A 212,898-nucleotide genomic window follows, 5' to 3' on the forward strand; every position below is an offset into this window, starting at 1 on the left:
CTACGACGTCCACTCGACGAGCCCCAGCGAGGAAGAAGCGTTCGACGAGGCGAAGGCACTCGCGCACCGGATCCTCGGCGAGATCGAGCTGTAGCGCGCGTCGCCGATTCGGCGCGGCTCAGAGCAGCCGCGCCACCATCGATAGCAGCATCGTCAGTACCAGCGTCGACATGAACGGGAACGGGTAGCGCCGCCCGCCGAACGTCAGCGTGACGTCGCCCGGCATCCGCCCGATGCCGAGCTTGCCGAGCCACGGCCAGCAGCGCGTCAGGATCATCACCGCGACGAACGATGTCATCAGCCAGCGCAGCATGTCCAGTTCCCTTCAGAGCGCGTGCGAGCGGTCGCCGCGCGCGAACGCGTCGAGCGTGCCGTCGATGCCGCGCGAGAACGCGATCACCTTGAACAGCTCGCCCATCTCGGCTTCGGAGATCAGCTTCTGCACCGCGTTCGCGGCCGGCAGGAACTGCCGGATCTCGGACGGATCGATCGCGGCCAGCGCGTCGGTGATGCCCGCGTTCAGCAGGAAGCGCGCCTGCGACGTGTAGCCGAGCAGGTCGGCGCCGGTGGCGACGGCCGCGTCGTAGATGCCGGTGAATTCGACGTGCGCGGTGATGTCCTGCAGCCCCGGGTACAGGAACGGGTCGTCGTGCGCGTGGTGGCGGTAGTGGCACATCAGCGTGCCTCGGTCGCGCTGCGGATGGTAGTACTCGTGCGCGGGAAAACCGTAGTCGACCAGCAGCACCGCGCCGCGCGCGAGCATCGTGCAGACGGTGCGCGTGAACGCCAGCGCGGCCTCGTGCGTCTCGGTCACATAGCCATCGGCGACCTCGGCGGCGAGCCCCGCGAGCACCGGCGGCTGGCTGGCCGGCGCGGCCGGCCGGTCCTCGAACACGAACGCCTGCCGCGCGTCGAGCGCGACGCCGCGCTCGTGCCATGCGCCGTCCGCCTTCGCGAACAACCGCACCGGCATCGCATCGAGCACCTCGTTGCCGACCACGACGCCCTCGAACCGCTCGGGCAGCGCGTCGAGCCAGCGCACCTTCGCCGCGAGTGCCGGCGCGGCCGTCGAAATCGTGTCGCGCTGCCGTTCGCGCAACTCGCCGGACAGGTCGACGATCAGGTATTCGTCGAGTTCGGCGCCCAGTGCGTCGAGCGCCATGAGCAGCCCGGCCGCGAGCTTGCCCGTGCCGGCGCCGAATTCCATCACGCGGCGCGTGCCGCTCGCCGCGAGCGCTTCCGCGACCGGTTGCGCGAGGGTCTGCGCGAACAGCGGCGACAGCTCGGGTGCGGTGACGAAGTCGCTGCCGTCGTCGGCGCGGCGCCCGAACTTGCGCGCGCCGCCGCTGTAATAACCGAGGCCCGGCGCATACAGCGCGCGTTCCATGAAGCGGTCGAACGGCAGCCAGCCGCCGGCCGCCGCGATCTCGTCGCGCAGTTGCGCGGCGAGGGTTTCGGACTGCGCGAGCGCGTCAGGGCCGGGAGCAGGTAAACTAGCGGGTTCGTGAGCTTTCGGGTTCATCCCGGCATTGTAAATGACCGTTTCAGCCGATACGTCGACCCTGCGCGTGGTGCTCGTCGCGGGTGCCCTGGGCAGCGCGGCCGACGCCGCGTCGATCGGCCGTGCGCTCGCGACCGGATTCGCGCGGTGCGGCTGGGACGTCGCGCTGCAGCGCAGCCAGGGCGCGCCGCGCGCGGCCGCCGACGCGATCGTCGCCGAAGTCGCGGCGCTCGGCCGCCGCGCCGCCGTTCTCGACGCCGATCTGGCCCTGGAAGCCGACGCCGCCGCGCTCGTCGCCGCATGCGGCGCGGCGCTCGGCCGGCCCGCGTGCGCAGTGTTCGTGAGCGCCAGCGCGGGCGCCGACGACGCGCTCACGGTGGACGGCGCGTCGCTCGCCGGCGCGCTCGCGCGCAACGTGACGGCGCCGCTCGCGCTGGCCCGCGCGCTCGCCGACGCGACGCCCGACGCCGCGCGCGAGCACGAAGCGCTGCGCGCGTGCGCGATCCACGTGCTGGACCAGGCGCTGTTTCACCCGGCGCCGGAACAGCTGTCGCACGCGCTGATGCAGGCCGCGCTGAACCGCGCGACGGCGGCGCTGGCGGTCGCGCTCGCGCCGAAGGTGCGGGTCGCGGCGCTGGTGCGCGGCCACGCGCCGCACGCGGACGACATCGCGGCGGCCGCCTGCTATCTCGCGAGCGCGCCCGGCGTCACGGGCGCGACGCTGACCGTCGACGGCGGCGAGCACCTCGTGCCGCCCGCCGCCGGCCCGAATGAATGAACTGCGCGGATCGCGCGGCCTTGACCGCCGCCGCCCGCGCCGCTTTGCGTGCGCGCACGCCAATTTGACTGGGACGACCATGTTTTCCGCTCTCCTGCACCCCCGCCTCGCGGATTGCCGCAGGCTCTACCTGCGCGATTACGAGGTGCACATCAACATCGGTGCCTTCGAACACGAGAAGCGCGGCGAGCAGCGCGTCGTCATCAACGTCGACCTGTTCGTGCCGCTCGCGCTGTCCACCCCCGTCGACGACCGGCTGCATGAAGTCGTCGACTACGACCTGATGAAGCAGAGCGTCGCGCAATGCGTGGCGCGCGGCCACATCCACCTGCAGGAAACGCTGTGCGACTCGATCGCCGCGCACCTGCTGGCGCACGATGCCGTGCGCGCGGTACGCGTCTGTACCGAGAAACCGGACGCTTATCCGGACTGCGACGCCGTCGGCGTCGAAGTCTTTCGCATCAAGGACGAGGAGCGCGCATGAACGCCCCCCACATGAATGACACGGCGGCCGATGCCGCCACCCTCGACGCGGCCGCCGCCCCGGCCGGCCGCCAGGTGCTGACGCGCCGCGAGCAGAAGGAAGCGTACGAGAACAACAAGCTGTTCAAGCGGATCGTGCGCCAGGTCGGCCAGGCCATCGGCGACTACAACATGATCGAGCACGGCGACAAGGTGATGGTCTGCCTGTCGGGCGGCAAGGACAGCTACGCGATGCTCGACGTGCTGCTGCGCCTGCGCGAGCGCGCGCCGATCGACTTCGACATCGTCGCGGTGAACCTCGACCAGAAGCAGCCGGGCTTCCCCGAGCACGTGCTGCCCGAATACCTGAAGCAGGTCGGCGTGCCGTTCCACATCGAGAACCAGGACACCTACAGCATCGTCAAGCGGCTCGTGCCCGAGGGCAAGACCACCTGCTCGCTGTGCTCGCGGCTGCGCCGCGGGATCCTGTACCGCGTGGCCGGCGAGCTCGGCGCGACCAAGATCGCGCTCGGCCACCACCGCGACGACATCGTGCAGACGCTGCTGCTCAACATGTTCTACGGCGGCAAGCTGAAGGGGATGCCGCCGAAGCTGCAGTCGGACGACGGCAAGAACATCGTGATCCGCCCGCTCGCGTACGTGAAGGAAACCGATCTCGAGAAATACGCGGAGCTGCGCGAATTCCCGATCATCCCGTGCAACCTGTGCGGCAGCCAGCCGAACCTGAAGCGCGCGGAAATGAAGGCGCTGATCCGCGAATGGGACAAGCGCTTCCCGGGCCGCGTCGAGAACATGTTCAACGCGCTCGCGAAGGTCGTGCCGTCGCACCTGATGGACGCGACGCTGTTCCCGTTCGCGTCGCTGCGCGCGACCGGCGAAGCCGATCCGCACGGCGACATCGCGTTCGACGAGGAACCGTGCGCGTCGGGCGACGACACCGCGGCGCCGGGCGCCGCCAGACCGATCTCGATCGTCCAGTTCGACGATCTGTAAGCGGGGCCGGAACACCCGCCGGAACGGGGCGCCGGCCGCCGTTTCCGGCGCGGCCGCACCGGCGCGGCGGCCCCGGAACGGCGGGGGCCGCATGCTAAAATGGACGGCTTCGAACTCCTCTGACAAGCTGGCGCCATGAATATCGTGATTTTGGCGGCAGGCACCGGCAAGCGCATGCGTTCCGCGCTGCCGAAAGTGCTTCACCCCCTGGCCGGCAGGCCGCTCCTCTCCCACGTCATCGACACCGCGCGCACGCTGCAGCCGTCCCGGCTGGTCGTCGTCGTCGGTCACGGCGCCGAGCAGGTCCAGGCCGCCGTCGCCGCACCCGACGTCCAGTTCGCAGTGCAGGCCGAACAGCTCGGCACCGGCCACGCGGTGCGCCAGGCGCTGCCGCTCCTCGATCCCGCGCAACCGACGCTCGTGCTGTACGGCGACGTGCCGCTCACCCGTGCGTCGACGCTGCAGCGTCTCGTCGAAGCCGCGCGCGAAGGCCGCTACGGGATTCTGACCGTCACGCTCGACGATCCGACCGGTTACGGCCGCATCGTGCGCGACGTGTCCGGCTTCGTCACGCGCATCGTCGAGCAGAAGGACGCATCGCCGGAACAGCTGAAGATCGCCGAGATCAACACGGGCATCATCGTCACGCCCACGGCCCAGCTGTCGATGTGGCTCGGTGCGTTGAAGAACGAAAACGCGCAAGGCGAGTACTACCTGACCGACGTCGTCGAACTCGCGATCGAGGCCGGCTTCGAGGTCGTCACGTCGCAGCCCGACGAGGAATGGGAAACGCTCGGCGTGAACAGCAAGGCGCAGCTCGCCGAACTCGAGCGCATTCATCAGCGCAATGTCGCGGAAACACTGCTCGTCGACGGCGTCACGCTCGCCGATCCGGCGCGCCTCGACGTGCGCGGCACGCTGCGCTGCGGCCGCGACGTGTCGATCGACGTGAACTGCGTGTTCGAAGGCAACGTGACGCTCGCCGACAACGTGACGATCGGCGCGAACTGCGTGATCCGCAATGCGTCGGTCGGCGCCGGCACGCGCATCGACGCATTCACGCACATCGACGGCGCCGAGCTCGGCGCGAACACCGTGATCGGCCCGTACGCACGGCTGCGCCCCGGCGCGCAGCTCGCGGACGAAGCGCACGTCGGCAACTTCGTCGAGGTGAAGAACGCGGTGATCGGCCACGGCTCGAAGGCGAACCACCTCACGTACATCGGCGACGCCGACATCGGCGCGCGCGTGAACATCGGCGCGGGCACGATCACCTGCAACTACGACGGCGCGAACAAGTTCCGCACCGTGATCGAGGACGACGTGTTCGTCGGCTCCGACACGCAGCTCGTCGCGCCCGTGCGCGTCGGCCGCGGCGTGACGATCGCCGCCGGCACGACGATCTGGAAGGACGTTGCCGACGGTCTTCTCGCGTTGAACGACAAGACCCAGACCACGAAGAGCGGCTACGTCCGCCCGGTCAAGAAGAAAAGCTGAACCTTTTGCGGGCGCCCGGGCGGCGCCCGCATCGACTTACAGGACTGATCCTCATGTGTGGCATTGTCGGCGCAGTTGCGCAACGTAATATCGTTCCGGTGCTGATCGAAGGTTTGCGGCGCCTCGAATACCGTGGCTACGACTCGTGCGGCGTCGCCGTGCTCGAGCCGGGCGCACCGAAGCGCGCGCGCAGCGTCGCACGTGTCGCCGATCTCGACGCGCAGGTGCGCGAGTCGCACCTCGAAGGCACGACGGGCGTCGCGCATACGCGCTGGGCCACGCACGGCGCGCCGGTCACGCACAACGCGCACCCGATCTTCTCGTCGGACGCGCTCGCGCTCGTCCACAACGGCATCATCGAGAACTTCGAGCCGCTGCGCGAAGCGCTGCGCGCGAAGGGTTACGAATTCGTGTCGCAGACCGACACCGAAGTGATCGCGCACCTCGTGCACAGCCTGTATCGCGGCAACCTGTTCGACGCCGTGCGCGAAGCCGTGCTGCAGTTGCACGGCGCGTATGCGATCGCCGTGATCCACAAGGACCAGCCGCACACCGTCGTCGGCGCGCGCCAGGGTTCGCCGCTCGTCGTCGGTCACGGCGACGGCGAGAACTTCCTCGCGTCCGATGCGCTCGCGCTCGCGGGCAGCACCGACCGCTTCACGTTCCTCGAGGAAGGCGACGTGTGCGAGCTGTCGCTCGACGGCGTGAAGATCCTCGACCGCAACGGCGCGCTCGCGCAGCGCGAAGTGCGCGTCGTCAGCGCATACGGCGGCGCGGTCGAGCTGGGCCCGTATCGCCACTTCATGCAGAAGGAAATCTTCGAGCAGCCGCGCGCGATCAGCGACACCGTGCCGCAGACCGACGCGTTCGACGCGACGCTGTTCGGCGACGCCGCGCCCGCCGCGTTCGCGGACATCGACAGCCTGCTGATCCTCGCGTGCGGCACGAGCTACTACTCGGGCCTCACCGCGAAGTACTGGCTCGAATCGATCGCGAAGATCCCGACGCAGGTCGAGATCGCGAGCGAATACCGGTACCGCGAATCGGTGCCGAACCCGCGCCAGCTCGTGCTCGTGATCTCGCAGTCGGGCGAGACGGCCGATACGCTCGCGGCACTCAAGCATGCGCAGTCGCTCGGCCACACGCATACGCTCGCGGTCTGCAACGTCGCGACGAGCGCGATGGTGCGCCTGACCGAAATGCAGTTCCTGACGCACGCGGGCACCGAGATCGGCGTCGCGTCGACGAAGGCATTCACGACGCAGCTCGTTGCACTGTTCGTGCTGGCCGCGACGCTCGGCAAGCTGCGCGGGCACGTCGACGCCGCGCAGGAAGCCGAATTCCTGAAGCAGCTGCGCCACCTGCCGGCCGCGCTGAACAGCGTGCTCGTGCTCGAGCCGCAGATCATCGCGTGGTCGGAGGAGTTCGCACGCAAGGAAAACGCGCTGTTCCTCGGCCGCGGGCTGCACTACCCGATCGCGCTCGAAGGCGCGCTGAAGCTGAAGGAAATCTCGTACATCCACGCCGAGGCCTATCCGGCCGGCGAACTGAAGCACGGGCCGCTCGCGCTCGTCACGGAAGCGATGCCGGTCGTCACGGTCGCGCCGAACGACACGCTGCTCGAGAAGCTGAAGTCGAACATGCAGGAAGTGCGCGCGCGCGGCGGCGAGCTGTACGTGTTCGCGGATGCCGATACGCAGATCGTCAACGACGACGGCCTGCACGTGATCCGGATGCCGGAACACTACGGGCAGCTGTCGCCGATCCTGCACGTGGTGCCGCTGCAGCTGCTCGCGTATCACACCGCGTGTGCACGTGGCACCGACGTCGACAAGCCGCGGAACCTCGCGAAATCGGTGACGGTGGAGTAACGCCGGTCGACCGGGACGGCCCCCTCGAGGTCGTCCCGACCCCTTATCGGCGCGAAGCAGGCCATTCGGCCAGGTCGAAATATGTACCACGTAGTGGTATATAATCCTGTGCTAATTCGATCGGCCCGACATGCCTGCTTCCGTACGACGCGTCTTCAAGACGAAGTGGTTTCACAAGGCAGCCAGAAAAGCAGGCATCGCCGATGCCGAACTCTGCCGCGCCGCGCGGGAACTGGCGCGCGGCCAGGGCATCGAGCTCGGCGGCAACGTCTGGAAAAAGCGCCTGGACGGTAATCGGCAGCGCGGGATCGTGCTGAGCAAGGTCGGGCAGGCGTGGGTTTTCGTGTTTCTGTTCGCGAAACGCGACCGGGACGACATCGACGAACACGAACTGCGTGCGTTCAGAAAGCTCGCCGCGGATGTCGGGCGCCGCACCGACGCCGATATCGCGACGCTGATCGCACTGAAAGAGCTGGTGGAGATTTGCAATGGCTAAGAGTCGATTCAAGAGCGACGCAACGGAGGCGATCCACAGCGCCGCATCGGGTCTCTATCGTGCCGCGCTGATCGACAAGAAGACGATGCGCGAATACGACGATCTCTGCATCGAAGCCGCCCCGCAGTTCGATCCGGAAGCGATCGCCCGCATCCGCAAGTCCGTCAACGTCAGCCAGAGCGTGTTCGCGCTCTACCTGAACACGACAACGTCGACGATCCGCCAATGGGAACAGGGCGACAAGCGGCCGAGCGGCATCGCCGCACGGATGCTCCAGATCGTCGAGAAACACGGGCTCGAGGTGTTCTCCTGAACCGGCCCCTCCCCGAATGCGCATGCACGGCCGCCCCCGCACCGGATAGCGCGACCCGCAAGGAATATGACGGAGACACAATGGCAGTAAGACTGTTTGGATGCGGATTGCTGGCGCTGACGTTCGCGTCGACCGGCTGGGCCGCCGAGCACTACGTCGAAGTCTGGAACCCGCCCGAGGCGCGGCAGCCGGCAGCACATGCGCCGGCCGCGCATGCGGGCGCCGATGCGCACGCCGGCAAGAGCGCGGAGAAACACGCGAGCGCAACGCCGAAAACCGCCGTGAAGGCACACAAGCGCCGCGTCGCGCAAACCGTGAAAGCCGGTTCGCACCGTCCCGCCGCCACGGCCGTGGCGCCCGCCGCACCGCGCCCCGTCGCACAGCCCGCGCCGGGCCGCCTCACGGTGATGCAGCCTGCCGATCCCGACGCAACGCACACGCTCACGTTCTCCAACATCCCGCGGCAATACACGCCGGACGGCAACGTGCTGCGGGTCGGCACGCACAACCGCTCCGCGGAGGTGACTCGATAATGGAAGCGCAAACCTACCTCGGCTACCAGATCTGGGGCCACGCGATCCTGCAGCAGGACGAAATCCTGCAACCCGAACGCTTCGCGGCGAGCGGCACGATCACGCAGAACAACCGGCTCGTCGAAGCGTCGGGCGTGCTCGGCGTATTCGACACCGAGGACGACGCACGCGAGGCCGGACTCGAATGGGCCCGCGCGTGGATCGACAGCCACCGCTGACCGGCACGGCCGCGTCTATCCGGCACGCCGCCGTACACGGGCCGGCCGCGAACCGCAAATGAAAAAAGGGGCGTCCATGACGCCCCTTCTTTCGTGCTGACCCGGAACCCTCACGCGGCAGGCCGTGGCGGCCTCACCGCCGCGCGCGGACGGCCAACAAGCCGCGTCAGCACGACGATCGTCACCAGGGTCGCGACGTACGCGGCGATCTGGATGCCCGCCGGACGCGCGGTATAGCCGATCAGCGTATGCAGCGCCTTGCCGACGATGCTCGTCTCCTTCAGCAGCCACGACGTATCCCAGATCATGTCGCCCCACGACGGTACGAGGCCGGCCGCCAGCAGGAAACCGACACACTGGCTCGCCATCCCGGCCGCCAGCAGCACGATCAGCGCGTTGGTGACGGAGAACAGGCGCTTCAGCGGAATCTGCAGCAGGCCCGCATACATCGCATAACCCAGCCCGGCCCCGCCGAGCACGCCGAGCAGCCCGCCGGCAATCATCTGCGGCGTCTGGCCCGGATCGCCCGCGGCGATGCCGTACAGGAACAGCACGGCCTCGGAGCCTTCGCGCAGCACCGCGACGCCAACCACGATCGCCAGCCCCGTCAGCGGCCGGCTGCCGGCCGCGACGGCCCGGCCGACTTCGCCCATGTGCAGCGCCATCTCACGGCCGTGCCGGCTCATCCAGATGCAGTGCCAGGCCAGCATCAGCGTCGCGACGAACATCACGCCCGCATTGAAGACCTCCTGCCCCATGCCGGACGCCCACTGCGAGATCACGTCGGCGAACGCCGCGATCAGGCCCGCGCCGATCACGCCGCCGACGAGCCCGCCGCCGACCCACCAGCCGCGCCGCGGCACGCCCTTCGTGGCGGCCATCACGATCGAGACCACCAGCGCGGCCTCGAGCACTTCACGAAAGACAATCAGCGCGGTAGACAGCATGGCGGGATTCGCTTATTTGACGGTCAGGTGGGTCTTCGACTGCGCTTCGTGATACTCGTCGTGAAACTCGTAGGTGCCGGCCTTCAGCGGTCCGACCAGGATCTCGGCCGACTTGCCGGCAGGAATGACCTTCTCGGCCTTGAAGTCGTCGCTCTCGAATTCCGCGGGCGTCGCATCGAGGTTCTTCACGACGAACTTCACTTTCTTGCCGGCCGGAATCGTCACGCCATCGGGCGAAAACTTGTGGTCCTTCAGCGTCAGGTTGACGACGTCGTCGGCGGCGAATGCGGTGGCGGCAGACGCGCCCAGCAGGACAGCGGCGAAACCCAGTGCGAAACGGTTCATGTGCGTAACGAAATGAAATATCGAAGGGCATTGATACTAAGATCGATTCGCATTTTCATATCGCGCGCCCTTACTGGCAATATGGAGATAGCGTTTCACAAGATCGCACCGTGCGTTGCCTGGCAAGGCTCTCGTCGCATGGCGCCGGTGGCGCATCGGCGTCAATCGGGAAAGATCCGGCTGACTCGTGCGGCTGCCTTCCGATTCGTCTGACTTCACGCCGGCGAGCGGTCTCGCCGCGCGGGGTGACCACGCCTGTGCCATGCTGCATGAATGCGCTTGACCTTCCCACCATGGCAAGCTTCATGCTGACCCTACTCGTCAATCGTCAACTCAGGAGAACACGATGGAATTCGAAGTCCAGGACATGACCTGCGGCGGCTGCGCCAATGCGATCACGCGCGCGGTGACGGCCGCCGATCCCGCCGCGAAGCTCGACATCGACGTCGCGGCGAAGCGCGTCACGGTCGAATCGGCGCAAGGCGCCGAGCGCGTGCAGTCGATCATCGAAGCCGCGGGCTTCCACCCCGCGCTGCGCAGCGCGTAACGCGTAACGCGGGCTGCGGGCGCACCGCCGAACGGCGATGCGCCCCCGGCAGCGTGTCAGCGCAGCCGGATGAGCGTCGACTTCAGCTCGGTGTACTTCTCGAGCGCGTGCAGCGACTTGTCGCGGCCGTTGCCCGACTGCTTGTAGCCGCCGAACGGGAAGTTCATGTCGCCGCCCTCGTCGTAGCAATTCACCCACACCGTACCCGCGCGCAAGCGGCGCGACACGTCATGCGCGGTCGTCAGGTTCGACGTCCACACCGCCGCGGCGAGCCCGTATTCGGTGTCGTTCGCGATCCGCACGGCCTCGTCGACATCGTCGAACACGATCACCGACAACACGGGCCCGAAGATCTCCTCGCGCGCGATCTTCGCATCGTGCTTCACCTCGAACACCGTCGGCTCGACGTAGAAGCCGCCCGTTTCCTCCTTCACGCGCGCACCGCCCGTGACGAGCTTGCCTTCGCCGCGCCCTGCCTCGATGTAGCCGAGCACGCGCTCGAGCTGGATACCGTCGACGATCGCGCCCATCGACACCGACGGATCGAGCGGATTGCCGGGCACGTAAGCGCGCGCGGCCGCCACGAGCTTCTCGATGAACGCGTCCTTGATGTCGCGATGCACGAGCAGCCGCGAACCGGCCGTGCACATCTCGCCCATGTTGTAGAAGATCGCGCCGGCCGCTGTCTGCGCGGCGCGGTCGAGATCGGGGCAATCGGGCAGCACGATGTTCGGCGACTTGCCGCCGAGTTCGAGCCACGCGCGCTTCAGGTTCGATTGCGCGGCGTACTGCATGATCAGCTTGCCGACCGCCGTCGATCCCGTGAACGCGATGCAGTCGACGTCGCGATGCAGCGCGAGCAGCTTGCCGGGTTCGCCCGCGCCCGGCACGACGTTGAACACGCCGGCCGGGATGCCGGCTTCATATGCGAGTTGCGCGACGCGGATCGCGGTCAGCGGCGATTTCTCCGACGGCTTCAGCACGACGCTGTTGCCGGCCGCCAGCGCGGGACCGAACTTCCACGCGGCCATCAGGATCGGGAAGTTCCACGGCACGACGGCTGCCACCACGCCGACCGGCTCGCGCGTGACGAGACCGACGAGATGATGATCGGCCGGCGCGACCTCGCCGCCGACCTTGTCGATGGCTTCCGCGAACCATTCGACGCAGTACGCGGCGCCCGGCACGTCGACCGTCGTCGTGTCGCCGATCGGCTTGCCCGCGTCGAGCGTCTCGAGCAGCGACAGCTCGTCGAGATGCTCGCGCATCAGCGCGGCCCAGCGCAGCAGCACCGCTTTGCGCGCACGCGGATTCAGGCCGGCCCACACGCCCGCGTCGAACGCGCGGCGCGCGGCCGCGACGGCCGCGTTCACATCGGCTTCGCCGCAATCGGCGACCTTCGTCAACACGCGGCCGTCGATCGGGCTCACGCAGTCGAACGTCTTGCCGCCGTGCGCGTCGCGCGACGCGCCGTCGATGAATGCGCGCCCTTCGATCTTGAGCGACGCCGCCTTGTCCTGCCAGTCAGCCAAAGTCAACTTGTTCATCAGGATGCCTCAATGTTGTGACATTCGCGATGCGACACGCCGCGCGCCCGATGCGCGGCCGGCCGTCAGCGAATGCGGTGGTGCGCGGTCAGAAGGTCGCCGGCGAATTGGCCGAGACGACCTCGCAGATCAGTTCCGCGCTGGGATTGCGAAAACGGTGCGGTAAACGGCTCTCGAAGTAGTAGCCGTCTCCAGGGTCGAGCAGCCACGTCGCGCCGTCGACGGTCAGCTCGAGCCGACCCGACACGACGACGCCGCCCTCGTGCCCCGCGTGCACGAGCATCTCGGGCCCCGTATCGGCGTGCGGCTGGTAGATCTCGCGCAGGATGCACATGTTGCGGTCCTTCACGCTCGCGCCGACCAGATGAAACGCGAGCGTGTCGTTGCCGAGGTTCGGCATGTCGTCGCGACGCGACACGACCGAGCGCGATTCGACGAGCTCGAACGTGAAGAACTCCGCGAGACTCATTGGTATGCATTCGAGCAACTTCTTCAGCGAGCCGACCGACGGGCTCACGCGGCCCTGTTCGATCAGCGAGATCGTGCCGTTGGTCACGCCGGCCCGCTTCGCGAGTTCACGTTGCGACAGGCCATGCTTGTTGCGCACGTAACGCAGGCGCTCGGCGACTTCGGTGGACATCGATTCGGTTTCGGACACGATAAGTGCGATGACAAAGTGAAACGACGCAGTGGACAGCCGTTGAATATTCTAATCACTTTATGCCGCGTATTAACGGGGAAAACCCTGAAAGGCGTTCGAAATAATGAACACGCCGCGGATCATTCCAGTTGCGAATCTTTTGTTCGCACTGCTCGGGAAACCCCTGATGCAGGACCGTTAAAAAACATTTGACGCCGTTTTTGGCTCGTATATGCTGGCTCTCAGGTCAGCGTCATTTAGTTTTCATAGGCAGCAAAACGCGTTACTGCAACGCAAAAATTGATGCCCATCAATGTAAATGACGCGTAACCGGCGCCTTGATTATTTTAAACGCCCAGCGCGTCGAGAAGGTCGGGTGTTCAATACTTTCAACAACCCAGTCGAGTGTAATCGTGAGAGTCCGTGGCCCTCTGGTGAGGTGGGATCGAAGCGTGGCGCGAAGTTCGCGCAGCGCGGCATCCCCTTCCGATGGCAGTTGCGGCTGGCATAGTCCTCGCCTGCAGCATCTGTCGATCTACACCATCCTGTCCCGTCGTTCCGTTCGGCGTCACAACGCCGTATCCGCACGCGCATTCGTCGCCGTCGATACCGACGAAGTGGCGTCGCTGCTGCCGTAGCGCCTCTCCTTTCTTTACGTCGTTCGTTTTGTCTGCTGATTCGCCAACCGCAAGGTCCATGCGGTGACGGAACGCGTTCGCGCATTCGTTGCCGCGTCGCGTATCGCAACCCAACGAACGACGGCCTGATCGTCGCGCGCAGCGCGGATCGCCACGTCATCCCGCTGCGCCCATTCACCAGCGGCCTTGCGCTGTTCGCCAGGCTGCGGGGCGGCTGCGCGCCTGCGTTTTGTCGAATCAGGCAACGTGCATGCAGCAGTCCTCTGGATAACTGATTGACGTCATGGAAAGGAAACCCCTCGTCGGCATCACCGCCGACCTCACGCAAATCGGCGCACACGCGTCGCATACGGTCGGCGACAAATACGTCGCCGCGATCGTCGACGGTGCGCAGGCGCTCGCGATGGTGCTGCCCGCGCTCGGCGAGCGCCAGTCGGTCGACGACATCCTCGACACGGTCGACGGCCTGCTGTTTACCGGCAGCTACTCGAACGTCGAGCCGCACCTGTACGGCGGCGAGCCGAGCGCGCCCGGCACGAAACACGACCCGGCCCGCGATGCGACGACGCTGCCGCTGCTGCGCGCGGCGATCGCCGCGGGCGTGCCGGTACTCGCCGTCTGCCGCGGCTTCCAGGAGCTGAACGTCGTCTGCGGCGGCACGCTGCACCAGCGTGTGCATGAAGTGCCGGGCCTCGCCGATCACCGCGAGGACGACGCCGCGCCGATGGACACGCAATACGGCCCCGCGCACGTCGTGCACCTGACGCCCGGCGGCAAGCTGCATGCGCTCGCCGGCGGCCGCGACGAAGTGAACGTGAACTCGCTGCACAAGCAAGGCATCGCGCAGCTCGGCTCCGGCCTCGCCGTCGAGGCGGTCGCGCCGGACGGCCTGATCGAGGCCGTGAGCGTCGTCGATGCCCCCGCTTTCGCACTCGCCGTGCAATGGCATCCGGAATGGCGGCATGCGCATGACCCGCTGTCGAGCGCGATCTTCCGCGCCTTCGGCGACGCATGCCGCGCCCGCCGGAATGCCCGCACGCGAACCCTGGCCGCCGCCGCGCTCGCCTGAGCGCGCCGACCAAACAACGAGAACAGACATGCAAGATATCGAAAGTTTTCTGAAACAGCACCGGATCACCGAAGTCGAGGCGATCATTCCCGACATGGCCGGTATCGCGCGCGGCAAGATCACGCCGCGCAACAAGTTCACGTCCGGCGAATCGATGCGCCTGCCGCAGGCCGTGATGGTGCAGACCGTCACCGGCGAATATCCGGAAGACGGCTCGCTGACCGGCGTGACCGACCCCGACATGGTGTGCGTGCCCGACGAATCGACGATCCGCCTGATCCCGTGGGCCACCGACCCGACCGCGCAGGTGATCCACGACTGCGTGCACTTCGACGGCTCGCCGGTCGAGATCTCGCCGCGCTACGTGCTGCGCCGCGTGCTCGACCTGTACAAGGCCAAGGGCTGGAAACCCGTGGTCGCACCGGAGCTCGAGTTCTACCTGGTCGACATGAACAAGGACCCGGACCTGCCCCTGCGTCCGCCGGTCGGCCGCACGGGCCGCCCCGAAACGGGCCGCCAGTCGTATTCGATCGAAGCCGTCAACGAGTTCGATCCGCTGTTCGAGGACATCTACGAGTACTGCGAAGCGCAGAATCTCGACATCGACACGCTGATCCACGAAGTCGGCGCCGCACAGATGGAGATCAACTTCATGCACGGCGACGCGCTGTCGCTGGCCGACCAGGTGTTCCTGTTCAAGCGCACGGTGCGCGAGGCCGCGCTGCGTCACAACATGTACGCGACGTTCATGGCCAAGCCGATGGAAGACGAGCCGGGTTCGGCGATGCACGTGCACCAGAGCATCGTCGACGAGGAAACGGGCCAGAACCTGTTCACGTCGCAGGAGACGGGCGGCGCGACGTCGATGTTCTACAACTACCTCGCGGGGCTGCAGAAGTACACGCCGGCACTGATGCCGATCTTCGCGCCTTACATCAACTCGTACCGCCGGCTGTCGCGCTTCATGGCCGCGCCGATCAACGTGCAGTGGGGTTACGACAACCGCACGGTCGGCTTCCGCATCCCGCACTCGGGCCCGTCGGCACGCCGTATCGAGAACCGCATCCCGGGCGTCGACTGCAACCCGTACCTCGCGCTCGCCGCGACGCTCGCGGCCGGCTACCTCGGCATGACGCAGCGCCTGGAGCCGACCGAGCCGCTCGTGAGCGACGGCTACGACCTGCCGTACCAGTTGCCGCGCAACCTCGAGGAAGGGCTGACGCTGATGGCCGCATGCGAGCCGCTCGGCGAGATCCTCGGCCACAAGTTCCTGAAGGCGTATTTCGCGCTGAAGGAAACCGAATATGAAGCGTTCTTCCGCGTGATCAGCTCGTGGGAACGCCGCCATCTGCTGCTGCACGTCTAAGCGCGCACAACCGCATACGGAATCACGGAGGAAACATGACTTACCGCAACGAATCTGCCTGGATCCAGCCGGCCGCGCCGGCTGCCGCGCCGCGCGCGACGCAGGCACGCTCGACCGCCGAATACCGCGCGCTCGACGCCGCGCACCACATCCACCCGTTCTCGGACATGGGCGCGCTGAACCGCGCGGGCAGCCGCGTGATCGTGAAGGCCGACGGCGTCTACCTGTGGGACTCGGACGGCAACAAGGTCATCGACGGGATGGCCGGCCTCTGGTGCGTGAACGTCGGCTACGGCCGCAAGGAACTCGCCGATGCCGCGTATCGCCAGCTGCAGGAACTGCCGTTCTACAACACGTTCTTCAAGACGACGCACCCGCCGGTGATCGAACTGTCGGCCATGCTCGCGGAAGTGACGCCTGCCGGCTTCAACCACTTCTTCTATTGCAACAGCGGCTCGGAAGGCAACGACACCGTGCTGCGCCTCGTGCACCAGTACTGGCGCGTGCAGGGCAAGCCGCAGAAGAAGTATGTGATCTCGCGCAAGAACGGTTACCACGGCTCGACGATCGCGGGCGGCACGCTCGGCGGGATGGGCTACATGCACGAGCAGATGCCGTCGAAGGTCGAGCACATCGTGCATATCGATCAACCGTATTTCTTCGGCGAAGCACAGTCGGGCGACACGCCGGAAGCGTTCGGTCTCGCACGGGCGCAGCAGCTCGAAGCGAAGATTCTCGAACTCGGCGCGGAGAACGTCGCGGCGTTCATCGGCGAGCCGTTCCAGGGCGCGGGCGGAGTGATCTTCCCGCCGTCGACGTACTGGCCGGAAATCCAGCGGATCTGCCGCAAGTACGACATCCTGCTCGTCGCCGACGAAGTGATCGGCGGCTTCGGCCGCACCGGCGAATGGTTCGCACACCAGCACTTCGGTTTCGAGCCGGATCTGATCACGATGGCGAAGGGCCTCACGTCGGGTTATGTGCCGATGGGAGCGGTCGGCATTCACGAGCGCGTTGCGCGCCCGATCATCGACAACGGCGAATTCAACCACGGCCTCACGTACTCGGGTCACCCGGTCGCGGCGGCCGTTGCCGTTGCAAACCTGAAGCTGCTGCGCGACGAAGGGATCGTCGAGCGCGTGAAGAACGATACCGGCCCGTACTTCCAGTGCGCGAAACCTTCGCGCGTCACCCGATCATCGGCGAAGTGCATGGCCATGGCCTCGTCGCGAGCCTGCAGTTGTCCGAAGCGCCGGCCGAACGCCGCCGCTTCGCGAACGGCGGCGACGTCGGCACGATCTGCCGCGACTTCTGCTTCAACGGCAACCTGATCATGCGTGCGACCGGCGACCGGATGCTGCTGTCGCCGCCGCTCGTGATTTCGCGTCCGGAAATCGATGAACTCGTGTCGAAGGCGAAGAAGGCCGTCGATGCAACCGCCCAGCAACTGGGTATTTCGTAACGGCTTTGCCTACAAGCGTGCGGCGGGCGCCGCACGCCGCCATAACCAGGGGAATTCCACCATGCGTGCCTGCTTTCTTCGCCAAGCCTGTTCTGTTGCCGCCCTCGCCGCCGCGGCAGCGTTCACGTCAGTCGCCAGCCCATCGGCGCATGCCGAGGACCTGAATGTCTACAACTGGTCCGACTACATCGCGCCGGACACGATCCCGAACTTCCAGAAGCAGACGGGCATCCACGTCAAGTACGACAACTACGACAGCGACGACACGCTTCAGGCGAAGCTGCTTGCCGGCAGTTCGGGTTACGACATCGTCGTGCCGACGTCGAACTACATGGCCAAGCAGATCCAGGCCGGCGTGTACCAGAAGCTCGACAAGTCGAAGCTGCCGAACCTCGCGAACCTCGATCCGCTGCTGATGAAGATGATCTCGGATGCCGATCCAGGTAACCAGTACGGTGTCCCCTGGGCCTACGGCACGGACGGCATCGGCTACAACGCGCAGGCAGTGAAGAAGGCACTCGGCGACAAGGCGCCCGTCGACAGCTGGGCACTGGTGTTCGACCCGGCCAACATGGAGAAGCTGAAGGGCTGCGGCGTGTCGTTCCTCGACCAGGCCGTCGACGTGTTCGCCGCCACGCTGCAATACATGGGCAAGGATCCGAACAGCAAGAACCCCGGCGATTACCAGGCTGCATTCGAAGTCCTGAAGAAAGTCCGCCCCTACATCACCCAATTCAACTCGTCCGGCTACATCAACGACCTCGCGAACAACGACGTGTGCGTCGCGCTCGGCTGGTCGGGCGACGTCGGCATCGCGCATCGCCGCTCGTCCGAAGCGAAGCGCTCGTACGACATCAAGTTCTCGAACCCGAAGGAAGGCGGCCTGCTGTGGTTCGACGTGATGGTGATCCCGAAGGATGCGCCGCACCCCGAGGCTGCACTGAAGTGGATCAACTACATTTCCGATCCGAAGGTCAACGCGGCGATCACCAACACGGTGTTCTACCCGACCGCGAACAAGGCCGCGCACCAGTTCGTCACGCCGGGCGTCGCGCAGGACCCGACCGTCTACCCGCCTGAAGACGTGCTGAAGAAGATGGTGCTGATGAAGCCGATGCCGGCCGACATCCTGCGTCTCCAGAACCGCCTGTGGGCGCAGCTGAAGACCGGCCACTGATCGCCAGGCATCACGGCGGCGCAGGCATCGTTCCACGCCTGCCCGCCTGAGATTCGCGGACCTCCGTCCGCCCGCGCGCGCCGCGCGCACTGTTCCATCCGGCACGAGCCGTTGTCCGCGAGTCGCGTTGCGCGCCTCGCGCGGGGACGCTCACGCCTGCAATCCGTGAAGAACGAATGGTGACTCCCATGCAATCGATACCCTCTTCCGCTGCTGCACGACAGACCCAACCGGCCGCCGCGCCCCGTACGCAAAACGACGCCTTCGTGCGCATCGAGAACGTCGTGAAGAAATTCGGCGACAGCACGGCCGTCGACAACGTGAACCTGACGATCGCGAAAAACGAGCTGTTCGCGCTGCTCGGCAGCTCGGGCTGCGGCAAGTCCACGCTGCTGCGCATGCTCGCCGGGCTGGAAACGGCCACCTCCGGCAAGATCTTCGTCGACGGCGAAGATCTTGCCGCGCTGCCGCCGTACCGCCGCCCGGTCAACATGATGTTCCAGTCGTACGCGCTGTTCCCGCACATGTCGGTCGAATCAAACGTTGCGTTCGGCCTGAAGCAGGAAGGCACGCCGAAGAACGAGATCAAGGAACGCGTGGCCGACGCGCTCGCGCTCGTGCAGATGAGCAAGTACGCGCAACGCAAGCCGCATCAGCTTTCCGGCGGCCAGCAGCAGCGCGTCGCGCTGGCCCGCTCGCTGGTCAAGCGCCCGAAGCTGCTGCTGCTCGACGAGCCGATGTCCGCGCTCGACAAGAAGATCCGTCAGAAGACCCAGCTCGAACTCGTGAACATCATCGACAAGGTCGACGTGACCTGCGTGATGGTCACGCACGACCAGGAAGAGGCGATGACGATGGCGAGCCGCCTCGCGGTGATGAGCGAAGGCAAGATCGTGCAGATCGGCGCGCCGGGCGAAGTGTACGAGTTTCCGAACAGCCGCTTCTCGGCCGAATTCATCGGCTCGACCAACCTGTTCGAGGGCCGCGTCGTCGAGGACGAGCCCGATCACATCTTCGTCGAGAGCGACGACCTCGAGGCACGCATGTACGTGAGCCACGGCATCACGGGCCCGCTCGGGATGCCGGTCGGCATCTCGGTGCGCCCCGAACGCGTGCACGTGTCGCGCGAGAAGCCGGGCTCGAAGCACAACTGGGCGCGCGGTGTCGTGACCGACATCGCGTACATGGGCAGCTATTCGCTGTATCACGTGCGCCTGCCGAGCGGGAAGACGGTCGTGTCGAACCTGTCGAGCTCGCACCTGATGAGCGACACGGCCCCGGCGTGGAACGACGACGTGTTCGTGTCGTGGTCGCCGGCCAGCGGCGTCGTGCTGACGCAATGAGGACGACACGATGAGAACCTCTGCTTCCACTCCGTCCACGCCGGTGTCGCCAGGCGCCGCGAGCACCGGCGCCGGCCGGGCCCGCCCGGGCCGTTTCGCCGCGCTGTCGCGCTTGCTGCCGTCGGGCCGCAGCGTCGCGATCGGCGTGCCGTTCCTGTGGCTCGCGGTCTTCTTCGCGCTGCCGTTCGTGCTGGTGCTGAAGATCAGCTTCGCCGACCAGGTGATGGGCATCCCGCCGTACACGTCGCTCGTCGAGTTCAAGGACGGCGTCGTGCACTTCGCGCTGCAGCTGTCGCACTACGCGTTCCTGCTGCAGGACGACCTGTACATCGCGACCTACCTCAGCTCGCTGAAGATGGCCGCCGTGTCGACCGTGCTGTGCCTGCTGATCGGCTACCCGATGGCGTACTACATCGCCCGCTCGGAACCGAACCGCCGCAACGTGCTGATGATGGCCGTGATGCTGCCGTTCTGGACCTCGTTCCTGATCCGCGTGTACGCCTGGATCGGCATCCTGAAGGACGACGGCCTGCTGAACCACACGCTGATCGCGCTCGGCATCATCCACACGCCGCTGCGCCTGTATCACAGCGATGCGGGCGTCTACATCGGGATGGTCTATTCGTACCTGCCGTTCATGGTGATGCCGCTGTACGCGCACCTGGTGAAGATGGACCTCACGCTGCTCGAAGCCGCGTACGACCTGGGCGCGAAGCCGTGGGTCGCGTTCACGCGGATCACGCTGCCGCTGTCGAAGAACGGGATCATCGCCGGCAGCCTGCTGGTGTTCATCCCGGCGGTGGGCGAGTACGTGATTCCGGAACTGCTCGGCGGTGCCGACACGCTGATGATCGGGCGCGTGATGTGGGATGAGTTCTTCAACAACATGGACTGGCCGATGGCGTCCGCGGTGACGGTCGCGATGGTGATGCTGCTGCTGGTGCCGATGGCGCTGTTCCAGTACTACCAGGTCAAGGAACTGGAGGAAGCGAAATGATCAAGCCGAGCAAACCGCTGTCGACGGGCGTCCTCGCCTTCGGCTTCCTGTTCCTGTACATCCCGATCATCAGCCTGGTCGTGTACTCGTTCAACGAGTCGAAGCTGGTGACGGTGTGGTCGGGCTTCTCGCTGAAGTGGTACGCGGCGCTGCTGGAGGACGACGAGCTGCTGACCGCCGCGTGGCTGTCGCTGAAGATCGGTCTCCTGACGGCCACCGCGTCGGTCGTGATCGGCACGTGGGCGGGTTTCGTGCTCGCGCGCTTCGGCCGCTTCAAGGGCTTCACGCTGTACACGGGGATGATCAACGCGCCGCTGGTGATTCCGGAAGTGATCCAGGGCATCTCGCTGCTGCTGCTGTTCGTGGCGCTGGAGCAGATGTTCGGCTGGCCGAAGGGCCGCGGGATGCTGACGATCTGGATCGGTCACGTGATGCTGTGCGTGTCGTACGTGGCGATCATCGTGCAGTCGCGCGTGAAGGAGATGAACAAGTCGCTGGAGGAGGCGGCGCTCGATCTGGGCGCGACGCCGCTGAAGGTGTTCTTCGTGGTGACGCTGCCGCTGATCTCGCAGGCGCTGCTGTCGGGTTGGCTGCTGTCGTTCACGCTGTCGATCGACGACCTGGTGCTGTCGGCGTTCCTGTCGGGGCCGGGGTCGACGACGCTGCCGCTGGTGGTGTTCTCGCGCGTGCGGCTCGGGCTGAACCCGGAGATGAACGCACTGGCGACGCTGTTCATCACGGCCGTGACGATCGGCGTGATCGTCGTGAACCGGATGATGATCGCGCGCGAACGGCGCCGGGTGGCCGACATGAAGGCGGCGTTCGCGGTGGCGTGACCCTCCCCTTTCCCTTTCATCGATAACAAGACCCGCGCGCCGCGTGATGCGGCGCGCAAACCGATCGCACTTTGACAGGCGCACGACAAGGAGAATCCGCAATGAAGAAGAAACTGATCTGCCTGCTGGTGGCCGGCGCGTTGCCGGGCATCGCGCTGGCCGACTCGACATCAGCCGAGATCAAGGCGCTGCAGGCGCAGGTCGCGGCGCTGCAGAAACAGATGAAGGCCATGCAGGCGCAGCTCACCGCGAAGCCGGGCGGCGGCGCCGTCGCGCAGGCCGGTGCGAAGGCCGGCGCGGCGCCGGTTGCGGTGGCCGTCGATCCGGGCTCGCCGGATTACGGCAAGGCGCAGGCCACGCTGACCAACGACGAGGTCGGCGAAATGAAGCAGCAAATCGCGAACCAGCAGCTGAAGGTCGACTCGCTGACGGACGCGGCCAACACGGGCCCGCTCGCCGGCCTGTCGGTGACGGGCTACATCGATCCGACCTACATCTACAACCGCGCGGCCGGCACGTCGTCGTTCCTGTTCGCGAACCACGAGAGCGCGTACAACTACTTCAACAGCACGTTCGGCGATCTCTACCTCGACATCAAGAAGACGTTCGGCGTCGGCCCGATGGCGCCGTCGGCCGAAATCACGCTGATGCCGAACCGCGGCAACGGCATCACGCTGCTGCAGAACTCGCGCGGCAACATCGGCAACAACATCCTGAACACGGCGGTCGTCAACGTGCCGATCACGGCCGAGACGACACTCGTGGCCGGCTTGATCCCGAGCTTCGGCGGCTACGAGGTGCAGCAGTCGAACCAGATGCTCACGCTCACGCACAACCTGCTGTACGACTTCTCGGATCCGGGCAGCTACATCGGTGCCGGTGCGAACTACACGAAGGGCAACTGGGCGTGGAAGTTCTTCGTCGGCAACGAGCAGTACCGCACTTACGGCTCGGTCACGCAGACCGGCACCAATGCGCTCGGCGACCCGATCACGACCAGCAACAAGGTGCCGACCTTCACCGCGCGTGCGGACTACACGTGGTCGAGCGCGCTCGACATCGGCGGATCGTTCAACGTCGGCCGCCAGACGCTGTCGAGCGCGATCGATTCGAACGGCGTCGTGCACTACGGCCCGGGCGGCAACGCGCCGAGCGCGTATGGCTCGTTCTTCTTCGGCGAGCTTGACGCGACCTACACGCTCGCCGACATCCAGTACAACGCCGAAGTCGACTACGGCCGGCAGGATCATGCGGCGTTCAACGGCGGGCTTGCTCAGTGGTACGGGCTGTCGCTGCTCGCGCACCGCAAGTTCAACGCGCCGGTGGTCGGCCGCATGGGCGTCACGCTGCGCTACGATGCACTCGTGAACAGCAAGAACGGCGGCGGCGGCGGCGGCATCGCGCTGAACGGCAACGGGATGGATCCGAACAACGGCTTCGGCGTCGATTCGGATTGCCTCGCGACGTCGAAGGCCGGCGGTGGCCTCGGCTTCGAGTGCAAGGGCGCGATCCGTCAGGACGTTGCGCTCGACCTGCTGTTCTATCCGACCCAGCAGATCACCGTGAAGGTCGAATACCGGCACGACTGGGCGAACAACAAGGTGTTCCTGCGCAACGACGGTTCGTACAGCAAGTCCAACGACCTGCTCGCGACGCAGTTCATCTATTCGTTCTGACGCAGCACACGCGGGACGCCGTGCCGCGCGCACGGCGTCCCGCGCCATTTTCAAGGGCGGCTGCCCGCAGGTCGCGTACCGTGGCAGCCTTTTCGAGGGAGTCGGTTTCATGACGCAGTCTTTCACCCGCCGCGCCGATGCGCTCGCGCGCGACTCGTACTACGAAGCGACGGTGACGCGGCCCGTGGTTGACGACCCGGTGCTCGACGACACGATCGACGTCGACGTCTGCGTGATCGGTGCCGGCTTCGCGGGCCTGTCGACCGCGCTCGACTGCCGCGCGCGCGGGCTGTCCGTCGCGGTCATCGATGCACACCGGCCCGGCTGGGGTGCGTCGGGCCGCAACGGCGGGCAGGCGATCACCGGCTTCGCGAAGGACGAGGAGATCGAGCGGCAGCTCGGCGCCGACGGCGCGCGCGCCGCGTGGTCGCTATCGCTCGACGGCGTCGCGCTGATCGCCGAGCGGATCGCGCACTACGGGATCGACTGCGACTTCACGCGCGGCTACCTGACGGTCGCGACGAAGCCGCGCCGCATCGACGACCTGCGCGCATGGATGGACGCCGCGACGTCGCGCTGGGGCCATCCGTCGCTCGCGTGGCTCGATACCGGCGAGATCCGCGCGCGCATCGCATCAACACGTTACCTGGCCGGCGTGCACGATCCGCTGTCGGGCCACCTGCATCCGCTCAAGTACTGCCTCGGCCTCGCCGATGCGGCGCGCCGCGAAGGCGTCGCGCTGTATGCGCACACGCCCGCGCTCGATGTCGTGCGCGGCGCGCGGCCCGTCGTACGCACGCCGTCGGGCGAGGTACGCTGCCGCTTCGTCGTGTCGTGCTGCAACGCGGGCCCGGGCAGCGTGCTGCCCGCCGCGACCGCCGCCCGCATCGCGCCGATCGCGTCGTACATCATCGCGACCGAGCCGCTCGGCCAGGCGCGCGCCGATGCGCTGATCGCCCAGCGCGAAGCCGTGTGCGACAACAACTTCTTCCTCGACTACTTCCGGCTGTCGGCCGACCACCGGATGCTGTTCGGCGGCCGCGCGAACTCGGCCGGCGCGTCGCCCGCCACGCTCGCCGAAACGATCCGGCAGCGCATGGTCGGCGTGTTTCCGCAGCTCGGCGACGTGCGCGTCGAGCATGCATGGGGCGGCTTCGTCGACGTCACGCGCAACCGCGCACCCGACTTCGGCACGCTCGATCCGAACTTCTTCTACGTCCAGGGCTTCAGCGGGCACGGCGTCGCGCTCACCGGCATCGCCGGACGTGCGGTCGCCGGCGCGATCGCGGGCGACACGCGCGCGTTCGACCTGTTCGCGCGCATGCGCCACCGGCGCTTCCCCGGCGGCGACGCATGGCGGCAACCCGCGCTCGAACTCGGGATGCTGTACCACCGCGTGCGCGAGCTGTTCTGAGCCCTCTTTCTCCGTTCTCCTGACTATGCAGACATTCGCCAACCAGCCGCACGTCGCGTCCTACTACGCGGCGACCGCCAACGATACGACCCGCCATGCGCCGCTCGCCGGCACGATCGACGCCGACGTGTGCGTGATCGGCGCGGGCCTCACGGGCCTGTCCGCCGCGCTCAACCTCGCCGAGCGCGGCCATTCGGTGACCGTGCTCGAAGCGTCGCGGGTCGGATGGGCAGCGAGCGGCCGCAACGGCGGCCAGTTGATCGGCGGCTTCGCGTGCGACATCGACACGTTCGGGCAATTCATGCCGGAAGGCGACGTGAAGCGCATCTGGGACATGGGGCTCGAAACGCTGTCGCTCGTGAAGTCGCGGATCGCGCAGCACGACATCGATTGCGCGCTGGTGCCCGGCTACCTGACCGCCGCGAACACCGAGCGCGACGCCGATGCGCTGAAGCGCTGGCGCGACGAAGCCGCGAAGCGCTTCGGCTATGACCGTTTCCACTTCGTCGAAGCCGACGAGCTCGGCGACTACGTGCAGTCCGCGCGCTATTGCGGCGGCCTGTACGACCCCGACAGCGGCCACCTCCATCCGCTCAACTACACGCTCGGCCTGGCACGCGCGGCGACCGGCGCGGGCGTGCGCATTCACGAGGACAGCTGCGTGACGCGCGTGCGCGACGTCGCGGGCGGCCACGTCGTCGAAACAAGCGGCGGCAACGTCCGCGCGCGCTTCGTCGTGCTCGCGTGCAATACCTACGTCGGTACGCTCGCGCCCGCGCTGTCGAAGAAGATCATGCCGGTCGGCACCTACGTGATCGCGACCGAGCCGCTCGGCGAAGCGCGCGCCGCCGCGCTGATGCCCGCGCGTGCGGCGATCTGCGACAGCCGCTTCGTACTCGACTATTTCCGGCCGGCCCCCGACACGCGGCTCGTGTGGGGCGGCAAGGTCAGCTATTCGACGCGCGAACCGCGCGATCTCGCGGAAGCGATGCGCCAGGACATGCTGAAGACGTTCCCGCAGCTCGCGGATGTGAAGGTCGACTACGCATGGGGCGGCTTCGTCGACATCACGATGAACCGCGCGCCGCACTTCGGCCGCGTCGCGCCGACGATGTACTTCGCGCAGGGCTTTTCCGGGCACGGCGTCAACACGACCGCGCTCGCGGGCAAGCTGATCGCCGAGGCGATCGACGGGCAGGCAAGCCGCTTCGACCTGTTCGACAAGATCCGGCATCGCGACTTCCCGGGCGGCGCGGCGCTGCGCACCCCGGCGCTGGTGCTCGCGATGAGCTGGTACCGGCTGCTCGATGCATTCGGCGTGCATTGAGCGTCATGAAGCGGCGCCGCGATGCAGGCGGCAAACGCACGCGGCGCGACCATGCAAAACGGCCGCGCGTTCGCGCGGCCGTTCGATCGGATGGCGGGGCTTCGATGCGGCGCCCGCGCCGTTCAGTCGGTGCCGTACTTCGGCGAGTGCGGACCGTACAGCAGGCCGCTTGGCGGCCCTGCCATCAGCAGCCGTCCGCTCGTAAACGCGGCGACATCGTGGCTCTGGTCCATCAGCGTGTTCGCGATCTGCTTGACCGCTGCCGTCACGAGCATCCCGATCAGGCCGCCACCGCCGCTGTTACCGCCTTCGTCACTGGCCGCGCTGGCGCTGCCTTGCCACAGCACGTCGCCCGTGCGCAGGTCGACGAGCTTCGCCGACGCGGACACGACCGTCGCGCTCGCGAGGATCCGGTACACGGTGCCGTATTTCGAAACCTTCGAATACAGCGCGGCGTCCGCGCCGAAGATCTCGCGCAGCTTCGCGGGCGGCGTCTCCTGGATCTCGGCCGCGTTGGTCAGGCCGTTCTGCTTGAAGGTCTCGTCCATCACCGCGACCGGCACGACGTAATAGCCGGACTCGGCGAGCGGCAGCGTCATCTGCGACAGCATCCCGTAGGTCGCGCCGACGTCGGAGGTCTCGTTGACGGGCGGCAGCACGAGAATCGAGCGCGGCTGGCTCTTCTTGAACGCCGTGTAATCGGGCCGTTTCACCGGCTGCGCGCACGCGCTCAGCAGCGCGACGATCGACAGCACGGACATCAGCTTGAATGAAAGTGTCTTGAACATGGCGGGCGCGTCACTGTTTGGCGGGGTTCGAATCGGCGTTCTTCTGCCCGGCGATCGTCTGGTCGGCCCCCTTCTGGCCGGCAGCCTTCTGATCCGCGGGTTTCGCCGCGCCGGTCTTCTTCTTCAGCAGAAAATCCATGTAGGTCGACGATTCCGGGAACAACTGCTTCTCGGCCTGCAGTTCCTGCTCGGCCTGCTGCTCGTTGCCGACGCTCGCGTACAGCATCCCGAGATGCGCATGGAAGCCCGGCGGCGGCGTATGGCCCTTCCCGCGGATGTCCTGCAACGCTTTTTCGAGCGCGTCGATCTGCTCCTGCGGCGACTTCTGCCCCTTGAAGTATTCGTACACCTGCGGCTGATAGCCCGTCCACTGATAGAGCGGCGGCGGCGAGCTCGCGCAGCCGACGAGCAGCAATGCGGCGGCCGTCGCCGGCAGCCAGATACCCCGTTTCATGGTCTTTTCTCTTTTGATGTCGTGGTGAATCGATCGAGCGCGACGCCGGCCCCGGCGCCCGCTGCGGCACGTCCTTCGATACTCGCTGCGGTACTTACTGCGGCACCTTCAGCGCCCCGGCGTCAACCTGCTCGGCCAGATGGTTCACGGCTTCCTGGATCGCGAGGTCCAGCACCTTGCCGTTCAGCGTCGAGTCGTATCCCGCCGTGCCGCCGAAGCCGATCACCTCGCGATTCGACAGGCTGAACTCGCCGGCGCCCTGGCTCGATGCCACGACTTCCGACGTCGTCGTGTCGACGATGTTCAGGTTGACCTTCGCGTACGCGACCTGCGTCTTGCCGCGGCCGAGGATGCCGAACAGCTGGTGATCGCCGACGTCCTTGCGGCCGAACTCGGTCACGTCGCCCGTCACCACGTAGTTCGCGCCCTTCACGGCCTGGGCCTTCTTCATGAAGCCGGCTTCCTGCTTGATCTCGTCGAGGTTCTCGCGATCGAGCACGTTGAAGCGCCGGCTCTGCTGCAGGCGCGTGACGAGGATCGTCTTCGCCTGTCCGCCGAGGCGGTCGATGCCGTCCGAGAAGATGCCGCGCATGTAGCTCGAGCGGTTGTCGAACTTGCCGACCGCGATCGCGACGGGCTTGCCTGCATAAGGCTTCTGCGCGCTGCTCACGGCCGGCACGTCGAGCGTGCGCGACGATTCGGTCGCGCAGCCGGACAGCGCTGCGACAACCGCTGCCACCACGAGAACGGTGCGTCGTGTCTGAATGTTCACTGCTGGTCTCCTTGCGTGGAAAGATTGCCCGGAACGGGTGCGCGTGCATCGGCGTGATGCGCGCGCACGCGAACTCATCGCCGGGCCGGCGATAGCTAGATGTGAAGAAGTGGAATGCGCAACCGATGTGTTGCGGCAAAAAGCGGATGGACGACGCAGTGCGCGACAGGCTCGCGCGCGCCGGTTACATCGTGACGCTGGTTACTGCGCTGTTGATCGCGCATGATCGGCCCCGTATATGATTTTTCGCGATCATATCAAGCCTGATTATTGAGACGGGCAATCTTGATAATAGTTGACGATTTTCGTATCTATATGAAATGCACGGTCGAATCAGGCGGAATGCCTTGCAGATAAGGGCTTCGCCTGTATATGACCGGAGTGCGGCGATTTTCTTTGGTTGCGGCGGCGAACGGGGCGCCGATCCGTCAATATCGAGACATATTGCCCGCGCAGTCAGCCTGGATTACCAATATCTCGAAAATAATCGCCGAATATCGTCGGGCCCTGCCACGCAAAAAGCAGTATCCCGGCCAATACGCAATCCGGCCGCACGCGCGCGTGCAGACGCGCGCGCCCCTTCCGCTAGTCGGCCACCTTCTGCCGCATCGTCACGAACTCCTCGGCCGCGGTCGGATGGATGCCGATCGTGTCGTCGAACTGCGCCTTCGTCGCGCCCGCGCGAATCGCGATCGCGATGCCCTGGATGATCTCGCCCGCGTCGCGGCCGACCATGTGTGCGCCGATCACGCGCTGGCTGTCGCGCGCGACGACGAGCTTCATCATCGTGCGTTCGTCGCGGCCCGACAGCGTATGGCGCAGCGCCTTGAACGACGTGCGGTAAATGTCGACGTCGCCGTGCGCGCGACGCGCATCCGCTTCGGTGAGGCCGACCGTCGCGACCTCGGGCTGGCTGAACACGGCCGACGGCACCCATGCGTGATCGGCCGCGACGCGTGACCCGCCGAACAGCGTCCGCGCAAGCAGCCCGCCGTCGCGCGTCGCCACCGGCGTGAGCTGCGGCCGCGACGTGACGTCGCCGATCGCATGGATCGACGCGACCGAGGTCGCCGAATACGCATCGACGGCGATCGCGCCGCGTGCATCGAGCATGACGCCCGCCTGCTCGAGCCCGAGCCCGTCGACGTTCGGCACGCGGCCGGTCGCATAGAGCACCGCATCGTACGGCCCGTGCCGCGCATCGCCGACGCGCACGCTCAGCGTGCCGTCGTCGGCGCGGGAAATCGACTCGACCACCGCGCGCGAATGGATCGTGACGCCCTGCTTCGTCATCTCGTCGGTCAGGAACTGACGCACGTCGTCATCGAAGCCGCGCAGGATTTTCTCGCCACGATAGAACAGGTCGACGTGGCTGCCGAAGCCGTTGAAGATGCCCGCGAATTCGACCGCGATATAACCGCCGCCGACCACCGCGATGCGCCTGGGCAGCGTCGCGAGCGACAGCGCCTCGCGCGACGTGATCGCATGCTCGATGCCGGGCCGCGGCGGCAGCGACGGACGCGAGCCGGTGGCGATCGCGATGTGGCGCGCACGAATCGTGCGCTCGCCGATGGCGACCGTGTGCGCATCGACGAGCGTCGCGCGCCCCGCGTGCATGTCGACGCCCGATTGCCGCAGCAGGCTGATGTAGATGTCGCTGAGCCGATTGATCTCGCGATCCTTCGCGGCGATCAGCGCGGACCAGTCGAGCGTGCCGGCGCCGAAGGTCCAGCCGAAGCCCTTCGCGTCCTCGACTTCGTGCGGGTAGTGCGATGCGTAGACGAGCAGCTTCTTCGGAATGCAGCCGCGCAGCACGCAGGTGCCGCCGATCTGCTCCTGTTCCGCTATGCCGACGCGCGCGCCGTATGACGCCGACATCCGCGCGAGCCTCACGCCGCCCGAGCCGGCCCCGATGACGAACAGGTCGTAGTCGAAATCCATCGCATTGCCTCATCGCAGTTCGGATGACGGCACGATAGCAAGATTCCGGAATTCTTGCGGGCCGCGGCTAGCGCCCAATAAAAAACGGCGAGAGACATTGCCTCTCGCCGGTCAACCCAGCTGCCGGGTGTGTCATGCGTCACCGATCGACCGCATGCCCGACCTGCCGGCCGCGCGGCACCGGTCCGCCCGAGCGCGCGAAGTGCGCACCCGCGGCCGGACCAGCCGCCATGCTCATGCCTGCGACGTGTCGCTGCCGTCCGTCGCCTGCGTATCGTCTGCCTGCTGCTCGGGCTGGTCTTCCTTCTTCTTCTCGAGCAGGCCTTCGACTGCCTCGGCGCCCTTGAAGCCGGCGACGGCCGCGGCCGCCTTGGTCAGCAGACCCGCATCCGGATCCAGCTTTTCCGCGCCTTCGACAGCCGCCACTGCGCCAGCGATTTCACCTACCGTGTTCAGGATACCCATCGTCATCCCCTTTCAAGAAAATCGTGAGCGCATCGTCCCACGAAAAAAACCGGCGCACCGCGATTGTCATCACCGGATACACAAGTTACGCACCAGGCCGGCCGCGCTCGCCGAGCGCCTGCCGGAACAGCGCACGCGCGCGCACGACGGCACGCAACGGGCGATGCACGCAGCGTAGCGGAAAGCCTACGCGCGTACTGTAAAAGTATGTTCTGGATTGCCGACGGATGGCTTACGGCGCGGGCATTGCGTGATGGAGCGATCGCTGAATAGTCGTGCGCGGATATGAAGGCCGCGTGACGAAAAAAAAGAGGCCCCTTTCGGAGCCTCTTCGATGCGTGCCGGACAGATGCCGGCGCACGTGTCCCGACATTCGTCAGAAGATATTGCGCAGGCCGATCGCGATGCCGGTCTGGTTGCTGCGACCCGGCAGCTCGACGTTCGCCGCGCCGTTCGTCTTGTTGAAGTCGACGGTGCCGTAGACTTCGGTGCGCTTGCTCAGCGCGTACTCGGCAATGCCGACGACCGCATAGCGGTTGCCGCTCGCGAGCGTGCCGTTCGCGGTCATCGCATTGCGCATGTGGTCGTAGTAGAACGCGCCCGTCAGCGTCAGCGGCGTGCTGACCTGCCAGCTCACGCCCGCGAACGGACCGTCGTCGATCCGGCCGGTGCCCTTCGCGACCGGAATCGTCTGCTGTGCGAGCAGGCTGTCGACGAAGCCCGTGTCGTCCTTCGAGCGCAGGTAGCCGGCGTAGACCTTCGCCTTGCTGAACGCGTACACGACGTTCGCGTGGTAGATCGTCTGCTTGCGCGCCGAGTTGTCGCTGTTCTGCTGCGCGCCGGCCGCGATGCTGAGCGGGCCCATCACGTACGACAGCGACACGCCCCATGCGTTGCCCTTGCCGAGCGAACCCGGAATCTGGCCCGAGAAGCCGCCGGCGCCGGTCGATTCGTAGTTGGTGCCGGTCGAGTACATCGCCTTCGCGGTCAGGCCCGCGAACTTGCCCGTGTACTTGATCTGGTTGTCCGCATACAGGCCGCCGCCGAGTGCGACCGGCAGCCATGCGTTCTCGAGGTAGTTGCCGACCGTCAGCGGATCGTAGGTATCCGACAGCAGGTCGAACAGCGGCGTCTTCTGGCGGCCGAGGGTCACCGTGCCGTACGGACTCTGCAGGCCGACGTATGCCGCACGGTTGAACAGGCGGCCGCTGTCGGCGAATGCGCCGTTCTGCATGTTCACGCCGCTTTCGAGGTTGAACACGGCCTTCAGGCCGCTGCCGAGGTCTTCCGTGCCGTAGATGCCGAAGCGGCTGTTGGTGATCGCGCCGTTGGTCATCGACAGCAGGCCGTCGTTCTTGGCGTTCGCGTTGGTCAGGTAACGGACGCTGACGTCGGCGACGCCCCACAGCGTGACCGAGCTTTGTGCCGCCGCGTACTGGCTGGCGAATGCGAGCGCGGCGCCCCCTGCGATGGCTGCGAGTCGGGTGGTCTGCTTCATGAGCTTTCCTTTTTGTAGGTGTCTCCGTTCATTGCCGGCTGCGTGCGCAGCCGGGTGGCGATCGCGCACGTTCATGGCGCACGCGATGTGGCCTGAATCATATGACGAGTGCCTTCGCTGAAAGAAATTGAAACGCGCCGCAATGGCGCGACTGTCGCCCGGGAACAACGTTTCCCGCGCCGGGCTTGCCTGACGCGGCGACGCCACGGGTCGCGAGGCCATCGGAATTTGCGTGCCGCGCTGTAAGGATCGGCGATGGTGCGGCGCGGTGAAAGCGGTATCGCGGCAGGCCGGCTCGCACGATCGACGCAACCGGAAGATGCCGCGCATACCGACAACGGGCGCGGCCAGTGCGACCGGCCCGCGTCGGGGTGCGCCGGTGGGTCGGAGAATCGATGAATCGGTGAAGACGGAACGCGGCGCCAACGGCTGCCGCGCGAAGCGTGCGGTCAGGCCGTCTGCGCGGCCTCGCCGTCGCCATCGCCGCCGTTCCCCGCGCGACGCCACGCACGCCGCACGATCTCCGCGAATGCGCCGACGAGCAGCAGCACGGCACCCCACAGCGCGATGTCCGGCACGAGCCGCGTGACGAGGCCGCCGGCCACCGCGCCGGCCAGGAAGCAGAAGCTGATCGTCGCCAGCAACGCCGAGTCGTGCAGCGCGCCGGCGTCGTAGCGCGGGATCAGCCCGACGAACAGCTTCTGCGCGGCGCGCCGCAGGTTGCCGGTCGTCATCACCGACGTGTACGACAGTTCCTCGAGATGGGTGAACGACAGCGTCTGCAGCGTCGCGACGAACGAGATGCCCGGAATCAGCCAGGCGCTCGACGCGCCGACGAGGCCGCTCGCCGCGACGCAGAGAAACGCGATCTCGACGATCAGGCACGCGAACGCCGTGTGCCGCATCCAGCCGCGCTGCGCGGCGAGGCCGAGCAGGTGCGCGACGAACACCGCGATCACGAAGCCGACGAGCGGCGGCACGTGATGCAGCGCGGCGGCCCATTCGCCGGCCGACAGGTTGATGCCGAGCAGCGCGACGTTGCCGGTCATCGTGTTCGCGAACACGTGGCCGTGGCCGACGTACGTGTACGCGTCGAGGTAACCGCCGGACAGCGTCAGCAACGCGGCGACAGTGAGATTGCGGCTGGCGCCGTCGAGATCCATCGATCCTCCCGTGGTGCGCGCCGCGCGCGGCGGGCGGTGCGAAATTCAGTCCCGCCGGCCGGCGCGGGATGCCGTCGGCGCTGCGCGGCCGGGCCTCGCCGCGTACCGCGCGCCAATATAATGCTCGCCGTCAGGGTGCGGATTGCCGCCGCGTATCGCCCGGCGGGAACGTGTTGCCCCGGCGGGTTTCGCCGCCGAAGGACCGGCCGAGTATACCGGGCCGGTTGCGGGCCGCCTGGACCCGCTCGCCGCCCCGCGCCTCTTCATCGAGCCTTCGAATGACACTCGCGAAGTTCTTCCTGCGCTTTACCGTCATCCCGCTCGCCGCGATCGTGCTGGTGGCCGTCTGGGCGTTCAGCCGCGAATCGGGCGAAATCGATGCGCGCCAGTATGCGGCGCTGGTGGCGGCCTATCCATCGTTCACGCCGAAGCTGAAGCACGAGGTGGCCGACGCGTTGCGCGGCGGCAGGCTCGCGAAAGCCGATTACGGCACGATCATGCGCGATGCGCTCGAGGCGGGATACGTGGTCGACTGGCCGGCTGCGACGGACGACGTCTACAGCGAGCGCGGCCGGCTGCTCGGGATGGTGAACAGCGACCTGCCGGCGCCGCAGTAGCCGGCCATAGCCGGCGATCGCAACCGGCAACGGCCGGCTGCACGGCGGCTTACTGCCCGATGCCCGTGAGCCCGATCAGCGCGCCGCCCGCGAGCAGCCACAGCGGATGGATGCGCGTGCGCCATGCGAGCACCGCGCACGCGGCCGTGATGCCCCACTGGATCGCCGTACGGTTCGACGCCTCGGAGATCAGCACCGCGCTCGCCGCGACGAGCCCGGCCGTGACGGGCATCATCCCCTGCTGCACGTAACGACGCCACGGCCGGTCGCGAAAGCGTTCCCACGCATGCAGCGCGAGCACGGTGACGATCGACGACGGCCCGAACTTCGCGAGCGACGCGACCAGCAGCCCAGCCCAGCCGGCCACGTGCCAGCCGACCAGCGACACGATCATCATGTTCGGCCCGGGCGCCGCCTGCGCCAGCGCGAACAGCGCGGTGAACTCGTGCGCGCTCATCCAGTGATGCACGTCGACCACCTGCCGCTGCATCTCCGGCAGGATCGTGTTGCCGCCGCCGAACGCCAGCAGCGACAGCTGGCTGAAAATCGTCGCGATCGCGACCAGCGTGTCGTTCATCACTGGCCTCCGTGCTGCGCGTCGCGCGCGGCAGCCGGCGCCGGCCGGCGCGTGCCCGCATCGCGACGCCGCGACGCGAACCACACGCTGACGGGCGTCAGCACCAGCATCGTGGTCAGCAGCGGCATGCGCAGCACCGCGATCGCGACGAACGCGAGTGCCGCGATACCGGCCGCCGCACGCGCATGCCGCAGCGGCTTCGCAACCTTCACGGCCATCGCGACGAGCAGCCCGGCGGCCGCGGCGGCGAGCCCCGCGAACAGGTGCTGCACGTGCGGATCGTTCTGCGTCTTCGCGTACAGCACGCCGAGCGCGACGACGACGAGCGTCGGGCCCGCGATCAGCCCGAGAATGCCGGCGAACGCACCGGCGACACCGCGAAAGCGCATGCCGACGGCGACCGACAGGTTGATCACGTTGCCGCCCGGCAGGAACTGGCACAGGCCGAGCAGATCGGTGAATTCGTCGGCGGAGAGCCACTTGCGCTCGTCGACGATCGTACGGCGCGCGAACGGCAGCGCACCGCCGAACGACATGAGGCCGAGCGACAGGAAGCCGGTGAACAGCTCGGCGAGGCCGACGCTGCGGGGTGACGCGGCAGGCGGCGGGGAAACGGATTGCATGGGGCTCCTCATCAAACGGTCAGCCGAGGTTACCGCCGTTCAGGATTCCGGCAAAACGATTTTATCGGCGCGTCCTTGTGATCTAGAATCACAAGCATGGCACGCGATCTCCCGCCCTTTTCCGCGCTTCGGGCCTTTGAAGCCGCGGCACGACATGAAAGCTTCAGCGCCGCCGGCGACGAGCTGCATGTGACTCACGGTGCCATCAGCCGGCAGATCGCCGGGTTCGAGGCCTGGCTCGGCAAGCCGGTGTTCCACCGTTACGGCAAACGCGTGAAGCTCACCGACGAAGGCCGCCGTTACCTGGACACCGTGCGCGCCGCGTTCGACAGCATCGCGCACGCGACCGAGCAGTTGCGCAACACCGGCGCGGCGCGCGTGCTGCGCATCAACGCGCTGCCGACCTTCGCGATGAAATGGCTGCTGCCGCGCCTGTCGCGGTTCCAGCGCGACGTGCCGAACGTCGAGCTGAAGCTGTCGACGTCGAACGCGCCGCTCGACGCGCTCGACGGCTTCGATGTCGCGATCCGCCGCGGCCCCGGCCACTGGCCGAACTGCACGAGCGGCCACTTCCTCGACGAAAGCGTGATTCCGGTCTGCAGCCCCGCGCTGCTCAAGCGCACGCCGATCGCGCGCGCGGACGACCTCGCACGGCACGTGCTGCTGCATTCGGACACACGGCCGGAAGGCTGGCGCGACTGGTTCGCGGCGGCCGGCGTGACGATGAAGGGGCGCAAGCGCCAGTCGTTCGACCACTTCTACCTGGCGCTGCAGGCGGCCGTCGACGGGCTCGGCGTCGCGCTCGGCCCGTTGCCGCTGATCGACGACGAACTCGCGAGCGGCCGGCTCGTGATGCCGCTCGACGGGCCGCGCATCGCGACCCGCAGCTATTGGTGGATCGCGCCGCGCGCGCCGGCCGACGATCCGCTCGTCGCGCAGTTCTGCGCGTGGCTGCAGGCGCAGTCCAATACCGGCGCGTGAGTGCGCGCCGGCGGGCGGCGTTGCGCCGCCCGTGTTTCGCTCAGACCACCGGGCCCGGTTCCTTTTCCTTGCGCAGGATCGCGTACAGGATGATCGCGCCGAACGTCGCGGTGCCGATCCCGCCGAGCCCGAAGCCGCCGACCTTCAGCGAGAAGTCGCCGGCGCCGAGCACGAGCGTGACGGCCGCGACGATCAGGTTGCGGTTGTCGGAGAAGTCGACCTTGTTGACGACCCAGATCCGCGCGCCCGTCACCGCGATCAGCCCGAACACGACGATCGACACGCCGCCGAGCACCGGGCCCGGGATCGTCTGGATCACCGCGCCGAACTTCGGCGAGAAGCCGAGCACGATCGCGATCAGCGCGGCGACCGCGAACACGAGCGTCGAATAGATCCGCGTGACGGCCATCACGCCGATGTTCTCCGCGTAGGTCGTGACGCCCGTGCCGCCGACGCTGCCCGACACGATCGTCGCGAGGCCGTCGCCGATGAACGCGCGGCCGACGTAGCGGTCGAGGTTGTGCCCCGTCATCGCGCTGACGGCCTTGATGTGGCCGAGGTTCTCGGCAACCAGGATCACCGCGATCGGCGCGAGCATCAGCATCGCGTGCGGGTCGAACACCGGCGTACGGAAGGCCGGCACGCCGAACCACGCGGCATGCCCGACGATCGCGAAGTCGATCGGCTTGCCGAGGCCCATCCCGTTGGTCGCGATCGCGTAGATCGCATACGCGATCATCAGCCCGACGAGGATCAGCAGGCGCTGCATCATCCCGCGCGCGAACACCGCGACCAGGCCGACGCAGAGCACCGTGACGAGCGCCATCACCGAGTCGAAGGTCGACGCCGACACGCCCTTCACCGCGATCGGCGCGAGGTTCAGCCCGATCACCGCGACCACCGCGCCGGTGACGACGGGCGGCATCAGCGTCTCGATCCAGCGCGTGCCGATCGCCTGCACCAGCGCGCCGAGCGCGACGTACACGACGCCGCACGCGACGATCCCGCCGAGCGCGACCGGGATGTTCGGGTTCGGGCCGCTGCCGCCGTAGCCCGTCACCGCGATCACGAGGCCGATGAACGCGAAGCTCGAGCCGAGGTAGCTCGGCACGCGGCCGCCGACCAGCGCGAAGAACAGCAGCGTGCCGATGCCCGACATGAAGATGCACAGGTTCGGGTCGAAGCCCATCAGCAGCGGCGCGAGCACGGTCGAGCCGAACATCGCGACGACGTGCTGCACGCCCATCGCGACCATCTGCGGCCACGGCAGGCGCTCGTCGGGGCCGACCACGCGCGACGCCGCGCCGGTCGATTGCACCCGCCAGCGCGGGAAGTAGGAATCGGACATGGGGAAAGGGCTCCTGTCGGTCGCCGGCTGCGGAGGGTGCGCCGGTCTGGAATCTGGCGCGAGTTTACGGAGCGGGAATGGGGCTGGCAAGCGCGGCGCGCGGCATGCCGCGTGCGCGAACCGGGGCGCGGCCGCGCGGCCCGGAGAAGCGGCCATCCGCGCAGGGCGCGCGGGCGGTAGCACGCGCCGGCGGCGACGTAAGCGTGCGCTCACATCGCCGCCGGCGCGCCGTGCATCAAGGGTTGATGTACTGGAACAGCGACAGGTTCTGCAGCTGCGAGTAGGCCTTCTGCGAGCCCGTCAGCGCGTTCTGCATCTGCAGGAACTGGCTGATCGTCGACACCATGTCGGTGCTCGTCAGGTCGGCCAGGTTGCTGGTGACCTGCAGCGTGTTGGTCTGGTTCACCGTCTGCATCGCCTTGACTTCCTGCTCGCGGCCGCCGACCGACGCCTGCACGGTGAGCACGTTCGTCATCATGTTGTTCAGCTTCGTCGTGCCGGTGGTCATCGCGTTCTGGAGCGCGGCGGCGGCCGTCGTGTTGCTGCTGACCGGCACCTTCAGCGCGGCAATCATCGTGTCGAGCGCCGCGAACACGTCGGTGCCGGCCTTCGGCGCGGGCGTGACCGTGAACGAGTCGCCGGGCGCGGGCGAACCCGACACCGGCACCGACAGGCCGTTGCCGAGCGCGATCCCGGCGCCGGCCGAATACGGCTGCGCGGCGGTCGTGGTCGGCGGCACGACGGAGTTGTCGGTCACCGTATAGGTCGGCGCGGCCGCCGTGCCGCCGAACGTGATCTTGAACTGGTCCGCATTGGTCGCGGCCGACGGGCTCGTGATCGATACCGCGCCGATCGTGCCCGTCCCCGTGTTGGTTGCGGTGGCGACCGGCACCGGCTGGCTGCCGAGCATCGGCACCGACAGGAACACGTTCGCACCGTTGTCGCCCTGCGAGATCGCACGCGTGTCGGCAATCTGCACCTGCCGCGTACCCGCGTCGCCGCTGTAGGTCACGCCGCCGCCCGGTGCGTTCGAGAACGGCGCCGTGGTCGACTGGAAGCCCGAGAACAGGTAGTTGCCCGAGCCGTCGGTCGAGTTCGCGAGCGTCAGCAGCTGGTCGCGATAGCCCTGCAGCTGCGTCGACAGCGCCGAGCGATCGCTGTCGGACAGCGAGCCGGCGCCGGCCTGGATCACGACCGTATGAATGCTGTTCAGCAGGTTGTTGACGCTGATCAGCGTCTGGTCTTCCTTCTGCAGCGACGACAGCGCGGTGTTCTGGTTCGACGCGTACTGCGACAGCGTCGCCGACGTCATCGACAGCTGCACGGCCTGCGCGGCGCCGAGCGGGTTGTCGCCCGGCGTCGCCAGGCTCACGCCGCTCGAGATCTGCTGGTACAGCTGCGCGAGCTGCGCCTGCTGGTCGCTCATCTGAGCGACGTTCATCTGGTAGAACTGGGTGGTGGAAATCCGCATCGCTTCGATCCCCGAAATCAGTTGAACAGGCCGAGCACGGTCTGGAACAGCGTCGACGCGGTCTGAATCACCTTCGCGTTCGCCTGGTAGAGCTGCTGGTACTGCATCAGGTTGGCCGCTTCCTCGTTCTGGTTCACGCCCGACGTCGACTGCTGCGCTTGCGTGATCTGGCCGACCAGCGCGGTCTGCGCGGCGCTCGACGACTTCAGCTGGCTCGTCGTGTTGCCGATGCTGTTCACGTAGCTCGCGTACGCGCCGGTCAGCGTGGTCGAGCCGTTGCCGAACGTCTTCGAGTTGACGAGCTTCGACAGCGCGAGCGCGTTGCTGCCGTCGTTCGTGCCGCCCGTGTTCGGTGTGACCTTGAAGGTATCGCCGACCGCCGGCGACCCCGACACCGTCACCGTGACGCCGGCCGTCAGCGTGATCGGCGTGCCGGCCTGGTAATTCTGCGGCGCGCTCGTGGTTACCGGGTTGGCGGAGTTGTCGGTGACCGTGTACTGCAGATTGCCGGCCGTGCCGGTCATCGTGATCGTGTAGTTGTGCGCGTTGGCCGCGGCCGCCGCGCTCGTGACCGACAGCCCGCCGATCGTGCCGGTGCCCGTGTTCGTCGTGGTGGCCGACGGCACGTACGGCGCGGCCGCCGCGATCGCGGAGCCGTTCGACGTCGCGAGGCCGAAGCCGTTCAGGGCGCCGCGCGTCGGCTGCACGGTGAACTTGTCGCCGGCGCTCATCGAGCCGGACGAGAACGAGAAGTTCAGCCCGCCGATCGAGGCCGGCATCGAGGTCGACGTGCCGACCACCGTGCCGCTCGCGCGGTCGGTCAGCGTGTAGTTCGTGCCGTCGTACGACAGCGTGTAGTCGCTCGCGGTCGGTTGCGATGCGTTCGCGAACGACACGGACAGCGCCGCGTTGCCGGTATTGCCCTGGTTCGCGTAGGTGACCGGCGCGCCGGTCGTGAACAGGTTGCCGCCGGGCTTGCCCGACAGGTCGATGCCGAGCGCGTTCTGCGCGTTGACCTGCGCGGCGAAGCTGGTCGCGATCGCGCCGAGCTGGGCTTCGGCCGGGTCGAGCGTCTGGCTGCGGAACGCGAGCAGGCCGCCGAGCGTGCCGCCCGACAGCGACGCATCGGACAGGAACTGGTTCGGCCCCTGCGGGTTCGCACCGGCGATCCCCTGCGACACGACGGTCAGCTCGCTCGGATCGGACTGCGACGTGACGGTCGCGAGCTGGTAGCTCTTGTTCGCGACGACGAGCGGCGTGCCGCCCGCGAGAAACACGCTGTAGCCGTCGCTGTTGCGCACGACCTGCACGCCCGCGAGGTTCGACAGGTTCGACACCGCGAGGTCGCGCTGGTCCATCAGCTGGTTCGGCGGCTGGCCCTGGCTGCTGGCCGATGCGATCTGCTGGTTCAGCTGCGCGATCTGCGCGGTGTACGCGTTGATCTGCGTCACGGTGCTCGTGAGCTGCGTGTTCACGCTCTGGCGCAACGCGTCGTACTGCTGGCCGGCCGCCGTGATCTGGTTCGCGAGCGTCTGCGCGTTGCTCATCGCGGTCTGCCGCACCGACGCGTCGGACGCGCTGTTCGCGACGTTCTGCAGCCCGGTGAAGTAGCTCGTGATCGCGGTCGAGATCCCCGCCGTCGGGCTGCCGACGTAGTTGTTCAGCTGCGTGACGAGCGAATACCACGTCGACAGCGCGCCGCCCTGCGTCTGCGCGCCGTTCAGCTGGTCGCTCAGGTACTGGCTGTACTGCCGCTGCACGGTGACGGTGTTGACGCCTTGCGGCATGTAGCCGCTGCTCGTGTACTGGCCGCTCGCCTCGGCATAGACGGGTCGTTCGACCGAATAGCCTGGCGTCGCGGCGTTGCTGATGTTCTGGCCGGTCGTCGTGAGGCCCCAGAGCGCGGCATTCAGGCCGCTGACGCCGAGGTTCATGAGTGAGTTGGACATGCGCGATCCTGATGAGCCGGCCGCGCTGCGGCCGCCGGGTTGCGTGACTCCCGGTATAACGGCCGCCGATTGAAAAAATTGAGGAAAAAATGCACGCGCGACGCGCACTCGCGCATCGCCGGTCAAGGCGCCCGGCAACCGGTGCCGGCGAAGGGGCGCGGGGCGGCCCGTGCGGGGCCGGGTCACGCGTGCGCGTCAGGCCCGCGCGAGCGAGCGGCGCTTCATTTCGAGCTGCGTGATCAGGCGCTGCAGCGTGTTCTCCGCGCTGCCCGGCAGCGACATGTAGCGAAAACCGAGCTGGTAGCGCCGCGACCCGTTCGGCATCTGCGTCGAACGCTGCGACACGAGCTGCAGGTCGAGCGACAGCTTGCCGTGGCCGGTCAGCTCGAGCTCGACGTCGGGCAGCAGCGTGCCGACCTCGAGCGCCTCGACGCGTTCGTCGGCCGTGCGCAGCCCCACGCCGCCGAGCGACAGGTTATGCACCTCGAACAGGAAGCTCTCGCCGTCCGGCAGCTTGCCGCGGCACAGGAACGGATCGACGATCGGCGCGTCGACGCGGAAATATTCGCGACGCTGGATGCAGACCAGCACGTCGGGGAAATCGGCGACGAACGCGGGCAGCCCCTCGTAGCGCGTCTCGCGCGGCGTGCCCGTGGTGAATTCGACGCGCACGCCCTCCGGCGAGGCCGCGAACGTGCAATGCGACGCGCCGAGGATGCCGGCGTTCTGCTCGGACAGCGCGCCCCAGTCGAACGTGAACGTCCGCGCGCCGACGTCGACCTCGAGCAGGCGCGTGACGAGCTGGCCGCCCGGATACTGGACGGTCAGGAAATCGCCGCGATTCACCAGGTTGCGCAGCTGCACGCCGATTTCCAGCGGATTGCGGCGGGCGAAGTCGGGCCCGGAGTGGCCTGCATCCAGGCTGGGGTCGGTCGACGTTTCGATATTCATGGCTAGCCGGTCTTTCTTGTCATGGGCGCCCGGACAACCGGTGCGCAGTAAAACCGGGCCAGAACGGGGGCCCGGTCGCAGGTCTCTCACACTTAGCGGCAGTGCTGACCGAAAGTTTAGATCGAATTGGCGATTTTTTTCGCGCAAACGTTGAAACCGCGCGCGGCGGGCTGCCGGGCGCGGTCCGAAGGGGGGCTGCAGGCGGCCGGCGGGCTCGTCAGCCGATCTGCTGCATGATCGAGATCAATTTTTTGGCGTAGTTCGGGTCGGTCGCGTAACCGGCCTTCTGCATCCCGTGCGCGAAGCCTTCGACGCTGCGGCTGGCGCTCAGCACGCCCGAGTAGCGCGGATTGTTCTTCAGCAGGCTCGCGTAATCGGTCATTGCGTGCTCGTACGAGTCATACGCGCGGAATTTTGCCACCACGCGGCGCGGCGTGCCGTTCACGTATTCGGTCGTCAGCGCCGACACGGTGCGCCCGGTCCAGCCCTTGTTCGCCTTGATGCCGAACACGTTGTAGCTGGTCGAGCCGTCGGCGGCGCGGATCTCGCGCTTGCCCCAGCCCGATTCGAGCGCGGCCTGGCCGACAATGAAACGCGCCGGAATGCCGGTCGACGCGCTGGCCGCCTGCGCGGGGCCCGCGAGCCGGTCGACGAACGCGTCGGCGTCCGGCGCGCCGCTCGCGCCCTTCAGCGGCGGCGTCAGCGCGCTGCCGGCCGAGTAGCCGCGCGCGCCGGCCAGCCCGCCGTTGTTCGACGCGTTCGCGTAGGCCTTCGCCATCGCGTTCATCGCGGCGAGGCTGCCTTCGTTGCCGCCCGTGCCGAGGCCACCCGCGCCGACATCGGCCGCCGTGTCGCTGCCCGCGCCCTGCCCCGCGTTGCGCAGCAGCTGCTTCATCAGCGCGTCGGCGACGCCGATCCCGCGCGTCGACATCTGCTGCGCGAGCTGCTGGTCGAGCATCGACGTGTACATCTTCGACGTATGCGAATCGAACAGCCCGCCGTCGGGCGACGCGTCGCGCATGCTCTTGAGCATCATCTGCGTGAACATCGCGTCGAACTGGCCCGCGACGGCCTTCGCGCCGGCCTGCGGCGACTGCTTCGCCTGCGCGCGCAGCGCGTCGAAACCCTGCACGTCGAGCGCGAAGCGCTGCGTGAGGTCGTTTGCGTTCGGAAGGTTCGCAGCCATTTAGATGACCTCCAGGTCGGCGCGCAACGCGCCGGCCGCCTTCATCGCCTGCAGGATCGACATCAGGTCCGCGGGCGTCGCGCCGAGCGTGTTCAGCGCCTTCACGACGTCGGCGAGGTTCGCGCCGGCCGTCACCATCTTCAGCGCGCCGTTGTCCTGCTTGAGCTGGATCTGCGACTGCTGCGCCACCACCGTCTGCCCGTTCGAGAACGGCCCCGGCTGCGACACGACCGGCTGCGTGTTGACGACCACCGACAGGTTGCCGTGCGCGACCGCGCAGCTCTGCAGCGTGACCATCTGGTTCATCACGATCGAGCCGGTGCGCGCGTTCAGGATCACCTTCGCCGCGGCCTTGTCCGGGCTCACGTCGAGGTTCTGCAGCCGCGCCATGAACGCGACCTGCTGCGCCGAATCGGCCGGCGCGGCGAGCTGGATCGTGCGACCGTCGAGCGCCGTCGCGGTGCCCGGGCCGAAGCTCGAGTTGACCGCGGACACGATCCGCTGCGCGGTGCCGTAATCCATGTCGTTCAGCTGCAGCTGCAGCATGCCGTTCATCTGCGCGATCGCGTTCGGCACCCCGCGCTCCACGATCGCGCCGCCGACGATCCGGCCGGCCGCGAGCTGGTTCACCTGCACGCGGCTGCCGTTCGCGCTGGCCCCCGCGCCGCCGACCGCCATGTTGCCCTGCGCAAGCGCGTACACCTGCCCGTCCGCGCCTTTCAGCGGCGTCAGCAGCAGCGTGCCGCCGCGCAGGCTCTTCGCGTTGCCGAGCGACGACACGGTGACGTCGAGCGCCTCGCCGGGCCGCGCGAACGGCGGCAGCGTGGCGGTCACCATCACGGCCGCGACGTTCTTCAGCTGCATGTTGCTCAGCGACGACGGGCCGCCGTTGGCCGAACCGTTGTTGATCGAGATGCCGAGGTTCGCGAGCATGTTCGCGAGCGTCTGCGTCGTGAACGGCGTCTGCATCGTCTGGTCGCCGGTGCCGTCGAGACCGACGACGAGGCCATAACCGATCAGCGGGTTGTCGCGCACGCCCTGGATCTGCGCGAGATCCTTCAGGCGTTCCGCGTGCGCGGGCACCGCGCCGAACACGCAGGCGGCGGCCACGGCCGCGAACGCGACGGCGAGCCGCGCGGCGGCGTGCGCGCGGGCGGACAGGCGGTTGAACAGGGTCGTCTGCATCGTCATCACCACGGCGCGATGTTGAGGAAGAAGCGCTGCAGCCAGCCCATCGTCTCGGCTTCGTTGATGTAGCCCTTCGCCGAATATTCGATCTTCGCGTCGGCGACCTGCGTCGAGTAGACCGAGTTCGCGCCCGAGATCGTGTTCGGGTTCACGACGCCCGAGAAGCGCACGAATTCGTTGCCCTGGTTGATCAGCATCTGCTTCTCGCCGCTGACCACGAGGTTGCCGTTCGGCAGCACGTTGGTGACGGTCACCGTGATCGTGCCGTTGAACGTGTTCGCCGCGCTCGCGCCGCCCGTCGACGCGAACTTGTTGTTGCCGGTCGCCGACAGGTTCGCCTTCGCGAACAGCCCGCCGAGGAAACCGGCGGTCGGCACGTTGAAATCGGTGTTGCCCTGCCGGTTCGTGTTCGCGCCCGACGATTTGGTCGCGTTGATGTTCTCCGCGATCATGATCGTCAGGATGTCGCCGACGTTGCGCGGCCGCTGATCCTCGAACAGCGGCCGGCCCGCGTAGCCGGGGTTGTAGATCGAGCCGGGCGCCTGCATCGACATCGGCACCGGCGGCTGCGCGGTCATCGGCTGCTGGATGATCGGATCGCGCGGGATCTGCGCGCAACCGGCGAGCGCCGCCACCGCGAACGCGCCGAGGGCGCGGACGGTGGCTGACGGGAGGAGGCGAACCTGCTTCATGGCGACGACGGGTATTCCGGTTAGCTCTTCATCTGCGTGACGGTCTGCAGCATCTGGTCGGACGTCGTCACGGCCTTGCTGTTGATCTCGTAGGCACGCTGCGTCTGGATCATGTTGACGAGCTCCTGCACGACGTTCACGTTCGACGCCTCGACGTAGTTCTGGTTGAGCACGCCCGCGCCGTTCAGGCCCGGCTGCGACACGTTCGGCGCGCCCGACGACGTCGTCTCGGAGAACAGGTTCTCGCCGCGCGCCTCGAGGCCGGCCGGATTGATGAAGGTCGCGATCTGCAGCGAGCCGATCTGCACCGAATTGGTCGAGCCCGCCTGCGTGACCGACACGACGCCGTCCTTGCCGATCGTCAGCGACGTCGCGTTCTGCGGGATCGTGATCGCGGGCAGGATCTGGTAGCCGCTCGACGTGACGAGCTGGCCCTGCGCGTTGGTCTGGAACGAGCCGTCGCGCGTGTACGCGTTCGTGCCGTCCGGCATCAGCACCTGGAAGAAGCCCGCGCCGTTGATCGCGACGTCCTTCGAGTTGCCGGTCTGCGTGAGGCCGCCCTGCGTGTACAGGCGCTCGGTCGCGACCTGCTGCACGCCGGTGCCGAGCTGCAGGCCCGACGGCAGCTCGGTCTGCTGCGTCGAGTTCGCGCCCGGCTGGCGGATCGTCTGGTAAAGCAGATCCTCGAACACCGCGCGCGACGCCTTGAAGCCGTTCGTGCTGGTATTCGCGAGGTTGTTCGAGATCACGTCCATCTGCGCCTGCTGCGCATTCATGCCGGTGGCGGCGATGTAGAGCGAACGGTTCACTTGTCGATTCTCCTGCGTAAGCTGGCGCGGGCGCTCAGCTGAAGTTGAGCAGCTGGTTCGCCGACTGCTCGTTCTGGTCGGCCGTCTGGATCAGCTTCGACTGAAGCTGGAACGCGCGTGCGTTGTCGATCATCGCGACCATCGCGGTCACCGGGTTGACGTTGCTGCCTTCGAGCGAATTCGGCGTGACGACCACGTTCGCATCGGCGTCGGCCGGATTGCCGTCGGCGGTGCGGAACAAGCCGTCGTTGCCGCGCGTGAGCGTGGCCGGATCGGGATTGACGAGCTTCATCTGGTCGACGATCGCGACCGCCGTCGGCGGGTCGCCCGGCATCAGCGCGGACACCGTGCCGTCCTTGCCGATCGTCACTTCCGCATTCGGCGGCACCGAGATCGGGCCGCCGTTGCCGATCACCGGCAGGTTGCTCGCGTTCACGAGCTGGCCGTTCTCGTCGACGTGCAGGTTGCCGGCGCGCGTGTACGCCTCGCTGCCGTCGGCCGTCTGCACCGACAGCCAGCCCGCGCCCTGCACGGCGACGTCGAGCGGATTGCCGGTGCGCGTGATCGGACCCGGCGCGAAATCCGCGCCGGGCGTCGACGCGAGCACGTAGGTGCGCGTCGTCGTCGGGTCGCTCGTGCTGCCGTCGCCGAAATTCATCGGCACCGCGCGATACGTCGCGAGCTGCGCGCGAAAACCCGTCGTCGACGCGTTCGCGAGGTTGTTCGCGACGGTCGCCTGCTGGTCGAGCGACTGCGACGCGCCCGTCATCGCCGTGTAGATCAGTCGGTCCATGGCTGCCCGTTATCCCTGGAGTTACAGGTTGATGAGCGTCTGGTCGACGGTCTGCTGCGTCTTGATCGTCTGCGCGTTCGCCTGGTAGTTGCGTTGCGCGGTGATCAGGTTCACGAGCTGCGACGTGAGGTCGACGTTCGAGTTCTCCAGCGCGCTGCCCTGCAGCGTGCCGTGGTTCGTGCTGCCCGGCGCGGAGACCTGCGGCACGCCCGATGACGCGGACTCCGCATACTGGTTGCCGCCGAGGTTCACCAGCCCGTTCGGGTTGTTGAAGTTCGCGAGCGCGATCTGGCCGAGCACGGCGGTCTGGCCGTTCGAGTAGTTGCCGGTCAGCTTGCCGTCGGTGCCGATCGTGTAGGTCGTCAGCGTGCCGCTCGCGTAGCCGTCCTGCGCGAGGTTGTTCACGCCGTCCTTGCCGCCGTACTGCGTCGTGCCGGTCAGGTCGAGCGTGAGGCCCTGCGGCGTCGCCGAGCCGTCGGTGTTCGGCACGGTGAACTGGAACTGGCCGAGCGACGCGGTCGGTGTCGCCGGCGTGCCCGTCGTCGTGCTCTGGATCGCGCCCGACGAATTGAACGTGACGGTGCCGAGATCGGTCGTCGCGCCGCCCTGGACGCCCGCGTAGGTTTCCCACGTGCCGGCCGCCGACTTCACGAAGTACATGTTGACCGCCTGCGAACCGCCGAGCGAGTCGTACACCTGGATCGACGTCGAGTAGTTGTACGTCGTGTTGTCGGTCGCGCTGAACGGCGTCTTGGCCGGCACCGTGTCCTGCGAGTTCAGGTTGAACTGACCGGTGATCTTGGTCGTCGCGGTCGGCGCGATGTTGTTGGTCGGCGCCTGCAGCGGCACGGTCTGCGCGGTGTTGATCACGCCTGCCCCGTTGGCCGCGTAGCCCATCAGGTTGCGGCCTTGCGAGTCGATGATGTAGCCGTTCTTGTCGCGCTGGAACGTGCCGTCGCGCGAGTACGTCGTCACGCCGTTGTTCGACATCTGGAAGAAGCCGTTGCCGTTGATCGCGACGTCGAGCGACGAGCTCGTCGTATTGATCGTGCCCTGGCCGAAGTTCTGCTCCACCGAGTTCAGCGCCGTGCCGATGCCGATCTGCGTGTTGACCGACGTCGCGACCGAGTTCGCGTACATGTCGGCGAACTGCGCGGTGCTCGACTTGAAGCCGACCGTGTTCGCGTTCGCGATGTTGTTGCCGATCACGTCGAGCGCGTTCGATGCGCCGGCGAGGCCGCTCAGACCCTGTTGATAACCCATTTCGGTCTCCGTTTCGAGAAAGCTCGATCAGTTGGTGGCGGTGCCGCCGGACGAGGAAGAGGACGACGCGGACGACGTCGTGTTCGGGAAAATCGACGCGACCTGGCTGAGCCCCACCGTCGTGCCGTTCGACAGCACGAGCCCCGCGGTGCCGTCCGCCTGCTTGATCACGCTCTGCACCGTCGAGGCCGCGAGCGTCGTGGCGGGCTGCGGCGTGCCGTTGCTGTCGGTGTACGACGCGCTGACGGTGTACTTGCCGTCCGGCAGCGCGTTGCCGGCCGCGTCGGTCGGCGTCCAGTTGAACGGCACGGTGCCGGCCGACTGCGCGCCCGCGTTGATCGTGTTCACGACGGTGCCCGCCGAGTTCTTCACGGTGATCGTCAGGTTCGACACCGAGCTCGCCAGCGACACGCCGAACGGCGACGCCGCGCCGCTCTTCACCGCGACGGCGTTGCCCGGCGCGAGCACGTTCGTGCCGATCAGCATCGCGGCCTGCGTCTGCTGGCCGGCCGTGAGCTGCGTCGACAGCGACGTGAGCGACGTGTTCAGCTGCGCGATGCCGCTCACCGTGTTGATCTGCGCGAGCTGCGAGGTCATCTGCGAGCTGTCGACCGGGCTGGTCGGATCCTGGTTCTGCAGCTGCGTGACCAGCAGCTTCAGGAACGTCGCCTGCAGGTCGCTCGCGGACGTGCCGTTGGTCGACGACACGTTGTTGGTGTTCATCGTGTCGGTCGGCAAGGTCGACACGTTCGTGCCGTTGCTGCCGATCGTCGTGTTGGAGGAGGTCATCCTGGCTAGCCTTCTGTCGGAACTATCGGAACTGTCGGGTCGGTAAGATCGGGCGGCGCGCGGCTTACGAGCCGATCGTCAGCGTCTTGAGCATCAGCGTCTTCGCGGTGTTCAGCGTCTCGACGTTGGCCTGGTACGAGCGCGACGCCGAGATCATGTTCACCATCTCCTGCACCGGATCGACGTTCGGCATCTGCACGTAGCCGTTCGCGTCGGCGGCCGGGTTCGCCGGGTCGTAGGTCGACTTCATCGGCGACGGGTCGTCCATCACCTTCGTCACGCGCACGCCGCCCACGCCCTGGCCGGACGCGGTGCGCGCGCCGCCCATCGGGTCGGTCGCGAACACGACCTGCTTGGCCTTGTACGGCTTGCCGTCGGGGCCGGTGGCGCTGTCGGCGTTCGCGAGGTTCGACGCGGTGACGTTCAGGCGCTGCGATTGCGCGGACAGCGCCGAACCGGCGACGCCGTAGATGTTCATCAACGAAGGCATGGAGGCTCCTGGTGCGTGTGCTTGTGCTCGGGTTCGGAAGCGGCGCGCTTACGAGTTGGTCGTGATCGCGGCGATCATCGCCTTGATCTGCTGGGTCATCACGGTCATCCCGGTCTCGTAGTGCAGCGCGTTGTTCGCGAACTGCACGCGCTCGACGTCGAGATCGACCGTGTTGCCGTCGAGCGACGGCTGCAGCGGCATCCGGTACTGCGCGCGGCCGTAGTCGTCGGCCGGGCCGCCGGTCGGGATCAGCTTCGCCGTGCCGGCCATGTGGCCCTGCGCCGTCGACACCATCGACATGCCGCTCGTCACGCCGGCCGGCTGCGTCATCGGCAGTTGCCCGGCGTTGCTCGGCGCGAGGCCGCCGTTCGTCTGCTTCAGCGAGCGCGCGAGCGTCGACGCGAAATCGACGTCGCGGGCCTGGTAGCCCGGCGTGTCGGCGTTCGCGATGTTCGACGACAGCAGTTCCTGCCGGTAGGCGCGCACGTCGAGCGCCTGTCGGCCGAACGCGAATTCCGCATCGAGTTTGTCCAGCATGTGTGCGTCTCTCCGTATGAAGCGCTGCACGCCCCTCGCGCCGGATGGCGACCCGAGAGGCTTTTTTCCATGACAGCGATGGTAGGCGCCGCACGCAACCGGCAATCGGGCGAATAACGCGGCAAAGCCCCCCTCTATTCATCGTTTGCGCGACGGCCCCGCTCCCTAGAATGCGAAGCGGAGCAACAGATCGAGGACACGGCGATGACTGGCAGCGCACTTCGCGGCAGCAACGGGCGGCTCACGCACGTCCGGCGTGCGTTTGCGCTCGCCGCGGCGCTGTGGATCGCCGTGCCGGCCGCGCACGCGGACGACGGGATGATCGTGATTCCCGGACGCGGCGAGACGGCCGAAACGGCGCTCGCGCACGCCAACGCGGCGAGCGGCGGGCAGTTCGGCGGGAATGCGGGGATGGGTTCGGGTCCGGGCATCGCGCCGGATGCCGGGCGCGCGGCAGCGGGCGCCGGTGGGTCGGCTGGTGTGGCCGGTGCTGCCGCGGCCGGCTACGCGACGCAACCGTCCGGCGCGATGGTCGTGACGACCGTCCCGCCGCCGGCTTCCGTGCCGGCTCCCGTCTACGCAGCCGCTCGCACGACTCCCGCCTACGGCGCGCCGCGCGCCACCGATCCCAACGCCATCGCGACGGTCGTCGCCGGTACGGCCGAGCCCGCATCGAATCCCGCGCGGCCGATGCCGCAGGCAAGCACCGCGCGCATGGCGGCGGCCCGCGCCGCGTCAGCCGCGCCGGCGCCGCGCACGGCGGCGGTGGCCGCCAACCCGGCCCAGGCGGCCCCCGCTGCCCAGCCCGCGACGCCGCCCGGCCAGCAGGACCCCGACGCGCTCCGCCGCGCGGCCCTCACGTTCCTGCAGCAGCAGATCGCCGGCCTGCCCGGCAAGACCACCGCGACGGTCACGACCGCCTTCCCGCGCGGGCTCGCCGCCTGCACGACGCTCGAACCGTTCATGCCGACCGGCGCGCGCCTGTGGGGCCGCACGACGGTCGGCGTGCGCTGCGCGGGCGAGCGGCCGTGGACCGTCTACCTGCAGGCGAAGGTCACCGTACAGGCCACCTATTACGTCGCCGCGCGCCAGATCGCGCCCGGCGAGCCGCTGAGCGCGGCCGACCTGGTCGCGCGCGACGGCGACCTGACGGTGCTGCCGCTCGCGGTGATCACCGATCCGGCGCAGGCGATCGGCTCGACCGCACTCGCGCGCATCTCGGCCGGGCTGCCGCTGCGGCAGGACATGCTGAAGAGCGCGGCGTCGGTGTCGGCCGGCCAGACGGTGCGGGTCGTCGCGGCCGGGCCCGGTTTCACGATTTCGGCCGAAGGCAGCGTGCTCGCGAATGCGGCGCCCGGCCAGTCGGTGCGGGTGCGGATGGCGGCGGGCCAGATCGTCACGGCGATCGTCAAGGACGCCGGCACCGTGGAAATTCCGCTATAGGGACGGATATCGCCGCAAGATTGCAAAGAATTGTTTATTCGGAGAATTTCGGGCTCACGATGCTAAAGTTCGGGCCGACCCGGCCGTTATCTGGGTCATACCGTACAGGAACCCCATCGTGAAGATCGATTCCACTCCGAAACCGAGCCCTCTCGCGCCGACCGGCAACGGCGCGACCCGTGCGCAATCCGGCGCGGCCCCGTCGTCCGCGCAGGCGGCCGACGCAGGCACGACCGGCGGCGACACGAACGTGAATCTGTCGGGGCTGTCCGGCCAGTTGCGCTCGGTATCCGCGTCCGGCGGCGCCGATATCGACACGGGCCTGGTCCAGTCGATCAAGGACGCGCTGAACAACGGCACGCTGACGATCGACGCGAACAAGATTGCCGACGGTGTATTGAATACCGCCCGCGAGTTGCTGCAGCAGCAGCGCCCGGGCAGCTGAGCCGGCCGCCTCGCGGCCGGTCCCCCGGTTTGCCGGCGCGCCGCACCCCGCGCACCGGCGCGACGAGCATGACGCGATGAGAGAAGAGCTGCTGGCCACGGTCAACGACGAACACGCGACGGTCGAGGCGTTCGCGTCCCTGCTCGTCTACGAGGAAAAGGCGCTGACGACGGCCGAGCCGCTCGAGATGCTGCCCGGGATCGTCGAGAAGAAAAGCGCGCTGATCGACCGGCTCGCACAGCTCGAACGTACGCGCGACACGCAGCTTTCCGCGCTCGGCTTTCCGTCCGGCAAGAAAGGGATGGACCAGGCCGCCGAGCGCGATGCGCGCCTCGCCGGCCGCTGGCAACTGCTGCAACAGGCCGCCGAACGCGCGCGCCAGGCCAACGCGAACAACGGCATGCTGATCCGGATCCGGATGGACTACAACGAGCGCGCCCTCGCGGTGCTGCGCTCGGCGCCCGCGCCGGCCGGCGTCTACGGCCCCGACGGGCGCGTGTCGGCGCTGACGCGCTGACGCCCCGCGGCGGCCCGCAGCCCGGTCCGGCGCTTCACCCGCCTCACCCGCTTCACCCCGAATTCCGCTTCGACAGACCGGGCTCCAGCCCGGCGCAACCGTCCCCCCGATACGCGGCAGCGCAGCCGCGCTGCCTGATCCAACAACAACCGATCGGAGGGCATCGATGCATCATTCCCGTTTTGAATCCGCACGCCGTCAGGCCGCCGTCGCCACGCTCGGCGCCGCACTGACCTTCACCGCGTCGCTCGTGCTGGGCGCCCCGGCCCCGGCCCCGCTGCCGACGCCGACCGGCGACATGTCGCTGTCGCCGGCCGGCCCGCTCGCGGCGCCGGCCTCCGCACCGCCCGGCAGGGCGCCGCGCGCCACATCGCGCGGCAGCGACACCTACACCTACCTGCGCTGCTGGTACCGGATCAGCGACGATCCGCTCAAGCCCGAGGCGACCTACGAGTGGGCGCGCGATCCGTCGGGCGGCGACTGGTATCGCGTGCCCGGCTACTGGTGGGCGGACGGCATCACGCAGTGGAAGAACATGTTCTACAGCGCGACGACGCAGGACACGCTCGCCGACGTCTGCCGCCAGACACTCGCCGCGCGCGGCATCCGCGCGAACCTGACGCAGGCGGTCGCGGCCAACAACGCGCTGTCGTTCAACTACACGGTCTGGACGATCGACGCCGCGCAGCAGGACGCGCGGGTCAACAAGCTGATCGTGTTCGGCGACAGCCTGTCCGACACGCAGAACATGTTCAACGCGAGCCAGTGGAAGCTGCCGAACGGAACGAGCTGGCACGCCGGACGCTTCAGCAACGGGCCGGTGTGGGCCGAATACGTCGCGAACACGCTGCGGCTGCCGTTCTACAACTGGGCAATCGGCGGCGCGGCGACCGACCAGCACGTCGTCGTGCCGGGCCTGGTGCAGGAGGTCGACTCGTGGCGCGAATACATGGATCGCGCGCCGAACTACCGGCCCGCCAATACGCTGTTCGTGGTGTTCGCGGGCGGCAACGATCTGGTGAACTACGGCCGCACGCCCGAGCAGGCGGCGAACGCGGTGCGCGACAGTCTCGAGCGGCTCGCCGCGGCTGGTGCGACGCGCATCCTGCTCATCACGCTGCCGGACGTGTCGCGCGCGCCGGTGTTCTCGACGCGCACCGACACCGCCAGCGTCGCCGCGCAGGTCAAGGACTACAACCAGCGGCTCGCCGACGCGGCCGCCGCCGTCCGGGCCCGCTACGGCGCAACGCTGCGGCTCGAGGTGTTCGATGCGTACGCGCCGTTCGACGATCTGCTGAGCCGCCCCGCGCAATACGGCTTCGACGATTCGAAGCGCTCGTGCCTCGACATCCCGAAGCCGTCGTCGTTCACCTATATGGCCGCGCAGACGCCGCGCGCGGACTGCCGCGACCCGGCGCGCTTCGTGTTCTGGGACACGCTGCACCCGACGACGCGCACGCACGCGTGGCTCGCCGAGCGGATCACGCCGTTCGTGCGCGCGCGGTTGCTGGACTGAAATGGAGCCGGATCCTGATCCGGCTCTGATGACCGGTCATCGATGACCGGGGGCAAGCGGGCGGCCGACGCCGCCCGCGCCGGCGCCGCTTACAGCAGCGGGCACGCCGTCACCTGCGTGCCGCACTCCGCACACAGCCGCTCGTAGTCGCGCAGGTACGCGCGCTCGTCGTCGTTCAGCAGGTCGAGATCGATCAGGTCCCAGTCGTAGCCGACCGTCACGATGTTCTCGAACGTCACCGTGTCCGGCTGCGTTTCGTCCGGCCGGATGATCACGATGTTCTCGATCCGCACGCCGCCCTTGCCCTGCACGTAGATGCCCGGCTCGACTGAAATCACCGCGTTCGGCACCAGCCCGTACTTCGCGCCCGGCGCGAACCGCACGCCGCCCTCGTGCACGTGAATGCCGACGCCGTGACCGGTGCCGTGACCGAAATCGTGGCCATGGTCGAGGCACACCTGCCGCACGACCGCATCGACGTCGCCGCCCGTCGCCGTGCTCGGAAAGCGCGTGACGAGCCCCTTGATGCAGGCCTTCAGCGCGACCGTGTAGATCTCGCGCTGCCACGGCTGCGCAACCGTATCCGCATGCGTCCGGCGCAGCACGACGCGCGTGCAGTCCGTCGCGAAGCCGGCTTCGTAGTACGCGCCGCTATCGAGCAGCACGAGCTCGCCTTCCGTCAGCTCGACGTCGGCGCTCGCCGCCGTGTAATGCGCGAACGCGCTGTTCGCGCCGTTCGCCGCGATCGACGGAAACGTCAGTGCCACCGCCGAGCGCGCGCCGTACGCATCGTTGATCGTGCGCGCCAGGTCGTATTCGGTGTGGCGTGCGCCCGGCTCGCCGGTCTTCGCCCAGCGCATCGTCTCGGCGATCGCCGCGGAACTGCGCGCGAACGCGTCGCGGAACCGGTCGAGCACCACCGGCGTCTTGGCGGCCCGCATCGCCTCGACCGGGTTGAAGTCCGTGTGCCGCGCCTGCGGCCACACGCGGCTCACCGCGTCGACGAGCGCGCAGTTCACCGATTCGAAGCCGTAGCACACGTGATCGACCGCGAACTGCGCGAGAAAGCGCTCGAGCGCCGCGACATCGCGCCGGATCACGTGCAGCGCCGGATACGACGCGAGCGTGACGTCGCAGCGGTCGCAGCCTTCCGGCAGGAACAGCGCGACCTGCCCGCCGACCGCGAACAGGAAACCGAGGTGCGACGACGCGTTCGGGATGTGATAACCGCGGCTGTTCAGCAGATACGCGAGATCGTCCGACGCGCACGAGAAGAACGCGGTCTTGCCGTCGGCCGCGCCGGTATGCGCGGCGAGCCTGCGGCTCAGCGTGTCGAGGTTCTGCGCGACGCTCAGGCCCGTCATCGATTCCGGCAACTCGAAAATCGGCCGCTCGACGACCCAGCCCGGCAGCGCGATCGCGCGGTCGATCTCGCGCTCGGCAAAGCTCGTCCAGTCCAGCCCCGCGGCCTGCGCCTGCTCGAACAGCCGGTCGCGCTGCGCGACGCTGACCCGCAGCGCGTCGTAGCCGACCCGCGCGAGCCGGCTCGCGTGCGCGACCAGCCAGTCGGCCAGCGCCTGCCAGATCGTCACGCCCATCCCGAGCTTCTCGATGCGCACGCGCGCCGGATCGCACTGCTGGTCGGCCTGAAAGTGATAACGGCCGTCGACGAACAGCACGAACGGCGGCACGCCGAGCGCCTGCGCGGTCGCCGCGCTCAGGAAGATCCCGCAGCCGGCCGAGCCGTCGAAACCCGACAGCGCGTAGCGCGGGTTGTTGCTGCGCGGCAGGTACTCGGTGACGTATTCGTCCTGCGACGTGACCACCACCGCGTCGAGCCGCGCGGCGTCGAGCAGGCGCGCCAGGCCGGCCTGCGTGTCGGCGACGGACGCGTCGTACGGGGGAAGGCCGGAGAAGTTGTATTGCAGTCGATCGATCATCGGATCCCCACGTTATTCATTGTTGTCGGCGGTCGGCGGTGCGACGCGGCGGGGCGCACGCCTGAAACAGGCGTGACGCGACACGGCGCCGCTGCACGGACGACGCGCGGCACTGCACGTCGCCGGGCCACTGGGCTATGCCAGCGGCAGGTCCGCGGAAATTTTTGTCTCACTTAACTTTTTTTGATGCGCGCGACAGAATCTAGAGCAGGCGGAAATTGAGGTCAAGCTAAAATTTTCGTAGGACTAAAATCGGCGACACGGTGCCGCAGGCCCGCGCAACGCGACTTCGCGCGCCCGAACCGCGCGGTACAATGCGCCGGCATCGGCGTCCCGACGGCCGTGCTTCGTGCGATTCGCGGAACCCAGCTTCCCGGCGACTGCACCGCCCCTCCGCTCGCCTCCCGACTCGTTGCCACGAAAGAGATTCATGGATTCAGACATCATGCGTATCGGCCAGCGCATTCGCCGCCTGCGCCGGGAAGCAAAGAAGACGCTGCTGGAAGTCGCGACCGAAGCGAAGCTGTCGGTCGGGTTCCTGTCCCAGGTCGAGCGCCATCTCACGGGCATCTCCCTGTCGTCGCTCGTCAACGTCGCGAAGGCGCTGGACGTGCCGCTCGGCGCGCTGATCGACCAGCCGCGCCAGGCGCAGCCCGATTCGCACGCGGGCAGCCGCGAGCCGTACGCGGTCGACAGCACGTCGCAGTGGTACGAACGGCTCTCCACCACGTTCGACGGCAGCCTGATCAACGCGGTGAAGGTGCGGATGATGGAAGGCTATCGCTCGGAATGGGTGTCGCACGGCGGCGACGAGTTCGTGTACGTGCTGACCGGCCGCATCTGCTACACGGTCGGCAAGAAGGATTACCCGCTGTCGCCCGGCGACTCGCTGCACTTCGACGCACGCAAGCGGCATCGCGTCGCCAACGTGGGCGACGGGCCCGCCGAGCTGATCGCGGTCGGCACGCTGCCGCTGTTCGACGACAGCTGCGCCGAATTCGTCTCCGCGACGATGGAAATCAGGCAGCCCGCGCCGGGCGAGCCGCGCGTGAGCCGCCGCGAGCCGGCGCCGAAACGCGAGCGCGACGCCGACGCGGCACGGCCGGCCAGCACGGTGGAAAAAGAAGGCATCGGCGAAGCCGCGCGCCGCCGCCGGCAAACGCCCGGCCGCCGCCACCCCGGCCCGCAAGGCGGCCGCGCGCAAGAAGTCGTAACGGCGGCTTGCGGGCGCGCGCCGCCCGTCCTTATTCGCCGATCTCGAGCGCCTGCGCGACGGCCTGGATCCGCGCGCGATGCACGGCATCCTTGATCTTCTCCGTATCGGCGCCGATCCCGCGCGCGATCGCGCCGGCATCGACGCTGCGCGCGGCCGCGAGCGCCACGCGCAGCCGCTCGGCCTGCGGATACGGCTGCGTGTCGAGCCCGAGCCGCCCGCGCGCATCCGATTCGCAGGCCTGCAGCATCTCGGCGAAACGCGCGGGCTTGCGCAGCGCGTCGCTGCGCTCGAACAGCCGCACCAGCGCGGCCGCGCCCATCTCCATCACGCGATGCAGGTTGCCGTGCTCGCGCGCGACCACCAGCGCGAGATCACGGCATTCGTTCGGCACGCGCAGCCGCTCGCACAACGGCTTGAGCAGGTCGACGCTGCGGCCTTCGTGGCCGACGTGGCGCGGCAGCACGTCGGCGGGCGTCGTCGCCTTGCCGAGATCGTGCGTGAGCGCCGCGAAGCGCACCGGCAGCGAATAACCCTGCTTCGCCGCATAGTCGACGACCATCATCACGTGCACGCCCGTGTCGACTTCCGGGTGGTAGTCGGCGCGCTGCGGCACGCCCCACAACGCATCGACTTCGGGCAGGATGCGCGCGAGCGCGCCGCACTCGCGCAGCACCGCGAACATCCGCGACGGCTTCGCCTCCATCAGCCCGCGCGCGATTTCCTGCCACACGCGTTCCGGCACCAGCGCGTCGACCTCGCCCGCGTCGACCATCCGGCGCATCAGCGCGAGCGTTTCGTCCGCGACCGTGAAATCCGCGAACCGCGCGGCGAAGCGCGCAATGCGCAGGATCCGCACCGGATCCTCGACGAACGCGTCGCTCACGTGCCGGAACACGCGCGCACGCAGGTCGGCCTGCCCGTCGAACGGATCGATCACGGGCCCGACCAGCGCACCCTCCGGGCTCACCTCGCGCGCCATCGCGTTAATCGTCAGGTCGCGCCGCGCGAGATCCTCGTCGAGCGTCACGTCCGGCGCGTAATGGAACTGGAAACCGTGATAACCGGCCGCCGTCTTGCGCTCGGTGCGCGCCAGCGCGTACTCCTCCTGCGTCTGCGGATGCAGGAACACCGGGAAATCCTTGCCGACCGGCCGGAAACCCTGCGCGGCCATCTGCTCGGGCGTCGCGCCCACCACCACGTAGTCGCGGTCCTGCACGGGCACGCCGAGCAATTCGTCGCGGATCGCACCGCCTACCGCATAGATGTTCATCGCGTCGGCTCGTAGTCGGCGATCACGGTCGTTTCGCGGCGCGCCGCGTCGATCCAGCGCTGGACGGCCGGCAGCGCCGTCACGCGCGCCGCGTAGCCGGCCGCTTCCGGCGACAGGCCCGGCGCGTACGTGTTGAAGCGCATCACGACGGGCGCGTACATCGCATCGGCGATCCCGAATTCGCCGAACAGGAACGGCCCGCCCGACGCTTCGAGGCATGCGCTCCACAGCGCATCGATGCGCGCGACATCGGCGAGCGCGTCGGGCGTCGCGCCGCGCCCCGGCATCGACGCGCGCACGTTCATCCCCATCTGCGTGCGCAGCGCCGCGAAGCCCGCATGCATCTCGGCCGCGACGCAGCGCGCATGCGCGCGCTCGAGCGGGTCGGCCGGCCACATCGGGAACTGCGGATAGCGTTCGGCGAGCGTCTCGGCGATCGCGAGCGAATCCCAGATCGCGACGCCGTGGTCGTCGACCAGGCACGGCACCTTGCCGGACGGCGAATACTCGAGGATGCGCGCGGTCGTGTCGTCGCGGCGCAGCTCGACCGCGATCTCGTCGAACGGGATGCCGAAATGCGTGAGCAGCAGCCACGGACGCATCGACCACGACGAGTAGTTCTTGTCTCCAATGACGAGTTTCATGACGGTGTTCCGGAAAACGCGAAGGTGAAAAAAGCGGTGCCGAACAACGGCGCCGGGCGGGCCTAGTGGCGACGCGAGCGGAACCAGTCGAACCGGGACCGCTGCGTGGCGTTGCCGAGATAGGCGGGCGCGATGCTTTCGAGACTCGCGGGCGAGATCCCGAGTTCCGGCGCGAGCGGCCCCGACAGCACGTTCGGCACCGACATCGACGCGAGATTGTCGCGCGTGATCACGGGCTCGCCGGGCAGGCATTCGAACACGCTGGCCTGCAGCCGCGCGAGCGCGTCGGGCAACCGTACGATGCGCGCCTGCCGGCCGACCAGCGTGCCGCAATAACGCACCAGTTGCTCGAGCGTATAGACGGTCGGGCCGCCGAGCTCGTAGGACTTGCCGTGCGCGGCCGCGAGATCGAGCGTGTTGACGAACGCGCGCACGACGTCGCCGACGAACACGGGCTGAAATTGCGCATCGGGAATCGCGAGCGGCAGCACGGGCACCGTGCGCTGCAGCTTCGCGAACGTATTGAGGAACGCGTCGCCGGGGCCGAACACGACCGACGGACGGAAGATCGTCAGCGCGAGCGAATCGGTCGCCGCGATCGCATGCAGCGCCGCTTCGCCGTCGCCCTTCGAGCGCTGGTACATGCTCGCGCCGCGCGAATCGGCGCCGAGCGCGCTCATGTGCAGCAGGCGCCGCACGCCGACCTCGGTGCAGGCGCTCGCGAGCGCGGCCGGCAGCGCGACGTGCGCGCGCTCGAAGCCGGGCCCGTACGGCGTGCCACGGCCGCCGTGCAGCACGCCGACGAGATTGATCGCCGCGTGCGCACCGGCGACGAAGCGGGCGAGCGTGCGCGTGTCGAGCGCCTCGAGCTCGACGATCTCGACCGGCAGCATCTGCAGGTGGCGCGCGTGGTCGCGCCGCCGCGTGCCGATCCGTACCTGCTTGCCGGCGTCGATCAGCGCATTGACGAGCCGGCTGCCGATGAAGCCGGTGCCGCCCAACAGCGCGACGGTCTGGCGATCCATATGTTCGGGACTCCTAGGGCCTGTTCACGCTAATAACGGACTTGCGCTGGCCGCCAGAAGGGCCGAGCGCAAGGACTGCGACGAAGCGAATACTCGACGTATTCGCAAGGAGCATGACGCCGCGATCGGCCCTTCTGGCGGCCAGCCCCATTTATGACTTTTTCCCGGTCAGGGGAACGTGCCTTGCCGGCCGCATTGCGGCGTCGCGCGTCGCTTGTTTGGCTCGGCCAAACGGCGCTCCTTGCTTCTTGCACTGCGACCGGCAAGGCACGTTCGCAAGTCCGTTATTAGCGTGAACAGGCCCTTAAGAACACTGCCGCGTCTCGCGCGGCAGTGTGAAGATTGCGGATCAGGGCGAGATCATGCCTAGACGTTTCTTCAACGACTGCGGTTTGCCCTCGAAGAGCGCCGCGTAGTAGACGGTATTCGACAGCACGTTCTTCACGTAGTCGCGCGTCTCGTTGAACGGAATCGTCTCCGCGAAGATCGCGCCTTCGACCGGCTGCGTCAACACCTGGCGCCACTGGCGCGGCCGGCCCGGGCCCGCGTTGTAGCCGGCGGTGGCCAGCACCGGCGAGCTGTCGAAGTTATTGTAGATGTCCGACAGATACCAGGTGCCGAGCTGGATGTTGGTATCGATGTCGTGCATCTGCGCGCGCGTGATCGCGCCCATGCCGAGCTTCTTCGCGACCATCTGGGCCGTCGCCGGCATCAGCTGCATCAGGCCGCCCGCGCCCACCGACGAACGCGCGCTCGTGATGAAGCGCGATTCCTGGCGGATCAGCCCGTACGCCCATTCGACGTCGAGGCCCGTCGATTGCGCATAGCGCTCGACGATGTTGCGGTACGGCGACGGGTAGCGCAGCGTGAAGTCGTGCTCGGCCTTCGTGCGGTCGGCCGTGTTGACCGTGCGGTCGAGCAGCTCGACGCGCTTGCCGTACTCGGCGGCCGCGAGCAGCTGATGATCGGTCATCCCGCGCAGCGGCCAGTTCCATTCGCGGTTGCCTTCGAGACGCAGGTTCAGCGCGTAGAAGCGCTGCGCGAGCGCGAAGCCCGGAATTTTGCTCATCGCGTCGATCTCGGCGTCGCTCACCTTCGTGCGCGGCGGGATCGTCGTGCGCTGGCCGAGTTCTTCGCCGGCGAGCTGCCCGTAGAAGTTGAACTGGCCCGCGACCTGCTCGAATTCCTGGTTCGCCTGCAGCGTGTCGCCGCTCTGCTTGAGCGCGCGCGCATGCCAGTAGATCCATGCCGGATCGTCGCGCAGCGACGGCGGCATCTGCTCGATCGACCAGCGCACCATCGGCCAGTTGCCGGCGAGCAGCGCGGCGCGCGTGCGCCATTCGTAGCCCGGGTTCGACAGCGGCGCATTCGCGGATTTCGCATACCAGACCGACGCGAGCGGCGAGCGCTTGATCGCGCCCTGGTAGCCGATCGCACCCCACGCGATCGCCTGTTCCTGCTTCGTGAGCGAGCCGGCGACCGACGTCAGCATCCCGGCGGCCGCGTCCGGATCGTTGCGCGCCATGCGGCCGAGCGCGATCAGCGCGAGCTGGTGCGACGCCGCGTCGGGGCCGACGCCGCGCGCGAGGTACAGCGGCGGCGCGCTCGTCGCCTGGTCGAAACCGACCGGGCGCGGGCCGAGCGCGTCGACGATCTTGCCGCCGAGCGTCGTGTAGTTCTGCTCGTACGCGAGGCGCGCCTGCTGCCACACGTCGTCGTTCGTGAACTGCTGGTTGACCGTGAGCGCGGTGATCAGGTCGACGCACGCATCGCCGTAGTTCTTCGGCTCGACGAGCAGCGCGCGCGCCGCCTCGGCGACGTTCTCGCCGCGCGCCGCGCGCGATTCGAGCGCGTAGCACTTGACCTGCGTGTCGTCGTCGAGCACGAAGCGCTTGTATTGATCGTCGAAGCTGCGCCAGTCGTGGCGCGCGCCGAGCACGAGCAGGTAATCGTTGCGCAGGCGGTCGGCGATCGCCTGGCCGTCGTAGCGCTGCAGGAACGACTGCACGGGCGCGTCCGGCGCATCGACGCGCGCGCGGCCCGTCGAATCGAACAGCTGCGGCTTGATCTGGAAATACTCGACGTAGGACGGTACCGGATAGTTCGGGATCATCGACGCGAGCTGCGCGGCTTTCGCGGCGTCGTTGCGGCGCGCGGCTTCGCGAAGCTGCACGAAGGTCTGGTCATCCCCGGCGACCGTGTCGTCGCCCGGTGCCGCGCACGCGGTCGTGCCCGCGACGAGCGCGGCGGCGGAAAGCGTCAGCGCGACCGCGCGATATACTCGAAAAAGGCTGTTCGACATCGTTTTGAATGGAGCACGAATTGAGCGAAAGCATAGCACGCAACCCTGTGCCGAACCCGAAGGTTGCGCTGCGCAAAACGCTGTCCGGCGCGCGCCGCGACGCCGCGTCGCAACCCGCCGCGAACGCCGCGCTCGACGCACGGCTGCGCACGCTGCTCGAACGGCTCGCGCCGCGCACGGTGGGGTTCTACTGGCCGCTGCCGGGCGAATTCGATGCGCGCGACGCGGTGCTCGCGTGGTGCGCGGCAGGCGCGGGCCGGCGCGCCGCGCTGCCGGTGATCGGCGAGCGGCACGCGCCGCTCGCGTTCCATGCATGGGATGCGCACACGCCGATGCGCGAAGGTCATCACCGGATTCCGGAACCGGCGTCGGGAATCGACGTCGTGCCCGACCTGTTGCTGATTCCCTGTGTGGGATTCGATCCGCAGCGCTACCGGCTCGGCTACGGCGGCGGTTACTACGACCGCACGCTCGCCCAGTGGCCGGGCGACGCGCTGCCCGTGACGGTCGGCATCGCCTATGAAGCGTGCCGCGTCGATGCGCTGCCGGCCGAAGCGCACGATCTCGCGCTGCGCTGGATCGTGACCGACGGCGCGCTCTACCCGGCCGCCGGATGACGCGCCGCGGCGCGCCACGGTCGTCGCCGCACGCCCGTCAGCGCCTGGCCGCGCGCAATTGTTTCCGCAATCGTTTACAGCGACGCCGCCGCGCGCGCGGCCGTGTCGTACAGGCCCGATGCGTGGCGCAGCAACTGCGCCGCGTCGCCGATCTGCGCGTTGGTGAGCCCGCTGTCCTTCAGCGTCTCGATCAGGCAGTGCTCTCGCACCTCGCGATACTTCAGGCACAGTTCGCGGCCCGCGTCGGTCGCGAAGAAGAACACTTCCTTGCCGCTCTTCTCGCTCTTCACATAGCCGCGGGCGATCAGTTTTTTCAGCGCATAGGTCGCGACGTGCGTATCCTCGATATTGAGCACGAAGCAGATGTCGGCGAGCTTCTTCTTGCGTTCGCGATGGCTGACGTGGTGCAGCAGCGATACCTCGACCGCCGTCATGTCCTTCGCGCCGGCTGCCGACATGCAGCGCACCATCCAGCGGTTGAACGCGTTGCCGGCCATGATGAGCCCGTATTCGAGCTCCGACAGCTCCGCGCTCGAATCGGAAACGAGGTGTTCGGATGACACGATCTTGGTCGGAGGACGCTTCATGGAAGGGCGGCGCAAGCAGGATGTCAGGGTTTGCCGAGTGTACGTCAGAAGCCCGGGTATACGGGCTAGGCGAAAACGCTTATTGGGAAGTTATCGATATCTTATTGACAATGTGCGCTAACATTGCCGTCCGAACCGTGCCAGTCCGATGACGCAACCCCGCATTTATCCGCTCGGCGATGCCGCCCTCGTCTGTGAGGTGCCGCCGCCCGCCACGCTCGATTGCCAGCGCCGCGTCTGGGCCGTTGCCGAGGCCGCGCGCGCGTGGCCCGACGTGATCGACGTCGTGCCGGGCATGAACAACCTGACCATCGTATTCGACCCGCTCGCCGCGACGGCCGCGTCGCTCACGCCGGCGCTGCGCGACGCGTGGGAAACCGCCGACGTCGAGCACGCCGACGGCCGCGACGTCGAGATCCCGGTCGAGTACGGCGGCGCAGCCGGGCCCGACCTGCCGGCCGTCGCCGCGCACACGGGCCTGTCGGCCGACGAGGTCGTCGCGCGCCATGTTGCCGGCGAATACGTCGTGTTCTTCGTCGGCTTCCAGCCGGGCTTCGCGTATCTGGGCGGCCTCGACGCATCGCTGCACACGCCGCGCCGCGCGGCGCCGCGTCTCGAGGTGCCGGCCGGCTCGGTCGGCATCGGCGGCGCGCAGACGGGCATCTACCCGGCCACGTCGCCCGGCGGCTGGCAACTGATCGGCCGCACGTCGCACGTGCTGTTCGATCCGACGCGACCGCAGCCGACGCTGCTGCTGCCCGGCGACCGTGTCCGCTTCACCATTGCGGGAGTCGACGCACGATGACCCAGAGCAACGCACCGGGCACCATCGAAGTGTTGCGGGCCGGCCCGCTGTCGACCGTGCAGGATCTCGGGCGCCGCGGCGCGCGCCATCTCGGCGTCGCGCAGGGCGGCGCGCTCGACGGCCTCGCGCTCGAGGTCGGCAACCGGCTCGTCGGCAACCGCCCCGACGCGGCGGCCGTCGAGATCACGATCGGCCCGGCCGCCTTCCGCTTCACGCGGGCCACCCGCATCGCGATCACCGGCACCGAGTTCGGCGCGACGCTCGACGGCGAACGCGTGTATTCGTGGTGGAGCCTGCCGGTCGACGCCGGTCAGACGCTCGTGCTGCCGGCCGCGAAACGCGGGATGCGCGGTTATCTGTGCATCGCGGGCGGCATCGACGTGCTGCCGATGCTCGGCTCGCGCAGCACCGATCTCGCGTCGCGCTTCGGCGGCCTCGGCGGCCGCACGCTGCGCGACGGCGATCGGCTCCCGGTCGGTGTGCCGCCGGCCGGCGCGGGCTGCCTCGCGGCCGATGCGCCCGAATTCGGCGTGAAGGCGCCCGCGTGGTGCGCGTTCGTGCGCATCGACGAGCCGCCGCGCCGGCACCGCCCCGCACATGCGCCGTGGGCGATGCCCGTGCGTGTGCTGCCGGGCCCCGACTACGCATCGTTCGCAGCCGATTCGCAGCAGGCGTTCTGGGACGAGGAGTGGCTCGTCACCGCGAACAGCAACCGGATGGGCTATCGCCTCGCCGGCGCGGAGCTCGTGCGCGAGCGGCCGGTCGAGCTGCTGTCGCACGCAGTGCTGCCCGGCACGATCCAGGTGCCGCCGAACGGCCAGCCGATCGTGCTGATGCACGACGCGCAGACTACCGGCGGCTACCCGAAGATCGGCACGGTGATCCGCGCCGATCTGTGGAAGCTTGCGCAGGCGCGGCTCAACCTGCCGATCCGCTTCGTGCGCACGACACCCGACGCCGCGCGCGCCGCCCTCGCCGCAGAACGTGCCTATCTGCGGCAGATCGACGTCGCGATCGACATGCGCGAGGAAGCGCGCCGCCGCGCGCAATCGCGCGCAGCGTGACAATGGCGGAAGCAGTACGAAAGACGCGCCACGCAATCAGTGGACGAGGAACATCATGGAAATCGATCTGAATGCCGATCTCGGCGAAGGATGCGGATCTGACGAGGCGCTGCTCGACCTCGTCACGTCGGCGAACATCGCATGCGGCTGGCATGCAGGCGGCGCGAATGCGATGCGCGACTGCGTGCGCTGGGCCGTGCAGAAGGGCGTGTCGATCGGCGCGCACCCGAGCTTTCACGATCCGGAGAATTTCGGCCGCAAGGAAATGCAGCTGCCGGCTGGCGACATCTATGCCGGCGTGCTGTACCAGCTCGGCGCGCTGTCGGCGATCGCGCAGGCCGAAGGCGGGCGCATCGCGCACGTGAAGCCGCACGGCGCGCTGTACAACCAGGCCGCGCGCGACCCGATGATCGCCGATGCGGTGGTGTCCGCGATCCACGATTTCGATCCGTCGCTCGCGGTGTTCGGGCTCGCGAACAGCGTGTTCGTCGCGGCCGCGCGGCATGCGGGGCTCGCTGCGGTGGAGGAAGTGTTCGCCGATCGCGGCTACCGGGCGGACGGCTCGCTCGTACCGCGCAGCCAGCCCGGCGCGCTGATCGACGATGAAGACGCGGTGCTCGCGCGCACGCTCGACATGGTACGCAACCGGCAGGTGCGGGCACTGAGCGGTGAATGGGTGCCGCTGAATGCGCAGACCGTCTGCCTGCACGGCGACGGGCCGCATGCGCTCGCGTTCGCGAAGCGGATTCGGGCGGCGCTGGAGGCCGCCGGTGTCGATGTGGTGGCGCCGGGTGCGCTGCAGGCGGACGAAGGCGCGTAGCGCGATCGTGGCCGTGAGCCGCTGCCACGTCAAACCGACGGATCATCGAAGCGGCTGCGCGCCGCGTTGTTTTCGTCGAATCGTCGGTTTGGCCCCAAAACCGTGAGAAATTCCATATTTCCTGAGGAAAGGGCCGGTGATAAGTTAGGTGCCTGAGCAGGTCGATCGGATGGATCGGTCGCTTGCCTCAAATTTATAGGATACCTAACTCACTCGTACTTTGACGAAGAACGAACTCGATCAGGCCAGCGGCGCAACTACGTGCACGCTGAATCCGGAGCCGATCGCCCCTTCCTCGCGTGCCATGTCGATAGCGACAGGCACATTGGCCAGACGACAGATGGCCATCATTACCGGCGGGCGAACGACAATTCCCAAAGCTGGATTTATCGGTTCTGTTCCAGAGTGAAGGCACGCGTTGCCATGGCGGAACGATTTGTCGTTCCCGCTGGTAACACCTGACCGGGAGAATCCAGTCAATGAAATTCCGTGCTGTCGCAAACATATTGAAACGATACTGGGCTTACAACATTTTCCCTGCACCGCTTGCCCCTCGCTTCGGAGACGGATGGATCGGCATCCTGACGGGCGGTGCCGTCAGGAGTCTCGTCGTTTCCGTCCCATACGCGCTCTTGTTGTACCTGCTGGGCACATGGGACCTGTTCAAATGGAGCCTGACGGCCGTTGGTTTTCTCGTCTACTCGGTCTTGCTCGAAATCGACCTGAGCCGGCAACGACGACGCTGACTGCTCATCGACGCACTCGTTCACGCCGACATCGCACCGCGCCTGCGAGCGACAGCTTCGCCCGGTTCGCCTCCCCATCCCCCGCCCTCGCATGCATCGATCATCCCGAGCGCGAGTGCCCGCGTAATGGCGTGCGTGCGATTCCTCACGCCCAGTATCCGCATCGCACTCGCAATGTGATTGTCGACCGTGCCGACGGCCAGACTCAGCATCACCGCAATTTCCTTCGTCGAATACCCCACGCAAAGCAACTGCAGAACATCCTGCTGGCGCCCCGTCAATCGCATGCCCGTCGCGATTTCCGGAAACGCGGAGCGCCCGTCGAGTATCGACTGCAATGCGCCGGAGAACACGCCGAGCGGCGCATCCTTGACGACGTACGCGATCATGCCGAGACGCTTCGCCTCGGCGATCCACGACGGCCGCGCGCCGGCCGTGACGATCGCGCATCGATCGGCAATACCCGACGCGTGAAACTGTCGTGCCAGCGCCAGCCCGCCGCAGGGCATCTCGAGATCCACAAGAATCCGGAACCACGTGGGCACCCGACGAAAAGCGTCGATCGCACCGACTGCACTGTGACAAACCGTCACGTCGAGCCGGCTGTCGAGGTCAACGAGCACCCCGCCGATCGCATCCGCGACGATCGGGTGCCCATCGACCACCAGCACCGGCAGGCGCTCGCGTCCTTCTCGTTGCATCCGTCCACTCCTGTTCGCACCTGGGGCAGAACGTCGACGGTGCCATCGCGGGCATCTCGAAACAATCGCATACCGTCCAATCCGCCAATCCGTGGAGCGTGGTGCACGCCTGACGTGCGTACAGGGTGCGATTCGACGATGGAACAGATGCGCCCGCAGGCGGTGTATGGATCATGCCGGCGTGCCCGGCAAGCGGGGGGGCGATGCGCAGCAGCGCATCACGACGCGCGCGATCGCAATCGGAACGGATCGGCGGCCCAAAAGAAAAAAGCGCCCTCGTGGCGCTTTTCCGTTGGTGCAATCGGTGCGGCTTCGCCGTCTGTCGATTCACCCCCCGAAACCGTCTTTCGACGGTGACCGGAAAAATCTTCCGGATTAAAAAACGTCCGCCGCCGCCCGATTCACTGCTTACCCCGGTTGGACGACGGAGCGTTGCTTATTCGCAAGTCGGCCTGCATGCCTTGTTGTTGTCCGACGATGATTGGCCCCGCCGTACATGCAGACACTTTCCGCGGCCGGCACGTGTGCACCACGTGCCGGCAACGCGCTCACCCCGCGCTTTCTTTTCTGCTACCCCGTAGAACTTTTTCTATTCTTTTCATTTTTTCAACTTGTGGATCGAAGAATAGATATTGGCAGAACGGGATGTCAATCGTTTGAAACGCTATTTTCCGACGAATCGAGGGTTTTCCTTATCGAATGGCACGCCCATACAGGCGTTTGACGCGATCCGGACGGCGTCGATCAAACAGGGGAGGATCGGTTCGGGCGCGACGGCGACGTTCAGTTCGCGTCGACGCTGTAACCTTGTTGACGCAACAATTCGAGCACGCCGCGCGGGCCGCCCAGATGCAGCGCGCCGATCGCAACGAACAGCGGCCGGTTCGGCGCGGCGATTGCGGTCATCCGTGCAACGAAGCGCCGGTTGCGCTCGTACACGATCTTGTTGTCGATCGACGCCGACAACGCCTTCGAACGCGCGAGCCGCTCGGTCTTCGCGACCGCCCACGCGGAGATTGCATCGGCGTCGCCAATTCGCCACAGCCGATGCAGCGACTTGATGTCGTCGGCGTTCTGCGCGGGTGTCTGCACCATGTCCTGCGCGAGCATCTCGCGCTGCTCGGCCAGCGTGAGCCCGGTGAACGCGCGCATCTGTTCGGCGAGCGTCTCGAGCCCGATCACGCGGCCGCCCTTCTTCTTCAGGAACACGTTCTGCAGTTGCGCCTCGGTGCCGTATTCGGTCTGCAGGCCGGCCGACAGCGAATCGTAGGTCTCGACGACGAGCGCCGCGAGCCACGGCCGCATCTTGCGGATCTCGGCGAGCGCGGCCGGGTTGCCGTGCAGGCGCGCCGCGAGCCGCAGCCACAGCGGCTCCGGCAGCAGGCGCTGCAGGCACGGGTAGCGACAGATGCCGTACTTCGACACGTCGTCCTGCGATTCGAGCAGATCGTCCGGCGACAGCTCGAGCGCGAGCGTCGGCGACGCGGCGAGCGCCGCGAGGATACGCGGCCGGAACGGTTGCGCACTCGGGTAGTCGGACGGATCGCCCGTGTGCAGCGTGCCGAGCACGTAGAGCGTGACCTTGCCCTTGGTCGCGACGTAGAACGGCATGCGCGCGGGCTGCACGCGCACCGTGCCGCGCGCGACCGTGCCGTCCGACACGGCAGGCGCGTGGAAGCCCGGCAGGCTCATGCCGGGCGGCGGGACTTGCGACGGATGAATCGGCGAGGTGGCCGGCGCGCGCCCTTCGGCGCGCGCGGACTCGACGGGAACCACGAAGCTGGCCGCCACGCACGCGCCGGCCAGCGCCGCGCCCGTGACGGTACGCACGCCCCAGCGGCGCGCGTGGCGGTACGCGCGCGTGATGCGCGCACTGCCAGCCCCCGAACGGCGCACGCCGGACGCGCGCGCCGCCAACGCTTCAGGCATTCGCCTCCCCCACCTCCTCGGCGCGATGGCAGGCCACGCGCCGGCCGTCGACGTCGCGCAATTGCGGTTCCTCGGCGCGGCAGCGCTCGACCGCGTACGGGCAGCGCTGATGGAACGCGCAGCCCGACGGCGGGTTGAGCGGCGACGGCAGCTCGCCCTGCAGCTTGATCTGCACGCGGCGGTCTTCCTCGAAGATCGCCGGCGTCGCCGACATCAGCGCACGCGTGTACGGATGGCGCGGCCGCGCGTAGATCGTCGCCTTGTCGCCGAGCTCGGCGACGCTGCCGAAGTACATCACCATCACGTCGTCCGCGACGTGCTCGACCACCGACAGGTTGTGCGAGATGAACACGTAGCTCGTCTTGAACTGCTCCTGCAGATCCATGAACAGGTTCAGGATCTGAGCCTGGATCGACACGTCGAGCGCGGACACCGGCTCGTCGGCGACGACGATCCGCGGATCGAGGATCATCGCGCGCGCGATCGCGACACGCTGCCGCTGGCCGCCCGAGAACATGTGCGGATAGCGCTTCGCGTGCTCGGGCCGCAGGCCGACCGTGCGCATGATCTGCGCGACGCGCTGCGCGCGCTCGGCGGCCGTCAGGTTCGCGTTGATCTCGAGCGGCTCGGCGAGCGTCTGCTCGACGGTCTTGCGCGGGTTGAGCGACGCGAACGGGTTCTGGAACACCATCTGCACGCGACGGCGCAGGTCGGCGACCCGGTGGCGGTCCGCGCCCGCGACGTCCTTGCCGTCGATCGACAGGTGGCCGGACGTCGGCGTCTCGATCATCGTCAGCTGCCGCGCGAGCGTCGACTTCCCGCAACCGGATTCGCCGACGACGGCGAGCGTCTTGCCGCGCTTGAGCGAAAACGACACGCCGTTGAGCGCCTTCACCGTGCCCTGGCCGAACATGCCGCGTTTCACCGAGTAGTGTTTCGCGAGCTGGTCGGCGACCAGGACGACATCCTCGTCGTGCGGCGCGCTCGTTTCGTGGACTGCGTTCATCGCGCGCCTCCCGTCAGGTCGAGGTTGGAAACATTGAGCGGCTTGATGCAGCGCGCGCGCATCGCATCGTTGCCGGACACCAGCGTGTCGAGCGCCGGCCGCGCCTTGCGGCAATCGTCGACGACATACTTGCAGCGCGGCGCGAACAGGCACCCGGACGGGCGATCATCGCGGCCGGGCACCATGCCGGGCAATGCGGCAAGGCGACGCGCCCCCTTATTGTGCTCGGGAATCGCCGCGAGCAGCGCTTCCGTGTACGGATGATGCGGCGCGCGGAAGATCTCGGGCACGCTGTTGGTCTCGATGATCTCGCCGGCGTACATCACCGCGACGCGCTGCGCGACCTCCGACACCACGGCCAGGTCGTGCGAGATCAGCACGAGCGCCATCCCGCGCTCCTTCTGCAGCTTCACGAGCAGATCCATGATCTGCGCCTGGATCGTCACGTCGAGCGCGGTGGTCGGCTCGTCGGCGATCAGCAGCTTCGGGTTGCACGCGACGGCCATCGCGATCATCACGCGCTGGTTCATCCCGCCCGACATCTGGTGCGGGAACGACGTGATGCGGTTCTTCGCATCGGGAATGCCGACCTGGTCGAGCAGTTCGAGCGCGCGCCGGTTCAGCGCGTCGCCGCGCAGGCCTTCGTGCAGCTTCAGCACTTCCTTGATCTGGTAGCCGACCGTATAGCTCGGGTTCAGGCTCGTCAGCGCGTCCTGGAACACCATCGCGATGTCCTTGCCGACGATCTTGCGGCGCGCCTTCGGCGATGCCTTCAGCAGGTCGACGCCGTCGAACGTGACCTCGTCGGCCGTCACCTTGCCCGGCGCGTCGATCAGGCCCATCAGCGCCATCATCGTCACGCTCTTGCCCGAGCCCGATTCGCCGACGACGCCCACCACCTCGCCCGGCGCGATCGACATGTTGATCCGGTCGACGGCGGGCAGGCCGTTGAAGTTCACCGCGAGATTGCGGATGGTCAGAAGATTCTGGGTCATGTCACGCCATCCGTTTCAGTTTGGGATCGAGCGCGTCGCGCAGCCCGTCGCCGAGCAGGTTGATCGCAAGCACCGAAATCAGGATCGACAGGCCGGGCATCGTCACGATCCACCATGCGTTGTCGATGTAGTCGCGTGCGGACGCCAGCATCGCGCCCCACTCGGCGGTCGGCGGCTGAACGCCGAGACCGAGGAAGCCGAGCGCGGCCGCATCGAGGATCGCCGACGAGAAGCCGAGGGTCGCCTGCACGATCAGCGGCGCCGTGCAGTTGGGCAGCACCTGCGAGAACATCAGGCGCAGCGTGCCGGCACCGGCCACGCGCGACGCCGTCACGTATTCCTTCTGCAGCTCGCCGAGCGCCGACGCGCGCGTAAGGCGCACATAGGCCGGCAGCGCGACGATCGCGATCGCGAACATCGTGTTGATGAGGCCCGGGCCGATGATCGCGACGACCGCGACCGCGAGCAGCAGCGACGGCAGCGCGAGCAGCACGTCCATGATGCGCATCACGGGCGTGTCGGCCCACTTCTGGAAGAACGCGGCGACGAGCCCGAGCACGATGCCGGGGATCAGCGCGAGCACGACCGACACGAAGCCGATCCAGAACGACATCCGCGCGCCGTACATCAGGCGCGAAAGAATGTCGCGGCCCGCTTCGTCGGTGCCGAGGATGAATTTCCAGTTGCCGCCGTCGAGCCATGCGGGCGGGATCTTCACGTAGTCGCGGTATTGCTCGACCGGGCTGTGCGGCGCGATCAGCGGCGCGAGGAGCGCGATCAGGATCAGCGTGAGCACGACGATGCCGGCGCCGACGGCGCCGCGGTTGCGCGAGAAGTTGGCCCAGAACTCGCGCAGCGCGAGCGCACGGCCGCCGGCCGGCGCGGTTTCGGTCGGCAGGGTGTTTTGCAGATTGCTCATGGGATTACCTCGTGTGGCGGATGCGCGGATTCAGCACGCCGTACAGCAGGTCGACGACCAGGTTCACGACGATCACGAGCGTCGCGATCAGCAGGATGCCGCCCTGGACGACCGGATAGTCGCGGCGGCCGATCGCATCGATCAGCCACTTGCCGACACCGGGCCACGAAAAGAGCGTCTCGGTCAGCACGGCGCCCGCGAGCAGCGTGCCGATCTGCAGGCCGATCACGGTGACGACCGGGATCAGCGCATTGCGCAGCGCATGCACGACGACCACGCGCGCGGGCGACAGCCCCTTCGCGCGGGCGGTGCGGATGTAGTCCTCGCGCAGCACTTCGAGCATCGACGAGCGCGTCATCCGCGCGATCACCGCGAGCGGGATCGTGCCGAGCACGATCGCGGGCAGGATCAGGTGGCTGACCGCCGACTTGAACGAGCCTTCGTCCGGCGCGAGCAGCGCGTCGATCAGCATGAAGCCCGTCGGGTGCGGGAAGTCGTATTCGACGGCGATGCGCCCCGACACGGGCGTCCAGCCGAGGTATGACGAAAACACCATGATGAGGATCAGCCCCCACCAGAAGATCGGCATCGAATAGCCGGTGAGCGCGGTGCCCATCACGCCGTGGTCGACGACCGAGCCGCGCCGCAGCGCGGCGATCACGCCGGCCGGCAGCCCGACGGCGAGCGCGAACACGAGCGCGCACAGCGACAGCTCGACGGTCGCCGGGAAGCGCGCGAAGAACTCGCCCGCGACGCTCGTGTTGGTGATGATCGACGTGCCGAGGTCGCCATGCAGCGCACGGCCGATGTAGTGGAGGTACTGCATGGGCAGCGGCTGGTCGAGCCCGAGGCGTTTCATCGCCTCCGCATGCATGGCGGGATCGACGCCGCGCTCGCCCATCATCACTTCGATGGGGTCGCCCGGTATCAGGTGAATCAGCGCAAACGCCAGGATGGTGATGCCGATGAAAGTCGGGATCACCATGCCCACGCGGCGCAACACGAATGTGAACATGATGCGTCTCGTATTTTCTTGTGGGAAATGTGCGACCGGCGACGGGAAGCTCGTGGCCTCCCGCCGCCGGATGAATTACCGGTTTCGGTCTTCGTAGACAGCTTACGCCGGTCGTATTACTTCACGCCGACACCGTCGAAGCGTGCATAGCCGAGCGGCTCGATACGCATGTCAACGACGTTCTTGCGCACCGGCTGGTAGACCGTCGAGTTCGCGATCGGCGAGAACGGCAGCTGCTGCGCGAAGATCTGCTGTGCCTGCATGTAGAGCTTCGTGCGCGCGTCCTGGCCCGTCGTCGTGCGGCCCTTCTGGACCAGCTCGTCGAACGGCTTGTAGCACCAGTGCGAGAAGTTGTTGCCCTTGATCGCTTCGCAGCCGAGCAGCGTGCCGAGCCAGTTGTCGGGGTCGCCGTTGTCGCCCGTCCAGCCGATCAGCATCGTGTCCTGCTCACCCGTGTGGGCGCGCTTGATGTACTCGCCCCACTCGTACGTGACGATCTTCGCCTTCACGCCGATCTTCGCCCAGTCGGCCTGGATCATCTCGGCCATCAGGCGGGCGTTCGGGTTGTACGCGCGCTGCACGGGCATCGCCCACAGCGTGATCTCGAAACCGTTCGCATAACCGGCCTTCGCGAGCAGCGCCTTCGCCTTCGCGGTGTCGTACGTGGCCATCTTCAGGTTCTTGTCGTACGACCATTGGGTCGGCGGCATCGGCGCGCTGGCGGCCTGGCCGGCACCCTGATAGACGGATTCGAGAATCGCCTTCTTGTTGATCGCCATGTCGAGCGCCTGACGCACCTCGAGCTTGTCGACCGGCTTGTGCTCGACGTTGTACGCGAGGTAGCCGAGGTTGAAGCCTGCCTGCGACGGCATGTCGACGCCCGAATCGGCCTTCAGCGTCGCGATGTCGGCCGGACGCGGATAGCTCATCACCTGGCATTCGTTGCGCTTGATCTTCTGCACGCGCACGCCCGGATCCGGCGTGATCGAGAAGATCAGCTTCGAGATCTTCACTTCGCCCTTCTTCCAGTAATCAGGATTGCCGTCGAATCGGATCGTCGCGTCCTTCGTGTAGCTGCGGAAGATGAACGGACCCGTGCCGACCGGCTTCTGGTTGATGTCGGCGGCCTTGCCGGCCTTCATCAGCTGGTCGCCGTATTCGGCCGACAGGATCGACGCGAATTCCATCGCCATGTTCTGGATGAACGGCGCGTTCGGTTCGGCCAGCGTGAACTTCACAGTGTACGGATCGACCTTCTCGACCTTCGTGATCAGCTTGTCGAGGCCCATGTCCGTGAAGTACGGGAACGACACCGGGTACGCCTTGCGGAACGCCTGGTTCGGGTCGAGCATGCGCTGGAACGAGAACAGCACGTCGTCCGCGTTGAATTCACGCGTCGGCTTGAAGAAGTCGGTCGTATGGAACTTCACGCCGTGGCGCAGGTGGAACGTGTACACCTTGCCGTCGGGCGATACGTCCCACTTCTCGGCGAGCCCCGGCTCGACCTTGGTGCCGCCGCGCTCGAATTCGACGAGACGGTTGTAGACGGTGAACGTGGCGGCGGTGAAATCGACGCCGGTCGTAAATTGCGCGGAATCGAAACCCGCCGGGCTGCCTTCTGAGCAGTAGACGAGCGTTTTGTTCGGGATCTGTGCGAATGCAGAGCCCGCGACGCCGAGCGATGCCGCTGCCACGCCTGCAATGGCGGTAACACGCAGGGTGTGCAACAGACGGTTGTATTCCATGTTTCCTCCAGGTCTCCAGATCGGAACCGGTCCCGCCAGGGGCCGGTGTACGCGGATATTACTTGAGCTAACGATAGTGCAACAAGCTGGAGAAAAAACTCTTCTAGACACGCACGCGCGGGTTTTTGCGGATGTATCGCGCCGGCGAAAAATGCGAAAACGCGCGCGAGCGACAGTTCCGTTCATCCCGCGCAAGTTTCCTTCGACCACTAAACAATTCGGGCGCGAATGCGAACGCGAACCGCGACGTTTTCCGCGTCGGGCCGCACATCATTGCGTTTTGCGAAACGATCCGATGACGCGCCCGTAGGCCGTCAGGCCGGCGCGTCGAGGTCGGCGCTGCGCGCGGGCACGAACGCGACCGCGACGATCGACAGCGCGAGCCCCGCCATCACGTAATAGGTCGGCGCGAGCGGCGTGCCCGTGACCTTGATCAGCCACGTGACGATGAACTGTCCGAAGCCGCCGAACAGCATCACCGCGACGTTGTAGGCGATCGACAGCCCGGTCGAGCGCACGTTGGCCGGGAACAGCTCGGCGATCATCGCGCCGAACGGCCCGTAATAGCCGGCGAGCGTCACCGACAGCACGGCCTGCACCGCGATCAGCCGCCCGATGCTCGGCGCCGCGTCGAGCCACGCGAACAGCGGATACATCAGCGCGAGCGTCAGCACGAGCGACCACAGCGACAGCCCCTTGCGGCCGATGCGGTCCGACCACGCGCCCGCGACCGGCGACAGCACCATCAGCAGCAGGTTGCCGACGATCACCGCGTAGAACGATTCGGCGTAGGGCAGCTTCAGCTGCTTCACCGCGAAGGTCGGCAGATAGCTGATCAGCACGTAGATCGTCACCGTCAGCGCGATCACCGAGCCGAGCCCGCACAGCACCTCGCGCGGGTGGCGCGTGAACACGTCGCCGAGCGTCGCGCGGGGCGCGCTCTGCTGCGCATGCAGGAACGCTTCGGAATCGGCGAGGTGGCGGCGGATGTAGAAACCGATCGGGCCGATCACGAGCCCGAGGACGAACGGCACGCGCCAGCCCCAGCTGTGCAGCGCGTCGTGCGACAGCCCGCGCGTGACGGCCGCGCCGACGAGCGCGCCGATCAGCAGCGCGGCCGCCTGGCTCGCCATCTGCCAGCTGCCGTAGAAACCGCGTTTCGAGAACGGCGCGGCCTCGATCAGCAGCGCCGTCGCACTGCCGAATTCGCCGCCCGCGGAAAAGCCCTGCAGCAGGCGGCCGAGCACGATCAGGATCGGCCCGCCGATGCCGATCGCCGCATACGGCGGCGCGATCGCGAGCAGGAAGATGCCGGCGGTCATCAGCAGGATCACAAGCGACAGCGCGGCCTTGCGGCCGGCGCGGTCCGCATACAGCCCGAACACGATGCCGCCGATCGGGCGCATGAAGAACGCGACGCCGAACGTCGCGGTGGTCAGGAGCAGCGACGAATATTCGCTGGAGGTCGGGAAGAACAGCTCGGCGATCACGACCGTCATGAAACCGAACACCGTGAAGTCGTACCACTCGAGCGCATTGCCGATCACGGCAGCCGCGACCGCACGCCGGTTCAGCGCACGCTCGGGCCGGATCGTTTTCGTTGAATTCGCAATCGTCGCCATGCTGCCTCGTCCTCGTGAATTCGCCGTGTCGGCCGGCGCGGCACGCGGTGTGCCGCAGCGCGCTGGTTTGCAGCGAGTGTAGAAAGCGACGGAACCGTTTTCAAGCAATAAAAACGCCCGCCATCTTTCGATGGCGGGCGTTTTGCGGTTTTCGCCACATTGCGGCATCGCACGATGCCGCCGCGGCTTCAACCCATCTTCGAGAATGCGCTGCACCAGCCCTTCGCCGACACCTGCTTGCCGGGGAAGGCGCCGCACGGGCCCGAAGCCGAACCCTTCTTGCCCTGGTACAGCATGCAGGCCGCGCAATCCTGGCCCGCCGCGTATTTCGGGTACTTCGTCTTGTCGACCTTCGTGGCATCGGCCTTGTAGCCGAGCGCCACTGCGGTCGGATCGGTTTCCGACAGCATCGGTGCATCGGCCAGCGCTTCGCGCGACAGCGCCAGCGCGGAGACGACGCCAACGCTCGTAATCAGGAAACTCCGACGGGATGTTTTCATGGGGGACTCGCTCCAACGTTATCGGTTTGAAAGCTGTTCTGGCGACAGCCGTTCGACAGAATAACGCTCAAGCGAATAAATGTGCGCGCCGAAATCCTGGAGATAAGGGATTTCACACGGCCGGCGCGCGCGCCGCGTCAGCGGTAAGCCGCCATGTCGCCCACCCGCTGCGCGAGCGCGAGCGACGCGGTGAGCCCCGGCGACTCGATGCCGAACAGGTTCACGAGCCCGCGCACGCCATGCTGCGCGGCGCCCTGCACGATGAAGTCGGCCGGCGGCTCGCCGGGCCCCGCGAGCTTCGGCCGGATGCCCGCGTACGCCGGCTGCAGCGCGTCGTCGGGCAGGCCCGGCCAGAATGCGCGGATCGACGCGTAAAACGCGCTCGCGCGGGCCGGATCCACTTCGTAGCGCAGCGAATCGCACCATTCGACGTCCGGCCCGAAGCGCGCCTGCCCGGCAAGGTCGAGCGTCAGGTGCACGCCGAGCCCCGCACGGTCGGGCATCGGGTAGATCAGGTGCGAGAACGGCGCGCGGCCCGACAGGCTGAAGTAATTGCCGCGCGCGAGATAAAGCGGCGGCACCCAGCGCGGGTCGAGGCCGCGGGTGCGGCGCGCCAGCGCCTGCGCACCGAGGCCCGCGCTGTTGATCACGCAGGCGGCTTCGATCTCGGTCGGCGCATCGCCGCCCGTCCGAACGACGAAACGCCCGCCGCGCAGCACGTCGATCGATTCGACCGGGGATTTCAGCGCGCACACGGCGCCGTCGCGTTCCGCGGCGCCGAGCAGCGCGAGCATCAGCTGGTGGCTGTCGACGATGCCGGTGGACGGCGAGAACAGCGCCGCCACGCATTCGAGCGCGGGTTCGAGCGTCTGCGCCTCGGCATGCGTGAGCGGCAGCAGGTCGAGCACGCCGTTTTCGGCCGCGCGCGCGGCGATCGCCTTCAACTGCTTCACCTGCGCGGCGCTCGTCGCGACGAGCAGCTTGCCGGTACGCCGGTGCGGCACGTGATGCGTCTCGCAGAATTCGTACAGCAGGTCGCGCCCGTGCACGCACGACATCGCCTTCAACGACCCGCGCGGATAGTAGAGCCCCGCGTGGATCACTTCGCTGTTGCGCGAGCTCGTGCCCGTGCCGATCGCATCGGCGGCCTCGAGCACGAGCGTGTCGCGCCCGCGTGCGGCCAGTTCGCGCGCAATCGCAAGACCGACCACGCCCGCGCCGATGACTACACAATCCATCTGCTCCATGACGTTTCGCGTCGCTAACGCGTCGAGGGGAGAGAAGAGAATTGTACGTCCCGGCTCATTCGCTTGCCGAACGGATGCGCATCGCGCCGCCGCGCGCGCGGCGCGGCGTGCGAATCCCGCCGCCGTGCGCGCGCCGCCGGTTCAGAAGCCGATCGGCCGGCGCTTCGCGGCGCCCTCGTCGGCGCGGATGTCGCCCGGCGCGATCGCGTCGCGACCGTCGAGCCGCGCGGCGCCGAATGCATGCAGCAGCGCGCGGCGCATCGTGCGCGGCGGCGTCGCGGCCAGCACGTCGAGCGCGTCGTCGCCGAGCATCTCGGGGAAACGCCGCCCCCACGCATGCGACGTGCGGATCTCGTCGTAGATCGTCTGCGCGATCCGGCGCGCGCCGGCCGCATCGGGGGGCGCGATCTCGTACACGTTCATCCGGTTGAGCAGCGGCTCCGGAATCGCCTGCGCGTCGTTCGCGGTCGCGATCCAGATCACGTTGCCCGCATCGATCGGCACTTCCGCGAATTCGTCGACGAACGCGCGCGCGGTGTCGTGCTCGAGCAACGCATACAGCGCACCGAGCGGATCGTATTGCGCATCGCTGCCGGCCTTGTCGATCTCGTCGACCGCGATCACCGGGTTCGCGTAGCTGCCGTTCACCAGCGCCTCGAACACCTTGCCCGGCTTCGCGTTCTTCCATTGCGACGACGCGCCCGACAGGATCCAGCCGGCCGTCAGCGAACTCATCGGCACGTAGTGGTATGCGGTGCCGAGCAGTTGCGCGAGTGCCTTCGCGAAATGCGTCTTGCCGATGCCGGGCGGCCCGAGCAGCAGGATCGGCATCAGTTCGAGCCGGTCGTCCGTTTCGAGGCACAACGCGACCTGCTTGCGCACGTCGCCGAGCGGCTCGGTGAAGTTGGGCAACGCGTCGCCGAGCGTGTCGAACGACGGCATCCGGTTCGGCTTCACGCAAAAGCGCAGATTGCCGGTCTTGAGCATCCTCTCGTAGGTCGCGCGCAGTGCGTCGCTCGCGCTCTCGTTCAGGTCGCTCAGCGCGGTCTCGACCTGCTCGAGGTCGTACACCGTGCTGAAGGACGCCACCGCCAGTTCCTGTTTCACCATCGCCGTCGTCATACCAACCTCGCTGCCGCTTGCTGTCACACAACCATCAGACCCTTACGATTTCAGTGTAGCGGTCCCGTATCCGCACGCAAGCAAGCAGCCGCGCGAGTGTGCTGCTAACAGCCGGCGCGCGCTGCACGCCTGCGCACCGCGGCGTATGATCGTCGGTTCACCCACCCATTCACCCGCCGAGCCGGCCCTCGCCGACGGCGCCCGCGCGGCGCGTCGCGCCCGGTCCCGAAGGTATGCCGATGTCCGTTTCCACTGCCTCTGCGCGCGTCGATGCCGATGCGATCGGCGCCGTCGACGCGGCGCTCACGTCGCGCCGCGCGATCCGCGCGTTCCTGCCGACACCCGTGCCGCGCGACACGCTCGAGGCGATCCTCGAAGCCGCGAGCCGCGCGCCGTCGGGCACCAACATCCAGCCGTGGCGCGTGTACGTCGCGACGGGCGCCACGCGCGATGCGCTCGCCGCCGCGCTGAGCGCAGCCCACGACGATCCCGCGCGCGACGAGAAATACGTCGCCGAGTACGACTACTACCCGCGCGAATGGGTGTCGCCGTATATCGACCGGCGCCGCAAGGTCGGCTGGGACCTGTACGGCCTGTTGAACATCGGCCGCGACGAAAAAGCGCGCATGCACGCGCAGCACGCGCGCAACTTCCGTTTCTTCGATGCGCCGGTCGCGTTGTTCTTCACGCTCGATCGCGTGATGACGCACGGCGCGTGGCTCGATTGCGGGATGTTCCTGCACGGTGTGATGACGGCCGCGCGCGCACGCGGGCTCGATACCTGCCCGCAGGCCGCGTTCGTGCCGTTTCACCGGATCGTCGCCGAACATCTCGGCATTCCCGCCAACGAACAATTCATCTGCGGCATGTCGCTCGGCCATGCGGACCCCGACGCGATCGAGAACCGCCTCGTCACCGAGCGCGCGCCGGTCGCCGAGTTCGCGCGCTTTTTCGCTTGAAAACACGTGACGCGGCCCTACCTTTCGAAGAGGGCCGCCTCGCGCGGCGAACCTGTCGCGGCGGGTCCTGTCACATCACGATCGAAATCGTTCGGGCGTAAGATGTGCGTCCGTTCCCCGCTATTCCGCGTTTCCGGAGACGTTTCATGCTGAAACACGGCCTGGCCGTCCTGCTCGCGAGCATCGCGCTCGCCGCCCATGCGCAGAGCCCCGCGCCGGCCTCCGTCGCGTGGGAGATCCAGGTGGTGCGCGACGGTCAGACGATCGACACGTTCCAGCAACGCACCACCGTGGGTCAGACCCGCACCGATACCCATCGCTATCCTTCCGCCGTGCCGGTCGGCTGCGGCAATGCCGCGCGCGTCGTGCCGACCGAGCGCTCGCGCTCGGTGACGGTCGCGCCGCTCGCGGTCGACGCAAGCGCGAACACGGTGTCGCTCGCGCTCGACGTGCAGGAAACGCTCGACGACGAAAACGCGACGCGCAGCGATCCGTGCGTGCCCGCATCGCCGCGGCAGATCGTCGCAAGCCATCCCGGCCTGTCGGTCGGCGGCGACGCGTGGACCGACTGGACGCTCGTCGAACAGCACCCGCACCTCGTGTACCGCGTGCGTGCGCACGTCGCGAAGGACTGAGCGTCATGTCCGCCGACGCCCTGTCCCTGCCGTTCGCCGAACCGCACGCCGCACCCGACGAAATCACCGCGGTCAGCTGGAACCTGCACAAGGGCCGCTCGCCGCTCGGCTTCACCGCATGGAACGCGATGCGCAACTGGATGCAGTCGACGCACGCCGACGTGTATTTCCTGCAGGAAGCGATGGCACGCCGCATGCCGCGCCCCGTGCTCGCGCCCGGCTTCGGCGCGCAGATCGACGACGCGGTCGACGACGTGTGGCACTGCCAGGCCACCGAGATCGCGCATGCGCTCGACTGGCAGATCGCGCTCGGGCCGAACGTGTTCAAGCCGTCGTGGCGGCACGGCAACGCGATCCTGTCGCCGCATCCGCTCGACCTCGGCGGCCGCTGGGACATCTCCGCGCACCGCTTCGAGCGGCGCGGGCTGCTCGTCGCGCGCGCGACGCTCGCCGGCGCGCGCCCGGTCACGCTGCTGTGCGCGCACCTCGCACTCACGCGCGCCGCGCGGCTACGCCAGATGCACTGGATCGCGCACTGGATCGTGCGCAACGCGGGCGACGGCCCGCTGATGCTCGCCGGCGACTTCAACGACTGGCGCAACGATTCCGTCGCGCTGTTCGGCGAGATCGGGATGTCCGAGGTCGCGACGCTGCTCGGCGAATCGGGCCGCACGTTCCCCGCGTTCTCGCCGGCGCTCGCGCTCGACAAGATGTTCGTGCGCGGCCTGACGCCGCTCGAATGGCGCGCGCCGTCCGGCGAGGCCGCGTGGTTGTCGGACCACCTGCCGTACATCGCGCGCCTGCGCCTCGATCCGCCATAACGATCCCGCTCGCGGTTCGATCACGTTCCGCTGAAGCACGACCGCGCGGCGCACGTTACATTAACGGCTTGCCCATCCCGCCACCGCCCCGCCTCGGGGGCCGCGCCGCCATGTCCTACCTGCCGATCCTGCTGCAAATCGCCGTCGTCTATCTCGTCGCGGCAATCACGCCCGGCCCGAATTTCTTCATGATTTCGCAACTGTCGCTCGCGGGGCGGCGCAGCCTCGGCGCCGCGTCGGCGCTCGGCGTCGGCACCGCGTCGGTTGCGTGGGCGACGCTCGCGATGCTCGGCCTCGCGGCCGTGCTGCACCAGGTCGAATGGCTGTACGAGGCGATCCGGATCGGTGGCGCCGTGTATCTCGTGTATTTCGGCTTCAAGCTGCTGCGCTCGGGCGTGCGCCGCGACGCGGCGCCGGCCGACGCGCCGGACGAACGCGCGCCGCTGGCCGCGCCGCACGCGCGCGACTACCTGCGCGCCTATCGCAGCGGCCTGTTCACCTGCCTGACGAACCCGAAATCGTGTGCGTTCTGGACCAGCGTGTTCGCGGCGATGCTGCCCGCGCACGTGCCGCTGTGGTTCAACGGCGCGGTGCTGGTGACGATCGGCGTGCTGTCGGCCGGCTGGTATTCGTGCGTCGCGTACCTGTTCGCGAGCCCGCGCGCGCAGCGCGGCTACCGGCGCGTGCGGCGCCCGCTCGACGCGCTGTGCGGGGTGGCGCTCGTCGGCCTCGGCGCGAAACTCGCGGCCGACCGCTGAAAGCGATTTGAAATAATACGTTGCGCCAAATCCGCGCCACCACGGGGGTCAAGCCCGCGATCAGCGCCAACAGGGTAAAATAACCAGTTCGTCAATCGTCTGTCATCGAGAAGGCGCGTGTCCGACGCGCCGGCCGGCCGATCCGCGATCGGGCCGTCGCACTCGGTTTTTTTGCCCGTTTTTGGGCCCGTTACACGCGTTCGCCACGCGCGTCCGTTTTCAAAGCCATGAGCAAATACGACACCGCCACCGTCCAATCCGTCCACCACTGGACCGACACGCTTTTCAGCTTCACCTGCAGCCGTGAGGCGAGCCTGCGCTTCAACAACGGCGAATTCACGATGGTCGGCCTCGAGGTCGACGGCAAGCCGCTCGCGCGCGCCTACTCGATCGTCAGCCCGAACTACGAAGAGCATCTCGAATTCTTCAGCATCAAGGTGCAGAACGGCCCGCTGACGTCGCGCCTGCAGCACCTGAAGGTGGGCGACACCGTGCTGATCGGCAAGAAGCCGACGGGCACGCTCGTCGCCGACAACCTGCTGCCGGGCAAGACGCTGTGGATGCTGTCGACCGGCACGGGCCTCGCGCCGTTCATGTCGATCATCCGCGATCCGGACATCTACGACCGCTTCGACAAGGTGATCCTGACGCACACGTGCCGCCTGAAGGGCGAGCTCGCGTACATGGACTACATCAAGCACGACCTGCCGGGCCACGAGTACCTGGGCGACATCATCAAGGAAAAGCTCATCTACTACCCGACGGTCACGCGCGAAGCGTTCGACAACGAAGGCCGGATCACCGACCTGATCGCGACGGGCAAGCTGTTCACCGATCTCGACGTCCCGCCGTTCTCGCCGGAAAACGACCGCGTGATGCTGTGCGGCAGCACCGCGATGCTGAAGGACACGACCGACCTGCTGAAGCAGGCCGGCCTCGTCGAAGGCAAGAACAGCGCACCGGGCCACTACGTGATCGAGCGCGCATTCGTCGACTGATCAGTCCCCGAAATTTGTGCCGCATCAAGAACCGGAGCAAAAGCTCCGGTTTTTTTTTGTTCCTACTTGGCGAATTCGTAACAAACTGGGACCATTCCATCTCAAATAGTTACATTTGGATACGTCATCGGCCGGTGCTCGGGTGTCAGTGTTTTTCCTACAACACGTTCACGCCGATTATTCACATTTACCCTTAAATGTCCGCCCGACATGACGTTTTCAGAAATTTTGAGATATTATTCGCCGCGCGTGGTTGCCGTTCGGATGACAGTGGAAGGGTCGGATGCAAGTGTTACAAGACGTAACTTTTGTTACCTCGGTAGGGGGCGATTCTCTGGCGGCGACCGTCATCGAAACGGCAGCCGATCCACGCAGCCAACCGGTGTCTGAACCGCTTTCTGACAGCAGGGAGAGTCATGGATACGTCGCTTAACGCGCCCGCGGGCGCCCACGCCCCGTTCCCGTCGCGGCAGCTCGTGCACAGCGGCGCCGCTACTCCGCCCATTGCCAAAACCCCGTCGAAACGCGACGCATCCGCTGCGCGGATCGCGGCGCTGTCCGCCCAACTTCTGGCCGCCGACGAAGCCGCCCGCCGCCACCTGGCCGGCGAGCTGCACGACGGGCTCGGCGCCGAACTCACCGCCGCGCGTTTCGCGCTCGCAAACGTTCAAACGTGGCTGCCGGCCGATGCGCCGGACGGTTGTTTGCGTGCGCTGGAGCTGGCGCAGCAGGCGCTCGACGCCGCAACCGACGCCAATCGCCGGCTGATCGACGAGCGCGGCACGCCTGCACTCGACGCGGGCGTGGTCGGTGCACTGTCGTCGTGGGTCGACAGCCATGCGACGCGTACGGGCCTGCGCACGAGCTTCGTGTGCGCGGCCGACGCGCGCCTGACGCAGATCGCCGGCGCCAGTGCGCTCGCGGTGTTCCGCGTCGCGCAGGAAGCGCTGTCGAATGTCGCGAAACACGCGCGTGCCGCGTCGGTCGACGTACGGATCGCCACCGACGGCACGCATCTGTCACTGATTGTCTCCGATGATGGGACCGGTTTCTCGCGGTCCCGCCGCACCGGCTACGGCCTCGCCGGCATGCGCGCCCGCTGCGAGGCGTTCGGCGGCAGCTTCGAGACGGCCACGCCGGAAACCGGCCACGGCACGCGCGTCACCGCGCGCTTCGCGTGGGATTCGCTGCTCGCGGTGCCCGTCGCGGCACGCCGCGCGTCGCTTTCGTGAGGTCGTCATGAGCCTGAACATCCTGCTCGTGGACGATCACGCGATCGTCCGGCAAGGGATCCGCCAGTTGCTGCTCGACCGCGGCATCGCGCGCAACGTCACCGAGGCCGAGAACGGCGGCGATGCCATGGCCGCCGCCGACAAACAGGAATTCGACGTGATCCTGCTCGACATCTCGCTGCCGGACACGAACGGCATCGAGGTGCTCAAGCGCCTGAAGCGCAAGCTGTCGCGCACGCCCGTGCTGATGTTCTCGATGTATCGCGAGGACCAGTACGCGGTGCGCGCACTGAAGGCCGGTGCCGCCGGCTACCTGTCGAAGACGGTCAACGCCGCGCAGATGATCGGCGCGATCCAGCAGGTCGCGGCCGGCCGCAAGTACGTGAGCCCCGCGATGGCCGAGGCGCTCGCCGAATACGTGTCGTTCGAGAACGAACCGCTGCCGCACGAGAAACTGTCCGACCGCGAATACCAGACGCTCTGCATGCTCGCGTCGGGCAAGCGGCTCACCGACATCGCGAACACGCTGTCGCTGTCCGTGAAGACGGTGAGCGTGTACCGGTCGCGGCTGCTCGAGAAGATGCGGCTGTCGAACAACGCGGAGCTGACGTTCTACGTGATGAGCAACCAGCTCGTCGACATGGCGCCCACGGCCGGCGCCTGATTCGCCCGAGACACCCGATTCGCCGGATTCAACGGCGCGGCGCGCGCCGCGTCGCCCTCAACCGCCGCCCGTCTTGCGCGCAAGCGCTTGTTTTCTCGGACGATTCCGCGACGCGCCGCTGCATCGCAGCGGGTCTTGTTCGCCAAATCGGCTAAAATTACGGGTTTTCACTCAGTCAGCGCCGCCGCGCTCGCGCGCGCTGGCGATTCATCCGCAATGTCCCTCTTCCGCAAGAAAAACGTCGATCGCATGATCGCCGGCGCACACGCCGCCGGGCTCAAGAAAGCGCTCGGCGCGATCGATCTCACCTTCCTCGGCATCGGCGCGATCATCGGCACCGGCATCTTCGTGCTGACCGGCACCGGCGCCGTGCAGGCCGGCCCCGCGCTGATGCTGTCGTTCGTGATCGCCGCGATCGCCTGCGGCCTCGCGGCGCTGTCGTACGCGGAGTTCGCATCGTCGATCCCCGTCGCCGGCTCGATCTACACGTATTCGTACGCAACGCTCGGCGAGCTCGTCGCGTGGATCATCGGCTGGGACCTGATGCTCGAGTACGGCCTCGCGGCGTCGGCCGTGTCGGTCGGCTGGTCGGGCTACCTGCAGTCGCTGCTGCAGGGCTTCGGGCTGTCGCTGCCGGCCGTGCTGACGGCGGCGCCCGGCGCGGTGCCGGGCGTCGTCACGTGGTTCAACCTGCCCGCGTTCCTTGTGATGCTCGTGATCACGACGCTGCTGTCGATCGGCATCCGCGAGTCGACCCGCATCAACAACATCATGGTGTTCATCAAGGTGTCGGTCGTGCTGCTCGTGATCGCGGTCGGCATCTTCCACGTGACGCCCGCGAACTGGAAGCCGTTCATGCCGCACGGCTGGAACGGCGTGTTCGGCGCGGCGGCCGTGATGTTCTTCGCGTTCATCGGCTTCGACGCGGTGTCGTCGGCGGCCGAGGAAGTGAAGAACCCGAAGCGCGACCTGCCGATCGGCATCATCGCGTCGCTCGCGGTGTGCGCGGTGCTGTACGTGACGGTCGCCGCGGTCGCGACCGGCATCGTGCCGTCGGCCCAGTACGCGAACATCTCGCACCCGATCTCGTACGCGCTGCAGGTCGCCGGCGAGAACTGGGTCGCGGGCTTCATCGATCTCGGCGCGGTGCTCGGCATGCTGACCGTGATCCTCGTGATGAGCTACGGCCAGACGCGCGTGATCTTCGCGATGTCGCGCGACGGGTTGCTGCCGGCGACGCTGTCGCGCGTGCATCCGCGCTTCGCGACGCCGTTCCTGACGACCTGGCTCGTCGGCCTGTTCTTCGGGCTGATCGCCGCGCTCGTGCCGCTCAACGTGCTCGCCGAACTGATCAACATCGGCACGCTCGCGGCGTTCTCGATGGTGTCGATCGCGGTGCTCGTGCTGCGTCGCACGCACCCCGACCTGCCGCGCGCGTTCCGCTGCCCCGGCGTGCCGGTGGTACCGATCCTCGCGGTCGCATCGTGCCTGTTCCTGATGCTGAACCTGCAGCCCATCACGTGGGCCGCGTTCGGCATCTGGCTCGTGATCGGCCTCGTGATCTACTTCCTGTACTCGCGGCATCACTCGAAGCTCGCGCACGGTCACGAAGACGCGCACTGATCGCCGCCGTGCCGCACGCGGCACGGTGCGCACCCGCGGGGCCGGATACCGGCCCCGCACCCTCCCGACCCTTCCATCGTTCGTCACGTCGCCACGTTGCGTTTCCTGCAACGATTCGTGCGGCAATTCCCATTCTCACCGATCGTTTTCCGAATACCGATATATTCGATTCGGATCAGCACATCAATCGATTAAAAATGTAATTCGATTGAATTGAATATGAATAGGATAAAATAATCTCGCGATCGATGTTGAACTCTTGCATTCGTCAAACTAGTATTCAGGTCGGCCGAGCGCACACACCCGCCCAGCCTTGATCAGACGGGGAAGACGCCGCAGCAGGGGCGCGGCGCGATGCAATCGATTTCATCGAATCGCTTTTTCATTAAACAGAAATTCATTGCGCGTTCATAAACGAATTTTCAGCACACCTTTAATTAATCACAATTAAAACCGGATACTCCGGTCGCTGGTATTGAATTGCCTCCATCCGGAGGCATGTCGCTGCACCTGTCCGAAGTTCAACAAGAACCAGAGAGGTCTGTCATGAGCAATACATTGGTCAACGTCACGGCAAAGGTCGAAATCAACGCGGCCAACCAGACGATTGCGGGGCTCAGGGATTATCAGAGCAAGAACTGGGCGATCGGGCTGAACGGGGATACGCTCGCGCCGGACGGTTTCCTGACGTTCTTTACCGAGCGCAACCTGCCGTTCAGCTACTACGTCCGCGCGCGTGGCGTCTCGGTCGGCGAGCCGAGCGCATACCAGGCGAACATCGAGACGCTGACGCAGCACATCGCCGCGATTCGCGCGTCGGAGACGAACCAGGTCCAGGCGACGATCCGCGAGCTCGAGCTGTACAAGTCGAGGAACTGGGCGATCGGCCTGAACGGCACGACGCTGCAGCCGGACAATTTCCTGCCGTTCTTCGGCACCCGCTCCGTGACGTTCGAGTACTACGTGCGCAGCGGCGGCGTCGAGCTTGGCACGTCGAGCGCGTATGACAACAACATCCGCAACCTGACGCAGTACCTGGGTTCGCTCTGACGCATCGCCCGCCGGGCGGATCCGCCCGGCACCCCACCAGCGCGCCTCGCCCGGACCAGCCCGGGCGGGCGCCGACCGACTCCGCTACGGGTCTCGCCTTCGGATGGCGCACCCGCCATCCGCGCCGCCCCGCCTTCCCGCGTCGCGGCTTCCCTGCTCGCCCCCCCTTCCTGCACGCTTGCGCCGGGCGGTTCATAATTCCGCCATCGAACGACGGGCCGCCAGGCCCGTCCTGTAACTGGAAACCGATGATGGAAAGTGTGGATCTCGACGTGCTGAAGACGAGCGCGCGCTGGCTCGAGGAAGGGCGCCGCGTACTGCTCGTCACGGTCGTGAAGACGTGGGGCTCGTCGCCGCGCCCCGAAGGCGCGACGCTCGCGGTGCGCGAGGACGGGCTCGTGGTCGGCTCCGTGTCCGGCGGGTGCATCGAGGACGACCTGATCGCCCGCGTGCACGCAAGCGGAATCGCGGCCGATGCGCGCCCGGAAGCGCTCAAGTACGGCGTGACGGCCGAGGAAGCGCACCGCTTCGGGCTGCCGTGCGGCGGCACGATCCAGCTCGTGCTCGAGCCGCTCACGCGCGACAGCGGGATTGCCGCGCTGTGCGCGGAAGTCGAGGCCGGCCGCCTCGTCACGCGCACGATGACGCTCGCGACCGGCCGTGCGTCGCTGTCGCCCGCGCAGGCGACCGACGGACTCTCGTTCGACGGCGAGCGGCTCATGACGATCCACGGGCCGCGCTACCGGATGCTCGTGATCGGTGCCGGCCAGTTGTCGCGCTATCTGTGCCAGATCGCGGTCGGGCTCGACTACCAGGTGACGGTGTGCGATCCGCGCGAGGAATACACGGATGCGTGGGACGTGCCGGGCACGCGCGTCGTGCGCACGATGCCGGACGATACGGTGCTCGACATGAAGCTCGATGCGCGCTCGGCCGTGATCGCGCTCACGCACGATCCGAAGCTCGACGATCTCGCGCTGATGGAGGCGTTGAAGACGCCCGCGTTCTACGTGGGCGCACTCGGCTCGCGGCGCAACAACGCGGCACGGCGCGAACGGCTGCGCGAATTCGACTTGAACGAAGCGGAACTGGGCCGGCTGCACGGGCCGGCCGGCATCTACATCGGCAGCCGGACGCCGCCGGAAATCGCGATCTCGATCCTGGCCGAGATCACCGCCGCGAAGAACAACGTGTCGCTGCCGACGATCCTGCAGGTCGAGGGTGCAAAAGCCGCGCGGGAGATCGCGGCGAACAGCGGCGCGGCCTGCGGCCTCTGATCCGCACCGGCGAACCGCTTCGGCCGCGCCGGATGCACCGGACGCACGGTCGAAACGGTTCGCGCCGGCGGCAGGCCGGCGCGAGCGTCGATCAGGTCAGGCCGGCGGCAAGCGCCGCGGCGACCGAACCGACGACCAGCACGACGCCGACCGTGCGGCGCTTGTTCAGCTCGGTCCACAACAGCACGCCCGTCAGCGACAGCAGGATCAGCGAGCCCGCGATCGTATCCATCAGCAGCACCCAGCCGAGGTTCATCCCGACGCCGCGATGCAGGTTGTTCAGCGTCGTCAGGAACGTGTTGCCCGTGCGCTTCACCGACACGTAACCATTGCCGACCCAGTATTCGGCCTGCAGGTTCTGGTGCGGCCCGAACAGGCCCATCTGCCAGTGCTCGGGCTGCATCACGCGCCGGTCGCCCCACGCAACGGCCTGCGCGGGCTCCTTGCGCATGCGGCCCGGCTTGCCGTCGAAATGCAGTTCCTGCTGCAGCCATTTCGTCATCGCGGCGGGTGTCTTCGGCACCGACGCCGGCAACGCGATCTGCATCTCCTCGACCTGCGGCTCGCCGGTCGAAATCTTCAGCGGCGGCGCACGGTGGTTGAGCAGCACGCCCGTCACGCCGAACAGCAGCCCGAGCACCGCGCCCCACAGCCCGACCCAGCCGTGCACCTTGCGCAGCCACTTGATGAAGGTCGCCCGGCGCGAGCGCTGGCGGCGCGCGGCCAGTTCGTCGTCGCTCAGCGGGCGGGCCACCGGGCGCAATACGGTGACGCCTGCGCGGGGCGGATTGATCGTTTCGGGCGCGTTCACGCGAAAGTATCCATTCGTTCAAAACAACGGGCGGCGCGCAGAAATCGCACGCCGCCCGAGCAACATGAAAATGAGAATGGATATCATTACACAAATCAAATGCCGGCTCAATCCGTCCGGGGACTCAGCGGCACGCTCGGCGAGCGATGAAATTCGAACGAAGCGCGCACGTTGCGCCTCGATGACGATCGATAGACCACAAATGCCGACAGAATGACCATGCAAGGCCGAGACAGCATTTCGTAAGAAGCCGCGCGATGCCGGGCCGTTCAGCGCAGCGGCGGCAGCGGGAAACGCGGCACGGTGTCGTCCGGCCCGGGCTCGGTGCGATCGAGCGCGTACAGCCACGCGAGCAGATCCGCGACGGCCTGGTAGAGCTGCGGCGGAATGCGATCGTCGAGGTCGACCTGCATCAGCAGCGACACCATCTCCGGCGCCGTATGCACGTACAACCCCGCATCGTGCGCGCGCGCGACGATCATCTCGGCCAGCACGCCGTAACCCTTCGCGACCACGCGCGGCGCCGCATCGCCGCCTTTCGGGTCGTAGACGAGCGCGGCCGCGCGCTTGCGGGACGTCATGCTCATTGCCACGCCTCGTCATCGCCGCCCGGCGCGCGCGGTGCCGGTCCGCCGGCCGCGCCGCGCGCATACGCGGCGGCCGCCGCCTGCGCGGCAAACAGGTCGAAACCGTCCGGCCCGTCGTCGACCGCGCGGATCGACAGCCCGCCAACCTGCAGCCCCGAGCCCTCGAGCCGCTGCCGCAGCGCGGCCTCGTGCCGCGCGAGGCGGTCGGCGCCCGTCTGGTTCGCCCGCAGCCGCGCGACGAGCTGCGTGCCGTTCAGCACCAGCTCCGCGTCGACCGTGCCGAGTGACGGCAGCGTCAACGTCAGGCGCGTGCGCCAGGCAATGCCGTCGCCCGCGTCGTCGCCGCCGTGCGGTGCGCGGTTGCCCGGATCGTCGGGCTCGATCGTCCAGTCGAGCCGCGCGCCGGGCCACGCCTCGCCCGCCCAGCGGAACTGGTCGGTCGCGAGCGCGTCGAGCTGCTGCCGGACGATCGGCACGGCGGCCGGATGCACGGGCGTGAGTGTCTGCGCCTGCGGATCGGACGACGCGCCGGCCAGTTCGGCGCGCGCGGGCGTCCAGCGCGTGTCGGCACGCGCGTCGAGCGGATCGGCCGTGTCGTGCGGCAACGACGCGCCCTGCCGGGCGGCCGCCGGCAAAGCCTGGGCGGGGTCGCGAGCCGGCGCGCCGCCTTGGGCCGGTGCGCCCGGTTGCGCGGCTGTCCGCGCGTTCGCGGGCAGCGGCAGGCGCTGTGCGAGCAGCTCGTCGAGCACATCGGTCGAGTCGTGCTGCGCGGCATCCGGGTCGATCGGCGCGAGCGTAGCCGTCAGGCGCGCCTGCGGCTCGCGCATCAGCGCCGCGAGCGGACGCTGGCCGGCCAGCCACTGCGCCAGATGGGATTCGTAGAAGAGGCCGCTCTCGCTCACGGCCTGCGCGAGCGCCGCGCGCAGCGCCGCGACCGGCGGCAGCCCGGCCGCTTCGCGCGCAGCCGCGGCGGACGACGCCGCCGCGGGAGCCGGCGTGGAAGACGTGGAAGACGTGGAAGGCGCGGCCGGATCGGACGTGGCCGGCGCACGCGCCGGCACGGTCGTCTCGGTCAGCAGCACGGTGGGATCGGCCAGCAGCGGCGTGCGCCCGGCGATGACCGGCGTCGCATCGCCGCCCGCGCGCGAGATCGCGTCGAGCACGCGCCCGACATCGGACAGCGCGGTCTGCGTGGAAGCCGGCGGCGCGGCGGGCGGGCTGGCGGGCGCGGGCGAGGACGACGCGCCGGCACCCGGCGTGCCGACCTGCGCGGTCGCGCCGCCGCCGGCGGGCGCCGACACGGTGCCGGTCAGCAGGCTGTCGAGACGGCTCGCCAGCAGCGCGGCTGCAACGGGGTCGATACCGGTCATGATCGGAGCCTGCTCACCTCAGCCACATCGTTGCGAATCCGGGAACGGCACATCCGTGCCGCCCTCGGGAACAGCGCGCCTGCGGTAACGGGCCCTACCCGCGCGCGCGGTAGAGATCGGTCAATACCTTGGTCGAGCGCCGCGCCTCGAACAGCGCGGACAGCCGCGCGACGTCCGGGCTCGCGAGATCGCGGATCGCGGCGTCGTCGGCCAGGATGCGGCGAATCAGGTCGAGCTTGCGGCCGAGATCCGATTCGTCGAGCGCAACGCCCGGATCGGCCTCCTTCAGCCCGTCGACGAGTTGCAGGAATTCGGCCTGCAACCCCGGCAACGCGCTCCAGTCGGCGCCGCGCGCGGCGCACAGCATCCGGCCCGACACGGCTGCGAGCGCCTCGTAACGAGCGAAGTATTCGGCCTTGCGATTCATCTTGATGCTTCCACTGCCTGTTGCGCGGCCATGCGCGCGGCTTCCGGGGCAATCCCCGTCCATGCTTCCTCGAGCGTCGCGAGCAGCCCGTCGACTTCGACCAGCATCGCATCGCTCGCCTGCGCGTTCGCTTCCAGCAGACGCCGGCCGATATACGCATAGAGCCCATCGAGCCGATCCGCGATCTCGCCGCCCACGTCGCGGTTCAGCGACGCCTTCAGGCCGCTCTCGACGATCCGGATCGCCTTGCCGATCGCTTCGCCGCGCGCGGACACGTTGCCCTGCTGCAGGTGCATACGCGCCAGTGCAATCGCCTGCCGCGCCCCCTGGTAGAGCATCGCGATCAGCCGGTGCGGCGAGGCGCCCATCACCCCGGTCTCGACGCCGACACGCGCGTAGGCATTGGCTCCAGCGTGTCCTGGGGAAAACATGCGCATCTCCTTGTCATGCGGTAGCTATATGGGAGCCGCTGCCGTGCATCGCACGACGCGGCCTTCTCCGGAGTTATCGGAAGGGATTTGGAAAGCTTTAGGCGCGCGGGGCCGCCGCCGGGCGCGGAAGGTCGGCCCGCCGGGCCCGCCCGGCCCCCGTCACACCGACATCTGCATGATGTCGTTGTAGGCGCTCACGAGCTTGTTGCGGACCTGGAGCCCGAACTGGAAGCCGATGTTGGCTTTCTGCATGTCGACCATCACGTCGTTCAGCGACACGTTCGGCGCGCCGACCTCGAACGCCTGCGCCTCGCCGGCCGCGTGCTGCTGGTCGCCGCTGATCTTGTCGAGCGACGCCTTCATCGCGCTCGCGAACGTGCTGGCCGTCGCCGCGCCCGAGCCGGCAAGCGCCGCCGTCGGGCTCGCGACGCCGCCGGACGCCTGCGCGGCCATCGACTGCATCTGTTGCAACACCGAACCGATCCCGCTGACGTTCGCAGTCATGCTGTCCCCAGAATTGAGAGAAGAGACCCGGACGCACCGGGCGTTTCCGCCGGTGCCGCACCACGCGCACCATGCCGGATCGCAGCAAAGAATAGCAGCGCGCCGTGCGTCAAAGCCGAGAAAGTACGGGGGAAACCCCGCTCTTTTCGGTCGATCGGAGTACGGCCCGGATCACGATAATCGCATCGTGTCATTGTCCGCCCGCTCGTCCGAGCGAGCTCAGTCGTCCCGCTCCGGAGAAACTCGACGCATGGATTCGCAGGCCAACTCGCTGATCAATCCCGACGCCCGCGCGGGCCTCGCCAGCCCGGCGCCCGGCGCCGCCGCGGCCGCCGCGTTGCCGGGCGTGGGTGGCGCTGGCGCGGACTTCGGCCTTGGCGGCTTCGCCGAACGCATTCCCGGCATCTCGCGGATGAAGGGCAACCCGAAGCTGCCGTTCCTGATCGCCGTCGCGTTCGCGATCGCCGCGATCACCGCGCTGGTGCTGTGGAGCCGGACGCCCGACTACCGCGTGCTGTACAGCAACCTGTCGGACCGCGACGGCGGCGCGATCATTACCGCGCTCCAGCAGGCAAACGTTCCCTACAAGTTCGCCGACGCCGGCGGCGCGATCCTCGTGCCGTCGAACCAGGTGCATGAAACGCGCCTGAAGCTCGCCGCGATGGGCCTGCCGAAGGGCGGCTCGGTCGGCTTCGAGCTGATGGACAACCAGAAATTCGGCATCAGCCAGTTCGCCGAACAGATCAACTACCAGCGCGCGCTCGAAGGCGAGCTGCAGCGCACCATCGAATCGATCAATGCCGTGCGCGGTGCGCGCGTGCATCTCGCGATCCCGAAGCCGTCGGTGTTCGTGCGCGACAAGGAAGCGCCGAGCGCGTCGGTGTTCGTCGACCTCTACCCGGGCCGCGTGCTCGACGAGGGCCAGGTCCAGGCGATCACGCGGATGGTGTCGTCCGGCGTGCCCGACATGCCCGCGAAGAACGTGACGATCGTCGACCAGGACGGCAACCTGCTGACCCAGCCGGCTTCGGCGTCCGGCCTCGACGCGAGCCAGCTCAAGTACGTGCAGCAGGTCGAGCACAACACGCAGAAGCGCATCGACGCGATCCTCGCGCCGATCTTCGGCGCCGGCAACGCGCGCTCGCAGGTCAGCGCGGACCTCGATTTCTCGAAGATCGAACAGACGTCGGAAAGCTACGGCCCGAACGGCGTGCCGCAGCAGGCCGCGATCCGCAGCCAGCAGACCAGCAGCGCAACCGAACTCGCGCAGGGCGGTGCGTCGGGCGTGCCGGGCGCGCTGTCGAACACGCCGCCGCAGCCGGCCTCGGCGCCGATCGTCGCCGGCAACGGCCAGAACGCGCCGCAGACGACACCCGTCAGCGACCGCAAGGACCAGACGACCAATTACGAGGTCGACAAGACGATCCGCCATCTCGAACAGCCGATGGGCAACGTGAAGCGGCTGTCGGTCGCGGTCGTCGTCAACTACCAGCCGGTCGCCGACGCGAAGGGCCACGTGTCGATGCAGCCGCTGCCGCCCGCGAAGCTCGCGCAGGTCGAGCAGCTCGTGAAGGACGCGATGGGCTACGACGAGAAGCGCGGCGACTCGGTGAACGTCGTGAACAGCGCGTTCTCGACCGTGAGCGACCCGTACGCCGACCTGCCGTGGTGGCGCCAGCCCGACATGATCGCGATGGCGAAGGAAGCCGCGAAGTGGCTCGGCATCGCGGCGGCCGCGGCGGCGCTCTACTTCATGTTCGTGCGCCCGGCGATGCGCCGCGCCTTCCCGCCGGCCGAGCCGGCCGCGCCGGCACTCGCGGCGCCGGAAGATCCGGTCCTGCTCGACGGCCTGCCCGCGCCGGTCAAGGCCGAGGAGCCCGACTCGTTGCTGCTCGGCTTCGAGAACGAGAAGAACCGCTACGAACGCAACCTCGACTACGCGCGCACGATCGCCCGCCAGGATCCGAAGATCGTCGCCACCGTCGTGAAGAACTGGGTGTCCGATGAACGCTGAAGGCTTGACCAAGAGCGCGCTCCTGCTGATGTCGATCGGCGAGGAAGAAGCCGCGCAGGTATTCAAGTTCCTCGCGCCGCGCGAGGTCCAGAAGATCGGCGCCGCGATGGCCGCGCTGAAGAACGTCACGCGCGAGCAGGTCGAGGACGTGCTGCAGGACTTCGTGAAGGAAGCCGAGCAGCACACCGCGCTGTCGCTCGATTCGAGCGATTACATCCGCTCGGTGCTGACGAAGGCGCTCGGCGAGGACAAGGCCGGCGTGCTGATCGACCGCATCCTGCAGGGCAGCGACACGAGCGGCATCGAGGGCCTGAAGTGGATGGACTCGGGCGCCGTGGCCGAACTGATCAAGAACGAGCATCCGCAGATCATCGCGACGATCCTCGTGCACCTCGACCGCGACCAGGCGTCCGAGATCGCGTCGTGCTTCACCGAACGGCTGCGCAACGACGTGCTGCTGCGGATCGCGACGCTCGACGGCATCCAGCCGGCCGCGCTGCGTGAACTGGACGACGTGCTGACGGGCCTGCTGTCCGGCAGCGACAACCTGAAGCGCAGCCCGATGGGCGGCATCCGCACCGCGGCCGAGATCCTGAACTTCATGACCAGCGTGCATGAGGAAGGCGTGCTCGAAAGCGTGCGCCAGTACGACGCCGATCTCGCGCAGAAGATCATCGACCAGATGTTCGTGTTCGAGAACCTGCTCGAGCTCGAGGATCGCGCGATCCAGATGGTGCTCAAGGAAGTCGAGTCGGAAACGCTGATCGTCGCGCTCAAGGGCGCGCCGCCCGCGCTGCGCCAGAAGTTCCTCGCGAACATGTCGCAGCGCGCGGCCGAACTGCTCGCCGAGGATCTCGACGCGCGCGGCCCGGTGCGCGTGTCCGAAGTCGAGACGCAGCAGCGCCGCATCCTGCAGATCGTGCGCAACCTCGCCGAGAGCGGCCAGATCGTGATCGGCGGCAAGGCGGAAGACGCGTATGTCTGATTCGGCGAGCGATCGCGCGGGCACCCTCACCGCGTACCAGCGGTGGGAGATGGCGTCGTTCGACCCGCCGCCGCCCCCGCCGCCGCCCGACGACGCGGCCGCGGCCGCCGCCGCGCTCGCCGAGGAACTGCAGCGCGTGCGCGACGCCGCGCACGCCGAAGGCCATGCGGCCGGCCACGTCGAAGGCCAGGCGCTCGGTTACCAGGCCGGTTTCGAGCAGGGCCGCGCGCAGGGCTTCGAGGCCGGCCAGGCCGATGTGCGCGAACAGGCCGCGCAGCTCGCGGCGCTGGCCGCGTCGTTCCGCGAGGCCGTGTCGACCGCCGAGCACGATCTCGCGGCCGACATCGCGCAACTCGCGCTCGATATCGCGCAGCAGGTCGTGCGCCAGCACGTGAAGCACGACCCGGCCGCGCTCGTCGCGGCCGTGCGCGACGTGCTCGCGACCGAACCCGCGCTGTCCGGCGCGCCGCATCTCGCGGTGAATCCGGCCGACCTGCCCGTCGTCGAAGCCTATCTGCAGGACGATCTCGATACGCTCGGCTGGAACGTGCGCACCGACGCGTCGATCGAGCGCGGCGGCTGCCGCGCGCACGCCGCGACCGGCGAGGTCGACGCGACGCTGCCCACGCGCTGGCAGCGCGTCGCCGCCGCGATCGGCAAGGTGAGCACGTGGTGACGCGGCCGCCCGAATCGCTCGCGCACGACGGCATGACGCCGCTCGAGCGCGAACTCGCGCTCGCGTCGTTCGGCCCCGCTGCACACGACGCCGCGTACGACACCGCACACGACACAAAGCAGCATGCAGCCGCCGCGGCCGACGCCGCGCCGCGCGCGCCGCACAATCCGCATCTCGCGCACTGGCGCACGCACCTGAACGGGCTCGCCGCACGCAGCCACCGCGCGCTGCCGCTGCGACCGTGCGGGCGCCTCACGCGCGCCGCGGGCCTCGTGCTCGAGGCGATCGGGCTGCGCCTGTCGGTCGGCGCCGAATGCACGATCGAACTGCCGCCCGGCAGCACGCTGCCGCACGCGCAAGCGGAAGTCGTCGGCTTCGCCGGCGATCGCCTGTTCCTGATGCCGACCACCGACGTCGCCGGCGTGCTGCCCGGCGCGCGCGTGTGGCCGCTCGAAAGCGCGCCCGTCGCCGATCCGCTCGCGGGCGCGAAACGACTGCCGGTCGGCTGGGAGATGCTCGGGCGCGTCGTCGATGCGTCGGGCCGCCCGCTCGACGGCCTCGGCCCGCTCGCGTCGAAGGTCGATGCGCCGCTGTCGGCGCCGTCGATCAACCCGCTCGAGCGCGAACCGATCCACCACGTGCTCGACGTCGGCGTGCGCGCGATCAACGCACTGCTCACCGTCGGCCGCGGGCAGCGGATGGGCCTGTTCGCGGGCTCCGGCGTCGGCAAGTCGGTGCTGCTCGGCACGATGGCACGCTACACGAGCGCGGAAGTGATCGTGATCGGGCTGATCGGCGAACGCGGCCGCGAAGTGAAGGAATTCATCGAGCAGATCCTCGGCGAGGACGGGCTCGCGCGCTCGGTCGTCGTCGCGGCGCCGGCCGACGTGTCGCCGCTGCTGCGGATGCAGGGCGCGGCCTACGCGACGTCGCTCGCCGAGTATTTCCGCGACCAGGGCAAGCACGTGCTGCTGCTGATGGATTCGCTGACGCGCTACGCGATGGCGCAGCGCGAGATCGCGCTGGCGATCGGCGAGCCGCCCGCGACGAAAGGCTATCCGCCGTCGGTGTTCGCAAAGCTGCCCGCGCTCGTCGAGCGCACCGGCAACGGGCCGGAAGGCGGCGGCTCGATCACCGCGTTCTACACCGTGCTGACCGAAGGCGACGACCAGCAGGATCCGATCGCCGATTCGGCGCGCGCGATCCTCGACGGCCACATCGTGCTGTCGCGCGCGCTCGCCGAGGCCGGCCACTATCCCGCGATCGACATCGAGGCATCGATCAGCCGCGCGATGACCGCGCTGATCGACGAAACGCATCTCGACCACGTCCGGCAGTTCAAACAGATGCTGTCGCGCTACCAGCGCAATCGCGACCTGATCGCGGTCGGCGCCTACGCCCCCGGCCGCGACGCGCAGCTCGACCGCGCGATCGCGCTCTACCCGCGCATCGAGGCATTCCTGCAGCAAGGCTTTCGCGAATGCGCGCCGTTCGCATCGAGCCTTACCGCGCTCGATGCGCTGTTCGACGCTTACGGAGGCTGATCCAGATGGCTCACGGCTTTCCCCTGCAGTTGCTGCTCGACCGCGCGCAGGAAGACCTCGACACCGCCGCGAAGCAGCTCGGCACCGCGCAACGCGACCGCAGCTCGGCCGCCGAGCAGCTCGACGCGCTGCTGCGCTATCGCGACGAATATCACGCGCGCTTCGCGCAATCCGCGCAACACGGGATGCCGGCCGGCAACTGGCGCAATTTCCAGGCGTTCATCGACACGCTCGACACAGCGATCGCGCAACAGCGCAACGTGCTGGCCGCGGCCGAAGTCCGCATCGACGAGGCACGCCCGAACTGGCAACAGAAGAAACGCACCGTCGGCTCGTATGAAATCCTGCAGGCGCGCGGCGTCGCGCAGGAAGCGCAACGCGACGCGCGGCGCGAACAGCGCGACTCCGACGAACACGCCGCGAAAATCCTGCGCATGCGGGCCGACGCGGCCCGCTCGTCGTAACCGACCACCGCATTCGAACGAGAGAACGCCATGCCTCCCCTGCCCCTGCTCGGCGCGCTGATCGACACCGCCGGCGCCGCACTCAAGGCCGCCCGCGGCTCGAATTCGTCCGGCGCCGCCACCGGCAACGACGCCGCATCCGCGTCGACTGCCACGGCCGCCGTACCGTTCGCGCAGACGCTGAAGCAAAGCGTCGTCACGCGTCATGACGCGACGATTTCCGGCACACGCGATGCATCGACGAAACAGGCTTCGTCGACGCCGGCCGCCGGCGCGAAGCCGTCCGCCACCGACGACGATTCGTCGGACGACGACACGAGCGTCACTGCCAACCCGAATCCCAGCCCCGACGCAGCCGCGCTCGCCGCCGCCGCGGCCGTGCAGGCGCAACTGCAGGCGCGCACGGACAACGCGACGCCGGCCGATGCCGCCACCGCCGCTGCTGCCGCCGTTGCCGCTGGCACGGCGCAAAAGACGGCCGTGGCCGGCCAGCCCGACGCCACGGCGACGCTCCCGGATCACGCCGCCAAGGACGCTGCCGCCCAGCCGGACGCGCCGGCGTCGAGCCACGACGCGCTGCAGGCGGCGCTCGCCAAGCTGACGGGCGGCTCGGGTGCGATCGCGATGCCCGCGACCGGCACGACGGCGTCGGCCGCCGCTTCGGCACCCGCATCGACCGCATCGACCGCATCCACCGCATCGACCAGCGCCGCCGCCGCACCGCTGACACCGAAGGTGCCGACCTTCGACCGCACGCTCGCCGACGCGAAAGGGGCGCCCGCCACCCAGCTGACGCCGACGCAGGCCACCGCGCAGTCGCTGCAGGCCGCCGCGAACGCGCAGTCCGGCGCGCAGCACGCGCTCGCGGCAGTCAGCGACGCGACGGATCCGGCCGCCAGCGCGACGCTCGCGGCCGGCGCAACGGCTGCGGCCGCGGCGCAGGCCAACCTGCAGCTGTCGCCGGCCGCGAGCGCGATCGCCGCCGCCAACGCGCACATGCTCGCTCCGCACGTCGGCACGCCCGACTGGACGGACGCGTTGAGCCAGAAGGTCGTGTTCCTGTCGAATGCGCACCAGCAGAGCGCCGAGCTGACGCTCAATCCGCCCGATCTCGGTCCGCTGCAGGTCGTGCTGCGCGTCGCGGACAACCATGCGCACGCACTGTTCGTGTCGCAGCACGCGCAGGTGCGCGACGCGGTCGAAGCCGCGCTGCCCAAGTTGCGCGAAGCGATGGAAGCGGGCGGGCTCGGGCTCGGCAGCGCGACCGTCAGCGACGGCGGCTTCGCATCGCAGCAGCAGAACCCGCAACAGACTTTCGCCGGCGGCCAGTCGCCGCGACGCGGGAACGCCGGATCGTCAGCCGTCGATGCACCGGCCGACGCTGTGCAATCCGCACCGGCCGCCACGAGCGTGAGCCGCGCCGGCCTCGTCGATACGTTCGCCTGAGCATGATTGCCGCCCGGTGCGCGCCACTCAGCGGCCGTGCACCGCCGCGGCCGCCGCGCCGCTCGGCACGCCGCCCTTGCGCGCCGCGACGATGAAGTCCGCCGCGCGTTCGCCGATCATCACCGACGGCGCATTCGTGTTCCCGCCGACCAGCGTCGGCATCACCGACGCATCCACCACGCGCAACCCTTCGACGCCGCGCACGCGCAATTGCGGATCGACGACCGCGCGCGCATCGGTGCCCATCCGGCACGTGCCGACCGGGTGATAGATCGTGTCGGCATGCGCGACGATCGTCGCGCGCAACTCGGCTTCGCTCTGGTCCGCCCGCGTGTACAGCTCGCGCCCGCCCTGCGACGCGAGCGGCGTCTGCGACAGGATGCGGCGCATCGCCTGCGTGCCGCGCACGAGCAGGTCGAGATCACGCGCATCGCTGAAGAAGCGCGGATCGATCAGCGGCGCGTCGCGCGCATCGCCGCTTGCAAGCGCCACCGTGCCGCGGCTGAACGGCCGCAGCGCGCAGACGTGCAGCGAATAGCCGAAGCCCCAGTGCATCTTGCGGTTGTGGTCGTCGACGAGCGCGGTGCAGAAATGCAGTTGCAGGTCGGGACGCTCGAGCGACGGATCGCTCTTGATGAAGCCGCCGGCCTCCGCGACGTTGCTCGTCATCATCCCCGTGCGGCTCGAGAAATAGCGCGCGAGTGCGGGCGTCATCTTCGCGATCCCGCGCAGGCACACGCCGACCAGCTCCGACGAATTCACGCGCGTGTTGATGATGAAGTCGATATGGTCGATCAGGTTCGTGCCGACGTCCGGCGCATCCTGCACGACCGCGATCCCGTGCCGGCGCAATTGCTCCGCCGGGCCGATCCCCGAGCACATCAGCAGTTGCGGCGAATTGAACGCGCCGGCCGACAGGATCACCTCCGCGCGCGCGCCGAGCGTCTCGACGCGTCCGTTGCGCGACAGCTCGACGCCGACCGCGCGCTTGCCGTCGAACGCGACGCGCAGCACCGTCGCGTCGGTGATCACATGCAGGTTCGACCGGTTGCGGCCGTAGATATAGGCGCGCGCGACACTGCAGCGCGAGCCGTCGCGGTGCGTGACCTGATAGAAGCCGACGCCTTCCTGCGTCGCGCCGTTGAAATCGTCGTTCAGCGGATAACCGGCTGCGTGCGCGGCCTGGATGAATCGTTCGGAGAACGGATTGCGAAAGCGCAGATCCGATACCGACAGCGGGCCGTCCGCGCCGTGCCACGCGTCGGCGCCGCGCTCGTTGCCTTCCGCGCGGCGGAAATACGGCAGCACATCCTGCCAGCCCCAGCCCGTCGCGCCGAGCTGCGCCCATTCGTCGTAATCGCCCGGGTGGCCGCGCGTATAGATCATCGCGTTGATCGCGCTCGAGCCGCCCATCCCGCGCCCGCGCGGCTGATAACCGCGCCGCCCGCCGAGGCCCGGCTGCGGCACCGTCTCGTAACCGTAGTTCGTGCCGAGCTTGAACGGCACCAGTGCCGCGATGCCGACCGGCATGTTGACGAGCAGGTTGCGCTCCGTATGCGACCCGGCCTCGATCAGCGCGATCGTCGCGTCGGGGCAGGCATCGGCGAGCCGGCCTGCCAGGCTCGATCCGCCCGAACCGCCGCCGACGATGATGTAGTCGTATTGCATGTCACGTCTCCGTCGTGTCATGGAAGGCGCCCGGCACCGCCGCGCGACCGCGTCCCCTCTTGTAATGTTCGGGCATTGTGGAATGGCGCGTCGCGCGCGCGGCGCGCCGATTCAAGAGCGATTCCTCTAAACGCCCGCGTGAACTAAATTTAAGATGTATTGATTCGCTTCGCGCGACGCGCCGGCCACGAGAAGCCGATCCGTCGCGAAACGGGAGAGACGACGATGCAGCGCGAGGTTCTGCAGGCCGTGTGCCGACCGGGTTGTCCGGAGGCGACGCGTGCGGCCCGCATTTCATTTCAAACGGCTGCCCGCGCGAAGACGATCGGCGTCATGCGCGCAGCCGATCGAAATCGAACGGCACGCGTCGTCGCCGACCGTTTGGACGGCTTTCCGCCGCAGCGGCACGATGCGCTGCGGCCCGTATCGGCATGCGTATCGCGCTGCCCCGCTGCGATGCAACGGCCGGCGCACACACTGCCGCGTCGCGGGCCCGGCAACGGTCGTATCGCACGACACGCGCATGTGCCGCGGCGCGGTTTTCGGCTGCTGAAACCGTCGCGCGGATGCGACGCCCGCCGCACGCAGCAACCGTTTTTCGAACACCCGTCGCATCCGGCCCCGCGCCGCGCGACGCGCATCATCCCGATCCGCGCCGCCGCGCTCGCCGAGCGCTCGCGTGCGGCGTGACGGCTGGCCGACAGGCCAGGCCCAACTGGAGGAGACGACATGAAGAACGACCTGCCCGAACTGGCCCCGCAAGCACTGCCGTCGGCCGATGCGCTGACGTCGCTGCTGCGCGACCAGCGCGCGGCCTACCTGCGCGCGCCCTACCCGGCGTGGGAGACCCGCGTGCAGCACCTGCGTGCGCTGCGCACGATGCTGATCGACCATGCAGACGCGCTCGCCGAAGCGATCAGCGCCGATTTCGGCCATCGCGCGAAGCAGGAAGTGCTGCTGTCGGAAATCTGGATGGCGAAGGAAGAGATCGACGACGCGCTCAAGCACGGCAAGCGCTGGATGAAACCGATCCGCAAGCCGATGAACAAGTGGCTGCGCCCGGCGCGCGCGAAGGTGATCCCTCAGCCGCTCGGCGTGGTCGGCATCGTCGTGCCGTGGAACTACCCGGTGCTGCTCGCGGCCGGCCCGCTGATCTGCGCGCTTGCCGCCGGCAACCGCGCGATCATCAAGATGTCCGAACTGACGCCGCGCACGTCGGCGCTGTTCGAGCAACTGATCGCGAAGACCTTCACGCGCGATCACGTCGCGGTCGTGAACGGCGATGCGGAAGTCGGCGCCGCGTTCAGCGCGCTACCGTTCGACCACCTGCTGTTCACCGGCTCGACGCACGTCGGCCGCCACGTGATGCGCGCGGCCGCCGACAACCTCACGCCCGTCACGCTCGAACTCGGCGGCAAGTCGCCGGCGATCGTCGGCCCGAACGCGCGCTTCGATGCAGCCGTCGACGCGATCGTTGCAGGCAAGACGCTGAACGCGGGCCAGACCTGCATCGCGCCCGACTACGTGCTGCTGCCGCGCGGGATGGAAGCCGCGTTCATCGAGCGCGCGCGGGCGCGGTTCGCGAAGATGTATCCCGACCTGTCGGCCAACGGCGACTACACGACGATCGTGTCGCCGCGCCATTACGCGCGGCTGCAGCAACTCGCGAGCGACGCACAGGCCGCCGGCGCGCAACTGCATCCGCTGTCCGACGCGCAATCCGATCCCGCGTCGCGCCGCTTCGTGCCGTGCGCGGTCACGCAGGTGCCGGCTGCGTCGCAACTGATGCAGGAGGAGATCTTCGGGCCGCTGCTGCCGCTCGTGCCGTACGAGCGGCTCGACGAGGCGATCGCGTACGTGAACGCGCGCCCGCGTCCGCTCGCGCTCTACCTGTTCGACGAGGATGGCGGCACGATCGACCGCGTGATGCACGAAACGATCTCGGGCGGCGTGTCGGTCAACGAAACGCTGATGCACATTGCGTGCGGCAGCCTGCCGTTCGGCGGTGTCGGTGCGAGCGGCATGGGGGCGTACCACGGCTACGACGGCTTCGTGACGTTCTCGAAGATGAAACCGGTGCTCACGCAAGCGCGCCTGAACGCGCGCAACCTGCTTGCGCCGCCGTACGGCAAGCGCTTCGCCGCGCTGATCAAGCTGATGTTGAGGTTCTAGGCCGGACGGGCCGCGCGCATCGCGCCGCGGCCCGCGCAGGGATGCCGCGCGGCGCAGGTGCCGCGCGCGCCGTCACACGGGCCAGAGCGGCCCTTCCTGCATCGCGCCGATCTGCTCGCGCAGTTCGAGCACGCGCGCTTCCCAGTAACGATGCGTGTTGAACCACGGGAACGCGGCCGGAAACGCGGGATCGTCCCAGCGCCGCGCGAGCCATGCCGCGTAGTGGATCAGCCGCAGCGTGCGCAGCGCTTCGACGAGATGCAGCTCGCGCGGCTCGAATTCGCAGAAATCCTCATAGCCGGCCAGCAGGTCCGCCAGCGCGCGCGACGCGCCTTCGCGATCGCCCGGCAGCAGCAGCCACAGATCCTGAATCGCGGGCGCCATCCGGCTGTCGTCGAAGTCGACGAAATGCGGACCGGCATCGGTCCACAGCACGTTGCTCGGATGACAGTCGCCGTGCGTGCGCAGCAGGCGAATCTCGCCTGCGCGTTCGAACGCGGCCTCGACGCCTTCGAGCGCGAGCGCAACTGCGGTCGCGTACGCGGGCCGCACGTCATCCGGAATGAAATCGTGCGCGAGCAGGTAGTCGCGCGGCTCGTAGCCGAACGTGCCGATGTCGAGCACGGGACGCGCGACATACGGCTGCGTCGCGCCGACCGCATGGATCCGGCCGATGAAGCGGCCGAGCCATTCGAGCGTGTCGCTGCGATCGAGATCGGGCGCGCGGCCGCCGCGCCGCTCGAAGATCGAGAAGCGGAAACCGTCGAACGCGTGCAGCGTGCGGCCGTCGAGCGTGCGCGCGGGCACCGCCGGAATCTCGCGCGCGGCGAGTTCGGCGACGAATGCGTGCTCCTCGAGGATCGCGTCGTCCGACCAACGCGCCGGGCGGTAGAACTTCGCAACGACCGGCGGGCCGTCTTCGATGCCGACCTGGTAGACGCGATTTTCGTAGCTGTTGAGAGCGAGCAGGCGCCCGTCGGTGCGCTGGCCTGCCGGCATCAGCACGCTGTCGAGCGCATCGAGCACGCACTCGGGCGTGAGCCCGGCGAACGGCGGGCCGGCGGGAGAAGCGGGAGCGGAAGTAGCGTCTGTCATGCCCCGCATTGTGCCGCCAGCCGGGCCGAAAGACGAGCGTCCGGTGCGGCGCGCGTGCTCAGTGAAGCGCCGCGCCGGCCGGCAGCACGGATTCGCCGGTGTCGATCAGGTCCTCGAGAAAGAACGGCTCGGTGTTGAGTTCCTTCGACTCGCCCGGTACGCCCGCGTACCAGGTCACCATGGCCATGTCGCCCAGGACGCGCTGGACGATGCCGCGCGCGCCCTTCGGCACCGCGATATGGGTAGTGCAGACAATCGACCCGACATGCATGATGGTTCCCCACTCTTGAATCTTGAAACCCGGCCCGCTGACGAGCCGGCAAATGCACGATCCGCGCCGCTCTCATCGGAGCGTTGCGCGTAATCCCATTGTTCACGGTTTATCGAAGCGCGAAAAGAAGAAGAAGCAGGCGATGTGCCGCGAATTCGTCGAATGTCTCCAATCAACCACTGCGCCGCGCGTGCGCTTGCATGCGCGGTTACCCCCATCATACCCTGTCGAATGTGACCGCCCGCCGAATCCGCCCGGCGCCGCGGCGCGCACGCGATTGACCCAACGGGCGTGCGCCACGCGAAGCCGACGCCAGTTGCACGGGATGCCGGCCTTGCGTTACCTTTGACACTCGTTCGCGTTCAACCGCATTCCGACACGATGCATCCGCTCACGTCCGCCCTCGCAAAATCCCGGCCGCAGTTCGACTCGCGGCCGCAGGCGTGCGCGCATCCATCGGTTCTCCCGCCTCCTGTCGCACCGCCGCTCGTCGGCGCCGCGCCGCCCCCTCCGGCGGCACGCGCCGGCTGACCAGCCGGCTTCCGTTTCGTCTTCCATTCGCCGTCAGTTTCCGTTCGTGCGTCGTGACGCACGGTTCGCTGCTGTGCGTGCGGATGGAACGTTCCGATCCGTTCGACAGGTGGATTCACATGGTTTCGTTCAAACGCGCGCTTGCCGCGCACGGCGCGACGTCGCTCTTCGTGCTGCTGTGGAGCAGCGGCGCGATCTTCGCTGAACTCGGTCTGCGTCACGCATCCGCGTTCGTCTTTCTCACCGCGCGTTTCGCGCTCGCCTCGCTCGTGCTGCTCGCGCTGGCCTTCGTGCGCAGACGCTGGCTGCCGCCGCGCGGCGAGCGGCGCATGGCCGCGCTGACCGGCTTGCTGATGATGGGCGGCTATTCGATCTTCTATCTGCTCGCACTTGAACGCGGGATCGCACCGGGCGTGCTCGCGACGATCCTCGGCGTGCAGCCGATCCTCACGCTCGCGATCGTCGAGCGGCGCTGGCAGCCCGTGCGCGTCGCGGGGCTCGCGCTGTCGCTGGCCGGCCTCGCACTCGTCGTGTGCCGCGGCGTGGGCGGCGCCGGTCTGTCGGCCGCGGGCGTCGCGTGCGCGCTCACGGCGCTCGTCGCGCTGACCGCCGGCTCGCTGCTGCAAAAGCGCGTCCGCGCGGCGCCCGCCGACGTGCTGCCGCTGCAGAATGCGATCGGCCTCGCGCTGTGCGTGGCGATCGTGCCGTTCCGGCCGGTGTCGTTCGACATGAGCTGGGCGTTCGTCGTACCGCTCCTGTGGCTCGGCATCGTGATTTCGGTGATCGCGCAACTGCTGTTCTACCGGCTGATGCAACGTGGCGATCTCGTCAACGTGACAAGCCTGTTCTATCTCGTGCCCGTCGTCACCACGCTGATGGATGCCGTCTGGCTCGGCAACCGGCCCGAGCCGCTCGCGCTCGCCGGCATGGGCGCGATCATCGCGGGGCTCGCGCTCGTGTTCCGCGCGCCGGCCGCCCGCGTGCAACCCGACCGCGCGTAAGCGGACAGGCCGCCGCGCCCGCGGGTGCGGCGGCCCGCATCGGACACGTACGACAATTCCGCAAATATCGAAAGGAACGGGAAAGATACGTGCAAGGCGTTCGTCTTGCTTGCGGGAAAAGTGCGCGATTCGCCGGGCTTTCCGCTGATTTTTAATGGTTCGGATAGCGAAAAGCGCTGCCGGTTGCCTATACTCGAATTGACCGCCCTGCTCGCAATCGGGTCGGACCAAGACTAGAAACACCCGGCATGGATCTGGAGCCGGCGCGAAAGCGCCAACTCCGGCCGACACTGGAGACACGCATGACCACCTATTTCACGATCGGCGACTTCATCCTGTTGATTCCGATGGCGCTGGCCGGAGCGCTATTTCTCGGCGCGGTGCCGTGCGCAACCGAATTCCGCCACAACTTGCTGCGCGTGCTGGGCGTCATCCTCGGCGTCGGCGTCGCGGTATTGCTGGTCGAAGGCCTGCCTGCGCTGCTCTAGCGCGAGCGGCGCCCCCCCTGCCTGACGCGCATCGCTGCACCGCGGCTATGCGTCAGGCTGTCTGCAATACGGCACGCGATGTTTCGCATGCCGTATCGCCTGCCGGTCAGATAGCCTGATCGGTGGACGGCTTTTCCCAAAGATTGATGCCGCCTTCCGTCGCGTGACGATCGATCTCCGCGAGCTCCTCCGCCGAGAATTCGAGGTTCTTCAGCGCGCCGACGTTTTCACGCACCTGCTCCGCCCGGCTCGCGCCGATCAGCGCGGACGTCACGCGGCCGTTGCGCAGCACCCACGCAAGCGCCATCTGCGCGAGGCTCTGCCCGCGCCGTTCGGCGATCGCGTTGAGCTTGCGCACATGCTCGAGATTGTCCGCGCTCAGGTGATCCTGCTTCAGCGAGCCGCCGCCCGGCTTGTTCACGCGCGCGTCGGCCGGCACGCCATTCAGGTACTTCGACGTGAGCAGCCCCTGCGCGAGCGGCGTAAAGGCGATGCTGCCCGCGCCGACGTCGTCGAGCGTGCCGAGCAGCTCGCTCTCGATCCAGCGGTTCAGCATGTTGTACGAAGGCTGGTGGATCAGCAGCGGCACCCGGTACTGCGCGAGCAGCTCGGCCATCTCGCGCGTCTTCGCCGCCGAATACGACGAAATGCCGATGTAGAGCGCCTTGCCCTGCTGCACGGCCGACGCGAGCGCCCCAGCCGTCTCCTCGAGCGGCGTATGCGCGTCGAAGCGGTGCGAATAGAAGATGTCGACGTAGTCGAGCCCCATGCGCTGCAGGCTCTGGTCGAGGCTCGCGAGCACATACTTGCGCGACCCGCCGCCGCTGCCGTACGGCCCCGGCCACATGTCCCAGCCGGCCTTCGTCGAGATCAGCAGCTCGTCGCGATACGGCCGGAAATCCTCCTTCAGCAGCCGGCCGAAGTTGGTCTCGGCGCTGCCGTACGGCGGCCCGTAGTTGTTCGCGAGATCAAAGTGGTTGATGCCGAGGTCGAACGCGGTGCGCAGGATCTCGCGCTGCGTCGAGATCGGCGTCGAGTCGCCGAAGTTGTGCCACAGGCCGAGCGACAGGGCGGGCAGTCTGAGCCCGGATTTGCCGCAGGTGCGGTATTGCATGTCGGCATAACGTTCGGAAGCTGCTTCGTAGGCCATGAGTATTTCCGTCGGGACGTCGGAGGGAGGGGCGCGCGCCGGCCGCACCCAGGGTGCGACGGCGGCGAAGGAAACGCATGACGGCTATGGTAGCGAAGGCGACCGATGCGCGCACGGCAATGGACGCGACCGCGGTGCTCGCCTACACTGCGGCGTCTCGAATCACCGTTACAGCGAGGTTGGTATGTCCCGGGTCATCTCGGTTGCACTGCTCGTCGGCGGCGTCGTGCTGCTGTATTTCGGCGGACAGTCGTTCCATTCGATCAACGACGACATGTCGCGCTTCTTCACCGGCTCGCCCGCGACGAAGACGATCCTGCTGATCGTCGGCGGCGCCGTCGCCTCGTTCATCGGCCTGATCGGCCTCGCGATGCCGGGCAGCAAGCGCTGATCGCACAACCGCGCGACGCGCGAACGGCCCGCGTCACCCGATCGGGCCGCGCAATACGAAACGGGCGGCCAGGCCGCCCGTTGCTCCATTCGCCCGCGATGCGCAGTGTCGCATCACGCGATCACGATCGCGACGGCCTCGCCGGCCGCCCGATCCGCGCCTAGAACGGCACTTCCGGCTTCGCCGCCGAGCGCGTACCCGGCACCGGCCGGTTGCTCGCGCCATGATAGGTGTACACGAGCGAGAACTTCACCTGGTCGGAACGGTTCTGCCCGGCCGAATGCAGCGTGTTGCTGTGGAAGAACACGACGTCGCCCGTCTGGAGCGGCGGGCACGTGGCCGCGTCGATCATCTTCCGGTTCTCCGGCAGGTCGCCGCGGAAGAACTTCGCATCGTCGAACGCTTCCGGCCCGAATTCGGCCGTATGCGAACCCGGCACGAGCCACAATGCGCCGTTCTCGTTCGTTTCCGGCCCGAGTGCGAGCCACACCGACACCATGTCAGGCCGCTCGAACGACCAGTAGCGGAAATCGCGATGCCAGCCGGTCAGGCTGCCGTACGCGGGGTGCTTCGTCATCATGCAGTTGTGATGCGCGCGCGACAGCACGGGCTCTTCGCCGAAATACTCGCGCATCCACGCGCCGATTTCGGGTGCGATCGCGCGCTCGGCGAATGCCGGATCGCGCGTGTACGCATCGAGCAGCCGCCGCACCGTGTGCCCGCCCGGTGCATGCTTCGACTCGGGTGCGCCCGGGTAGCGCAGGTCCGCCTCGAACTCGATCGGCTCGGCGGCCTCCCGCAACTGGCGCTCCGCGATCTGCTTGAGCGCCGCGCACTGTTGCTCACCGACGAGGCCACGCGCGACCACGAAGCCGCGTTCGCGCAATTCCGCGACTTGCGCGCGGATCGATTCCGACTGCAATGGAGACGACATGGGATGCCAGACGTTTATTGTGTGAATGTGACGATTGTAAATCGGCGCCGGATGCCGCGAACAGCGCCATTGTCGTGCGCAGGGGCATGCCAATCGCCGATTTGATCCGGGTCAAGGGAACTGTGCGGCGCGGCGGTGGCCTCACCGACAGGCGGTATGCGGCACACGCCTTGTGGCACAAGGGTTTATCGCGACTTTTGCCCGTCATGAATCCCCTGTAGCCTGACGCGGCCTGTCAGTTCTGGCGGGCGCGGCACGCAGCGACATTCGATAAGATCCGTTGCGCCATCCGAGGCCGTTCATACCAGTGCGCTCTTCAAGGGCGCCACCCATACAAGCGAAGCATCGTTCACATGCCATTCCGTCTGACTTCCCGATTCAGCCACGCTGCGAAGCGCGCCGTGCCGTCCGCTCCCGCCCGCTCGCTGCGCCATCACCGCGCACGCACGCAGGCGCTGGCCGAGCGTACGCACGCACACAGCCGGCTGGACGGCATCCGTGCGTGGTTCCACGCGTTTTTCTCGATGGTGAGCACGCAGGCGTTCGCCCGCCGTGCCGGCCTGCGCTCGCTGCTGCAGAAGCCGTCGTCGCTGCGCGCGCTCGCGCTGCGCCGTGCGCTCGGCCCGCAGCGCCGCGTCAACCGCCCGCGCCGCCTCGCGGCCAGCAACGGCTGGTTCGGGTTCGGGTTCGGCGCGCGCTGAAATCGCGCCGGCGGGCGCTGCCCGCCACGATCGCCGCCGTTGCGCCGGCGATCGAAACCCATAAAAAAACCCCGCCAATGGCGGGGTTTTTCATTTCAGGCGAACGACGCTTACGCGACGCGTGCCGTCGGCTCCACGCCGGCCGCTTCGGCCAGTGCGAGCGCCTTGTCGGTCGCTTCCCACGAGAATTCCGGCTCTTCGCGGCCGAAGTGGCCGTAAGCAGCGGTCTTCTCGTAGATCGGGCGCAGCAGGTCGAGCATCTTGATGATGCCCTTCGGACGCAGGTCGAAGTGCTCGCGCACGAGCTTCGTGATCACCGCATCCGACACGCGGCCCGTGCCGAACGTGTTGACCATCACCGAGGTCGGCTCCGCGACGCCGATCGCGTACGACACCTGGATCAGCGCGCGCGACGCGAGGCCGGCGGCGACGATGTTCTTCGCGACGTAGCGGCCTGCATATGCAGCCGAACGGTCGACCTTCGACGGATCCTTGCCCGAGAACGCGCCGCCGCCGTGCGGTGCGGCACCGCCGTACGTGTCGACGATGATCTTGCGGCCGGTCAGGCCGCAATCGCCCTGCGGGCCACCGATCACGAATCGACCGGTCGGGTTCACGAGGAACTTGATGTCGCCCTTGATCAGGTCGGCCGGCAGCGTCGGCTTGATGATTTCCTCGATCACGGCTTCACGCAGTGCGGGCAGTTCGATCTCCGGTGCGTGCTGCGTCGACAGCACGACAGTGTCGATCGAATGGGGCTTGCCGTCGACGTAGCGAACCGTCACCTGCGACTTCGCGTCCGGGCGCAGCCATTGCAGGCGGCCGTCGCGGCGCAGGCTGGCCTGGCGCTCGACGAGACGGTGCGACAGGTAGATCGGCAGCGGCATCAGTTCCGGCGTTTCGTCGCACGCGTAACCGAACATCAGGCCCTGGTCGCCCGCGCCCTGGTCGAGGTTGTCGTCGTGTGCACGATCGACGCCCTGTGCGATGTCCGGCGACTGCTTGTCGTACGCGACGAGCACCGCGCAGCCCTTGTAGTCGATGCCGTACTCGGTGTTGTCGTAGCCGATGCGCTTGATCGTGTCGCGCGCGATCTGGATGTAATCGATGTTGGCCGTCGTGGTGATTTCACCGGCCAGAACGACGAGACCCGTGTTGCACAGCGTTTCCGCCGCAACGCGCGAATATTTGTCCTGCTCGAGGATGGCGTCGAGAATCGCGTCCGAGATTTGGTCCGCGACTTTGTCCGGATGGCCTTCGGAGACGGATTCGGACGTGAAGAGATAGTCGTTTGCCACTTTTTCAGGCTCCTGTTTGGTTACGGTTGGTTTCACGTAGCCAGCTTCGTGGGGCCTGAAGCGGCGACGCTTTAGCGGATTACCAGTACCGGGCAGCGCGTATCGCACCGTCCGGCTTCGCCCCGCAAGTTGTCAGTTAACTCGGCGAAGACCGTATTATAGCGGCTTTCCTGAATTGTCACAGAGTGCCGCTCGTGCTGCATCTTCCACCGTCTTACTCCCCCGTTCGCAACGCGCCGGTCAGCCGGCCCCACGGAGGTTTCGCATGCTAGGCCGCCTCGGCACGCACCTCGCCATCGGCTTCCTGAAACTGCTCGCCCGGTTGCCGTACGGCCTGACCGCACGGCTCGGCGACGGTCTCGGCTGGCTGCTGTACCAGATCCCCAGCGGGCGAAAGCGCATCGTACATACCAATCTGAAACTCTGCTTCCCGGAGTGGAGCGACGAGCGGCGCGAGGAAGTGGCCGGCCTGCATTTCCGCCACGCGATCCGCAGCTACGTCGAGCGCAGCTACCAGTGGTTCGCGTCGGAACAGGCCTACCGCAAGCTGTTTACGGTCGAGAGCGAGGTCGACCTCAGCGATCCGGACATGCCGCCGACCCTCCTGCTCGGTTTCCATTTCGTCGGCATCGAGGCCGGCTCGATGGCGATCAATCTCGCACTCGGCCGCATGTGCGGCTCGCTCTACACGCCGATGAAGAACCCGGAAATTGAAGCCGCGGCCAAAGCCGGCCGCAGCCGCTTCGGTGCGGAGCTGGCAAGCCGGGCGGACAGCGCGCGCACCGTGCTGCGCTGGCTGCGCGACCGCAAGCCGGTGATGCTGGGTGCCGACATGGACTACGGGATGCGCAACTCGACGTTCGTGCCCTTCTTCGGCGTACCGGCCTGCACGCTGACGGCGGTCGGCCGGTTCGCCAAGACCGGCCACGCGCAGGTTCTGCCCTTTATCGGCGAGGTGCTGCCGAACTACAAGGGCTATCGGCTGAAGGTCTTCAAGCCGTGGGCCAACTACCCGACCGGCGACGACGATCTCGACGCACGGCGGATGAACGAATTCCTCGAGGAACAGATCCCGCTGATGCCCGAGCAGTACTACTGGGTCCACAAGCGCTTCAAGACACGCCCGCCCGGCGAGCCGAGCCTGTACTGACCTGACCCCGCCGGGGCGAAAGCCGCGGGCGCGCCGTCAGGTGCGCGCCTGCGCCCTCGCCACCTTCGGCACGCCTTTCGCGCGCGCCTGCCACAGATCGTAGGCCGACTGCTGCGCGAGCCACAGATCCGCCCTTCCCCCGTTTTCCTCGCCGAGCCACGCCTCAAGGCGCAATGCCATTTCCGGCGAGATGCCGGCATGGCCGTGCAGGATGCGCGACAGCGCCGCACGCGTCACGCCGAGCTGTGCGGCGGCCTCGGTGACGGTCAGGCCGAGCGCCGGCAGCACGTCATCGCGCAGCGCTTCGCCCGGATGGGGCGGATTGAAGATGCGTGTCATGGCTTGAATCATCTCAGTGATAGTCCTGGTAATTGACCAGGACGACATCGGGGCCATCGAATCGGAACGTCAGGCGCCAGTTGCTGCTCACGCTCACCGAGTAGTAACCGTCCAGCCCGCCGGCAAGGCCGTGGAAGCGCCAGCCCGGCACGTTCATGTCGAGCGGCCGGCTCGACACGTCGAGACGGGCAAGCTGGCGCCGCAGCCTTGGAGCGTGGTCCGGCACGATGCCCGCCTTGCTCCCGTTCATGAAAAACGCTTCCAGTCCCTTGTGCTGCCATGACTTGATCATGGACCTCCCGCGCTCGAGTCGCGATGTCGACAGCATGGCCTGTATGCGTATAGCCACACTATACGAATCGCGTGATTACCCTGTCAATTTGACCCGTACGAAATCGTGCGTCCGGAGTGTCCAGTCCTTTCGCCGCGCGCCGGACACGCATCGCCGGCCCCGCCTGTGCCGCGAGAACACCCGCCACACCGCGTCAATTTGTCCCCTCGCCGCGGATGCGACCAGTCGACCGATCGACAGAGGCCGCCCGTTCCGCCTGCGCCGACGACGCGAAACGCCCGCCCGCGCAGGACGCCCCTGTCGGCTGCATGTATCATTTGCGGTTGAGATCAGCACGACGAACGAGGCCGCCCGGCGTGACGGCGGGCCGTTCGCATCGTGCCGACCGCCTTGTTCGCCATGGAATTCCGGACCCAGTGAAACTCTCGTTCACCAAGATGCACGGCGCGGGCAACGACTTTGTCGTGCTCGACGGCTATTCGCGCGCGTTGCCGCCGCTCACCGAAGCGCAGGTGCGCGCGCTCGCCAGCCGGCACTTCGGCATCGGCGCCGACCAGTTGCTGCTCGTCGAAAAACCGACCGTCGACGGCGTGGATTTCAAGTACCGGATCTTCAATTGCGACGGCGGCGAAGTCGAACACTGCGGCAACGGCGCACGCTGCTTCGTGAAGTTCGTCAGCGATCGCGGCCTGACCGACAAGCGCAGCGTGCGCGTGCAGGTCATGAAGGGCCTGATCACGCTGACGCTGCAGGACAACGGCGAGGTCGTCGTCGACATGGGTGCACCCGTGTTCGCGCCGGCGCAGGTGCCGTTCGAGGCGTCGGGCCTCGACGGCCGCACCGAAGGCCGCGACACGCTGTGGCCGCTCGACGTCGACGGCGCGACGCGCTGGATCTCGACGGTGTCGATGGGCAATCCGCACGCGGTGCAGATCGTCGACGATGCCGAAGCGTATCCCGTGCTGGAAGAAGGCCCGCTGATCGAGCACCATGCGCGCTTCCCGCAGCGCGTGAACGCCGGCTTCATGCAGATCGTGTCGCGCAACGAAGTGAAGCTGCGCGTGTACGAACGCGGCGCGGGCGAGACGCTCGCGTGCGGCACGGGCGCGTGTGCGGCGGTGGCGGCCGGTATCCGGCGCGGCCTGCTCGATTCGCCCGTGACCGTGCACACGCACGGCGGCACGCTCACGATCGGCTGGGACGGCGCGCGCGACGAAACCGCCGCGCTGATGATGGCCGGCCCCGCCGCGACCGTGTTCGAAGGCGAGATCGACCTGAACGCCTGACCCTGCAACGTCCTTGATAACTGAACGCGCCAGCCACATGAACGATCGCGAAGTCGCCGACTACCTGCTCGCCAATCCCGAATTCTTCGCGCAGCACGCCGAACTGCTCGCGACGATCCGTCTCGCGAACCCGCACGGCAAGGCCGCGATCTCGCTGCAGGAGCGGCAGATGGAGATGCTGCGCGACAAGAACAAGCATCTCGAGCGCCGGCTCGCCGAGCTCGTGCGCTACGGCCACGAGAACGACAGCCTGTCCGCGAAGTTCAGCCGCTGGACCGCGCGCGTGATCGCGGAACGCGATCCGTACGCGCTGCCGCGCACGATCGCCGACGGCATCGCCGACGTGTTCGACGTGCCGCAGACGGCACTGCGCGTGTGGGACGTCGCCGACACCTACGCGCAGGCCGACTTCGCGCGCCAGGTCGGCGAGGAAGTGCGCCTCTTCACGAACGGCCTGTCGACGCCGTACTGCGGCGCGAACACGGGCTTCGAGGCCGCGCAGTGGCTCGCGCCCGCGGTGGCCGCGTCGGCCGCGCATGCGGCGGAAGGCGCTGAAGCCGCGCCGGCCGGCGACGGCTCGGCCGCATCGGTCGCGCTGCTCGCGCTGCGCGCGCCGCTCGCCGGCACCGATGCGCCCGCGTTCGGCCTGCTCGTGCTCGGCTCGCCCGATCCGCGCCGCTTCCACGACGGGATGGCCACCGACTTCCTCGCGCAGATCTCGACGCTCGCCAGCGCCGCGCTCACGCGCCTGCTGCCGCACTGATCCGCCGCACGCGATGACAGACGATCCGGTCGCCGCCTACCTGTCGAACCTGAAGCACGTCAGGCAGCTGTCGGAACACACGCTGCGCGCGTACACGCACGAACTCGACGAACTGAAGAAGCTCGCGGCCGGCCGGCCGCTCGAAGCGCTGACGGCCGCCGACATGCGCGGCGCGGTCGCACGCGCACATTCGGGCGGGCTGTCCGCGCGGTCGATCTCGCATCGGCTATCTGCGTGGCGCGCGTTCTACCGGTGGCTCGCGCAGCGCATCGAGATGCCCGCGAACCCGGTTGCCGCGGTGCGCGCGCCGAAACGGCCGAAAACCCTGCCGAAGGCGCTGTCGGTCGACGACGCATCGGCATTGATGGACGCGCCGGTCCCCGGCACGACCGAAGGCATCCGCGACCACGCGATCCTCGAGCTGTTCTATTCGTCGGGGCTGCGCCTGGCCGAGCTGATCGGGCTCGATGCCGTGTACACGCAGGCCGACGGCTACCGCTCGGCCGGCTGGCTCGATCTCGCCGAAGCCGAAGTCACCGTGCTCGGCAAGGGCAACAAGGAGCGCAAGGTGCCGGTCGGCCGCAAGGCGATCGATGCGCTGAACGCGTGGCTCGCGGTGCGCGGCGAATTCGTGAAGCACGACCCGCATCCGCTGTTCCTGTCCGTGCGCGGCAACCGGATGGCGCCCGGTGTCGTGCGCGAGCGCGTGAAGCGCGCGGCGCTCGCCGCGGGCATCCCCGCCAACGTCCATCCGCACGTGCTGCGCCACTCGTTCGCGACGCACGTGCTGCAGTCGAGCGGCGACCTGCGTGCGGTGCAGGAACTGCTCGGCCACGCGAGCGTCGCCGCGACGCAGGTCTATACGTCGCTCGACTTCCAGCATCTCGCCAAGATTTACGACAGCGCGCATCCGCGCGCGAAGAAGCGCGACTGACGCGTTTCCCGTGTTACCCGCCGTGCGCGGCGACCGACAGCGGTCGGCTTCGCGCGCGGCCCACCTCGATCTCATCATGCAAACCGTCACACTCAAGCCGTCCAAGGAAAAGTCGCTGCTGCGCCGCCATCCGTGGGTCTACGCCAATGCGATCGACCACGTCGACGGCAAGCCCGCGCCCGGCACGACCGTGATCGTGCGCGCGCACGACGGCCGCTTCCTCGCGCGCGGCGCGTACAGCCCGCAGTCGCAGATCCGCGTGCGCGTATGGAGCTTCGACGAGAACGAGCCGATCGACCACGCGTTCTTCAAGCGCCGCGTGCAGCGCGCGGTCGCGCACCGCACGACGATGGTGTCGGGCACCGGCGCGGTACGGCTCGTATTCGGCGAGGCCGACGGGCTGCCGGGGCTGATCGTCGACTACTACGTCGCGGACACCGCTGAAGCCGACGCGGCGCCGCGCGGCCAGCTCGTCTGCCAGTTCATGGCCGCGGGCGTCGAAGCGTGGAAGGACGCGATCGTCGCGGCGCTGGCCGGTGCGACGGGGTGCCCGAACGTGTACGAGCGCTCGGACGTGTCGATCCGCGACAAGGAGGGGCTCGAACAGACGACCGGCGTGCTGGCGGGCGATGCGCCACCCGCAACGCTGATCGCGAACGAAAACGGGGTGCGCTATCACGTCGACGTGCCGAACGGCCACAAGACCGGCTTCTACGTCGACCAGCGCGACAACCGCGCGCTCGTCGCGCAGTACGCGGCCGATCGCGACGTGCTGAACTGCTTCTGCTACACGGGCGGCTTCTCGCTCGCGGCGCTCAAGGGCGGCGCGAAACGCGTGGTGTCGATCGACTCGTCCGGCGATGCGCTTGCGCTCGCGCAGCAGAACGTCGTGGCCAACGGCTTCGACGCCGAACGCGCGACCTGGCTCGACGCGGACGCGTTCAAGACGCTGCGCCGCCTCGTCGACGAAGGCGAGCGTTTCGACCTGATCGTGCTCGACCCGCCGAAGTTCGCGCCGACCCGCGACAGCGTCGATCGCGCGGCGCGCGCCTACAAGGACATCAACCTGAGCGGCTTCAAGCTGCTGCGTCCGGGCGGCCTGCTGTTCACGTACTCGTGCTCGGGCGCGATCGACATGGATCTGTTCCAGAAGATCGTCGCGGGCGCGGCAGCCGACGCGAAGGTCGACGCGCGCATCCTGAAGCGGCTCGGCGCGGGCGTCGATCACCCGCTGCTCGCCGCATTCCCGGAAGGCGAATATCTGAAGGGCCTGCTGTTGCAAATCGTCTGATCGCCCCGATCTTGGCGGACACCATCGTCCGCCGGCCCTGCCTGGCGGGCCAGCGCTTTCGCCTGTCGTCCGGACGACGGGCGAGGGCTTGACAGGTATGTTTCAATGAATGGTTGTGCGCCCCGGCTCGCAGCGCGAGGGCGCGACGCACATTCTGGTTTTGACCCCGATTCACGAACCACAGGCGACCGACATGGCCACTCCCGTCACCATCCTTACCGGCTTTCTCGGCAGCGGCAAGACGACGCTGCTCAAGCGCATCCTGAACGAACAGCACGGCATGAAGATCGCCGTGATCGAGAACGAGTTCGGCGAAGAGAACATCGACAACGAAATCCTCGTGCAGGATTCGAACGAGCAGATCATCCAGATGAGCAACGGCTGCATCTGCTGCACGATCCGCGGCGACCTCGCACGCGCGCTCGGCGATCTCGCCGCGAAGAAGCGCGAAGGCAAGCTCGACTTCGACCGCATCGTGATCGAGACGACCGGCCTCGCGAACCCGGGCCCGGTCGCGCAAACCTTCTTCATCGACAGCGAAATCGCCGACGACTTCCTGCTCGACGCGGTCATCACGCTCGTCGACGCGAAGCACGCGAACGCGCAGCTCGACGAACACGAAGTCGTGCAGCGCCAGGTCGGGTTCGCCGACCGCCTGTTCGTCACGAAGTCGGACCTCGTCGACGACCAGACCGTCGCCGGCCTCAAGCACCGCCTGATGCACATGAACCCGAAGGCGGCGATCAAGGTCGTGAATTTCGGTGAGGCGGACATCAAGGAAATCTTCGACCTGCGCGGCTTCAACCTGAACGCGAAGCTCGAGATCGACCCGGACTTCCTCGCCGAAGACGATCACGCGCATGACCACCACGATCACGACCATGGCCACGATCACGCCGATTGCGACCACGATCACGGCCAATGCGCGCACGATCACGGCCACGGCCACCACCATCACCACCACCACGCGCACCACGACGACAAGATCAAGTCGTTCGTGTACCGCAACGACCGCCCGTTCGACCCGAACAAGCTGGAAGACTTCCTCGGCGGCATCCTGCAGATCTACGGCGAGCGGATGCTGCGCTACAAGGGCGTGCTGTTCATGAAGGGCGTCGACCGCAAGGTCGTGTTCCAGGGCGTGCACCAGATGATGGGCAGCGACCTCGCCGCGAAGTGGCTGCCGGCCGAGAAGAAGACCAACAAGATGGTGTTCATCGGTGTCGACCTGCCGCAGGACCTGATCACCGACGGCCTCGACGCCTGCCTCGCCTGACGCACGCGGGCGCCGCCGCGCACCCCGCCGCCCGGCCGCTTCCGCGGGCCGCCGCGGCGGTCGCGCGGCGCCCTTTCCGGGCAGGGTTTCGCCGTCATCGCTTTTTCGCGATTTGCGCGTTATATTTTCTAGATATTGGCGCAGCCGACGGGGATCGACCCGATACGGCGCCCGCTTGCGATTCAGTTACAATACGTGCCCGCTGGAGTACGGCAACAAACAGGCCCGGTTCTTGCTGAACCAGTATCCGGGCATCGCAACCGCGCCGGATCGCCCATCCGCCACCCGGCCGCGGCCGATGCGATCTGCCGCGCAGCACACCGGTTCGCCGCGCGCAAATCCGCGCCAGGCCTGTCCTGGTATTTGAGAACCGGTTTTTCCAGAGGCTTTCGGCCCCGCGGCGGCAAATCGCAAATGATTGCAAGCGCGGTTGCGGGTAATCCCAAAGTGCAGGCAATATCTCTTGATTTGCCGCACATTGAAGAAGCAAGCAGATGACGAAGAAACTCTTGACCGAAGCCGAAATCCTGAAGATGAGCGACAAGGATTACATGAATGAGGATCAGCTCGCCTTCTTCAAAAATCGGCTCGAACAGTTGCAGGCGGACATCCTCAAGAATGCAGGCCAGACGACCGAGAACCTCCGCGAGACGGTGATCGTGCCCGATCCCGCCGATCGCGCGACGATCGAGGAAGAGCACGCGCTCGAGTTGCGCACGCGCGATCGCGAACGCAAGCTCCTCAAGAAGGTTCAGCAGTCGCTCGCCCGCATCGATTCCGGCGATTACGGCTGGTGCGAGGAAACCGGCGAGCCGATCGGCATCCCGCGACTGCTCGCGCGCCCGACGGCCACGCTGTCGCTCGAGGCGCAAGAGCGCCGCGAGCTGCGCCAGAAGCTGTTCGGCGACTGATCGAGCGGCGTTCCGCTCCGACACGCTGCTTCCCGAAAGCGCGCGGCCTGCCGCGCGCTTTTTGTTTTTCCGGCACCGGTTCCCGCTCGTAACGGGCTGACTCCAGCCCGCCGATTTGCCTCCCGCCTCTTGATATCCCGGCGCCCGCCCTAAAATGAAACGGACGCGCGCCGGGCCGCTCCCCGGCGCACTGCGATTCACGCGGCGGCGCCTCGCGCCGCCCGAATCTTCCCCGTTTTTCTCAAGGAACGCAGATGGAGCAATTTCACGGCACGACCATCGTTTCGGTCCGGCGCGGCGACAAGGTCGCGCTCGGCGGCGACGGCCAGGTAACCCTCGGCAACATCGTCATGAAGGGTGGCGCGCGGAAAGTGCGGCGGATCTACAACAACCAGGTACTGGTCGGATTCGCGGGCGGCACCGCCGATGCGTTCTCGCTGCTCGACCGCTTCGAGGCGAAGCTCGAGAAGCACCAGGGCAACCTGACCCGTGCGGCCGTCGAGCTCGCGAAGGACTGGCGCACCGACCGGATGCTGCGGCGCCTCGAGGCGATGCTGATCACGGCCGATGCGACCACCACGCTCGTGATCACCGGCAACGGCGACGTGCTCGACCCGGAAGGCGGCATCTGCGCGATCGGCTCGGGCGGCGCGTACGCACAGGCCGCGGCCCGCGCACTCGTCGAGAACACCGAGCTGTCGCCGCGCGAGATCGTCGAGAAGTCGCTCGGGATCGCGGGCGACATGTGTATCTACACGAACCACAACCGCATCATCGAAACGATCGAGTAAGGACCGCACCATGAGCACCATGACCCCTGCCGAGATCGTCTCGGAACTCGACAAGCACATCATCGGCCAGAACAAGGCGAAGAAGGCCGTCGCGGTCGCGCTGCGCAACCGCTGGCGCCGCCAGCAGGTCGCCGACCCGCTGCGCACGGAAATCACGCCGAAGAACATCCTGATGATCGGGCCGACGGGCGTCGGCAAGACCGAAATCGCGCGCCGCCTCGCGAAGCTCGCCGATGCGCCGTTCATCAAGATCGAAGCGACCAAGTTCACCGAAGTCGGCTACGTCGGCCGCGACGTCGACAGCATCGTGCGCGACCTCATGGAGACCTCGGTCAAGCAGACGCGCGAAACCGAAATGCGCAAGGTGCGCAGCAAGGCAACCGACCAGGCCGAAGACCGCATTCTCGACATCCTGCTGCCGCAACCGCGCGCGGTGGGCTTCGGCGGCAATGCCGAGCACGCGAACGACGACAACAACGCGACGCGCCAGACGTTCCGCAAGCGCCTGCGCGAAGGCCAGCTCGATGACAAGGAAGTCGAGCTCGACCTCGAGCAGCCGTCGGCCGGCATGGACATCATGGCGCCGCCCGGGATGGAAGAGATGACCGAGCAGATCCGCTCGATGTTCTCGAACCTCGGCAGCGGCAAGAAGCAGCGCCGCAAGGTGAAGATCAAGGAAGCGCTGAAGCTGCTGACCGACGAGGAAGCAGCGAAGATGCTGAACGAAGAGGAAGTGAAGACGAAGGCCGTGCAGAACGTCGAGCAGAACGGCATCGTGTTCCTCGACGAGATCGACAAGATCACGTCGCGCAACAACGAAGGCAGCGGCGGCGAAGTGTCGCGCCAGGGCGTGCAGCGCGACCTGCTGCCGCTCGTCGAAGGCACGACGATCAACACGAAGTACGGGATGGTGAAGACGGATCACATCCTGTTCATCGCGAGCGGCGCGTTCCACCTCGCGAAGCCGAGCGACCTGATTCCGGAGCTGCAGGGCCGCTTCCCGATCCGCGTCGAGCTCGACTCGCTGTCGGTGGAAGACTTCGAGGCGATCCTCGACGCGACCGACGCGAGTCTCGTCAAGCAGTACCAGGCGCTGCTCGCGACCGAGGACGTGCAGCTCGACTTCGCCGACGACGGCATCCGCCGCCTCGCGGAGATCGCGTATGCGGTCAACGAGAAAACCGAGAACATCGGCGCGCGCCGGCTGTACACGGTGATCGAGAAACTGCTCGAGGAAGTGTCGTTCTCGGCGGGCAACCACGCCGGCGAGCGCGTGACGATCGACGCGAAGTATGTCGACCGGGCGCTCGGCGAAGTGTCGCAGGACGAGGATCTGTCGCGCTACGTGCTGTAACGCGCGCGGTATCCGATGAAAAACGGGCGGCCCCTTTGCGGGGTCGCCCGTTTTTCGTTGGTGCGGCGTACGTCGTACGGAATCGACGCTCGCCGCGACGACCGCGACGCGTCGCCCCGCTTACTGCCGCACCGGCTTCTTCGCGAGCTTGCGCTGCAGCGTGCGGCGGTGCATGTTCAGCGCGCGCGCGGTCGCCGAGATGTTGTTGTTGTTCTCGGCCAGCACGCGCTGGATGTGCTCCCATTCGAGCCGGTCGACCGACAGCACGACCGGATTCTCGAGCGCCTCGTCGGCCTGCACTTCGGTCGCGTTGGTCTGCAGCGCGGCCAGGATCGACTCGACGTTCGCGGGCTTCGCGAGATAGTTGTCGGCGCCTTCCTTCACCGCCTGCACGGCCGTCGCGATGCTCGCGTAACCGGTCAGCACCAGAATCCGCGCATCGGGCTGCAGGTCGCACAGCGGCGCGATCAGGCTCAGGCCCGAATCCTCGCCGAGATGCAGGTCGACGGTGATGAACTGGAACTTGCCGCCCGCGGCGAGCCGCAGCGCCGCCTCCTTGTCGTGCGCCTGCTGGACCGCATAACCGCGGCGCTCGAGGCCGCGCGCGAGCGTGCCCGCGAACACCTCGTTGTCGTCGATCACCAGGAAATTGTTCTCGCTCATGTGGTTTCTCCGTCTACGTGTTGGTTGAGGCGGCCGGCGCCGCGACGCGCACGACCGGCAGGCGCAGCACGGCCCGCGTGCCGCGCCCGGCGGTTGCGCCGGCCGGGCGGCCATCCGGCGTGCCGGCCGTTCGTTCGGCCACGCGTTCGCCCGCGCGATGACCCGATGCAGCAGCGGCGTGACCATTCGCCGCACCGCCGGCCCGCCCGTTGCCGCCCGCCGCGCGCGGCGTGACATCGGACAGTTCGATTTCGCCGCCGAGCCGCGCGGCCGCACTGAACGCGAGATACAGGCCGACCCCGTGCCCGCCCTGCGTGCTGTCGACCGGCATCGCGCCGAGCGATTCGCGCAGCGCGGCCGGAATGCCGGGCCCGTCGTCGCATACCTCGAATTCGATCTCGTCGGCCGCGCGGTCGTGCGCGACCTTCGCGGCCAGCGTCACGCGCTGCGGGCTCGCCCGCGCGGCGTTGTCCAGCAGGATCGTCAGGATCTGGCCGGCCGCGACCGTGTCGTCGAGCGCGACGCCCGCCGGACGCGCGCCGAGCAGCTCGAACTGCACATGCGGATGCCGCAGGCGCCAGTGCTCGACGAACGTGTCGAGCCAGTCGTCCACCGGCTGGCGGCTCGCCGGCGCGCTCGCGCGGCTGCGCAGGCGCGCGAGCGCCGACGTGCAGAGCGTCATCTGTTCCTCGAGCACCTTCAGGTCGGCCTCGTAGCGAGCGAGCCCCGGATCGGCGCGCGCCGCGTCGCGCAGTTCCTCGGCGAGCATCGCGATCGTCGACAGCGGCGTGCCCATCTCGTGCGCGACGGTGGCGGCCTGCACGCCGAGCGCAACCGCCCGCTCGTCGCGCAGCAGGTGCTGCTGCGCTTCGCCGAGCGCCGAATCGCGCTGGCGCAGCGCCTTCGACATGCGCGCGACGAACCACGCGATCAACCCGACGCTGACCATGAAGTTCGCCCACATCCCGGTGCGGTAGTAGTCGAACAGGTTCGCGGGATTGTCCATGTTGAGCGGCACCGAATCGAAGCCGAGCGCCGCGTAGCACGCGACCGCGAACGCCGCGAGCCAGATCATCAGGTGCCACGGCAGCACGGCCGCCGCGATCGCGAGCGACGGCAGGTACAGCGACACGAACGGGTTGGTCGTGCCGCCCGACAGGAACAGCAGCGCGGACAGCGCACCGAGGTCGACCCACAGCTGGCCGAGCAGCTCGAAATTGGTCTCGGGCCGCGCGCGCAGCACGCGCACCCAGGTCAGCGCGTTGAAAACGATTTCGAGCGCGATGACCATCAGCATCGCCGGCAACGGCAGATGCACGCCAAAATAGGTCTGCACGACGCCGATCGTCACGAGCTGGCCGATGATCGCGAGATTGCGAAGCCAGAACAGGTGACTGAGGTTGACGCGCCCGGTGGTGGTGATTCGTTGCATCCGGGCAGTTTACCCGTTTAGCGGGCGGCGCCCCTAGCGGGGCCGGATCGGAACCGGCGAACGGCGCGCAGCGCATGCACGGCCCGCGCCGTCAGCCGGCCGCGCCGGTCATGCGCTGCGCGATCTCGTCGGCCAGGCACTCGGGGCACCGGCAGCGCGCGCCGGCCGCAGGCTGGGTGCCGCCACCCGGCAGCGCCGGCATCGACGCGCACCAGCAGTCGAACGGTTGCGTGCGCGCGCCACAGTCGAAGCCGCGCCCGCAGCGCGGGCAGCGCGCGCGGTGCGGGGCGGAACGGGCGGCAGCGGCGGAATCGGTCATGGCGGAATCGCGGAAGCGGGCGTGAAGTCGCCCCACGCGACAAGCATAACGCGGCGCACGGATCTTGCACGTCGGCCGCCCGGCCGAAGTGCGTCGCGAACGAACCGGGCGGCGCGGCCCGCGCACTGCCGCCCGCATCGCGCAGCGCCATAGCCGGCGGGCCGCCGCACAAGGTGTCAGACCCGCGCAGACCGCCTTCCGGCCAGCCCAAAAACCCGATGCTGCGCTGCGCCACTCCTGTACAATTCGCCCTGTTTCAACCGTTCCCAGCCAGAGCTGCCGCCATGTCCGAGCCCATCGACCTCTCGCAGATCGCCCCTACTCTGAAAGCAGAAATCCTCGCCGAAGCGCTGCCGTACATCCGCCGCTACCACGGCAAGACCGTGGTCATCAAATACGGCGGCAATGCGATGACGGAAGAACGGCTCAAGCAGGGCTTCGCGCGCGACGTGATCCTGCTGAAACTGGTCGGCATCAATCCGGTGATCGTCCACGGCGGCGGCCCGCAGATCGACCAGGCGCTGAAGAAGATCGGCAAGGCCGGCACCTTCATCCAGGGCATGCGCGTGACCGACGAAGAGACGATGGAAGTCGTCGAATGGGTGCTGGGCGGCGAAGTGCAGCAGGACATCGTGACGCTGATCAACCACTTCGGCGGCCATGCGGTGGGCCTGACGGGCAAGGACGGCGGCCTGATCCACGCGCGCAAGCTGCTGATGCCGGACCGCGACAACCCGGGCCAGTACATCGACATCGGCCAGGTCGGCGAAGTCGAGGCGATCAACCCGGCGGTCGTGAAGGCGCTGCAGGACGACGCGTTCATCCCGGTGATCTCGCCGATCGGCTTCGGCGAAGACGGCCTGTCGTACAACATCAACGCCGACCTCGTCGCGGGCAAGCTCGCCACCGTGCTGAACGCCGAGAAGCTGCTGATGATGACCAACATCCCGGGCGTGATGGACAAGGACGGCAACCTGCTGACCGATCTGTCCGCGCGCGAGATCGACGCGCTGTTCGAGGACGGCACGATCTCGGGCGGCATGCTGCCGAAGATCTCGTCGGCGCTCGACGCCGCGAAGAGCGGCGTGAAGTCGGTGCACATCGTCGACGGCCGGATCGAGCACTCGGTGCTGCTGGAAATCCTGACCGAGCAGCCGTTCGGCACGATGATCCGCTCGCATTGAGCACGCGCCGCAAGATCGTCAGCCCCGACCTGCCGGCCCCGCTGCGGCGCCGGCGCATCTCGCGCAGCCGGCCGCGCGCCGGCGCGCCGGTCTGGCTGTTCGATCTCGACAACACGCTGCATCACGCGTCGCACGCGATCTTTCCCGAGATCAACCGTGCGATGACGCAATACATCATCGACGCGCTCAAGGTCGAGCGCGTCGAAGCCGACCGGCTGCGCACCGGCTACACGCAGCGCTACGGCGCGGCGCTCCTCGGCCTCACGCGCCATCATCCGATCGATCCGCACGACTTCCTGCGCGCGGTCCACACGTTTTCCGACCTGCCCGGGATGCTGCGCGCCGAGCGCGGCCTCGCGCGCATCCTCGCCGCGCTGCCGGGCCGCAAGCTGGTGCTGACCAACGCACCGGAAAACTACGCGCGCGCGGTGCTGCGCGAGCTGCGCATCGAACGGCTGTTCGAGCGCGTGATCGCGATCGAGCACATGCGCGACCGCCGCACCTGGCGCGCGAAGCCCGACCACACGATGCTGCGCCGGACGCTGCGTGCCGCGCATGTGCGGATGGCCGACGCGATCCTCGTCGAGGACACGCGCGGCCACCTGAAGCGCTACAAGCGCCTCGGCATCGGCACGGTCTGGATTACCGGCCATCTTCCCGGCGACCTGCCGGGTACCGGCCGCCCGCTTTATGTCGACCAGCGGATTCGTTCGTTAAAATCGCTGCGACTGGGCACTCGATCGGGGCGACAGAAATGCAGCCGACTCACCCGCAGGACCAAGCCGTAACGGACGATCAGGCATCACCCACCCGCACCCGTACGCGTCCGAAACCGGGCGAGCGTCGCGTGCACATCCTGCAGACGCTCGCGACGATGCTCGAGGCGCCGAAGCGCGAGAAGATCACGACGGCCTCGCTGGCGGCGCGGCTCGACGTGTCGGAAGCCGCGCTGTACCGCCATTTCCCCAGCAAGGCGAAGATGTACGAAGGGCTGATCGAGTTCATCGAGCAGTCGCTGTTCGGCCTCGTCAACCAGATCGTCGAGAAGGAGCCGAACGGCGTGCTGCAGGCCCGCACGATCGCGCTGACGATGCTCAGTTTCGCCGCGAAGAACCCCGGCATGACGCGCGTGCTGACGGGCGAGGCGCTGGTCGGCGAGGACGAGCGGCTCACCGAACGCGTGAACCAGTTGCTCGATCGCATCGAAGCAACCGTCAAGCAGTGCCTGCGGGTCGCGCGCACGGAGGCGAATGCGCCCGACGGCGCGGCGCCGTTCGCGCTGCCGGCCGACTACGACCCGGCCGCACGGGCGAGCCTGCTCGTCAGCTATGTGATCGGCCGGTGGCACCGCTTCGCGAAAGGCGGGTTCCAGAAGCCGCCCGGCGAGCAAGCCGACGCGCATTTGCGGTTGATCCTGCAGTGACCGGCGCCTGACGCGCGCGTCAGGCGCGCTCGCGATGCGGCCGACGCTGCGTCGCAATTCGAACTCGTCCAATATCGCATTCCCTCTGATCGGGTTAATTTTCACCCGTTTGCAATACAACGGGAGTGATCCGGTGAATCGCGAGTTTCCGCATTGTCAGACGTCCTCCGGCCGACAGCGCGCCGTGGCCGCGCCGCGCCGTTCGCTGCCGTCCGCGCCGCGCGCACCGCTGCTCGCGCGGGCCGCGCTGCTTGCAGGCGCGATCATCCCGTGGCCATCATCGGCCCAGATCACCGACGGCGGCGCACAACGCGCGGACGGCGTCACGCTGGAAACCGCTCCCGGCGACTATTCGACGAGCAACTTCGCCAGCCCGGTGTTTTCCGCAGTCAACGGCGGCGTGCTGACCACCACCGGCAAGACGCGGCTGTTCGCGACCGGCACCTATTCGTCGGGGGCTTCCGCTTTCGGCGACGGGTCGCGCATCGTGCTGCGGGACACCGAAATCCGCACCCGCGGGTTCATCGGGACGGGCATCGACGTTCGCGCCGGCAGCAGCGCGACAGCCGAAAACATCTCGATCGACACCGACGGAAGAAGCGCACACGGCGTCTATGTCGACGTCAGCGGCAGCCGCGTCGACGTCACCGGCAGCGCGATCGTCACGCGCGGCCGCGAAGCGCACGGCATCGCGGTGAACAACGCACCCGGTGCGATCGTGAACGCCACCGATACGATCGTCCGCACCAGCGGCGACTTCGCATACGGCACGTTCGTCAGCTACGACGACATCCATGCAACGCTTGCTCGCACCGACATCCGGACGAGCGGGGACTACGCGTCCGGGCTGTTCATGCCCGGCGCGTCCTCGGTCACGTTCAGCGACGCGCGCGTGGCCACCGACGGCGACCAGGCGCTCGGCATCGACACGCGCAGCGGCCGTGTCGAACTCGCGCGCACGCACGTGCACACGCAAGGCATCAACGCGCACGGGCTGTATGCATCGCAGGAAGGTAGCGAGACGCCGGTCGTGCTTGCAACGGACACCGACGTGACGACAGCCGGCGACCGTTCGGTCGGTGCCGTCGCGCGGCTCGGCGGCACGGTCGCCATGACGCGCGGCGGGATCGCGACGGGCGGCGAACGCGCGTATGGGGTGCTCGCCAGCGGCGCCGGCTCCGTCGCGTCGCTCACGGACGCCACGGTGACGACGAGCGGCGTGGACGGCACCGCGCTGCGGGCGAGCGCCGGCGGCACGATCGGCCTGTCACGCACCGACGTGCGCACGACTGGCGACGGCGCGTGGGCCGCCGGCATTCACGGCGGCACGCTGACCGTCGATGGCGGCTCGCTCGTCAGCGAGCGGCACGGCGCGATCGACGTTTCGGACGCACACGTCTCGCTGCAAAACGGCGCGCGCGTCGCCGGCGGCAACGGCACGCTGTTGTTCGTCGACGCACGCTCGGGTGCGCCGGTGCGGCTGACGCTCGATACGGACGCGCAAGCCGCCGGCGACATCGTGAACCGGCCGGCGGACGGCGGCGCGCCGCCGTCGCCCGCCGTGACCGATGTCGTGCTGTCCCATGGCGCCGCGTGGACGGGCGCGACCGATGCGGTACGCGCGCTGTCGCTCGAAACGAACAGCCGGTGGACCGTCACCGCGGATTCGTCGGTCGGCTCTGTCGCACTGAACGGCTCGACCATCGCATTCGCGCCTTCCGATGCGGGCGCGCCGCGCACGCTCGTCGTCTCGGGCGAGTATGCGGCGCGCGGCGGCAGGCTCGTCGTCAACACGACGCTGAACGACGACGCATCGCCGTCCGACCGGATCGTGATCGACGGCGGGCACGCGTCCGGCCATACCGGCATCGTCGTCCGGCGTGCCGGCGGCAACGGCGCGCAGACCACCGTCGGCATCCCGATCGTCAAGACCCGCAACGGCGGCACGACGGACACCACCGCATTCACGCTCGACACCGGATCGGACGGTTATCGCCGCAGCTTCGGCACGGTGTCCGCCGGCGGCTACGACTACATGCTCGCGCGCAGCGGGAACGGCGGAAAGGAACACGACTGGTATCTCGTTTCCGCCGCACAGCCCGAGCCGCCGGTGCCGCCTGGCCCGGTCGATCCCGAGCCGCCTGTCCAACCCGAAATCCAGCCACCGCCGCCTCCGCGCGCCGTCGCACCCGAGCCCGACGCGTATCTGGCCAATGCCAACGCCGCCGCGACGATGGCGATCCACACGCTGCATCAACGGGAAGATCGCACGCTGCGCACCGGCGATACCGCATCACGCCCGCTCGACGGCGCTGTCTGGCTGCGCGCAGAGGGCCAGATCACATCGATATCGGGCGGCAACCGCAGCGTGTCCGGAAACGGCCGCCTGATTCACGCGGGCGCCGACCTGTTCCGTTTCGACGACGGTCGCGGCGGCCACTTCCGGGTCGGCGCGATGGGCATGTACGGCAGCCAGACGAGCTGGTCGACTCGCCCACTGTGGAATGCCATCGAGCAGCGCGTCGCCGATGCCACCGCGCGCGGCAGCGTGTCCGGTTACAACATCGGCCTGTACGGCACCTGGTACGGCAACCGCGACATCCTGACCGGCCCGTACGTCGATGCATGGGCGCTGGTCGGCGCCTATGCGAACAGCGTCGGCGGCAGTCTCGCGGCCGACTCGTACCGATCGCGCACCGTGACGGGTTCGCTGGAAGGCGGTTATTCGTTCCGTTTCTACGAGCGCGGCGACACGCGTTTTCATGTCGAGCCTGAAGCGCAGCTCGTCGTGTCGGACTATCGCGCGGACGCCCATCGCGTTGCGGGCGGCCGTCTCGACGGGCAGGGCTCGACCGACGTGCTGACCCGCGTCGGCGTACGCGTGCATGGCCTGACGATCACGCCGTCCGGACGTGAACTTCGGCCGTTCATCGACGCGAACTGGTGGCATGGCCCCGGGTCGCGGACGCTCACGCTCGACGGCAATGCGTTCTCGTTCGACGTGCCGCGCGATCGCGCGGCATTCCGGATCGGTGCGACCGGGCAGTGGTCGAAACGCTTCGCGGTATCGGCCGGCCTCGGGCTGGAGTCGAACCTGTCCGACTATGCGGTCGTCAAGGGCGAGCTGGCGGCGAAGTACCGGTGGTGACACCATGCGCCGGCGCCGCGCCGCGGCCGCCCCGAAATCCGCTTGCCGCAAATTCCGCTATACTTTGCCGATATGCCACCCCTTGGCGGCATGTCGGAAGCGCGCCGATTTGCTGACTCGATTGCGGGCGCGCGAACCGGCCGGGGCCTCGTCCCGGCGGGTTCACTACAAATGCGGCTAAAGAGGTCGTCAGCCGCGCACCTCCGACTCCGCGCATCGCCGACACCATTTAGCTGCCCAGTCATAAGGCGGAACGAATGGAATCGATCGGCATCGTCGCTCCACAGACCATGCACTTCGCCGAACCGCTACGCTTGCAAAGCGGCAGCGTGATCGGCAACTATCAGCTCGTCGTCGAGACGTACGGCGAGCTCAACGCCGCGCGCTCGAACGCGGTGCTCGTCTGCCACGCGCTCAACGCGTCGCACCACGTCGCCGGCGTCTACGCGGACGATCCGCGCAGCACCGGCTGGTGGGACAACATGGTCGGCCCCGGCAAGCCGCTCGACACCAACCGCTTCTTCGTGATCGGCGTGAACAACCTCGGCTCGTGTTTCGGCTCGACCGGCCCGATGAGCATCGATCCGTCGACCGGCAAGCCGTACGGCGCGCGCTACCCGGTCGTCACCGTCGAGGACTGGGTGCACGCGCAGGCGCGCGTCGCCGACGCGTTCGGCATCGAGCGTTTCGCCGCGGTGATGGGCGGCAGCCTCGGCGGGATGCAGGCGCTCGCGTGGAGCCTGATGTATCCGGAGCGCGTCACGCACTGCATCGACATCGCGTCGACGCCGAAACTGTCCGCGCAGAACATCGCGTTCAACGAGGTCGCGCGCTCGGCGATCCTGTCCGATCCCGACTTCCACGGCGGCGACTACTACGCGCACGACGTGAAACCGAAGCGCGGCCTGCGCGTCGCGCGGATGATCGGCCACATCACGTACCTGTCCGACGACGACATGGCCGAGAAATTCGGCCGTGCGCTGCGCCGCGCGGACGGCGCGCTCGACGCGTACAACTTCAGCTTCGACGTCGAATTCGAGGTCGAGTCGTACCTGCGCTACCAGGGCGACAAGTTCGCCGACTACTTCGACGCGAACACGTACCTGCTGATCACGCGCGCGCTCGACTACTTCGACCCGGCGAAGGCGTTCGACGGCAACCTGACGGCCGCGCTCGCGCAGACGCAGGCGAAATACCTGATCGCGAGCTTCTCGACCGACTGGCGTTTCGCGCCGGCGCGCTCGCGCGAGATCGTGAAGGCGCTGCTCGACAACAAGCGCACGGTCAGCTACGCGGAAATCGACGCGCCGCACGGCCACGACGCATTCCTGCTCGACGACGCGCGTTATCACAACCTGATCCGCGCGTATTACGAACGAATCGCCACGGAGGTGGGTGCATGAACCAGCAAGCGCTGAATTCCCTGTCCGCGCGCGCGGACTTCCGCACGATCGCGCGCTGGGTCGAGCCGCGCTCGACCGTGCTCGACCTCGGCTGCGGCGACGGCTCGCTGCTCGCGCTGCTGATGGAGGAGCTGGACGTCACCGGCTACGGCATCGAGCTGAACGACGCGGGCGTGCTCGCGAGCGCGAAGAACGGCATCAACGTGATCCAGCAGAATCTCGAGGACGGCCTGCGCCTGTTCGAGGACCACAGCTTCGACATCGCGATTCTGTCGCAAACGCTGCAGACGATCCACCAGACGGCCGCGATCCTGCGCGAAACGGCGCGCGTCGGCCGCGAGTGCATCGTGTCGTTCCCGAACTTCGGCTACTGGTCGCACCGGCTGTCGGTGCTGCACGGCCGCATGCCCGTGTCGAAATCGCTGCCGTACCAGTGGCACAACACGCCGAACGTCCGGGTGCTGACGATCAAGGATTTCGAGGCGCTCGCGCCCGAAGTCGGCGTCACGATCCTCGACCGCGTCGTGCTGCACGAAGGCCAGCCGATTCGATGGGGAGCGAACTGGCGTGGTAGTCTTGCTGTCTACCGCGTCAAGCGCAGCTGAGCCGGGGGGCCGTTGACGGACGCCGGGCCCGGCCCGCGCCGCTCCCCCCGCCGCGCGCTGCCGCCGCAATCAGTCAACGCTACCCAGTTCCAGTCCATGTCGAAAACGCCACACGAGGCGCCCGCACTCACCGCTCACGAGGATCACCCCGGCTGGCGAGCCTATCTGAACACGCACATGCTGATCTGCGTGTTCCTCGGCTTCACGTCGGGGCTGCCGCTCTTCACGCTCGTCTACCTCGTGCAGGCATGGCTGCGCTCCGAGGGCGTGAACCTGAAGGAAATCGGCCTGTTCGCGCTGATCCAGTTCCCGTATACGTGGAAGTTCCTGTGGGCGCCGCTGATGGACCGCTACCTCCCGCGCCTGCCCGGCTGGCGGCCGGGCCGCCGGCGCGGCTGGATGCTGCTCACGCAGGTGCTGGTCGCGGGCGCGATCGCCGCGCTCGGCTTCGTGTCGCCGCGCGACTCGATCTGGACGGTGGCCGCGCTCACGACGCTCGTCGCGTTCTTCGGCGCAAGTTCCGACATCGTGATCGACGCGTACCGCCGCGAGCTGCTGCGCGACACCGAGCAGGGCCTCGGCAATGCGGTGCACGTAAACGCATACAAGCTCGCCGCGCTGATCCCCGGCTCGCTGGCGCTGATCCTGTCCGATCACATGCCGTGGGACGTCGTGTTCGCGATCACCGGCGCGTTCATGCTGCCGGGCATCCTGATGACGCTCGTCGTGCGCGAGCCCGAAGTGGTCGGCACGCCGCCGCGCAACCTGCGCGACGCGATCGTGCTGCCGTTCCGCGAATTCATCCAGCGCGACGGCTGGGCCGGCGCGCTGCTCGTCATCGCGTTCATCTTCCTGTTCAAGATCGGCGACACGATGGCCACCACGCTGTCGACGTCGTTCTTTCTCGACATCGGCTTCTCGCGCACCGAGATCGGCATCGTCGCGAAAACCACCGCGCTCGTCGCGAGCGTCGCCGGCGGCATCATCGGCGGCGTCTGGCTCGTGAAGATCGGCATCGGCCGCGGGCTGTGGATCTTCGGCGCGCTGCAGATGGTGTCGACGCTCGGCTTCGCATGGCTCGCACAGCTCGGCCCCGGTTCGCCCGTGCTCGCGATGCTCTACGACTTCACCGTGTCGACGAGCCACGCGATCGCGTCGGCGCTGTCGATCTTCGGCATGACCGTCGCGCCGCAATTCAGCCCGATGACGGTCGCGCTCGCGCTCGTCTACGGCGTCGAAACCTTCACCACCGGCCTGACGATGGCCGCGTTCGTCGCGTATATCGCGAGCACGACCGATCCGCGCTATACGGCCACGCAGTTCGCGCTGTTCACGAGCCTCGCGTCGGTACCGCGCACGCTCGCCTCGGCCGCGAGCGGTTTCGTCGTCGCGAAGATCGGCTGGTTCGACTATTTCATCGTGTGTACCGCGCTCGCGATTCCCGGCATGCTGCTGCTGTTCAAGATCGCGCCGTGGAACGGTACCGCACGCAACGGCGAGGCCAGCCGTGCGCAGTAACCGCCTGCACCGCCTCGCGCGCGTTGCGGCTGCATGGAGCGTCGGTGCCGCGGCATTGGCCGCGGGGTTCGCACACGCGGCCGACACCGGCGCGAGCGCGGCGGGCTCCGCGCCGGCCGCTTCGCCGCCCACGGCCACGCCGTCGACCTCCGCCGCGCCCGTCGCGCCATCCGCCGCCGAAGCCGCGCAGCCGACCGGCGGCGCCGTACAGGCGAAGGCTTACACGCAGACGCCGCAGCAGATCCGCTACGGCAACGCGATCGCCTTCCGCACGCTGATCCCGTCGCCGCTGCTCGAGCAGCTCACCGCGAACGAATACGCGCAGATCGTGCAAGCGGCCGCCGACAGCGACCGGCTGCTGCCCGCGAACCAGCCGCGCGTGAAGCGCCTGCGCGCGATCGTCGCGAAGCTCGCGCCGTATTCGGTGAAATGGAACGACCGCGTGAAGAACTGGACGTGGGACGTCAACGTGATCCGCTCGCGCGACATCCGCCTGACCTGCCTGCCGGGCGGCAAGGTGCTCGTGTACGGCGGCATGCTCGACCGCATCCGCCTGAACGACGACGAACTCGGCGTGCTGCTCGCGCACGGCATCGCGCACGCGCTGCGCGAACACGCGCGCAGCAACTTCAGCGCGACCTCGCAGACGTCGCTGCGCGCGGCCGCGCTGCCGCCGCTGTTCGGCGTCGGCGATCCGCTGCCGCAGGCACTGAACCTCGGCGAGCGCCTGCAGGCGCTCCATTACGACCCGACCGACGAGACCGAAGCCGACGTGATCGGCGGCGACATCGCCGCACGCGCGGGCTTCGATCCGCGCGCGGCGATCACGCTATGGGACAAGCTCGCGGTCGCGACGCGCGCGAACAAGACGACGGGCTTCATCTACACGCACCCGTACAGCAACGCCCGCCGTCAGGATCTGCTGAATCGCCTGCCCGACCTGATGCCGCTGTACGCGAAGGCTACGGCCAAACGCGTCGACACGCTGCCCGACTACGCGGGCATCAGCGCGCAGCGGCGCAAGGTCGTACGGCGCTGAGCACTAGGCGTCCACGTCCGCCGCGGCCGGCCGGACGCCGATTTCACGCATCCAGCGCACCTCGTCACCCGGGCTGCGGCCGAACAGCCGCTTGAACTCGCGGCTGAACTGCGACGCGCTCGCATAACCGACGCGTGCGGCCGCCGTGCCGGCACCGACCCCGTCCTGCACCATCATCAACCGCGCTTGATGCAGCCGCGCGGCCTTCACGTACTGCATCGGCGACGTCGCCGTCACGTGCTTGAACTGCGCGTGGAACACCGCGAGGCTCATCCCGGCCTCGCGCGCGAGCGTCTCGACGTCGAGATCGGCCGTCAGCTCCGCATGGATGCGCCGCAGCGCCTTCGCGATGCGGCCGAAATGATGCTGCTGGACGAGCGCCGCGCGAATCGCGTCGCCCTGCTCTCCCGTCAGCACGCGATACGCGATCTCGCGCATGATCGCGGGCCCCAGCACGCGCGTGTCGTGCGGCGACGCGAGCGCCTCGAGCAGCCGCACCACCGCATCGGCCAGCGGCGCATCGAGCGGCGTCGAATAGACGCCGAGCGGTTCGCTGACGGCCGCGCCGAGCGTCTCGTCGAGCAGGATCGCGAGCTCGGCGATCACCGCGAGATCGACGCGGATCGAGATCGCGAGAAACGGCTCGTCCATGCTCGCGAAGGTCTCGCATTCGAACGGCAGCGGCACCGACAGCACGAGATACTGCTGCGCGTCGTAGACGAACGAGCGGTCGCCGAGATAACCGAGCTTGCGCCCCTGGCACACGACGATGATGCTCGGTTCGTACAGCACGGGCATGCGCGGCGCGGGACGGCTCACGCGGATGAAGCGCACGCCGTCGAGCGCCGCGAGCGTATCGCCCTCGTTCGGCGCGAGGCGCGTGTGCAGCTCGATCATGCGGCGCTGCACGCGGTCGCCCGCGTCGGCAAAAAGGGGCTGGAAGCTCATCTGCGTGGTCCTGTCCGGCAAGAGAATCTGGATCGCAATGTAGCACCATGATGGTGTTTTGACGGCTGTTCGCGTGCAATTCGAGAGGATTAGGCAAATCTTCGAGACCTTCGTGTATTTCGCCGCGGCGCCGCGCTCCTTACGATGACGTCCTGCCTCGCCGCATCGCCACATGATGCGACGGCAGTCTGTTTCGCCGGATGTCTTTCCCGGACAAGGAGCCCCCTGCATGAGCACCACCTACGCTTACGCGGCAACCGATTCGCAGTCGCCGCTCGCCCCGTTCGAATTCCAGCGTCGCGCGCTGCGCGATCTCGACGTCCAGATCGACGTCCTCTATTGCGGCGTCTGCCACTCGGACCTGCACCAGGCCCGCAACGAATGGCGCAACACGATCTATCCGGTCGTGCCGGGCCATGAAATCGTCGGCCGCGTGACCGCGACCGGCCCGCAGGTATCGCGCTTCAAGGTCGGCGAGCTGGTCGGCGTCGGCTGCCTCGTCGATTCGTGCCGCACCTGCCCGAGCTGCGCCGACGGCCTCGAGCAGTATTGCGAGAACGGCTTCGTCGGCACCTACAACGGCCAGGATCGCGTGACGGGTGACGTCACGTACGGCGGCTACTCGACGCAACTGGTCGTCGACGAGGCGTTCGTGCTGCGCGTGCCCGAGACGCTCGACCCGGCCGGCGCCGCGCCGCTGCTGTGCGCGGGGATCACGACCTACTCGCCGCTGCGGCAGTGGAATGTCGGTCCCGGCAAGAAGGTCGGCATCGTCGGTCTCGGCGGCCTCGGCCACATGGGTGTGAAGCTGGCGCGCGCGATGGGCGCGCACGTCGTGCTGTTCACGACGTCGCCGTCGAAGATCGAGGACGGCAAGCGCGTCGGCGCGCACGAGGTCGTGATCTCGAAGGACGAAGCGCAGATGAACGCGCACCTGAACAGCTTCGACTTCATCCTGAACACGGTCGCCGCGCAGCACGACCTGAACCCGTTCCTGAACCTGCTGAAGCGCGACGGCACGATGACGCTCGTCGGCGCGCCGGAGCACGACCATCCGTCGCCGCAGGTGTTCAACCTGATCTTCAAGCGCCGCCGCCTCGCGGGCTCGCTGATCGGCGGCATCGCGGAGACGCAGGAAATGCTCGACTTCTGCGCGGAGCACGGGATCACGTCGGACATCGAAACGATTCCGATGCAGCAGATCAACGCGGCCTACGAGCGGATGCTGAAGAGCGACGTGAAGTACCGGTTCGTGGTGGACATGGCGTCGCTCAAGCAATAAGCGTCGCGCCGCAAACGAAACGGGCCGCATGTCAGACATGCGGCCCGTTTTGCATCCGGCAACCGGACGGTTCGACCGCTACGCGCACCGCGTAGCGTCGGTGGTCACTTCTTGTAGTCGTAGTCGATCGTCAGCGGCGCATGATCGCTGAACTTGATGTCCTTGAAGATCGACGTGCTTTTCGCGGTGTCGGCCACGCCCGGCGTCGCGATCTGGTAGTCGATCCGCCACCCGACGTTCTTCGCGTATGCCTGGCCGCGGTTGCTCCACCACGTGTACTGCTCGGCGCGCGGGTCGAGCGTGCGGAACACGTCGACATAACCGACGTCGTCGAACAGCTTCGTGAGCCACTCGCGTTCTTCCGGCAGGCAACCCGAGTTCTTCTGGTTGCTCTTCCAGTTCTTGATGTCGATTTCCTTGTGGACGATGTTCACGTCGCCGCACAGGATCACTTCGCGCTTCTTCTTGAGCTGCGCGAGGTGCGGCATGAATTCGTCCATGAAGCGGTACTTCGCCTGCTGGCGCTCTTCGCCGCTCGAGCCGGACGGCACGTACACCGACACGACCGACAGCTTGCCGTAGCGCGCCTCGACGTAGCGCCCCTCGGAATCGAATTCGCTGCTGCCGAAGCCGATGATCACGTCGTCGGGCTCGTGGCGGCTGTACACGCCCGCGCCGCTGTAGCCCTTCTTCTCGGCGTGGTGGAAATAGCTCTTGTAGCCGTGCGGCTCGACGAATTCGGCCGGCAGGTCGTCGGCCGATACCTTGATTTCCTGCACGCACACGCAATCGGCGTTCTGCTCGCCGAGCCAGTCGAAGAAGCCCTTCTTCGCGGCGGAGCGGATGCCGTTCAGGTTGGCGGTAATCACTCGCATCATGTCGGGTTCCGTTCAGTTCGATGTTTTACAGGGTGGCAGCTTAACGGATCTTCACGCCTTCGAGCTCGGGCTTCGGCGGCGGGAATTCCAGCTTCATGTCGGTCAGCGTGCGCAGCAGCAGCTCGGCGATCATCACGTTGCGGTGCGTCTTCGAATCCGCCGGGATCACGTACCACGGCGCGTGCTCGGCCGACGTCGCGGCGAGCGCGTCGCGGTACGCGGACTGGTACGCGTCCCAGTGCTTGCGCGCGTCGAGATCGGAGATGTCGAACTTCCAGTGCTTGGCCGGATCATCGATGCGTGCCTGCAGCCGCGCGCGCTGCTCGTCCTTCGAGATATGCAGGAAACACTTGATGATCGTCGTGCCGTTCTCGACGAGCATCGTCTCGAAATCGCGGATCTGCCGGTAGCGGCGCTCGCATTCCTTGGCGTCGATCGTATCGAGCACGCGCGGCACGAGCACGTCTTCGTAGTGGCTGCGGTTGAAGATCGCGAGCTCGCCCGCGGCCGGCACCTGCGCATGCACGCGCCACAGGAAGTCGTGCGCGGCCTCGATCGGCGTCGGTGCCTTGAACGACACGACGCGCAGGCCGAGCGGATCGACCTCGCGGAACACCGCGCGCACGGTGCCGTCCTTGCCGCTGGTATCCATCCCCTGCAGCACGAGCAGCACGCGTTTCTTCTGCTGCGTGTGCAGGCGCTCCTGCTGCACGTCGAGTTCGGTCGACACGACCGACAGCCGTTCGCGGTCGGCATCCTTCGAACCGGTTGAGAACGGCTTCGCGGCCGGGTCGAACGCATCGAGCTTGAATGCGGCGGTTTCCTTCTCGCGCGTGCTGTACGGCACGCGGAAATCGTCGAGCGACGGTTGTTTCGCCATTCGTTCCTCCGTTGGACGGTGTGGTGCATACGATAACGCATCCACCAAACGCAACGGGCCGCCCCGAACTGGTTCGGGGCGGCCCGTCGTCAAGCGCGGTTCAGGCGCGCGGTCATGCTCAGCCGAGCTTCTTCTTCAGCAGTTCGTTGACCTGCTGCGGATTGGCCTTGCCCTTCGTCGCCTTCATCGCCTGGCCGATCAGCGCGTTGAACGCCTTTTCCTTGCCCGCGCGGAACTCCTCGACCGACTTCGCGTTCGCCGCGAGCACCTCGTCGATGATCGCTTCGAGCGCGCCGGTATCGGAGATCTGCTTGAGCCCCTTCGCGTCGATGATGCGGTCGGCCGCGCCTTCGTCGTCGGCCTTCTCGTCCCAGATCGTCGAGAAGATTTCCTTCGCGATCTTGTTCGAGATCGTGCCGTCGGCGATGCGCTGCAGTACCAGCGCGAGCTGCGCGGCCGACACCGGGATCGCGTCGATCTCGATGCCGTCGCGGTTCAGTTGCGACGACACGTCGCCCATCAGCCAGTTCGCGGCGATCTTCGCGTTCGCGGCACCAACCTTCGCGACCACGGACTCGAAGTACGCGGCCATCGCCTTGCTCGACGTGAGCACGCCCGCGTCGTACGCGGACACGCCGTACTGCTCGACGAAGCGCTGCTGCATCGCGGCCGGCAGTTCGGGCATCCCGGACTGCACGCGCTCGATCCAGTCCTGGCCGATCACGAGCGGCATCAGGTCGGGGTCGGGGAAGTAGCGGTAATCGTGCGCGTCTTCCTTGCTGCGCATCGAACGCGTCTCGCGCTTGTCCGGATCGTAGAGGCGCGTTTCCTGCACGACTTCGCCGCCGTCCTCGATCAGCTCGATCTGGCGACGCACTTCGAAATTGATCGCTTCCTCGAGGAACCGGAACGAGTTCAGGTTCTTGATTTCCGCGCGCGTGCCGAACTTCTCCTGGCCGACCGGGCGCACCGACACGTTCGCGTCGCAGCGGAACGAACCTTCCTGCATGTTGCCGTCGCAGATGCCGAGCCACACGACCAGCGCGTGCAGCGACTTCGCATAGGCCACGGCCTCGGCCGCGCTGCGCATTTCCGGCTCGGTGACGATCTCGAGCAGCGGCGTGCCCGCGCGATTCAGGTCGATCCCCGTCATCCCGGCGAAGTCTTCATGCAGCGACTTGCCCGCATCTTCCTCGAGGTGCGCGCGGGTCAGGTTGACCGTCTTCTCGTACGCTTCCTTGCCGGCCTTTTCGTTGGCGGGCACCTGGATCGTGATCTGGCCGCCCTGCACGACCGGAATCTCGTACTGGCTGATCTGATAGCCCTTCGGCAGATCGGGGTAGAAATAATTCTTGCGCGCGAAGATGCTGCGCGGCGCGATGGTCGAGCCGATCGCGAGGCCGAAGCGGATCGCGCGCTCGACCGCGCCGCGGTTCAGCACCGGCAGCACGCCCGGCAGTGCCAGGTCGACCGGGCACGACTGCGTGTTCGGCTCGGCGCCGAACTGCGTCGACGCGCCCGAGAAAATCTTCGAGACGGTCGACAGTTGCGCGTGCGTCTCGAGACCGATAACGACTTCCCATTGAGTAGCCATGCTTACACCCCTGCCGGAACTTGCTTGTGCCAGTCGGTCGCGCGCTGGAACGCGTCGGCGACCTGCAGCATCCGGGCTTCGTTGAAATAGTTGCCGATGATCTGCAGGCCGACCGGGCGCTTCGCGTTCGCGCCCGCGCCGAAGCCGCACGGCACGCTCATGCCGGGCAGGCCGGCGAGGCTCACCGACAGCGTGTAGATATCCGCGAGATACATCTGCACCGGATCGTCGCCCTTCGCGCCGAGATCCCATGCGACCGTCGGCGATGCCGGGCCCATGATCACGTCGCAGGACTTGAACGCTTCCTGGAAATCCTGCGCGATGATGCGGCGGATCTTCTGCGCCTGCAGGTAATACGCGTCGTAGTAGCCGTGCGACAGCACGTACGCACCGACGAGAATCCGGCGCTTCACCTCGGGGCCGAAGCCCTCGGCGCGCGACTTCTTGTACATGTCGAGCAGGTCGCCGTACTGCGCGGCGCGATGGCCGAAGCGCACGCCGTCGAAACGCGACAGGTTCGACGACGCCTCGGCCGGCGCGATCACGTAGTACACGGGGATCGACAGTTCCGTCTTCGGCAGCGACACGGGCACGAGCGTCGCGCCGAGCGCTTCATACTGCTTCAATGCCGCGTCGATCGTCGCGCGCACGTCGTCGGCGAGGCCGTCGCCGAAATACTCGTTCGGCAAGCCGATGCGCAGGCCCGCGAGCGGCTTGCCCGCATCGTTGCCGGCCGCCCACGGCTGGCCGAGGTGGCGCGTGAAATCCTCGTCGTCGCGCTCGAGGCTCGTCGAGTCGCGCTCGTCGAAGCCGGCCATCGCGTTCAGCAGCAGCGCGCAGTCGGACGCGCTCTGCGCCATCGGGCCGCCCTGGTCGAGCGACGACGCGAACGCGATCATCCCGTAACGCGACACGCGGCCGTAGGTCGGCTTGATGCCCGTCACGCCCGCGAACGACGCGGGCTGGCGGATCGAGCCGCCGGTATCGGTGCCGGTCGCGGCCGGCGCGAGGCGCGCGGCGACGGCGGCCGAACTGCCGCCCGAGCTGCCGCCCGGCACCGCGTTCGTGTCCCACGGGTTCTTCACCGCGCCGAACGCCGAATTCTCGTTCGACGAGCCCATCGCGAACTCGTCCATGTTGGTCTTGCCGAGCGTGACCATGCCGGCCGCCTGCAGGCGGGCGACGACGGTCGCGTCGAACGGGCTCTCGTAGTTCGCGAGCATCTTCGAGCCGGCGGTCGAGCGCCAGCCGCGCGTGACGAAGACATCCTTGTGCGCGATCGGCAGGCCGGTGAGCGCGCCGCCCGCGCCGCGCGCAAGCTCCGCGTCGGCGGCTTTCGCCTGCGCGAGGGTCAGATCGGCATCGACGTGAACGAATGCATTCAGGTCGCGTGCGGCGTCGATCCGTTTCAGGTAGTGCTGCGCGAGCTCGACGGCCGAGCATTCCTTGGCAGCGAGCGCGGCGCGCAGTTCGGTCAGGCTTTTTGCGTGCATTGAGTGGTTTTCCTGGGAATTCTGGGTGGCGCGCGGCGCAAGCCGGCCGGCGCACGTGTCATCGAACGCTTACTCGATCACCTTCGGCACGAGATAGAGGCCGTCCTGGACGGCCGGCGCCGGACGCTGGTTGTCGTCGCGATTGACAACTTCCGTCACGGCGTCGTCGCGCAGGCGCTGCGCGACTTCCTGGATCTGTTCGATCGGGTGGGCGAGCGGCGCGATGCCGGCGGTGTCGACCGCCTGCATCTGCTCGACGAGGCCGAAGAATTCGTTGAGCTGGCCGAGCATGTGCTCGGCGTCGGCGTCGGCCATTTCGAGTCGCGCCAGGTGCGCGATGCGTTTCACATCGGTCAGGGTCAGGGCCATGCGATCACCGGAAAAACAAGGCTGCGCGGCGCATCAAAAGCAGCGCCGCGGCGGGGGGTTGGAGGGTGCGATCCCACCCTCAAAAATCGGGACCGAAGCGGCAAAAATACCGCCCGTTTCGATTCAAATACCGTGAAATTATAAGGTATCATTACGCGTTCGACCCAAACCCGGCAGCCTTTTCCCGCACCGTTTCGCCCCGCTTCGGCAAGCCGTGCGTGCTTCGTGCGATCCCCGGTAGACATCACTCGCAGCTTCGTGCGCCGCGGCGGTCGCTTCCGCCACGCTTCCCGAGGCTGTTATTTTTTCCGCTGCCGCCCTCAGCGTTGCACGCCACGCAGGGCCGGCTCAGAGCGAAACAGGATTCTGAATGTTCGGTTTTTTGCGCAGCTACTTCTCCAACGATCTCGCGATCGACCTCGGCACCGCAAACACCCTGATCTACATGCGCGGCAAGGGCATCGTTCTCGATGAGCCGTCCGTCGTGTCGATTCGTCAGGAAGGCGGCCCCAACGGCAAGAAGACGATCCAGGCGGTCGGCAAGGAAGCCAAGCAGATGCTCGGCAAGGTGCCGGGCAACATCGAGGCGATCCGCCCGATGAAGGACGGCGTGATCGCCGACTTCACCGTCACCGAGCAGATGATCAAGCAGTTCATCAAGACGGCGCACGAGTCGCGCATGTTCTCGCCGTCGCCGCGCATCATCATCTGCGTGCCGTGCGGCTCGACCCAGGTCGAGCGCCGCGCGATCAAGGAAGCCGCGCACGGCGCCGGCGCATCGCAGGTCTACCTGATCGAGGAGCCGATGGCGGCCGCGATCGGCGCGGGCCTGCCGGTGTCGGAAGCCACCGGCTCGATGGTCGTCGACATCGGCGGCGGCACGACGGAAGTCGGCGTGATCTCGCTCGGCGGCATCGTGTACAAGGGCTCGGTGCGCGTCGGCGGCGACAAGTTCGACGAGGCGATCGTCAACTACATCCGCCGCAACTACGGGATGCTGATCGGCGAACAGACCGCCGAGGCGATCAAGAAGGAAATCGGCTCCGCGTTCCCGGGCTCCGAAGTCAAGGAAATGGAAGTGAAGGGCCGCAACCTGTCGGAAGGCATCCCGCGCAGCTTCACGATCTCCAGCAACGAAATCCTCGAAGCGCTGACCGATCCGCTGAACCAGATCGTGTCGTCGGTGAAGATCGCGCTCGAACAAACCCCGCCGGAACTCGGCGCCGACATCGCCGAACGCGGGATGATGCTGACGGGCGGCGGCGCGCTGCTGCGCGACCTCGACCGCCTGCTCGCGGAAGAAACCGGCCTGCCGGTGCTCGTCGCCGAAGATCCGCTGACCTGCGTCGTACGCGGTTCGGGCATGGCGCTCGAGCGCATGGACAAGCTGGGCAGCATCTTCTCGTACGAGTGATCGTCTAGGCAGTTTCGTTGATATGACGCACCTGCGGCGTGGCCGGATCGCTCGTTTAGAACGAACCGCCGCGCCGTTTGCGCGTCTGAGCATCATTTAACCGATCCCACGCGCCCGGCGCCGACCATGGAATACAGTCCGCCGCCCCTCTTCAAGCAAGGTCCGCCCGCGCTCGCGCGGCTCATCTTCTTCGTCGCCCTCGCCATCGCGCTCCTCGTGTCGGACGCGCGCTTCAGCACGCTCGAAATCCTTCGCGGCGTGCTCGGCACCGTGCTCTATCCGCTGCAGCGCGCGGCGCTCGTGCCGCGCGACCTGTTCATGGGCGCGGCCGACATCGCCGTCACCGGCGCGTCGCTGCGCCACGAGAACGACGACCTCCGCAAGCGCAACCTGCAACTGTCCACGCAGGCCAACCAGGCCGCGGTGCTCTCACAGGAAAACGCGCATCTGCGCGCGGTGCTCGAGCTGCGCCAGCACATCGCCACGCAATCGACGCCGGTCGAGATCCAGTACGACACGAGCGATCCGTTCACGCAGAAGATCGTGATCGGGCAAGGTTCGCAGCAGGGCATCCAGGGCGGCTCGCCGGTCGTCAGCGAGGACGGCGTGATCGGCCAGGTCACGCGCGTGTTCCCGCTGCAGGCCGAAGTCACGCTGATCACCGACCGCGATCTCGCGATTCCCGTGCAGGTGCTGCGCACCGGCCTGCGCAGCGTGATCTACGGCACGCCGAAGGGCGATTCGCTCGACCTGCGCTTCGTGCCGACGAGCGCGGATCTCGTCGTCGGCGACGAACTCGTCACGAGCGGCCTCGACGGCGTCTATCCGCCCGGCCTGCCGGTCGCGAAGGTCGCGCGCGTCGACAAGCTCGCCGATACCGCGTTCGCCCGCGTGACCTGCGCGCCGATCGCCGCCGTGCGCGGCGCCCGCCAGATGCTGGTGCTGCATTACCAGAACGATATCCCGCCGCGCCCGGCCGAGCCCGATTCGGCCGCCGACAAGAACGCGAAGGGCGGCAAGAAGGGCGCGAAGGCCGCCGCGAAGGGCGAGAAAGCCGACAAGGCCGACGCGAACGCGAAGCCGGCCGCCGCGGCCCAGCCCGGCGCGAAGCCCGCGCCGGCTGCGCCTGCCGCTCCGGCCAAACCCGCCGCCGCACCCGTGAAGCCTGCAGCCGGGCAATCAGGAGCCCAGCGATGAACCGCCCGCAATACATCCTGCAGCCGGTCAATCCGTACTTCATCGTCTTCAGCCTCGCCGCCGCGTTCCTGCTGAACCTGATGCCGTGGGGCCGCCTGCCCGGCGTGCCCGACTTCGTCGCGCTCGTGCTGCTGTTCTGGAACATCCACCAGCCGCGCAAGGTCGGGATGGGCGTCGCGTTCGCGCTCGGCATCCTGATGGACGTGCATGACGCGGGGCTGCTCGGCGAGCATGCGCTCGCCTATACGCTGCTGTCGTACGGCGCGATCACGATCCACCGCCGCGTGCTGTGGATGCCGATCGGCGTGCAGGTGCTGTATGTCACGCCGCTGCTCGTCGTCGCGCAGCTCGTGCCGTTCGTGATCCGTCTCGTGATGGGCGCCGCGTTCCCCGGCTGGCGCTATCTGGTCGACGGCTTCGTCGAAGCCGCGCTGTGGCCGATCGCGAGCCACCTGCTGCTGATGCCGCAACGCCGCCCGGTCGATCCGGACGATACGCGCCCCATCTGAGCCGGACCGCCCCTTGAATACCCGCCGCCCCCACGCCCGCGCACCGCGCTCCGGGGCGGCACCTCGCCCGCCCGCGCGCGGGCCGGATCGACCCTGACCGCATGACCGAATTCAACGACACCCAACAGCAGCTCTCGAAGTTCCGCCTGCGCGTCGCGGCGGCGGGCGTGTTCGTGTTCGTCTGCTTCGGGCTGCTCGCGAGCCGCTTCTTCTACCTGCAGTTGATGCAGCACGGCAAATACGCGCTGCAGGCCGAGGAAAACCGCATCTCGGTCGCGCCGATCGTGCCGAACCGCGGGATCATCACCGACCGCAACGGTGTGATCCTCGCGAAGAACTACTCGGCCTACACGCTCGAAATCACGCCGTCGAAGCTCGACGACACGCTCGACAACACGATCGACAAGCTGTCCGAGATCGTCCCGATCGACGCACGCGACCGCCGCCGCTTCAAGAAGCTGCAGGAAGACTCGAAGAACTTCGAGAGCCTGCCGATCCGCACGCGGCTCACCGACGCGGAAGTCGCGCGCTTCACCGCGCAGCGCTTCCGCTTCCCCGGCGTCGACGTGCGCGCGCGGCTGTTTCGCCAATATCCGCTCGGCACGACCGCCGCGCACGTGATCGGCTACATCGGCCGGATCTCGAAGCGCGACCAGGATCGGATCGACGCGATGAGCGACGACAACGACAGCGATCAGGAAAACTACGATCCGCGCCGCGACGCGAACAACTACAAGGGCACCGACTACATCGGCAAGATCGGCGTCGAGCAGAGCTACGAAACCGAGCTGCACGGGCTGACGGGCTTCGAGGAAGTCGAGGTGACGGCCGGCGGCCGGCCCGTGCGCACGCTGTCGCGCACGCAGGCGACACCGGGCAACAACCTCGTGCTGTCGCTCGACATCGGGCTGCAGCAGGTCGCCGAGCAGGCGTTCGCCGGCAAGCGCGGCGCGCTCGTCGCGATCGAGCCGAAGACGGGCGACGTGCTCGCGTTCGTGTCGTCGCCGAGCTTCGACCCGAATTCGTTCGTCGACGGCATCGACCAGCAGACCTGGGACGAGCTGAACACCTCGACCGACAAGCCGCTGCTGAACCGCCCGCTGCACGGCACCTACCCGCCCGGCTCGACGTACAAGCCGTTCATGGCGCTCGCGGGCCTGACGCTCGGCAAGCGCTCGCCGGGCTGGGGCTTCCAGGATCCCGGCTACTTCACGTTCGGCGGCCACACGTTCCGCAACGACGTGCGCTCGGGCCAGGGCTGGGTCGACATGAACAAGGCGATCATGGTGTCGAACGACACCTACTTCTACATGCTCGCGCGCGACCTCGGCGTGAACGCGATCGCGAACTTCATGAAGCCGTTCGGCTTCGGCCAGATCACCGGGATCGACATCCAGGGCGAAGCGCGCGGGATCCTGCCGTCGACCGACTGGAAGAAGAAGGCGTTCAAGAAGGCCGCGCAGCAGAAGTGGTTCGACGGCGAGACGATCAGCCTCGGGATCGGCCAGGGCTACAACTCGTTCACGATCCTGCAGCTCGCCCACGCAACGGCGACGCTCGCGAACAACGGCGTCGTGATGAAGCCCCACCTCGTGAAGGAAATCGAGGATCCGATCTCGCGCGGGCGCCGCCTGACCGTGCCGAAGGAAAGCGAAGTGATCCCGCTCAAGCAGTCCGACATCGACGTCGTGAAGCGCGGGATGGAGAACGTGATCGAGAACCCGTCCGGCACCGCGTACAAGGTGTTCCGCGGCGCGCCGTACCTCGCCGCCGGCAAGACCGGTACCGCCCAGGTGTTCTCGCTGCAGGGCTCCAACTACAAGGGCCACCTGCTCGCCGAGCACCTGCGCGACCACGCACTGTTCATCGCGTACGCGCCGGTCGACCATCCGCAGATCGCCGTCGCGCTGGTCGTCGAGAACGGCGGCTGGGGTGCGCAGGCCGCAGGCCCGATCGCGCGCCGCGTACTCGACTTCTACCTCGTCGACCGCCAGAACCCGAAGAACGAGGCCGCGGCCGTGGCTGCCGCGGCGTCGGCGACCGAACCCGTCAACGCGCCGGTGATCGGCGACGCGAACAAGCCCGCCGCCGTCGCGACCGGCTTCAAGGCGCTGCCGCAGCCCGTCGTGCCGACCGCGGCCAGCGCGGCGGATGCAGCATCGGCCGCGTCGGCACCCGATGCGTCGGGGGCGGCGGGCGTCAGCGCGACGCGGCCGGCCGAAGCGAGCGCCGCGGCGCCGATGGCCGCGAGCCTGCCGCCAATCCGGCGCCCGCACCGGCCGCGCCGGCCCGCCAGCGACGCGCAGCCGCTCGTTGCCACGCCGCGGGACGACAACCACCGTGCGACGGCCCCCGCGAAAGCGGCGGACGCCGGCACCGCTCATTAACGGAGAAAGGCATGCAATTCGACAAGCGCGCCTGGCTCGACAAGATCAAGCAGATGTTCGCGGGTTTCGACCGCCCGCTCGCCCTCATCGTGTTCCTGCTGCTGTGCGTCGGCATCGTCACGCTGTACAGCGCGGCGATCGACATGCCGGGCCGCGTCGAGGACCAGTTGCGCAACATCCTGCTGACGTTCGTGCTGATGTGGGTGATCGCCAATATCCCGCCAACGACGCTGATGCGCTTCGCGGTCCCGCTCTACACGTTCGGGGTCGCGCTGCTGGTCGCGGTCGCGCTGTTCGGGATGACCAAGAAGGGCGCGAAGCGCTGGCTGAACGTCGGTGTCGTGATCCAGCCGTCCGAGATCCTCAAGATCGCGACACCGCTGATGCTCGCGTGGTACTACCAGCGCCGCGAAGGCGGGCTGCGCTGGTACGACTTCATCGCCGCGTTCGGGATCCTGCTGGTGCCGGTCGGGCTGATCGCGAAGCAGCCCGACCTCGGCACGGGCCTGCTCGTGTTCGCGGCCGGCTTCTTCGTGATCTACCTCGCGGGCCTGTCGTTCAAGCTGATCGTGCCGGTGCTCGTCGCGGGCGTGATCGCGGTCGGCTCGATCGCCGTGTTCGAGCAGCGCATCTGCCAGCCCGAAGTGCAGTGGCCGCTGATGCACGACTACCAGAAGCACCGCGTGTGCACGCTGCTCGACCCGACCTCGGACCCGCTCGGCAAGGGCTTTCACACGATCCAGGCCGTGATCGCGATCGGTTCGGGCGGCGTGCTCGGCAAGGGCTACCTGAAAGGCACGCAGGCGCACCTCGAATTCATTCCGGAGAAACACACCGACTTCATCTTCGCGGTGTTCTCCGAGGAATGGGGGCTCGCGGGCGGGCTCGTGCTGCTGACGCTGTACATGGCGCTGATCGCGCGCGGGCTCTATATCGCCGCGCAGGGCGCGACGCTGTTCGGGCGCCTGCTCGCGGGCTCGCTCACGCTCGCGTTCTTCGTCTATGCGTTCGTCAATATCGGGATGGTGAGCGGCGTGCTGCCGGTCGTCGGCGTGCCGCTGCCGTTCATGAGTTACGGCGGTACCGCGCTCACGACGCTCGGCATCGCGATCGGGATGATCATGAGCGTCGGGCGGCAGCGGCGGCTGATGAAGAGCTGACCGCGCGGCACGGCCGCGACAAAGAAAAACGGCGCTCCGGCGCCGTTTTTTCATCGTGTGTTTCGAATGCGGCGATGCAACGCCGCGCCCGCTCACTGCGGTGCCGCGCCGCCGCCCGATGCCGGCGCCGGTGCCTGCCCCTTCAACCGCGCGCTCAACTCCTTGAATTTCAGCCCGGCCGTCTCGTCGCCCTGCGCGGCCGCCGCCGCATAGTACGCACGCGCGATGTTCAGGTTCTGCGCGACACCGTCGCCGCCGCGCTCGTAGAACGACGCGGTCACGTACTGCGCGGTCGGCTCGCCCGCGTCGGCGGCCTGCTTGTACCACGCGAACGCCTGCCGGTTGTCGCGCGGCGTGCCGCGTCCGTCGAGGAACTGATTCGCGAGCGACAGCTCGGCCTGCACGTGCCCCTGCTTCGCCGCCCGCAGGAACCAGCGATGCGCTTCGGCCGGATTGCGAGCGACGAACTCGCCGTCGTCGAACATCCGGCCGTACACGTACTGCGCATGCGACATGTTCGCGTCGGCCGCGCGCTTCAGCCAGCGCAGCCCTTCGTCGACGTTCGCCGTCACGCCCTCGCCCGTCAGCAGCATCATCGCGTAGTTGAATTGCGCGAGGCGATCGCCGCGCTCGGCCGCATCGTGGAACTGCACCAGCGCCGCGCGATAGTCGCCGGCGTTGTAGTCGGCGACCGCCGATTGCGTCTCGCGCGACGGATCGGGCTTCGCTTGCGGCGCGCCCTGCGCGGCGGCCGCGATGCACACGGCCCACAGGCCGAGCATCGTGCCGATCCGCCCACGCACCCGGTTTGCACCCTGCGCACGCGCGCCGCAGGCACCCTCGCCACCGTTCATGACCGTACCTCCTGCAGCGCCTGCCGCGTCGCGCGCAGCAGCCAGCTCACGTCGGCCGACAGCGTGATCATCCGGTAGCCGGCCTCGCGGTACTGGCGCGCGCCCGCTGTATCGCCCGCGAAGATGCCGACCGCGACGCCGGCCTGCTTGCCGGCCGCGAGCACGCGCGCCATCGCGGTTTCGACGTCCGGGTGGCGGATGTCGCCGAGATGCCCGAGGCTCGCCGCCAGATCGGCCGGGCCGATGAACAGGCAGTCGACGCCGGGCAGGGCCGCGATCCGCTCGACTTCGTCGACGCCGCGCGCCGATTCGATCTGCACGATCACCGCGACCTGCGCGTTGGCCGTCTGCAGGTAATCGCGGCGCATGCCGAACGCCGCCGCGCGCACCATGCCCGCGACGCCGCGCAGCCCGTCCGGCGATTCAGGCGATGGAAAGCGCGTGAGCCGCACCGCGTGCGCGGCATCGTCGGGCGTCTCGATGCACGGAAACATCAGCGTGCGCGCGCCGGCGTCGAGCGCACGCTTCACGAGCCACGGCTCGCGCGCCGGCACGCGCACGACCGGCTCGCTCGGCAGGTGCGCGGCAGCGATCGCGCGCAGTTGCGACGCAACATCGCGGCTGTCGTTCGGCGCGTGCTCCATGTCGATGCAGAGCCAGTCGTAGCCGGCGTGCGCGAGCGCTTCCGCGGCCGAGTCGCTGCCGAGCGACAGCCACAGGCCGTACAGCGGGTCGTCGCCGTCGCGCAGGCGTTGTTTGAGGGAATTGGTGAGCGTGCTCATCGATACGGCCTCCTGGACGGAACGGCAATCGAACGGGACAAGCAACAGGCGAAGCGGAGCGCAACACGCCAGGCAGCAAAGCACGGCGGCGCCGCACCGGGCCCTGAACGTCAGTCGGCCGAGGGCGCCCGATCTGACAGCGCACGCGCGCGTTTTTTCGGTGCCACGCAACGATCATAGCGCGGCGTTACGCGGAATGTGGGAACGGACGGGGAAGCAGCGCCGGCGCGGAACCAGGCCGCGGGGTGCGGTGACAGGCAGCCCGCGCCGGCTGGCGGGGCTGCCGGGAAGGCAGGATCAGCGGCCGGGCTGGCGCTCGACGTCGGCCCAGCAGTTCGGCGTTTCGTACAGGCGCACGCGCTCGAGGCGCAGGTTCACGCCGTAGTGCGCGTCGTACACGTTCGCGAGCAGGTCGAACGCGATCGCCGCGAGGTTCTCGACGGTCGGGATCCGGTCGATCACGACGGTCTTGTGGTCGGCCATCTGCTCGAGGAACGAGCGCACGACGTCGTCGCGCGCATAGACCAGGAACGCGTGGTCCCACTTGCTGACGAGGTGCTCCATCGCAAGCGCCTTCACGTCGGCGAAATCCATCACCATGCCGCGGTCGGGTGCCCCCTCGGTATCGACGAGATCGCCGCGCAGCGTGATTTCGAGCACGTAGCGATGGCCGTGCAGGTTCCTGCACTGGCTGCGGTGATCGGGAATGCGGTGGCCCGCGTCGAATTCGAGTTTTCGGGTAATCAGCACGATGTCAAAAGCCGGGGCTCAGGGAATGTTCAGATATTTGTGGGTCTGCATCGACAGGCGCCACTGCGGATGACGCTTGCACCAGTCGATCGCGAGCTTCGTATTGAGGTCGCGCGACGGGCCGTCCATCGGCTGGACGAGGAAATACTCGAAGTCGAGCTTCGCGTAGTCGGCCAGCCGCTGGTTGTCCTGCGGGATCACGACCTTCAGTTCGTTGCCCTTCGTGACGACGAGCGGTGCGTCGGCCTTCGGGCTCACGCAGATCCAGTCGATCGATTCGAGCACCGGCAGCGAGCCGTTGGTCTCGATCGCGATCTCGAAGCCCGCCGCGTGCAGCGCGTCGACGAGCGGCTGGTCGAGCTGCAGCATCGGCTCGCCGCCCGTGCAGACGACGAAGCGGTGCGCTTCGCCATCCGGCCACAGGCCGGCGATCGTCGCAACGAGCGCTTCGGCGTCCTTGAACTTGCCGCCGTTCTCGCCGTCGGTGCCGACGAAGTCCGTGTCGCAGAAGCGGCACACGGCCTCCGCACGATCCTCTTCGCGGCCCGACCACAGGTTGCAGCCGGCGAACCGGCAGAACACGGCCGGCCGGCCCGCATTCGCGCCCTCGCCCTGCAACGTGTAGAAAATTTCCTTGACCGCGTAAGTCATCGTCCTTCGTCCGGCTCGCGCCGCTCGCTGTCGATCAGAATCCGTTATCCATCAAGCGCTGCCGGCGCACTCGCGTCACAGCGGCGCTTCGGTCACCCGCTCGCCCTTCAGGTAGGCCTCGTAGCCACGCTTGCGCAGCTTGCAGGCCGGGCATTCGCCGCAGCCGAAACCCCAGTCGTGCAGTTCCGCGCGCTCGCCCACGTAGCACGTGTGCGTCTCGACGCGGATCAGTTCGACGAGCGCTTCGCCGCCGAGCTGTTCGGCGAGCTGCCACGTTTGCGCCTTGTCGAGCCACATCAGCGGCGTCTCGAGCACGACGCGCGTGTCCATCCCGAGGTTCAGCGCGACCTGCAGCGCCTTCATCGTGTCGTCGCGACAGTCGGGGTAGCCCGAAAAGTCGGTCTCGCACATCCCGCCGACCAGCACGCGCAGCCCGCGGCGATAGGCGATCGCCGCGGCGATCGTCATGAACATCAGGTTGCGGCCCGGCACAAACGTGTTCGGCAAGCCGTTCGCCGTCGTCTCGATCTCGATCGTGCGCGTCATCGCGGTATCGCTGATCGCGCCGAGCACCGACAGGTCGATCATGTGATCGTCGCCGAGCCGGTCCGACCACGCGGGAAACTTGCGCTTCAGCGCTTCGCGCACGCCTTCGCGACATTCGAGCTCGACACGATGGCGCTGGCCGTAATCGAAACCGAGGGTCTCGACCGTCTGGTAGCGTTCGAGTGCCCATGCCACGCACGTGGCCGAGTCCTGCCCGCCGGAAAACAACACGAGCGCGCCGTCTTTAGCGTCTGTCCGAATCACCGTGATACTCCGTGAATGTGTAGGCTCGCGTCGCGCTGCGCCCCGGGGCCGGCTGCCGCCGGGCGGCCCGACGCGTGCCGGCCTGCGCCGGCTCGACCAGTATAGGCAGCGCGGTCGGCCGCGAACGCGGCGGAGCGCTTATACCGCCCATCGCGCGGCATCGTTGCCGCGCGTCACGGCGGCGCGTGGCTGGCGGCCTGCCGTGCGCATGAAGCGATGCGCTAAGTCATTGAGCGGGCACGGATTTTATCATGCCCCCGCGAATGCTGCCGGGCGCGCCGCCGATGGCACGCAATACCCACCACAAACGAAAAACCCCAAGAACCTTCCGATTCTTGGGGTTGGAACTGCTGGTGGCCTGGGACGGAATCGAACCATCGACACGCGGATTTTCAATCCGCTGCTCTACCAACTGAGCTACCGGGCCAACGAAGAATGAAAGTATATCGAGCTTTCTCCACCTGCTCAAGCGTTTTTCGCAAAAAATTTTATATCGCGCCTTCGGACGGCTTCTTGCCGAGCTCGACGCCGAGTTGCTTGAGCTTGCGATACAGGTGCGTGCGCTCGAGGCCCGTCTTCTCCGCGACGCGCGTCATGCTGCCGTTCTCGCGCGCGAGGTGATATTCGAAGTACGCGCGCTCGAATGCATCGCGCGCTTCGCGCAACGGAATGTCGAACGGGATCGCGGCCGTCTGGCCCGCGAGGCCGAGTGCCGCTGCCATGTCGTCGCCGAGCGTCGGCAGCGCAGCCGCGGACGCAACCGCCGCGGGCCCTGCCGCCTGCCCGGCACCGGCCTTCGCCGCCGCGTTGGCGGACACGGGCGCCGCACCGCGTGCGAGACCGTGCTCGACGGACTTCAGCAGCTTCTGCAGTGCGATCGGTTTCTCGAGAAAATCGAGCGCACCGATCTTCGTCGCCTCGACGGCCGTATCGATCGTCGCGTGCCCGGACATCATGATCACGGGCATCGTCAGCAGCCCCTGCGCCGCCCATTCCTTGAGCAACGTCACGCCGTCGGTATCGGGCATCCAGATATCGAGCAGCACGAGATCGGGCGCCTGATTCAGCCGGTATTCCCGCGCGGCCTGCGCGTTCTCCGCCGCCTCGACGACATGTCCTTCATCGCTGAGGATCTCCGAGAGCAATTCCCGGATGCCCATTTCATCATCTACCACCAGGATGGTTGCCATTTACGCTGCCTTTGTCTGCACACTTGCTTTTGTCTTAGCGGGCGTCGCCCCGCCCTGCGCGCCCGCTTCGGCGCCTGGCGCATCACTCGCCATCTGCAGGAACAGGATCGACACCTGCGCACCCTCGACGGTCTCGCCGTGCATGCGATTGCGCAGATCGATCCGCGCACCGTGCTCATCGACGATTTTCTTGACCGTGGCCAACCCGAGCCCCGTGCCCTTCGCCTTCGTCGTCACGTAAGGCTCGAACGCGCGGGTCAGGATGCGCGCCGGAAAACCGGGCCCGTTGTCGGACACGGTAAGACGTACCGCGACGCGCGTTTTGCCCTCGGCGTCGGGATCGCCATATTCTACTGTCTTGGTTTCGATCAACACACGCGGATGCGCTGCTTCCGCGACCGAATCCTGCGCATTCTGCAGCAGGTTGTGGATCACCTGGCGCAGTTGCGTCGCGTCGCCGCGAATCACCGGCAGCGACGGCGCGAGCTCGGCGACGATCGGGCTCTTGCCTTCATCACCGACACCGTACAGCCCGAGCACCTCGCTCGCCAGTTCGTTCAACTGCAGGTTCGCGAGCACCGCCGGCGGCGTGCGCGCGTATTCGCGGAAATCGTCGACCATCCGCTTCATCGCGGCCACCTGGTTGACGATCATCGTCGCGCCGCGCTTGAGCACATCCGCGTCGGACGGCGCGAGCTTGTCGGACAGCTTCATCTGCAGCCGCTCGGCCGACAGCTGGATCGGCGTCAGCGGATTCTTGATCTCGTGCGCGAGCCGGCGCGCGACCTCGCCCCACGCGACCGAACGCTGCGCGGAGATCACGTCGGAAATGTCGTCGAACACGACGACGTAACCGGACGTCTGCGGATCGTCGGCCTGCCCCTCGACCGTCGACACGAGGCGCGCGCCGCGCACGAGCAGCGTCAGCGGTTCGGTTTCGCCCGGCATCTCGATCGCGAACTGCTGCTGCCAGTGGCCGCGATCGCCGCTGCCGCCGTCGGACGCCGCCTCGCGATCGGCGAAGGCCTTGCGCACCATCGCGCCGAACCCCGCGGCAACGCCGATCCGGTCGAGCGTCGTGCCGATCAGCGCGTTGAACGGCTGCCGGAAGATCCGCTCGGCGCCGCGGTTCGCCGTCGTCAGCCGGAACTGGCGGTCGAGCACGAACACGCCGGCCGTCAGGTTCGCGAGGATGCTTTCGAGATACGTCTTCGAATGCTCGAGCGCGACGCGGTTCTTCTCGACCGCGAGCCGCGCCTCGGACAACTGGCGCGTCATCGCGTTGAACGACTGCGTGAGGAAGCCGAGCTCGTCGCGCGTCTTGATCTCGCGCTTCGGCGTGTAGTCGCCTTCCGTGATCTCCTTCGTGCCCTGCGCGAGCAGGAACAGCGGCCGCGCGAGCTGCTGGCCGAGCGCGAGCGCGAGCATCATCGCGATGAAGGTCGCGAGGAACAGCGCGAGCGTCAGCGTGCCGATGTACATCTTGCGCAGGCCCGTGCGGCCGAGCGACTTTTCCTGATACTCGCGGTACGCGCGCTGCACGGCGTCGGCGTTGTGCGCGAGCGTGGGCGGCACCGGCTGCGTGAGCTGCAGGAAGCGTTCGGCCGGCTGCAGCAGCGACGTCGACGCATCGGGAATCGGCCGCACGACGCGCAGCCGCAGCGCGCCCTTTGCGCCGTGCGCGCGCGGATCGCCGTCGACTTCGCCCTCGATCGCCGCGTACGCGCCGTGTTCGCGCGCCTGGCTCAGCATCAGCGACGTCGGCAGGTCGTCCGGAATCAGCGCCGCGAAATTGCCCGACGCCTGCGCGACGATATGCAGGTCGGGCGCCGCGCCCGAACCGGCGCGGGTCGGCTCGACGATCGTCGCGTCCTGCACGCCGAACTGGTCGCGCAGTCGCAGCAGCGTGAGCGTCGTGCCGTTCGTGTTCGCATCGACGCTCGCGAGCTGGTCGGACATCAGCCGCGCCTTGGTCTGCAGGTCGGACAGCGACGCATCGAGCATCCCGCGGCCGAGGTTCAGGCCGGCCGTCAGCGCCGTCTCGACGTTCACGTCGAACCACGACTCGATACTGCGCGACACGAACTGGTACGACACGATGTAGATGATCCCGCCCGGCACGACGCCGACGAGCGCGAAGAACACCGCGAGCTTCGCGAGCAGCCGCGTGCCGAACTTGCCCTTCCTCAGGCGCACGACGATCATCCCGATCAGCCCGAGCACCACGAGCAGGAACACGAGCGCGACGACGATGTTGGTCGCGTACAGCCACGAGTAGTAGCGATCGAAGAATTCGGTGTTCGCGCTCGCGGCCGCGAGCAGCACGAGCAGCAGCAGCGCGGTCAGCGCGACCGTCGAGACGATCACGCGAACGAGGAGGCTCTTCCCGCTGGCCGCGCGGCGCACTTTATTTAGCACGTTCGGTCACCGTGAAGTTGAAGCGCTTCCAGTCCGACCCGAGCGTCCAGTCGCGGTTGTTCACGGCGTCGACCTGGAACGGCTTCGGCATCAGCGCGGTGTCGAGCTGCATCCGCACCGATGCGTTGTAGGTTTCCCCCAAGCGCACCTGGTTGCGGTCGATCACGTGCCACGACGTGATGTGCCTGACGACCGCGAGTGCATCCTTCAGCGACGGGAAGCCGAGCTGCAGGCCGCCCGTCGACACGCGGTACTCGCGCGTGAGCGGCTGGAACGACAGGCGCATGGTTTGCGTCACCGACACCGGCTGCTCGTCGAACCAGTACCAGCGCGCACGGCTCAGCTCGAAGTCGGTCGTGAAATAAAGCGGGATGCCCTTGTTGACGGCATCCTCGAGGTTCGGATTCAGCTCGAAATCGAAGCGGGCGTCGAGGCTCCAGCCGCTTCCGTCGGCCTGGAGCGACGCGCGCTGCACGGCGATCGACTGGGCATGCGCCGGCCGGACGACGGCCAGGCACAGCGCCAACGCGACCATCAGGACGGCCGCGAGCCGAAGTGGAAAAAGGTGTTTGATCGTCACCGTTTCTGAAACCGCGCGTAGAAAAATCCGTCGTGATCGGTGTTCTGGTCGAGTCCGCCGGCGGCCGCCCCTCCCTGCACTCCGCCCGGCAGCAGCTGGCCGGGGGCGTCCAATCGTACCGCATCTTCACAGGCCGCTTCAAACCAGCGGGCCTGCAACTCGCCTTCTTCGGGGAAGATCGAACAGGTCACGTAAAGCAGTTCGCCGCCCGGCTTCACGAGCGGCCACAGTGCCGACAGGATGCGGCGCTGTTCCGTGACGAGCGCCGGGATATCGGCCTCGCGGCGCAGCCAGCGAATGTCGGGGTGCCGCCGCACGATACCGGAGGCCGAGCACGGCACGTCGGCCAGGATGCGGTCGAACGGGCGGCCGTCGTACCACGCGTCGGGCGCACCCGCATCGCCGACACGCACGTCCGCTTCGAGCGACAGGCGCACGAGGTTCTCGCCGATGCGCGCCGCGCGCGTCGCGTCGCTTTCGAGCGCGACGACTTCCGCGTCGGCCAGTTCGAGAATATGACCGGTCTTGCCGCCGGGCGCCGCACATGCGTCGAGCACGCGCATGCCGTCGCGCGCGCCGAGCCATTCGGCCGCGAGCTGTGCGCCGGCGTCCTGCACCGACACGACACCGTCGGCAAACCCCGGAATGCGATCGACCGGCAGCGCCGACGCAAGCCGCACCGCATGCCGGCCGATCGCGGTCGCTTCGATTCCGCTCGTGCGCAGCGTGTCGAGATATGCGTCGACGCTCGCGCGGCGTGCGTTCACGCGCAGCGTCAGCGGCCCCTGGCGCTCGCCGGCCGCGAGGATCGCCTGCCATGCGTCGGGCCATGCGCGCTTCACCGCGTCGACCCACCATGCACGGTAATTCCAGCGCGCGACGGCATCGTCCTGCATCGCCGCGACGAGCGTGTCGCGCTCGCGCAGGAAACGGCGCAGCACCGCGTTGACCATCCCCTTCGCGAACGCGAATTCGCGACGCGCGCCGATCACGGTCACGGCCTGATCGACCACCGTGAATGGCGAGTACGCGGCGTCGTCCACCGGGTCGAGCAGCAATGCGAGCGCACCGGCGAGCACCGCTTGCACGTGCGCGGGCGGCGCCTTGCTGACGAGCCGGCCGATCAGCCAGTCCGCGCTGCCGAGCCGACGCATCGTGCGGTACGCGACGTCCTGCGTCGCGCCGCGCGCGAGCGACTGCGCACCGGGCACCATCTGCGCGAACACCGTCGAGAGTGCCGCCGGCAGCGCGGTGCCGCGCCGCACCGCATCGACCGCCTGCGCGGCCGCGTCGAGTGCGAAGCCGAGCGATTCGGGCGCAAGATGCAGCGCGGACAGGCGCGCCGGGCGGCCGGAAGAAGACGGAGCGGAAGAACGGGTTCGTGTCATCGGTGCGAAATCGGCAAACGGGCGCGGCAAACAAATGCGGCAAACGGCGGGATCACGCTGGCCTCGTGGCCTCGCGATCCCAAACCGCGCATTGTAGCGTGCGACCATGCGGTCCCTTTGGCCCCTTTACCGCACGCACAAATGAAACACCCCGCAGCGCGAAGCGTGCGGGGTGGCGTGGCGGCCCCCGCGCGGCAACGGCCGCGCGGCGCGCCGAGGCTTAGTCGAAGCGGCCGGTACGCGCCATCTCCATCAGGCGCGCGATGCGCTCCTCGGTGGCCGGGTGCGTCGAGAACAGGTTCTGCAGGCCGCCGCCGTGCAGCGGGTTCATGATCATCATCTGCGCGGTGGCCGGGTGTGCCTCGGCCGCCTGGAACGGGATGCCGGCCGCAAAGCGATGGATCTTGTCGAGCGCGGTCGCGAGCGACTGCGGATCGCCGGAGATCTGCGCGCCGCCGCGATCGGCCTCGAACTCGCGTGCCCGCGAAATCGCCATCTGGATCAGCGCGCCGGCGATCGGTGCGAGCAGCGCGACCGCAATGCCCGCGATCGGGTTGGCCGGCCGGCCGTTCTCGTCGCGCCCGCCGAAGAACATCGCGAAGTTCGCGAGCGCAGAGATCGCGCCCGCCATCGTCGCGGTGATCGTCGAGATCAGGATGTCGCGGTGCTTCACGTGCGCGAGCTCGTGCGCCATCACGCCGCGCATCTCGCGCTCCGACAGCACGCGCAGGATGCCCGTCGTCGCGGCGACTGCCGCGTGCTCGGGGTTGCGGCCCGTTGCAAACGCGTTCGGCGCATCCTCGTTGATCAGGTAGACGCGCGGCATCGGCAGGTTCGCGCGCGTGGCCAGCTCGCGCACCATCCGGTAGAACTGCGGCGCCGTGTTCTCGTCGACTTCCTGCGCGTTGTACATGCGCAGCACCATCTTGTCGGAGAACCAGTACGAGAAGAAATTCATGCCGAGCGCGAACAGCAGTGCGATCGTCATGCCGCGCGAACCGCCGATCATCCCGCCGATCACGATGAACAGGGCCGTGATCGCGGCCATCAGCGTCGCCGTTTTGACCCAATTGAACATACCCACTCCTTATCCGTCAGGGGACCCGCCGCGCATCAAAGGGCGCGACGGAAAATTGTAAGCGATTTGTTAGATAAGGTCTTGCCGGAAAAATTCAATCTCAGCGTTGCGATGTTGCAAGACGCAGGCCGAGACCGACGAAAGCGCTGCCAACCGTGCGATCGAGCCACTTCTTGACACCCGGCTTGCCGGAAAAGCGCTGCGTGACGCTGCCCGCGACCCAGGCGACCAGACTGGTCCAGACCGTGCTCATCGCGACGAACACCGCGCCGAGGGTCAGGAACGCCCATGCCTTGTGCGGGCTGTCGGCCGACACGAACTGCGGGAAGAACGACACGAAGAACAGCACGACCTTCGGGTTCAGCACGTTCGTCCAGAAACCCTGCATGAACAGCTGGCGCAGCGGCTTCGCGGCCGCGGCCTGCGCGGCGTCGGCCGACTGCGCGGCGGCCTGCTTCGTGGCGATCATGCGCACGCCGAGGTAGATCAGGTAGGCGGCGCCAACCAGCTTGATCACCGTGAACGCGGCAGCCGACGCCGCGAGCAGCGCGGTCAGGCCGAATGCGCACGCGAGCGCATGCACGCAGCAGCCGGCCGAAATGCCGAACGCCGACATCAGCCCCGCGCCGCGGCCCTGCGCGACGCTGCGGCCGACGATGTAGGCGGTATCGGGGCCGGGCGTGACGTTCAGCAGGAAAACCGCGAGCACGAAGAAGCCGAAATGGGTAATGCCGAACATGAAAACCTCGAAACCGGAAAGCGCAGGGAAATTCTACGCGCGCCTGCCGCGCCGCGCGACTCGGCCGTCCGGCCAATTGCGCACGGCCGGCCGGTCGTGTCGAATGACGGTCAGGCCCCGTCAGGCAACGCGAAACGCTGGCCCGCGGCGAGCGGCGAGCCGGCCAGGAATTCGCGTGCGGGCAACCGCTTGCCGCCCGGCTTCTGCAGCTGGGTCACGCGCAGCGCGCCGCTGCCGCACGCGACGATCACGCCTTCCGGCGCGGCTTCGACGATCGTGCCGGGCGCCGCGTCGTCGCCGCGCGCCGCCACAGGCTCGGCCGCCCACAGCTTGATTGCCGCGCCGTCGAGCGTCGCGACGCCGCCCGGGAACGGATCGAACGCACGCACCTGGCGCGCGAGCACGTCGGCCGGCTTGCGCCAGTCGAGCGCCGCTTCATGCTTGCCGATCTTTTCCGCATAGGTCACGCCGTCGGCCGGCTGCGGCGTCGCCGGCAGCGTGCCGTCGCGCTCGAGCTGCACGAGCGCGTCGACGATCAGTCGCGCGCCTTCGGCGGCGACGCGGTCGTGCAGCGTCGCGGTCGTGTCGTCGGGCGCGATCGCGATCCGCGCCTCCTCGATCATCGCGCCGGTGTCGAGGCCGAGGTCCATCTGCATCAGCGTGACGCCCGTCTCGGCGTCGCCCGCCTCGATCGCGCGGTGGATCGGCGCGGCGCCGCGCCAGCGCGGCAACAGCGACGCATGGATGTTGATGCAGCCGTCGCGCGGAATGTCGAGCACCTCCTGCGGCAGCAGCAGGCCGTACGCGGCAACCACCATCACGTCGTGCGGGGTCGCGCGCAGCAACTCGATCGCGTCGGCCGCCTCCGCCGGGTACTTGCCCGCGCGGCGCAGCGATGGCGGCTGCGCGACGGGCATCCCGTGCTCGACCGCGTAGCGCTTGACGGCGCTCGCCTGCAGTTTCATCCCGCGCCCGGCAGGGCGGTCGGGCTGGGTGAGCACGAGCGGCACCGGAAAACCGGCCTCGTGGATCGCGGCAAGGGCAGCCGCGGCGAATTCCGGCGTGCCGGCAAAAATCACGCGCAACGTATGGGTCATGACAGCGTTCGGGGTCGGGCAGGGCGAACGCGCATTACATCGCGCGTTCGAGTTTCTTCATCTTCGTCTTGATGCGCGTCTGCTTGAGCGGCGACAGGTATTCGACGAACACGCGCCCCATCAGGTGATCCATCTCGTGCTGGACGCACACCGCGAGCAAGCCTTCGCAGTCGAGCTCGAAGGCCTCGCCCTGCTCGTTGAGCGCACGCACGCGCACGTGGTCGGGGCGCTCGACTTCGTCGTAGATGCCAGGCACCGACAGGCAGCCCTCTTCATAGATCTGCTTCTCGTCGCTCGACCACACGATCTCGGGGTTGATGAACGCGCGCAGCTCGTTCTTCTCCTCGGAAACGTCGATCACGATCACGCGCTCGTGCACGTCGACCTGCGTGGCCGCGAGGCCGATGCCGGGCGCCGCGTACATGGTTTCGGCCATGTCGGCGACGAGCTTGCGGATCCGGTCGTCGACCTTGTCGACGGGCTTGGCGACCTTGTGCAGCCGCTTGTCGGGGTAATGAAGAATATTGAGCAAAGCCATGGTGTTCGGTATTCGGTGGAGCGGCGTGCCGCATCAGCCATCCGGCCGGCTGGCGCCGCTGCCGGGATGCAATGAAGATGAGGCGGATGCGTGGCGTATCAATGCCGCGGATCTCGCCTCCTGCAATTGGCCGGGCGCCTGCGCGCGCGGCCCTGTCGAGTATTTCGGATGATGAAAATTTTATCATGGCGCCACGCGGTCCGCTGGCCGCCGCGTTCGAGGGCAGCCTCATGTCCCCGCAAACGCTGACCGCCTCCGCGCTGCGCGCGTGGCTGCAGCTCGCGCACGCGCCCGGCCTCTCGCCCACCGTGCTGCAGGCGCTGCTCGATGCCTTCGGCTCGCCGGCAGCGTTGCTGCGCGCGTCCGACCCTGCCATCGCCGCCGTGAGCAGCCCCGCCGCCGCCCAGGCCGTGCGCGCGAGCGAGCGCGACGATCTCGGCGCACGCACCGACGCCGCACGTGCGTGGCTCGATGCGCCGGGCAATGCGCTCGTCACGCTCAGCGATCCGGCCTACCCGCCGCGGCTGCGCGACCTGCACGATCCGCCGCCGCTGCTATATGTAAAGGGCCGTCTCGACCTGCTGAATGCGCGCGGCCTCGCCGTGGTGGGCAGCCGTCACGCGACGCCGCAGGGGCTCGCCGACGCGACACGCTTCGCACGCGAATTGTCCGACGCGGGGCTTTCGATCGTCTCGGGCCTCGCGCTCGGGATCGACGGCGCCGCGCATCGGGGCGGGCTCGACGGCCGGTCGGGCACCGTCGCCGTGATCGCGACGGGCGCCGATCTCGTCTATCCGGCTCGGCACCGCGCGCTTGCCCACGAGATCGCCGCGCACGGCGCGATCGTGTCGGAATGGCCGCTCGGCACGCCGGCCCGCGCCGCGCATTTCCCGCAGCGCAACCGGCTGATCGCCGCGCTCGCTGTCGGCGTGCTCGTCGTCGAGGCCGCGCCGCGCTCCGGCTCGCTGATCACCGCGCGGCTCGCGAACGAACTGGGGCGCGATGTGTTCGCGATGCCGGGCTCGATCCACGCGCCGCTCGCACAGGGCTGCCACGCGCTGATCCGCGACGGCGCGAAACTCACGGCGGCGCCGCTCGACGTTCTCGAGGAATACGGGCTGGGCGAACCGACGACGCGCACGGCGGGCGTTGCGTCGTGTTCTGAAAATCCGGGCGCGAACACCGGCGACCTGCAGGAAACCGAAGCCGCCGGCCGCGGCGCCGTTTCCGGCATCGGGAGAGCCGATCCCGCCGTTCCGGCCGCCGCGTCTGCCCAAATCGAAGCACCACCACCTCCACCGCCCGGCAACCCGTCCGAACAGGCCGTGCTCGCCGCATTGGGATACGGCCCCGTCACTTACGAATGGCTCGCCGAGCACAGCGGCCTGTCCGACGACGTGCTGCACCGCGCGCTGCTCGCGCTCGAACTGGCCGGCCGCGTCGCAAGCCTCCCCGGCGGACGCTTCGCGCGGCTTGACGCGGCGCCCACCCCGCCCGCGCACGGCATGCTACATTTCCCGGCATAGGGGCGGCCACGCCGCCGACGACATACCCAAGGAAATCCATGCCCGCGCTGAATCTCGACACCGATGCGGATCGGATCGCCGAGCGCCTCGCCGATCCCGGCACGTTGCTGGTCGCGTGCCTGTGCGCCGAATGGTGCGGCACGTGCCGCGACTACCGGACGGCCTTCGACCGGCTCGCCGACGCGCATCCGGACGCCTGCTTCGCCTGGATCGATATCGAAACGCATGCCGACCGGCTCGACGAGCTCGACGTCGAGAACTTCCCGACGATCCTGATCGAGGATGCCAACACCGCCCGCTTCTTCGGCACGGTGCTGCCGCACGCGGCGATCGTCGAGCGGATGCTGTCCGACCTGAGCGCGGTACCCGGTGCGCCGCACGCACCGAAATTGCGCAACGTGCTGAACGTCGAAGCCTGAATTCACGAGCCGGCCGGCGGTTTTTCGCGCGTTTGCGCGCCCCGCCGCGCCGGGCGCTTGCCGCCGTTGCAGCCCCCCTCTATGATGGGCCGCTTTTTACGCGCTGAGCCGCCGTCGCTGCGGCGTGTGCTATAAAGCGGTCGTAAAAGGGACCCACAACCGGCGAACCCGGTCTACCAACACACACCTGTCATGTCCAAAGCACTGATCATTGCGGAAAAGCCTTCTGTCGCGAACGACATCGCACGCGCTTTGGGCGGCTTTACCAAGCATGACGAGTATTACGAAAGCGACGATTTCGTCCTTTCGTCCGCTGTCGGCCACTTGCTGGAAATCGCCGCCCCGGAAGAGTACGAGGTCAAGCGCGGGAAATGGAGCTTCGCGCATCTGCCCGTCATCCCCCCGCATTTCGACCTGAACCCGATCGCAAAAAGCGAGTCGCGCCTCAAGGTGCTCACGAAGCTGATGAAGCGCAAAGACGTCGAGCGCCTGATCAACGCATGTGACGCGGGGCGCGAGGGCGAACTGATTTTCCGCCTGATCGCGCAGCACGCGAAGGCGAAGCAGCCGGTCCAGCGCCTGTGGCTGCAGTCGATGACGCCGCAGGCCATCCGCGACGGCTTCGCGAACCTGCGCAGCGACACGGACATGCAGCCGCTCGCCGACGCCGCACGCTGCCGCTCGGAAGCCGACTGGCTCGTCGGGATCAACGGCACCCGCGCGATGACCGCGTTCAACAGCAAGGGCGGCGGCTTCTTCCTGACGACCGTCGGCCGCGTCCAGACGCCAACGTTGTCGATCGTCGTCGAACGCGAAGAGAAAATCCGTCGTTTCGTCCCGCGCGACTACTGGGAAGTGAAAGCCGCATTCGCGTGCGCGGGTGGCTTCTACGAAGGCAAGTGGTACGACCCGAAATTCAAGCGCGACGAATTCGATCCGGAGCGACGCGACTCCCGCCTGTGGAGCCTGCCGGCCGCCGAAACGATCGTCGCCGCATGCCGCGACCAGATCGGCACGGTCTCCGAGGAATCGAAGCCGTCGACGCAACTGTCGCCGCTGCTGTTCGACCTGACGAGCCTGCAGCGCGAGGCGAACGGCCGCTTCGGCTTCTCCGCGAAGAACACGCTCGGTCTCGCGCAGGCGCTGTATGAAAAGCACAAGGTGCTGACCTACCCGCGTACCGACGCGCGCGCGCTGCCGGAAGACTACATTTCGACGGTCCAGTCGACGCTCGAGATGCTCAAGGAGAGCAACAACTACCTGCCGCATGCGAAGCAGGTGCTCGACAAGGGCTGGGTGAAGCCGAACAAGCGGATCTTCGACAACTCGAAGATCAGCGACCACTTTGCAATCATCCCGACGCTGCAGGCGCCGAAGGCACTGTCCGAGCCCGAGCAGAAGCTGTACGACCTGGTCGTGAAGCGCTTCCTCGCGGTGTTCTTCCCGGCCGCCGAATTCCGCGTTACGACGCGGATCACCGAAGTCGCCGGCCATCACTTCAAGACCGAAGGCAAGGTGCTCGTCGAGCCGGGCTGGCTGCAGGTGTACGGCCGCGACGCCGAAGGCGCGGACGCGAACCTCGTGCCGGTGCAGAAGGACGAGAAGGTGAAGACGGACGAGATCGCCGCGGTCGCACTCGTGACGAAACCGCCCGCCCGCTACTCGGAAGCGACGCTGCTGTCCGCGATGGAAGGCGCCGGCAAGCTGGTCGAGGACGACGAGCTGCGCGAGGCGATGGCCGCGAAGGGCCTCGGCACGCCGGCCACGCGCGCGGCGATCATCGAAGGCCTGCTCGGCGAGAAATACCTGCTGCGCGAGGGTCGCGAAATGATCCCGACCGCGAAGGCATTCCAGCTGATGACGCTCTTGCGCGGGCTCGGCGTGAAGGAACTGACCGCGCCCGAGCTCACCGGCGAATGGGAATACAAGCTGTCGCAGATGGAGCGCGGCAACCTCGGGCGCGATGCGTTCATGCAGGAAATCGCCCGCATGACGCAGCAGATCGTCAAGCGCGCGAAGGAATACGATTCCGACACGATTCCCGGCGACTACGCGACGCTCGAGACGCCGTGCCCGAACTGCGGCGGCCAGGTGAAGGAAAACTACCGCCGCTTCGCGTGCACGAAGTGCGAGTTCTCGATCTCGAAGATCCCGGGCAGCCGGCAGTTCGAGATCCCGGAAGTCGAGGAGCTGCTGCAGAAGAAGGAAATCGGTCCGCTGTCCGGGTTCCGCAGCAAGATGGGCCGCCCGTTCTCGGCGATCCTCAAGCTGTCCTTCGACGACGAGACGAAGAACTACAAGCTCGAGTTCGATTTCGGCCAGGACCAGGGCGGCGAGGAAGGCGAAGCGCCCGACTTCTCCGCGCAGGAGCCGGTCGGCGCATGCCCGAAGTGCAAGGGCCGCGTATTCGAACACGGGATGAGCTACGTGTGCGAGCACTCGGTCGCGAACCCGAAGACCTGCGACTTCCGCTCGGGCAAGGTGATCCTGCAGCAGGAAATCACGCGCGAGCAGATGGGCAAGCTGCTCGCCGACGGCCGCACGGATCTGCTGCCGAACTTCAAGTCGTCGCGGACGGGCCGCAACTTCAAGGCGTTCCTCGTGAAGCAGCCGGACGGCAAGATCGGCTTCGAGTTCGAGAAGAAGGAACCGAAGGCCGCCGCCGCGAAGAAGACGGCAAAATCGGCGACGAAGGATGCCGAAACCGTGACGGAAGGCGCCGAAGCGAAACCGGCACCGGCCCGCAAGACCGCTGCCAAGACCGCCGCCAAGACCGCCGCTCGCAAAACGACCGCGCGCAAGACGGGCTCGTAACGGCCAGATCGCCGGGGCCCTCCCGGCGGATCAGGCTCCGGCAGGCAGCCATAAAAAAACGCGGATCGATCGCTCGATCCGCGTTTTTTCTTGGTGCCGGCGGCAACCGCCGCCCGGCCGTCGCGCCGTTACAGCGGCGACGGCACGGCGACGCGCGTGCGCGGCGAACGCGGCAGGCGCGGCGACAGGTTCGGGTCGGCCGCCTCGGGCTGCTCCGCACGTGTCTCGACGCCGATCGGCGCGAGCGGCGCACCTTGCGCGGCCCACTGCTCGCCGATCGTCGCTTCGGTCGAGTGACTGAAATGCTCGACGAGGTGATCGATGAACGTGCGCACCTTCGCGGGCAAATGGCGCCGGCTCGGGTAAGCGATGTTGATTTCGACCTGCGGCAGCCGGAAATCCGGCAGCAGCCGCACGAGCGCGCCGCGCGCGATGTCGCTGCCGATCAGGTAGCTCGGCAGGATCGCAACCCCCATCCCGAGCAGCGCGAACTGGCGCAGCATCGCCGTGTTGTTCGCGACGATCACGTTGGTCGGGCGCACGCGCACTTCGCCGTCCGGCCCCGTGAACACACGCTCGTCGCCCCAGTATTCGGCCGGCAGGCTCAGGCTCGGGTGCGCGACGAGCTGCTCCGGATGCGTCGGCACGCCATGCTTCTCCAGATAGCTCGGCGTCGCGCACACGGTCATGCAGCCCGTGGTCAGCCGCCGCGTGACGATGCTCGCGCTGCGCATCTGGCGCGTGACGACGATGCCGACGTCGAAACCTTCCTCGACGAGATCGACCTGCCGGTCGACCAGCGTGAGATCCGGCACCACTTTCGGGAAATTCTCCGTGTACGACTGCAACACGGGCGCGAGGTTGTGCAGGCCGAACACGACCGGCGCGACGATGCGCAGCGTGCCGACCGGCTCGTGATTGCGCGCAACGACCATCTGCTCGACGTCCTCGAGCTCATCGAGGATCTGGCGAGCACGCTCCAGATAGACCTGACCGGACTCGGTCAGGGAAAGACTGCGGGTGGTGCGGTTCAGCAAACGCGTGCCGAGCCGGCCTTCCAGATCGGCGACGTGACGCGTCGCGACCGCGTTGGAGATATCCATTGCGCTCGCGGCCCGCGCGAAACTGCCGAGATCAGCAACCTTGACGAACACGCGCATCGACTGCAAATGATCCATAAACGACTCCTGCCGCTGTTACAACTTCAAAAAGATGAAGCAAATGCGTAATTCTCCTACGACAGCGGAAATGATGCAGAGTTGCTCAACAAGGCCCCTGTTGACGATAAAAATAGTCAAAAATCCTCGCCATCTGCGGATAGTTGATCCAACTATTCTGATTGGAGCAACAATTGGGTGAACCTCGTCGAGTAAGCAGCCGAATCAGGAAAGACGTATTTGATGCGACACAACAGCGCACCCGGCCGTACCGCACGCGAGCGGCGCCAGGTGTGGCTGCCGCCAATTGCGGCGGAGCGTAACAACCTGTTAAAAAGGCACCATGAAGGCGGCCGACGTAGCATCATGTCGGCCCCGGCCGGGCGGGACGGGTGCGCGATGTGCGCCGCCGCCACCGCCGCTTTCAACGCGCGACACCCGCTCACCATGAAAATTGCCATCCTCGACGACTACCAGGACGCCGTCCGCAAGCTGAACTGCTTCGAGATGCTTGCCGACCACGACGTGAAGGTCTTCAACAACACGGTGCGCGGCCTGGGACAGCTCGCGAGCCGTCTGGCGGAAGTCGAGGCGCTCGTGCTGATTCGCGAACGGACCCCGATTTCGTCGCAACTGCTCGCCAAGCTGCCGAACCTGCGCATGATCAGCCAGACCGGCCGCGTCTCGAGCCACATCGATCTCGAAGCCTGTACCGACCGCGGCATCGCGGTGCTCGAAGGCACGGGTTCGCCGGTCGCGCCCGCCGAACTGACCTGGGCGCTCGTGATGGCCGCCCAGCGCCGCATTCCGCAATACGTCGCGAACCTGAAGCAGGGCGCATGGCAGCAGTCGGGCCTGAAGACGTCGGCCATGCCGCCGAACTTCGGCCTCGGCCAGGTGCTGCGCGGCCAGACGCTCGGCATCTGGGGCTACGGCAAGATCGGCCGGCTCGTCGCCGGCTACGGCAAGGCGTTCGGGATGAACGTGCTGATCTGGGGCCGCGAGCATTCGCTCGAGGCCGCACGCGCCGACGGCTATACGGCCGCCGAGAGCCGCGAAGCGCTGTTCGAGCAGAGCGACGTGCTGTCGCTGCACCTGCGCATGCACGACGACACGCGCGGGATCGTCAAGCAGGAAGACCTGATGCGGATGAAGCCGACGTCGCTGCTCGTCAACACGAGCCGCGCGGAGCTGCTCGAGGAAAACGCGCTCGTCAACGCGCTGTCGCACAACCGGCCGGGGATGGTCGCGATCGACGTGTTCGAGAGCGAGCCGATCCTGCAAGGCTACAGCCTGCTGCGAATGGAAAACGTGATCTGCACGCCGCACATCGGCTATGTCGAACGCGAAAGCTACGAGCTTTATTTCAGCGCGGCGTTCAGGAACATCCTCGCGTTCGACCAGGGCGACATGTCGAGCGTCGCCAACCCGGAAGCGCTGACGCCGATCCGCAAGCGCTGATCACACGGGCCGGGCTGCGCGCGCCGCGCGGCCCCGCTGCCCCGTTCCCCGTCTTCAGGCGGCCACACGGCCGCCCGTCATCGCGTCGACGCGCGTGAGGAAATGCTCGCCGTCGCGCCGCCCGAGATCGTACGCATGCCGCATCTGCGACGGGCTCGTGTAATCCCAGCTCGAAATCGGCACCTTGCTCGACGGCTGTACGTACAGCCGCCGCTGGTCGCCATGCGCGACCGTAAACATCTGCGGGCGCGGATACAGCCGCGTGACGAGCACCAGCACGTCGCCGGGCGACGGGTCGAGCGCGTCGACCGGCACGTTGTCGACCATCCCGCCGTCGAGCACGGGCCGGCCGCCGCGGCGCAGCACCGGCGTAAACGGCGGCGTGCAGGACGACTGCAGGATCAGGTCGGCGAGTTCCTCGACTTGCGTGCAGGCCTGCGCGCGCACGAATTCGGGCCGGAAGCCGAGCGTGCGCCCGAGCGTCGGGTGCAGCGTCTTGCGCACGTACTTCTCGATGTTGTACGCGACGAGGCCGGCCGCAACGGCACTGCGCGCACCGAGCCAGCGCGGCACGTGCGACACGCCGATGCGGATCTCCGGTGCGGCGGCGAGCTTCGCGAACGGCTCGCCGTAGATGTCGAGCAAGGCCTGACGGTAGATGCGGTAGTGCGGAAACACGGGCTCGCGCCCGAACAGGTTGCCCCAGTACGCGTTCTTCCGGTTGTGGCGCAGCGCCTCTTCGTAATAGCGCATCACCCACGCGGCGTCGCGCGTATACAGCATGCACGCGGTCGCCGCGCCGGCCGAGATGCCGGTGATCACGCGCGGGCGCAGCGCGAGTGCCGGCTGCGCGACGTCCCAGAAGCCGGCCTGCCACCAGCAGCGATTGCCGCCACCCGCGAAAACGATCTGGTCGAACATCGCGCCGCTCAGCTGACGAGCGCGTAGGTCGACGTCGCGTGGACGGCCATCTTGCCGTCCTCGTCGAACAGCTCGACTTCGCCGAACACGAGGTTGCGGCCCATCCGCAGCACGCGCGCGGTGACGAGCACGTCGCCCTTGCGCACGGGACGCATGAAGTTGGTGTTCAGCGACACGGTCGTCATCGGCCGGAACTCGCCGAGCGCGGACGAGATCGCGACCACCATCGCGGTGTCGGCGGCCGCCGTGAACACCTGGCCGCAGATCACGCCGCCCGAATGGCGGAACTCGCCGGAAAACGGCAGGCGCAGCGTGACGCTGTCGTCGCCGATCGACACGGGGACCAGACCGAGCGAGCGGACCCACGGGGCCAGCAGGCGATCCAGCAATTCGCGGACTGCGTTTTCGTCCATCTTCGAAAGTCCAGAAAGCGTTGCGCGACCGCCGCGCAACGCGTGTGGCGTCATCATACCGGGACCGCGCAAACTGCGATCGCTCGTTACCGCGCCGACAGCCGGCGTAGTCTTGTCGAAATATTTTGAGGAAATTTGCAGAAAGGACTTGCCACACCCGAATTACCCGTGCATAATCTTTCTTCTGTTGGGGGCGTTAGCTCAGTTGGTAGAGCAGCGGACTCTTAATCCGTAGGTCGAGTGTTCGAGTCACTCACGCCCCACCAGGAATTCAAAAGGCCGGTCAGCGCAAGCTGACCGGCCTTTTTCATTTCCGCCGCCCGCTCGTGGCGGCCCGCGCCTCTCACGGTACGCAACCGTACGCCCCTCGCGCATCGTTTCCGCTAGAATCGTCCGACAAATATCACACGACCGGCGCAGGCACTGCCGTTTGCCCGCCGGCACTGAGAGAACATGGGACGTCAGACATGGAAGCATGTAACCGAGACGCGACCATTCCGAGGGCCTGGTTGCGCCGATATCGGCCTGTCCGTCAGGACACGCCGTTCACCCGATCCCCTCCGAATCCGCCGCGCGACGCACGAACCGGATCCGGCCATGCCGGGTAAGGACGCACTCGCCGCGCTGGCGCTCGGCGTCGTGCTGCTCGTGCTGGCGGGCGTGCTCGCCGTCACGGCCGGCCGCGCGACCGGCCACCTGGTTCGCTCGCCGGGCACGGTCGTGCGCATCGTGCAGGACAGCGACGCGATGCGCGCGTACCGGCCGATCGTCGCGTACCTCGCGAACGACGGCCAGCGTCGCGAGGTCGCCGGCAATACCGCGTCGACCGTGCCCGCGTACGACATCGGCGAGAACGTCGACGTCCTGCTCGACCCCGCCCATCCCGACCGCCCCGCACTGATCGACGATTTCGCGCAACGCTGGTTTCCGGCCGCGGTGACGGCGCTGCTCGCCATCGCGTCGTTCGCGATCGGCGTCCTGCTGACCGTCGGCGAGCGCCACCGCCGGCCATTCGACACGCCGCCGACCCGGGCCGAGCGCAAGCGGGCGCGGCGCCGCTGGGATGTCGCGATCGTGCTGATTCCGATCGCGATCGGCACCGGCTTCCTGGCCGGCGCCGGCGCGGCCGGGCTGCGTCAGTGGCAGATCGTCCAACTCTATGCGCGCTCGACCGGCCATGTCGTCGAGATCGCGAAAAATGCGCGGTCACCCCGCACGCGCACGTCGCTGTATTCGGCGATCGTCGCGTTCACGACCGACAGCGGGCGCCAGATCACGTTTGCTCAAGGTTCGGCGTCGTCGCATCCGGGCCTGCGCGAAGGCGATGCGGTCAACGTGCTGTACGACCCGGTCACGCCCGAGCGCGCGGTCGTCGATCGCTTCTGGGATCGCTGGGGCCTCACCGCCATCCTGTTCGCGATCGGCGCGCCGTTCCTCGCGGCCGGGCTGTTCATCGCCGCGACGCTGTGGCCCGAACATCGGCCGCACGAAACCGCTCAATGACGAGCGCGCGCCAGCCGCGTGGCGCGGCATCCGTAACGGCGCGCTTCAGCGTTCCCTGAACGCCTCCACCTTCGCGCGATTCCCGCACGTGCGCATGTCGCACCATCGTCGCCCGACGCCGCGGCCTCGATCGACGAAAAACCACGTACATCGGCCGCACTGCCGCACGCGCGCGAAATCGTCGCTGCGCAGCAGCTGCTCGAAGCCGAGCGCGGCCGCGTCGAGCCAGCGCGACACGGCGCGCGCGTCGGGCCGCCATGCGAATCGGCCGTCGACCGCGTCGAACGCACTGCGCCCGATCGCTTCGCGAATCGCCACGGCGAGCCGATCGGCCGCGCGCGCACCGGCGCTGCCGCCGCCGGCCGTCAGGTGCGCGATCGCGGCGTACGCATCCTCGCGAAAACGATGCAGCGCCGCCAGCGCGTCAGGCCCGTCCTGCCGCGCATGACGCAGCAGCCGCGCCAGATCGGCCGGCGCCAGCAGCCCCGATTGCCCCGACCACGCGTGCACGGCCGGCCAGTCGACGAGCTTGTCCTCGTCGCGCGACTTGCCGGTGTCGGCCACCGTGTTGAGGAAGTCGAGCGCCGGATGGCCGCCGACGAAATCGGCCGCGCCCCATTCGTGCGCGTGTCGCGCAGGCTCGTGTCGAGTAACCATTTATTCTCACCTATCGGTTTCACGTCCGAACGATCCGGAGTAACCTGTTAACAACCAAAACAGGTTAGCACGGAGAAGCCGATGCTCGAACTCGCCAACCGCTTCGTTTTTGATGGCCACCGGATTGCATGGGGAACGCTCGGTGAAGGCCCGCCACTCGTGCTCGTGCACGGCACGCCGTTTTCGTCGCAGGTGTGGCGCCGGATCGCGCCGTGGCTCGCGCGGCGCCATCGCGTGTTCTTCTACGACCTGCTCGGCTACGGCCAGTCCGACAAGCCGGATGCGGACGTGTCGCTGGGCCGCCAGAACATGCTGTTCGGCGCGCTGCTGGACGAATGGAAAATCTCGCGCCCTCGCGTGCTCGCACATGACTACGGCGGTGCGACCGTGCTGCGCGCGCACTTCCTCGACGGCATCGCGTATGCGGACCTCACGCTCGTGAATCCCGTTGCGATCGCGCCGCAGGGGTCGCCGTTCGTACGCCACGTCGCGCAGCACGAAGCCGCGTTCACCGGCTTGCCGGCGTATGCACATCACGCGCTCGTCTCGGCTTACATCGGCAATGCCGTCGCGCAGCCGCTGAGCGACGACGCACTGTCGATCTACCGCGCGCCGTGGCTCACGCTTGCCGGCCAGGCCGCGTTCTATCGCCAGATCGCGCAGATGCGGCAGCGCTACATCGAGGAGGCAGAGGCCCGCTACGCGCCGCCGGACTTTCCGGTGCGCATCGTGTGGGGCGAGGACGATGCGTGGATTCCGCTCGAACAAGGGCAGGCGCTGGCCGATCGCATCGCGGATGGCAAGCTGATCAAGGTGCCGCGCGCGGGCCACCTGGTCCAGGAAGACGCGCCGGAAGCGATCGTCGCCGCAGTGCTCGACGGATCAGGGCAGGGCTGAACGCCGCCGGTCTCGCGTCTCGCGTCAGAACACCGGCACGCCTTGCGCGAGTGTCGCGATGAACTTCGCGGTGCGCGGATCGCGCGGCCGGCCGAACAGGTCGCGCGACGCACCGGCCTCGACGATGCGGCCGTCGGCGAGAAACACCGCGTCGTGCGCGATCGACGCGGCCAGGCGCAGGTCATGCGTGGCCATCAGCATCGTCGTGCCTTCGCGTGCGAGCTGGCGCAATACCTCGACCACCTCGATGGACAGCTCCGGATCGAGCGCCGACGTCGGCTCGTCGCACAACAACACCTGCGGCGACGGCGCAAGCGCGCGCGCAATGGCCACACGCTGCTGCTGGCCGCCCGACAGCGTCGCGGGCCATGCGTCGGCCTTCGCCGCGATGCCGACCTTGTCGAGCAGCGCGAGCGCCCGTTCGCGTGCGCGCTCGCGCGGCCAGCGCTGCACGGTCACCAGCCCTTCCATCACGTTCTGCACGACGCTCAGATGCGGAAACAACTGGAAATTCTGGAACACCATGCCGGTCTGCCGGCGCACCGCGAACACGGCGTCGCGCGACGGCCGGCGTGCCGGTGCGAAGTCGATGCGCGCATCGCCGACGACGAGCGTGCCCGCCTCGGGCACTTCGAGCAGGTTCACGCAGCGCAGCAGCGTGCTCTTGCCGCTGCCGGACGGTCCGATCAGCGCGGTCACGCTGCCCGGCTGCAATGCAAGATCGATCGCGCTCAGCACGCGATGCGCGCCGAACGACTTGTCGATGCGTTCGAGACGAATCATCGCAACTCCGCCTGGAACAGCGCATGGCGACCGAAACGGGTTTCGAGGCGACGTTGCAGCGTGGACAGCACCGAACTGAACAGCAGGTAGATCAGCGCGGCTTCGGTATAGAGGATCAGCGGCTCGTAGGTCACGGCCGCGATGCGCTGCGCGGCCTGGAAGATCTCGGGCACGGTCAGCACGGCGGCGAGCGACGTGTCCTTCACGAGCGAGATGAACGAGTTCGACAGCGCGGGCAGCGCGACGCGCACGGCCTGCGGCAGGATCGCACGGCGCAGCGCCTGCGCGCGCGTCATCGCCATCGAGTACGCGGCTTCCCACTGCCCCTTCGGGATCGATTCGATCACGCCGCGGATCACCTCGGCGTTGTACGCACCGACGTTCAGCGAGAAGCCGAGCACGGCAGCCGTCAACGGGTCGAGCACGATGCCGACGCTTGGCAACCCGTAGAAAATCACGAACAGTTGCACGAGCAACGGCGAGCCGCGGAACAGCCAGATGTAGAAACGCACGACGGCCTGCGCCCAGCGCGGCCCGAACAGGCGCACGAGCGCCGCGCCGAACGCGAGCAGCAGGCCGATCGCGAACGACGCGAGGGTGAGCGGAACCGTAAACACGAGCCCCGCGTAAAGCAGGGGCCGCAACGATTCCGCCATCAGGTGCAGCCAGGGCGGCATCGTTCAGCCTCGCGTCACGGCTGCGACACGTCGCGGCCGAAATACTTCTGCGAGATCTTCGCGTAGGTGCCGTCCGACTTGATGTCCGCGAGCGCCTTGTCGATCGCGGCCACCAGTCCGGGGCTGCCCTTGCGCAGCAGCACGCCCGATGCGTCGCCGGCGCCGCTCGTGTCGGTCGCGGCGATCTTCAGTTTCGCGTCGGGCTTGTGCTTGCGGAAATCGAGGTACGACAGCGAATCGTTGATCGTCGCGTCGACACGCCCGGACGTCAGCAGGTCGATCGATTCGTTGAAGCCCTGCACCGGCACCACGTCCGCACCATGGGCCGCCGCGAGCTTGCCGAAATTGCTCGTCAGCGTGTTCGCGGATTTCTTGCCCTTCAGGTCGTCGAACGAGCGGATCGTCGTGTTGTCCGTGCGCACGATCAGCACCGCGTGCGACGCGATGTACGGCGACGAGAAAGCGTATTTCCCCTTGCGTGCATCGGTGATCGACACTTCGTTGACGACCGCGTCGTAGCGGTTCACGTCGAGGCCCGCGATCAGCCCGTCCCATTTGCCTTCGACGAATTGCGGCTTCACGCCGAGGCGCTGCGCGATCGCGGTGGCAATGTCGACGTCGAAGCCCGTCAGCTTGCCCGTCTCGTCGTGGTACGTGAACGGCGCATACGTCCCTTCGGTGCCGACCCGGAACACGCCGGACGACTTGATCTGCGCGAGATCGTCGGCCGCCAGCGCGCTCGTGACGGCAGTGGCCTGCAGCAATGCAACGACCAGGATGGAGCGAAGGAATTTCATGGTGCGGACCCCGAATGATTGGAGGGAGTGATCCCGCGGCACGCGTGTGCCGTTCGAGAGGTCCGCGAATTCTACCGACGCGTCGAAGCGCGGCAAAAACGCAAATCGGCTAACGATATGAGCCGATCGAATAACGCCGATCAACCACTCATTCCGCTGACGAAATCAGTCGCAACGCCGTGCGTCGATCGTCCGACGACGCGTTACCGGCGGTTACAGAAGCGACACCGCGGTATCACCGATTCGACACGCGCTACGTACCATGAAGACAGGTGAACCGATTGCTCGCGGGCCTTCGCACCCACGAACGGAGTGAACGGCAAATGAAACGCATCCTGTTGTCCTGCGCCGTCGGCATCGCGACCGCCTGCCTGTCGGCAAGCGCATTCGCACACACCGACGTCGGCGTGTATTTCGGCGTGCCGGGGCCGGTGATCGTGGCGCCACCGCCTGTCTACTACGCGCCGCCACCCGTCGTGTACGAGCCGGCGCCCGTCTATTACGGCCCGTACTACGGCGACTATCGCTATCGCCGCTACCGGCACGACAACGGCTGGCATCGCGGCTGGCGGCATCACCACGGCGACGACGATTGACCGTCGCCTGACGGCCGCTGCGGCTGCATCCCGCCGGGAGACATTCCGCGCGCCGGCCTTCGAGCCGGCGCGCCCGCATCACACACCGCTTACCAGGGCAGCGAATACGTCTTCGTATTCGTGAAGCTCTTCATCGCTTCCTGCACGCCTTCCTTGTAGCCGAGCCCCGAATCCTTCACACCACCGAACGGCGTCAGTTCGAGCCGGTAGCCCGGCACTTCGCGCACGTTCACGCTGCCGACTTCCAGCTCGGTGATGAAGCGCGTGATGCTGTCGAAGCGGTTCGTGCAGACCGACGACGACAGCGCATAGTCGGTGCTGTTCGACATCCGGATCGCTTCGTCGATGTCGCGAAAGCGCATGATCGGCGATACCGGGCCGAAGGTTTCATACTTCACCAGCGGCATGTCGGGCGTCACGCAGTCGACGACCGTCGGCGAATACAGCGCGCCGTCGCGCACGTTGCCGACCAGCAGCCGCGCGCCGCGTGCGACGGCATCGTTCACCTGCCGCTCGCAGAACTTCGCGGCCGCTTCGTCGATCACGGTACCCATGTCGACCGACGGGTCGGCCGGATTGCCGTACGACCATGCACGCGTCTTCTCGACGACCAGCTCGGTGAAGCGATCGGCCACCGACTCGTGCACGAGCATCCGCTTGATCGCCGTGCAGCGCTGCCCGGAGTTCTTGTACGAGCCCGACACCGCGAGCGTGCTCGCTTCGTCGAGATCGGCGTCTTCCATCACGATGATCGGATCGTTGCCGCCGAGTTCGAGCACCGCGCGCCGGTAGCCCATCCGCGATGCGATCGACTTGCCGATCGACACGCCGCCCGTGAACGTGATCAGGTCGATCGCCGGGTTCGTGATCAGTTCGTCCGCGATCTCCGTCGGGTCGCCGGTGATCACCTGCAGCATCTGCGGCGGCAAGCCGGCTTCGTACAGGATGTCCGCGAACAGGTAACACGACAGCGGCACCTTCTCCGACGGCTTCACGACGATCCGGTTGTTGGTCGCGACCGACGGCACGATCTTGTGCGCGACCTGGTTCATCGGGTGGTTGAACGGCGTGATCGCCGAGATCACGCCCAGCAGCGGGTCGCGCTGCGTGTACACGCGGCGCTTCTTGCCGTGCGGCGTCAGATCGCACGAGAAGATCTGCCCGTCGTCCTTCAGCACTTCGCCAGCGCCGAACGTCAGCACGTCGGCCACCCGCCCCGCTTCGTAGGTCGAATCCTTGATGCACAACCCGGCTTCGGCCGTGATCAGCGCCGCGATCTCGGCGGTGCGCGAGCGCACGATGTCGGCCGCGCGGCGCAGGATCGCCGCGCGATCGTGACGCGTGAGCGTCGGCCGATATGCGTGCGCGACCGCGAATGCGCGCCGCACGTCGTCCAGCGTCGCCTTCGGCACGGTGCCGACCAGCGAGCCGTCGTATGGGTTGCGCACGTCGATCACCGCGTCCCGATGAATCCGTTCACCGTCGATTCGCAGTGCTTCGCGACGAATCTCGCGGACGTCCGTCGATGCTGCAATGGCGTTCATGAGTGTGTCCCCTTGCGGATGCGGATGCATCACTGCAGATGGTTGAGCGCGATGTCGATGATGTCGAAGTTGCGCAGCCGCGCGCGGCCCGTGACGTCGGTGGCGACCGGCTTGCTGAAGATCAGCGGCACGATCTGCTCGGAGATCCCGCCGTGCGAGCGCAGCGGCACGTCGAGGCCCGACAGGTCGTGCTTGATGCGGCGCGTGCCGAGCACGACGTCCTGCTTCGAGATCACGATCAGGTCGCCCATCCGCGCGGGCGGCAGCTCGAAGCGCGCGCACCCCTCTGCGCCCGTCAGCACGACCTCGATGCCGTCGACCGCGGCCAGCCGCGCGCGCAGCGCATCGACATCGGCCGACGCCGGTACGTAGACGGTCGCGAACGAGCCGAGCGCGCCGTGGTGCACGACGTACGGATCGGTGATCGGCAGGATCACGCGCGCCGCGTCGTGGCCGAGCCACTCGTCGAACAGTTCCTGCAGGTAGATCACGTTCGGCTCGCCGGTCTCGTCGTCGTGCTTCGCGTTCATCCCGTGGTCGGCCGTGATCGCGACGATCGCACCGAGCTCGTCGAGGCGCTGAAGGTACTTGTCCATCATCGCGTAGAACGCGTTCGCGCCGGGCGTGCCGGGCGCGCACTTGTGCTGCACGTAGTCGGTCGTCGACAGGTACATCAGGTCGATCGGGCGCGTCTCGAGCAGGCGCACGCCGGCCGCGAACACGAACTCCGACAGGTCCGCGCTGTACACGCTCGGCACCGGCTTGCCGACCAGTTCCAGCACGCCGTCGATGCCGTTCTCCTCGATGCTCGCCTCGTCGGCCTTTTCCGACGAGAAGCAGATGCCCTTCAGCCCCTTGCCGAGCAGGCGGCGCAGCTTGTCCTTCGCGGTGACGACCGCGACGCGCGCGCCCTGTTCGGCGAAGGTCGCGAGCACGGTCGGTGAGACGAGGTACTTCGGATCGTTCATCAGCACCTCGGCACCGGTGTCGCGATCGTAGAAGTAGTTGCCGCTGATCCCGTGGATCGCCGGCGGCACGCCGGTCACGATCGACAGGTTGTTCGGGTTCGTGAAGCTCGGCACCACGCATTCGCCCTTGAGCGCCGTGCCGGGCTTCAGCAGCGTCCGCAGGAACGGCGCGACGCCGGCCGCGGCGGCTTCTTCCAGATATTCGTATGCGCAGCCATCGACGCAGACCACCACCACGGGCCGGCTCATCCAGTTGTAGCGGCGGCCGTTCACTTCCACGGATACAGGCGTTTCAGTCATGACGTTCATTCCTTTCAGTTCGAAGGGGTTGAGCCGTCGGCGCCCGCGCCGCGCCGAAGGGAGGTGTTTTCCATGCTTGACATTAAAATGGATGATTTGTAGATTGTCAACAACATGCAGAGAACAGAAAGCAAAACGACGTAGCAAAGAGAGGGCTGGTCTCCACTCATCCGCCGCGTGCCGCGGCGCCACAGTCAAGGGGTCTGAAGATGAACGAAGTGCCGGTAAACAAGCGTTTGAACGCATTGGCAACGGGCGCGGCCCGTTTCGCGCTGGCCGCGGCGGTCGCGCTCGGCGCCGCGCAGGCGGCGCACGCGAAGACGTCGCTGCTCGTCTATACCGCGCTGGAAGACGAGGCGATGAAGCCCTACAAGGACGCGTTCGAGAAAGCGAACCCCGACATCGAGATCCGCTGGGTGCGCGACTCGACCGGCTCGGTCACCGCGAAGCTGCTCGCGGAAAAGAACAACCCGCGCGCGGACGTCGTGCTCGGCGTCGCCGCGTCGAGCCTCACGCTGCTCGACCTGCAGGGCATGCTGATGCCGTACACGCCGCAGGGTTTCGACCAGCTCACGCGCAAGTACAGCGACGCGAACACGCCGCCGCGCTGGGTCGGCATGGACGTGTGGGGCGCAACGATCTGCTACAACCGCATCGCCGCGCAAGCGAAGAACATCCCGAAACCGACGTCGTGGGAAGACCTGACGAAGCCGATCTACAAAGGCGCGATCGTGATGCCGAGCCCGGTATCGTCGGGCACCGGCTACCTCGACGTGACCGCGTGGCTGCAGACCTTCGGTGACGACAAAGGCTGGAAATTCATGGACGCGCTCGACAAGAACGTCGCGCAGTACGTGCACTCGGGCTCGAAGCCGTGCACGCTCGCCGGCACCGGCGAATTCCCGATCGGCATCTCGTTCGAATTCCGCGGCCACGAACTGCAGGCGCAGGGCGCGCCGATCGATCTCGTGTTCCCGAAGGAAGGGCTCGGCTGGGACATGGAAGGCACGGCGATCATGAAGACGACGAAGCAGCCCGACGCCGCGAAGAAGCTCGCCGACTTCATGGCGAGCAAGGACGCGAACCAGATCACCGCGCGCTGGTGGGCGATCGTCGCGTATCCGGGCGTCGCGCGGAAGCTGGCCGGCATCCCCGACAACTATTCGGACCTGCTCGTGAAGAACGACTTCGTGTGGTCCGCGAAAAACCGCCAGTCGATCCTCGATACGTGGCAGAAGCGCTACGGGGCGAAAACGCAGCAGTAACGCCGCGACCGGCAGCGGGGCCGCGCCGCGCGCCGCCCCGCGCCACCCTTTCCGTCGTCGAATCCGGCCCCCGGGCCGCCCCAGCATGGAGGCGCGCATGGCACCTTATCTGAGCGTAGAACGCATCGAGAAGCGGTACAACGACACGCAGGTTCTCACCGACATCAACCTGAGCGTGATGAAGGGCGAGATGATCTGTTTCCTCGGGCCGTCCGGCTGCGGGAAAACCACGCTGCTGCGGATCATCGCGGGGCTCGAAACACAGAACGCCGGCCAGATCATGCAGGACGGCCGCGACATCTCGCGGCTGCCGCCGCAATTGCGCGACTACGGCATCGTGTTCCAGTCGTACGCGCTGTTCCCGAACCTCACCGTGTACGACAACGTCGCGTACGGGCTCGTGAACCGCAAGATGAAGCGCGACGCGATCCACGAGCGCGTGCACACGCTGCTCGCGCTGGTCGGCCTGCCCGACAGCCATCGCAAGCATCCGGGCCAGCTGTCCGGCGGCCAGCAGCAGCGCATCGCGCTGGCGCGCGCGCTTGCCACGTCGCCGGGCCTGCTGTTGCTCGACGAACCGCTGTCGGCGCTCGACGCGCGCGTGCGCGTGCGGCTGCGCCAGGAAATCCGCGCGCTGCAGCAGCGGCTCGGCGTGACGACGATCATGGTCACGCACGACCAGGAAGAAGCGCTGTCGATGGCCGATCGCATCGTCGTGATGAACCACGGCGTGATCGAGCAGATCGGCACGCCGCTCGAAATCTACCGGCAGCCCGCGTCGCCGTTCGTCGCGGACTTCATCGGCCGCGTCAACACGATTCCCGCCGAAGTCGCGCAGGACGGCACGCTGCGCGCGGGTACGGTCGGCCTCGACTGCCGCCACGGCGCCGCGCGGCCCGCGCAGGGTGCGGCGGTGTCGGTCTACGTGCGGCCGGAAGACCTGCGCATCCGCGTGCCGGGCGAAACGGCCGACAACGTGCTGGCCGGCCGCGTGGAAAAGCTCGAATTCCTCGGCGCGTTCTGCCGCGTGAGCTTCCGCATCGACGGGCTCGACGGCCAGGAGATCGTCGCCGACCTGTCGTATCACGACGTCGACCGCACCGGCGTGCAGGCCGGCGCGCGCATCGACCTCGCGCTCGATCGCGAGCATGTCCGCGTGTTCCCGAGCGCGAAGGAGCGACTGCAATGAGCACCGTCCTGACCGAGCGCCGCCGCGGCGCCTCCGCTCCCGCCGACGTGCGGCAGATCACGCACTGGCACGACCGCATCGCGCAGTTCGCGCTCGTCGCGATGGCCGCGCTGATGTCGCTGTTCCTGCTGCTGCCGCTCGCGCTCGTCGTGCAGAAATGCTTCGTCGACGCGGACGGGCATTTCGTCGGCGCGCACAACTTCGTCGAGTATCTGGAAGACAGTGGCGTGCTGCGCTCGATGCTGCATTCGCTGACGGTCGGCGCGCTCGTCACGGCGATCGTCGTGCCGATGGCGTTCACGTTCGCGTATGCGCTGACACGCTCGTGCATGCCGCTGAAGAACGCGGCGCGCACGATCGCGCTGCTGCCGCTGCTCGCGCCGACGCTGCTGTCGGCCGTGTCGTTCATCTACTGGTTCGGCAACGCGGGGCTGCTGAAGCCGCTGCTGCACGGCCATTCGATCTACGGGCTGCCGGGCATCGTCGCGAGCATGGTGTACGCGTCGTTCCCGCACGTGCTGATGATCCTCGTCACCGCGCTGTCGCTCGCGGACGGCCGGCTCTACGAGGCCGCCGACGCGATGGGCACGAGCCGCACGCGCAAGTTCTTCACGATCACGCTGCCCGGCGCGAAGTACGGGCTGATCAGCGCGACGATGGTGGCGTTCACGATGTGCATCAACGACTTCGGCGTGCCGGTGGTGATCGGCGGCTCGTACAACGTGCTGTCGACCGACATCTACAAGCTGATCATCGGGCTGCAGGACTTCAACCGCAGCGCGGTCGTGAGCCTGATGCTGCTGTGTCCGGCGCTCGTCGCGTTCGGCGTCGACTTCTTCATTCGCCGCCGCCAGCAGTCGCAGCTCGGCGCGCGCTCGACGCCGTATCAGCCGAAACCGTCGCGCGGCTTCGACGCCGCGATGCTCGCGTACTGCGCGCTCGTGTGCGCGTTCTTCATCGCGGTGGTCGGCATCTCGGTGTTCGCGTCGTTCGTGAAGTTCTGGCCGTACCAGATGAGCCTCGGGCTGCAGCATTACCGGATGGGGCTGATCGGCGCCGGCATCTTCGACGCGTACAAGAACAGCCTGCGGATGGCCGCGACCGTCGCGCTCGGCGGCACGATCGTCGTGTTCGGCGGTGCGTACCTGATCGAGAAGACGCGCGGCGCGCGCTGGCTGCGCGGCTTCATCAGCCTGTGCGCGATCCTGCCGATGGGCGTGCCGGGCCTCGTGCTCGGCATCAGCTACATCTTCCTGTTCAACGCGCCCGGCAATCCGCTGAACGGGCTGTACGGCTCGCTGTGGCTGCTCGCGATCGTCACGGTGGTCCACTACTACGCGTCGAGCCACCTGACCGCCGTCACCGCGCTCAGGCAGATCGACAGCGAGTTCGAGGCCGTGTCCGCATCGCTGAAGGTGCCGTTCTACAAGACCTTCCTGCGCGTGACGGTGCCCGTGTGCCTGCCCGCGATCCTGCTGATCGCGCGCTACCTGTTCGTCAACGGGATGACGACGGTCTCGGCCGTCGCGTTCCTCTACTCGCCGGACACGCAGCCCGCGTCGGTCGCGATCCTGAACCTCGACGACGCGGGCCAGATGGGCCCGGCCGCCGCGATGGCGACGCTCGTGCTCGCGACGTCGTCGTGCGCGTGCCTGCTGTTCGCGTGCATCTCGCATCGCCTGTTGCGCCGCACGCAGGCCTGGCGCACCCCGCATCGCCACTGATCCTTTCATCGCATTCACGTGACGTCCCGACTTCACCAAGGAGACACCATGACGCTCGCCGCCCAGCCCATCCTGCTCACCCCAGGCCCCCTGACGACCTCCGACCGCACGCGCGACGCGATGCTGCGCGACTGGGGTTCGTGGGACAGCGACTTCAACGCGATCACCGCGCGGCTGCGCGAACGCCTGCTGCAGATCGTGCACGGCGAAGGCACGCACGAATGCGTGCCGCTGCAGGGTAGCGGCACGTTCTCGGTCGAGGCGGCGATCGGCACGCTCGTGCCGCGCGACGGCCATGTGCTCGTGCCTAACAACGGCGCGTACTGCCAGCGTCTCGCGAAGATCTGCCGCGTGCTCGGCCGCAAGCTGACGACACTCGACTACCGCGAGGACCGCCGCATCGACCCCGCCGACGTCGAGCGCGCACTCGCCGCCGATCCGGGCATCACGCACGTCGCGCTCGTGCACTGCGAGACGGGCGCCGGCGTGCTGAACCCGCTGCACGACATTGCGCAGATCGTCGCGAAGCACGGGCGCGGGCTGATCGTCGACGCGATGAGCTCGTTCGGCGCGATCGACATCGACGCGCGCACGACGCCGTTCGACGCGGTGATCGCGGCGTCCGGCAAATGCCTCGAAGGCGTGCCGGGGCTCGGCTTCGTGATCGCGAAGCGCAGCACGCTCGAACGGTGCGAAGGCAACAGCCACTCGCTCGCGATGGACCTGTACGACCAGTGGGTCTACATGCAGCGCACGACGCAGTGGCGCTTCACGCCGCCGACGCACGTGGTCGCGGCGCTCGACGCGGCCGTCGCGCAATACGTCGACGAAGGCGGGCTCGCCGCGCGCGGCGGCCGCTACCAGCGCAACTATCGCGCGCTGATCGACGGGATGCTCGCGCTCGGTTTCCGGCCGTTCCTCGATCCGGCGATCCAGGCGCCGATCATCGTCACGTTCCATGCGCCGGACGATCCGAACTACGATTTCAAGACGTTTTATCAGGAGGTCAAAAAGCGCGGCTACATTCTGTATCCGGGCAAGCTGACCGAAGTCGACACGTTCCGCGTCGGCTGCATCGGCCACTTCGGCGAAGCCGGCATCCCCGGCGCCGTCGCCGCGATCGCCGACACGCTGCGGGCGATGGGCGTGCGCCGCGTGTCGGCCGAAGCGGCAGCCTGACGCGACTCGATGCAACCGGCCGCGTGCCCCTGTGCGTGCGGCCGGGTTTTCCTGGCCGTGCGCGGCACGGCCCCGACCCTTATTGACGAAACATCCGATGCGACCCTTCTGGATCGAACAAGCGCTGTTCAACGACGGCGATCTCGCCCCCGCGCTGCAAGGCGCGACGCAGGCCGACGTCTGCATCGTCGGCGGCGGCTTCACCGGGCTCTGGACCGCAATCCAGGCGAAGCAGCAGAACCCGGCACTCGACATCGCGATCGTCGAGGCCGACCTGTGCGGCGCCGGCGCGAGCGGCCGCAACGGCGGGTGCCTGCTCACGTGGTCCGCGAAATTCCTGACGCTGCGGCGCCTGTTCGGCGAAGCCGAGGCGATCCGGCTCGTGAAGGCGTCGGAAGCGGCCGTCCAGCACATCGCCGATTTCTGCCGCGCGCACGACATCGATGCCGAACTGCGGCTCGACGGCACCCTGTACACCGCGACGTCGCGCGCGCAGGTCGGCACGCTCGCGCCGGTGCTCGACGCGCTCGCCGCGTGCGGCATCCACAGCTACGAGCCGCTGCCGCCCGCCGAAGTCGCGCGCCGCTCCGGTTCCGCGCGCAATCTCGACGGCGTCTACTCGCCGATCGCCGCGACCGTGCATCCCGGCAAGCTCGTGCGCGGGCTGCGCCGCGTCGCGCTCGCGATGGGGATCCGGATCTACGAACGCACGCCGATGCTCGACTTCACGCCCGGGCAGCCGGCCGTCGTGCGCACGCCGTCCGGCAGCGTCACGGCAGGCAAGCTCGTGTTCGCGATCAACGCGTGGATGGCGAGCCGCTTCCCGCAGTTCGAGCGCACGATCGCGGTCGTGTCGAGCGACATGGTCATCACCGAGAAATGCCCGGAACTGCTTGAGAAGACCGGGCTCGTCGACGGCGTGTCGGTGCTCGATTCGCGGATCTTCGTCTACTACTACCGCACCACCGCCGACGGCCGGCTGATGCTCGGCAAGGGCGGCAACACGTTCTCGTGGCGCAGCCGCATCGCGCCGGTGTTCGACCAGCGCTCGCCGTACGAGGCGCAGCTCACGCAAAGCCTGCGCGAATTCTTTCCGTCGCTCGCGGGCGTGCCGGTCACCGCGAGCTGGAACGGGCCATCGGACCGCTCGGTCACGGGCTTCCCGTTCTTCGGCCGCCTCGACAACGCGCCGAACGTGTTCTACGGCTTCGGATATTCAGGCAACGGTGTCGGGCCGACCTACATGGGCGGGCAGATCCTGTCGTCGCTCGTGCTCGGCCTCGACAACGCGTGGACGCGCAGCCCGATCGTGCGCGGCCCGCTCGGCCATTTCCCGCCGGAACCGATTCGTTATGTCGGCGCGCACGTCGTGCGCAATGCGATCCGCCGCAAGGAACGCGCGGAGGACGAGAGCCGGCAGCCGTCGGCCGTCGATACGTGGCTCGCGAAATTCGCGAGCGCGGCCGGGAAGGCCGACAAGGCGTGACGAGGCGATGATGCGACGACGGTAACGACGCAATGAAAAAGGGACGCTGCGAAGCGTCCCTTTGCCTTTGGGCGACGGCCCGAGCGAGCCTTGCCGGGCCTTATGCGCGCGCGGTTTTGTCCCGCGCCGCCTTGCCCGTCGCGGGCAGCCCCTGCTCGTGCGTACGGCGCATCCGCGCAAGACCATGCGCGACGTGCTCGCGCACCAGTGCGACGGCCTTCTCCCCGTCTCCGCCCGCGAGCGCCTGCACGATCTTGTCGTGCTCGGCCGCGGACACGGCGATCGCATCCTCCTCGGCCTCGATCGCGGCCTGGCGCAGCAGGCCGAGCTGGCGCACGAGCCGGCGGTAGGTGTCGGTGAGGTGCGTATTGCCGACGCCGACGACCATCGCGTCGTGGAACTGCACGTTCAGCTCGGTATAGCGCGTGACGTCGTGCGTCTTCGCGGCGTCCTTCATCGACTGAATGATGCCCTTCAGCACCTTCAGCGTGTCGGGCGAGATGCGCTGCGCGAGCGCGCGCGCGACCGACTCGTCGAGCATCGCGCGCACTTCGTAGATTTCCTCGGCCTCGCGCAGCGGCACGACCCGCACGGTCACGCCGCGGTTCTTCTCGTTGCGCAGCAGGCCGGCCTGTTCGAGCGCGCGGAACGCCTCGCGTACGGGGCCGCGCGACACGTTCAGCTTGGTCGCGATCTCGACTTCGTTGAGCTTCTCGCCGGGTGCGTATTCGCCGGAGACGATCGCGCGCTCGAGCATGTCCTGGACAATCATCGCAAGCGACTGGCTTTGCAGGAGTTCGATGGCGCTGAGCGTGTTCGGGGCAGTCATGGTCGGGCAGGCAGCGGAGCTGCGGGTGAAAACGAGGGCGCCATATCGGCGAATGATCCTTATATACCCTCGGCCCGACACATTGTCAACAGTTTTCAGTTTCCAAAAACCAATTCCGCCTGCCGGCATGCAATCGGCAGGCGGTGGTCGCGCGACGGGCGGAGTTCGCCCGAACCGCGCGACGCTTACCGGCCGTCAGGCCGAGTGCTTCACCGGCCCCGGATCGCTGTGGCTCGGCCGGCCCGTCTCGACGTGGCCCGCGAAGCGGCGCACGACCTTGTCGTCGCCGCCGCGCAGCGTCGTCGCGGTAATCGTCAGATCGTACCAGCCGTGGCTCGACGACAGCTCGAAGTGATCCTCGACGCGCTCGCCCGGCTCCAGCGTGTAGGTGCGCGCATGCGCATGGCTGTACGCGTTGTCGACCGTCACACGGCACGTCGCGCGCCCGCTGTTGCGCAGTTGCAGGTACACGTGACGGTTGCGCACGTCGTAGCCGATCTTCGCTTCGGGGTTCGCGTGGCGGCCGTCCGCCGCGAGCCGCGTGTTGCCCTGGAACTCGCACAGATAGCCGTTCGGGCCGTACGCCGCGAGATGGTATTCGCCGCGCGCGGCCGACGTGCTCCACGTGTCGACGAAACGATCGTGCGCGGACACCGCATAACGACGCGGCGGCGTCGTCGGGTTGCGGCGGTCGTACACGTAGAACGCCGCGCCCGCGTCGCCCGAGTTCGCGAAGTCGAGCGACACGGTGTCGTCGTGTCCGCTCACGCGGCTGTGCACGAACAACTCGTACGGCAGCGCGCGCGCGGGCCGCGTGCCGGGCTCCTGCGCCGGCATCGACTGCTGCGCGGGCACCTGGTACGCCTGGCCGGCCGTCGCGATGTGCTGCGGCACCGTGAAGCTCACCGTGCGCGTGTCGGGCCGCGCGGAGAAGTCGAACGCCGACGTGAGGTCGCCGCAGATCGACCGGCGCCATGCGCTGATGTTCGGCTCCTTCACGCCGAAGCGCGCTTCGAGGAAACGCAGCACCGACGTATGGTCGAACGTCTCCGAGCAGACCCAGCCGCCCTTCGTCCACGGCGAGATGATGATCAGCGGCACGCGCGGCCCGAGGCCGATCGGCTGGATGCCGCCCGGGTCCGCGCCCGGCACGAGCGGGCTCATCTCGCCCGGATACTTGTTCAGGTCGAGCAGCTCGTCGCCGAGGTTCGACAGCAGGTTCGACGACACGATGCCCTGGCCGCCCACGCCGCTCGTGACCGGCGGCACCGGCGGCACGACGTGGTCGAACAGCCCGTCGTTCTCGTCGTAGTTGAGGATGAACACCGTCTTCGCCCACACCTCGGGGTTCGACGTGAGCGCCTCGAGCACCATGTTGATGTAGAACGCGCCGTCGGTCGGCGACGCCTGCGGGTGCTCGCTGTACTTGTACGGCGCCACGATCCACGACACCTGCGGCAGCCGGTTCGCCTGCACGTCGGCCTTCAGCTCGGCCAGCGTGTGGTCCGACGCACCCTTGTCGACCAGCGGGCCGCTCGCGCCTTCCTTCACCTGGAAGCGCTTGAAGAACATCAGCGAGTTGTCGGTGTAGTTGTCGGTCGGGTCGCCCGGGATGCCCGTGCCGCCCTGGTACACCTTCCAGCTGACCTTCGCGTTCTCGAGGCGTTCGGCATAGGTCGTCCACGTGTAGCCGTTCACGTCGTCGCGCTCGCCGATGCCCGGGCCGTTCGGCGGGTTGCCGTAGATGTTGCGCGGGTCGACCGTGCCGGTCCACAGGTAGATGCGGTTCGGCGCCGTGTCGGCGTGCGCGGAGCAGAAGTACGAATCGCAGATCGTGAACGCGTCGGCCAATGCGTAGTGGTACGTGAGATCCTGGCGCTTCAGGTAGCCCATCGTCAGCACGTCCTGCTTCTGGTTCACCCACTGGTCCCACTGGCCGTTGTTCCAGGACAGGTGGCCGCTGCTCCAGCCGTGGTTGGTGCCCGGCTGGAATTCGGTCGTCTGCTTCGGGTCGAGGTAGAACGGCAGCACGTACGGCGCGGACGGATCGATGCCGCGCGAATGGTAGTTCTTCGTGAACACCGACGCCGGCGGCTGCTGCCACACCGGCGCGCCGCTCGGCAGCAGGTGCGGGCGCGGGTCGTTGAAACCGCGCACGCCGCGCAGCCCGCCGAAGTAATGGTCGAACGAACGGTTTTCCTGCATGAAGATCACGACGTGTTCCACGTCGCGGATCGTGCCGGTGCGATAGGCGGCCGGCATCGCCAGCGCGTTGCGGATCGCGGGCGGAAAGCCCGCGTAGGCGGCCATCGCGCCGGCCGACTGCGCGGCGAGGCGCAGGAAATCGCGTCGATTGTTCGAGGACATGAAGGGAACCCTGTTGTCGGTAGGAGTGGGGTGCCGGTCGAGCGGGGCCGGCGGTCGGTGTGTTACCCGCTATTACCCCGCACCGGCATGTCCCGGCCGTGACCGGTTCCCGCAGGTTTCTTGCGCTGACCCCCAGCTTTTTTTCGAAGTGGCGCACGACGCGCCTTTCATGCGGCCGACACACGCGTGCGCTACGCTGACGCGCGATGAAGAGGGGGGAGAAGCCGAGTCGTGTTCGATCAGCTGAAGGCGTTCCACGCGACCGTCCGGCAGGGCAGCATCACGCGCGCCGCACGCCACCTGGGCGTGAGCCAGCCGACGATTGCCGCGCAGATCCGGCAGGTCGAGCAGGTGTACGGCGTCGAACTGTTCTACCGCAGCGGCCGCAAGCTCGAGGTCACCGAGACCGGTATCGAGCTGCTGCCGCTCGTCGAGAAAATGATCGCGCTCGAGGCGCAGGCCGACATCATGCTGCGCAACGTCGGCGGCCTGTTCGAAGGGCACCTGCGGATCGGTGCGACAGGCCCGTACTACATCATGGACGCGGTCGGCCGCTTCTCGAACGCGCATCCGTCGATCGCGCTCACGTGCCGGATCGGCAACTCCGAGGAGATCCTGCAGGCGCTGCAGGAATTCCGCATCGATCTCGCCGTCTCATCGCAGCGCAATGACGCCGACGGCCTCGAACGCAAGGTGATCTCGACCGACCCGCTGGTGCTCGTCGTGCATCGCACCCATCCGCTCGCGCGTTTCGACGCGATCGATCCAGCGCAGCTCGCCGACGTGCGGCTGCTGATTCGCGAGGAAGGCTCGATCACGCGCCGCTGCACGGAGACGATCCTGGCCACGGCCGGCGTCGCGACCGCGTCGGTCGCCGAGATCGGCAGCCGCGAAGCGATCCGCGAGGCGATCCTGCATGGCGTGGGCGGCAGCCTGTTTCCGCTCGGCGAGGCCGAGCGCCATCCGGACCTGCGCGTCATCGCGCTGCGCGGCGTCGACACGACGATCGACGAATACGTGTACTACCTGAAGGCGCGCCGCCAGAGCCCGGCGATCGACGCGTTCCTTGCGTGCATCCTGCCGGCGGAGCCCGCCACGCGCGACACGACACTCGACACGACGCGGCGGGCGAACGCGCGCTGAGCCGCCGCGCGTTCGCCGCTTTCGCGCATTTCCTGCTGCATTGCCTGGCGCTTTTCGTCGCGCCTTCCCTCGTTTTTTCCTCGTGCCTTCCTTTTTGCGCCCGGCCGCGCGTCACTTCGGCAGCGCCGGAATCATCCACGTGAACAGGTGCTGCTGCAGGAACACGAGCACGCCAAGCAGCAGCGTGAGAATCACGCTGTGCCAGAAGGTGCGCGCGAACACCAGGCCCTCCTGCCCCTTCAGATCCGTCGTCGACACGCCGGTGGCGATGTTCTGCGGCGAAATCATCTTGCCCATCACGCCGCCCGACGAGTTGGTCGCGGCCATCAGCACGGGATCCAGCCCGAGCTGCCGCGCGGCGACGACCTGCAGGTTGCCGAACAGCGCGTTGCCCGACGTATCGCTGCCGGACAGGAACACGGCGATCCAGCCGAGCGACGCGGACACCAGCGGGAACAGCGCGCCCGTCGACGCGACGCCCGTGCCGAGCGTGTAGCTGATCCCCGAGTAGTTCAGCAGGTACGCGAGCCCGACGATCATCATCACCGTGACGATCGCGATCCACGTCTGCCGCCAAGTCTTGACCACGCATTCGACGAACGCACCGGCGCCGGTACGCGTCAGCACGGCGGTGATGATCGCCGACAGCAGGATCGCGGTGCCCGTGCCGAGCGGCTGGAAATCCCAGATCGCCGCATACGGCTTGTGGTACAGCGACACGAACACCGCGTTGTGCAGGCCCGGCCACTTGATCTTCACGTCGCCGATCGCCGCGACGTTCGCGTGCACCCACACGATCACGACCACCGACACGACGAGCCACGGCAACCAGCCGCCGAAGCCCGCGCGCGCGGCGCCGGCCGCCGCGGGCACGCTGCGCGCGAGCGCGTATTGCGGATCGGGCTGCGGCCGCCACACCTGCAGGAAGCCGATCGTCACGATCAGCGACGTGAGCGACGACAGCACGTCGGTGAGCTGGTAGCCGAGGAAGTTCGACGTGACGAACTGCGCGATCGCGAAGCTGGCGCCCGACACGAGCAGCGCCGGCCACAGCTGCCTGATCGAACGCAGCCCGCCATACGCGCCGACCACATAGAACGGCAGCAGCAGCGCGAAGAACGGCAACTGGCGGCCGACCATCTGGGCGAGTGTCGCGGGCGGCAGCGACGTGACCGCGCCGAGCACGGTGATCGGCACGCCGAGCGCGCCGAACGCGACCGGTGCGGTGTTGAACAGCAGCGTATAGGTGAGCGCTTCGAGCGCGGGGAAACCGAGCGCGATCAGCAGCGCGCTCGTGATCGCGACCGGTGTGCCGAACCCCGAGATCCCTTCGAGCAGGCAGCCGAACGAGAACGCGACGACCAGCAGCACGAGGCGGCGGTCGTCGGGCAGGTTATCGAGCATCCACTGCCGGAACTGGTCGAAGCGGCCCGACTTCACCGCGATGTTGTACAGCAGCAGCGCGTTGAAGACGATCCACATCACCGGCACGACCGCGAGCGCCATGCCCGCGCCGACCGCATTGAACGCGAGCCCGGCCGGCATGCCCCACGCGCCGATCGCGACCGCGAGGCCGGCGACGAGCCCGGCAAGCGATGCCTGCCACGCGGGACGGCGCAGCACGCCCAGCGCGATCAGCGCGACCGCGATCGGGATCGCGGCGACGAGGAACGACAGGAACAGCGAGTTGGTGACGGGCGTCAACGGCTGCGCGAAGACGATGCCGGGCGGTAGGGCGTCGGTGGGATTCATCGTGTCTCCAGATGTCGACCCGAGTTGGCGCTTCAGCGCCTACTCGGGTCCCATGCCATGTGCGGTCGACCCGAGTTGGCGCTTTAGCGCTTACTCGGGTCCCATGCCTTGTGCGGTCGACCCGGGCTGGCGTTTCGGCGCCCCCGGATTCGGGGCAAAGCGATCGTTCCACGGTCGCGACAACGATCGGACGCTTGCGCACGCAACGACGTTGCACGGCCAACCGATCGGTCGCTTAAAAGAGGTTAGGAGGCGCGCGGCGCTTGTACAAGGGGGGACAAGCCCGATGCGTGGCGACCCGGTGCGAACCCTCCGCTTCGCGGTGGCCGGCAGATGGCGGGCAACTGCCGCGCTCGACAGGAAACCCGCGGCGAACGGTTCGCCATCGCGCTCAACACGGTCACCCGCACAATGTTGCAGGTGCAACAAAGGTGCCTGCCGGCGGGCGGGATGTTTCGTTTGGCGTCCGAAGCCTAGACTGGCCGCATCGATTCCGCCCGCGCCGACGACGGCGCGGCACCGGAACCTCACGGAGCAAACACGATGAAGACGATGAAACACGCGGCATGCGCGATCCTGCTTATCGGCGCGGCCTTCGCCGCCCATGCGCAGGCCGCATCGACGCTGACGCGTGCGCAGGTCCGTCAGGAACTCGCAGCGCTGCAGGCCGCCGGCTACCGGACGAACCTCGCGAGCAGTCCCGACTTTCCGGAGTACATGCAGGCGATCATGCAGCGTGCCGCGCAGGCGCGCGGCGAGGACACCGGTTACGGCAGCGAAGGGAGGGGGAACGAGGAATCGGGCAAACCGGCGCTACCGCACGCGATCGATCGCGGCACCTACGCCCATCACTGATTGCGGACCGAACCCGCTTGAACGGGTAACGGCGCGGCGCCACCGGCGCCGGCCGACACACACGCGGCCCGCACGCCAGCGCGCGCGGCCGCGTGCGCGATCCTCAGACGCTGAAGCGGTTCAGCGTATAAGCACGATAGGCCGCGACGAACGCATCGAACGATCCGGCCTCCTTCGCTTCGAGATCGGCCTGCTCGGCCAGCGACTTCGCGGCGAGCGCCTGCTCGGTGCGCAGCGTGTCCGCCGACGGCGGATGCGCGCGGAAATGCGCGGCATGCGCTTCGCTCTGCGCCAGCGCGAACCCGAGGAAGGACTGCCCGTTCTCGCGCATCGTGCGCAGCACGCGCGCGGATGAAGTGCGTTCCGGATCGGCAAGCTTCTCGCGTTGCGCGGCAATGGCGCGCACATGCTCGTCGCCGCCGCGGATCTCGTCGAGACGGCGGCCGATGGTTTCGATATCGGTCATCAGCTCGTCCGCCCACGCCTGCAGCGTGATCGGCTGGCCGTCGCGCACCAGCGTGAGCCCCGGCTTGCGGCCTTCCATCGTCACGCTGCCGAAGTTCGCGTTCGCTTCCTTGTACGCGTCGCAGTCGAGCGGCGCGCTTTCGTCGAGCGCGCACGCGAGCAGGAACGCATCGATGAAGCGCGCGGTCTCCAGCGCGATGCCGGTCGGCTCGAACGGATCGATGTCGAGGCAGCGCACCTCGATGTACTGCACGCCGCGCGATGCGAGCGCATGCAGCGGCCGCTCGCCCGAATACGTGACGCGCTTCGGACGGATCGTCGAGTAGAACTCGTTCTCGATCTGCAGCACGTTCGTGTTGATCTGGATCCACTCGCCGTCGCGATGCGTGCCGATCGCCTCGTACGCCGGATACGGCTCACTCACGGCCTTGGACAGCGCGTCGAGATAACCGGGCAGCGTGTTGTAGTCGACATGCAGCGCGGCCTGGGCGGTCGTGTTCGAGTAGCCGAGATCGCTCATCCGCAGGCTGGTCGCATACGGCAGGTACAGCGTATCGGCGTCGAACGTGTCGAGCTTGTGCGGCTTGCCGCGCAGGAACTTCGTGTCGAGCGCGGGCGACGCGCCGAACAGGTACATCAGCAGCCAGCTGCGGCGGCGGAAGTTGCGGATCTGCGCGAGATAGCGCTCCGACTGGTAATCGACGAGCGTCGCCGTCGAGCCTTCTTCCGCATGCAGGCGCCGCCACACTTCCTCGTGCAGCGAGTAGTTGTAGTGGATGCCGGCGATGCACTGCATCGTGCGGCCGTAGCGATACGCGAGGCCGCGCCGGTACACCGTCTTCAGGCGGCCGATGTTCGACGTGCCGTAGTCGGCGATCGGAATCTGGTCGTCGGCCGGCAGCAGGCCCGGCATCGAGTCGTTCCACAGCATCTCGTCGCCGAGCGACGCATAAACGTAGCGATGCAGATCGTCGAGGCGTTCGAGCGTGATCGCGGCGTCGCGTTCCGCGGGCGTGATCAGCTCGATCAGCGCTTCGGAATAGTCGGTCGTCAGCGACGGATGCGTGAGCGCCGAACCGAGCGCGCGCGGATGCGGCGAGAACGCGATCATCCCGTCGCGCGTCACGCGCAGGCTTTCCTTTTCGATGCCGCGCAGGCCGTCGGGCAGATGCTGCCGCGTCGGGCCCGAGCTCAGCGCTTCGAGGCGATTCAGCAGCAGTTCGGACTGGCGGTGAGTCATGGTGTTCGACATGGAGACGCAAGTGCGTGACGGCCGCGCGCAGAACGCCGCGCGAGGCCGGCTGGATTGTTGGTCGCTTCGTTGGTAGCGGGCACTTTAACATCTCGCCGGAACACGCGCTTGAGGTGGCGCCGGGCACGGCGCGCGGGGCGGAGCGGGCCGCCGGACGGGGCGATCGCGGCCGTCGCGGCATGTGGCACCGGTGCGAGGCGGCACCGATGGGCACGTCGGTCGCGTGCATTCGTCCGATGGAACGCGATGCGCAGACAGGCGGCAGCAGGTGCAACCGTGCCGCCGAATCGGTCATCCGCCGCGCGCGCCGCCCGCCCGGTCGGCCACTTCGTTCCACAAATGCAGCGCCGCGTACGCGCGCCACGGCCGCCAGCCTTCGGTGCGGCGCTTCTGGCTCGCCAGCCGGTCGAGCGCCGGGTCGCGTGCGGCGATCGACTGCATCAGCACGAGATCGGACGCCGGCCACGCATCGGGGTCGCGCCACGCGCGCATCGCGATGTATTCGACGGTCCACGGGCCGATGCCGGGCAGATCGAGCCACGCGCTACGCAGCGTCGCCAGGTCGGCATGCTCGCGATCGACCGGCACGTCGCCGGCCGCCACCGCGCGCGCCACGCCCGTCAGTGCCGCCACGCGCTTGCCGGGCATCCCGATCTTGTCGAGATCGCACGCGGCCAGCGCGTCGGGCGTCGGGAAACGCCACGCGGGTGCGCCATCGTCGACAGGCACCACCCGCTCGCCGGCCCGTTCGACGAGCCGGCCGACGATCGTCGTCGCGGCCTTCACGCTCACCTGCTGGCCAACGATGGCGCGCACGGCCAGCTCGAACCCCGACCATGCACCCGGCACGCGCAGCCCCGGCGCGGCCTCGACGAGCGGCGCGAACCAGGGGTCGCGCACGAGCCCGCCGCCGATCGCGGCCGGATCGGCGCCGAGGTCGAACATCGTCGCGACGCGCGCGGCGAACGCATCGTCCACATGGCGCGCGACCGCCCCTTCGACCGTCGCGATCAGGCAATGCTTGCGCGGATGTTTCGTGACCGTGAGCCGGCCGGAATCGCCGTGCAGGTCGACGATGCGGCGATACGTGCCGTCCGCGACCTGCTCGACACCCGGAATCGCGCGCCCGCTGAAGAAGCGCAGCACGCGCGCCCAGTCATACGGCGCATTGAAGCGCAGTTCCATCTGCGCGGACGGCGGCACATGGCCGCCGTTCACGATTGACGTGATCGTTGTTTTCGCGAGGCTCAAACTGCGCTGCCCTCCGTCACGGCTTCGGTTTCATCGTGGTGGACATGACGCGCCTCGGATGCGAGCAGCGTCGCCTTGCGGCGCACGCCCCAACGATATCCGGAGAGCGCGCCGCCCTTTTGCACGACGCGGTGGCACGGGATCGCGAGCGCGACCGGGTTCGACGCGCACGCGGACGCGACGGCCCGCACCGCGCGCGGCGAGCCGAGCGCCTCGGCGATCTCCGAGTAGCTGCGCGTTTCGCCGTACGGAATATGTGTCAGCGCTTCCCACACGCGCTGCTGGAAGGCGGTCGGCGCGATGTCGAGCGGCAGGTCGAACGCGTGCCGCGTGCCGTCCAGGTACGCACGGATCTGCGTGATGAACGGTGCGAGCCGCGCGGGCGCTTCAACCAGCTCGGCACGCGCGAACGCATCGTTCAGCTCGCCGACGAGCGCAGCCGGCTCATCACCGAACGCGATCCGGCAGATGCCCTGTTCGGTCGCGGCGACCAGCACCGTGCCGAGCGACGTCGCCGCGGTCGCATAGTCGATCCGCAGCCCGGCGCCCTGGCGGCGGAACGCGGACGGCGCCATCCCGAGCTCGCGCGGCACCGACGCATAGAGCCGCGACGGCGAATTGAAGCCCGCGTCGACGGCCGCCTGCGTGACCGGCTGCCCGCTTTGCAGCGCCTGCCGCAGCGCGGCGCCGCGCTGCGCGGCCTGGTACTGGCGCGGCGACACGCCGACCACGCGCTTGAAGAGCCGTTGAAGGTGGAACGGGCTCACGTGCACGGCATCGCTCAGTTGCTGGAGCGTGAGCCGCTCGGCGTGCGCGTCGAGCACCGCGCATGCGCGGTTGACGATCTCGAGCTCGCGCGGCAGCCCTTCCGGCTGGCAACGCTTGCAGGGGCGGAAGCCGGCCGCACGCGCGGCGGCCGGATCGGTGAAGTAGGACACATGCTCGCGGCGCGGCAGCCGCGACGCGCAGGTCGGGCGGCAGAACACGCCGGTCGTGCGCACGGCATAGAAGAACGCGCCGTCCGCATGCGGATCGCGAGTGGTCACGGCGCCCCAGCGGGCATCGTCGGTCGGATAGGCGGTTTTCATCTGAACCTCGCACTCTGTATGTAGTGTAGATGGTGCCTACTCTAGACATCGGCGCATGCCGTCGCGCCCTGAATCTTGCTCTCTGATTCGAGCCGGCGAACCGGGGACGCATCATTCAAGCATAAATCCGACAAAACGCCTGCGCCGGCTGTTCCGGCGCGGTTTTCGTCATCGTCCCGTCACCATTTTGCTGCAGTGCGGATGCGACAAATCGCCGTCCTGACGTTTTTTTGCATTCGGAATATTGCGTCGCACCATCGCCGTGTGTATAGTTGGAACTGTCTCCTCCATGTCTCCTCCTGATATGGATTAAGCCCGTTCCGCTCCGCGTGAACGGGCTTTTTTTCGTCTGTCGATTGTGCCGCGTTCCAGCGGGCGGCGCAGGCGCGATGCGTCTACACTCGATGCTCGATGACTGCGAAGGAGTGCCCGCCCATGAAGCCCACCATCCGCGCGATCGATCACATCGTGCTGCGCGTGACCGACATGGCGGCGATGACGCGCTTTTACTGCGACGCCGTCGGCTGCCATGTGGAGAAGGAACAGCCCGATCTGGGCCTCGTGCAGCTGCGCGCCGGCGATGCGCTGATCGACCTGATATCGGTCGGCGGCCCGATCGACCGTCCCGACAGCGGGCCGCCCGGCACCGGACGCAACCTCGATCACCTGTGCCTGCGCGTCGAGCCGTTCGATCCCGACGCGCTGATCGCGCATTTCGCCGCGCATGGCGCACGGCCGGAAGCCCCCGCGGAGCGCTACGGCGCCGGCGGCTACGGGCCGTCGATCTACCTGTTCGATCCCGAAGGCAACATGCTGGAATTCAAGGGGCCGCCGGCCGCGATCGGTTGAGCGCGGCCGGTGCGCGGGCCGTCACGCGCCCGCGCGCGCCTTCAGGACCGTCCATTCGACCGCGATCGGGTCGTGATCGGCGCTCGAGATCCACGCCGCGCCGTCCTGCACCGTGCACTGCAGGCGCATCGTGCGCTCCGCGAGCTGCCCGAGCGCGGCCGCGACGCCATCGGCGAGCGACAGCACCTGCACGTTGCGCAGCCGCTCGACCTTGCTGCGTACGCCCTGCCACCAGATATCCGACGTCTTGCCGCCGTACGCGATCACCGTGACCTGTCCGGCGCGGCCAGCCGCCTTCGAGATGCGCCGCTCGTCGGGCTGGCCGGCCTCGATCCAGACGTCGATCGCGCCCGTCAGGTCCTTCTGCCACAGATCGGGCTCGTCGACGTCCGACAGCCCCTTGCAGAATTCGAGCCGCTCGTTCGCGAACAGCGCGAATGCGACGATCCGCACCATCATCCGGTCGTCGGTTTCCGACGGATGGCGCGCCACCGTGAGCGCGTGGTCGGCGTAATAATGCCGATCCATGTCGGCGATTTGCAGTTCGGCTTTGTAGATCGTGGATTTCAGCGCCATGCGGATGCGGCCCGGGCGGGCATTCGGTTCGGTCGGGCCGTGATGATACCGAATGCGCGCCGCCCGGCGCGTGTCATGTGCGTGCCACAGCGCAACGGCCCGGCATGCACCGGGCCGTGTTCGGTTCGCGCCGCCGGCCGATCGGGCCGGCGCGCTCGCGCGTCGTGCGACTGCGCGGGTTATTGCGGGTTATTGCTTGACGAAGCGCGAATCGGTCCAGAGACCCTGCTGGTCGCTGTTGTCGGCGCTGACGAACTGCACGTCGCCCTGCTCGACCGACACCACGCGGAAACGCTGGCCTTCCGGTACCGACAGGCAACGGTAGTCGTCGAAGTACTGCTGCTTCGCCTGCGATTTGCCATCGCGCTCGTGGCTCAGTACGGAGTCCAGATTGTCTTTCGACAGGCAGCCCCATGCGTTCTTCGTCAGCTGGATTTCCTGCGTCGGCTTGACGGCCGAATCGCCGCCTGCCTGGGCAATCGACACCACGCAAAATGCACCGACGAGGGCAACGAGGATACCGGTTCGTTTCATCATGTTCTGTCTCCAGGCTTGCGGGCACCAGGCTTGGGTTAGCTATGTGTTTAAAGGTGATCGTGAACCCGCGTTTTTTCACTTTAGAAGACCGGCAAGCGATAGCAAGCACATTTGTTGTGCGATCGCAATAGCGGCGGATTGTCGCACCCCGCGCGCAGCCCGATTTTCGTGCGATGCGCACACGCGGCGACGTGTGCCGCGCGGCGGACCGGCCCGTGACACCAGGCGGAAAGCGTTATCCGGCAAGGTTTTCAGAAAAATTACAATGCGGCGATTGAACGGTTTGGATAATCCATTTCGCCATCCCGATCATTTTGATGCATTGCACCTAAAGTCATCCGAAACAATCTGACTTTACCGCAACGCGGAATCGCATTTACCTGATACAAGAAAAATGCCAAGTATAAGCGCATGCGTATTTATCCGTATTTCCCCGCATGCCTCCGGCGCCCGCGGAGGCCCCGCCGCGGGTGTCTTTCGTCAGTGTTTTGACCCGGCTTTATTCAGGCAGATTGCTGACGCTCGAAATAATCGCGCTGGAAAATGCACATGCGATAAGCGTTGTGATACGCGCCGTTTCCGAAAAATTCTTCCTTCAATTCGGCCTCGTGCTGGAATCCGCATTTTTCGTACACGTGAATCGCCGCCGCATTCGACGTATCGACGATCAGGTACAGCTTGCGCATGTTCAGGACCTTGAATGCGTACTCGATCGCGAGGCGCGTCGCCTGGCCCGCATAACCGCGCCCCTGGCATTGCGGCGCGATGATGATCTGGAACTCGCCGCGGCGATGGATGTAGTCGAGTTCGATCAGCTCGACGAGGCCGACCAGTTCGCCTTGCGAATCGACCGTGACGAACCGGCGCTCGCGCTGGTCGTGCACGTGACGGTCGTACAGTTGTGACAGTTCCGAGAAGGTTTCGTACGGCTCCTCGAACCAGTAGCGCATGATCTTCGCGTCGTTGTTCAGTTCGTGGACGAAGCGCAGGTCCTGGCGCTCCAGCGGCCGTAGCGCGAGCGTGTTGGTATCGTTCTGGAGTTGCATGTTCAGTCCTTTTTGAGGCCGGCGCACGTGCGAAACGCCCGCGCGGCGCAGCCGCGTTCGGGCCCGTTTCGCACTGTAAGAAATTGAACGCGGGCGAAGTTCAGAGCCTAGAATGGGAGCTAGGGTTCCTGCCACCGCAGGGAGGCTATCGTGATCGAGCAAGTCATACTCGGTATTTTTCTCGTCCTGCCGCTCGTGATCGTGGCGGCGCTGTTCTCCGACGAGCTTTGGCAGGAGCATCGGCGTCAGCATCCGCGCGACGAAAACGCACCCCATATCGACTGGAAGCACCCGTGGCGCCGCGTGCGACGCGAGCATTGAGTCGATCGCCGTCCCTGCGCAGTGCGCGCCGGCCGGGCCACCCCGAGCCGGGCAACACGTGGCGCGCCCCGATTCCGCTTCGATCCGATTCCCGCTCAACCCGCGAGACGCCGCCGTGAACGACCAGCCCGCTCCCCCGCCGCACGATATCCCTCACGAAACGATCGATCTGCAGATCGCCGACGTGCTCGCGGCCGTCCGCTACCCGGCGAACAAGGATGCGCTCGTCGATGCCGCGCGTGACGCCGGCGCCAGCAACGAAGTGCTGTCGATGCTCGACGGCCTGCCCGAACAGGACTACGCGGACGTCGACGCCGTCACGCACTGGGTCGCCGGCAACTTCGGGCCGGGGCTCGGCATTTGAGCGCGCGCCAATAACGCGATAGGATCGGGCCGCACCGGTCGCGCCGCGACCGGATGCGTGCCGTGCCGCCCGGCGCAAGACCGGGCGTTTCCGCACGCGTGTCCGGGGGACTCCATGGAAGGCATCCTGATCCAGCACACGACGCGCCGTCAGCTCTGGTTCGGCGCGTTGACGGCGCTCGTCATCCTGCTTGCGCTCGGGATCGCCGCGCCGCACGCGAACGTCACACTGCCGGCCGTCGAGCCGTTCATGCCGATGTGCGCGCTCACCGTGTTCACGACCGCGAGCATCGCGGCGTTCTTCCTCGGCGCGCAGTTCACCGTCACGCGCCAGCCCGTGCTCGGCGCGCTCGGCGGCGCCTACGCGTTCACCGCACTCGCCGTCGCGCTGCAGTTGCTCACCTTTCCGGGCGTGTTCGCACCGCATGGCCTGCTCGGCGCTCGGCCGCAAAGCGCCGCGTGGATGTGGGTCTTCTGGCATGCGGGTTTCCCGTGCTTCGTGATGGCCGCGCTGCTCGCCCGCGAGCGGCTGACGCGCGCACCGGTCGGTGACAGGCAGACGCGCCGGTGGGCGGTTGCGCTCGTCGGCGGGCCGGCCGTCGCGGCCGCGCTGCTGTGCGCGTTCGCGCTGAACGTGTCGCTGCCGCCCGCGTTCCTTCCGCCCGGCGACGCGGCCTTGCTGCCCTTCAACGGCATCGCGCTCTTCGTGTGGATCCTCAATGCGCTTGCGCTTGTTGCCGTGCTGGCCACGGGCCGGCTGCGCACGACGCTCGACCTGTGGCTCGCGATCGCGGTGCTCGCGTGCCTCACCGACACGACGCTGAACCTGTTGGCCACGAACCGCTACACGGTCGGCTGGTATGTCGCGCGCGTGTTCAGCATGTTCACGCCCGGCGTGCTCGTGTGCGTGCTCGCCTGGGAAGTGACGATGCTGTACCAGCAGCTGTTCGAGGCGCATGCGACGCTGGTTCGTTCTTCCGCACGCGACGGCCTGACCGGCGCGTTCAACCGCAGCCACTTCAACGATCATTTCCACACGCTGTTCCTGCAGGCGCGACGGCAAGGCGAACCGCTGTCGCTGCTGATGGTCGACGTCGACCGCTTCAAGGCCTACAACGACGCGTTCGGTCACGTGAAGGGTGATGCGTGCCTGATCGCGGTCGCGAATGCGCTGGCCGGCGCGGTGAGGCGGCCAGCGGATATCGTCGCGCGTTACGGCGGCGAGGAGTTCGCGATCGTGCTGCCGAACACGGGCGCGCGCGGAGCGCGGGTGGTTGCCGAAGAGGCGCGCGAAGCCGTGTTGCGGCTCGATCTCGCGATGCCTGCTGCGCCGGCGGGGCGCGTGAGCGTCAGCGTCGGCTGTGCGACCGTGTCGGCCGACGACTTGTCGACACCCGATGCGTTGATCGAAGCTGCCGATGCCGCGCTGTATCGTGCGAAGGATGCGGGGCGAAACAGGGTCGTCGTCGCCTGAAAACGTCTGCTGTTTGGAGCATTTGTTACGGTCATTTTGACCGGAATAATCCGCCGTTACGCATTGCGGAGCGGGGATACCAATGCTTACAGCCGGTGTTGCGGGCGCTGGCTATGCTGGGTTTCACATTGAACCCAAGCAGGTGAGCGCCATGAAGAAAGTCCTTTTGCTGATTGCCGGCGTCGCCGTGTTGCTGAGCGGCTGTATCGTGGTGCCTGATGGTGGGTACTACGGTGGCGGCGGGTATTACCATCACCATCATTGGGATTGATGCGGGTGATGATCCGGATGCGTCGATCGGCACGCGTGCCGATGCAGGATCGACGATCCGAACCGCAACGCAATCAGGCCGGCGTGGTCAGCTCGGCATGTATCGGAAAGATCTGTAGCGCGGCGAGTGTTTCGTAGTGGAGATGCTCGACGCGCATCCTGTTCCGCATCTTCGATCAGGTTGTCGTCAGCATCCAGTTGGTACGGGTCGCCCAGTAGTTCATGAATCGTCGACATCGACGTGATCTGCTACGGGAGTCGCGCAAGCATCTGGTCAAGAAGGGTCGGCGGCAAACTGATTTCACCAAGATCTCGCTCTTCACGGTACATCAATGTCTCCTTTCCCCAATGGAGCTTAACCGGTATGCCAGACGTGTCCCGGTACGTTCGCTCGGCGATGAGGCGCTCGCCTCCTTCGTCGTAAAGTCTGAGAACGATCGTATGTCCGAAATAGCAGTATCGAGCCCAATAACCGCCATGCGGAGAGCGCTCGCTGTTTCTCTCACTCGGATAGCAAATCGCACGCCGTTGTGCATCCTTCCAGTAGCTCCAGGTGATGCCAACGGCAACAACGATAGAAATTGCCGTGAAGGTGCGTCGAATTAAAATTCCAACCTCCTCCACAATAGCGCCCGCCCAATCGCCTGGCTTGGACAAGATCGAATGCAGCAATCGCACCAGAAAAGCAAGTGTGACGACTGGCAGTATTGCGACCAGAAGAATTACCATTAGGGCGATACCGGCTTCGTTGATGGTCGCGCTCATGCAAATCGAAGTTGAATAGGTTCCCGCAACCTGATGTACCGGTAGTCGGAAAAAATAACGAAATCACCGCCACGACGATAGCGCTGCTGCCATTGACGGAAGGAGCTGTTCCGAACAGGATAATAAACGTTCCCTGGCACTCGCATGTCGCCAATCGCAACGGGATAATCTATCCAAGGGATGCCCGCCGCCCCAGCAGCCAATGAGGCTGGCACGATGGCTGCACCGTTTCGGTTCCAGTGTCCGAGATACTGCGACGGCTGCCCCTCTTCTGTGGTGAATGTGTAATTGTCTTTGATGTAAATGATAATAGAGGTGATCGTCACATGACTGCCATCTTGATTGAAGTACGCATAACCGACGGCAGCGTAAAAACTAAATGAACCAAGTGCGCCGGTCAGATCATCTGGTATTCCACCACCACGCACTCGCTGAGCAATAAACGTATCAATTTTTTGACCGAGCGAGCTTTCCACTCCTGCACGCTGGAATTGAAACCGCCTGTGCAACTCCTTCAAATCTCCGTGGCAAAGACCGAGAGCATCGATCTCTCTATACGAAGCTCTGAGCGAGGACAACGCATTCCCAATCGCGTTCATCGAGTTCCGGGTAAGCAAGTATTCAATCTTTTGCAAGGCATCATACTGCACCTTTGCTCGCTCATATTTAAGCACCCAGTCAAGCTTGATTGTCTTTGTGTCGTACATTTCGGGCGGGTATGGCTCGCCATCCTGATTTATATATGCCGTCTCATCACCATCGGTTGGCGAATAGTTTAGCGAGCCGGCAAACCACCGCTCCATCAACTTTGCCGAGATAGGCATCCAGAGCTTACGCATCGCGTCTGGAATCTCCTGAATATCAAACGGCGGTACGACTTCCTTCTTTTTTGCGATCGGGGCAGGACTAGGAATTTTCGGTGGGTCTGGCGTGTTCAGCCAAGTCTTGAAGCGTGAAATCGCATCGGCTATCCGAGCAATGTCATCAGCCATTTGATCCAGTGTATCGGGCTTCGGGGATTTCGGCGCAGGTTTGGTCGGCGCCACCTCTGATACCGGTCGTTTTGGCAACGGCGGCGGATCCATATCCATGGACAGCGCAATATTGGGAACAATCTTGCAACCGTCCGCACCATCGCGAAGCTTCCACTACCAAAGCAATTTGCTTGCTATGTAGTACGGAATTTTTTCGTTAGCCATCGACTTTTATCCGGAGTATTGAAGAGTGCCATACGGGCATTTATCGAGTTCCAGCCTCAATCGTCGTGTGTGCCGGTTTTCCCTGCTTCAATGAAACAGGCTGCGCCGCCTCCCGACGGAATCAAACTGCTCGGCCAATCATCGAGCCATCGACGCACCGGGTGAGTTCCAATAAATAAGGGAATCCGTTATGAATATGACAGAGACCGGACTGGATTCGCAGAGAGAATCGCTTGCACGACATGATGAGATAAGCCGCCGCTTGCCAACGCATCAAGCACGATGGCACGTCGAGCGGCGATTCCGCGCATTTGGAGAATGCTTGCGAATTGTCACGACTGGTTGCAGCTTGCAGCGCAAGGCTGCCGGGAGTTTGTCATCTACTCCGACCAGCGATATGCTCCTGGCATTCCCACGGATCAATCTTCCATGAGCAATACGAAAAACAAATCAAGCAACACATCGCCTCGAAGTGATTTTGTAATTTTAAAAACTTCCCGCGCACTGCTCGCTATCGTGCTTGTAGGCTTTTCTCGTCATCGATCGCACCCCACATGGAGAAGAGTGCAAAAAATTCGATATCTCCAGATGGCAAGTATATTGCAAATCTATGTCTTCTAATCTGGGTTCCAGGCGGAAACTCCCAGTACGTTGATCGCGTATACAGTGCGCGCACCGGAAAGTTGCTGGCGCAGCACACATTTAGCACATCCACCCCTGAAATGTCCTGGTATAGCTATAACGACGTATATGTGGCTTTTTCGAGGGGTGACGGTGGTGATAACTCGGTATATATATCCCTCCCCCCCGTCTCTTATCGATCGGCTATTCGCAACGCGCCCGCACCTGCAGCTAGTCTGCACGGCCCACTTCATTGTCGCCATGGGGACGCCGAAGTGTTCTGCTGTCCAAGTATTGGTCGGACCATTCTCGTCAAGCAGCGTTTTGCGCCCCCTCTTACTTCCCGATACAAAACCTGCTGAAAATCACCCCCAGCAGATCATCCGAAGTGAACTCCCCGGTAATCGCATTGAGCTGCTCCTGCGCGAGCCGCAGCTCCTCCGCAAACAGATCGAGCGACTGCGCGCGCTGCTCCGCATGATCCGCCGCCTGCGCGAGATGCTCCTGCGCGGCCCGCAGCGCGATCAGATGCCGCTCGCGCGCGAGATACACGCCCTCGGCCCCCGCCTGCCACCCCGCGATCCGCAGCAGCTCCGCGCGCAGCATGTCGATCCCGTCGCCGCGCTTCGCCGACAGATGCACCTCGGTCAGATCACCTTCCGCCGCCGGATGCTCGACACAAGCCGGCACGCCGGTCAGATCCGTCTTGTTCAGCACGCGCACCACCGGCACGCCGCCCGGAAACCGCGCCGCGATCACCTCGTCATCCGGCGTCAGCCCCGTGCGCGAATCGAGCAGATGCAGCACGACGTCCGCGCGCTCGATCTCGCTCCACGTGCGCGCAATACCGATCCGCTCGACTTCATCCTCCGTCTCGCGGAGCCCGGCCGTATCGATGATGTGCAGCGGAATCCCTTCGACCTGGATCGTCTGCGCGACCTTGTCGCGCGTCGTGCCCGCGATCGGCGTGACGATCGCCAGCTCGGCGCCGGCCAGCGCGTTCAGCAGCGACGACTTGCCGACGTTCGGCTGCCCCGCGAGCACGACCGACAGCCCCTCGCGCAACAGCGCGCCCTGCCGCGCGTCACCAAGCACGTGCACGAGCTGCGCGCGGATCTTCGCGAGTTTGCCGCGCGCGTCTGCCGCCTCCAGGAAGTCGATCTCCTCTTCCGGAAAATCCAGCGTCGCCTCGACCAGCATCCGCAGCGTGATCACGTCGTCGACGAGCGCATGGATCTGCCGCGAGAACGCGCCGTCGAGCGACCGCCCGGCCGAGCGTGCCGCCGCCTCGGTGCTCGCCTCGATCAGGTCGGCAACCGCCTCGGCCTGCGCGAGGTCGAGCTTGTCGCTCAGGAACGCGCGCCGCGTGAACTCGCCCGGCTCCGCGAGCCGCAGCCCGAAGCCGCGCCCCGCATCCAGGCAGCGCTGCAGCAGCAGCTGCATCACGATCGGCCCGCCATGCCCCTGCAGCTCGAGCACGTGCTCGCCGGTGTACGAGTGCGGCGCCGGGAAATACAGCGCGATGCCACGGTCGAGCGGCGCGCCGTGCTCGTCGAGAAACGGCACGTAGCTCGCATGGCGCGGCGCGAGCTTCTGCCCGCACAACGCGTCGATCAGGGGCAACGCGGCCGCCTCGCCGCCGCGCCCGAACGACACGCGGACGACACCGATGCCGCCCCGGCCGGCAGCAGTGGCAATGGCGACGATCGGATCGGAATCGGTAGCGAGCATGGGAATCGGATGAATCGGGTGGTCAGACAGTGAGTGGTGCGCCCGCGCAACAGTTCGGGCATCGGAACGCCGGCATTGTAGCGTGCCGGCCCACACGCCATCGGCCGCCACGCAGGATTCGGACTCGCCCGAATTTATCCCGCCGGGGATAAGTCGAGTATCAGTCCAACGCAATGTCACAGCCACCGTTTCGGACAAGTATGCCTGCCGGAGCGGCTTGACGCTGCGTCCCTCAATTTCGCCACCCATCCCGGTGAAGGCCGGGATTCGTCCGAATAAGATACGTTTATCTCATATGGTTGTCTGAAACGCGGCGGTGGAATTGCACAATCTCCCCCATGCCGACATCCGAAGAAAAAGCCGCGTTCTCGGAACGCCTGAAATTCGCCCTGCGGCGCAGCCCGGAGAAGGTCACCGGCGCGACGGAGCTTGCGAACCGATTCAATCTGCGCCACCGCGGAACGCATCCCGTTTCGCCGCAAACCGCGCACAAATGGCTGACGGGCCGCACGATTCCGACGTCGGACAAACTCGAAACGCTCGCCGAATGGCTGCGCGTCGAACTGCACTGGCTGCATTACGGCCCGTCGCCGAGCGTGATCGAACACCCGACGCCGCAACCGCTGCCGCGCGACGAGCGCTATCCGCCGACGCCCGAGACGATCGAACTCGCGTCGAAGATCGAGGCGCTGTCTCCGCATCAGCGCTACCTCGTTCAGGAACTGATCGAGCAGTTCTACGGCGAGCCGAAGATCGAAGCGAAGAAAGCCTGAGCGGGAACGGCACGCGCCGCCACCAGGAAACAAAAAAGCCGCATGGGCGAACCATGCGGCTTTTTTTGCGTGCATCGCGGGCGGCTCGCCGCCCGCGGGTGCGCCGGGCGTCAGGCCGGCTTCTTCTTGACGCCGCCGAGCTTGCGCGTGATGTAGTACTGCTGCGCGATCGACAGCACGTTGTTCACGACGTAGTACAGCACGAGGCCGGCCGGGAAGAAGAAGAACATGACCGAGAACGCGATCGGCATGAACTTCATCATCTTCGCCTGGACGGGGTCCGGCGGCGTCGGGTTCAGGCTCGTCTGCACGAACATCGACACGGCCATCAGCACCGGCAGGATGAAGAACGGATCGCGCTGCGACAGGTCGTGAATCCACAGAATCCACGGCGCGCCGCGCATTTCGACCGATGCGAGCAGCACCCAGTACAGCGAGATGAACACCGGGATCTGGATCACGACCGGCAGGCAGCCGCCGAACGGATTGACCTTCTCGGTCTTGTACAGCTCCATCAGCGCCGAGTTCATCTTCTGCGGATCGCTCTTGAAGCGTTCGCGCAGCGCCTGCATGCGCGGCGTGATTTCCTTCATGCGCGCCATCGACTTGTAGCTCGCAGCCGACAGCGGGAAGAACACGGCCTTGATCAGCACCGTCAGCAGCACGATCGCCCAGCCCCAGTTACCGACGTAGCCGTGGATCTTCTCGAGCAGCCAGAACAGCGGCTTCGCGATGATCGTCACCCAGCCGTAGTCCTTCACGAGTTCCAGGCCCGGCGCGATGCCTTCGAGCATGCGCTCTTCTTCCGGACCGGCGAACAGGCGTGCCTGCACGTCGGCCGACTGGCCCGGCGCGATCGCGGCGACCGGCTGCTTCACGCCGACGCGGTACAGCGTCGGATCGATCTTCTCCGCGTAGATGTCGCGCTTCACGCCCTGCTGCGGAATCCATGCCGACGCGAAGTAGTGCTGCACCATCGCGACCCAGCCGTTGTCGGCGGAAGTCACGTAGTCGGCCTTGTTCTTGTCGAGGTCGCTGAAGTTGATCTTCTGGAAGTGCTTCGCGTCCGTGTAGACCGCCGGCCCGAGGAACGTGTGCGAGAACATCGGCGTTTCGACGGCCGTGTTGTCGCGGACGAGTTCCATGTAGACCGTCGGCGTGACAGGCGCCGTGCCGACGTTGTCGATCTTGGTATCGACGCCGATCACGTAGCTGCCGCGCGTGAACGTGTAGGTCTTCACGACCTTCACGCCGCCCTTCACCGGCGATTCGAACGACAGCTTCAGCGCGTTCTGGTCGCCCGTCAGCGACGTCGAGCCGGTGTTCACCTGCGTGTAGACGTCGTTGTGGTTCGGGAAGTCGCCGCCGAGCAGGCCCGAGCGTGCGAGATACGTGTGGCCGGCCGTGTGGTCGAACAGCGTGATGTACAGGTCGGGCTGCTTGCCGTCGCCCTGCTTCTTCAGCGTCAGCTTCGCGAGCGTGCCGCCGCGCGTGTCGATTTCGCCGTCATACACGTCGGTCGAGAACTTCACGAGCTGCGCCTGTGCGGCCGGTGCCGTCGTCGACGGTGCGGTGCCGGCTGCGGCGGCAGGCACGTCACCTGCGGTCGTCGTCGTCGCGCCCGTGCCCGATGCGCCGCCGGCAGCAGCCGCGGGGGCCGTTTGCGTAGCGCTCGGGAAGAACATCGACGGGCGTCCATGGGACCGCTGCCAGTTGTCGTACAGCATGACAGCTGACATGAAGAAGATCACCCATAGGACGGTGCGTTTGATATCCATGCGTTGTCTCAGAGTCGATGGGACCGCGCGTCGGCTTCGCCGTGAGCGCGAGTGTCGGAGTTGGGCGGCGGGACGAGGTCGATGCCGCCCGCGGAAAACGGATGGCATCGGCACACGCGCCTGACGGCGAGATACGTGCCGCGCGCGGCGCCATGATACTGGATTGCCTCGCGCGCGTAATCCGAACAGGAAGGATAAAAACGGCAACGGTTGCCGAGCAGAGGGCTCACGGCAACCTTGTAGAAGCGCAGCAAGGCGATCAATACCGTTTCCATACCTTGGGCGGCGCCGTTCGGCGCCGCGTCAAAACCGGCCGGGCGGGCGCGAACGCCGCACCGCGGACGGATGCGTCACTCGGACGCGGGCTTCGACGCGCGGCGAGCGATTTCCCGGACCGCCCTGTCGAGCAGTTCGCGGATTTCGGCCGCGCACATCGCCGCGAGCGGGGCGGAAGCCGCGCTCGGCAGCGCTTTCTTGTCGAAGCGCGTGTGCTGCCGCAGCAGCAGGTCGTAACCGGCGAATTCGGCCCGGCGCACGCGAAATGCATCGCGCGCCAGCCGCTTCACGAGATTACGCGTGACTGCACGCGGCGCGTACTTCTTGCCGACGACGAGCCCCAGACGCGCGGGCTGACCGGTCGGCTTGCCGTAGATCACGAAGTGCGCGGAGCGCCGCCAAGGGCGCAAACGAAAAACGGATGAAAATTCATCCGTTTTCAGAAGTCGCGCAGCTTTCGGGAAGGCGGCTTTCGTCTGCAACGGATTCGCACCCGGCTCGACGGCACCTTCCGCAGGACTGCGGACGGCGGACACAGCGCGCAACCTGCCTTAGATGGCGAGGCGCTTGCGGCCCTTCGCGCGGCGAGCGTTGATGACCTTGCGGCCACCTGCCGTCTTCATACGGACACGGAAGCCATGGGTGCGCTTGCGGCGCGTCACGGACGGTTGGTAAGTACGTTTCATGATGTTCTCACTTGTTCGAGAATGTCGAAATTCAGGGGACCGCGTGCCCTTAACCGGAGGCATTCGGGCGAACGCAATCGCCGGGAATACAGGATTGGTTTTCGCGGAACCCGCTATTTAAACCGGTTTTCTGTTGGCGGTCAATACCTTAGGAGTCGTCCGCCTGTGCCAGCCCCGGCCGATCCGGCCCTGCGACCCACCATCACAGCCTGTGGATAAGTCCCGCTGTGGCGGCGTTTGGCGTTAGAATCTCGCCTTATCTCCAAGAATCCCGCACGCCGCCTCGGCGCTCGCCTGCCTCTGCACGACTGTGACGCAGGCGTCCGAGGCACGCTCGCACGACCGCTTCGGGCCTTGTTGCGCGATCGCGACAAGGGCGCCTGCGAGCCGCGCTGTGCATGCAAAAAACGACAGTTACTTGATGAACGATTTCTGGCAACACTGTTCCGCACTGCTGGAGCGCGAGCTGACGCCCCAGCAGTACGTGACGTGGATCAAACCCTTGGCCCCGGTGGCCTTCGATGCGTCGGCGAACACGCTGTCCATCGCCGCGCCGAACCGTTTCAAGCTGGACTGGGTCAAGAGCCAGTTTTCGGGCCGGATCTCCGATCTGGCCCGGGATTTCTGGAATGCGCCGATCGAAGTCCAGTTCGTCCTCGATCCCAAAGCCGGCATGCGCAGCGCCGCGGCCGGCGCACCGGGCGCAGGCGCCCCGCGCGCGCCGCTGCAGCCGACCGGCCCGGCCGCCATGGTGGCCGCGATCGCCGCGAACCTGAGCGCAAATGCCGCCGCTGCGCCCGCCGCGCCGTCCAGCGTGCCGATGACGCCGTCGGCTGCCGCCGCGCACCACCTGAACGCCGACGACGCCGATATCGACCTGCCGAGCCTGCCCGCGCACGAAGCGGCCGCCGGCCGCCGCACGTGGCGCCCGGGCCCCGGCGCCGCGCCGTCCGGCGGCGAAGCCGATTCGATGTACGAGCGCTCGAAGCTGAACCCGGTGCTCACGTTCGACAACTTCGTGACCGGTAAGGCGAACCAGCTCGCGCGCGCCGCCGCGATCCAGGTCGCCGACAACCCCGGCATCTCGTACAACCCGCTGTTCCTGTACGGCGGCGTCGGCCTCGGCAAGACCCACCTGATCCACGCGATCGGCAACCAGCTGCTGCTCGACAAGGCCGGCGCGCGAATCCGCTACATCCACGCCGAGCAATACGTGTCGGACGTGGTGAAGGCGTACCAGCGCAAGGCGTTCGACGATTTCAAGCGCTACTACCACTCGCTCGACCTGCTGCTGATCGACGATATCCAGTTCTTCTCCGGCAAGTCGCGCACGCAGGAAGAATTCTTCTACGCGTTCGAGGCGCTGGTCGCGAACAAGGCGCAGGTGATCATCACCAGCGACACGTATCCGAAGGAGATTTCGGGGATCGACGATCGCCTGATCTCGCGCTTCGACTCGGGCCTCACCGTCGCGATCGAGCCGCCCGAGCTGGAAATGCGTGTCGCGATCCTGATGCGCAAGGCGCAGTCGGAAGGCGTGAACCTGTCGGAGGACGTCGCGTTCTTCGTCGCGAAGCACCTGCGCTCGAACGTGCGCGAACTTGAAGGCGCGCTGCGCAAGATCCTCGCGTATTCGAAGTTCCACGGCCGCGAGATCTCGATCGAGCTGACCAAGGAAGCGCTGAAGGACCTGCTGACCGTGCAGAACCGGCAGATTTCGGTCGAGAACATCCAGAAGACCGTCGCCGACTTCTACAACATCAAGGTCGCCGACATGTATTCGAAGAAGCGTCCGGCAAACATCGCGCGGCCGCGGCAGATTGCGATGTACCTCGCGAAGGAACTCACGCAGAAGAGCCTGCCGGAAATCGGCGAGCTGTTCGGCGGGCGCGATCACACCACCGTGCTGCACGCCGTGCGCAAGATCGCCGACGAGCGCAGCAAGGACGCGCAGCTCAACCACGAGCTGCACGTGCTGGAACAGACGCTGAAGGGCTGAGCGCGCGGGCGCGCTTGATAATTCGGCATCCGCCCCAAATTAAGGGGGGCGGTTCGGTTTTGAGGCACAATACTGGTTTGACCGCCCCGGTGGAGGCGGGCCAAGAGCCCGGCCGGCGGGGCGCTGCGAGGCTGCTGCGCTGCAGGCCGTTACTCA

General features: G+C 67.3%; 204 protein-coding genes, 2 tRNA genes and 2 pseudogenes (1 of these 208 cut by a window edge). 100 read left to right on the plus strand and 108 right to left on the minus strand.

Annotated features, from left to right (window positions below; genetic code table 11):
* A protein-coding gene (locus ACN22W_RS16515) for a hypothetical protein (RefSeq protein WP_129513135.1) crosses the window boundary here: on the plus strand, window positions 1-94 show its 3' end. Its footprint begins 128 nt before the window's first position; the window shows 94 of its 222 coding nt (coding positions 129-222); the start codon falls outside the window, past its left edge; the stop codon is at window positions 92-94.
* A gap of 24 nt (window positions 95-118) precedes the next feature.
* Here the strand turns inward: ACN22W_RS16515 and ACN22W_RS16520 are convergent, their stop codons facing one another.
* Together ACN22W_RS16520 and ACN22W_RS16525 are read right to left on the minus strand one after the other, a co-directional pair.
* A complete protein-coding gene (locus ACN22W_RS16520) occupies window positions 119-313 on the minus strand; it encodes a DUF2905 domain-containing protein (protein ID WP_419685433.1) in 195 nt (64 codons plus the stop codon).
* A gap of 12 nt (window positions 314-325) precedes the next feature.
* Window positions 326-1,522: a class I SAM-dependent methyltransferase gene (locus ACN22W_RS16525; protein ID WP_412022895.1), complete on the minus strand. Its 1,197-nt coding sequence runs from the start codon at window positions 1,520-1,522 to the stop codon at window positions 326-328.
* Window positions 1,523-1,535: 13 nt separating this feature from the next.
* Between ACN22W_RS16525 and ACN22W_RS16530 the strand changes: the two genes are divergently transcribed.
* The 9 genes from ACN22W_RS16530 (at window position 1,536) to ACN22W_RS16570 (ending at window position 8,683) form a co-directional block, all read left to right on the plus strand.
* A complete protein-coding gene (locus tag ACN22W_RS16530; RefSeq protein WP_419685434.1) occupies window positions 1,536-2,279 on the plus strand; it encodes an SDR family oxidoreductase in 744 nt (247 codons plus the stop codon).
* Window positions 2,280-2,358: 79 nt separating this feature from the next.
* Window positions 2,359-2,763, plus strand: coding sequence for a dihydroneopterin aldolase (locus tag ACN22W_RS16535; protein ID WP_048247794.1), 405 nt, complete (start codon window positions 2,359-2,361; stop codon window positions 2,761-2,763).
* On the plus strand, window positions 2,760-3,755 hold the full coding sequence (gene ttcA, locus ACN22W_RS16540; protein WP_419685435.1) for a tRNA 2-thiocytidine(32) synthetase TtcA: 996 nt from the start codon (window positions 2,760-2,762) through the stop codon (window positions 3,753-3,755). The genes ACN22W_RS16535 and ttcA overlap by 4 nt, the downstream gene beginning before the upstream one ends.
* A gap of 135 nt (window positions 3,756-3,890) precedes the next feature.
* Window positions 3,891-5,252, plus strand: a complete 1,362-nt coding sequence (gene glmU / locus ACN22W_RS16545; protein ID WP_419685436.1) for a bifunctional UDP-N-acetylglucosamine diphosphorylase/glucosamine-1-phosphate N-acetyltransferase GlmU — start codon at window positions 3,891-3,893, stop codon at window positions 5,250-5,252.
* A gap of 53 nt (window positions 5,253-5,305) precedes the next feature.
* A complete protein-coding gene (gene glmS, locus ACN22W_RS16550; protein ID WP_129513140.1) occupies window positions 5,306-7,123 on the plus strand; it encodes a glutamine--fructose-6-phosphate transaminase (isomerizing) in 1,818 nt (605 codons plus the stop codon).
* Between the two features lie 130 nt (window positions 7,124-7,253).
* The gene (locus tag ACN22W_RS16555; protein ID WP_419685437.1) at window positions 7,254-7,619 is read left to right on the plus strand and encodes a type II toxin-antitoxin system RelE/ParE family toxin; all 366 of its coding nucleotides are present in this window, start codon (window positions 7,254-7,256) and stop codon (window positions 7,617-7,619) included.
* Complete coding sequence (locus ACN22W_RS16560) at window positions 7,612-7,932, plus strand: helix-turn-helix domain-containing protein (RefSeq protein ID WP_048247801.1); 321 nt, start codon at window positions 7,612-7,614, stop codon at window positions 7,930-7,932. Before ACN22W_RS16555 ends, ACN22W_RS16560 begins: the two co-directional genes overlap by 8 nt.
* Before the next feature lie 80 nt (window positions 7,933-8,012).
* Entirely contained in the window at window positions 8,013-8,465 is a 453-nt protein-coding gene (locus tag ACN22W_RS16565) for a hypothetical protein (RefSeq protein ID WP_419685438.1), read from the plus strand.
* Window positions 8,465-8,683 (plus strand): hypothetical protein, encoded by a 219-nt coding sequence (locus ACN22W_RS16570; protein ID WP_048247805.1) that lies wholly within the window; start codon window positions 8,465-8,467, stop codon window positions 8,681-8,683. Before ACN22W_RS16565 ends, ACN22W_RS16570 begins: the two co-directional genes overlap by 1 nt.
* 110 nt (window positions 8,684-8,793) lie before the next feature.
* On the opposite strand, the gene ACN22W_RS16575 is transcribed toward ACN22W_RS16570, so the two are convergent.
* Window positions 8,794-9,630 (minus strand): FTR1 family iron permease, encoded by an 837-nt coding sequence (locus ACN22W_RS16575; protein WP_419685439.1) that lies wholly within the window; start codon window positions 9,628-9,630, stop codon window positions 8,794-8,796.
* A gap of 12 nt (window positions 9,631-9,642) precedes the next feature.
* Window positions 9,643-9,975 carry a cupredoxin domain-containing protein gene (locus tag ACN22W_RS16580; protein ID WP_034179235.1) on the minus strand — a complete coding sequence of 111 codons (333 nt, stop codon included), beginning with the start codon at window positions 9,973-9,975 and terminating at the stop codon, window positions 9,643-9,645.
* A gap of 346 nt (window positions 9,976-10,321) precedes the next feature.
* On the opposite strand from ACN22W_RS16580, the gene ACN22W_RS16585 reads away from it, so the two are divergent.
* Window positions 10,322-10,522 carry a heavy-metal-associated domain-containing protein gene (locus tag ACN22W_RS16585; RefSeq protein WP_048247810.1) on the plus strand — a complete coding sequence of 67 codons (201 nt, stop codon included), beginning with the start codon at window positions 10,322-10,324 and terminating at the stop codon, window positions 10,520-10,522.
* Between the two features lie 56 nt (window positions 10,523-10,578).
* On the opposite strand, the gene ACN22W_RS16590 is transcribed toward ACN22W_RS16585, so the two are convergent.
* Both ACN22W_RS16590 and ACN22W_RS16595 read right to left on the minus strand, forming a co-directional pair.
* On the minus strand, window positions 10,579-12,069 hold the full coding sequence (locus ACN22W_RS16590) for an aldehyde dehydrogenase (RefSeq protein ID WP_412022887.1): 1,491 nt from the start codon (window positions 12,067-12,069) through the stop codon (window positions 10,579-10,581).
* Window positions 12,070-12,157: 88 nt separating this feature from the next.
* Window positions 12,158-12,709: a cupin domain-containing protein gene (locus tag ACN22W_RS16595; RefSeq protein WP_129513146.1), complete on the minus strand. Its 552-nt coding sequence runs from the start codon at window positions 12,707-12,709 to the stop codon at window positions 12,158-12,160.
* A 413-nt stretch (window positions 12,710-13,122) separates the two neighbouring features.
* On the opposite strand from ACN22W_RS16595, the gene ACN22W_RS16600 reads away from it, so the two are divergent.
* From ACN22W_RS16600 to ACN22W_RS16650, 11 genes and pseudogenes are all read left to right on the plus strand, one after another.
* On the plus strand, window positions 13,123-13,347 hold the full coding sequence (locus tag ACN22W_RS16600; RefSeq protein WP_072437498.1) for a hypothetical protein: 225 nt from the start codon (window positions 13,123-13,125) through the stop codon (window positions 13,345-13,347).
* 283 nt (window positions 13,348-13,630) lie between these two features.
* The gene (locus ACN22W_RS16605; protein WP_193099317.1) at window positions 13,631-14,416 is read left to right on the plus strand and encodes a gamma-glutamyl-gamma-aminobutyrate hydrolase family protein; all 786 of its coding nucleotides are present in this window, start codon (window positions 13,631-13,633) and stop codon (window positions 14,414-14,416) included.
* A gap of 28 nt (window positions 14,417-14,444) precedes the next feature.
* Window positions 14,445-15,782: a glutamine synthetase family protein gene (locus ACN22W_RS16610; protein WP_129513148.1), complete on the plus strand. Its 1,338-nt coding sequence runs from the start codon at window positions 14,445-14,447 to the stop codon at window positions 15,780-15,782.
* Between the two features lie 35 nt (window positions 15,783-15,817).
* Window positions 15,818-17,244 (plus strand): annotated as a pseudogene (locus tag ACN22W_RS16615) (aspartate aminotransferase family protein).
* Window positions 17,245-17,305: 61 nt separating this feature from the next.
* Window positions 17,306-18,421 (plus strand): polyamine ABC transporter substrate-binding protein, encoded by a 1,116-nt coding sequence (locus ACN22W_RS16620; RefSeq protein WP_129514708.1) that lies wholly within the window; start codon window positions 17,306-17,308, stop codon window positions 18,419-18,421.
* Window positions 18,422-18,609: 188 nt separating this feature from the next.
* The gene (locus ACN22W_RS16625) at window positions 18,610-19,764 is read left to right on the plus strand and encodes an ABC transporter ATP-binding protein (RefSeq protein ID WP_129513150.1); all 1,155 of its coding nucleotides are present in this window, start codon (window positions 18,610-18,612) and stop codon (window positions 19,762-19,764) included.
* A gap of 10 nt (window positions 19,765-19,774) precedes the next feature.
* Complete coding sequence (locus ACN22W_RS16630; RefSeq protein WP_129516398.1) at window positions 19,775-20,761, plus strand: ABC transporter permease subunit; 987 nt, start codon at window positions 19,775-19,777, stop codon at window positions 20,759-20,761.
* Complete coding sequence (locus ACN22W_RS16635; protein ID WP_048252093.1) at window positions 20,758-21,597, plus strand: ABC transporter permease subunit; 840 nt, start codon at window positions 20,758-20,760, stop codon at window positions 21,595-21,597. Before ACN22W_RS16630 ends, ACN22W_RS16635 begins: the two co-directional genes overlap by 4 nt.
* A gap of 101 nt (window positions 21,598-21,698) precedes the next feature.
* Window positions 21,699-23,273, plus strand: coding sequence for a DUF3138 family protein (locus ACN22W_RS16640; protein ID WP_419685440.1), 1,575 nt, complete (start codon window positions 21,699-21,701; stop codon window positions 23,271-23,273).
* Between the two features lie 109 nt (window positions 23,274-23,382).
* Window positions 23,383-24,687, plus strand: coding sequence for an NAD(P)/FAD-dependent oxidoreductase (locus ACN22W_RS16645; RefSeq protein ID WP_419685441.1), 1,305 nt, complete (start codon window positions 23,383-23,385; stop codon window positions 24,685-24,687).
* Window positions 24,688-24,712: 25 nt separating this feature from the next.
* On the plus strand, window positions 24,713-26,014 hold the full coding sequence (locus tag ACN22W_RS16650) for an FAD-binding oxidoreductase (RefSeq protein ID WP_343492587.1): 1,302 nt from the start codon (window positions 24,713-24,715) through the stop codon (window positions 26,012-26,014).
* A 122-nt stretch (window positions 26,015-26,136) separates the two neighbouring features.
* Here ACN22W_RS16650 and ACN22W_RS16655 read toward each other — a convergent pair whose 3' ends face one another.
* From ACN22W_RS16655 to ACN22W_RS16685, 7 genes are all read right to left on the minus strand, one after another.
* Window positions 26,137-26,802, minus strand: a complete 666-nt coding sequence (locus tag ACN22W_RS16655) for a DUF799 domain-containing protein (protein ID WP_048248357.1) — start codon at window positions 26,800-26,802, stop codon at window positions 26,137-26,139.
* A 10-nt stretch (window positions 26,803-26,812) separates the two neighbouring features.
* Complete coding sequence (locus ACN22W_RS16660; RefSeq protein WP_419685442.1) at window positions 26,813-27,256, minus strand: DUF4810 domain-containing protein; 444 nt, start codon at window positions 27,254-27,256, stop codon at window positions 26,813-26,815.
* Window positions 27,257-27,350: 94 nt separating this feature from the next.
* Window positions 27,351-28,022, minus strand: coding sequence for a CsgG/HfaB family protein (locus ACN22W_RS16665; RefSeq protein ID WP_193099503.1), 672 nt, complete (start codon window positions 28,020-28,022; stop codon window positions 27,351-27,353).
* Window positions 28,023-28,613: 591 nt separating this feature from the next.
* Window positions 28,614-29,969: a glutathione-disulfide reductase gene (gene gor, locus ACN22W_RS16670; RefSeq protein WP_419685443.1), complete on the minus strand. Its 1,356-nt coding sequence runs from the start codon at window positions 29,967-29,969 to the stop codon at window positions 28,614-28,616.
* Window positions 29,970-30,203: 234 nt separating this feature from the next.
* The gene (locus ACN22W_RS16675) at window positions 30,204-30,434 is read right to left on the minus strand and encodes a hypothetical protein (protein WP_048248366.1); all 231 of its coding nucleotides are present in this window, start codon (window positions 30,432-30,434) and stop codon (window positions 30,204-30,206) included.
* A 376-nt stretch (window positions 30,435-30,810) separates the two neighbouring features.
* Window positions 30,811-31,932 (minus strand): porin, encoded by a 1,122-nt coding sequence (locus tag ACN22W_RS16680; protein ID WP_419685444.1) that lies wholly within the window; start codon window positions 31,930-31,932, stop codon window positions 30,811-30,813.
* Between the two features lie 449 nt (window positions 31,933-32,381).
* On the minus strand, window positions 32,382-33,095 hold the full coding sequence (locus tag ACN22W_RS16685; protein ID WP_419685445.1) for a YoaK family protein: 714 nt from the start codon (window positions 33,093-33,095) through the stop codon (window positions 32,382-32,384).
* Between the two features lie 278 nt (window positions 33,096-33,373).
* Between ACN22W_RS16685 and ACN22W_RS16690 the strand changes: the two genes are divergently transcribed.
* Window positions 33,374-33,712: a hypothetical protein gene (locus tag ACN22W_RS16690; protein ID WP_419685446.1), complete on the plus strand. Its 339-nt coding sequence runs from the start codon at window positions 33,374-33,376 to the stop codon at window positions 33,710-33,712.
* A gap of 49 nt (window positions 33,713-33,761) precedes the next feature.
* On the opposite strand, the gene ACN22W_RS16695 is transcribed toward ACN22W_RS16690, so the two are convergent.
* A complete protein-coding gene (locus ACN22W_RS16695) occupies window positions 33,762-34,289 on the minus strand; it encodes a chromate transporter (protein WP_065499028.1) in 528 nt (175 codons plus the stop codon).
* Window positions 34,289-34,912 carry a chromate transporter gene (locus ACN22W_RS16700; RefSeq protein ID WP_419685447.1) on the minus strand — a complete coding sequence of 208 codons (624 nt, stop codon included), beginning with the start codon at window positions 34,910-34,912 and terminating at the stop codon, window positions 34,289-34,291. The genes ACN22W_RS16695 and ACN22W_RS16700 overlap by 1 nt, the downstream gene beginning before the upstream one ends.
* A 96-nt stretch (window positions 34,913-35,008) precedes the next feature.
* Here ACN22W_RS16700 and ACN22W_RS16705 point away from each other — a divergent pair, with 96 nt between their 5' ends.
* Entirely contained in the window at window positions 35,009-35,893 is an 885-nt protein-coding gene (locus tag ACN22W_RS16705) for a transcriptional regulator GcvA (protein ID WP_048248346.1), read from the plus strand.
* A 40-nt stretch (window positions 35,894-35,933) separates the two neighbouring features.
* On the opposite strand, the gene ACN22W_RS16710 is transcribed toward ACN22W_RS16705, so the two are convergent.
* From ACN22W_RS16710 to flgB, 13 genes are all read right to left on the minus strand, one after another.
* Window positions 35,934-37,241 carry a solute carrier family 23 protein gene (locus tag ACN22W_RS16710; RefSeq protein ID WP_419685448.1) on the minus strand — a complete coding sequence of 436 codons (1,308 nt, stop codon included), beginning with the start codon at window positions 37,239-37,241 and terminating at the stop codon, window positions 35,934-35,936.
* 235 nt (window positions 37,242-37,476) lie between these two features.
* On the minus strand, window positions 37,477-38,712 hold the full coding sequence (gene flgL, locus ACN22W_RS16715; protein WP_419685449.1) for a flagellar hook-associated protein FlgL: 1,236 nt from the start codon (window positions 38,710-38,712) through the stop codon (window positions 37,477-37,479).
* A 17-nt stretch (window positions 38,713-38,729) separates the two neighbouring features.
* Window positions 38,730-40,661, minus strand: a complete 1,932-nt coding sequence (gene flgK / locus ACN22W_RS16720; protein WP_419685450.1) for a flagellar hook-associated protein FlgK — start codon at window positions 40,659-40,661, stop codon at window positions 38,730-38,732.
* A gap of 195 nt (window positions 40,662-40,856) precedes the next feature.
* Complete coding sequence (locus ACN22W_RS16725) at window positions 40,857-41,612, minus strand: flagellar brake protein (RefSeq protein WP_129513166.1); 756 nt, start codon at window positions 41,610-41,612, stop codon at window positions 40,857-40,859.
* Window positions 41,613-41,829: 217 nt separating this feature from the next.
* Entirely contained in the window at window positions 41,830-42,798 is a 969-nt protein-coding gene (flgJ, locus tag ACN22W_RS16730; RefSeq protein WP_129513167.1) for a flagellar assembly peptidoglycan hydrolase FlgJ, read from the minus strand.
* On the minus strand, window positions 42,799-43,983 hold the full coding sequence (locus ACN22W_RS16735; protein ID WP_419685451.1) for a flagellar basal body P-ring protein FlgI: 1,185 nt from the start codon (window positions 43,981-43,983) through the stop codon (window positions 42,799-42,801).
* 5 nt (window positions 43,984-43,988) lie between these two features.
* Window positions 43,989-44,678 carry a flagellar basal body L-ring protein FlgH gene (flgH, locus tag ACN22W_RS16740; protein WP_412022870.1) on the minus strand — a complete coding sequence of 230 codons (690 nt, stop codon included), beginning with the start codon at window positions 44,676-44,678 and terminating at the stop codon, window positions 43,989-43,991.
* Window positions 44,679-44,698: 20 nt separating this feature from the next.
* Entirely contained in the window at window positions 44,699-45,487 is a 789-nt protein-coding gene (flgG, locus tag ACN22W_RS16745; RefSeq protein WP_021164160.1) for a flagellar basal-body rod protein FlgG, read from the minus strand.
* Between the two features lie 34 nt (window positions 45,488-45,521).
* A complete protein-coding gene (flgF, locus tag ACN22W_RS16750) occupies window positions 45,522-46,280 on the minus strand; it encodes a flagellar basal-body rod protein FlgF (protein ID WP_412022869.1) in 759 nt (252 codons plus the stop codon).
* A gap of 21 nt (window positions 46,281-46,301) precedes the next feature.
* Entirely contained in the window at window positions 46,302-47,543 is a 1,242-nt protein-coding gene (gene flgE / locus ACN22W_RS16755) for a flagellar hook protein FlgE (RefSeq protein ID WP_412022868.1), read from the minus strand.
* A 27-nt stretch (window positions 47,544-47,570) separates the two neighbouring features.
* The gene (gene flgD, locus ACN22W_RS16760) at window positions 47,571-48,332 is read right to left on the minus strand and encodes a flagellar hook assembly protein FlgD (RefSeq protein ID WP_193099347.1); all 762 of its coding nucleotides are present in this window, start codon (window positions 48,330-48,332) and stop codon (window positions 47,571-47,573) included.
* A 64-nt stretch (window positions 48,333-48,396) separates the two neighbouring features.
* Window positions 48,397-48,822, minus strand: a complete 426-nt coding sequence (flgC, locus tag ACN22W_RS16765) for a flagellar basal body rod protein FlgC (protein ID WP_419685452.1) — start codon at window positions 48,820-48,822, stop codon at window positions 48,397-48,399.
* Window positions 48,823-48,870: 48 nt separating this feature from the next.
* Complete coding sequence (flgB, locus tag ACN22W_RS16770; RefSeq protein ID WP_412022867.1) at window positions 48,871-49,359, minus strand: flagellar basal body rod protein FlgB; 489 nt, start codon at window positions 49,357-49,359, stop codon at window positions 48,871-48,873.
* 204 nt (window positions 49,360-49,563) lie between these two features.
* Here flgB and flgA point away from each other — a divergent pair, with 204 nt between their 5' ends.
* From flgA to ACN22W_RS16790, 4 genes are all read left to right on the plus strand, one after another.
* Window positions 49,564-50,802 (plus strand): flagellar basal body P-ring formation chaperone FlgA, encoded by a 1,239-nt coding sequence (flgA, locus tag ACN22W_RS16775; protein ID WP_419685453.1) that lies wholly within the window; start codon window positions 49,564-49,566, stop codon window positions 50,800-50,802.
* 118 nt (window positions 50,803-50,920) lie between these two features.
* Window positions 50,921-51,247 carry a flagellar biosynthesis anti-sigma factor FlgM gene (gene flgM / locus ACN22W_RS16780; RefSeq protein ID WP_419685454.1) on the plus strand — a complete coding sequence of 109 codons (327 nt, stop codon included), beginning with the start codon at window positions 50,921-50,923 and terminating at the stop codon, window positions 51,245-51,247.
* Between the two features lie 76 nt (window positions 51,248-51,323).
* Entirely contained in the window at window positions 51,324-51,764 is a 441-nt protein-coding gene (locus ACN22W_RS16785) for a flagella synthesis protein FlgN (protein WP_048248327.1), read from the plus strand.
* 166 nt (window positions 51,765-51,930) lie between these two features.
* Window positions 51,931-53,280, plus strand: coding sequence for an SGNH/GDSL hydrolase family protein (locus tag ACN22W_RS16790; RefSeq protein WP_419685455.1), 1,350 nt, complete (start codon window positions 51,931-51,933; stop codon window positions 53,278-53,280).
* Window positions 53,281-53,369: 89 nt separating this feature from the next.
* Here ACN22W_RS16790 and ACN22W_RS16795 read toward each other — a convergent pair whose 3' ends face one another.
* Window positions 53,370-55,220, minus strand: a complete 1,851-nt coding sequence (locus ACN22W_RS16795; RefSeq protein WP_419685456.1) for a M24 family metallopeptidase — start codon at window positions 55,218-55,220, stop codon at window positions 53,370-53,372.
* A gap of 430 nt (window positions 55,221-55,650) precedes the next feature.
* Here ACN22W_RS16795 and ACN22W_RS16800 point away from each other — a divergent pair.
* Window positions 55,651-56,434, plus strand: a pseudogene (locus ACN22W_RS16800) (helix-turn-helix domain-containing protein).
* A 30-nt stretch (window positions 56,435-56,464) separates the two neighbouring features.
* Here ACN22W_RS16800 and ACN22W_RS16805 read toward each other — a convergent pair.
* The 4 genes from ACN22W_RS16805 to ACN22W_RS16820 form a co-directional block, all read right to left on the minus strand.
* Window positions 56,465-57,706 carry a multifunctional CCA addition/repair protein gene (locus ACN22W_RS16805; protein ID WP_419685457.1) on the minus strand — a complete coding sequence of 414 codons (1,242 nt, stop codon included), beginning with the start codon at window positions 57,704-57,706 and terminating at the stop codon, window positions 56,465-56,467.
* Window positions 57,703-58,350, minus strand: a complete 648-nt coding sequence (locus ACN22W_RS16810) for a glutathione S-transferase family protein (RefSeq protein ID WP_193099354.1) — start codon at window positions 58,348-58,350, stop codon at window positions 57,703-57,705. The genes ACN22W_RS16805 and ACN22W_RS16810 overlap by 4 nt, the downstream gene beginning before the upstream one ends.
* 62 nt (window positions 58,351-58,412) lie before the next feature.
* On the minus strand, window positions 58,413-59,375 hold the full coding sequence (locus ACN22W_RS16815) for a complex I NDUFA9 subunit family protein (protein ID WP_419685458.1): 963 nt from the start codon (window positions 59,373-59,375) through the stop codon (window positions 58,413-58,415).
* A gap of 349 nt (window positions 59,376-59,724) precedes the next feature.
* Window positions 59,725-61,677 carry a transglycosylase SLT domain-containing protein gene (locus ACN22W_RS16820; protein WP_419685459.1) on the minus strand — a complete coding sequence of 651 codons (1,953 nt, stop codon included), beginning with the start codon at window positions 61,675-61,677 and terminating at the stop codon, window positions 59,725-59,727.
* Between the two features lie 8 nt (window positions 61,678-61,685).
* On the opposite strand from ACN22W_RS16820, the gene ACN22W_RS16825 reads away from it, so the two are divergent.
* Entirely contained in the window at window positions 61,686-62,294 is a 609-nt protein-coding gene (locus ACN22W_RS16825; RefSeq protein WP_419685460.1) for a 5-formyltetrahydrofolate cyclo-ligase, read from the plus strand.
* A 74-nt stretch (window positions 62,295-62,368) separates the two neighbouring features.
* Here ACN22W_RS16825 and ACN22W_RS16830 read toward each other — a convergent pair whose 3' ends face one another.
* Window positions 62,369-62,881: a winged helix DNA-binding protein gene (locus ACN22W_RS16830; protein WP_129513184.1), complete on the minus strand. Its 513-nt coding sequence runs from the start codon at window positions 62,879-62,881 to the stop codon at window positions 62,369-62,371.
* Between the two features lie 148 nt (window positions 62,882-63,029).
* Here ACN22W_RS16830 and pxpB point away from each other — a divergent pair, with 148 nt between their 5' ends.
* The 4 genes from pxpB to ACN22W_RS16850 all read left to right on the plus strand — a co-directional run bounded on the left by pxpB (window position 63,030) and on the right by ACN22W_RS16850 (window position 66,316).
* Window positions 63,030-63,686 (plus strand): 5-oxoprolinase subunit PxpB, encoded by a 657-nt coding sequence (gene pxpB, locus ACN22W_RS16835; RefSeq protein ID WP_419685461.1) that lies wholly within the window; start codon window positions 63,030-63,032, stop codon window positions 63,684-63,686.
* On the plus strand, window positions 63,683-64,750 hold the full coding sequence (locus ACN22W_RS16840) for a biotin-dependent carboxyltransferase family protein (protein ID WP_419685462.1): 1,068 nt from the start codon (window positions 63,683-63,685) through the stop codon (window positions 64,748-64,750). The genes pxpB and ACN22W_RS16840 overlap by 4 nt, the downstream gene beginning before the upstream one ends.
* Before the next feature lie 55 nt (window positions 64,751-64,805).
* Entirely contained in the window at window positions 64,806-65,570 is a 765-nt protein-coding gene (pxpA, locus tag ACN22W_RS16845) for a 5-oxoprolinase subunit PxpA (protein WP_034190296.1), read from the plus strand.
* A gap of 479 nt (window positions 65,571-66,049) precedes the next feature.
* On the plus strand, window positions 66,050-66,316 hold the full coding sequence (locus tag ACN22W_RS16850; RefSeq protein ID WP_419685463.1) for a hypothetical protein: 267 nt from the start codon (window positions 66,050-66,052) through the stop codon (window positions 66,314-66,316).
* Window positions 66,317-66,336: 20 nt separating this feature from the next.
* Here the strand turns inward: ACN22W_RS16850 and ACN22W_RS16855 are convergent, their stop codons facing one another.
* The 11 genes from ACN22W_RS16855 to ACN22W_RS16905 all read right to left on the minus strand — a co-directional run bounded on the left by ACN22W_RS16855 (window position 66,337) and on the right by ACN22W_RS16905 (window position 79,117).
* Window positions 66,337-67,017: a LuxR C-terminal-related transcriptional regulator gene (locus ACN22W_RS16855; protein WP_419685464.1), complete on the minus strand. Its 681-nt coding sequence runs from the start codon at window positions 67,015-67,017 to the stop codon at window positions 66,337-66,339.
* A 783-nt stretch (window positions 67,018-67,800) separates the two neighbouring features.
* On the minus strand, window positions 67,801-68,946 hold the full coding sequence (locus ACN22W_RS16860) for a TraB/GumN family protein (RefSeq protein WP_419685465.1): 1,146 nt from the start codon (window positions 68,944-68,946) through the stop codon (window positions 67,801-67,803).
* Window positions 68,939-69,952 (minus strand): peptide ABC transporter ATP-binding protein, encoded by a 1,014-nt coding sequence (locus ACN22W_RS16865; protein ID WP_129513189.1) that lies wholly within the window; start codon window positions 69,950-69,952, stop codon window positions 68,939-68,941. The genes ACN22W_RS16860 and ACN22W_RS16865 overlap by 8 nt, the downstream gene beginning before the upstream one ends.
* On the minus strand, window positions 69,949-70,947 hold the full coding sequence (locus tag ACN22W_RS16870; protein ID WP_129513190.1) for an ABC transporter ATP-binding protein: 999 nt from the start codon (window positions 70,945-70,947) through the stop codon (window positions 69,949-69,951). Before ACN22W_RS16870 ends, ACN22W_RS16865 begins: the two co-directional genes overlap by 4 nt.
* A 1-nt stretch (window position 70,948) precedes the next feature.
* The gene (locus tag ACN22W_RS16875; protein ID WP_129513191.1) at window positions 70,949-71,866 is read right to left on the minus strand and encodes an ABC transporter permease subunit; all 918 of its coding nucleotides are present in this window, start codon (window positions 71,864-71,866) and stop codon (window positions 70,949-70,951) included.
* Window positions 71,867-71,870: 4 nt separating this feature from the next.
* Window positions 71,871-72,881 carry an ABC transporter permease subunit gene (locus ACN22W_RS16880; protein WP_011353491.1) on the minus strand — a complete coding sequence of 337 codons (1,011 nt, stop codon included), beginning with the start codon at window positions 72,879-72,881 and terminating at the stop codon, window positions 71,871-71,873.
* A gap of 116 nt (window positions 72,882-72,997) precedes the next feature.
* A complete protein-coding gene (locus ACN22W_RS16885; RefSeq protein WP_129513192.1) occupies window positions 72,998-74,626 on the minus strand; it encodes an ABC transporter substrate-binding protein in 1,629 nt (542 codons plus the stop codon).
* A 314-nt stretch (window positions 74,627-74,940) separates the two neighbouring features.
* Window positions 74,941-76,248 (minus strand): MFS transporter, encoded by a 1,308-nt coding sequence (locus ACN22W_RS16890; RefSeq protein WP_048248306.1) that lies wholly within the window; start codon window positions 76,246-76,248, stop codon window positions 74,941-74,943.
* A gap of 188 nt (window positions 76,249-76,436) precedes the next feature.
* Entirely contained in the window at window positions 76,437-76,748 is a 312-nt protein-coding gene (locus ACN22W_RS16895; protein ID WP_048248305.1) for a high-potential iron-sulfur protein, read from the minus strand.
* 137 nt (window positions 76,749-76,885) lie between these two features.
* Window positions 76,886-77,995: an NAD(P)/FAD-dependent oxidoreductase gene (locus ACN22W_RS16900; protein WP_129513193.1), complete on the minus strand. Its 1,110-nt coding sequence runs from the start codon at window positions 77,993-77,995 to the stop codon at window positions 76,886-76,888.
* A 141-nt stretch (window positions 77,996-78,136) separates the two neighbouring features.
* Window positions 78,137-79,117 (minus strand): AAA family ATPase, encoded by a 981-nt coding sequence (locus ACN22W_RS16905; RefSeq protein WP_129513194.1) that lies wholly within the window; start codon window positions 79,115-79,117, stop codon window positions 78,137-78,139.
* 239 nt (window positions 79,118-79,356) lie between these two features.
* Between ACN22W_RS16905 and ACN22W_RS16910 the strand changes: the two genes are divergently transcribed.
* The 10 genes from ACN22W_RS16910 (at window position 79,357) to ACN22W_RS16955 (ending at window position 89,134) form a co-directional block, all read left to right on the plus strand.
* Complete coding sequence (locus ACN22W_RS16910) at window positions 79,357-80,076, plus strand: nitroreductase (protein ID WP_419685466.1); 720 nt, start codon at window positions 79,357-79,359, stop codon at window positions 80,074-80,076.
* Between the two features lie 146 nt (window positions 80,077-80,222).
* Window positions 80,223-80,711, plus strand: coding sequence for a hypothetical protein (locus tag ACN22W_RS16915; protein ID WP_129513196.1), 489 nt, complete (start codon window positions 80,223-80,225; stop codon window positions 80,709-80,711).
* Window positions 80,712-80,716: 5 nt separating this feature from the next.
* Entirely contained in the window at window positions 80,717-81,532 is an 816-nt protein-coding gene (locus ACN22W_RS16920) for an endonuclease/exonuclease/phosphatase family protein (RefSeq protein ID WP_129513197.1), read from the plus strand.
* 110 nt (window positions 81,533-81,642) lie between these two features.
* Window positions 81,643-82,290, plus strand: coding sequence for a LysE family translocator (locus tag ACN22W_RS16925; protein WP_048248299.1), 648 nt, complete (start codon window positions 81,643-81,645; stop codon window positions 82,288-82,290).
* 227 nt (window positions 82,291-82,517) lie between these two features.
* Window positions 82,518-83,288 carry a ferredoxin--NADP reductase gene (locus tag ACN22W_RS16930; RefSeq protein ID WP_129513199.1) on the plus strand — a complete coding sequence of 257 codons (771 nt, stop codon included), beginning with the start codon at window positions 82,518-82,520 and terminating at the stop codon, window positions 83,286-83,288.
* 416 nt (window positions 83,289-83,704) lie between these two features.
* Window positions 83,705-84,520, plus strand: a complete 816-nt coding sequence (gene rqpS / locus ACN22W_RS16935) for a quorum system sensor histidine kinase RqpS (RefSeq protein ID WP_419685467.1) — start codon at window positions 83,705-83,707, stop codon at window positions 84,518-84,520.
* A gap of 7 nt (window positions 84,521-84,527) precedes the next feature.
* Entirely contained in the window at window positions 84,528-85,184 is a 657-nt protein-coding gene (gene rqpR / locus ACN22W_RS16940) for a response regulator transcription factor RqpR (RefSeq protein WP_048248296.1), read from the plus strand.
* Window positions 85,185-85,400: 216 nt separating this feature from the next.
* Window positions 85,401-86,807 carry an amino acid permease gene (locus ACN22W_RS16945; protein WP_129513201.1) on the plus strand — a complete coding sequence of 469 codons (1,407 nt, stop codon included), beginning with the start codon at window positions 85,401-85,403 and terminating at the stop codon, window positions 86,805-86,807.
* A 546-nt stretch (window positions 86,808-87,353) separates the two neighbouring features.
* A complete protein-coding gene (locus ACN22W_RS16950) occupies window positions 87,354-87,857 on the plus strand; it encodes a hypothetical protein (RefSeq protein ID WP_419685468.1) in 504 nt (167 codons plus the stop codon).
* Between the two features lie 251 nt (window positions 87,858-88,108).
* On the plus strand, window positions 88,109-89,134 hold the full coding sequence (locus ACN22W_RS16955; RefSeq protein ID WP_343495017.1) for an XdhC family protein: 1,026 nt from the start codon (window positions 88,109-88,111) through the stop codon (window positions 89,132-89,134).
* Window positions 89,135-89,225: 91 nt separating this feature from the next.
* Here the strand turns inward: ACN22W_RS16955 and ACN22W_RS16960 are convergent, their stop codons facing one another.
* From ACN22W_RS16960 to fliE, 6 genes are all read right to left on the minus strand, one after another.
* Window positions 89,226-89,945: a PepSY-associated TM helix domain-containing protein gene (locus tag ACN22W_RS16960; RefSeq protein WP_193099365.1), complete on the minus strand. Its 720-nt coding sequence runs from the start codon at window positions 89,943-89,945 to the stop codon at window positions 89,226-89,228.
* A gap of 269 nt (window positions 89,946-90,214) precedes the next feature.
* A complete protein-coding gene (locus tag ACN22W_RS16965) occupies window positions 90,215-90,532 on the minus strand; it encodes an EscU/YscU/HrcU family type III secretion system export apparatus switch protein (protein WP_343495019.1) in 318 nt (105 codons plus the stop codon).
* Window positions 90,529-91,902, minus strand: coding sequence for a flagellar hook-length control protein FliK (locus ACN22W_RS16970; protein ID WP_419685469.1), 1,374 nt, complete (start codon window positions 91,900-91,902; stop codon window positions 90,529-90,531). The genes ACN22W_RS16965 and ACN22W_RS16970 overlap by 4 nt, the downstream gene beginning before the upstream one ends.
* Before the next feature lie 94 nt (window positions 91,903-91,996).
* Window positions 91,997-92,329 carry a flagellar protein FliT gene (locus ACN22W_RS16975; protein ID WP_129513206.1) on the minus strand — a complete coding sequence of 111 codons (333 nt, stop codon included), beginning with the start codon at window positions 92,327-92,329 and terminating at the stop codon, window positions 91,997-91,999.
* The gene (fliS, locus tag ACN22W_RS16980) at window positions 92,326-92,760 is read right to left on the minus strand and encodes a flagellar export chaperone FliS (protein ID WP_129513207.1); all 435 of its coding nucleotides are present in this window, start codon (window positions 92,758-92,760) and stop codon (window positions 92,326-92,328) included. The genes ACN22W_RS16975 and fliS overlap by 4 nt, the downstream gene beginning before the upstream one ends.
* Window positions 92,761-92,919: 159 nt before the next feature.
* The gene (gene fliE / locus ACN22W_RS16985) at window positions 92,920-93,264 is read right to left on the minus strand and encodes a flagellar hook-basal body complex protein FliE (protein ID WP_129513208.1); all 345 of its coding nucleotides are present in this window, start codon (window positions 93,262-93,264) and stop codon (window positions 92,920-92,922) included.
* Window positions 93,265-93,514: 250 nt separating this feature from the next.
* Here fliE and fliF point away from each other — a divergent pair, with 250 nt between their 5' ends.
* Genes fliF through ACN22W_RS17015 form a run of 6 tightly spaced genes read left to right on the plus strand, consistent with a single transcriptional unit; the run spans window position 93,515 to window position 100,393 of the window.
* Entirely contained in the window at window positions 93,515-95,278 is a 1,764-nt protein-coding gene (gene fliF, locus ACN22W_RS16990; protein WP_412022846.1) for a flagellar basal-body MS-ring/collar protein FliF, read from the plus strand.
* Entirely contained in the window at window positions 95,268-96,263 is a 996-nt protein-coding gene (gene fliG, locus ACN22W_RS16995; protein ID WP_048252004.1) for a flagellar motor switch protein FliG, read from the plus strand. The genes fliF and fliG overlap by 11 nt, the downstream gene beginning before the upstream one ends.
* Window positions 96,256-96,939 (plus strand): flagellar assembly protein FliH, encoded by a 684-nt coding sequence (gene fliH / locus ACN22W_RS17000; protein ID WP_129513210.1) that lies wholly within the window; start codon window positions 96,256-96,258, stop codon window positions 96,937-96,939. Before fliG ends, fliH begins: the two co-directional genes overlap by 8 nt.
* Window positions 96,933-98,483: a flagellar protein export ATPase FliI gene (gene fliI / locus ACN22W_RS17005; RefSeq protein ID WP_419685470.1), complete on the plus strand. Its 1,551-nt coding sequence runs from the start codon at window positions 96,933-96,935 to the stop codon at window positions 98,481-98,483. Before fliH ends, fliI begins: the two co-directional genes overlap by 7 nt.
* A gap of 5 nt (window positions 98,484-98,488) precedes the next feature.
* On the plus strand, window positions 98,489-98,947 hold the full coding sequence (gene fliJ, locus ACN22W_RS17010) for a flagellar export protein FliJ (protein ID WP_048244615.1): 459 nt from the start codon (window positions 98,489-98,491) through the stop codon (window positions 98,945-98,947).
* Between the two features lie 30 nt (window positions 98,948-98,977).
* Window positions 98,978-100,393: a flagellar hook-length control protein FliK gene (locus ACN22W_RS17015; protein WP_419685471.1), complete on the plus strand. Its 1,416-nt coding sequence runs from the start codon at window positions 98,978-98,980 to the stop codon at window positions 100,391-100,393.
* Window positions 100,394-100,420: 27 nt separating this feature from the next.
* On the opposite strand, the gene ACN22W_RS17020 is transcribed toward ACN22W_RS17015, so the two are convergent.
* Window positions 100,421-102,061, minus strand: coding sequence for a GMC family oxidoreductase (locus ACN22W_RS17020; RefSeq protein ID WP_419685472.1), 1,641 nt, complete (start codon window positions 102,059-102,061; stop codon window positions 100,421-100,423).
* 729 nt (window positions 102,062-102,790) lie between these two features.
* Between ACN22W_RS17020 and ACN22W_RS17025 the strand changes: the two genes are divergently transcribed.
* A complete protein-coding gene (locus ACN22W_RS17025; protein ID WP_419685473.1) occupies window positions 102,791-104,233 on the plus strand; it encodes a coniferyl aldehyde dehydrogenase in 1,443 nt (480 codons plus the stop codon).
* A 72-nt stretch (window positions 104,234-104,305) separates the two neighbouring features.
* Here the strand turns inward: ACN22W_RS17025 and ACN22W_RS17030 are convergent, their stop codons facing one another.
* Window positions 104,306-105,328 carry a serine/threonine protein kinase gene (locus ACN22W_RS17030; protein WP_419685474.1) on the minus strand — a complete coding sequence of 341 codons (1,023 nt, stop codon included), beginning with the start codon at window positions 105,326-105,328 and terminating at the stop codon, window positions 104,306-104,308.
* 58 nt (window positions 105,329-105,386) lie between these two features.
* Entirely contained in the window at window positions 105,387-105,599 is a 213-nt protein-coding gene (locus ACN22W_RS17035; RefSeq protein ID WP_011353523.1) for a hypothetical protein, read from the minus strand.
* Between the two features lie 650 nt (window positions 105,600-106,249).
* Here ACN22W_RS17035 and ACN22W_RS17040 point away from each other — a divergent pair.
* Both ACN22W_RS17040 and ACN22W_RS17045 read left to right on the plus strand, forming a co-directional pair.
* Window positions 106,250-107,131 carry a DMT family transporter gene (locus ACN22W_RS17040; RefSeq protein ID WP_419685475.1) on the plus strand — a complete coding sequence of 294 codons (882 nt, stop codon included), beginning with the start codon at window positions 106,250-106,252 and terminating at the stop codon, window positions 107,129-107,131.
* A 302-nt stretch (window positions 107,132-107,433) separates the two neighbouring features.
* Complete coding sequence (locus ACN22W_RS17045; RefSeq protein ID WP_014895742.1) at window positions 107,434-107,619, plus strand: hypothetical protein; 186 nt, start codon at window positions 107,434-107,436, stop codon at window positions 107,617-107,619.
* Between the two features lie 106 nt (window positions 107,620-107,725).
* On the opposite strand, the gene mgrA is transcribed toward ACN22W_RS17045, so the two are convergent.
* A complete protein-coding gene (gene mgrA, locus ACN22W_RS17050; protein ID WP_419685476.1) occupies window positions 107,726-108,769 on the minus strand; it encodes an L-glyceraldehyde 3-phosphate reductase in 1,044 nt (347 codons plus the stop codon).
* Between the two features lie 184 nt (window positions 108,770-108,953).
* Between mgrA and ACN22W_RS17055 the strand changes: the two genes are divergently transcribed.
* Window positions 108,954-109,160: a DUF3185 family protein gene (locus ACN22W_RS17055; protein ID WP_048244630.1), complete on the plus strand. Its 207-nt coding sequence runs from the start codon at window positions 108,954-108,956 to the stop codon at window positions 109,158-109,160.
* A gap of 160 nt (window positions 109,161-109,320) precedes the next feature.
* Here ACN22W_RS17055 and ACN22W_RS17060 read toward each other — a convergent pair whose 3' ends face one another.
* Window positions 109,321-110,094, minus strand: coding sequence for a phytanoyl-CoA dioxygenase family protein (locus ACN22W_RS17060; protein ID WP_412022839.1), 774 nt, complete (start codon window positions 110,092-110,094; stop codon window positions 109,321-109,323).
* 353 nt (window positions 110,095-110,447) lie between these two features.
* Between ACN22W_RS17060 and ACN22W_RS17065 the strand changes: the two genes are divergently transcribed.
* Complete coding sequence (locus tag ACN22W_RS17065; RefSeq protein WP_129513221.1) at window positions 110,448-110,795, plus strand: hypothetical protein; 348 nt, start codon at window positions 110,448-110,450, stop codon at window positions 110,793-110,795.
* 110 nt (window positions 110,796-110,905) lie between these two features.
* On the opposite strand, the gene metK is transcribed toward ACN22W_RS17065, so the two are convergent.
* Entirely contained in the window at window positions 110,906-112,093 is a 1,188-nt protein-coding gene (gene metK, locus ACN22W_RS17070) for a methionine adenosyltransferase (protein WP_048244636.1), read from the minus strand.
* A gap of 265 nt (window positions 112,094-112,358) precedes the next feature.
* Between metK and ACN22W_RS17075 the strand changes: the two genes are divergently transcribed.
* Window positions 112,359-113,243, plus strand: coding sequence for a lipid A biosynthesis lauroyl acyltransferase (locus tag ACN22W_RS17075; protein ID WP_412022837.1), 885 nt, complete (start codon window positions 112,359-112,361; stop codon window positions 113,241-113,243).
* Window positions 113,244-113,279: 36 nt separating this feature from the next.
* Here ACN22W_RS17075 and ACN22W_RS17080 read toward each other — a convergent pair whose 3' ends face one another.
* Both ACN22W_RS17080 and ACN22W_RS17085 read right to left on the minus strand, forming a co-directional pair.
* A complete protein-coding gene (locus ACN22W_RS17080) occupies window positions 113,280-113,582 on the minus strand; it encodes a HigA family addiction module antitoxin (RefSeq protein WP_419685477.1) in 303 nt (100 codons plus the stop codon).
* Between the two features lie 13 nt (window positions 113,583-113,595).
* Complete coding sequence (locus tag ACN22W_RS17085; RefSeq protein ID WP_419685478.1) at window positions 113,596-113,874, minus strand: type II toxin-antitoxin system RelE/ParE family toxin; 279 nt, start codon at window positions 113,872-113,874, stop codon at window positions 113,596-113,598.
* A gap of 416 nt (window positions 113,875-114,290) precedes the next feature.
* Here ACN22W_RS17085 and dapF point away from each other — a divergent pair, with 416 nt between their 5' ends.
* The 8 genes from dapF to hslU all read left to right on the plus strand — a co-directional run bounded on the left by dapF (window position 114,291) and on the right by hslU (window position 122,480).
* Window positions 114,291-115,160 carry a diaminopimelate epimerase gene (gene dapF, locus ACN22W_RS17090; protein WP_419685479.1) on the plus strand — a complete coding sequence of 290 codons (870 nt, stop codon included), beginning with the start codon at window positions 114,291-114,293 and terminating at the stop codon, window positions 115,158-115,160.
* Window positions 115,161-115,197: 37 nt separating this feature from the next.
* Window positions 115,198-115,923, plus strand: coding sequence for a DUF484 family protein (locus ACN22W_RS17095; RefSeq protein ID WP_129513226.1), 726 nt, complete (start codon window positions 115,198-115,200; stop codon window positions 115,921-115,923).
* Window positions 115,924-115,936: 13 nt separating this feature from the next.
* The gene (gene xerC, locus ACN22W_RS17100) at window positions 115,937-116,857 is read left to right on the plus strand and encodes a tyrosine recombinase XerC (RefSeq protein ID WP_193099380.1); all 921 of its coding nucleotides are present in this window, start codon (window positions 115,937-115,939) and stop codon (window positions 116,855-116,857) included.
* A 76-nt stretch (window positions 116,858-116,933) separates the two neighbouring features.
* On the plus strand, window positions 116,934-118,148 hold the full coding sequence (locus ACN22W_RS17105) for a class I SAM-dependent rRNA methyltransferase (RefSeq protein WP_419685480.1): 1,215 nt from the start codon (window positions 116,934-116,936) through the stop codon (window positions 118,146-118,148).
* 193 nt (window positions 118,149-118,341) lie between these two features.
* Entirely contained in the window at window positions 118,342-119,424 is a 1,083-nt protein-coding gene (locus ACN22W_RS17110; protein WP_419685481.1) for a CobW family GTP-binding protein, read from the plus strand.
* Between the two features lie 494 nt (window positions 119,425-119,918).
* A complete protein-coding gene (dksA, locus tag ACN22W_RS17115; protein ID WP_006477498.1) occupies window positions 119,919-120,335 on the plus strand; it encodes an RNA polymerase-binding protein DksA in 417 nt (138 codons plus the stop codon).
* A gap of 254 nt (window positions 120,336-120,589) precedes the next feature.
* Window positions 120,590-121,126, plus strand: a complete 537-nt coding sequence (gene hslV, locus ACN22W_RS17120) for an ATP-dependent protease subunit HslV (RefSeq protein WP_006477497.1) — start codon at window positions 120,590-120,592, stop codon at window positions 121,124-121,126.
* A gap of 10 nt (window positions 121,127-121,136) precedes the next feature.
* Window positions 121,137-122,480, plus strand: a complete 1,344-nt coding sequence (hslU, locus tag ACN22W_RS17125; RefSeq protein ID WP_048244649.1) for an ATP-dependent protease ATPase subunit HslU — start codon at window positions 121,137-121,139, stop codon at window positions 122,478-122,480.
* Between the two features lie 120 nt (window positions 122,481-122,600).
* On the opposite strand, the gene ACN22W_RS17130 is transcribed toward hslU, so the two are convergent.
* From ACN22W_RS17130 to ACN22W_RS17140, 3 genes are all read right to left on the minus strand, one after another.
* Window positions 122,601-123,143, minus strand: a complete 543-nt coding sequence (locus ACN22W_RS17130) for a response regulator transcription factor (RefSeq protein ID WP_021156278.1) — start codon at window positions 123,141-123,143, stop codon at window positions 122,601-122,603.
* Between the two features lie 13 nt (window positions 123,144-123,156).
* The gene (locus ACN22W_RS17135; protein WP_129513231.1) at window positions 123,157-124,575 is read right to left on the minus strand and encodes an ATP-binding protein; all 1,419 of its coding nucleotides are present in this window, start codon (window positions 124,573-124,575) and stop codon (window positions 123,157-123,159) included.
* A gap of 91 nt (window positions 124,576-124,666) precedes the next feature.
* A complete protein-coding gene (locus ACN22W_RS17140) occupies window positions 124,667-124,894 on the minus strand; it encodes a cysteine-rich CWC family protein (protein ID WP_129513232.1) in 228 nt (75 codons plus the stop codon).
* Window positions 124,895-125,178: 284 nt separating this feature from the next.
* On the opposite strand from ACN22W_RS17140, the gene argB reads away from it, so the two are divergent.
* From argB to ACN22W_RS17180, 8 genes are all read left to right on the plus strand, one after another.
* On the plus strand, window positions 125,179-126,078 hold the full coding sequence (argB, locus tag ACN22W_RS17145) for an acetylglutamate kinase (protein ID WP_006754950.1): 900 nt from the start codon (window positions 125,179-125,181) through the stop codon (window positions 126,076-126,078).
* Entirely contained in the window at window positions 126,075-126,866 is a 792-nt protein-coding gene (locus tag ACN22W_RS17150) for a pyrimidine 5'-nucleotidase (protein WP_419685482.1), read from the plus strand. The genes argB and ACN22W_RS17150 overlap by 4 nt, the downstream gene beginning before the upstream one ends.
* On the plus strand, window positions 126,833-127,501 hold the full coding sequence (slmA, locus tag ACN22W_RS17155; protein WP_048244654.1) for a nucleoid occlusion factor SlmA: 669 nt from the start codon (window positions 126,833-126,835) through the stop codon (window positions 127,499-127,501). The genes ACN22W_RS17150 and slmA overlap by 34 nt, the downstream gene beginning before the upstream one ends.
* A 184-nt stretch (window positions 127,502-127,685) precedes the next feature.
* A complete protein-coding gene (locus ACN22W_RS17160; RefSeq protein ID WP_419685483.1) occupies window positions 127,686-130,649 on the plus strand; it encodes an autotransporter outer membrane beta-barrel domain-containing protein in 2,964 nt (987 codons plus the stop codon).
* A 257-nt stretch (window positions 130,650-130,906) separates the two neighbouring features.
* The gene (gene metX / locus ACN22W_RS17165; protein ID WP_419685484.1) at window positions 130,907-132,052 is read left to right on the plus strand and encodes a homoserine O-succinyltransferase MetX; all 1,146 of its coding nucleotides are present in this window, start codon (window positions 130,907-130,909) and stop codon (window positions 132,050-132,052) included.
* Entirely contained in the window at window positions 132,049-132,657 is a 609-nt protein-coding gene (metW, locus tag ACN22W_RS17170) for a methionine biosynthesis protein MetW (protein ID WP_021156285.1), read from the plus strand. The genes metX and metW overlap by 4 nt, the downstream gene beginning before the upstream one ends.
* 96 nt (window positions 132,658-132,753) lie before the next feature.
* Entirely contained in the window at window positions 132,754-134,175 is a 1,422-nt protein-coding gene (locus tag ACN22W_RS17175) for an AmpG family muropeptide MFS transporter (RefSeq protein WP_419685485.1), read from the plus strand.
* Window positions 134,165-135,214 (plus strand): M48 family metallopeptidase, encoded by a 1,050-nt coding sequence (locus ACN22W_RS17180; RefSeq protein ID WP_419685486.1) that lies wholly within the window; start codon window positions 134,165-134,167, stop codon window positions 135,212-135,214. Before ACN22W_RS17175 ends, ACN22W_RS17180 begins: the two co-directional genes overlap by 11 nt.
* Window positions 135,215-135,217: 3 nt before the next feature.
* On the opposite strand, the gene ACN22W_RS17185 is transcribed toward ACN22W_RS17180, so the two are convergent.
* Window positions 135,218-136,162 carry an AraC family transcriptional regulator gene (locus tag ACN22W_RS17185; protein WP_343495039.1) on the minus strand — a complete coding sequence of 315 codons (945 nt, stop codon included), beginning with the start codon at window positions 136,160-136,162 and terminating at the stop codon, window positions 135,218-135,220.
* 229 nt (window positions 136,163-136,391) lie between these two features.
* Between ACN22W_RS17185 and ACN22W_RS17190 the strand changes: the two genes are divergently transcribed.
* On the plus strand, window positions 136,392-137,444 hold the full coding sequence (locus tag ACN22W_RS17190; protein ID WP_193099393.1) for an NAD(P)-dependent alcohol dehydrogenase: 1,053 nt from the start codon (window positions 136,392-136,394) through the stop codon (window positions 137,442-137,444).
* Window positions 137,445-137,548: 104 nt separating this feature from the next.
* Here the strand turns inward: ACN22W_RS17190 and ACN22W_RS17195 are convergent, their stop codons facing one another.
* The 5 genes from ACN22W_RS17195 to gatC all read right to left on the minus strand — a co-directional run bounded on the left by ACN22W_RS17195 (window position 137,549) and on the right by gatC (window position 142,658).
* Complete coding sequence (locus ACN22W_RS17195) at window positions 137,549-138,322, minus strand: exodeoxyribonuclease III (RefSeq protein ID WP_419685487.1); 774 nt, start codon at window positions 138,320-138,322, stop codon at window positions 137,549-137,551.
* 40 nt (window positions 138,323-138,362) lie between these two features.
* Entirely contained in the window at window positions 138,363-139,202 is an 840-nt protein-coding gene (locus tag ACN22W_RS17200) for a polyphosphate kinase 2 family protein (RefSeq protein ID WP_412022827.1), read from the minus strand.
* 118 nt (window positions 139,203-139,320) lie between these two features.
* Entirely contained in the window at window positions 139,321-140,796 is a 1,476-nt protein-coding gene (gatB, locus tag ACN22W_RS17205; protein ID WP_419685488.1) for an Asp-tRNA(Asn)/Glu-tRNA(Gln) amidotransferase subunit GatB, read from the minus strand.
* A 2-nt stretch (window positions 140,797-140,798) separates the two neighbouring features.
* Window positions 140,799-142,289 carry an Asp-tRNA(Asn)/Glu-tRNA(Gln) amidotransferase subunit GatA gene (gatA, locus tag ACN22W_RS17210; RefSeq protein WP_343495043.1) on the minus strand — a complete coding sequence of 497 codons (1,491 nt, stop codon included), beginning with the start codon at window positions 142,287-142,289 and terminating at the stop codon, window positions 140,799-140,801.
* 69 nt (window positions 142,290-142,358) lie between these two features.
* On the minus strand, window positions 142,359-142,658 hold the full coding sequence (gatC, locus tag ACN22W_RS17215) for an Asp-tRNA(Asn)/Glu-tRNA(Gln) amidotransferase subunit GatC (RefSeq protein ID WP_006477478.1): 300 nt from the start codon (window positions 142,656-142,658) through the stop codon (window positions 142,359-142,361).
* A gap of 370 nt (window positions 142,659-143,028) precedes the next feature.
* Between gatC and ACN22W_RS17220 the strand changes: the two genes are divergently transcribed.
* The 5 genes from ACN22W_RS17220 to rodA all read left to right on the plus strand — a co-directional run bounded on the left by ACN22W_RS17220 (window position 143,029) and on the right by rodA (window position 149,325).
* The gene (locus ACN22W_RS17220; protein WP_004189550.1) at window positions 143,029-144,072 is read left to right on the plus strand and encodes a rod shape-determining protein; all 1,044 of its coding nucleotides are present in this window, start codon (window positions 143,029-143,031) and stop codon (window positions 144,070-144,072) included.
* Between the two features lie 126 nt (window positions 144,073-144,198).
* Entirely contained in the window at window positions 144,199-145,269 is a 1,071-nt protein-coding gene (gene mreC / locus ACN22W_RS17225; protein ID WP_419685534.1) for a rod shape-determining protein MreC, read from the plus strand.
* Window positions 145,266-145,778, plus strand: coding sequence for a rod shape-determining protein MreD (gene mreD / locus ACN22W_RS17230; RefSeq protein ID WP_009687274.1), 513 nt, complete (start codon window positions 145,266-145,268; stop codon window positions 145,776-145,778). The genes mreC and mreD overlap by 4 nt, the downstream gene beginning before the upstream one ends.
* Window positions 145,779-145,879: 101 nt before the next feature.
* Window positions 145,880-148,165 (plus strand): penicillin-binding protein 2, encoded by a 2,286-nt coding sequence (gene mrdA / locus ACN22W_RS17235; protein ID WP_419685536.1) that lies wholly within the window; start codon window positions 145,880-145,882, stop codon window positions 148,163-148,165.
* Window positions 148,166-148,176: 11 nt separating this feature from the next.
* Window positions 148,177-149,325 (plus strand): rod shape-determining protein RodA, encoded by a 1,149-nt coding sequence (rodA, locus tag ACN22W_RS17240; protein ID WP_069746727.1) that lies wholly within the window; start codon window positions 148,177-148,179, stop codon window positions 149,323-149,325.
* A 92-nt stretch (window positions 149,326-149,417) separates the two neighbouring features.
* Here rodA and ACN22W_RS17245 read toward each other — a convergent pair whose 3' ends face one another.
* From ACN22W_RS17245 to def, 14 genes are all read right to left on the minus strand, one after another.
* Entirely contained in the window at window positions 149,418-150,179 is a 762-nt protein-coding gene (locus ACN22W_RS17245; protein ID WP_419685538.1) for a tetratricopeptide repeat protein, read from the minus strand.
* Window positions 150,176-150,961 (minus strand): HpcH/HpaI aldolase family protein, encoded by a 786-nt coding sequence (locus ACN22W_RS17250; RefSeq protein ID WP_419685540.1) that lies wholly within the window; start codon window positions 150,959-150,961, stop codon window positions 150,176-150,178. Before ACN22W_RS17250 ends, ACN22W_RS17245 begins: the two co-directional genes overlap by 4 nt.
* 297 nt (window positions 150,962-151,258) lie before the next feature.
* On the minus strand, window positions 151,259-151,711 hold the full coding sequence (gene queD / locus ACN22W_RS17255) for a 6-carboxytetrahydropterin synthase QueD (protein ID WP_006477472.1): 453 nt from the start codon (window positions 151,709-151,711) through the stop codon (window positions 151,259-151,261).
* 18 nt (window positions 151,712-151,729) lie between these two features.
* Window positions 151,730-152,362 carry a 7-carboxy-7-deazaguanine synthase gene (queE, locus tag ACN22W_RS17260; RefSeq protein WP_048244690.1) on the minus strand — a complete coding sequence of 211 codons (633 nt, stop codon included), beginning with the start codon at window positions 152,360-152,362 and terminating at the stop codon, window positions 151,730-151,732.
* Between the two features lie 75 nt (window positions 152,363-152,437).
* Window positions 152,438-153,172: a 7-cyano-7-deazaguanine synthase QueC gene (gene queC, locus ACN22W_RS17265; RefSeq protein ID WP_343495050.1), complete on the minus strand. Its 735-nt coding sequence runs from the start codon at window positions 153,170-153,172 to the stop codon at window positions 152,438-152,440.
* Between the two features lie 351 nt (window positions 153,173-153,523).
* Window positions 153,524-153,599 (minus strand) — tRNA-Phe (locus ACN22W_RS17270).
* Between the two features lie 61 nt (window positions 153,600-153,660).
* Window positions 153,661-154,362, minus strand: a complete 702-nt coding sequence (gene esaR / locus ACN22W_RS17275) for a response regulator transcription factor EsaR (protein WP_048244693.1) — start codon at window positions 154,360-154,362, stop codon at window positions 153,661-153,663.
* Window positions 154,363-156,780, minus strand: coding sequence for a sensor histidine kinase EsaS (esaS, locus tag ACN22W_RS17280; RefSeq protein ID WP_129513256.1), 2,418 nt, complete (start codon window positions 156,778-156,780; stop codon window positions 154,363-154,365).
* Window positions 156,770-157,360, minus strand: a complete 591-nt coding sequence (locus ACN22W_RS17285; protein ID WP_048244696.1) for a DUF4390 domain-containing protein — start codon at window positions 157,358-157,360, stop codon at window positions 156,770-156,772. The genes esaS and ACN22W_RS17285 overlap by 11 nt, the downstream gene beginning before the upstream one ends.
* Window positions 157,357-158,748 (minus strand): 16S rRNA (cytosine(967)-C(5))-methyltransferase RsmB, encoded by a 1,392-nt coding sequence (gene rsmB, locus ACN22W_RS17290; RefSeq protein ID WP_419685542.1) that lies wholly within the window; start codon window positions 158,746-158,748, stop codon window positions 157,357-157,359. The genes ACN22W_RS17285 and rsmB overlap by 4 nt, the downstream gene beginning before the upstream one ends.
* Before the next feature lie 220 nt (window positions 158,749-158,968).
* The gene (gene htpX / locus ACN22W_RS17295) at window positions 158,969-159,826 is read right to left on the minus strand and encodes a zinc metalloprotease HtpX (RefSeq protein ID WP_129513258.1); all 858 of its coding nucleotides are present in this window, start codon (window positions 159,824-159,826) and stop codon (window positions 158,969-158,971) included.
* Between the two features lie 100 nt (window positions 159,827-159,926).
* Complete coding sequence (locus ACN22W_RS17300; protein WP_419685544.1) at window positions 159,927-160,565, minus strand: LysE family translocator; 639 nt, start codon at window positions 160,563-160,565, stop codon at window positions 159,927-159,929.
* Between the two features lie 110 nt (window positions 160,566-160,675).
* Complete coding sequence (gene fmt, locus ACN22W_RS17305; protein WP_419685546.1) at window positions 160,676-161,662, minus strand: methionyl-tRNA formyltransferase; 987 nt, start codon at window positions 161,660-161,662, stop codon at window positions 160,676-160,678.
* A gap of 34 nt (window positions 161,663-161,696) precedes the next feature.
* Window positions 161,697-162,200, minus strand: coding sequence for a peptide deformylase (gene def / locus ACN22W_RS17310; RefSeq protein ID WP_048244704.1), 504 nt, complete (start codon window positions 162,198-162,200; stop codon window positions 161,697-161,699).
* On the opposite strand from def, the gene ACN22W_RS17315 reads away from it, so the two are divergent.
* The 4 genes from ACN22W_RS17315 (at window position 162,199) to ACN22W_RS17330 (ending at window position 166,959) form a co-directional block, all read left to right on the plus strand.
* The gene (locus tag ACN22W_RS17315; RefSeq protein WP_226800059.1) at window positions 162,199-162,372 is read left to right on the plus strand and encodes a hypothetical protein; all 174 of its coding nucleotides are present in this window, start codon (window positions 162,199-162,201) and stop codon (window positions 162,370-162,372) included. The two genes, def and ACN22W_RS17315, sit on opposite strands and share 2 nt — an antisense overlap.
* A gap of 13 nt (window positions 162,373-162,385) precedes the next feature.
* The gene (gene dprA / locus ACN22W_RS17320; protein ID WP_419685547.1) at window positions 162,386-163,726 is read left to right on the plus strand and encodes a DNA-processing protein DprA; all 1,341 of its coding nucleotides are present in this window, start codon (window positions 162,386-162,388) and stop codon (window positions 163,724-163,726) included.
* Between the two features lie 38 nt (window positions 163,727-163,764).
* Window positions 163,765-164,145, plus strand: coding sequence for a thioredoxin family protein (locus tag ACN22W_RS17325; protein ID WP_129513262.1), 381 nt, complete (start codon window positions 163,765-163,767; stop codon window positions 164,143-164,145).
* A gap of 192 nt (window positions 164,146-164,337) precedes the next feature.
* Window positions 164,338-166,959, plus strand: a complete 2,622-nt coding sequence (locus ACN22W_RS17330) for a DNA topoisomerase III (protein ID WP_419685549.1) — start codon at window positions 164,338-164,340, stop codon at window positions 166,957-166,959.
* 128 nt (window positions 166,960-167,087) lie between these two features.
* Here ACN22W_RS17330 and ACN22W_RS17335 read toward each other — a convergent pair whose 3' ends face one another.
* Window positions 167,088-168,137 (minus strand): LysR family transcriptional regulator, encoded by a 1,050-nt coding sequence (locus tag ACN22W_RS17335; RefSeq protein WP_129513264.1) that lies wholly within the window; start codon window positions 168,135-168,137, stop codon window positions 167,088-167,090.
* Between the two features lie 426 nt (window positions 168,138-168,563).
* Here ACN22W_RS17335 and ACN22W_RS17340 point away from each other — a divergent pair, with 426 nt between their 5' ends.
* Window positions 168,564-169,577, plus strand: a complete 1,014-nt coding sequence (locus tag ACN22W_RS17340) for a D-2-hydroxyacid dehydrogenase family protein (protein WP_048244785.1) — start codon at window positions 168,564-168,566, stop codon at window positions 169,575-169,577.
* Between the two features lie 54 nt (window positions 169,578-169,631).
* On the opposite strand, the gene ACN22W_RS17345 is transcribed toward ACN22W_RS17340, so the two are convergent.
* Window positions 169,632-170,498: a patatin-like phospholipase family protein gene (locus ACN22W_RS17345; RefSeq protein WP_193099405.1), complete on the minus strand. Its 867-nt coding sequence runs from the start codon at window positions 170,496-170,498 to the stop codon at window positions 169,632-169,634.
* 8 nt (window positions 170,499-170,506) lie between these two features.
* Window positions 170,507-170,911: a PaaI family thioesterase gene (locus tag ACN22W_RS17350; protein WP_048244716.1), complete on the minus strand. Its 405-nt coding sequence runs from the start codon at window positions 170,909-170,911 to the stop codon at window positions 170,507-170,509.
* A 190-nt stretch (window positions 170,912-171,101) separates the two neighbouring features.
* Between ACN22W_RS17350 and ACN22W_RS17355 the strand changes: the two genes are divergently transcribed.
* Both ACN22W_RS17355 and ACN22W_RS17360 read left to right on the plus strand, forming a co-directional pair.
* A tRNA-Lys gene (locus tag ACN22W_RS17355) sits at window positions 171,102-171,177 on the plus strand.
* A gap of 187 nt (window positions 171,178-171,364) precedes the next feature.
* On the plus strand, window positions 171,365-172,414 hold the full coding sequence (locus ACN22W_RS17360; RefSeq protein WP_419685550.1) for a DUF3592 domain-containing protein: 1,050 nt from the start codon (window positions 171,365-171,367) through the stop codon (window positions 172,412-172,414).
* Window positions 172,415-172,459: 45 nt separating this feature from the next.
* Here ACN22W_RS17360 and ACN22W_RS17365 read toward each other — a convergent pair whose 3' ends face one another.
* Window positions 172,460-173,071, minus strand: a complete 612-nt coding sequence (locus tag ACN22W_RS17365) for a CGNR zinc finger domain-containing protein (protein WP_419685552.1) — start codon at window positions 173,069-173,071, stop codon at window positions 172,460-172,462.
* 81 nt (window positions 173,072-173,152) lie between these two features.
* On the opposite strand from ACN22W_RS17365, the gene ACN22W_RS17370 reads away from it, so the two are divergent.
* Window positions 173,153-173,968, plus strand: coding sequence for an alpha/beta fold hydrolase (locus ACN22W_RS17370; RefSeq protein WP_419685553.1), 816 nt, complete (start codon window positions 173,153-173,155; stop codon window positions 173,966-173,968).
* 24 nt (window positions 173,969-173,992) lie between these two features.
* On the opposite strand, the gene ACN22W_RS17375 is transcribed toward ACN22W_RS17370, so the two are convergent.
* Genes ACN22W_RS17375 through ACN22W_RS17385 form a run of 3 tightly spaced genes read right to left on the minus strand, consistent with a single transcriptional unit; the run spans window position 173,993 to window position 176,225 of the window.
* Entirely contained in the window at window positions 173,993-174,751 is a 759-nt protein-coding gene (locus tag ACN22W_RS17375; protein ID WP_193099409.1) for an amino acid ABC transporter ATP-binding protein, read from the minus strand.
* Entirely contained in the window at window positions 174,748-175,428 is a 681-nt protein-coding gene (locus tag ACN22W_RS17380) for an amino acid ABC transporter permease (protein ID WP_419685554.1), read from the minus strand. The genes ACN22W_RS17375 and ACN22W_RS17380 overlap by 4 nt, the downstream gene beginning before the upstream one ends.
* Before the next feature lie 14 nt (window positions 175,429-175,442).
* Window positions 175,443-176,225, minus strand: a complete 783-nt coding sequence (locus ACN22W_RS17385) for an amino acid ABC transporter substrate-binding protein (RefSeq protein WP_419685555.1) — start codon at window positions 176,223-176,225, stop codon at window positions 175,443-175,445.
* 323 nt (window positions 176,226-176,548) lie between these two features.
* On the opposite strand from ACN22W_RS17385, the gene ACN22W_RS17390 reads away from it, so the two are divergent.
* Complete coding sequence (locus ACN22W_RS17390; RefSeq protein ID WP_048244723.1) at window positions 176,549-176,821, plus strand: hypothetical protein; 273 nt, start codon at window positions 176,549-176,551, stop codon at window positions 176,819-176,821.
* 89 nt (window positions 176,822-176,910) lie between these two features.
* On the opposite strand, the gene phnY is transcribed toward ACN22W_RS17390, so the two are convergent.
* Window positions 176,911-178,365: a phosphonoacetaldehyde dehydrogenase gene (phnY, locus tag ACN22W_RS17395; protein WP_419685557.1), complete on the minus strand. Its 1,455-nt coding sequence runs from the start codon at window positions 178,363-178,365 to the stop codon at window positions 176,911-176,913.
* A gap of 29 nt (window positions 178,366-178,394) precedes the next feature.
* Window positions 178,395-179,633 carry a phosphonoacetate hydrolase gene (phnA, locus tag ACN22W_RS17400; RefSeq protein ID WP_419685559.1) on the minus strand — a complete coding sequence of 413 codons (1,239 nt, stop codon included), beginning with the start codon at window positions 179,631-179,633 and terminating at the stop codon, window positions 178,395-178,397.
* A gap of 209 nt (window positions 179,634-179,842) precedes the next feature.
* Here phnA and ACN22W_RS17405 point away from each other — a divergent pair, with 209 nt between their 5' ends.
* The 5 genes from ACN22W_RS17405 (at window position 179,843) to ACN22W_RS17425 (ending at window position 186,476) form a co-directional block, all read left to right on the plus strand.
* Window positions 179,843-180,898 (plus strand): putative 2-aminoethylphosphonate ABC transporter substrate-binding protein, encoded by a 1,056-nt coding sequence (locus ACN22W_RS17405; protein ID WP_419685560.1) that lies wholly within the window; start codon window positions 179,843-179,845, stop codon window positions 180,896-180,898.
* Window positions 180,899-180,995: 97 nt separating this feature from the next.
* The gene (locus tag ACN22W_RS17410) at window positions 180,996-182,087 is read left to right on the plus strand and encodes a putative 2-aminoethylphosphonate ABC transporter ATP-binding protein (protein ID WP_419685561.1); all 1,092 of its coding nucleotides are present in this window, start codon (window positions 180,996-180,998) and stop codon (window positions 182,085-182,087) included.
* Window positions 182,084-183,811: a putative 2-aminoethylphosphonate ABC transporter permease subunit gene (locus tag ACN22W_RS17415; protein ID WP_419685562.1), complete on the plus strand. Its 1,728-nt coding sequence runs from the start codon at window positions 182,084-182,086 to the stop codon at window positions 183,809-183,811. Before ACN22W_RS17410 ends, ACN22W_RS17415 begins: the two co-directional genes overlap by 4 nt.
* A gap of 48 nt (window positions 183,812-183,859) precedes the next feature.
* A complete protein-coding gene (locus ACN22W_RS17420; protein ID WP_419685564.1) occupies window positions 183,860-184,990 on the plus strand; it encodes a 2-aminoethylphosphonate--pyruvate transaminase in 1,131 nt (376 codons plus the stop codon).
* A gap of 97 nt (window positions 184,991-185,087) precedes the next feature.
* The gene (locus tag ACN22W_RS17425) at window positions 185,088-186,476 is read left to right on the plus strand and encodes an FAD-dependent oxidoreductase (RefSeq protein ID WP_419685566.1); all 1,389 of its coding nucleotides are present in this window, start codon (window positions 185,088-185,090) and stop codon (window positions 186,474-186,476) included.
* Window positions 186,477-186,576: 100 nt separating this feature from the next.
* Here ACN22W_RS17425 and ACN22W_RS17430 read toward each other — a convergent pair whose 3' ends face one another.
* Both ACN22W_RS17430 and ACN22W_RS17435 read right to left on the minus strand, forming a co-directional pair.
* Entirely contained in the window at window positions 186,577-187,305 is a 729-nt protein-coding gene (locus tag ACN22W_RS17430; protein ID WP_048244735.1) for a phosphonate utilization associated transcriptional regulator, read from the minus strand.
* Window positions 187,306-187,500: 195 nt separating this feature from the next.
* Window positions 187,501-189,672, minus strand: coding sequence for a phosphocholine-specific phospholipase C (locus ACN22W_RS17435; protein ID WP_419685568.1), 2,172 nt, complete (start codon window positions 189,670-189,672; stop codon window positions 187,501-187,503).
* A gap of 231 nt (window positions 189,673-189,903) precedes the next feature.
* On the opposite strand from ACN22W_RS17435, the gene ACN22W_RS17440 reads away from it, so the two are divergent.
* Entirely contained in the window at window positions 189,904-190,815 is a 912-nt protein-coding gene (locus ACN22W_RS17440) for a LysR family transcriptional regulator (RefSeq protein ID WP_419685569.1), read from the plus strand.
* Between the two features lie 111 nt (window positions 190,816-190,926).
* Here ACN22W_RS17440 and ACN22W_RS17445 read toward each other — a convergent pair whose 3' ends face one another.
* Window positions 190,927-192,567 (minus strand): L-lactate permease, encoded by a 1,641-nt coding sequence (locus ACN22W_RS17445; protein ID WP_419685571.1) that lies wholly within the window; start codon window positions 192,565-192,567, stop codon window positions 190,927-190,929.
* A gap of 543 nt (window positions 192,568-193,110) precedes the next feature.
* Between ACN22W_RS17445 and ACN22W_RS17450 the strand changes: the two genes are divergently transcribed.
* Window positions 193,111-193,422 (plus strand): DUF4148 domain-containing protein, encoded by a 312-nt coding sequence (locus ACN22W_RS17450; protein WP_419685573.1) that lies wholly within the window; start codon window positions 193,111-193,113, stop codon window positions 193,420-193,422.
* A 103-nt stretch (window positions 193,423-193,525) separates the two neighbouring features.
* Here the strand turns inward: ACN22W_RS17450 and gshA are convergent, their stop codons facing one another.
* The 3 genes from gshA to ada form a co-directional block, all read right to left on the minus strand.
* The gene (gene gshA, locus ACN22W_RS17455) at window positions 193,526-195,139 is read right to left on the minus strand and encodes a glutamate--cysteine ligase (RefSeq protein ID WP_419685574.1); all 1,614 of its coding nucleotides are present in this window, start codon (window positions 195,137-195,139) and stop codon (window positions 193,526-193,528) included.
* A 291-nt stretch (window positions 195,140-195,430) separates the two neighbouring features.
* On the minus strand, window positions 195,431-196,390 hold the full coding sequence (locus ACN22W_RS17460; protein WP_419685576.1) for a DNA-3-methyladenine glycosylase family protein: 960 nt from the start codon (window positions 196,388-196,390) through the stop codon (window positions 195,431-195,433).
* On the minus strand, window positions 196,387-197,478 hold the full coding sequence (gene ada / locus ACN22W_RS17465; protein WP_048244749.1) for a bifunctional DNA-binding transcriptional regulator/O6-methylguanine-DNA methyltransferase Ada: 1,092 nt from the start codon (window positions 197,476-197,478) through the stop codon (window positions 196,387-196,389). The genes ACN22W_RS17460 and ada overlap by 4 nt, the downstream gene beginning before the upstream one ends.
* A gap of 435 nt (window positions 197,479-197,913) precedes the next feature.
* On the opposite strand from ada, the gene ACN22W_RS17470 reads away from it, so the two are divergent.
* A complete protein-coding gene (locus ACN22W_RS17470) occupies window positions 197,914-198,327 on the plus strand; it encodes a VOC family protein (RefSeq protein WP_343495076.1) in 414 nt (137 codons plus the stop codon).
* Between the two features lie 21 nt (window positions 198,328-198,348).
* Here the strand turns inward: ACN22W_RS17470 and ACN22W_RS17475 are convergent, their stop codons facing one another.
* The 3 genes from ACN22W_RS17475 to speG all read right to left on the minus strand — a co-directional run bounded on the left by ACN22W_RS17475 (window position 198,349) and on the right by speG (window position 200,486).
* Window positions 198,349-198,903: a YaeQ family protein gene (locus ACN22W_RS17475; RefSeq protein ID WP_129513287.1), complete on the minus strand. Its 555-nt coding sequence runs from the start codon at window positions 198,901-198,903 to the stop codon at window positions 198,349-198,351.
* Window positions 198,904-199,092: 189 nt separating this feature from the next.
* Window positions 199,093-199,440: a surface attachment protein Sap1 gene (gene sap1 / locus ACN22W_RS17480; protein ID WP_164991978.1), complete on the minus strand. Its 348-nt coding sequence runs from the start codon at window positions 199,438-199,440 to the stop codon at window positions 199,093-199,095.
* Window positions 199,441-199,943: 503 nt separating this feature from the next.
* Window positions 199,944-200,486 (minus strand): spermidine N1-acetyltransferase, encoded by a 543-nt coding sequence (speG, locus tag ACN22W_RS17485; RefSeq protein ID WP_048244756.1) that lies wholly within the window; start codon window positions 200,484-200,486, stop codon window positions 199,944-199,946.
* A gap of 150 nt (window positions 200,487-200,636) precedes the next feature.
* Here speG and ACN22W_RS17490 point away from each other — a divergent pair, with 150 nt between their 5' ends.
* From ACN22W_RS17490 to ACN22W_RS17500, 3 genes are all read left to right on the plus strand, one after another.
* Entirely contained in the window at window positions 200,637-200,807 is a 171-nt protein-coding gene (locus ACN22W_RS17490; protein WP_014895655.1) for a hypothetical protein, read from the plus strand.
* A 115-nt stretch (window positions 200,808-200,922) separates the two neighbouring features.
* Window positions 200,923-201,171 carry a DUF2795 domain-containing protein gene (locus tag ACN22W_RS17495; protein WP_048244790.1) on the plus strand — a complete coding sequence of 83 codons (249 nt, stop codon included), beginning with the start codon at window positions 200,923-200,925 and terminating at the stop codon, window positions 201,169-201,171.
* A gap of 114 nt (window positions 201,172-201,285) precedes the next feature.
* Window positions 201,286-202,644, plus strand: a complete 1,359-nt coding sequence (locus tag ACN22W_RS17500; RefSeq protein WP_412022798.1) for a GGDEF domain-containing protein — start codon at window positions 201,286-201,288, stop codon at window positions 202,642-202,644.
* A 258-nt stretch (window positions 202,645-202,902) separates the two neighbouring features.
* Here the strand turns inward: ACN22W_RS17500 and ACN22W_RS17505 are convergent, their stop codons facing one another.
* The 4 genes from ACN22W_RS17505 to mnmE form a co-directional block, all read right to left on the minus strand.
* The gene (locus tag ACN22W_RS17505) at window positions 202,903-203,151 is read right to left on the minus strand and encodes a hypothetical protein (RefSeq protein ID WP_419685579.1); all 249 of its coding nucleotides are present in this window, start codon (window positions 203,149-203,151) and stop codon (window positions 202,903-202,905) included.
* Between the two features lie 12 nt (window positions 203,152-203,163).
* Window positions 203,164-203,679 carry a hypothetical protein gene (locus ACN22W_RS17510; protein ID WP_419685580.1) on the minus strand — a complete coding sequence of 172 codons (516 nt, stop codon included), beginning with the start codon at window positions 203,677-203,679 and terminating at the stop codon, window positions 203,164-203,166.
* Window positions 203,676-204,770, minus strand: a complete 1,095-nt coding sequence (locus ACN22W_RS17515) for a DUF6402 family protein (protein WP_419685582.1) — start codon at window positions 204,768-204,770, stop codon at window positions 203,676-203,678. Before ACN22W_RS17515 ends, ACN22W_RS17510 begins: the two co-directional genes overlap by 4 nt.
* 1,065 nt (window positions 204,771-205,835) lie before the next feature.
* The gene (gene mnmE, locus ACN22W_RS17520) at window positions 205,836-207,230 is read right to left on the minus strand and encodes a tRNA uridine-5-carboxymethylaminomethyl(34) synthesis GTPase MnmE (RefSeq protein ID WP_419685584.1); all 1,395 of its coding nucleotides are present in this window, start codon (window positions 207,228-207,230) and stop codon (window positions 205,836-205,838) included.
* 338 nt (window positions 207,231-207,568) lie between these two features.
* On the opposite strand from mnmE, the gene ACN22W_RS17525 reads away from it, so the two are divergent.
* Window positions 207,569-208,003: a transcriptional regulator gene (locus ACN22W_RS17525; RefSeq protein WP_048244762.1), complete on the plus strand. Its 435-nt coding sequence runs from the start codon at window positions 207,569-207,571 to the stop codon at window positions 208,001-208,003.
* A gap of 110 nt (window positions 208,004-208,113) precedes the next feature.
* Here ACN22W_RS17525 and yidC read toward each other — a convergent pair whose 3' ends face one another.
* The 4 genes from yidC to rpmH form a co-directional block, all read right to left on the minus strand.
* Window positions 208,114-209,781 carry a membrane protein insertase YidC gene (gene yidC, locus ACN22W_RS17530; RefSeq protein ID WP_419685586.1) on the minus strand — a complete coding sequence of 556 codons (1,668 nt, stop codon included), beginning with the start codon at window positions 209,779-209,781 and terminating at the stop codon, window positions 208,114-208,116.
* An 8-nt stretch (window positions 209,782-209,789) separates the two neighbouring features.
* Entirely contained in the window at window positions 209,790-210,056 is a 267-nt protein-coding gene (yidD, locus tag ACN22W_RS17535) for a membrane protein insertion efficiency factor YidD (protein WP_175964357.1), read from the minus strand.
* Between the two features lie 75 nt (window positions 210,057-210,131).
* Window positions 210,132-210,593: a ribonuclease P protein component gene (rnpA, locus tag ACN22W_RS17540; RefSeq protein WP_048244765.1), complete on the minus strand. Its 462-nt coding sequence runs from the start codon at window positions 210,591-210,593 to the stop codon at window positions 210,132-210,134.
* Window positions 210,594-210,608: 15 nt separating this feature from the next.
* Window positions 210,609-210,743, minus strand: coding sequence for a 50S ribosomal protein L34 (rpmH, locus tag ACN22W_RS17545; protein ID WP_004198824.1), 135 nt, complete (start codon window positions 210,741-210,743; stop codon window positions 210,609-210,611).
* A gap of 421 nt (window positions 210,744-211,164) precedes the next feature.
* On the opposite strand from rpmH, the gene dnaA reads away from it, so the two are divergent.
* A complete protein-coding gene (gene dnaA, locus ACN22W_RS17550; protein ID WP_419685619.1) occupies window positions 211,165-212,742 on the plus strand; it encodes a chromosomal replication initiator protein DnaA in 1,578 nt (525 codons plus the stop codon).
* The last annotated feature ends 156 nt before the right edge of the window (window positions 212,743-212,898 follow it).

The sequence above is a fragment of the Burkholderia theae genome (assembly GCF_048565265.1).
GTDB classification, from domain to species: domain Bacteria; phylum Pseudomonadota; class Gammaproteobacteria; order Burkholderiales; family Burkholderiaceae; genus Burkholderia; species Burkholderia theae.

Excerpts from the sequence above, each read along its gene's own strand:
- ACN22W_RS17365 (WP_419685552.1), bottom strand. The coding sequence starts at position 173,071 with ATGGTTACTCGACACGAGCCTGCGCGACACGCGCACGAATGGGGCGCG.
- ACN22W_RS17510 (WP_419685580.1), bottom strand. The coding sequence starts at position 203,679 with ATGAGCGCGACCATCAACGAAGCCGGTATCGCCCTAATGGTAATTCTT.
- ACN22W_RS17335 (WP_129513264.1), bottom strand. The coding sequence starts at position 168,137 with ATGGATCATTTGCAGTCGATGCGCGTGTTCGTCAAGGTTGCTGATCTC.
- ACN22W_RS16840 (WP_419685462.1), top strand. The coding sequence starts at position 63,683 with ATGACCCAGAGCAACGCACCGGGCACCATCGAAGTGTTGCGGGCCGGC.
- ACN22W_RS17430 (WP_048244735.1), bottom strand. The coding sequence starts at position 187,305 with ATGACTGCCCCGAACACGCTCAGCGCCATCGAACTCCTGCAAAGCCAG.
- ACN22W_RS17105 (WP_419685480.1), top strand. The coding sequence starts at position 116,934 with ATGCAAACCGTCACACTCAAGCCGTCCAAGGAAAAGTCGCTGCTGCGC.
- phnY (WP_419685557.1), bottom strand. The coding sequence starts at position 178,365 with ATGAACGCCATTGCAGCATCGACGGACGTCCGCGAGATTCGTCGCGAA.
- ACN22W_RS17515 (WP_419685582.1), bottom strand. The coding sequence starts at position 204,770 with ATGGATATGGATCCGCCGCCGTTGCCAAAACGACCGGTATCAGAGGTG.
- ACN22W_RS17390 (WP_048244723.1), top strand. The coding sequence starts at position 176,549 with ATGAAACGCATCCTGTTGTCCTGCGCCGTCGGCATCGCGACCGCCTGC.
- gatA (WP_343495043.1), bottom strand. The coding sequence starts at position 142,289 with ATGCACGCAAAAAGCCTGACCGAACTGCGCGCCGCGCTCGCTGCCAAG.
- flgA (WP_419685453.1), top strand. The coding sequence starts at position 49,564 with ATGACTGGCAGCGCACTTCGCGGCAGCAACGGGCGGCTCACGCACGTC.
- ACN22W_RS16905 (WP_129513194.1), bottom strand. The coding sequence starts at position 79,117 with ATGACGACGGCGATGGTGAAACAGGAACTGGCGGTGGCGTCCTTCAGC.
- ACN22W_RS16595 (WP_129513146.1), bottom strand. The coding sequence starts at position 12,709 with ATGTCCACCGAAGTCGCCGAGCGCCTGCGTTACGTGCGCAACAAGCAT.
- ACN22W_RS17020 (WP_419685472.1), bottom strand. The coding sequence starts at position 102,061 with ATGCAATACGACTACATCATCGTCGGCGGCGGTTCGGGCGGATCGAGC.
- ACN22W_RS16805 (WP_419685457.1), bottom strand. The coding sequence starts at position 57,706 with ATGAACATCTATGCGGTAGGCGGTGCGATCCGCGACGAATTGCTCGGC.
- phnA (WP_419685559.1), bottom strand. The coding sequence starts at position 179,633 with ATGACTGAAACGCCTGTATCCGTGGAAGTGAACGGCCGCCGCTACAAC.
- ACN22W_RS16785 (WP_048248327.1), top strand. The coding sequence starts at position 51,324 with ATGAGAGAAGAGCTGCTGGCCACGGTCAACGACGAACACGCGACGGTC.
- ACN22W_RS17425 (WP_419685566.1), top strand. The coding sequence starts at position 185,088 with ATGCGACCCTTCTGGATCGAACAAGCGCTGTTCAACGACGGCGATCTC.
- xerC (WP_193099380.1), top strand. The coding sequence starts at position 115,937 with ATGACAGACGATCCGGTCGCCGCCTACCTGTCGAACCTGAAGCACGTC.
- glmU (WP_419685436.1), top strand. The coding sequence starts at position 3,891 with ATGAATATCGTGATTTTGGCGGCAGGCACCGGCAAGCGCATGCGTTCC.
- fliS (WP_129513207.1), bottom strand. The coding sequence starts at position 92,760 with ATGTTTTCCCCAGGACACGCTGGAGCCAATGCCTACGCGCGTGTCGGC.
- ACN22W_RS16555 (WP_419685437.1), top strand. The coding sequence starts at position 7,254 with ATGCCTGCTTCCGTACGACGCGTCTTCAAGACGAAGTGGTTTCACAAG.
- ACN22W_RS16890 (WP_048248306.1), bottom strand. The coding sequence starts at position 76,248 with ATGGCGACGATTGCGAATTCAACGAAAACGATCCGGCCCGAGCGTGCG.
- ACN22W_RS16885 (WP_129513192.1), bottom strand. The coding sequence starts at position 74,626 with ATGGAATACAACCGTCTGTTGCACACCCTGCGTGTTACCGCCATTGCA.
- ACN22W_RS17315 (WP_226800059.1), top strand. The coding sequence starts at position 162,199 with ATGGTGTTCGGTATTCGGTGGAGCGGCGTGCCGCATCAGCCATCCGGC.
- flgL (WP_419685449.1), bottom strand. The coding sequence starts at position 38,712 with ATGCGGATTTCCACCACCCAGTTCTACCAGATGAACGTCGCTCAGATG.
- ACN22W_RS16655 (WP_048248357.1), bottom strand. The coding sequence starts at position 26,802 with ATGTTCAAGACACTTTCATTCAAGCTGATGTCCGTGCTGTCGATCGTC.
- ACN22W_RS16820 (WP_419685459.1), bottom strand. The coding sequence starts at position 61,677 with ATGTCGAACAGCCTTTTTCGAGTATATCGCGCGGTCGCGCTGACGCTT.
- ttcA (WP_419685435.1), top strand. The coding sequence starts at position 2,760 with ATGAACGCCCCCCACATGAATGACACGGCGGCCGATGCCGCCACCCTC.
- ACN22W_RS16850 (WP_419685463.1), top strand. The coding sequence starts at position 66,050 with ATGAAATTCCGTGCTGTCGCAAACATATTGAAACGATACTGGGCTTAC.
- ACN22W_RS17015 (WP_419685471.1), top strand. The coding sequence starts at position 98,978 with ATGCCTCCCCTGCCCCTGCTCGGCGCGCTGATCGACACCGCCGGCGCC.
- ACN22W_RS17445 (WP_419685571.1), bottom strand. The coding sequence starts at position 192,567 with ATGAATCCCACCGACGCCCTACCGCCCGGCATCGTCTTCGCGCAGCCG.
- fliF (WP_412022846.1), top strand. The coding sequence starts at position 93,515 with ATGGATTCGCAGGCCAACTCGCTGATCAATCCCGACGCCCGCGCGGGC.
- flgC (WP_419685452.1), bottom strand. The coding sequence starts at position 48,822 with ATGCCTTCGTTGATGAACATCTACGGCGTCGCCGGTTCGGCGCTGTCC.
- ACN22W_RS17330 (WP_419685549.1), top strand. The coding sequence starts at position 164,338 with ATGTCCAAAGCACTGATCATTGCGGAAAAGCCTTCTGTCGCGAACGAC.
- ACN22W_RS17190 (WP_193099393.1), top strand. The coding sequence starts at position 136,392 with ATGAGCACCACCTACGCTTACGCGGCAACCGATTCGCAGTCGCCGCTC.
- ACN22W_RS16830 (WP_129513184.1), bottom strand. The coding sequence starts at position 62,881 with ATGAAGCGTCCTCCGACCAAGATCGTGTCATCCGAACACCTCGTTTCC.
- mnmE (WP_419685584.1), bottom strand. The coding sequence starts at position 207,230 with ATGCTCGCTACCGATTCCGATCCGATCGTCGCCATTGCCACTGCTGCC.
- ACN22W_RS17220 (WP_004189550.1), top strand. The coding sequence starts at position 143,029 with ATGTTCGGTTTTTTGCGCAGCTACTTCTCCAACGATCTCGCGATCGAC.
- ACN22W_RS16950 (WP_419685468.1), top strand. The coding sequence starts at position 87,354 with ATGAGCAATACATTGGTCAACGTCACGGCAAAGGTCGAAATCAACGCG.
- ACN22W_RS16520 (WP_419685433.1), bottom strand. The coding sequence starts at position 313 with ATGCTGCGCTGGCTGATGACATCGTTCGTCGCGGTGATGATCCTGACG.
- ACN22W_RS17200 (WP_412022827.1), bottom strand. The coding sequence starts at position 139,202 with ATGGCGAAACAACCGTCGCTCGACGATTTCCGCGTGCCGTACAGCACG.
- ACN22W_RS17300 (WP_419685544.1), bottom strand. The coding sequence starts at position 160,565 with ATGTTCGGCATTACCCATTTCGGCTTCTTCGTGCTCGCGGTTTTCCTG.
- ACN22W_RS16930 (WP_129513199.1), top strand. The coding sequence starts at position 82,518 with ATGAGCAAATACGACACCGCCACCGTCCAATCCGTCCACCACTGGACC.
- ACN22W_RS17135 (WP_129513231.1), bottom strand. The coding sequence starts at position 124,575 with ATGCAACGAATCACCACCACCGGGCGCGTCAACCTCAGTCACCTGTTC.
- ACN22W_RS17085 (WP_419685478.1), bottom strand. The coding sequence starts at position 113,874 with ATGATCAAGTCATGGCAGCACAAGGGACTGGAAGCGTTTTTCATGAAC.
- ACN22W_RS16970 (WP_419685469.1), bottom strand. The coding sequence starts at position 91,902 with ATGACCGGTATCGACCCCGTTGCAGCCGCGCTGCTGGCGAGCCGTCTC.
- ACN22W_RS16925 (WP_048248299.1), top strand. The coding sequence starts at position 81,643 with ATGTCCTACCTGCCGATCCTGCTGCAAATCGCCGTCGTCTATCTCGTC.
- rqpS (WP_419685467.1), top strand. The coding sequence starts at position 83,705 with ATGGATACGTCGCTTAACGCGCCCGCGGGCGCCCACGCCCCGTTCCCG.
- hslU (WP_048244649.1), top strand. The coding sequence starts at position 121,137 with ATGAGCACCATGACCCCTGCCGAGATCGTCTCGGAACTCGACAAGCAC.
- slmA (WP_048244654.1), top strand. The coding sequence starts at position 126,833 with ATGCAGCCGACTCACCCGCAGGACCAAGCCGTAACGGACGATCAGGCA.
- rqpR (WP_048248296.1), top strand. The coding sequence starts at position 84,528 with ATGAGCCTGAACATCCTGCTCGTGGACGATCACGCGATCGTCCGGCAA.
- gshA (WP_419685574.1), bottom strand. The coding sequence starts at position 195,139 with ATGTCGAACACCATGACTCACCGCCAGTCCGAACTGCTGCTGAATCGC.
- htpX (WP_129513258.1), bottom strand. The coding sequence starts at position 159,826 with ATGTTCAATTGGGTCAAAACGGCGACGCTGATGGCCGCGATCACGGCC.
- ACN22W_RS17420 (WP_419685564.1), top strand. The coding sequence starts at position 183,860 with ATGACGCTCGCCGCCCAGCCCATCCTGCTCACCCCAGGCCCCCTGACG.
- ACN22W_RS17195 (WP_419685487.1), bottom strand. The coding sequence starts at position 138,322 with ATGATGCGAGTGATTACCGCCAACCTGAACGGCATCCGCTCCGCCGCG.
- ACN22W_RS16825 (WP_419685460.1), top strand. The coding sequence starts at position 61,686 with ATGGAGCACGAATTGAGCGAAAGCATAGCACGCAACCCTGTGCCGAAC.
- ACN22W_RS17340 (WP_048244785.1), top strand. The coding sequence starts at position 168,564 with ATGAAAATTGCCATCCTCGACGACTACCAGGACGCCGTCCGCAAGCTG.
- ACN22W_RS16695 (WP_065499028.1), bottom strand. The coding sequence starts at position 34,289 with ATGAACGACACGCTGGTCGCGATCGCGACGATTTTCAGCCAGCTGTCG.
- fmt (WP_419685546.1), bottom strand. The coding sequence starts at position 161,662 with ATGACCCATACGTTGCGCGTGATTTTTGCCGGCACGCCGGAATTCGCC.
- ACN22W_RS17075 (WP_412022837.1), top strand. The coding sequence starts at position 112,359 with ATGCTAGGCCGCCTCGGCACGCACCTCGCCATCGGCTTCCTGAAACTG.
- ACN22W_RS17045 (WP_014895742.1), top strand. The coding sequence starts at position 107,434 with ATGACCACCTATTTCACGATCGGCGACTTCATCCTGTTGATTCCGATG.
- ACN22W_RS17360 (WP_419685550.1), top strand. The coding sequence starts at position 171,365 with ATGGGACGTCAGACATGGAAGCATGTAACCGAGACGCGACCATTCCGA.
- ACN22W_RS17030 (WP_419685474.1), bottom strand. The coding sequence starts at position 105,328 with ATGACAGACGCTACTTCCGCTCCCGCTTCTCCCGCCGGCCCGCCGTTC.
- flgE (WP_412022868.1), bottom strand. The coding sequence starts at position 47,543 with ATGGGTTATCAACAGGGTCTGAGCGGCCTCGCCGGCGCATCGAACGCG.
- ACN22W_RS17065 (WP_129513221.1), top strand. The coding sequence starts at position 110,448 with ATGCCATTCCGTCTGACTTCCCGATTCAGCCACGCTGCGAAGCGCGCC.
- ACN22W_RS17505 (WP_419685579.1), bottom strand. The coding sequence starts at position 203,151 with ATGTCGACGATTCATGAACTACTGGGCGACCCGTACCAACTGGATGCT.
- ACN22W_RS17410 (WP_419685561.1), top strand. The coding sequence starts at position 180,996 with ATGGCACCTTATCTGAGCGTAGAACGCATCGAGAAGCGGTACAACGAC.
- ACN22W_RS17350 (WP_048244716.1), bottom strand. The coding sequence starts at position 170,911 with ATGGACGAAAACGCAGTCCGCGAATTGCTGGATCGCCTGCTGGCCCCG.
- ACN22W_RS17325 (WP_129513262.1), top strand. The coding sequence starts at position 163,765 with ATGCCCGCGCTGAATCTCGACACCGATGCGGATCGGATCGCCGAGCGC.
- ACN22W_RS16525 (WP_412022895.1), bottom strand. The coding sequence starts at position 1,522 with ATGAACCCGAAAGCTCACGAACCCGCTAGTTTACCTGCTCCCGGCCCT.
- ACN22W_RS16700 (WP_419685447.1), bottom strand. The coding sequence starts at position 34,912 with ATGCAATCCGTTTCCCCGCCGCCTGCCGCGTCACCCCGCAGCGTCGGC.
- ACN22W_RS16680 (WP_419685444.1), bottom strand. The coding sequence starts at position 31,932 with ATGAAGCAGACCACCCGACTCGCAGCCATCGCAGGGGGCGCCGCGCTC.
- flgF (WP_412022869.1), bottom strand. The coding sequence starts at position 46,280 with ATGGACCGACTGATCTACACGGCGATGACGGGCGCGTCGCAGTCGCTC.
- pxpB (WP_419685461.1), top strand. The coding sequence starts at position 63,030 with ATGACGCAACCCCGCATTTATCCGCTCGGCGATGCCGCCCTCGTCTGT.
- ACN22W_RS16920 (WP_129513197.1), top strand. The coding sequence starts at position 80,717 with ATGTCCGCCGACGCCCTGTCCCTGCCGTTCGCCGAACCGCACGCCGCA.
- ACN22W_RS16605 (WP_193099317.1), top strand. The coding sequence starts at position 13,631 with ATGGAAAGGAAACCCCTCGTCGGCATCACCGCCGACCTCACGCAAATC.
- flgB (WP_412022867.1), bottom strand. The coding sequence starts at position 49,359 with ATGCTGGACAAACTCGATGCGGAATTCGCGTTCGGCCGACAGGCGCTC.
- def (WP_048244704.1), bottom strand. The coding sequence starts at position 162,200 with ATGGCTTTGCTCAATATTCTTCATTACCCCGACAAGCGGCTGCACAAG.
- ACN22W_RS16675 (WP_048248366.1), bottom strand. The coding sequence starts at position 30,434 with ATGGGTATCCTGAACACGGTAGGTGAAATCGCTGGCGCAGTGGCGGCT.
- ACN22W_RS16620 (WP_129514708.1), top strand. The coding sequence starts at position 17,306 with ATGCGTGCCTGCTTTCTTCGCCAAGCCTGTTCTGTTGCCGCCCTCGCC.
- fliG (WP_048252004.1), top strand. The coding sequence starts at position 95,268 with ATGAACGCTGAAGGCTTGACCAAGAGCGCGCTCCTGCTGATGTCGATC.
- ACN22W_RS17345 (WP_193099405.1), bottom strand. The coding sequence starts at position 170,498 with ATGTTCGACCAGATCGTTTTCGCGGGTGGCGGCAATCGCTGCTGGTGG.
- ACN22W_RS17435 (WP_419685568.1), bottom strand. The coding sequence starts at position 189,672 with ATGTCCTCGAACAATCGACGCGATTTCCTGCGCCTCGCCGCGCAGTCG.
- ACN22W_RS17450 (WP_419685573.1), top strand. The coding sequence starts at position 193,111 with ATGAAGACGATGAAACACGCGGCATGCGCGATCCTGCTTATCGGCGCG.
- ACN22W_RS16965 (WP_343495019.1), bottom strand. The coding sequence starts at position 90,532 with ATGAGCATGACGTCCCGCAAGCGCGCGGCCGCGCTCGTCTACGACCCG.
- hslV (WP_006477497.1), top strand. The coding sequence starts at position 120,590 with ATGGAGCAATTTCACGGCACGACCATCGTTTCGGTCCGGCGCGGCGAC.
- ACN22W_RS16900 (WP_129513193.1), bottom strand. The coding sequence starts at position 77,995 with ATGGAGCAGATGGATTGTGTAGTCATCGGCGCGGGCGTGGTCGGTCTT.
- mreC (WP_419685534.1), top strand. The coding sequence starts at position 144,199 with ATGGAATACAGTCCGCCGCCCCTCTTCAAGCAAGGTCCGCCCGCGCTC.
- gatB (WP_419685488.1), bottom strand. The coding sequence starts at position 140,796 with ATGGCTACTCAATGGGAAGTCGTTATCGGTCTCGAGACGCACGCGCAA.
- mgrA (WP_419685476.1), bottom strand. The coding sequence starts at position 108,769 with ATGGCCTACGAAGCAGCTTCCGAACGTTATGCCGACATGCAATACCGC.
- ACN22W_RS16570 (WP_048247805.1), top strand. The coding sequence starts at position 8,465 with ATGGAAGCGCAAACCTACCTCGGCTACCAGATCTGGGGCCACGCGATC.
- ACN22W_RS16880 (WP_011353491.1), bottom strand. The coding sequence starts at position 72,881 with ATGTTCACATTCGTGTTGCGCCGCGTGGGCATGGTGATCCCGACTTTC.
- dksA (WP_006477498.1), top strand. The coding sequence starts at position 119,919 with ATGACGAAGAAACTCTTGACCGAAGCCGAAATCCTGAAGATGAGCGAC.
- ACN22W_RS16685 (WP_419685445.1), bottom strand. The coding sequence starts at position 33,095 with ATGGATCTCGACGGCGCCAGCCGCAATCTCACTGTCGCCGCGTTGCTG.
- fliJ (WP_048244615.1), top strand. The coding sequence starts at position 98,489 with ATGGCTCACGGCTTTCCCCTGCAGTTGCTGCTCGACCGCGCGCAGGAA.
- ACN22W_RS16790 (WP_419685455.1), top strand. The coding sequence starts at position 51,931 with ATGCATCATTCCCGTTTTGAATCCGCACGCCGTCAGGCCGCCGTCGCC.
- ACN22W_RS17140 (WP_129513232.1), bottom strand. The coding sequence starts at position 124,894 with ATGACCGATTCCGCCGCTGCCGCCCGTTCCGCCCCGCACCGCGCGCGC.
- ACN22W_RS17185 (WP_343495039.1), bottom strand. The coding sequence starts at position 136,162 with ATGAGCTTCCAGCCCCTTTTTGCCGACGCGGGCGACCGCGTGCAGCGC.
- ACN22W_RS17475 (WP_129513287.1), bottom strand. The coding sequence starts at position 198,903 with ATGGCGCTGAAATCCACGATCTACAAAGCCGAACTGCAAATCGCCGAC.
- ACN22W_RS16625 (WP_129513150.1), top strand. The coding sequence starts at position 18,610 with ATGCAATCGATACCCTCTTCCGCTGCTGCACGACAGACCCAACCGGCC.
- ACN22W_RS16735 (WP_419685451.1), bottom strand. The coding sequence starts at position 43,983 with ATGCAGACGACCCTGTTCAACCGCCTGTCCGCCCGCGCGCACGCCGCC.
- ACN22W_RS17385 (WP_419685555.1), bottom strand. The coding sequence starts at position 176,225 with ATGAAATTCCTTCGCTCCATCCTGGTCGTTGCATTGCTGCAGGCCACT.
- dnaA (WP_419685619.1), top strand. The coding sequence starts at position 211,165 with ATGAACGATTTCTGGCAACACTGTTCCGCACTGCTGGAGCGCGAGCTG.
- fliH (WP_129513210.1), top strand. The coding sequence starts at position 96,256 with ATGTCTGATTCGGCGAGCGATCGCGCGGGCACCCTCACCGCGTACCAG.
- ACN22W_RS16815 (WP_419685458.1), bottom strand. The coding sequence starts at position 59,375 with ATGGATCGCCAGACCGTCGCGCTGTTGGGCGGCACCGGCTTCATCGGC.
- ACN22W_RS17095 (WP_129513226.1), top strand. The coding sequence starts at position 115,198 with ATGAACGATCGCGAAGTCGCCGACTACCTGCTCGCCAATCCCGAATTC.
- metX (WP_419685484.1), top strand. The coding sequence starts at position 130,907 with ATGGAATCGATCGGCATCGTCGCTCCACAGACCATGCACTTCGCCGAA.
- ACN22W_RS17470 (WP_343495076.1), top strand. The coding sequence starts at position 197,914 with ATGAAGCCCACCATCCGCGCGATCGATCACATCGTGCTGCGCGTGACC.
- ACN22W_RS16855 (WP_419685464.1), bottom strand. The coding sequence starts at position 67,017 with ATGCAACGAGAAGGACGCGAGCGCCTGCCGGTGCTGGTGGTCGATGGG.
- ACN22W_RS17245 (WP_419685538.1), bottom strand. The coding sequence starts at position 150,179 with ATGAACGGTGGCGAGGGTGCCTGCGGCGCGCGTGCGCAGGGTGCAAAC.
- ACN22W_RS17055 (WP_048244630.1), top strand. The coding sequence starts at position 108,954 with ATGTCCCGGGTCATCTCGGTTGCACTGCTCGTCGGCGGCGTCGTGCTG.
- yidC (WP_419685586.1), bottom strand. The coding sequence starts at position 209,781 with ATGGATATCAAACGCACCGTCCTATGGGTGATCTTCTTCATGTCAGCT.
- ACN22W_RS16560 (WP_048247801.1), top strand. The coding sequence starts at position 7,612 with ATGGCTAAGAGTCGATTCAAGAGCGACGCAACGGAGGCGATCCACAGC.
- ACN22W_RS16955 (WP_343495017.1), top strand. The coding sequence starts at position 88,109 with ATGGAAAGTGTGGATCTCGACGTGCTGAAGACGAGCGCGCGCTGGCTC.
- argB (WP_006754950.1), top strand. The coding sequence starts at position 125,179 with ATGTCCGAGCCCATCGACCTCTCGCAGATCGCCCCTACTCTGAAAGCA.
- ada (WP_048244749.1), bottom strand. The coding sequence starts at position 197,478 with ATGAAAACCGCCTATCCGACCGACGATGCCCGCTGGGGCGCCGTGACC.
- dprA (WP_419685547.1), top strand. The coding sequence starts at position 162,386 with ATGGCGCCACGCGGTCCGCTGGCCGCCGCGTTCGAGGGCAGCCTCATG.
- rsmB (WP_419685542.1), bottom strand. The coding sequence starts at position 158,748 with ATGACACGAACCCGTTCTTCCGCTCCGTCTTCTTCCGGCCGCCCGGCG.
- ACN22W_RS16575 (WP_419685439.1), bottom strand. The coding sequence starts at position 9,630 with ATGCTGTCTACCGCGCTGATTGTCTTTCGTGAAGTGCTCGAGGCCGCG.
- ACN22W_RS16650 (WP_343492587.1), top strand. The coding sequence starts at position 24,713 with ATGCAGACATTCGCCAACCAGCCGCACGTCGCGTCCTACTACGCGGCG.
- ACN22W_RS16910 (WP_419685466.1), top strand. The coding sequence starts at position 79,357 with ATGTCCGTTTCCACTGCCTCTGCGCGCGTCGATGCCGATGCGATCGGC.
- ACN22W_RS17130 (WP_021156278.1), bottom strand. The coding sequence starts at position 123,143 with ATGAGCGAGAACAATTTCCTGGTGATCGACGACAACGAGGTGTTCGCG.
- ACN22W_RS16580 (WP_034179235.1), bottom strand. The coding sequence starts at position 9,975 with ATGAACCGTTTCGCACTGGGTTTCGCCGCTGTCCTGCTGGGCGCGTCT.
- ACN22W_RS16915 (WP_129513196.1), top strand. The coding sequence starts at position 80,223 with ATGCTGAAACACGGCCTGGCCGTCCTGCTCGCGAGCATCGCGCTCGCC.
- ACN22W_RS17405 (WP_419685560.1), top strand. The coding sequence starts at position 179,843 with ATGAACGAAGTGCCGGTAAACAAGCGTTTGAACGCATTGGCAACGGGC.
- ACN22W_RS16865 (WP_129513189.1), bottom strand. The coding sequence starts at position 69,952 with ATGAACGCAGTCCACGAAACGAGCGCGCCGCACGACGAGGATGTCGTC.
- ACN22W_RS17175 (WP_419685485.1), top strand. The coding sequence starts at position 132,754 with ATGTCGAAAACGCCACACGAGGCGCCCGCACTCACCGCTCACGAGGAT.
- ACN22W_RS17375 (WP_193099409.1), bottom strand. The coding sequence starts at position 174,751 with ATGATTCGTCTCGAACGCATCGACAAGTCGTTCGGCGCGCATCGCGTG.
- ACN22W_RS16795 (WP_419685456.1), bottom strand. The coding sequence starts at position 55,220 with ATGATCGATCGACTGCAATACAACTTCTCCGGCCTTCCCCCGTACGAC.
- flgD (WP_193099347.1), bottom strand. The coding sequence starts at position 48,332 with ATGACCTCCTCCAACACGACGATCGGCAGCAACGGCACGAACGTGTCG.
- gatC (WP_006477478.1), bottom strand. The coding sequence starts at position 142,658 with ATGGCCCTGACCCTGACCGATGTGAAACGCATCGCGCACCTGGCGCGA.
- gor (WP_419685443.1), bottom strand. The coding sequence starts at position 29,969 with ATGGATTTCGACTACGACCTGTTCGTCATCGGGGCCGGCTCGGGCGGC.
- ACN22W_RS16635 (WP_048252093.1), top strand. The coding sequence starts at position 20,758 with ATGATCAAGCCGAGCAAACCGCTGTCGACGGGCGTCCTCGCCTTCGGC.
- rodA (WP_069746727.1), top strand. The coding sequence starts at position 148,177 with ATGCAATTCGACAAGCGCGCCTGGCTCGACAAGATCAAGCAGATGTTC.
- ACN22W_RS16810 (WP_193099354.1), bottom strand. The coding sequence starts at position 58,350 with ATGAAACTCGTCATTGGAGACAAGAACTACTCGTCGTGGTCGATGCGT.
- ACN22W_RS16975 (WP_129513206.1), bottom strand. The coding sequence starts at position 92,329 with ATGAATCGCAAGGCCGAATACTTCGCTCGTTACGAGGCGCTCGCAGCC.
- queE (WP_048244690.1), bottom strand. The coding sequence starts at position 152,362 with ATGACTTACGCGGTCAAGGAAATTTTCTACACGTTGCAGGGCGAGGGC.
- ACN22W_RS17380 (WP_419685554.1), bottom strand. The coding sequence starts at position 175,428 with ATGCCGCCCTGGCTGCACCTGATGGCGGAATCGTTGCGGCCCCTGCTT.
- esaR (WP_048244693.1), bottom strand. The coding sequence starts at position 154,362 with ATGGCAACCATCCTGGTGGTAGATGATGAAATGGGCATCCGGGAATTG.
- ACN22W_RS17060 (WP_412022839.1), bottom strand. The coding sequence starts at position 110,094 with ATGTCGTCTCCATTGCAGTCGGAATCGATCCGCGCGCAAGTCGCGGAA.
- ACN22W_RS17080 (WP_419685477.1), bottom strand. The coding sequence starts at position 113,582 with ATGACACGCATCTTCAATCCGCCCCATCCGGGCGAAGCGCTGCGCGAT.
- sap1 (WP_164991978.1), bottom strand. The coding sequence starts at position 199,440 with ATGATGAAACGAACCGGTATCCTCGTTGCCCTCGTCGGTGCATTTTGC.
- ACN22W_RS16690 (WP_419685446.1), top strand. The coding sequence starts at position 33,374 with ATGACACTCGCGAAGTTCTTCCTGCGCTTTACCGTCATCCCGCTCGCC.
- ACN22W_RS16870 (WP_129513190.1), bottom strand. The coding sequence starts at position 70,947 with ATGACCCAGAATCTTCTGACCATCCGCAATCTCGCGGTGAACTTCAAC.
- glmS (WP_129513140.1), top strand. The coding sequence starts at position 5,306 with ATGTGTGGCATTGTCGGCGCAGTTGCGCAACGTAATATCGTTCCGGTG.
- ACN22W_RS16590 (WP_412022887.1), bottom strand. The coding sequence starts at position 12,069 with ATGAACAAGTTGACTTTGGCTGACTGGCAGGACAAGGCGGCGTCGCTC.
- ACN22W_RS16530 (WP_419685434.1), top strand. The coding sequence starts at position 1,536 with ATGACCGTTTCAGCCGATACGTCGACCCTGCGCGTGGTGCTCGTCGCG.
- fliE (WP_129513208.1), bottom strand. The coding sequence starts at position 93,264 with ATGACTGCGAACGTCAGCGGGATCGGTTCGGTGTTGCAACAGATGCAG.
- ACN22W_RS17500 (WP_412022798.1), top strand. The coding sequence starts at position 201,286 with ATGGAAGGCATCCTGATCCAGCACACGACGCGCCGTCAGCTCTGGTTC.
- ACN22W_RS16565 (WP_419685438.1), top strand. The coding sequence starts at position 8,013 with ATGGCAGTAAGACTGTTTGGATGCGGATTGCTGGCGCTGACGTTCGCG.
- mrdA (WP_419685536.1), top strand. The coding sequence starts at position 145,880 with ATGACCGAATTCAACGACACCCAACAGCAGCTCTCGAAGTTCCGCCTG.
- speG (WP_048244756.1), bottom strand. The coding sequence starts at position 200,486 with ATGCAACTCCAGAACGATACCAACACGCTCGCGCTACGGCCGCTGGAG.
- flgJ (WP_129513167.1), bottom strand. The coding sequence starts at position 42,798 with ATGGCTGCGAACCTTCCGAACGCAAACGACCTCACGCAGCGCTTCGCG.
- ACN22W_RS16640 (WP_419685440.1), top strand. The coding sequence starts at position 21,699 with ATGAAGAAGAAACTGATCTGCCTGCTGGTGGCCGGCGCGTTGCCGGGC.
- ACN22W_RS16645 (WP_419685441.1), top strand. The coding sequence starts at position 23,383 with ATGACGCAGTCTTTCACCCGCCGCGCCGATGCGCTCGCGCGCGACTCG.
- pxpA (WP_034190296.1), top strand. The coding sequence starts at position 64,806 with ATGGAAATCGATCTGAATGCCGATCTCGGCGAAGGATGCGGATCTGAC.
- ACN22W_RS17370 (WP_419685553.1), top strand. The coding sequence starts at position 173,153 with ATGCTCGAACTCGCCAACCGCTTCGTTTTTGATGGCCACCGGATTGCA.
- ACN22W_RS16710 (WP_419685448.1), bottom strand. The coding sequence starts at position 37,241 with ATGTCCGATTCCTACTTCCCGCGCTGGCGGGTGCAATCGACCGGCGCG.
- ACN22W_RS17525 (WP_048244762.1), top strand. The coding sequence starts at position 207,569 with ATGCCGACATCCGAAGAAAAAGCCGCGTTCTCGGAACGCCTGAAATTC.
- ACN22W_RS17025 (WP_419685473.1), top strand. The coding sequence starts at position 102,791 with ATGAAGAACGACCTGCCCGAACTGGCCCCGCAAGCACTGCCGTCGGCC.
- ACN22W_RS16630 (WP_129516398.1), top strand. The coding sequence starts at position 19,775 with ATGAGAACCTCTGCTTCCACTCCGTCCACGCCGGTGTCGCCAGGCGCC.
- metW (WP_021156285.1), top strand. The coding sequence starts at position 132,049 with ATGAACCAGCAAGCGCTGAATTCCCTGTCCGCGCGCGCGGACTTCCGC.
- flgK (WP_419685450.1), bottom strand. The coding sequence starts at position 40,661 with ATGTCCAACTCACTCATGAACCTCGGCGTCAGCGGCCTGAATGCCGCG.
- mreD (WP_009687274.1), top strand. The coding sequence starts at position 145,266 with ATGAACCGCCCGCAATACATCCTGCAGCCGGTCAATCCGTACTTCATC.
- ACN22W_RS17035 (WP_011353523.1), bottom strand. The coding sequence starts at position 105,599 with ATGCATGTCGGGTCGATTGTCTGCACTACCCATATCGCGGTGCCGAAG.
- ACN22W_RS16895 (WP_048248305.1), bottom strand. The coding sequence starts at position 76,748 with ATGAAAACATCCCGTCGGAGTTTCCTGATTACGAGCGTTGGCGTCGTC.
- ACN22W_RS16860 (WP_419685465.1), bottom strand. The coding sequence starts at position 68,946 with ATGCCTGAAGCGTTGGCGGCGCGCGCGTCCGGCGTGCGCCGTTCGGGG.
- ACN22W_RS17040 (WP_419685475.1), top strand. The coding sequence starts at position 106,250 with ATGGTTTCGTTCAAACGCGCGCTTGCCGCGCACGGCGCGACGTCGCTC.
- ACN22W_RS16610 (WP_129513148.1), top strand. The coding sequence starts at position 14,445 with ATGCAAGATATCGAAAGTTTTCTGAAACAGCACCGGATCACCGAAGTC.
- rpmH (WP_004198824.1), bottom strand. The coding sequence starts at position 210,743 with ATGAAACGTACTTACCAACCGTCCGTGACGCGCCGCAAGCGCACCCAT.
- ACN22W_RS16945 (WP_129513201.1), top strand. The coding sequence starts at position 85,401 with ATGTCCCTCTTCCGCAAGAAAAACGTCGATCGCATGATCGCCGGCGCA.
- ACN22W_RS16875 (WP_129513191.1), bottom strand. The coding sequence starts at position 71,866 with ATGAGCAATCTGCAAAACACCCTGCCGACCGAAACCGCGCCGGCCGGC.
- ACN22W_RS17110 (WP_419685481.1), top strand. The coding sequence starts at position 118,342 with ATGGCCACTCCCGTCACCATCCTTACCGGCTTTCTCGGCAGCGGCAAG.
- ACN22W_RS16585 (WP_048247810.1), top strand. The coding sequence starts at position 10,322 with ATGGAATTCGAAGTCCAGGACATGACCTGCGGCGGCTGCGCCAATGCG.
- ACN22W_RS16660 (WP_419685442.1), bottom strand. The coding sequence starts at position 27,256 with ATGAAACGGGGTATCTGGCTGCCGGCGACGGCCGCCGCATTGCTGCTC.
- flgH (WP_412022870.1), bottom strand. The coding sequence starts at position 44,678 with ATGAAGCAGGTTCGCCTCCTCCCGTCAGCCACCGTCCGCGCCCTCGGC.
- ACN22W_RS16535 (WP_048247794.1), top strand. The coding sequence starts at position 2,359 with ATGTTTTCCGCTCTCCTGCACCCCCGCCTCGCGGATTGCCGCAGGCTC.
- yidD (WP_175964357.1), bottom strand. The coding sequence starts at position 210,056 with ATGGAAACGGTATTGATCGCCTTGCTGCGCTTCTACAAGGTTGCCGTG.
- ACN22W_RS17250 (WP_419685540.1), bottom strand. The coding sequence starts at position 150,961 with ATGAGCACGCTCACCAATTCCCTCAAACAACGCCTGCGCGACGGCGAC.
- ACN22W_RS16705 (WP_048248346.1), top strand. The coding sequence starts at position 35,009 with ATGGCACGCGATCTCCCGCCCTTTTCCGCGCTTCGGGCCTTTGAAGCC.
- ACN22W_RS17415 (WP_419685562.1), top strand. The coding sequence starts at position 182,084 with ATGAGCACCGTCCTGACCGAGCGCCGCCGCGGCGCCTCCGCTCCCGCC.
- ACN22W_RS16725 (WP_129513166.1), bottom strand. The coding sequence starts at position 41,612 with ATGAATATCGAAACGTCGACCGACCCCAGCCTGGATGCAGGCCACTCC.